The sequence below is a fragment of the Streptomyces sp. NPDC086023 genome (assembly GCF_044540325.1).
In the GTDB taxonomy this organism is placed as follows: domain Bacteria; phylum Actinomycetota; class Actinomycetes; order Streptomycetales; family Streptomycetaceae; genus Streptomyces.
This window is the reverse complement of record NZ_JBITRX010000007.1, coordinates 1-227,932: the sequence shown is the minus strand read 5'-3', so window position 1 is coordinate 227,932 and position 227,932 is coordinate 1. Positions and strand designations below refer to the sequence as shown.

Sequence of the window (227,932 nt, the reverse complement as noted above, 5' to 3'; positions counted from 1 at the left end):
GGGTGCGGCGCTGCTGCCGATCGTGCCGACGCCGTTCCCCGTGCGGGACCGTGCCGAGGTGCCGGTGTTCATCAGCGGCGGCGCCTGGCAGCGGTACCTGCCCGAGGGCCGGACCCTGGTGCCCGTCCCGGTGCCGGACCCGGCCGCGGCCGACGCCCTGCACTGGCAGGTGGAGGCCGGCCTCGGCTTCCGGATGCCCGGCGGGTACTTCAACGGACCCTGGGGTCCGGAACGGATGGGCATCTACGGCGCCACCCCGCGCTGGACCTCCAACCTGCTCTCCGACATCCGGTACGGCAAGGAGCCGCCGGAGATCGACCAGGGCTGGAAGGACCAGGCCCGCCGGGACCTGCGCTGGTGGAAGGCCGGCCTGCTGGTGCTGCCCGTCGGGCAGGAGCGGGCGGGCGTGCTGCGGGAGACGGTCGCGAAGATGCTGGGCCGGCAGCCCGAGCGGGTGCAGGACGTCTGGATCTGGCGCGGTCCGTTCAGGTGACCGCACCGGTCTGCGCAGGGCCCTTCGCGCAGGGTGCCGGGCGGACTACGCTGTGGCGACCGGAGGACAACGATGGGAGCCCGTGTGGCCTGTGACCTGTGGCTGGTCCCCCTTGTCGACGTGCTGTGCCACAGCCCCGACAACCCCTTCGCGGAGGAGATCTCCGCGTACGACCGGGCGCTCGGCGAGGCCGGGCTGCCGTCCGTACCCGTCTTCGCCTACATGCCGGGCCTCTCCGGCGACGTCGCCCCGGTCGCGGGCTTCGACTACGACGCCCTGCACTTCCTTCGCCGGGCCTACCTGCTGCACATCTGCGGGCTGCCGGTGACGCCGGTGGACGAGCTGGGCGGCGACTACGAGCAGCTGCTGGAGATGTTCGAGTCCACGGCGCAGCAGTCCCACCTGGTCTGGCACTACGACCACGCGGGCGCGTACGTGCCGGTGGACTTCCCGGTGCCGCTGGCCAACGAGGAGCTGCTGGGCGGGGGCGGGCCGCTGGGCTCCGCGCAGGGGCTGCTGCGGGAGCTGCAGTTCGTGGCGCCGGTCATCGGCATCGATCCGGCCAACCCGCCGGCCCCTCCGGCCCCGCCCGGCCGCCCGACGTCCCTGGAAGAGCCCGCGGGCCCGATCCCGTACGACGAGAGCCCCTTCGCCCGCGAACGGCACGTGTGGCTGGGCCTGCACGCCGCCGCCACCCGAAGCCTGGGCCAAGGCTCCATGATCATCTTCAGCTGACGACCCCTGGCACGGGCCCGCCGCGCAGTGCCGGTCGCGGCCCGCGCGCCACGGCCCGGCCACGGTGCCGGGCGCGGCGCCGTGCGGGGTGCGGCCCGTTACCGCTGCGCGGAGCCTGTTCCCCACCCCGCCCTCCCCCAGACTTCGTCCGGGGGGGACCCCCATCCCGAAACCGGGGGCGGAGCCCCCGAAGGGGTCCGGGGCGGAGCCCCGGGGAACGGAGGAAGGGCGGGTTGGGGGCACCTCCCAGCGGTAGCTGGGGGAGGGACAGCCCCGCAGGGCAACGACCCGCACCCGGCTACGACCCGCACCCGGCACGGGACCGGCACCCGGCAATGACCCGCACCCGGCACCCGGCACGGGACCCGCACCCGGCACGGGACCGGCACGGCGCGGGCCCCGCACGGGGCCGGTACCGGGCCGGGCCGGTAGCGTCAGCGGGGCTGCTCCGGCGGGCGTTGACGCGGCATGTTCGGCCGCGTACCCGGCGGCAACGGAAACCGCGCCGGCACCGCACCCGCCTCCGACCGCGCCGCCCCCGACCCCAGCGACTGCGTCACCAGCGGTGCCGGACCGGCCCGGAACTCCACCATCCAGTCGGCGGTCTCCGACCGCACCAGCTCCGTCACGTCCTCGGAGAACCGCCGCAGCACCGTCAGGCACCGCTCCGCCGCCTCGCTCGCCGTCCCCTCGGTCGGCCCCAGGACCTCCCGCACGTTCTCCGAGGCCCAGTCGAACTGCAGGGTCGCCAGCCGCCGCTGCACCGCCTGCGCCGTGGCGACGTCCCGCATCCACCCCGAGGTCAGCCCGAAGAACCTGTCGCAGGCCAGCGCGGCCGCGGCCACCAGGAGGGAGAGGTAGCCCCAGGTCGAGGCTCCGGGCAGGGAGCCGGTCAGCTCCAGCAGCGGAAGCGCGGCGCCGGTGACCGCGCCCACGGCGGCCACGCCCCGCAGGGCCCGCGCCCCGCGGCGCTTCCAGGCGCGGTCCGAGAGGTACCACTCGGCCGTCCGCAGCGCGTCGGCCTCGACCCACCGGTAGAGCTCGTCCAGGCGCTCCGCGGGCTCTCCCCAGTCCCCGAGGGGGAACGGGCGGCCGGTCAGGTCGTGCGCCGTCGGGCCACCTTCCTCCCGCGGATCCCGGGGCGGCCCCTCGGGCTGCATTTCCGGCTGGCTCACCCGGCACTCCCTCTGCCTGCGCTGACGTGATGGTGGTGCGCGTGTGCGCAATGATGCGCTAGCCCTTCCTACCGCCGAACGGCGGGGTATGGACATCGAATCCCGGGATTTCCGCCCGCAAGGAGGTCTTGATCAGGTACGGGGGCGGCGGAACTCTCACCCGAAAGAGTTGGTCCTCTCGGCGTAGGGCGCGCCGCGCGGGGAGCACGTAGGCTCGGTTTGACCGCAAGAGACAGGAGTGTGTGACCGTGATTCCCGGTGGTGGGCAGCCCAACATGCAGCAGCTGCTTCAGCAGGCCCAGAAGATGCAGCGGGACCTCGCCGCGGCCCAGGAGGCCCTCGCGGCCACCGAGGTCGAGGGTCAGGCCGGCGGCGGGCTGGTCAGGGCCACCGTGACCGGCTCCGGCGAGCTGCGCGCCCTGGTGATCGACCCGAAGGCGGTCGACCCGGAGGACACCGAGACCCTCGCCGACCTGGTGGTCGCGGCGGTCCAGGCGGCCAACGAGAACGCCCAGGCGCTCCAGCAGGAGAAGCTCGGCCCGCTGGCCCAGGGCCTCGGCGGTGGTTCGGGCATCCCGGGTCTGCCCTTCTGACCCGGCCCGGCACTACCGTACGAACCCCGGCGACCGTCCGAACCCGAGAGACAGCAGAGAGAGAAGGCAGAGTCCGTTGTACGAAGGCGTGGTCCAGGACCTGATCGACGAACTGGGCAGGCTGCCCGGCGTCGGGCCCAAGAGCGCCCAGCGGATCGCCTTCCACGTCCTCCAGGCGGAGCCGGCGGACGTGCGGCGGCTCGCCCACGCGCTGCTGGAGGTCAAGGAGAAGGTCCGTTTCTGCGCGGTGTGCGGGAACGTCGCGCAGGAGGAGTTGTGCGGCATCTGCCGCGACCCGCGCCGCGACCCCGCGGTGATCTGCGTGGTCGAGGAGCCCAAGGACGTGGTCGCGATCGAGCGGACCCGCGAGTTCCGGGGCAAGTACCACGTGCTCGGCGGCGCGATCAGCCCGATCGAGGGCGTCGGCCCGGACGACCTGCGCATCCGGGAGCTGCTCGCGCGGCTCGCGGACGGCGCGGTCACCGAGCTGATCCTGGCCACGGACCCCAATCTGGAGGGAGAGGCCACCGCCACCTACCTCGCCCGGATGATCAAGCCCATGGGCCTGAAGGTCACCCGCCTGGCCAGCGGGCTCCCCGTCGGGGGAGATCTGGAGTACGCGGACGAGGTCACGCTCGGGCGGGCCTTTGAAGGAAGGCGACTACTCGATGTCTGACGCAACGCTGCACGCCGTGGGCCAGGATCCGGCCGACTTCGCCGTCCAGATCGCCGACTCGGTCGAGTCCTTCATCGTCGCGGTCACCGAGGTGGCCAAGGGCGAGGACCCGGACCGCGCGGTGCCCTTCCTGCTGCTGGAGGTCTCCCAGCTGCTGCTGGCCGGCGGGCGGCTGGGCGCCCACGAGGACGTCCTGCCGGACGAGCGGTACGAGCCTGACCTCGGGCCCGAGCAGGACGTGGACGAGCTGCGCGAGCGGTTCGCGGTGATGCTGGACCCGGTGGACGTGTACTCCGAGGTCTTCGACCCGTACGAGCCGCGCAAGGCGCCGGTCGCGCACCGCATCTCGGACGACGTGGCGGACATCGTCAGCGACCTCCGCCACGGGCTGGCCCACTACCGCGCGGGCCGGGTGACCGAGGCGCTGTGGTGGTGGCAGTTCTCGTACTTCACCAACTGGGGCCCGACCGCGTCGGCGGCCCTGCGGGCCCTGCAGTCCGTGGTCGCCCACGTCCGCCTCGACCAGCCGCTCCAGGAGCTGGACGGGCTGGACACGGACGAGGACCTCGCCGAGGAGGACCTGGCCGAGCAGGCCGGCCGGGTGATGGCCGAGGAGCTCGGCGGATCGCTCGGGCTGCCCGGCCGCTGATTCCCGGCGGAGTTCCCCGCGGAGTTCCCCGCGGAGTTCCCGGCACCGGCTTGGCGAACATCACATCTCATGATGTGACACGCGCCGATCGGAATCCGGTCGCTCGATAGACTGGCCCGGACCGTCAGTGGCGGTCGGACCGCAGTAATGGACTGAGCGAGGAGCGCACGTGGGCCTTGTCGTGCAGAAGTACGGAGGCTCCTCCGTAGCCGATGCCGAGGGCATCAAGCGCGTCGCCAAGCGGATCGTCGATGCCAAGAAGAACGGCCACCAAGTGGTCGTCGTGGTGTCTGCGATGGGCGACACGACGGACGAGCTGATCGAACTCGCCGAGCAGGTATCTCCGATGCCTACCGGGCGTGAATTCGACATGCTGCTGACCGCCGGAGAGCGGATCTCCATGGCCCTGCTGGCCATGGCGATCAAAAACCTGGGCCACGAGGCCCAGTCGTTCACCGGCAGCCAGGCAGGCGTCATCACCGACTCGGTCCACAACAAAGCGCGCATCATCGATGTCACGCCGGGCCGGATCCGCACCGCGCTGGACGAGGGCAACATCGCCATCGTCGCCGGTTTCCAGGGCGTCTCGGCGGACAGCAAGGACATCACCACCCTCGGCCGCGGCGGCTCGGACACGACCGCCGTCGCGCTCGCCGCGGCGCTCGACGCCGAGGTCTGCGAGATCTACACCGACGTCGACGGCGTCTTCACCGCGGACCCCCGCGTCGTGAAGAAGGCCCGGAAGATCGACTGGATCTCCTCCGAGGACATGCTGGAGCTCGCCGCCTCCGGTTCCAAGGTGCTGCTGCACCGCTGCGTGGAGTACGCGCGCCGTTACAACATCCCGATCCACGTCCGCTCGTCCTTCTCCGGACTGCGCGGCACCTGGGTCAGCAACGAGCCTCAAGGGGACGAGCAGGTGGAGCACGCCATCATCTCCGGAGTCGCCCACGACGTCTCCGAAGCCAAGGTCACGGTCGTCGGCGTCCCGGACAAGCCGGGCGAGGCCGCGGCCATCTTCCAGGCCATCGCCGACGCCGAGATCAACATCGACATGATCGTGCAGAACGTGTCGGCGGCGTCCACCGGCCTGACGGACATCTCCTTCACCCTTCCCAAGAGCGAGGGCTCCAAGGCCATCGACGCCCTGGAGAAGGCGAAGTCCGCGATCGGCTTCGAGTCCCTGCGCTACGACGACCAGATCGGCAAGATCTCCCTGGTCGGCGCCGGCATGAAGACCAACCCGGGCGTCACCGCCGCCTTCTTCAAGGCGCTGTCCGACGCCGGCGTGAACATCGAGCTGATCTCGACCTCCGAGATCCGCATCTCCGTCGTCACCCGCCAGGACGACGTCAACGAGGCCGTCCGCGCGGTGCACACCGCCTTCGGCCTCGACTCCGACAGCGACGAGGCCGTCGTCTACGGAGGCACCGGACGATGACCGGCGCCCGGTCGGCCCCGACGCTCGCCGTCGTCGGGGCGACCGGAGCGGTCGGTTCGGTCCTGCTCCAGATCCTGTCCCAGCGCGCGGACGTCTGGGGCGGCATCCACCTGATCGCCTCCTCCCGCTCGGCGGGCAGGCCCCTGGCCGTGCGCGGCGAGGAGAGCGAGGTGCTCGCGCTGACCGAGGACGCCTTCGACGGCGTCGGTCCGCGCGACGTGGTGGTCTTCCTGACCCCGGACGAGGTCTCCGCCCGCTGGGCGCCCGTCGTCACCGCGCGCGGTGCGGTGGTGGTCGACGGTTCCGGGGCCTTCCGCGCGGACCCCGAGGTCCCGCTGGTGGTGCCGGAACTCAACGCCGCGGCCGCACGCCTGAGGCCCCGCGGGATCATCGCCGGGCCCGGCAGCGCCACCCTGGCGCTCACCACGGCCGTGGGCGCGCTGCACGCCGAGTTCGGCCTGACCGGGCTGACCGTCTCCTCGTACGAGGCCGTGAGCGCGTCCGGCAGGGCCGGAGTGGAGGCGCTGCGCCGCCAGTTGGCGCTGGTGGCCGGTACGGAGCTGGGGGAGCAGTCCGGCGACGTACGGCGGGCCGTGGGCGAGGGACTGGGCCCCTTCGCCGCGCCGGTGGCCCTGAACGTCGTCCCCTGGGCCGGCGAGGACGCCGGCGACGGCTGGTCCTCCGCCGAGCTGGCCCTGCGGGCCGAAACGCGCAAGGTGCTCGGGCTCGACGCGCTGCCCGTGTCGGTCACCCGGGTCCGGGTGCCGGTCGTGACCGGGCACTCGTTGTCCGTACGCGCCTCCTTCGAGGGCGAGGTCACCGCCGCCCGGGCGCACGAGATCCTCGCCACAGCTCCCGGTGTCGTGCCGGCCGACGATCCCGGAATGGCGGAATTCCCCACTCCGGTCGATGCGGCCGGAACGGACCCCACCTGGGTGGGCCGGGTGCGCAGATCCCTTGATGATCCAAGGGCGTTGGAATTCTTCGTTTCCATGGACAATTTGCGCAAGGGTGCCGCACTCAACGCCGCACAGATCGCGGAACTGGTCGCCGCCGAATTCGCGTCCGCCTGAAGGGACGGCCTGGCCGAGCCCGCATCACACATCCCTTTGTAGGATCTTCAGTGATCCCGTGATCAAGGTGATGGCCCACTGCCGCCTGGATAAATGGGGCAATTGGGAAGAGTGGTTACGCATGAGGGTTTTTGACGTGTCGCCGATCGGCATGCCTCACGCGTACAACCCTGACGGGGGGATGCGTGTCCAACTGGCGTGGCAGAGGTCCTCGACATTGCAGTCATACCGGTGCGCGGCACGCTCGTTCCGCCGATCCGGCGTCCCCGCGTACCAGCAGGCAACTCCCGGGCGAGCGGCTTCGGGGGAGGGCTGCCCGTAATGGCTCCCGTGCCGACCACGCGTACCGGTCTCGTGCCCTCACAGCGTGAGAGTGCCGACCCGGTGATCGCCGCGGGCACCACCGTCGACCACCTCACCGAGACGTACCGGGCGCACTACCGCTCGCTCCTCGGGCTCGCCGCACTGCTCCTCGACGACACCGCGTCCTGCGAGGACGTGGTGCAGGAGGCGTTCATCCGGGTCCACTCGGCGCGCAGCCGCGTCCGCGACCCCGAGAAGACCCTGGCGTACCTCCGCCAGACCGTCGTGAACCTCTCGCGCTCCGCGCTGCGCCGCCGCATCCTGGGCCTCAAGCTGCTCTCGAAGCCGATGCCGGACATGGCCAGCGCCGAGGAGGGCGCGTACGACCAGCTGGAGCGCGACGCGCTGATCAAGGCCATGAAGGGCCTTCAGCGGCGGCAGCGCGAGGTGCTGGTCCTGCGGTACTTCGCCGACATGACCGAAGCCCAGGTCGCCGAGACCCTCGGCATATCGCTGGGCTCCGTGAAGGCGTACGGTTCGCGTGGCATCGCAGCCCTGCGACTGGCGATGGGGGAGCAGCAATGAGTCCTGTGCCGGACCGGACACCGTCGTCCCCCGATCCCCAACCGACCGAAAGTGGCAGCGTGAACCCCAGCCCCACCCCCGGCCCCGAGAACGAACTCGAGCTGAGGAGCCTGCTGCGGGGAGCCGTGGAGGGCCTGGAGCCCTCCGACGGCGCGCTGGCCAGGCTCCAGGTCGCCGTCCCCCGCCGACGGCAGCGAAAGCGCCAGGCGCTGGTCGGCGTCGCCGCGGCGGCGCTGCTCGTCGGCACCGCGATCCCGGCGTTCTTCCGGGTCGCCACGTCGCCGGACTCAGCGAACCCCGCCATCGCCGGCCACGGGGAGAAGGCCCCCGACGGCAGTACGGGGGGCGGCAGTACGAACCCCGACCTGACCGGCCCCGACGTCTTCGGCCCCTCGGCTTTCGCCTCCCCCTCCGGAAAGCCGGGCAAGGGCAAGGGCGGCAAGAACGGCCGCGACGGCAAGGACCGCGGCAAGGGAGGCACCCCCAAGGGCGAGCCGGCCGGCAGCGGCATCGGCAAGGGGGGCCCCAACCCGCCGGCGGACGACTCGGGCAAGGCCCCGGTCTGCCAGGCGGACCAGCTGGGCGTGGCGGTGCAGGACACCCGTACCCCCGACGCCGACGGCAAGGTCTACGGCACCTTTCGGATCACCAACGTCTCGCAGAGCGACTGCGTCGTCGGCAGCGGCGGCTCCGTGTCCGCACTGGCGGCCGACCAGCGGCAGGTCACGGTCCTCGACCACACCTCGGGCGACCCGGCCACCGGGCTGCCGGACCCGTCGGCCGAGCAGCGGGCGCTGCGGCTGGAGCCGAACGCGGCGTACGAGGTCCAGTTCGCCTGGGTGCCGGCCCAGTCGTGCCCGGACCCGACCTCGGTGCCGGACCCCAGCCCGGACCCGACCGCGTCGGACGGTGAGACGGACCCGGACCCGCTGGACGGCGGGGAACCGCCGGTGGACGAGTCGGAGAACCCGGTGCCGTCCCAGGCCGGCGCGGTCTCGGTCACGCACGTGGCCGACCCCGGCGCGCCGGTCGCGACGACGACGATCCCGAACGCGTGCGAAGGCACCATCTACCGCACGGGCGTCCTGGCGGCCCCTCCGACCCCCTGACCCTCCCGGGGCCCGCCGGCCCCGTGCCGGGTGCGGTTCGTTGCCGGGGGCGCGGTGCCGATGTCGGGTGCGGGGCCGTGAGTGCTGCAGGCCGTTGCCGCTGCGCGGAGCCGTTTCCCCACCCCGCCCTCCCCCAGACTTCGTCCGGGGGGACCCCCATCCCGAACTGGGGGCTCTGCCCCCAGACCCTCCCCCAGCTACCGCTGGGGGTGCCCCCAGCTCCTCAAACGCCGGCGAGGCTGGATTTCGCCGCGCGAACCCAGCCACCCGCCGGCACATCCCGCCCCGCTGGCATCTCCGCGCCGGAGGGATATCCCGCGCCGCAGGCATCCGCGCCGCCAGCATCTCCGCGGCGCCGGCATCTCCGCGCGGATATCCCGCGCCGCCGGCACATCCCACGCCGCAGGTATCTCCTGCGCCGCGGGCGTCTCCCGCACTACCGGCGATTCCAGCCCCTCCGGCGTTTGAGGAGCGGGGGTACGGGGGCGGAGCCCCCGCAACGGGTCCGGGCGAAGCCCTGGGGGCACCTCCCAGCGGTAGCTGGGGGAGGAACGGAGGAAGGGCGGGGAGGGGACCAGCCCCGCAGGGCTCAGCCCCGCGCCGCTCCGCCACCCGGTACCGCCCCGGCATCGGTGTCCGGAACGGCAGCGGCCCCGGCATCGGCACCCGGAACGGCATCGGCACCGGCATCGGCACCGGCCCCGGCAGGCGGAACGGCATCGGCACCCGGCACGAGCCCGAACTCCGCATCCCGCAGGGCCTCGACCTCCCGCCGGTACAACCGCACCCACATGAAGACCACGAACGCCGCGAAGACGAACCACTCACCGGTGTACCCGAGGTTCTGGAACGCCTTGAGGTCCAGCCCGGTACCGGCGGGAGCCGAAGCCGGCACGGGCGTCAGGCCCCCGCCGCCCACCGGCAGGGTCAGCCACGCGTCGTACAGCTCGTACGGCACCAGGTTCACCAGCGACGCCGCGGCGATCACGCCCAGCTGCCCCGCCGGGAGGCCACCCACCGCGTGGACGCCCCGGCTCGTCGAGTTCTCCGAGGCCTGCAGCGCACCGGTCACCGTGACCCGCCCGGAAGGAGCCGCCGGCCCCTTCCCCGAAGCGGTCCCCGGCAGCCAGCCCCGTACCACCGGGACCGCCTTCCCGGTGTCCGTCCGCAGCAGCGTCAGCACGTAGTAGCCGGACTTCCCGTCCAGCTTCCGCTCCGGGACCAGGAACTGGTCGGCGTACGTACCGCTCACGGACGCGGTACGCCCCGAGGTCGCCTTGTCCACCGGCAGCAGGGACTCCAGCGGGGCCGCCGCGCTCTCCGCGGCGGGCCGGGGAGCCGTGGCCTCACGGTGGCTGTCGACGCGGTCCTCGAACCGGCCGAGCTGCCAGGACCCCATGAAGACGCAGAAGGGGACGGCCAGCACGACGAAGAGGTTGATCCCCCACCAGCGCGGGGTCAGCAGAAACCGGTGCACCCCACCACGGTACGGGGGGTGCACCGGCCGCGGTCCGCGGGGTCAGCCCGCGACGCCTCCCGCAGCACCCCCGGACGTACCCCCGGCGTACCCGCCCGCCGGCGCACCCAGGTGCTTCAGAGCGAAGTCGATCTCCATCCGCACCTGCCTGATCCGCTCCTCGACCACCAGCGAGCCGTGGCCCGCGTCATAGCGGTACACGTCGTGCACCGCGCCCCGCGCCGCCAGCCGGTCCACGTAGTTGTCGATCTGCCGGATCGGGCAGCGCGGGTCGTTCACGCCCGCCGCGATGTGCACGGGCGCCTTGACCGCGTCCACGTACGTCAGCGGCGACGAGGCCGCGAACCGCTCCGGCACCTCCTCCGGCGTCCCGCCGAACAGCGTCCGGTCCAGGGCCTTCAGCGCCTCCATCTCGTCGTGGTACGCCGTCACGTAGTCGGCCACCGGCACCGCCGCCAGGCCCACGGCCCACGCGTCCGGCTGCGTACCGAGCCCCAGCAGGGTCAGGTAGCCGCCCCAGGAGCCGCCCGACAGCACCAGCCGCGCGGGGTCGGCGAGCCCGGACGACACCGCCCACTCCCGCACCGCGGCGATGTCCTCCAGCTCGATCAGGCCCACCCGGTGCTTGAGCGCGTCCGTCCAGGCCCGCCCGTACCCCGTCGATCCCCGGTAGTTGACCCGGACCACCGCGAAGCCGTGGTCCAGCCAGGCAGCCGGGGCCGCCGCGAAGGCGTCGCTGTCGTGCCAGGTCGGTCCGCCGTGGATCTCGAACACGGTCGGGAAGGGCCCCTCACCGCCGGCCGGCCGCTGCGCGAGCGCGTGGATCCGCCCGCCGGGCCCCTCCACCCAGGCGTCCTCCACCGGCACCGAGCCGGGTGCCTTCATGCCCGGCGGGTCGAGCACGACCGCGCCCGTGGTGGAGCGCACGGAGGACGGCTGCGCCGCCGAGGACCACAGGTACTCCACCGTGCCGTCGGGCCGGGCCGTCGCGCCCGAGACCGTGCCGGGCGGGGTGTCCACGCGGGTCAGCGCGCCGGTGTCCGGCTCGTACCGCCACAGCTCGCTGCGTGCCTCGTGGCTGTGCGCGACCAGCAGCGCCGAGCCGTCCGGGTACCACTCCGCGCTCACGTCGCCCGGCAGGTCCAGCACCAGGTCGGTCTGCGTGCCGGTCGCCACGTCCCACACCATCGGCTCCCAGCGCCCGCGCCGCTGGTGGCCCACCAGCAGCCGGGTGTCCCCGGCGACCGGCGCGAAGCCCAGCACCTCCAGGCCCAGTTCCCGCGTGCCGCCCTCGGTGTCGTCCAGCTCCGCGACCGTGGTGCCGTCCAGCCTCAGCACCCGCAGCGCGGAGTGCATGGCGTCGCCGTGCTCCGTGTGCTCGATCGCGACCAGCGTGCCGTCGCGGGAGAGGTCGCCCACGCCCGCCGACTCGCGGTGCCGGTAGATCTCCACCGGGGCCGTGCCGGGCCGCCAGACGTGGACCGTCGAGCCGTCCTCGTCGGTGGACCGGCCGACCACCGCGCTGCCGTCGCGCCCGATGGCCAGGCCCGCGGGGTACGAGGGGGCCAGCCCGGGGGTGGCGGGCTCGTCGGGGCCGCCGCCGAAGGGCTGCCGCATCCAGACGCCGAACTCGTCGCCGTCCTTGTCGGAGAACCACCAGATCCACTCGCCGTCCGGCGAGAGCGTGCCGTCCGTGGTGCCGTTGGGCCGGTCCGTGGCCTGCCGGCGCGTGCCGGTGGCGCGGTCCCAGGCGTACAGCTCGTAGGTGCCGGTGGCGTTGGAGACGAAGAGCGAGCGGTCCGGCGCGTCCTCGGCCCACTCCGGCAGGCCGGTCCGCGGCGCGCGGAAGCGCTTCTCCCAGTCGGGCATCGTGGTGTCATCGGTCATGTGCCCATTCTGTCCGCACTCGTTCGTAGGGTGGTCGGCATGCGGATGATCGTGCGGGGCGCGCGGCTCTATGCCGGCGACGGGCGGGTGGCTCCGGGGCGGGCCGACGTACTGGTCGAGGACGGCCGGATCGTGAGGGTGGCCGGGTACGGGGAGCCGCCGCCGGGCACGGACGGGGGCGCGGCCCCGGGCCCCGGTACGGACGCCTTCGCGGAGGCCCGGACCGACGCCCGCACCCGCGTGATCGACGCGTACGGCGCCCTCCTCGCCCCGCCCTTCGCCGAGCCGCACATCCATCTCGACACCGCCCTGACCGCGGGCGAGCCGCGCTGGAACGCCTCGGGCACCCTCTGGGAGGGCATCGCCTGCTGGAGCGAGCGCAAGGAGACCCTCACCCGCGAGGACGTGGTCGACCGGGCCACCGAGGTGCTGCGCTGGCAGGCGGCGCAGGGCGTGCTGCACGTCCGTACGCACTGCGACGTCACCGACGGCAGGCTCCTCGCCCTCGACGCCCTCGCCGAGGTCCGCGACCGCGTCCGGGACGTGATCGGCCTCCAGATCGTCGCCTTCCCCCAGGAGGGCATCCGCTCGTTCCCCGACGGCGAGCGGCTGATGACCGAGGCGGTGCGCCGGGGCGCGGACGTCGTGGGTGCCATCCCGCACTTCGAGGACACCCGCGAGGACGGGGTCGAGTCGCTCCGCTTCGCCTTCGCCCTGGCCGAGCGCGAGGGCCTGCGGGTGGACGCGCACTGCGACGAGATCGACGACGAGCAGTCGCGCTTCGTGGAGGTGCTGGCGACGCTGGCGCTGCGGTCGGGCCTCCGCGACCGGGCGACCGCCTCGCACACCACCGCGATGGGCTCGTACAACGGCGCGTACAGCTACAAGCTCCGGCGGATCCTGGCGCGTTCGGGGATCAGCCTGGTCTGCAACCCGTTCGCGAACCTGGGCCTCCAGGGCCGCTTCGACGCCTACCCCAAGCGCCGGGGCCTCACCCAGGTCAAGGAGATGCTGGCGGCCGGGGTGAACGTGGCCTTCGGCCACGACGACGTGATGGACCCCTGGAACCCGCTGGGCACCGGCAGCCCCCTCCAGACGGCTCTGACCGGCGTGTACGCCGCCCAGCTCACCGGCACCGACGAGATCGCCACGGCCTTCGCGATGGTCACCGACCGGGCCGCGCGGGTGCTGGGCCTGGGGGAGGAGTACGGCATCGCGGAGGGCCGCCCGGCGAACTTCGTGCTGCTGCCCGCCGGTTCGCCGTTCGACGCCGTACGCCGCCAGGTGCGGCCGCGGTACGTGGTCGCGCGGGGCCGGGTGGTCGCGGAGACCCCGTACCAGGCCACCCGGCTGGACTGGCCGGGCGAGGAGGGCGAGATGATCGACTTCGTGCGGCGGCGCGACGCCGCCGCCTGGCAACGGCTATAGGGGGAAGAACGATGGAACCGACGGGTGCGAGGATCCCGGGCGCCTGGATCCCGGGCGTGGAGGTCCCGAGCGGCGCGGCCGCGGAGGCGGCCAGGACGCTGGGCGCGGAGTACGCGGACGAGGCGCTGTTCAACCACTCGGTGCGCTCGTACGCCTTCGGCGCCGAGTACGCGCGGCAGCACGGCATCGAGTTCGACCGGGAGCTGCTGTACGTCGCGGCGCTCCTGCACGACCTGGGGCTGACCGTGCCCTTCGACAGCCACACGCTGCCCTTCGAGGAGGCCGGCGGCCACGTGGCGCGGGTGCTGACCGCGGGCCTCGGCTGGCCGCCGGCGCGGCGCGAGCGGGCGGCCGAGCTGATCGTGCTGCACATGCGGGACGACGTGACGGCCGACGAGGACCCGGAGAGCCACCTGCTCCAGGTGGGCACCAGCGCGGACGTGTCGGGGCTGCGGGTCGGCGGGTTCGACGCGGAGTTCACGGCGGCGCTGCTGAGCGTGTACCCGCGGGCCGGCTTCGGCCCCGCCTTCCTGGGCCTGGTCACCGAGCAGGGCGTCCGCAAGCCCGGCTGCGCCGCCGCGCACCTGGTGGCGGGCGGCGTCGCGGCCCGCATCGCGGCGAACCCGCTCGACGCGGCGCGCGACTAGCACCGTAGGCCGAACGGCCCACCGGGCTGGCCGACCCGCCCGGTGGCCCCGCAGGGTGGGGGTGTGTACGAAGACCTGCGCGCCGTGTACGTGAACTGCACCCTCAAGCGGTCCCCCGAGGTCAGCAACACCGAGGGGCTGATCGCCAAGAGCCGGGCCGTGATGGAGGCCAACGGCGTCACCACGGAGCTGATCCGCGCGGTCGACCACGACATCGCGACCGGCGTGTGGCCCGACATGACGGACCACGGCTGGGAGAGCGACGAGTGGCCGGTGCTCTATTCGCGGATCATGGCCGCGGACATCCTCGTGCTGTGCGGCCCTATCTGGCTGGGTGACAACAGCTCGGTCATGAAGCAGGTGATCGAGCGCCTCTACGCCTGCTCCTCGATCCTGAACGAGCAGGGCCAGTACGCGTACTACGGGCGCGTCGGCGGCTGCCTGATCACCGGCAACGAGGACGGGGTCAAGCACTGCGCGATGAACGTCCTCTACAGCCTCCAGCACCTGGGCTACGTGATCCCCCCGCAGGCGGACGCGGGCTGGATCGGCGAGGCGGGGCCCGGGCCGTCGTACCTGGACGAGGGCTCGGGCGGGCCGGAGAACGACTTCACCAACCGGAACACGACCTTCATGGCGTGGAACCTGATGCACCTCGCCGGCATGATCCGCCGCGCCGGCGGCATTCCGGCCCACGGCAACCAGCGCTCGGAGTGGGACGCCGGCTGCCGCTTCGACTTCCCGAACCCCGAACACCGCTGAGGCCCTGCGCGCCGGGGCCCTGAGGCCCGCCGGCTACTGGCGGGCGCGTCGCGCGGGCCGCGGACTGTCCACAGGTGTGGACAGTTCCCCCTCGGCCAGCAGGCGCAGCCCCTTGAGGAGCGCCGCCCGGTCGGCCTCGGGGAGGGTGGCGACCGCGTCGCGGTGCACCCCGTCGACGATCCGCTGGCTCTGCGCCGCCACCTCGGCACCCTTCTCGGTGACCGCGATGATCCGGGCCCGGCGGTCGGTGCCGGACGGCCGCCGCTCGGCCAGCCCGGCCTTCTCCAGGGCGTCCACGGTGACGACCATCGTCGTCTTGTCCATGTCGCCGATCTCGGCGAGCTGGATCTGGGTGCGCTCCTCCTCCAGCGCGTGCACGAGCACGCAGTGCATGCGCGCGGTCAGTCCGATCTCGCCGAGGGCCGCGGCCATGCGGGTGCGCAGGACGTGGCTGGTGTGGTCGAGCAGGAAGGAGAGGTCCGGCTCGGTCCGCCGGGGGGCCATGGCAGTCATGGGTCCAGCCTAACGAACGATCCCGTCAAAAATTGTCTCTCAATAAATCGTCTGCAACAGATCTATCTGTTACGGTCTCATTCATCAGTCATGTGAGTCCCCGACGGGAGAGACCATGTCCGCGCCTTCCACCACCCCCGCGCCTGCCGCCCTTGCCGCGCCACCCGCTGCCCCCACGGGCCTCCGGTCCCGCTGGACCGCACTCGGCGTGCTCTCCACCGGCATGCTGATGACGATCCTCGACGGCAGCATCGTCACCGTCGCCATGCCGGCCATGCAGAAGGACCTGGGCTTCTCCGCGGCCGGTCTGAGCTGGGTCGTCAACGCCTACCTGATCGCCTTCGGCAGCCTGCTGCTCCTGTCCGGGCGGCTCGGGGACCTGATCGGCCGCAAGCGGATGTTCCTCGCCGGCACCGCCGTCTTCACCGGCGCCTCGGTGCTGGCCGGCCTCGCCGCCTCCCCGGCCGTGCTGATCGCTGCCCGCTTCCTCCAGGGCGTCGGGTCCGCCGTGGCCGGCGCGGTGAGCCTCGGGATCCTGGTCACCCTGTTCCCCGAGGGCCGGGAACGGGCCCGGGCGATCGCCGTCTTCTCCTTCACCGGTGCGGCCGGAGCCTCCCTCGGGCAGGTGCTGGGCGGGGTGCTGACCGATGCGCTCGACTGGCACTGGATCTTCTTCATCAACCTGCCGATCGGCCTGGCCGCCCTGCTGCTCGCGCTCCCCGCCCTGCCGGCCGACCGCGGGATCGGGCTGCGCGCCGGGGCCGACGTCTGGGGCGCACTGCTGATCACCGGCGGCCTGATGCTGGGCATCTCCACCGTGGTCGGGGTGGAGCGGTACGGGTGGACCGCCGCCCGCACCCTCGGCCCCGGCGCCCTCGCCCTGGTGCTGCTGGCCGCCTTCGCGGTCCGCCAGGCGAAGGCCCGTACGCCCCTGCTGCCGCTGCGGATCTTCCGGTCGCGGGCCGTGGTCGGGGCCAACCTGGTGCAGATGCTGATGGTGGCCGCGCTGTTCGCGTTCCAGGTGCTGGTGGCCCTCTACCTCCAGCAGGTGCGGGGTTACGGTGCGGCCGCCACCGGTCTCGCGATGCTGCCGGCAGCGGTCACCATCGGTGCCGTCTCGCTGGGCGCCTCGGCCCGGCTGGCCGCCCGCTTCGGGGAGCGCAACGTCCTGCTGGCCGGTCTCGTCCTGCTGGTCGGGGCGCTGGGCCTGCTGACCCGCCTGCCGGTGCGGGCCGACTACGCGACCGACCTGCTGCCCGTGATGCTGCTGGCCGCCGGCTTCGGTCTGGCCCTGCCCGCCCTCACCGCCCTCGCGATGTCCGGCGCCGACGAGCGGGACGCGGGGCTCGCGTCCGGCCTGTTCAACACCACCGGCCAGATCGGGATGGCGCTCGGCGTCGCGGTCCTGTCCACGCTGGCCGCCGGCCGTACCCGCGACCTCACCGACGCCGGCCGGCCGGCCGCCGAAGCGCTGACCTCGGGCTTCCACCTGGCCTTCGCCGCAGGCACGCTCCTCCTCGCCCTGGCCGCGGCCGCCACCCCGGCCCTCCTCCCCCGCCGCACCCCCGCCTCCTGACCGACAACGCCTTCTTGACGCACGGCTCTTCCCACTTGAGCATGCTCACGCCAACAATCAAGGAGGACCCGTGCGCTCATCCCGTACCCTGACCGCCCTCTCGGCCCTGGCCGCCTCCGCGATCATCGCGACGGCGACGGGCTCGGGCACGGCCCACGCCGACGGAGACGCGTGGCGTACCAACCCCGAGCTCTGCCGGTCGGGGTGCAGCACCGACGCGAACTACATCCGCTTCTGGCAGACGGTCCTCTGGGCCGACAACGTGAACGGTCAGATCACCTCGACCGGCTTCATCGACGGCCAGTTCGGCCCCAACACGGAGACCCGGACGAAGGACTGGCAGGGCATCCACCTCGACTGGGACGGCGACGCCCTCCAGAAGGACGGCCGCGCGGGCCCGCGGACCTGGTGGTCGGCCCAGTACACGTACAACAAGAACGTCTGCACCTGGGACTCGGCCGGCAACAAGACCTGCACCTTCTACGGCACGGCCCGCCAGTTCAAATGGGGCGTCCCGAACGCAGCCTCGAACGACTGGTGGTTCATCAACCCCCGCACCGGCACCAAGGTCACCCTCCAGGCCTGACCTCGACACAAACGGAAGAGCCACCTAGGAGATCTCCTAGGTGGCTCTGACCTGGTAATGCTGAGTCGGGGTGGCGGGATTTGAACCCACGACCTCTTCGTCCCGAATGAGGTTCGGTCCGGATCTTCACCAGCCGGTTTGCCGTTTCGCCTGGTCACAGCGTTGGTGCGCGGTGGGCTCGGGAGGTGTCGCGGGGGTTTGGGGAGCAAGTCGGCTCCCAGGCGGCTCCCAGGAAGGGGGTCACGCCTGCGTCAGGATGAGACAGGCGGCTTGGACCTGGCCGCGTCCGAGCCGCAGAGCGCCTTCGGGGTCGTCACAGACAGCGGTCCGCGGGGTGGTCGCCTGCGAGATCGTCGGCCAAGGCGATGGTTGCGGTGATGCGCTTGCCGACAGGTTCGCGACGTGCGGCGAAGCCTTCACTGACCGCCAGGACGATCTCCAGACCGTGCTGGCCGACCCTGTCGGGGTCAGCGACCTGGGTGACCGGCAGCGTCGGATTGCTGTCCCACACCGTGATGTCGACGGCTCCGCCGGTGACCTCCAGGGTCAGCATGTACGGGCCGGGGGCGTACTTGCAGGCATTGGTCACCAGCTCGCTGACGACGAGCTGCACCACGCTCACAACCTGGCCGGACAGGGGGAGGCCATGGCTGACCTGCAGGTTGGCCAGGAAGCTGCGGGCCAAGTCACGGGCCGCGGCGATCTCCCCGCTGCTCTCGAACACAGCGGTGGCCGATAGCTGACGCTCTACGAGCTGCTGGGTGCAGTCGTGGCCGGGCAGATTCATACAAGTCCGCCTCACGTCCGAAGCGCTATTGGTCGCCCGCCTACTACCCGCGAAACATCTGCGCACTCCCCTCACTGGCGAAGATCGTTCCCGGTAATCACCGCCCCGGAATCAAAGGCACCATGATCGGCGTAGCGATGGATCACGGTCGTTGCCGGTCCTTGCCATGCCCAGGACCGCCCGGCCTTGTCCGACCCGTTGCAGGGGCGAGCCCTGCCGACGGCTCGGGCAAGACCCCCAGGCGCCGGGCCAGAGTGGCCTCGATACGGAACCTCAGCGCATAGCGCAACCGCCCCGCCCCGTACGGCCACTGGTACAGCACCCTCGGCTCGTCCTCCACACCCGCACAACGAGCGAGGCGCTGCGCACGGTGTCGGCCGAAAGAGGGCGGGCCGTCCGGGATCGCTCGCCTCTCCGTTTTGGACCTGTGCAAGCAGGCCGCCGTACCACCGGCGGGGGCGTTCGCATCAGCCCGAGCCGGTGGGCCCTAATCCTCCGCGTCGGGCTCGGGTCGCCGCTCGTCGAGTAACTCAAGGACCTCGACCTTGTCCGCCGGAACGATATGAGCTGCGGGGATGTACTGGTTCGTCGTCCACCATGAGGCTGTGTCGATCTCCTGGCCCGCCCGCCCCCACTGCACCATCTCCACGACCTCTCCGGCCCGGAAAATCCTGAGCTCTCGCTCCAGCGAGTGGGCGTGATGTTCGGCGCGGACACACACCCGGGCCCGCACGAACCAGTCCTGCGCGGCGACATCCCCAGTTTTCTTGCGAACGGTCACTCCCGACACCTACCCGAGTCGGCCGGATCCATCATCTCACCGTCTCGTGCGCCGGCTGTCGGACTTGTCCGGGCTCGTCGAGTCACTCAGGAGCGCGAACCGTCGGTCGCACAGCTGTCTCGGGAACGACCCCGATCAGCGCCACGCGTATGGCTCAGGCAGATGGTGGTGTGGGGCCCGGGGGCCGACATGGGCCCCACACCTTCCCGTGTCTATGCCGTGGAGCACAGGAGCGGGAGCGCCAGGCGGCAGTGGATCAAGGTTCTGCGAGGTGTGGGCCGGGAAGGCCGGGCGGGACGGCGGTGGAGTGCTTCCTGGGGTACCCAGTGCACAAGGAGGACCGCCGCGAGCATCGGGCCGCAGGTCAGGAGCATGAACGTCATGACGTGACCGCTGCCGTCTGTGAGCCGGCCTGGGCCGACCGCTGTCCTGCTGCGGCAGACGCGTTCAGGAGGCGCTGAACGGCCCGGGAGCGGTTCGCGAGTCTGAGGCGGCGTCCGTGCCGGGGCCACCAGCGGAGGACGGCCAGGAGGCCGGAGTCGCAGAAGGCGACCCGCGAGGTGTCCAGGACGAGACCGGTGTAGCCGTGGTCGGCGGCCGAGGCCAACAGCGCCCGCAGCGGCGCGGCGCTGTAGTGATCGATCTCCCCGGCGAGGTGGAAGACCAGGGTGCTGCCGAGGGTGGTGCAGGATTCGATGACTATGACGCCGGGCGCGGTGTCCGCGCCCGAGTCGTGCACGACGGGAGGGGCGGGGGCGGCGAGAGTCGCGGGCAGTATCGGGGCGGTGGTTGAGGTACTCACATCCCCATCAACGCCTCCCGCCCAGGTCCGGGAAACGAGCCACACGGCCCTTTCACCCCATGTGACCAGCGCCGATCCCCGGCAAGAGGGAAAGATTCCACCCGGACGAGGCATACGGACGTCCGTGGCGCGCCCGCTGGTGCGGCCCGCCGGCACGGGAACCTTCCGCCGTTCCTCACCGGCGCGTTCGGTCTCGAGAACTGGCACACGGAGCCACCGTCCGGAGGCGGACGGCCTCACCGGACTCTGGGCCCCCGGCATCGGCGCACAGGCGGCGCTGAACCGGTGTGGAGCAACCGAAGGCCCCCGGGGCGACGTGACATCGGATCGGGGGCCTTCGTTCGGCTGTCCCGAGGGGGAGCACCTGAAAGCACTCTGCCACGGCGGTGCCCACGGCGGCCGCGGCAGGCGGGGTGCCGTACGTGAGAAATCACCCGGTCGGCCGCGCTCTCTTCGCGTCCGACCGGTGCAGTCCGCAGCTCCCGGCTCCGCGCTCTGGGGTCGGGGCCGTGCCGGCTTTTCCCGAGGCATACGAAGGTCCGGATCACTGCGAGCGGTCAGGGCCTTCGTGTTGCCGGGGGCCTGCCTCGGGGAACGGATCAGTGCGCGGTAGGCGTGGCCTGGATCAGCGGCTCCGGGTTTCCGTACAGGGCCGCGTGGAGGGCGGCGGCGAGTTCACGGGCCCGGTCTTCGTCGTTCACACCATGAAGGACGTAGTAGACCGGGCCCGCGTAGGCGTCCGAGCGGACCTCGCCGGCGGCGACCAGGCGCATCACGGCGTCTCGGGCGGCGTCGTTCACGGCGTCGTCGACAGTGTGTCCCGGGCCGGCGGTGAGTGTGTCCGCCTTCACTGTCCACCGCGGGCCCTGGCTCTCGATCGCGATGAATACGGCCTGCTGAGACTGGGCCTGTTGGTAGACGGCGTTGAAGCTGCCGACGCCGGTGGCGTCGGGGACAAGGTGGGCGGGGCAGGGGATGGGCAGCGGCTCCATACAGGCATGGTGCCAGGCGGATCGGTCTGGCACGCGTAGATGCGGTTTGGCGCGAGGGGCTGGGCACGGCCGGGCGATGGCGTGTCGGTCGTCGGCTGTCGCACCGCCCCTGCCGGCGGGGGTGCCAGACCTCGCGGCCCTCATGCTGCCGACGGTGAACTCGCAGCTCAGCAGGCGGCGCATCTCTCTCCGGCCGATACTTGATCGCGTGGACGGATCACCGGCAGGCAGGTCGAAGCGGTTCGGCAGCTGTGAATCGGTCGTGGTTCGGTCGTTCGCCGAGGGTGACTCCGTTGCGCACCTGACGCGTCTGCTTCACCGCGCCTACTCCGCCCATGCTGTCGAAGGCCGAGTTTTCTTTGCCTCGTATCAGTCGGTGGAGGACACGGCCTACAGGTTGGGCATGGGCGAGTGCTGGCTGGCTCTGCGAGCGGGTGAGTTGGTGGGCACCGTGACGGTGACGGCTCCGTATGAGGCCCCGGAGGGGTATCCGGCTCCAGCGGGATCGGGGTCGTTCTGGCAGCTGGCGGTGGACCCTTCGCATCGGGGGACGGGACTGGGGCAGCGGCTGCTGTCCTTGGCGGAGAAACGTATCGCCGAGCTCGGATCCGCGCAGGTGGTGATCGACACGTCGGCCCAAGCGGCTGACCTGGTCGCCTGGTATCGCAGGCGCGGCTACGTGCCGGTCGGGTCTTGGTCGTGGGGCGTGACGAACTACGACAGCGTCGTGCTCCTGAAGGAGCTGACGCCGGGCGGACACGACCGGAAATAGGGGTTGCCGGTGCCGCGTGCTGCGGCACCGGCAAGCGGTTGGCTACTGGTCGAGAGCGCCGGCGGCGTCCCGGGCGGCGACGGTGAGCGCCTCGTCGAGAGCCTCGGTACGACGCCCGCCGGCGCTGGCGACCGGGCCCTTGCCGCCGGCTCCACCGCCGACCGTACGCGCGGCCGGGAGGAGGATTCGGCTGGCCTCGGTGCCGGTGTCGTGGAGACTGCGGGTGATCGCGGCGGCCAAGAGCGCCTTGCCGTCGTGCTCGGTGCCGAGGACGACGACGGCCTGGTCGCCGTCGAGGAAGCTGGCGGTGTGCTGGGCCAGCGTGCGGAGCTCGTCCGGGCCGAGCCCGGTCACCTTCTCGGTGACGACCCGGCCGCCGGTGACGGCTCGGGCGGAGGCGGCGAGCTGCTGGGCGCGGTCTCGTAGCTCGGCCTCGCGGAGGCGGCCGAGTTCCCGCTCGGCGGAGGCGAGGGAGTCGAGGCGCTTGCGGAGGACGTCGGGGGCGCCCTGGGGGCGGGTGCCGAGGAGGTCGGAGAGTTCTTCGAGGAGGCGGCGCTCGGTGTCGTAGTAGTTCAGGGCGTCGCGTCCGGTGAGGGCTTCGATGCGGCGGAGGTTGGAGCCGATGGAGGCTTCGCCGACGATGCGGACGGGCCCGGCGTTGGAGCCGTGGCCGATGTGGGTTCCGCCGCAGAGCTCGCGGGAGAAGTCGCCGATGTCGACGATGCGGACGTGGTCGCCGTACTTCTCGCCGAACAGGGCGGTCGCGCCGGCGGCCTCGGCCTCGGCGCGCGAGGCGTGCCAGACGCGTACCTCGGGGTCGGCGAGGAGGTGGTCGTTGACGAGGGTCTCGATGGCGGCGAGCTGGGGGCGGTCGACGGCGGAGAAGTGGGCGAAGTCGAAGCGGAGGCGGCCAGCGTCGACGAGGGAGCCGTGCTGGCGGGCGTGATCGCCGAGCGTGCGGCGGAGCATGGCGTGCAGGACGTGGGTGGCGGAGTGGGAGCGGGCGACGGCCTCGCGGCGGGCGCCGTCCACGAGGGCCTCGGCCTGCTCTCCGGCGCGGATCTCGCCTTCGACCACGCGCACGGTGTGGACGTGGAAGCCCTCCAAGCCGGGCTTGGTGTCCAGGACCTCAAGGAGTGCGCCGTTGGCGGTGCGGATAGTGCCGGTGTCGCCGACTTGGCCGCCGGACTCAGCGTAGAACGGGCTGCGGTCCAGGACCAGTTCGAGGGTGCTGCCCGTGTCGGCGCCGGGCACGACGGTGCCGTCGGAGATGAGGCCGAGGACGGTAGCTTCGGCGTCGAGGCGGTCGTAGCCGACGAAGTTGGTACGGCCGTGGCGGGCGGACAGCTCGCGGTAGGCGTCCTGGCGGCGCAGCGCCTCGGCTGTCTTGGCCTTGCCGCCAGCCTTGGCGCGTTGCTGCTGCTCGGCGAGCAGGTCGGCGAAGCGGTCCTCATCGACGGTCAGGCCGGCGTCGCGGGCGGCCTCGACAGTCAGCTCGACAGGGAAGCCGAAGGTGTCGTGCAGTTCGAAGGCGGTCTCTCCGGCCAGGGTCGTGGACCGGCTTTCGCGGCTGCGGGTGATGGCGGCGTTCAGCAGGCGGGTGCCCTGGGCGAGGGTGCGGGTGAACGACTCCTCTTCGGCGGTGACGACCTGCTCGATGAGGGCGGCCTGGGCGGTCAGCTCGGGCCAGACGTTGCCGAGGTTGGCGATGACGCTGCTGGTGGCCGGGGCGAGGGCGGGCTGGTCGATGCCGAGCAGGCGGGCGTGGCGGATCGCGCGGCGCATCAGGCGGCGCAGGACGTAGCCGCGGCCGTCCTTGGCGGGCAGGACTCCGTCGGCGATCAGGTAGGCGATGGAGCGGGCGTGCTCGGTGACGACCTGGAAGGAGATCTTCTCCTCGCGGCTGCCGGGGTAGTCGCGGCCGGCGAGTTCCTGGACGGTCGTGAGGGTGGGCCGCAGGAGGTCGGTGCCGCAGACGTTCTCGACGTCCTGGAGGATCGAAGCGAGGCGGTCGAGGCCGAGGCCGGTGTCGATGCTCTGCTGGGCGAGATCGCCAAGGATCGGGAAGCCGCCCTTCTTGTCACCCTCACCGCGCTGGTACTGCATGAAGACGAGGTTCCAGATCTCCACGTACCGCTCGCCGTCGACGGCCGGACCGCCCTCGCGGCCGAAGGCTGGCCCCCGGTCGTAGTTGACCTCCGAACAGGGACCGCAGGGACCGGGGACGCCCATAGACCAGAAGTTGTCCTCCATGCCCAGGCGCTGGATGCGCTCGGCAGGGACGCCGATCCTGCGCCACAACTGCTCGGCCTCGTCGTCGTCCCGGTAGATGGTGATCCAGAGGCGGTCCTTCTCCAGATTGAAGTCCTGGGTGAGGAGTTCCCAGGCGAAGGCGATGGCGTCGGCCTTGAAGTAGTCGCCGAAGGAGAAGTTGCCCATCATCTCGAAGAACGTGGCGTGCCGGTTCGTCCGGCCGACGTTGTCGATGTCGGAGGTGCGGGCGCACTTTTGGATAGTGGTGGCGCGGGGGAACTCCGGGGTTACCTCGCCCAAGAAGTACGGCTTGAACTGGTTCATGCCGGCGTTGGCGAGCAACAGCGTCGGATCGGAGGGGATCAGCGGACTGGACGGGACCTGGCGGTGGCCGCGGGAGGTGAAGAAGTCCAGGAAGGTGGAGCGGATCTGCGTCGAGCGCATGGTGGTGTGGCCCTCACGGAAGAGTCGTGGAGAGATGGGGGTCGATCACACGCCGAGCCGGGCCGAGAACAGGGACTGAGAGGTTCTCAGTTCTCCAGCTCGACGCAGATAGCTCGCGCCCCCACGGTGTAGACCATGACTCCAGATCCGTCGCTTGAGGTGGCGCAGCCGACACCGGACGCAACGGTCCGCTGCGACTGCGCCACCCAGGGTAGCGGGTCCGGAGTCAAGATCGCTTGGATTTATGCGCCCCGCAGTCCGGCGCCCGTCAGGGACAGGAGCGTCCCGGCGAGGTCGTCGGCGTGGGGGAGTACGACGGCGGCGCCGGCGTGGGTAAGCGTCGACGGGTCGGAGAAGCCCCAGCCGCAACCGATCGGCGTCACGCCAGCCGCCTGGGCCGCGTGCATGTCGGCCTCCATGTCGCCGACGAACACGGCGTCGCCGGGTGACACACCGAGCTTTTCGAGGGCGAGCAGGAGGCCGTCTGGCGCGGGCTTCGGCACCGCATCCTCGTAACAGACGACGATGTCGATCAGGTCGAGGATGCCGGGTGGCAGAAGCCAGTTGACTCGCTGGCGGTTTCGCAGGGTCACGATGCCGGTGCCGACGTCGGCGGCGTGGAGCGCGGCCAGCGCGTCGGCCACGAACGGGAACACCTCGGCGGTGAGGGTGGCGGTGGCCGTTGCCGCGTCCCAGCTGTCCTGGTTGATCGCTCCGGCGTATCCGAGTTCGGCGAGTACGTGCTCGCGCGGGATGGTCGCGGCCCCGGTCGGCAGGTCGGCGACGGTGACACGGCGGCCGAGGGCGGAGGTCGCGAAACCCGCGAGGGTGGCGAGTTGGGCATGGCGGCTGTCCACGAGGACGCCGTCGAGGTCGAACAGTACGGCCCGCTTCACTTGGAATCACCCCGCGAAGGCGCGGGCAGATCGGCCTCGGTGAGCAGGGAGTGGAGGGTGACGTTGTGCTCGGCCAGCAGCGTTCGACCGCCGAGCGGGCGCTCAAGGACGCACAGCGCGTCGCTGACCGGTGCGCCGGCGATCCGCAAAATACGGGCCATGGCGAGCAGTTGTCCGCCGGAGCGGACCACGTCGTCGACGAGGACGGTCCGGCGGCCGGAGAAGGGCGCGCCTTCGATCTGCCGGCGGGAGCCGTACCCCTTCGGGCGGCGGCGCAGGAAGACAGCAGGCAGGCCGGTGGCGGCGGACAGGGCAACGACCAGAGGGACGCCGCCGAGTTCGATTCCGGCGAGGAGTTGGGCGTCGCTGGGGACGAGAGGGGCCATGGCGGCGGCGGTGTCCCGCAGGAGCTCGGGGTCGGCAGCCAGACGGTACTCGTCGAAGTAGCTGTCGAGCCTCGCGCCGTCGGCGAGGTGGAAGGAGGACTTGACGAGGGCGGTTTCGGCGAGCCGGACGGTGAGGTCGGACAGCCGGGTGCTGGTGGTCATGCTCCCCCGATCGGTGCCGTGTCGAACGTGTCGAGAGCGTTGAGGCGGTCGCGGAAGGCGTCGGCGGACTCGGCGGTGCGGAGGAAGCCGAGGGGCCGGGTCGGGGTCTCGTACAACCACTTCTCCTCGCGCAGGAAGACGAGCAGGCGCAACGCGGAGGACCCGGCGAGGAAGATCGGTACGGGCCGGATGGTGGTCGCGTAGTACATGGCGGCGGTCAGCTCGTGGAGGGTGCCGATGCCTCCGCCCATGGCGACGACGAGATCGGCGTGGTCCAGGTAGTGGTTGAGCCGGGTGCCGAGGTCGGGCAGGTGGACGGACGTGGTGGCGTGCGGGTTGAAGGCGCCCCACTCCTCGTGCTTGCTGATCAGGGTCACCGCGGTGACCAGGGCTCCTTCGGACGAGGCCCCGCGCGCCGCGGCCTCCATCAGGCCGTTGTAGCCGCCGTGCAGGAGGGAGTAGCCGGCCTGAGCCAGGGCCCGGCCGATCTCCTCGGCCAGCTTCTCCTCCGCGCCGGAGGCGGGACGGACCCCACCGAAGAAGACGGCGGTCAGACCCTCCCGGGCCCGGTCGGAGGCCGGACCCGCGAGGTGGAGCGCGTTCACATCAGCTCCAGGTAGGTGCGATATGCGGCGATCGGGCTCTCCAGCCCGCTCAGGGCCTCGGGGCAGGCCCGCTCGACCAGGGCGAGCGTCCGTTCGACGGCCGCGTCCACATCGGCGGCGAGGGGGATGGCCGGTCCGCTGATCGCCGCCTCCAGGTCGCCGAGGCAGGCCCGGCCGATCGGAGTGACGGCGATCTCCTCGCGCAGCTGGTACCAGCCCCAGAACCGCGAGGCGGGCGCCAGAGCCGTCTTGATCAGGTCCTTCGTCGCGGTGTGGAGACGGTGCCACTCGGAGTACGCGACGAACCGCTGGCCCCGCTTGATGCGCTTGTGCAGCAGCACGGCCAGCACCAGGTGCTCGATCAGCAGCTCGGTGCACGTACGGGGCCGGGCGAGGAATTCGGCCGCGAACCGCTCGGCAGCTGCCGTTCCCTCGGCCGGGGCGATGGCTGGCTCGCGGTCGAGGAGTAACGCGGTGGCGACCGTCGCCCGCAGACGCGGGACGCGGGATGCGGGCGCGAGGTAGAGGTCGATCTGGTGCAGGTGCCCCTCGTCCGGGACGAGGAAGACCATGCCGACGCCGCCGAGGTCGGCGACGATCGTGTCGCGCCAGCCGGGCAGCAGCGCGCCGGCTTCGACGGACATCAGGTCGTCCAGGGCCTCGACGAACGCGGGCAGCTCGGCGTCCTGGACGCCGACGACGAAGTCGACGTCCGAGAGGCGGTCGGCCGTGCCGTGGGCCAGCGACCCACGCACCATCAGGTGCGTGACGACCGGCGAGGTGGCCAGGATGTCGGCGAGTCGGGACAGGAGCGGGAGCTGGGGCGGGCGGTTCGCGAAGGTGAGTTCCGCCAGGTGCAAGGTGGGCACGTGCGTCCTCCGATCGGATGTCGGCGTGTGGGCCGTGACGACGGTCAGGCCGTGAGCGCAAGGAGTCGGCGCTTGGCCGACGTCCAGCGGGCGGCGGCCTCCTGATCGCCGAGCGAGGTGTGCAGCTCGGCGATCAGGTCGTAGACGGCGCCCTCGGGCAGGGCATAGGTGTAGAAGAGCCGCAGGAGCATCCGCTCGGCCGCGTCGGTGTAGCCGAGGCCGGCCATGCCGCGGGCGGCCTGGAGCCGCTCGGCGAGCACCGACGCGTCGGCCGGGGGCAGCGGCTCGGCGGTGCCGAGGTGAAGCGTGGGCCGTCGGGCGAGGCGCCGGTAAGCGTCGTCGGCGTACACGTCGGCGATCAGGTGGATCCGGTCCGGTCCGAGCAGGTTGCACACCCCGTGGGCGTACGTCGGCGTCAGCCGCCAGATCCTCCCGCCGGTCATGTGCACCTTGGCGCCGCCGGTGACGAGGAACGCCGACGTGTTGGTGTGCAGGGGGATGTGCAGCCGATGCCGCTCGACCTGGTCGAGCTCGTCGTAGTCGCGGTGCTCCCACAGGAAGGCATTGGCCTCCAGCCGGGCAAGCCGCACCCACATGTAGTTCAGGCCGAGTTCGGTCAGCAGGGCGGCGGTGGCCGGCATCTGTGACAGCAGATCGGTCGGCCGGGCGGCGCAGTCGCCGATCGTCACGTCGGCGGGGTCGCCGGACGCGTTCATGAGCGAGGTCGTCCACCAGCCCCCGGACTGGTAGGCGCCGTACTCCGCCTTCCAGGGAGCCCGGGCCGTCAGGGCCTCGTGGCGCATCCGCTCCAGCTGAGCGGAGTCGACGGCGTCGAGCTGGGCGATCTGCCCGGCAAGGGCGGTCAAGGTATCCATCGGTTCCCTCCCGTCGTCGGCCCGCCCATGAACGGGCCGGTGGGCACGTGGTGCTGGATGGGGTGATCGACCGGAGCCGCTGAGGCAGCTCCTGATCTCACGCTCCGCCGCCGGAGGTGCACGTACGGCGAAGTGGCGTTCAGCATCGGGGTGGGCGGTGAGGCATGGATACGACGTCGCCGCCGTCATGGAACCGTCCTCGCCGGATGGCCGGCGAGCCGGTCGATGTCGGTCGTGCGTCATGACTGCCGTCATGGCTGCCGTCATCTCCGCAGGGGAGCGGCCGAACGGGTTTCCCGCCGATCCGACGCGGCTATCGTCGGGTGGAGACGAACGGGGACGGAGAGGATCCGCTGTGGCTGAAACTCCCACGCTCTTACGGGTCTTGACGCTCCGGCGGCACTGGCAGGTCTACGAGACCTTCCGCCTCCGGTTCGAAGCGACGGCGAGCTCGATCGCCGAGCACGAGAACGATCCGCGGCTCCGGGGCCTGTCGGTCTCGAAGCGGCAGTTCGAGCGCTGGTACGGCGGCGCGGTGAAGACCCGCCCCTACCCCGACCAGTGCCGGGTACTGGAAGCGATGTTCGACGTCGGTGTCGATCGCCTTCTCGCTCCCGCACCGCCGTCCGCTTCACCGACCGCGCCCGCGGCCGATCCCCCGCTCGTCGTCCCGCCGCCACGGCCGGCCCTTGCCCTTCTCCCCACCGAGCAGGCAGCGGCACTGCCTGTCGGCGGCCCGTTCAGCAACGAGCCCCGCATCGACGCGGGCACAACGGAATTGGAAAGGCAGGTCGCGATGGCGGCTCGTCGTGCGCTTCGCTTCACCGCAATGGCGGAGGGCAGCAGCATCGGCCCGGAGACCCTGGGCCAGATCCATGACGAAGTGCGGCGGCTCACCGTCGCGTACCCGAGGCTGGCGTTGCCGACCCTGCTCGGCGACCTGGTCGAGGTGCAGGACCTCACCTTCCGGCTTCTGGAGCACGGCCGGGTCAAACCCCTGCAGGCCCGCGAGCTGTATCTGCTCGCCGGGATCACCTCCGGCATGCTCGCCAAGGCCAGCCACGACCTGGGCAACCCGAGCGCCGCGATGATGCAGGCCCGCACCGCCTTCGTGTGCGCCGACAACGCCGACCACCACGCCATGCGCGCCTGGGTCCGCTCCCTGCAGTCGCTCATCTCCTACTGGGCCGGCCGACCCGGCGAGGCCGCCGACTACGCCACCCTCGGCCAGAACGCCGCTGGCGACGTCCGTGGCACGACCGGCGTCTGGCTCGCCTGTCTCTCCGCCCGAGCCCACGCCCTGATCGGCGACGCCGAGGCTACCCGCACCGCCATCCAGCAGGCCGAGGAAGCCCGGGCGGCCGTCGAGCCCGACGACCTCGACGCCTTCGGCGGCATCATGACCTTCCCCGTACCCCGGCAGCTGTACTACGTCGCCGAGGCCACCGTGCACCTCGGCGACGACCCCGCGCTCGGCGAGAGCCGGTCGGAGGCCGCCGTCAGCGCGTACCGCGACGCCGTCGAGGACGAGTGGGCCTTCGGCGACGAGGCCGGCGCGCAGACCGACCTCGCCCTCGCCCGCATCGCCCGCGGCGAGATCGAGGGCGCCATCGAGGCCGTACGCCCCGTCCTCGACCTCCCCATCGAGCAGCGGAACTTCGGTATCACCAGCAGTGCCCAGCGCGTCCACGCCGCGCTGCACGCCGACGGGCGCCGAAGCGGCGGCGTGGCGGCCGATCTGCGCGAGGAGATCGAAGCCTTCACCGCCACCCCGACCTCCGTCCTCGTCCGATGACCCCGCAGGTAGGCTCCGCGCCCATGACCCCAGTCCACCTGGCCGGCCACCGCCTGGCACTGCGCGAAGTCGAACCCGAGGACGCCAGCGCCCTTCTGGCCATCTACGGCGACCCCGAGGCCACCCGGCACCTCAGCTTCGAACCCCGCACCCCCGAGCAGGTCCAGGCGATCGTCGACCGGTCCATCGCCTCCGCCACGGACACCCCGAGAACCGAGTACTGCCTCGCCATCACCCGGCGCGGCGAGCACCAGCTGATCGGCTACGCCCGCCTGGCCACCGAACCCCAGCAGGCGGCCACCATCGGCTTCGCCCTGCACCCGGCCGAGTGGGGCAAGGGCCTGGGCACCGAGACCGTCCACCTGCTGTGCGCGCTCGGCTTCCAGACGCTCGGCCTCCACCGCATCTGGGCGGCCCGCTCACCTCTCAACGAGGCGTCCGCGCGGACCCTGCTGCGGGCAGGTATGACCGAGGACGGCCGGATCCGCGACCACGTCTTCGTCCACGGAGCGTGGCGGGACTCGATCACCTACTCGATCCTGGAGCACGAGTGGACCCCGATCGACGACGTCGCCACCGCGAATCGGCTGCCCGCCGTCTCGTCTGACGCGGACCGCGGACCGGAGAGGTGAGCCGGTGATTACCGAGGCCGGCTTACGGCACCATCTGGTGATCCCCGGCATCGCCGAATTCGCGCGTGGCGGCCTGCCTGACCCACCGGCCACCGACGACGGCAACCACTGGGTCGACGGCGACTGCTGGCTCTACTGCGGACAGCAGCAGACCAGGGTCCTGTGGATCGGACCGGCTACCGTCGCCGGAGCCCAGGCACCCATGTACGCCTGCGGCGCCTGCATCAAAGAACTCCAGGCACGCATCTGGCACTCCCTCCGGACGCATGACTCGTCCGCTCGCCCCGAGCCGTCTCCAGGGCACGGTCCCGAGCACCGCTCTGGGGCGAGGGGACGGGGCCGCCACCGCCGTAGTCGCTGACTTGTGGACCGCCTGAGAACCGCCCCATTCGGAGGAGGCAAACCCCTTGGGGCCGGCGCATTCGACGCCGGCCCCAAGGAGTGTGTGTCGTATCAAGCCAGGGCGATCAGGGCCTGGGCGAGGAAGCGGGCTTCGGGCGCCAGGCCGTCGAGAACGTCCTGGGCGTAGACGGTGTCGGGTCGGGCGGCGAGGTCCTGGACGGCAGTCCAGTGTTCGGCGATGAGATGGAGAGCTTGCCTGGATCGCTGGATGGTGTCCCGTCGGCGAACGGTGAACTCCTCGGCACGCTGGCGTGCCTCGGGCCAGGTGATGTCTCCCCGTTCGACGAGCTCGGCCAGGGGCGGGGCGGTGTCGCCATCGGCCTGGCGGACGGTATCGGTGTCGATCACGTACTGCCGGAGTCGTTCTGTCTCCAGCCGCTCGTTCAGCGCGGCTGTGGCGTCGACGAGGGTGATCTGGCCTTCGGCGACCTGTTCGGCGAGGTCGGGGGCGTGCTCGCGGAGGCGGTCGTACTGCTCCTGGAGGGCGGCGGCCCGGGCCTTGTCCTCGGAGACGGTGTTGTAGGCGTTGTCGAGACTGAGCGCGCCGATTCGAACCTGTTCGGCGAGGTCGGGGGAGTGCTTGAGGACGACGTTGGCGGCGGACAGGCGGCTGCGGCTGAGTCCGCGGAGCTTGGCCAGGTCCCGCAGGGAGTGTCCCGAAACGGAACAAGCCATGGCGGTGATCATTGCCTGCTGGCCCTTGCTGATGTGCCGGCGGAACACGTTGTTGGACAAGATCAGTGCCGTGGGGTTGCTGCCGGTGTAGGTGGTGAAGCGGGGTTCGACGCCGGCGATCTCGCAGGCGGCGAGACGGTTGCGGCCGTCGAGGAGGACGCCGTCGGCGTCGAGGACGATGTTCTTGTGCTGGCCCTCGGCCTTGATGGACTCGGCGAGGTCGAGCAGCTCGTCCTGGCTGAGCATCGGGAACATGCGGGCGATGGGGTGGATCTTCAGGGTGTGCTCCTTGTCGGATGGCGGGACGGGGTTCAGCGCGTACGGCGCTGCTGGTCGACGTGGACGGGACGGTAGGGAGCCGACTGGGGAGCCTGGGCACGGCTGGTGGTGCGTTGCGACAGGTCGGCGAGGCGGTGAAGCCGCCAGGTGAGGACTTCACTGACGCTGGTGGCGGTGTCGAGTTCTCGTTGGGTAACGGCTTCGGTGAGGAGGGCGGCGGGGTTGTGGCCCGCGGTGCCGGCTTGGGCGAGGGTTGCTGCGAGGGTGGGCCAGCTGGGCTCGGCGAGGATCTGTTCGGCCTGTTCCGGGAGAGCTCGGCGTACGGTCGCTGCCTGCTGGCGACGAAGCCACTCGGGCAGCTGGGTTCCTCGCTGGTGGATCACAGCCAGCGGCTCGGCTGCCGCGGCCTGATATGCGGTCCGGAGGTGCTCGGCTGCCTGTCGTGCGGCCTCCGCCTGTTGGCTGTGGCCGCGGGTGCGGTGCCAGTGCTGCGCGGCCACGGCCGCCAGCAGAACGGCATCGATGAGGACCGTGAGGAGGATTCCGTCCTTCGGGGCGGGTTCACGCAGGATCGCCTTGACCGCCCGGCGGGTGGCCTGCGCCTGCTGGTGCTGGGCACTGATGCGGGAACGACTGGCCCGCTCGAAGGCGGTGGCTGCCTGCAGGAGTCCGGGCCGCAGGCCCGGAGGGGCGGCGAGGGGCAGGACGTCGAGGGTTTCGGCGAGGACGGCGATGTGCGCCTGTCCGGCCTCATCCTCGCTGTGGTCGAGGAGTTCGGGTACCCGGTCGGTGGCCTGGGCGAGGCGACGCCAAGCATGGGACTCCGACGGTGCCGCTGGACTGGTGTCGGTGGCGGCGAGGCGTTCGTTGATCTTGGGATAGGAGAGGTCGGGGGCGAGGGTCGAGCCGGAGAACCAGATGGCCTGCCCGTCCTTGTTGGTGTCGTCGGCGAGGGCGACCTTGTAGCCGCGGATGTCGCCAGAGGGGAATCGCTGGATCTCCACGAGAACGCCGGAGCCGTCGAGGAGGCGGAAGAACTCCTCCGGTGTCGTGGCTGCAGCGAGAACGGTGCGGACGGTGGTGCGCAGACGTTCGCGGGCGGTTGTGGGTCGGCCGGCGCGCTGGGCCTTCTCCTGTTCGGCGCGGGTCGGGCGCTTGGCGGCGGTGCGGTCGCCGCGCGGGACCTGGCGGAGCCCGTACTCCTTCTCGATGGCGACGAGTTCCTTGTCGGCGCGCAGGAAGTCGTTCCAGTTCCGTGGCGGGCGGAGGTCGCCCCGGACCTTGGTGGCGACGATGTGGATGTGGTCGTCGGCGTGGCGGACGGCGACCCAGCGGCAGGCGTCGGGGTCGTCGGCCGGGGCGATGCCGGTGGCGTTCAGCACGCGCCGGGCGATGGTGGCCCACTCGTCGTCGGTCAGGTGGCGGTCTTCGGGTGCGGCGCGGATCGAGCAGTGCCAGACGTGGTTCTTCGGGGCCTTGTGGCCGGCCTGCTTGACCCGCAGATCGAGGACGTCGGCGAGCTGGGCGAGGGTGGCGTCGGGGTCGCGGCCGGGGTCGGGCACGAAGTCGTCCCACGCGGCGACGAGGTGCGGGTCGGTGTGCTCGTTGGCGCGGCCGGGCCCGTAGAGGTAGTTCAGGACGCCCCGGGTCTTGTGGCCGGGCTTGACGATGTTCGCGATCAATCAGGCCGCCCAACGGCTGGTGGCGGCCACGTTGGCGGCGGTGTCGACGACCTTGACCGTGTCCTGCACCAAAGCCACGAGCCGTCCGGCTTCGGCAATCACTGCTGTGTCCACCGGGTGTGTCGTGCCGCCTTCGTTGAGGCGCTTGGCGATCTGGTTCACGTTCCTGCCGATGCGGGAGACCTGTTCGCGCAGGGCGGCGTACTCGTCGATCAGGTCGTCGACGGGGGTGCGCTGCTCGGGCAGGGCGAGGTCGCCGTTCAAGTGGGCCATGACGATGGCGCCGACGAAGTGCGCGCCGGCCAGACCGAGTCGGCGGGCTTCGGCAAGGATCTCGGTCTTCTCGTCGGTGCTGTAGCGGACGTCGACACGCTCTTTTCGCTGCACGTCCTGGCGGGCGCGACGGCGGGCGACACGGCGCAGCGCGGCCTCGTCGGCGGCACGCACGCCCCCTGTCCCCGGTGCGCCCTCGCGCCGGGGACCCGCCTCCGCCACCCCCGGGGCGGAGGCTTCTGCGTGGGACCGGCCCTTGGACGGTCCAACGCCATACCTTGCTCCGCCCGGGGCTGGGGTCGTGGGCATCTGCTGCTGGGAAGTGGGGAGCTCGCGGCTCGGGTTGTGCATGGATCGGTTCTCCGCGGAGTGCTGGGTGCTTGGGCGTGAGCGGCCCCCGTGTCCCCGTGCTTGTCTGCACGGGGACACGGGATGCGCCGGAGGGCGGGTCAGGGCGCTGTGAGGGTCAGCCGGTGCTGACGGGAGAGGCGGCTTCGTTCAGTCCGTCGAGTGGTCCGGCCTTGGAGCCGTCGTCCGTGGCGGGCTGGGCCTGGCCGGTGCGCTCGGCTTGAAGCTGGTCGCGCAAGGCGCGGGCCCGGGGCAGCCCGATCCGTAGTTCGCGGCGCAGACGTTCGGCGGTCAGGTGGTCGTCGCTCCAGTCGGCGGTCAGGAGTCGGGCCCTGTCGAGAACTTCGGCGGGTGTGCGGGTGCGGTTGGCGGTCGACTTGGCGGCGTCGGGGACCCGACCGGTCGCCCGACGCGGGCCGGCTCCGGTCGACTCCGCCACCGTGGTCGGCCGAGGCGGTCGGGTGACGGGGGCCGCTTCGGCTCCCTCGGTCGGCCCCGTGGCAGGTGCCTCGGTGACCTTCGTGGGGGCCGACTTGGGCAGTTGGTCGGAGGCCGATTCGGGCCGGTCAGGCGTCGACCGTGGGGCCTGGTCGCCGGCCGACTGGGCATAGGCCGTTTCCGGGGAGTCGGCCGACTCGGGGTTGTGGTGCAGCACCTTGGCCACGAGGTCCGACCCGAAGTAGATCGACCCGACCGGGAGTGAGGTTGCCAGCAGTACGAGGGCCCAGTTCGCGTAGTCCAGGTCAGTCAGTCGGCCCCACTGGATCGAGTCGGTGTGCAGGGCCGGTACGAGGCCGTGCACGTAGTTCAGCAGGAGGCTCGCGATCGTGTAGGCCGCCAGGATCTTCAGGGCGAACGTCCGGTCGTCACCGGTCAGCACGAGCGTGGCGATCAGCGCGAGGGCCATCAGCCCGTCCACCACGATCGGGTAGAGCAGGGCGGCGGTGGAGTCGGCGCCGATGGCGCGGGCCACGTCGGACAGCGCGTTCCACGAGACCCGGAAGGCCATGAGGACGACAGCCACCAGGCCGAGGACGAGGATGAAGTGTCCCGCGCGGTTCACGCGACGCCCCCGTGCGGGTGCGGGTGCGGGTGCTTGGCGAGCGTCGTCTGGATCGTCCTTCTGTTGGAGGGCCTGGTCCTCGGCGGCCGAGGTGAGCCGCGCGATGCGGGCGCGGATGCTGCGTATGGCTGCCGGGGCGCTTGAGGCAGGGAAGTGCAAGGGAGCGGTCTCCAGGGTGGGGAAAGCGGAGCGTGTGCAGAGCCGCATGTGGCCGCCGGGGCGTGGGTGGCCATGCGTGCTGGGACTCGTCCCACTCGTCCCGCCGCTGGTCAGGGCAGGTACGGGTGGGGTGGTGATGTCGAGTCGACTCGTTGCGGGTCGCTGACTCGTCCCCGCGCTGACCTGCGCGGGGACGGGTGGGACGAGTCGGGGAGGGTCAGGCGCCGGGCTCGACGGGGAGGGTGGCGGCTGCCTCGGGCGGGCAGTAGCGGGTCCAGGCGTCGGTGAACTGGGCGCGGGTAAAGCCCTTGGCCTGGTGGCCGCCGGGGAAGCGCCGGTTGGCCGACTTGATGCCGTAGTCCTGGAGCAGGATCTGCAGGCCGCGCGGGGTGAGCCCGTTGGGGCTGTGCTCGGCCCACGGTGCCTCGGGGTCGGCGTTGAGGATCTCCAGGAGGCGGCCGGTGCGGATCGCCGGCTGGTCGCCCTCGGAGGCGAAGGCGCGGCGGATGTCGGCGAGGATGCGGATCTTCAGCCCGCCATCCTCGTCACGCCCGGCCTCGTAGTCCGTCATGGCGGTGCACGCGGTGCGGGCCAGGGCGGGCCAGTGGCCGCCCGCGAGGTCGGCGACGCTGACCAGTGGCGCCCAGGTGTCGGCGGCGCGGTCCTCGACCGGCATCTTCGGCTCCAGGGCGAGTGCCTTCTCGCGTACGGAGGTCAGCCAGGCAGCGAGCCGTGTGCGGAGCTCGCGGACCGTCAGGTCGTCGCGGCCGTAGCGCCAGAAGCTGACCTTCTCGGTCTCGGCTCGCCGCCGCATGCGGATGACGACCGACCGGTCCATGATCGTGTCGGGCAGGTCGCCGATGCCGGCGAGGGCGGCCATGGCGAAGGTGTCGAACTTGACCACCTCGTGGTTGGGACCGGTGACGCGCAGGGTGGGCCGGTTGCGCTGGTGGCCGGCGTTGAGCAGGCCGCGCATCTCCTCGTTCTTCTCCGCGACCTTCGCGCTGCCGAAGATCGTGTCGACCTCGTCCACGAGCAGCGTGGGCGGGTCGCCCGCGCCGATCGACCGGAAGATCGCCGCAGCGGACGCGTTGACCGTGATCAGCGGTTCGTGGACGGCCTCGATCAGGACTTCGAGGAGCCGGGACTTCCCGCAGCGCTTGGCCGGGCCGACCACCGCGAGGCGGGGCGCATGCTGCCAGACCGTCTGTAGGTGGGTCGCCGCCGCCCACAGTGTGGTGGCGGTCAGGGCTTCGTCGCTCGGCATCACGACGTAGCGGCGGATGGCGTCCCGGAGCAGGTCCAGGACCTCTATGCCCTCGGGGTCCGCGGCGGGCGGCTGGCCGGGGATGGCGGTCGGCGGCCACTCGACGGGAAGGGATGGCGTGTTCGGGCTGGCTTCGTCCATACTGGACATCGAGCTCCTCAATCTGCGGCCGTATGGGACGGCAATCCCGGCACTGCAGCTAGTCGTTCAGGGATGGGCGGCGTGAGGTTTGCGCTTTGAGCCCCTCGGTGTCGCAAGCACTGGGGGGCTTTTTGCATGTCTGGCCAGGTGCTGGCGTCTCCTGCGGGCAGCAGCGGCCCAGTACAACAACCATGCCACATGCAGAGCGGCTATGCAACAGGCAGAACGTGGTGTACTGTTTAGGCTGCTGCGAATTGCAGGGACATGCTGCGAGAGGAAGGAGGGGTCAATGCCCGACGACGACGGCGAGGACGCATCCGAGGGCGTCCTGCTCAAGGGTGAGGACAACGCCGCCAAGCGGATCAAGGCCGAGCGCGAGCAGCGGGGCTGGAGCACCACCACGCTCTCCGAGCGCCTCAACGAGGCCGGCTACGAGATGAACCCGTCGGCGGTATGGCGGATCGAGAACGGCAAGCGCCGCATCAACCTCGACGAGGCCATCGGCTTCGCCGAGGTCTTCGGAGTGTCGCTGTCCAACCTCGTCGGCCCGCCGGCCCTGGCCGCCGCCGGCCGCGCCATGGAGCTGATCGACACCGTCGTGGCCGCCAACGCGGCCGCCCAGAGAGCCCAGCACGCGTACCGCCGGGTCAACGCCGAACTCATCGCCTACCTCGACGAGCACCCGGACATCCGTGAAGAGGCCAACGCGGTGGTCAGCAACGCCATCGCCGAGAGCACCATGAAGATCAACCTGGAGGAGTTCGGCCTGCCGCCCCAGCCGTAGCCCGCTCCTCCGGCCGCTCTGGACCGCAAACCCCAGGGCCCGGCCAGTCACACGCCCATCCCATCCCTGAACGACACCGGCCCGGCCGGGGTTGCCGCCCCATCAGCCGAGGCCAGGAGAGGACTTTGCTTGCGCCAGACGGCGATACCCCATGCCCATGCCGCCCCGCCGCGCCTCTACCACCCCGAGGACGTCGCCGCTGTGCTCGGCTGCTCGGCATGGTGGGTCAAGGATCGCGCCCGCCGACGACTGATCCCCTTCACTCGGGTCGGCCGCGCCTACCGCTTCACCGGCGAACACCTCGCGGAGATCATCCGCATGCACGAGGCCCGTCCGTCCGTCCCCAGCCGCCCTGCTGTGACGGCCGCTGTCCCGAAAATGAACGCGCCCAGTCCCGCTTCTCCGCCCGCCGTACCTCTGCCCACGAGCCGTCTCCGCGCCCGGCCGCCACGCCGGGCCCGCCAGGACCGGTTCGGGACCGCCGCTTAAGAGGCGACGCAAGAGGAGGGAAGAACACATGGGATTCGCGGAGAAGCGCGCAAACTACTGGCGCGGCCGGTACAAGATCGCGCCGGGCAAGCACCTCACGGTCGTCGACGACAGCGGGAAGGCCATCAGGTTCGCCACCAAGGGCGAGGCCCAGCGCGCCGCGAGCGAGGCCGAGAACAAGTACCGGCGCGGCGACTGGCGCGATCCGGCCCTCGGGCAGGAGACGTTCGGCGAGTACGCGAGCCGCTGGTACGAGGCCCAGGACCTGGCCGCGTCGACGATGCAGAACTACCGGCGTCACATCGAGGAGCACCTTCTCCCCGAGTTCGAAGACAAGGCGCTCGTCGGCATCCTCCGCACGGACGTCGAGCTGTGGGAGAAGAAGGAGCGGGCCGCGTACGCGGCTTCCAGCGTCAAGACCTGGCGCTCGACGCTCCACTTGATCCTCGAGGACGCGATCGACGAGGGCCTGATTACGTCCAATCCGGCCGCCAGGCGACGCGGGCGTGGCAAGCGTGCCGGCCGCTCGCGCGACCGCGGCCCGGAGAAGGTCATCACCGATGCGCTCGGCATCCTGCTGACCGCTGAGCGCGCTTCGCTGCTCTCCGGCCGCGACGACGAGTTCGTCGCCGTGGTGCAGAAGGGCTACACCGGGATGCGATGGGCTGAAATGGTTGGGCTGGAGACGGAGTTCGTCCGGGCTGGATCCTTCCGCGTCGAGTGGCAGCTGTACGAGCTGGACACCGGCGAGCTGGTGCGCGTCCCGCCCAAGGACGACAGCTACCGGACGCTCGACTCGATGGACTGGCTCTCGGCCCTGGTCGCCAACCACATCGCCCGTACAAAGCCGACGCCGTGCCCCTGCCACGGCAAGATCTACGTCTACCGAGGGCTCGGCGCAGCCCGCACCGGCGGCCATCAGGGCGCCAAGCTGGTCGACGTCGCCCGCCGCGCCGGCGTCTCCACGGGCACGGTGTCGAACGTCCTGAACCACCCTGCGCGCGTCGCCGAGGCCACGAGGGCGAAGGTGGAACAGGCCATCGCGGACCTCGGATTCGTACGAGGCGGCACCGTGTCGGAGCACGCGGCCCACTGGCGGCGCAACGGCTTCGCCACCTGGCTGTTCACCCCAGCGGTCTCCGGCTGGTACCCGAGGAAGGCGCCCCAGGAGGCACGTCCCGTGCCGCTGCTCGGTGAGCCCTGGCCCGGCGTCCCGGCCCGAGGCCGCAACGCCACCGACCGGGCCGACGCCTGCTGGACCCCGATCGCCAAGGGCCTCACGCCCCACGGCCTTCGCCACACCCACCGGACGATGATGGAGGACCTCGGCACCGAGAAGGTCCTCATGGACGAGCGCATGGGCCACATCGACGGCTCCGTCTCGGCCCGCTACGCCCACGTCACCCCGGGCATGCGCCGCCGCCTCATGGCTGGCCTGACCGAGCAGTGGGAGGCGGCGCTCGATGCTCGTCTGGCGATGTGTTCGACGTCGCCTGTGCGCGTGCTCAACGACCTCCTGCGCGCACGCGCGGCTGTTCTCCGGTAGCTGGATGATGCCCCGCAACGGTGTTGCGGGGCATCGCCGTAGTCGCAGAGTGGCCTCGCCGCGACGGCGGTCCCCCGTACGACTCCGTCAGAAGTTGGCAGGTACCTCGCCAAGGATCTCGGCCAGAGTGAGCGACCCGTCGGCCCACTTCGCCAGGTCGTCTCGTGCCACGGTCCGGATCTCGTGTCTGTCCGCGAAGGCCAGGGCAGACTTCGTGAAACCGCCATTCGTCACTACGAGCGCCACTCTCGCCCCGTGCTCGGGAGCGGCTGTGCCGTTCACTTCGTACATGGTCGCAGCGCCAACGTTCCGCCCGGTCCGGGTGTGCTTGCATTGGACTGCGATGTAGACCCCATCACGATCGGTGGCGAGGATGTCGGCGGCCATGTCGTTGGCCCGGCCTCCACGTCGGGTGATCGAGCATTCCGATCGTTCCAGAAGTCCGGCCACGAACTGCTCGAACTGGTTCGGCGTGAGGCGGTCGATCCTCGCTGGGCTGATGCGCAGCGAGTCGTGCGTAGGAAAGAGGAATCCGTCGTCGGGTAGCAGGTCCACCCGATTCGCGCGTGCTTGATCCTTCAGACGGGCCAGCTCGTCGGGGCCGGGGACGAGGAAGAAGTGCGCGCGGTGAAGGTACACCGGCGCGGAACTGCCCGTGCGAAGACGGTAGTACGACGGCTGATTCGTCTTACGGATCCGCCTGCACTCGTGGACGATCATGGGGAGTCCCCCCGGCCCCATGATGTGGTCGCCCGGTTTGAGCGCGGCGAGCGTGACGGGGCTGGGGTTGACTCCCGCAACGCACGTCGTGCTTTCGGTCGGAGTGTGCCAGGCCAGTGGCCAGCCGTTTTCCACACCGACCGTGAAGAACCTCTGGCGACCCGGTACGAGTGGCTCATCGCACAATACGCATGTGGTGCAGAACGGCCCGCGGTCTTCTGGAGTCGGCTGGCTCTTGCGATCGGGTCGCGGACCCCTCGACAGGAATGTGGCAGGGACGCCGGGCACGATTCCTCCCCCAGGTTGGTGACTGCCTCAGCATGCACCACCGGTCTGACAGCCCCAGGCGACGTCCGGGGCTGCAGTTTCCAGAGCTACCGGGCGATGCTCCAGCAGCCGAGGGGTGGGAGCCAGCTTCCGAAGTCGGCTCCCAAACGGCTCCCAAGACGCCCAGAAAACCACTCAGGGGCCTGATCCGATTTCTCGGATCAGGCCCCTGACCTGGTCTTACGGCTGTCGGGGTGGCGGGATTTGAACCCACGACCTCTTCGTCCCGAACGAAGCGCGCTGCCAAGCTGCGCTACACCCCGATCGCCGCCGGGCGGTTCTGCTTGCCGTGGCGACATCGATTACTTTAGCGGACCCGCGCCCGGAGACGAAATCCGGTTTTCGGCGGGCCTCGCGGACACGGGGCGGAGGTCCGGACGGAGGCGGTCCGCGAGGACCAGGAGCAGGGCCAGCGCGTAGAAGGCGAGGCCCAGGACGACGGCGGTCACGGCGACCTGCGCGTAGCCGTACCGGGCCGCGTCGATGAACGGGTACGTGTAGCGGGTCGGGGTGCCGGGGGCCAGCAGGGCGCCCCTGACCAGGGCGAAGCCCACGTACGCCAGGGGGTACGCCAGCCAGAGGGCGGCCAGCCGCGGGGTGAACCGGCGCGGCGCGGTGAGCAGCGCGAACTCCAGGACCGCCCCGACGGGGGTCACGGTGTGCAGCAGCAGGTCGGCGACCGCCCGCGCCCCGGTGAGCTTCGCGATGTCGTCCGTCACGTTGAACGGGCTCGCCGGGTTCGCCAGCACCAGGTGGTAGACGAGCCCGGTGATCAGGATGAACAGCAGCACCCCGCCCGTCACCAGCGGCGGCAGCGGTTCGCGGCGCCGCCAGGTGCGGGCCGCGGAGATCCCGTAGACCACCGCGACCGCGACGTTCGTCCAGATCGTGAAGAAGCTCAGCACCACCGGGACGCGGCCGCAGAGGCACTCGATGGTCACGCCGGCCAGCGCGGCCAGGGCGATCAGGGCGCGGAACGCCGTCGGATATGCGGGTGCGATCATCCGGTCAACGTACTGCCGCGTGTCACTCCGCGGGCGTCAGCGTGAGCAGTGTCGCCTCGGGCGGGCACGCGAAGCGGACCGGCGTGAAGCGGTTGGTGCCGCAGCCCGCCGAGACGTGCAGGTACGCGCGGTTGCCGGCCAGCTCGTGGGTGGACAGCCCCTTCACCCGGTCGGTGTCGAGGTCGCAGTTGGTCACCAGCGCCCCGTAGAAGGGGATGCACAGCTGCCCGCCGTGCGTGTGCCCCGCCAGGATCAGGGGGTAGCCGTCGGCGGTGAAGGCGTCGAGGGCCCGCAGGTACGGGGCGTGGACCACGGCCACCGAGAAGTCCGCGTCGGCGGCGGGGCCGCCCGCGACGTACTCGTACCGGTCGCGCTTGATGTGCGGGTCGTCCAGTCCGGTGAAGGCCAGCTCCAGGTCCGGCAGCTTCAGACGCCCGCGCGTGTTGGTGAGGTTGACCCAGCCGGCCGCGTCGAAGGCGTCCCGCATCTGCTCCCACGGGTTGTGCACGGCGCCGACCACCGGCTTGTTGCCGTTCAGCCCGTGCCGGCCCTGCACCTTCTCGATGAGGTAGCGGCCGGGGTTGCGCAGCCGGGGCCCGTAGTAGTCGTTCGACCCGAAGACGTACACGCCGGGGAACTCCATCAGCGGGCCCAGCGCGTCCAGCACCTCGGGGATGCCCCCGGTGTCGGAGAGGTTGTCGCCGGTGTTCACGACGAAGTCGGGCCGCAGTCCGGCCAGGGACTGGAGCCAGGCCCGCTTCTTGTGCTGGCCGGTGACCATGTGGATGTCGGAGACCTGGAGCACCCGCAGGGGGCGCATGCCGCGTGGCAGCACGGGCACGGTGACCCGCCTCAGCCGGAAGGACCTCGCCTCGAAGCCGGCGGCGTAGGCCACACCGGCCGCGCCGACGGCGGCGATTCCCGCGGTGACCTTCAGGGGTACTCCGTAACGCGCGTGCATGGTGCTTATCGTCGCAGACGCCGGACGCGCCCCGTGCCCGGCGAAACCGGGGGGCGCCGCCGGGCACTCACCTGGCAGACTCGACCCATGACCACGCTCAAGTCCAAGCTGCAGGAAGACCTCACGACCGCCATCAAGGCGCGTGACGAGCTCCGCTCGGCCACGCTCCGGCTGACCCTCGCCGCGATCACGAAGGAGGAGGTCGCCGGCAAGGTCGCCCGCGAGCTCTCCGACGACGAAGTCCTCAAGGTGATCACCAAGGAGGCGAAGAAGCGCCGCGAGGCCGCGGACGCCTTCGCCCAGGGCGGTCGCACCGAGCAGGCGGCGCGTGAGACGGCCGAGGGCGAGGTCCTGGCCGGGTACCTGCCGAAGCAGCTGAGCGACGACGAGCTCACCGCGATCGTGACCCAGGCCGTCGAGGAGGCCCGCGCCGCCGGCGCCGAGGGGCCGCGCGCCATGGGTGCCGTCATGAAGATCGTGAACCCGAAGGTGGCGGGCCTCGCCGAGGGCGGCCGCGTCGCCGCCGTCGTGAAGCGGCTGCTGGCCGGCTGACCGGCGTACGCACGCCAGGCGGCCGGCGCACGGAGCCGGCCGACCGGACGGTGCAGGGAAAGAGGGCGGGCGCCCGGCTCCAGGCCGGGCGCCCGCCCTCTTCCGTCGTCCGCGTCCGCGGCTACGGCTCGCGCGTGATCACGGCCGGGTCGAGCCCGAAGCCGGGGATCGGCAGCGTGCCGCCGTCGACCGGGCCGGTGGCCGGGTCGTCGTCGTCACCGCCGGCGTCACGGCCGGAGTCGCCGTCCCGGTCACGCCCGGGCTTGCCGTCGTCCTTCTTGCCGGGCTTGCGCTTGCCCGGCTTGCCCTTGCCGCCGGCGCTCGGGTCGACCGGCTCGGGGATGTGGACCGTCTGGAACTGCATCACCTCTCGGCCCGCGAGCGCGCCCTCGACCGCGTCGCGCCAGATGGGGCCGGGGACGCCGCCACCGAAGACCTTCTCGTAGTACTGGCCGCCGATGTAGATGTTCTCCATCGGTACCTTCTTGGCGCCGCCGGAGCCGACCCAGACCGCGCCCGACAGGTTCGGCGTGTAGCCCACGAACCAGGCGTTCTTGCGCTCGTCGGTGGTACCGGTCTTGCCCGCGCTGTCGCGGTCGCCGAGGCCGGCCTGCTTGCCCGTACCGGAGTCGACCACGCCGCGCAGCAGGGTGTTGATGGTGTCGGCGGTCCGTTCCGACATGACCCGCTCACAGCTGGACTTCGGCACCCGCAGGGCCTTGCCGTGGGGGTCGGTGATCGACTCTATGGCGACGGGGGTGCAGTAGACGCCCCGGTTGGCGAACGCCGCGTAGGCGTTGGCCATCGTCAGCGGGGACATCTCGCCGGTGCCCAGCGCGATCGAGGGCACCTCCTTCAGCTTCGACCCGTCGCCCTGGATGACGCCGAGCTTCTGCGCCATCTCCGTCACCGGGCAGACGCCGATGTCGCTGATCATCTGCACGAAGTAGGTGTTGACCGACTTGGCCATCGCCTCGCGCAGCGCGTACGGGCCGACCTCGGACTCCGTCTCGTTCTCCACGCGGTCGCCGGTGTTGACCCAGGTGCCGCCGTTGCAGGTGCGGACCGGGCTCGGGTAGTCCATGTCGTACGGCGACGGGTACGACTTCGTCGGGGGCACGCCCTGCTCGATGGCCGCCGCGGCCACGATGGGCTTGAAGGTCGAACCGGTCTGGAAGCCGTAGTTCGAGCCGCCCATCTTCTTGTTGACCGAGAAGTTGATCTGGGTCTCGTTCGTGCCGAAGCCGTACGGCTTGGACTGCCCCATCGCCAGCACGCGCCCGGTGCCCGGCTGGACCAGCGTGACCGCCGTCGCGACCTTGTCGTCCTGGTTGACGTGGTCCTTGATGGAGTCGTTGACCGACTCCTGGGACTGCGGGTCCAGGGTGGTGCGGACGGTCAGGCCGCCGCGGTTCCAGACCTTGGCCCGCTCCTCCTTGGTCTTGCCGAAGACCGGGTCGGAGAGGAACACGGCGCGGACGTAGTCGCAGAAGAAGCCGGCGCCGCTGACGGCGGTGATGCAGCCGTTCTTGGGCCGGGTGACCTTCAGCTTGATCGGGGTGGCTTTGGCGCGGTCCGCCTCGGCCTGCGAGATGTCCTTTATGTCGGCCATGCGCTGGAGGACGGTGTTCCGGCGCTTGGTGGCCTCCTCCGCGTCGTTCACCGGGTCGTACCGGCTCGGCGACTGGACCAGCCCCGCCAGGAGCGCGGACTCCTCCAGGGTGAGGTCGGCGGCGGGCTTGCTGAAGTAGCGCTGCGCGGCGGACTCGATGCCGTACGCCTGCTGGCCGAAGAAGGTGATGTTGAGGTAGTTCTCGAGGATCTTCTTCTTGCCGAGCTCTTCCTCGACCTGGATCGCGTACTTCAGCTCGCGCACCTTGCGGCCGAGGCTCTTCTGCTGGGCCTCCGCCACCTTGGCCGGGTCGTCGCCGGCCTCCTCGACGAACACGTTCTTCACGTACTGCTGCGTGAGCGTGGACGCGCCCTGCGCGGCGCCGCCCTCCTGCGCGTTCCGGTTGACCGCGCGCAGGATGCCCTTGAGGTCGATCGCACCGTGCTCGTAGAAGCGCGAGTCCTCGATCGCGACGATCGCCTTCTGCATGTACGGGGAGATGGCCGTGAGCGGCACGACCTTCCGGTCGCGCGAGTAGACGGTGGCGATGAGCCCACCCTCTGCGTCCAGGATCCTCGTGCGCTGACTCAGCGGCGGGGTCTTCAGGTTGGCGGGGATCTCGTCGAACCCCTCCACCGTGCCCTTGGCCGCGAGACCGAGCGCGCCCGCGCCCGGGATGGCGATTCCGGCGAGCACGACACCGGCCAGGACCGAGACACCGACGAACTTGGCGGCCTGCTGGGTCCCGGTGAGACCTCCGCCCGAGCGCTTCTTTGGCATGGAGGCAGCCTAATCCGTCACCAGTGGCATTCCACGGGACCAAGGGCCCCTGGCGATGTTCGAGTACCAGACCGTGACATCCGGGCACGCCCGACGGTGTGACGGGCAACACGGACGGCAGCGTGAAGGGCCGTGCGCGGGCACGTGAACGGCAACGCGAAGGACAACGCGAAGGACAACGCGAAGGGCCTACTGTGCCATTCGCCGGACACGCGCGCATGCCTTGGCCTAAGCTGCTCCCAACTGTCACAGCAGTGCGGTGGGACATCAACCCCTGGACGCGACATTCACCCTTCCCGAAGAGGGTGGACGCATGTCCGAATTTCCCGCACCCGGTGCCCGTCTGCCGGTCCGGCTCCACGGGTTCGTCCGGAATTGCCGGATAGGTCCGGCATGTCGCCGGGTCACTCCGTCGGGTGATCTGACGCTCACGCATAGTCCGTTCGGGCCATTCAAGATTGGGCCCGTCGGGGGTGTTGCGCTGTGTCCGCCTTCCGTAACGTCCTCAACTGGCAGCGGTGAATATGCCGCTGCCGCCGTGGGGGAGCCTCGATTCGGGAGAGGACGGCGCCGCAATGGGCTGGGTTACCGACTGGAGTGCGCAGGCAGCCTGCCGCACTACCGATCCGGATGAACTGTTCGTTCAGGGTGCAGCGCAGAACAGGGCCAAGGCGGTGTGCACCGGTTGCCCGGTGCGGACCGAGTGCCTCGCGGACGCGCTCGACAATCGTGTCGAGTTCGGTGTCTGGGGCGGCATGACCGAGCGGGAGCGGCGGGCGTTGCTGCGCCGGCGCCCCACCGTCACCTCGTGGCGGCGACTGCTCGAGACCGCGCGCACGGAGTACGAGCGCAGTACCGGCATCCTCACCATGGATGTCGACGAGGAGGCGGACGTCGCCTACGAGACGTACGCGGCTGCCGGGTAGACACCCGGCGCGGTCCTCCTCACACCGGCTCACCAGGGGCGCACCACCGGGTGTCCCCGCCCGCGTCAGTCCGGCTGACCGGTCGTGAGCCGTTCACCGATGGCCCGCAGCCCGGCGAGGTCGTGCACATCGCCGGGCAGGGCGGCCACTTCGGCCACCGGCACCTCGGGGTGCAGCGACGTGAAGCGGTCGCGTGTGTGCCGCTCGCGCGCGATCACCTGCATGCGCTCGGCGTGCAGGCGCAGCAGTCCCGCGGTGATGAGTTCCACATCCGGTACGTCCGGATCCGGAACGGCACCGTCCGTACTGCGGCCGCCGTCCGGGCTGGGGGAGTCGCCGTCGGGGGAGTCGGCGCGGTCGGCAGGATCGGCAGGGCCACGAGCACCAGCTTTCCCGGACTCCTGATCGACAATGCCGCTCTCTTCAAGATTCTCCGCGGCGGCCAGGGCCCGCTCGGCCGACAGCTGCCCGGCACCGCTCCCGTGCACGCGGTTCAGCACGAGCCCGGCCAGCGGCATCTGCTCCGCGGCCAGCCGCTCCACGAAGTACGCGGCCTCCCGCAGCGCGTCCGGCTCGGGCGCCGCCACCACGAGGAACGCCGTCCCCGGAGCCTGCAGCAGCCGGTACGTGGCGTCGGCCCGGGTGCGGAAGCCGCCGAACATCGTGTCCATGGCGGCCACGAAGGTCTGTACGTCCTTCAGCAGCTGACCGCCCATCAGCTTGCTCAGCGTGCCGGTCATCATCGACATGCCGACGTTGAGGAACTTCATCCCCGCCCGGCCGCCGACCTTCGCCGGCGCCATCAGCACCCGGATGAACTTCCCGTCCAGGAAGGACCCCAGCCGCTTCGGGGCGTCCAGGAAGTCCAGCGCGGACCGGCTGGGCGGGGTGTCGACCACGATCAGGTCCCAGTCGTCCCGCGCGCGCAGCTGGCCCAGCTTCTCCATGGCCATGTACTCCTGCGTGCCCGCGAAGCCGGCCGACAGGGACTGGTAGAAGGGGTTGTCCAGGATCGCGCGGGCCCGCTCGCCGTCCGCGTGCGCCTCGACGATCTCGTCGAAGGTCCGCTTCATGTCGAGCATCATGGCGTGCAGCTCGCCGCCCCCGGCGCCCGCCGGGCCGTCGTCCCCGGCCGCGCCGTCGTCCGTTCTGATGCCCGCCACCGGCCGGGGCGTGTTGTCCAGCAGGTCGATGCCCATGGACTGGGCCAGCCGCCGCGCCGGGTCGATGGTCAGCACGACCACCCGGCGGCCCCGCTCGGCCGCCCGTACCCCCAGCGCCGCGGCCGTCGTCGTCTTGCCCACGCCGCCCGCGCCGCAGCACACGATGATGCGCGTGCCCCGGTCGTCCAGCAGCGCGTCCACGTCCAGCGGCGGGGGAGTCCTCAGGGCACTGCTCACTCGGCCTCCACCTGCTTCCGCAGCTCCGCCGCCAGGTCGTAGAGACCGGCGAGGTCCATCCCGCCGCCCAGCAGCGGCAGTTCGTACGAGGGCAGGTCGAGGCCCCGCAGGACGGAGCGCTGCTCGCGCTCCAGCTCCACGCGCTCGGCGTGCTCCGCGGCCTGCTCCAGCAGCGGCCCGACCAGCCGCTCGGCCGGCCCCCCGCGCCGTGCGCCGCCCAGGCCCGCCCGGGACAGTGCCTGCGCGACACCGGTCCGCAGCTCGCCCGACGCGGCCCGCAGGGCGGCCTCGTCGAGGTGGTGCGGGCGCACCATGTTCACGATCACCCGGCCCACCGGGAGCCCGGCGGCCCGCAGTTCCTCGATGCCGTCGGCCGTCTCCTGCACCGGCATCTCCTCCAGCAGGGTCACCAGGTGCACCGCCGTGTGCGGGGACTTGAGGACCTTCATCACCGACTGGGCCTGGTTGTGGATCGGCCCGAACCTCGCCAGCCCCGCCACCTCGTCGTTGACGTTCAGGAAGCGGGTCACGCGGCCGGTCGGCGGGGCGTCCATCACCACGTGGTCGTAGACGAAGCGGCCCTTCTTGTCCTTGCGCTTGACCGCCTCGCAGGCCTTGCCCGTCAGCAGCACGTCCCGCAGGCCCGGCGCGATGGTGGTCGCGAAGTCGATGGCGCCCAGCTTCTTCAGCGCCCGCCCGGCGGAACCCAGCTTGTAGAACATCTGGAGGTAGTCGAGCAGCGCGCGCTCGGCGTCGATCGCCAGCGCGAAGACCTCCCCGCCGCCCGGGGCGACGGCGATCTTCCGCTCCTCGTAGGGCAGCGCCTCCGTCCCGAAGACCTGCGCGATCCCCTGCCTGCCCTCGACCTCCACCAGAAGCGTCTGCCTGCCCTCGGTCGCGAGGGCGAGCGCGAGTGCGGCGGCGACCGTGGTCTTACCGGTTCCGCCCTTGCCGCTGACCACCTGGAGCCTGCTCACCCGTCGACCTTAACCAGTCCCCTCTCGCGCCGCGCACGAGCCCTCACGGCAGGCACTACGCTCCCCTGCATGAAGAAGTTCGAATACGCGACGGTCCCGCTGCTCGTCCACGCCACCAAGCAGATCCTCGACACCTGGGGCGAGGACGGCTGGGAGCTCGTCCAGGTCGTGCCCGGGCCGAACAACCCCGAGCAGCTGGTGGCCTACCTGAAGCGGGAGAAGCAGGCATGAGCACCGTCGAGGCGAAGCTTGCCGAACTCGGGCTGACCCTGCCGGAGGTCGTCCCTCCGCTCGCCGCGTACCAGCCCGCCGTCCGCTCCGGCGCGTACGTCTACACCGCGGGCCAGCTCCCGATGGTGGACGGCAAGCTCCCGCTGACCGGCAAGGTCGGCGGCGAGGTCACCGCCGACGAGGCCAAGGAGCTCGCGAAGACCTGCGCCCTGAACGGGCTGGCCGCCGTGAAGTCCGTCATCGGCGACCTGGACAGGATCAAGCGCGTCGTGAAGGTCGTCGGCTTCGTCGCCTCGACCCCCGACTTCACCGGCCAGCCGGGCGTCATCAACGGCGCCAGCGAGCTGCTGGGCGAGGTCCTCGGCGAGAAGGGCGTGCACGCCCGCAGCGCCGTCGGCGTGGCGGTCCTGCCGCTCGACGCCCCGGTCGAGGTCGAGTTCCAGATCGAGATCGAGGACTGAGACCCCACGGGCACGGGTGACCCGGGACGCCGCTCCCGGGCACCCCTCGAACATCGACGCGGATCGCCGTAGCATCCGGCCATGCCGAATGGTCAGACGCAGGACGGAACAGCCGGGAGCACCGCCGGAGGCCAGTGGTACCCCCCGGAGTGGCCGGACCGCATCCGCGCCCTCGCGGCGGGCACCCTCACGGTCGTGGAGCCCAAGCGGGCCGCCACGGTGATGCTGCTGCGGGACGCCGAGGGCGGGCCCGCCGTCCACATGCTGCGCCGGCGCGCCTCCATGGCCTTCGCCGGCGGCGCGTACGCCTACCCGGGCGGCGGCGTCGACCCGCGGGACGACGACCACCTCGTCGGCTGGGCCGGGCCCTCGCTGGAGCACTGGGCCGAGCGGCTCGGCACCGACCGGGCCACCGCCCAGGCCATCGTGTGCGCCGCGGTCCGCGAGACGTACGAGGAGGCGGGCGTCCTCCTGGCCGGTCCGGCCCCGGACACCCTGGTCGGCGACACCACCGGCGACGACTGGGAGGCCGACCGGCAGGCGCTGGTCGCCCGGGACCTGTCCTTCGCGGAGTTCCTCGACCGGCGCGGCCTGCTGCTCCGCTCCGACCTGCTCGGCGCCTGGGCGCGCTGGATCACCCCCGAGTTCGAGCAGCGCCGGTACGACACCTGGTTCTTCGTGGCCGCCCTGCCCGAGGGCCAGCGCACCCGCAACGCCTCGACCGAGGCCGACCGCACCGTGTGGACCCGCCCCGCGGACGCCGCCGCCGGCTACGACCGCGGCGAGCTGCTGATGATGCCGCCCACCATTTCCACCCTGCGCTCCCTCACCCCGTACGGCACCGCCGCCGAGGCCCTGGCGGCCGCCGGGAAGCAGGACCTGACACCGGTGCTCGCGCAGGCCAGGCTGGAGGAGGGGGAGATTGTCCTCAGCTGGCCGGGGCACGAGGAGTTCACGAAGCGCGTGAAGACGGGAGGGAACCGATGACGGACGCAGCCGCCCTGCCGGGCCAGCCCCGCGGCGCGGCCCTCTCCGGTCCGGCGACGGTCCGCGCGGTGAACGTCCTGGCCCCGAACGCCTCCGCGATGACGCTGGACGGCACCAACACCTGGATCGTCTCCGAGCCCGGCTCGGACCTCGCGGTCGTGATCGACCCCGGCCCGCTGGACGACGCCCACCTGCGCCGGGTGATCAGCACGGCCGAGCAGGCGGGCAAGCGCGTGGCGCTGACGCTGCTCACCCACGGCCACCCGGACCACGCCGAGGGCGCCGGGCGCTTCGCGGAGCTGACCGGCACCAGGGTGCGGGCGCTCGACCCGGCACTGCGGCTCGGCGACGAGGGCCTCGAAGCCGGCGACGTGATCACCACCGGCGGCCTGGAGATGCGGGTCGTGCCGACGCCCGGGCACACGGCCGACTCGCTCTGCTTCCACCTGCCGGCCGACCGGGCGGTGCTCACGGGGGACACGGTCCTCGGGCGCGGCACGACGGTCGTGGCGCACCCCGACGGACGGCTCGGCGACTACCTGGACTCCCTGCGGCGGCTGCGGTCGCTCACCGTGGACGACGGCGTGCACACGGTGCTGCCGGGGCACGGCCCGGTGCTGGACGACGCGCAGGGCGTGGTCGAGTTCTACCTCGCGCACCGCGCGCACCGCCTGGCGCAGGTGGAGACCGCGGTGGAGGACGGCTACACCACCGCCTCCGAGGTCGTGGCGCACGTCTACGCGGACGTGGACCGCTCGCTGTGGCCGGCGGCCGAGTGGTCGGTGCGTGCGCAACTGGAGTACCTGCGCGAGCACGGTCTGATCCCTGGCCCGCCGGGCTACTGACGGGTCGTTAGGCTGGGCGTCATGCTCACGACCGTCTCGCTCACCGTCGCCGCCCTCGTCTTCGCGGGCGGCGTGATCACGGCCTCCGTCAACGCCCGGATCCAGGAGGTCGCCCGCCGGGCCGACCGCCTCGACCGCAAGCTCGACCTGATCATGGCCCACCTCGGCATATCCGAGCCCGAGCCGGCGGGCCTGAACCGGGTCCGGTTCCTGCTGCGCGACGGCAGGAAGATCGAGGCCATCAAGGTCTACCGCGAGCTGACGGGCGAGGGCCTGAAGGAGTCCAAGGACGCCGTGGAGAAGCTGAGCCACTGAGCTGCCGAGCTGGGCTACTGGGCCGTGGCCACCGCGCCCCGGTGCTCCTTCGCGCCGATCACGGCTGCGTACTCGGCCGCCAGCCAGGGCCCCAGGTCCTCGGTGAAGGCACGGAGCACGGCCGGGTCGGCCACCGGCTCCAGCGCCAGGGCGGCCGCCTCGCGCATCTGCCGGGCGCGCTGGGGGTAGTACCGGCCGAAGATCTCGGCGGACCGGTCGAGGTCGCTGGTCCAGCCGCCCCAGCGTGGCATGACCAGGGTGAAGCCGGTACGGACGAGCTTGCGCGCGTACGCGCGGACCAGCCCCCGGCACTCCGCCGCCCCCTCCGCGCGCCCCGCCCGCGCGCGCCAGACCGGCAGCCGCTCGGCCAGGTCGCCGTTGGTCTCCCGGTGCTCCGCGTCCAGCTCCCGCCCGATGCGGGCCGCGTCCTCCCGGTCCGCCGCCGTGGGCCCCTCGTGCAGTGCGAGCAGCAGGTCGAGGTCGGAGCGGCCGGGGCGCGCGGTGCCGCGCGGGACGGACCCGTAGAGGTACGCGCTGTGCAGCCGCCGCCCGTACGCGCGGGCCGCGGCCGTCCGCGCGGCCGCCACGACCGCCCGGAAGTCCGGTCCCACGTTCCCCAGGGCCCCCTCTCGCTCGATGAAGCCCCGCTCGTCCAGCCCCTTGCGCTCCATGCCCCCCACTGTGCGGCACCGCGCCCCGGATACGCCGAAGGCCCCGCCCAGGGGGGCGGGGCCTTCGTACGGGCCGGGGCCGGGCCGGTGCTCGACCGGCCGCGGGGTCAGCGCGAACGCTTGGCGAGGCGCTCGACGTCCAGCAGGATCACGGCGCGGGCCTCCAGGCGGAGCCAGCCGCGGCCTGCGAAGTCGGCCAGGGCCTTGTTCACGGTCTCGCGGGAGGCGCCGACGAGCTGCGCCAGCTCCTCCTGGGTCAGGTCGTGCACGACGTGGATGCCCTCTTCGGACTGGACGCCGAAGCGGCGCGACAGGTCCAGGAGGGCACGGGCGACACGGCCCGGCACGTCGGAGAAGACCAGGTCGGACATCTGGTCGTTGGTCTTGCGCAGGCGGCGGGCGACGGCGCGCAGCAGCGCGGTGGCCACCTCGGGCCGGGCGTTCAGCCAGGGCTGGAGGTCGCCGTGGCCCAGGCCGAGCAGCTTGACCTCGGTCAGCGCGGTCGCGGTGGCGGTGCGCGGGCCCGGGTCGAAGAGAGACAGCTCGCCGATCAGCTCGCCGGGGCCGAGGACCGCCAGCATGTTCTCGCGGCCGTCGGGCGAGGTGCGGTGCAGCTTCACCTTGCCCTCGGTGACGACGTACAGCCGGTCGCCGGGGTCGCCCTCGTGGAACAGGGCGTCGCCGCGTGCGAGGGTCACCTCGGCCATGGAGGCGCGGAGCTCCGCGGCCTGCTCGTCATCGAGCGCCGCGAACAGCGGGGCGCGCCGCAGAACGTCGTCCACGAGTCTCTCTCCTATGTCGACCTGCTCAGGGGACCGTGGTCCCCATTTTGCCGGACGCTGCAAACAGTGCGATCAATCACAAGGATGCCGGACGAACGGGTGTGCTGTGTGGCAGGGGGCCGATCCATGGGCTGATCGGGCCACGCCCGGGTGGCCGTCCCGCCCGGCCGTCGGGGCCGGCCGGGGGTCAAGAGGCCGCTGGGCGTGGGCCGGACGGCCCGTGGGGGTCATGATGCCAGGCGATTCAGCTGTGGGCGAACAGGGTCGGCGGATCGTTTGCGGCGGGGGTTCCGAGGGGGTCGGAATGCGGCCTGAGGGGGCCCGTCGCGACCGGTCACGATCACCCGGGCGGATCAGCCGCGGGGTGTCGGCGGCCGGGCGTAGCCTTCGTCACATGGCTGAGAGCAAGGGTGTGAAGCAGAGCGTGGCCAAGGCCGTGGAGAAGCCCGCGAGGAAGCCCGTCGAGAAGCCGGCGAAGAAGGCCGTCGCGGCACGGGCCAGGCCCGAGTCCCGGCTGGCGATGGTGCGCCGCGCCCGCCGGATCAACCGCGAGCTGGCCGAGGTCTATCCGTACGCCCACCCGGAGCTGGACTTCCGGAACCCCTTCGAGCTCCTGGTCGCCACCGTGCTGTCCGCCCAGACCACGGACCTGCGGGTGAACCAGACCACCCCGGCCCTCTTCGCGAAGTACCCGACGCCCGAGGACATGGCGGCGGCCGTGCCCGAGGAGCTGGAGGAGGTCATCAGGCCCACGGGCTTCTTCCGGGCCAAGGCGAAGTCCCTGATCGGCCTGTCCACGGCCCTGCGGGACCGTTTCGACGGCGAGGTGCCGGGCCGACTTGACGACCTGGTCACGCTGCCCGGCGTGGGCCGCAAGACGGCGAACGTGGTGCTCGGGAACGCCTTCGGGTTCGCCACTTAGGTACCACGGTGGCAATCCACACGCTCACCCCCTCCTAGAGGCGGATCCGTAGGGGTCCACTACGACCCCTAGGAGCCAACGCGTGGTCACCACGTCCCCCGCTGAGATCCCCCTCAGCCTGCTGTCAGCCCGGTCCCTTGAGGCTGTCGCCGTCAGCTACGTACGGCAGTCCTCGGCCAAGGCAAACAAGACCGAGGCATCCCCTATCACTCAGCGCGCAGCCAACGAGGCCCGAGCCGGTGAGCTCAGCGCGCGCTTCGTCCGGCACTACGAGGACATCGGCGTATCCGGCTGGGACACGGACGCCTACCGTGAAGGCTTTGAGGAAATGCTCAAGGCTGCCCGTGCTGGCGCCTTCAACATGCTCATCGTCTACGACATGAGCCGCTTTTCTCGCCGCGAAGTGCGTGAGGCAATCCAACTGGTCCTGGAACTCCAGGGCTACGGAATCACCATCGTCAGCGTTGAGGACGGCGTGTTTCCTCCCAACGGCGATACATGGCAGCTCATGCAACTGATCATGCGCGCCGACGCCGTGAACAAGGAATCAGACCTCAAGTCGAAAAAGGTCCGCGACGTAAAGGCAACGCAGCGCGCGAAAGGTTCATGGCTCGGGGGTCAGACCCCGTACGGTCTCGACGCCGAGCAGTACATCGACGGTAAGTTGCCGCTCATGCGTCTCGTGCACAACAAGACAGAGGCGGCAAACCTGCGGCGTATCGTGGCGCTGATCCTCAAGCACAAGGATCAGCCGATCAGCAAGAAGAGGGGCGAACGTAACCCCGGTACTCTGTCCGCGATCTGTGACGACATGACGAGAAGGCAAATTCCCACGCGCGGGCAGAGCAAAGGAAAGGAGCGGGCTTCATCTGCGTGGGGTGTCAAGACCCTGAAATGGATGCTCCTCAATCCCGCCATTGCGGGTATGCGCGCTGACCCAATTTACAAGGTCAAGGAGAACGGAACAAAGACCAGCACACTCGTCGGCTATCGGATTAACCGGGATGACGACGGGCGCCCGGCGATGGTCTGTGACCCAATCATTCCGGCATCTCAGTGGTATGAGTTGCAGGCATGGCTTACGGGCCGTGGTCAGGGTGAAGGTGTGGCCCGTGGAACGTCGCTTCTCAGCGGTCTTCGAAACGCTAACCGTAAGGCCGTTCTCACGTGTGAATGCGGACGTCCGGGGAAGGCGCAGAACAGCGGAGCGAAGCCGGTTTACCTCTGCACCCGGTCAACAAACGTCCCGACAAAGCCGGGGGAGCACGAAGCCAAGAACAGCGTCATGCAAAGCCACCTAGATGATTACGTGGCCCGGTGCATCATCGCTGTCATTCAGGATGCGACACGCAGCGACGCTAGCCCGGAAACGATGGACATCGTGATTGAGGCAGCGCGGGTCTTCTCCCACTCTCTAGAACTCCCTGAGACAGCCGCAGAAAGGACTGAAGTAGTCACAGAACGGGCGGACGCGCAGAACGCACTCAGGGACCTGTATGACGACCTTGACGCGGGTCTCTACTCCGGGGAGATCGGGCGTGAACGCTTCATCGAGAAGAAGAAGCGCATTGAGGCCCGTATCAGTGCGGCGGAAACACGCCTAGAAACGCTGTCCGACCCGGAAACCGTGGAACTGCCGTTTGACGAATGGCTGATGCCAGGGGAAGACGGTGACCCTATCGGAAAGGGCTCATGGTGGGACACGGCGGACCTTGCCGACAAGCGAAAGTTCGTTGAGCTGTTCGTGCGGAAGATCGTGGTCAAACCCACGAAGAATGCCCACAGTGGCCGAGTGCGCGGCGGCTACGACGTGACAACGCGGATAGAGCTGGAATTCGTCCAGCCGAAGCACGAAAGCGAACCGGGACCCGCGTAACCCTTGAGGACAGCCCCGTTGGCCCTAGTGGTCGGCGGGGCTTTCTCGTGCCCTGAGCGGTCCCCTGAGGGCTTCCCGCATCCGCGCTGGCACCCGGGACCGGCGGACCGCTCAGAGGTGCTCAGGCGGGCGTGTGGGGCTCCGAGAGTCGATCGGCACAGCAGGGGGAGCAAAACTACACTCCTAAACCTGACACACCATCAACTAAACACTTCTGACCTGCATAAACAACTCTCTAGTGTAGAAGTGTAGAAACAGACCCCAAACTCATAATCGATAAGAGTTTCCTAGTCGATTACGAAACTGACCCTCAGATCTACACTTCTACATACGCCCAAGGTTTGGCCCCTCTTCTGCTGCCCCGCAAAAGTATTTTCTGTGAGCTGCATCACGCGCCGGCTGCTCTCGGCGATTTTGGGACTCCGAGGGCACACCAAGGGCAATCGACTCACTAGATATATTCGAGACCACCTTTAGCGTCTCTCGCGGGTCTGCCACTGACAACCGCCCGCCCCACATACGCCCGTGCGGGGGTTAATCCGTACGCAGGCCCCAACCTGATGGGTTGAGCGCCCTTACCGAACGTGGCAGATCGGTAAGTGTGGCTCCCTGTCGGGTTGGGGCCTTTTCTCATATCTGCCACGAGAAAGACTTACCATGTCTGCCGAATCTGATTACCACGCCATGCACCGTCGACTAGACGCAATGAGGCTGCCCGCTAAGTATCACCCGTGCGCCTGGTGCCTCCTGACTGCTGACCAATGGGCGTATCTGTGGAATGACCCGAACGAACGCCACGGGACTGGGCGGGTGCATCGAGTCTGGTCTGAGGACAGCCGCAATTACGTTGCGATGTGCCGAAGTTGTCATCGGAAGTTTGATCAGGCACACCGGCGTGTCGGACGTGAGGGTCTGGCGGACGCCGTTGCCCCGCTCAAGGAGGCCGCATGCGCCGCTGTGAGCCCCGAACGCCGAGCCGTTGAGGCCAGGGGTCGGGAAGCCAGCGCGAAGGCTGCACACGCCTTTCTAGACGCGCAGGAAATGAAGCCGCGACGAAGCCGGTTGGGTCGTCCTCCTGCCAGTGCTGTGCGCGCTACCCATGCGCTTATGTGCCGTGCCTACGCAAGGGAGCAGGCGTGAGTTTCGCCGAAATCCTCCTAGCCGCATTTCTCGCCTTCGCCATCTACGCACTGATGCGTGGCGTCGGTGTTACCTGACTCCGCTGATTAGACGTCAGCGGTACCGGGGGCTTGGCATGGCCCCCGGCCTTTCGGGAAAGGGGGCCCCGGTCATTCTTCAACAGAGTGGCCGGGGCGTTTTCCATCACCACACTTCCCCGCCGTTCCCGGGCTGTCCGATGCCCCGGACCGGTTGAGCGGCGGGGAGCAATGTTAGGGCATCCAACATGAATTTTCTTGAAGGTCTTTCAGACCGACTTTTCGCATCAACCCAAATGGTCGCGCAGCTCCATGGCCAAGGGGCCCGCACAAAGATTCCGTCCGGCATCCTCGCTGAGATCCTTTGGCTGGACGCTGCCGAGCTAGCGCAGCTTTACGGCGACACGATGACAGCCAGTGAGGCTGTCACGTATGTACGGCAATCCCACCCGAATCACATCCTGCTGACCATCCTGAACGGGGGTAACGACCGTGGCTGAACCTGTGGCAGAGCAGAATTCCGCACTACCCGAGTCGCCCCCGGATGGGCAGGGCGAAGCCACTGAGCCCACCAATGGGAATAGGGAAGCGGCGAAGTACCGCACGAAGCTGCGTGAGGCCGAGGCGAAGCTAGAAGCCACTGAGAAGCGCGTGAATTCCCTCCTGCGTGCTCAGGTTGAATCGCTGGCCGCTAAGGAACTGAGCGTTGCCTCAGACCTTTTCGATATTGGCGGGACCAGCATTGACGACCTGACCGACCCGGAAGGAAACGTCATGCCGGGCGCGGTAGACGCTGCCGTTAAAGCGCTACTAGCGAAACGCCCTGGCCTGCGAAATGGGCCTGCCCCGTGGGGTGACGTTGGCGGAAATCGTCGGGGCGTGTCTCTTCCTGATTCTCCGCCAACGATGCTAGAAGCGCTCAAGTTCACGCGCCGCTAGACACAAGAGGAATGGATGAGCGCTAGCGCTGGTGCTCATCCTCCTACAACTGAATACCACCTACCGACTTTTGTAGGTGCCTTTTGAGAATCCGCTAGTGCCCCAGGTGGGCGGCGGATTTCTCACGTTTGGGCCTGGTGCCCGCTCCATTCGCTGTCAGGTACAGCGGGCAACTAATCGCGCGGCACTCGCGCTTCCGCTCAAACGCAAAGGTCTTTACGCATGTCTATGCTCACCACCAGTTCCGGCGCTTCGACTGTTCTACCAGTTGAATACGGCGAGATTGTCACTAAGCCCGTCGAGGCACTATCCGTCGCCTACCTCACCGGCACTAAGGTTCTGACCAGTTCCAACAGCTACGAAATTCCGATCCTTGCGTCGGATGTGACTGCTGGCGCTGTTGCTGAGGGCGCGGAAATCACGCCGTCTGATGCCGCCTTCAACCCGCTTCGGGTTACTCCGGCCAAGTTCGCCGGTCTGACCATCATCAGCCGTGAGCTTGCCGACGATGCCAACCCGTCTGCGGCTGACCAGGTTGGTCGTTCCATTGCCCGGCAGATTGCGAACAGCGTCGACAACTCGCTATTCAATGCGCTCTCGGCACCAAACCCGGCGGGCTTTGCTTCACTGGCAGGTATCTCGACGGTTGGGGCTCCGGTTACTTACGCCAACCTTGACCCCTTCGAAGAGGCCATTTCTAAGTCCGAGGCTGCCGGTGGTCGGATTACTCACTGGGTTAGCGGCGCTGCCACTGCCCTTGAGATTGCGAAGCTCAAGGATGCCAGCGGTTCTAACCGTGGCCTTCTCAACCCGGATCTAGCTGTTGAGGGTCGGCGTACGATTCTTGGCCGTCCGGTGGTCGTTTCCCCGTACGTTCCGGCGGATGTGGTCTACGGAATCAGTAAGGATGACTTCCTTGTTGTGACCCGCGAGGACACGCGTCTTGACGTCGACCACTCGGCCTACTTCTCGTCTGACCGTGTGGGCGTTCGCGGCACCATGCGTGTGGCATTCGCTATGCCGGTTCCTGCGGCTCACGTGCGTATCACCAACGCTGCCTCCTAAGCGCTAACGCGCACCTGATCTAGCCCCGGTCCCTACCAGTGCGGGGCCGGGGCTTTTCTCTTTTCCGAAAGGAAGACCGCGTGACGGAACAGTGGGAAGCCACGCAGCGGCTATTCAGCGTGCTAGGAGCAGACACATTGTGCGCCGAGTGTCAGTCTCCGGCCTACGTTGCGAAGGGCCCGGAATTTGAGCGGCTGGCCTGCGGGCCGTGTGCTGGTATGGCCACCTACAGGCAGCGATTGGATGACGGCCGCATGGTGGGCCGCTGGTTCTCTCCTCGCTGGGCAAACAACCTTCCCTTCTGAGAATCAGCCCAGAATGCCGGCGTGAGGCCCCTCCCCCTCTCACCAGCGACTATGCCCCTGCCCTACGCCTGCCGCCCCCTTCGCTGCCGCTACGCTCCCCGGTCACGGGTAGGCACTCAGACCCTTGGAACAGCCATGCCCCGAAAGCCCAAGACGCCATGCAGTCAGCCAGGTTGTAGCCAACTCACGGATGGCGGTCCGTGCGCTGAACACAAGAGGCAGAGAGAACAGCAGCGAGGATCAGCGAATAAGCGTGGTTACGACGTTGGATGGCAGCGGAAGCGAAAGGCTTACCTGTACGCGAATCCATGGTGTGTGTTGTGCAGTCGGCATGCGAACGTCGCGGATCATTGGCCATTGAGTCGTAAGCAATTGCTGGCAAGAGGCGAGCCAATGCCTGATGCACCAAAGCACTTGAGGCCGTTGTGCGCTGCCTGCCACAACAAGGAAACGGCCAAGCATCAGCCGGGCGGATGGGCTGCCGAGAACGTGCAGCCGAACCCTGATGACGTTCCGCCGTTCTGACTCACTGCTGCACCCCTACCCCCTGGGGGGTGGCCCGAGCCCCCTTTCGCGCGAGACCGACAGGGAGGGGAATCCCTAGCCCCGGCGCTGTGCACGTTTTTGGAATCTCATTCCAGCCCGTGAGCTCTATCCACACTTTGAGGAGTCGCCATCATGGCTGACCGATACCGCCCAAAGCCCGCACTCCAGCGAATGCGGGAAGGCAACCCCGGCAGGAAGACCATCAGGGAAGGAGTGGTGATCCCGCGCGCTGTCCTTATGGAGCCCGATTGGTCGGCCGTCTTCCAGCGGTCGAAGCATGCCAGCGTGGAAGTCGAGAATGCCCGTTGCCGCGAAATGGCTTCCGAGGAATGGCGGCGCATTGTTCCGATACTCGAAGTTTCAGCGGGCATTGGCGAAGTGGACCATTCCACCGTCAAGGATCTCTGTGTGTGTGTCGCGCGAATCGACCAGTGTGAGCGTGAGCTTTCTGAGCGCGGACTCATGGTTACCGCTGAGCGAGGAACTGTGAAGAACGGCGCAGCCACGATTGCTGGTCAGTATCGGTCGCAGCTTGCCCGCTATATCCGTGAACTAGGGCTGAGTCCGTCTGCCCGTACTGCGATCACTGCTCCTCAGCCTGCCGACAGCGATGACGACGTTTGGGATTGACCCCGGCCCGGTTTCTGGCGGTGCGTCAGGGTGTTGTCTGCGCGGTTTTCTCATTGCCATAGCGGCTGGTGCCTTTGATCAAAAGGTGGACTTTTCGCCGGCTGGGGGACCCGGGGTGCCGCTTGCCCAGTCGCCCCAAGGGTTCTCCCCGCCTTTGATTCAACGACCTGCCCCCGTGGCCGCTCCCGTGTTGGGGCTGGCTGCGGGGGCTTTCGCGTTTCAGGAGCCCTCTACCTCGGCCATGAGTAGCCGGAGGGTCAGGGAGTGCTTTTCCGGGGGCAGTGCATCGAGTGCAGCCCGCGCATAGGCCACCCCTCCCGATACGTCGCCAGAGCGGGCAAGCATGAGTCCTCGGTGCATTTCAAGATGGGTGGCGAACCGAGGCAGCGACGCGGGCAGCTCTCGCCGTGCGGCATCCTGTGCGGCTACCGCTGTGGTCTCGTCCCCGAGGCGAGCAGCGAGAAGCGAGATGAAGACGTTGAGCCTCCACCAGGGCACGGCGTAATCGCTGGTCTGCTCGTGCGATCCGGCTTTGTCGAATACGCGCCGCCCCTCTTCCATGAGCTTCCGGGCCGTGGCGATGTCGCCCCGGATCGCTGCTGCGTGCGCCTTCCCGTAGATCGCGTTCAGGAGTCCCAGCGACGGCCGGTCACTGATCGCCATTGCTTGATCGGCCAGAACGTCAGCGACGCCGAGTGATGCCCCCTCGTACCCGAGGGCAATGGCCGCTCGACCCCGGACCCACACTCGCGCATCGTCGTCGCCGGACTGGTCTGCTGCCTCTGCTGCCATGCGGTACCACTGCACAGCCTTGGAGCCGTCCGAGCCGGGAAATGTCTTGGCGTAGAGGGTCATGAGCCGGGCGGCCACCGACCACAATCGGGGTTCGTCCAACTGCTGTTGAACTACAACGAGTTCGCCGGATACGCGCCGTTGAATGTCGGCAGCGCCAAGGCTCATGTACTCCGTGCCGTACGTGGCTAGCTTGGCCTCCCACGACTCCGCAGAAGGCCCCCCTTGGAGCCGGGCGGCGAATCCCACGCTCAGCAGGTCTGAGGCCACCAGGGGCGCTATCGCGGCTCCGGCCGCATCGGTCAGGAATGTACGGCGCTTCACTTCACCCTCTAGAGCGGCTAGGGGCACGTCCAGGACGGCCGACAGGCACCGGAGGTAGTAGGCCCCCGGAGTCACCTTGGAACGCTCCCAGCGGCTCACGTACTCCCGGTCAAGGTTCGTCCCGAAGGCGTCATTGATCGCTGACGCTAGCCGCCCCTGACTCCAGCCGCGAGCCTTGCGTAGATCCTGGATCAGCACCCCGATAGCCATGGCCCCATCTTGCCCCTATCGCTGCCACTAGACAGGGCAAGGCCAGTTATTCGAAAGGCACTTGCCCCTAGAAATGCCCCTACTTGAGGCCGGTGTTCGGCGGGAACATCGGTGGACCGAGACGCGAGGGGACGGCGGGACATGGCAGGAACGACCGAGACCGACGCAAGGCTTTGGGAGTACGAGACTTTTGCCCCGGCGGGGGAGACGTGCCCGTCCTGCCTCAAGCCGGTAAGGACTTTGGACCGTTGCCGCCGTGGTTCCATCCCCCGCGCATCCGGACCTGATGTGGTCGTTTACCGGCACATCGACTGTGAGGACCCCAGGGGCGAGAAGCGCCGGAAGGCTCGGCGGTGACCCGCGCCGTTCTTCGGTTCGCCACCCACCGGATCAGCCGGGATCAGGGCGAGAAGGTCGCAGCGTCGGCAGTGTGCCGCACAGAGGGCTGTAGCTGGCTCACAGGGCCCGTGGAGGACCCATCCGCTGTAGAGGTCGCCTGCATGGAGCACACGGGCCGTACGGGGCATCAGGGCTTCGCCCGGCGGTTCGAAGACGTGGCCCTTGTTGAGCGGATTGAGGGGTCCTGACCCAGGATTCCCACTCTTCCCGTGATCGCGGCGGCGCGGGGCGGTAGGGGTGGGAGGACAACCCGGGCAGTTGGGTCACGCCGATGGCCCGGCTGACCGGACAGCAACACTCCCGATCGGATAAGCCCAGGGCAGGGACAGGCCGTGTCCCGTCTGAGCTGACGTGCTCAGGCTCTCGCCCCGGTCCGCCCTCGTAGGCGGGGTGCCACTTCTCTTGGGAAGCGGTGAGGGTGTCGCTGCTAGCCCCGTCTGACTCCTTACCCCGGGGAGTTCAGGCGGGGCTGTCTGTGGTCCCCGTAGGCTGGCCAGCATGGCTGAAGAGACCCGGCTAGCACTCGTCCGGCGGGCACGGAAGATCAACCGTGCGCTTGCCGATGTGTACCCGTATGCGCACTGCGAGCTAGACCACGTGAACGCGTGGCAACTGTTGGTAGCGACGGTGCTCAGCGCCCAGACGACGGACCTGCGTGTGAACCAGGTGACCCCGGCGCTGTTCGCGAAGTACCCCCGGCCCGCTGATCTCGCCGGGGCCGACCCGGTAGACGTAGAGGAGCTGATCCGGCCCACGGGGTTCTTCCGCGCCAAGACTCGAAGCATCACGGGGCTTGCCGCTGCGATCGTCGCTGACTTTGACGGCATGGTTCCCAAGACCACGGCTGACCTGGTGAAACTTCCCGGTGTCGGTCGGAAGACCTCGTTCGTCGTGACCGGCAATGCGTGCGCCTGCGATGACAGCCGGGCGGGTGATCCTGACCATGGTGCTAATGTGCACACCCCCTTCGGGGTACCGGGCATCACCGTGGACACGCATTTCGGGCGGCTGGTGCGGCGCTGGAAGTGGACCGAGCAGGAGGACCCCGAGAAGGTCGAGGCGGAGATCTGCGCGATCTTCCCCAAGAGCGAGTGGACGATGCTCTCCCACCGCGTGGTCTTCCACGGCCGCCGGATCTGCCACTCCCGCAGGCCCGCCTGCGGCGCCTGCCCCATCGCCCCGCTCTGCCCGGCGTACGGCGAGGGCGAGACGGACCCGGAGAAGGCGAAGAAGCTGCTCAAGTACGAGATGGGCGGCCAGCCCGGTCAGCGTCTGAGCCCGCCGGCGGACTACCCGGGCAAGCCCGCGGCCCCGCTGGGTGCCGCCGGGTGACGCCGGGAGCCGCCCCGGGAGGCGGTGCGTACGGGGGTACGGGCGGCAGCCCCGCCCGGTACGGCGAGGAACGAATCCGGTCCCGGGCTGCGTTGTGCCAGCGAGCGGGGAACCAGCGAACGGGGTGCCGATGACAGGGGCGACGAGGGCGGGCCAGGCCGGGGACGGCGTGGCGGTGACCACCCAGGGGCTGCCGGCCTGGCTGGACCCCGTGGTCGAGGCGGTCCGCACGGTCCGGCCGACGCAGCTCAGCCGGTTCCTGCCGCCCGCCGGCGGGCGGGGCCGCCAGTCGGCCGTGCTCATCCTCTTCGGGGAGGGGGCCGCGGGCCCCGAGCTGCTGCTGATCGAGCGCGCCGGCACCCTCCGCTCCCACGCGGGCCAGCCCTCCTTCCCCGGCGGCGCGCTGGACCCCGAGGACGGCGACCCGCACGACTCCGGCCCGCTGCGCGCCGCGCTGCGGGAGGCCGAGGAGGAGACCGGGCTCGATCCAACCGGCGTGCAGCTCTTCGGAGTGCTGCCGAAGCTCTACATCCCGGTGAGCGAGTTCGTCGTCACGCCGGTGCTGGGGTGGTGGCGCGAGCCCAGCCCGGTGGCCGCGGTCGACCCGGCCGAGACGGCCCGCGTCTTCACGGTTCCCGTGGCGGATCTCACGGACCCGGCCAATCGCGCCGTGACGGTGCACCCGAGCGGCCACCAGGGGCCCGCATTCCTGGTCGAATCGGCTCTGGTCTGGGGTTTTACCGCCGGAGTGATCGACAGGATCCTGCACTTCTCGGGCTGGGAACGCCCCTGGGACCGCAGCCGGCAGGTCCCGCTCGACTGGCGCGCATGAGACGGTGGCCCACGTGAACGTGCTCGACCAGCTGAACGGGCTGGACTTCCTCCTGCTGGTCGCCGCGGTGTGGTTCGCGATCATCGGATACCGCCAGGGCTTCGTCGTCGGCATCCTCTCGGTGATCGGCTTCCTCGGCGGCGGCCTGATCGCCGTGTCCGTGCTGCCGTGGATCTGGAACCAGGTCACGGACAGCGCCGAGGTGAACACGACGGCCGCGATCATCGCCGTCGTGGTGGTGATCATCTGCGCCTCGGTGGGCCAGGCCTTCACCACGCACCTCGGGAACCGGCTGCGCAGGCACATCACCTGGTCGCCCGCGCGCGCCCTCGACGCCACGGGCGGGGCCCTGGTGAACGTGGTGGCCATGCTGCTGGTGGCCTGGCTTATCGGTTCTGCACTGGCCGGCAACCCCACCAACACGCTGGGCAAGCAGGCCAACAAGTCCCAGGTCCTGTACGGGGTCTCACAGCTGATGCCCCAGCAGGCCGGCACGCTGTTCTCCGACTTCAGCTCGATCCTGGCGCAGAACGGCTTCCCGCAGGTGTTCAGCCCGTTCTCCAACGAGCCCATCACCGAGGTCAAGGCGCCCGACCCGGCGCTCGCCGACAGCCCGGTCGCGCAGCGCGCCAAGCGGTCCATCGTGAAGGTCGTCGGCACCGCACCGAGCTGCAGCAAGGTCCTCGAAGGCACCGGCTTCGTCTTCGCCGACCGCAAGGTGATGACCAACGCCCACGTGGTCGGCGGCGTCGCGGCGCCCACCGTCCAGATAGGCGGCGAGGGCCGGCTCTACGACGCGAAGGTCGTCCTCTACGACTGGCAGCGGGACATCGCGGTGCTGGACGTGCCGAAGCTCCGGGCCCCGGCCCTGGAGTTCACCGGCTCCGACGCGCACAGCGGCAGCGGCGCCATCGTCGCCGGCTTCCCCGAGAACGGCTCGTACGACGTACGGGCGGCCCGCGTACGCGGCCGGATCAACGCCAACGGGCCCGACATCTACCACCGCGGCACCGTCCGCCGCGACGTGTACTCCCTGTACGCGACGGTCCGCCAGGGCAACTCCGGAGGACCCCTGCTCACGCCCGAAGGCAAGGTGTACGGCGTGGTCTTCGCCAAGTCGCTCGACGACCCGAACACCGGCTACGCGCTGACCGCCGACGAGATCCGGGACGACATCGAAGAGGGCATGACGGCCCGCCAGCGGGTCGACAGCCAGGGCTGCGCGCTCTGACCCTGCGGGCCCGGGTGACCGGGAGGGAACACCTGTCCCTCGAACGGCCAAATGCCCGGTGCATAGGCCAATTGGCCCTCCCCCGGGCGGTTACCGACCTTGGGTCACGGGCAGACGTCGAGGTATGGGCTGGACGCACGACTTCGGTGACTCCGCACGCAACCGCCGCTCAGCAGCGCCGCTGGGCTCCCGCGAGAGGGCAGGCGGGCCCGCACAGGGCCCCGACCCCCGTCTCGGCATCCCGCGTATCCTCCGCCGCCGCGCCCGCTGGGTCTCGGCACGCCTGAGGCACCAGCGCACCAGCTAGGCCGGGTCCCCGGAGCACGCCGGGCCCGCGGACGGGGCCGGGCCCGTCGACCCGGGCGGGTCAGCGGTCCGGTTCCGGGTCCTTGAGCCAGTTGATCAGCTCCGTGGAGAACGCCACCGGGTCCTCCTCGTGGGGGAAGTGCCCGAGGCCGTCGAAGAGGCGCCACCGGTAGGGCGCCTCGACGTACTCGCCGGACCCCGCGGCGCTGCGCGTACGCATCACCGGATCCAGCGATCCGTGCAGGTGCAGCGTGGGCACCCGGACCGGGCGCTTCATCCGGCGGTTGAACTGCACGCCGTCGGGACGGGCCAGGGAGCGGACCATCCAGCGGTACGGCTCGATCGAGCAGTGCGCCGTCGACGGGATGCACATGGCCCGCCGGTACACCTCGACGTCCTCGTCCTCGGGCAGCCGCGGACCGGACCAGTCGCGGATCAGCTGTCCCACCAGGGCGCCGTCGTCCGCGACCAGGCGCCGCTCGGGCAGCCAGGGCCGCTGGAAACCCCACACGTAGGAGTTGGCGCGGCTCTGCGCGAAGTCGGAGAGCATCGCCGAGCGCCAGCGGCGAGGGTGCGGCATGGACGACACCACCAGGCGGCGCACCAGCTTGGGCCGCATCACGGCGGCGGTCCACGCCAGGTAGCCGCCCAGGTCGTGGCCGACCAGGGCGGCGTCCGGCTCGCCGAGGGACCGTACGACGCCGGTGATGTCGAGGGCCAGGTTGGCGGGGTCGTAGCCGCGGGGGGTGCGGTCGCTGCCGCCCACCCCGCGCAGGTCCATCGCGACGGCCCGGTAGCCCGCGTCGGCCAGTGCCACGAGCTGGTGGCGCCAGGTCCACCAGAACTGGGGGAAGCCGTGCAGCAGCAGCACCAGCGGCCCGTCACCCAGCTCGGCGACGTGGAAGCGCGCCCCGTTGGCGGCCACGTCCCGGTGCGTCACCTGCGCGCCCGGGATGTCGATCCGGGCCGCCGTGGCGGCGGTGGGGGGATTGCTCGCGTCGGAGGAGGGGGCCGTCATGAGGACGAGCGTGCCACACCCACGGCGCGGTCACCGACCGGCCGCGGGTGCGGCTTGACGGTCCCGACGAGCGCCGCGGTCTCCTTCACCGAGGCGATGGTCCGCTCCGGCGGTGACACCTTCTTGAACTTCGACACGGCCAGCAGCGCCGCCACCCCGGCGACCAGCAGGAACGCCACGCCCACGATCAGGAAGGACCAGGCCAGGCCCAGCCCCAGGTTGTGGATGCCGTAGGCGGCGGCGAAGCTCAGCACCGGGATCGAGAAGAGCGCGAGCACACCGGCCACGCCGATGGCGGTGCCGCCGATGCCCACGCGCTTGGCGTCCTCGCGCAGTTCGGCCTTGGCCAGGGCGATCTCGTCGTGCACCAGGGCGGACATCTCGGCGGTGGCCGAGGCGACCAGCTGGCCGAGACTGCGCTCGGCCGCTCCAGGCGCCCCGTGGTCCACTGCGCTCATCGGTCTCTCCCTCGATCGGTCCGGTGGGGGCGGCTCCCAGCGGTGGCTGGGGCACTGTGCTCAGATCATGCCGGACTGTCGCCTTCGCCGCTGGACCCGGCAGGGACTTCGGCCACGTGCGGCGCCGCCGCGAGCTCGGCCCGGCGCCGGTGTTCGGCCGCCTTGCGCTCGTAGATCGCCGCCATCCGGAGGTGGTAGTCGGGGTTGTGCTCCTCGTAGATGTCCGGGATGCCGTCCTCGTCGGCGTCGAGCTCCTCGGCCTCGGTCAGCGCCCGGTACCTGCGGTCGCGCATCTTCAGCAGGACGCATGCGAGGACCGCCGCGATCAGGGAGCCCATCAGGACGGCGGCCTTGATCTCGTCGGTCAGGACCGGGTCCCCGGCGAAGGCGAGCTCGCCGATCAGCAGCGAGACGGTGAAGCCGATGCCGGCCAGCGAGGCCACGGCGAACACGTCCGGCCAGGCCAGGTCCGGGTTCAGCTCGGCCTTGGTGAAGCGGGCGGCCAGCCAGGTGCCGCCGAAGATTCCCAGGGCCTTGCCCACCACCAGGCCGAGGACCACGCCGAGGGTCTCGGGCCGGGTGAAGACCTGCGCGATCGCCTCGTCGGAGAGGGAGACACCCGCCGAGAACAGCGCGAAGAGGGGGACGGCGAGACCGGCGGAGAGCGGCCGGACCAGGTGCTCGATGTGCTCGCCGGGTGACTGCTCCTCGCCCTCCCTGCGGGTGCAGCGGAGCATCAGGCCCATGGCGACGCCGGCGATCGTGGCGTGCACGCCGCTGTTGTACATGAGGCCCCAGATGGCCAGGGCCAGCGGCACGTACACGTACCAGCCGCGTACGCCCGCGCGCAGCAGGAACCAGAACAGGACCAGGCCCACGACCGCGCCGGCGAGCGGCAGGAAGCTGATCTCGCTGGTGAAGAACACCGCGATGATCAGGATCGCGAACAGGTCGTCCACCACGGCGAGGGTGAGCAGGAAGGCGCGCAGCGCCGACGGCAGCGAGGTGCCGATGACCGCCAGGACCGCGAGCGCGAAGGCGATGTCGGTGGCGGTGGGCACGGCCCAGCCGTCCATCGAGCCGCTGCCGAGGATGTTGACCAGGGCGTACACCAGTGCGGGCACGGCCATGCCGCAGATGGCGGCGATGACGGGCAGGGCGGCGGCCTTGGGGTCGCGCAGGTCTCCGGCGACCAGCTCCCGCTTGAGCTCGATGCCGGCCACGAAGAAGAAGATCGCCAGCAGGCCGTCGGCCGCCCAGTGCTGGACGGACAGGTCCAGGCCCAGTGCGGCCGGGCCGAAGTGGAAGTCCCGGACGGTGGCGTAGCTGTCGGATACGGCCGGGATGTTCGCCCACAACAGGGCGGCGATGGCTGCCACCAGGAGCAGGACGCCGCCCACGGTCTCGGCGCGCAGCGCGTCGGCCACGAACCTGCGCTCGGGCAACGAGAGGCGGCCGAGCAGCTTGCGGTTCTGGTTGTCGGTGGGTGCGGGCGCGGCCACGGTGGGGCACCTCCGGGGTGGTCGACGGCATGGCTGACGCTGTTGCCGACCAGACTTCCCGGCACACCCAGAGACTTCGAACGTCAAACTTTGACGCTTTCCTTACCTTACCGGGTGCGGCCGTGGAGTCATATCGGGTGATCTTCACCCTAAATGCCGGGAGGGCATCCGGCGCGTCACGCGCCGGATGCCCTCCCGTGTCCGATCGCCCCGCGGGGGGCCCGGACTCAGTCCTCGCTGCCCGCGCTGGGGAGCTTGGTCTGGATCAGGTCCATCACCGAGGAGTCGGTGAGCGTGGTGACGTCGCCCAGCTCGCGGTTCTCCGCGACGTCGCGGAGCAGACGGCGCATGATCTTGCCGGAGCGCGTCTTGGGCAGCTCGGCCACCGGCAGGATCCGCTTGGGCTTGGCGATCGGGCCCAGGGTGGCGCCGACGTGGTTGCGCAGCTCGGCGACCAGGCCCTCGTCCTCGCTGGCGGAGCCGCGCAGGATGACGAACGCGACGATGGCCTGGCCGGTGGTCTCGTCGGCGGCGCCGACCACGGCCGCCTCCGCCACGGAGGGGTGCGAGACCAGCGCGGACTCGACCTCGGTGGTGGAGATGTTGTGGCCGGACACGAGCATGACGTCGTCGACGCGGCCCAGCAGCCAGATGTCGCCGTCGTCGTCCTTCTTGGCGCCGTCACCGGCGAAGTACTTGCCCTCGAAGCGGGACCAGTAGGTGTCGAGGAACCGCTGGTCGTCGCCCCAGATGGTGCGCAGCATCGACGGCCACGGCTCGGTGAGCACCAGGTAGCCGCCACCGCCGTCAGGAACCTCGCGGGCCTCGTCGTCGACGACGGTCGCGGAGATGCCGGGCAGCGGGCGCTGGGCCGAGCCGGGCTTGGTCTCGGTCACGCCGGGCAGCGGGGAGATCATCATGGCGCCGGTCTCGGTCTGCCACCAGGTGTCCACGATCGGGCAGCGGCCGCCGCCGATGTGCTCGCGGTACCAGACCCAGGCCTCGGGGTTGATGGGCTCGCCGACCGAGCCGAGCACGCGCAGCGAGGACAGGTCGAACTTGGCGGGGATGTCGTCCCCCCACTTCATGAACGTCCGGATCGCGGTGGGCGCGGTGTAGAGGATGGTGACGCCGTACTTCTGGACGATCTCCCAGAAGCGGCCCTGGTGCGGGGTGTCCGGCGTGCCCTCGTACATCACCTGGGTGGCGCCGTTCGCCAGCGGTCCGTAGACGATGTACGAGTGCCCGGTGACCCAGCCGATGTCGGCGGTGCACCAGTAGACGTCGCTCTCCGGCTTGAGGTCGAAGACGGCGTGGTGGGTGTAGGCGGCCTGGGTGAGGTAGCCGCCCGAGGTGTGCAGGATGCCCTTGGGCTTACCGGTCGTGCCCGAGGTGTAGAGGATGAAGAGCGGGTGCTCGGCGTCGAAGGCCTCGGGGGTGTGCTCGGTGGACTGGCGGCCGACCAGGTCGTCCCACCAGATGTCGCGGCCCTCGGTGAAGGCGGTCTCCTGGCCGGTGCGGCGGACCACCAGGACGTGCTCGACCTGCGGGCACTTGGCCACGGCCTCGTCGATGGCCGGCTTGAGCGCGCTGGGCTTGCCGCGGCGGTAGCCGCCGTCGGCGGTGATGACGAGCTTGGCGTCGGCGTCCTGGATGCGGGAGGCGACGGCGTCGGCGGAGAAGCCGCCGAAGACCACGGAGTGCGCGGCGCCGACGCGGGCGCACGCGAGCATCGCGACGACCGCCTCGGGGATCATCGGGAGGTAGACGGCGACGCGGTCGCCGGCCCGGACGCCCAGCTCGGTGAGGGCGTTCGCGGCCCTGGAGACCTCGTCCTTCAGCTCGGCGTAGGTGATCGCGCGGCCGTCACCCGGCTCGCCCTCGAAATGGATGGCGATCCGGTCGCCGTTGCCGGCCTCGACGTGCCGGTCGACGCAGTTGTACGCGACGTTGAGCTTGCCGTCCGCGAACCACTTCGCGAAGGGCGGGTTGGTCCAGTCGAGCGTCTCCGTCGGCTCGGTCGCCCAGGTCAGCCGCTGGGCCTGCGTGGCCCAGAAGCCCAGCCTGTCGGCCTCGGCCTGTTCGTACGCCGCCGCCGTGACGTTGGCGGTGGCGGCCAGATCGGCGGGGGGTGCGAACCGCCGCTCCTCCTTGAGCAGGTTGGCCAGGCTTTCGTTGCTCACCGACATCTCCCTTTCCCAGGGTGTCCGTTGTGTCCCGGGTCATAGCTCACCAGTCGAAGGGCCGGGTGACAAGGGGCAACGGGAAATTGGTTTAGACCTATAACCCGGTTGCGCGGCACCTCAGCACGACGGCCCCTCCCCGCTGCAGGGTGCGGGAAGGGGCCATACGGTCTCACGGACCGGGTGTCGGGGCGGTTCAGGCGTTCGCCTCCTCCAGCGCCGACCTCCGCTCGATTGACTCGTTTTCGACGGTCGGGGTGTCCTCGGTGGCCGGTTCCGGCCGCGCGGCGGCCCCGGGCTTCCGAACCGTCTCCGGCGTCTGGGCGAGTGCCATCCCCTCGAACGCTGCGTGCTGGTCCACTCCGGTGAAGACGTGGCTGTCGAAGAACTCGTCGCCCTCGGTCAGCAGGTACGCCTGCGCCTCGCCCACGTGGAAGTACATCCCGTGCAGCTCCAGCGTCCCCTCGGCGAGCCGGCGGGCCACCGATTCGTGCGCCCGCAGGTGCTCCAGCTGCATGACCACGTTGGTCAGGCACAGCTGCTCCACCGGGTCGGCGGGCAGCCGTCCGGAGATCCGCGCCCACGGGTGGTGCCGGCTCCCCATCCGCTCCAGGCTGGGCAGACCGTGGCGCAGCCAGCGCCGCAGGGGGGTGGCCGGAGCCCCGGGCGGGGTGGTCAGCAGCGCCTGCATCGCTCCGCAGCCCGAGTGGCCGCAGACCGTGATGCTGGACACCTGGAGGACGTCCACCGCGTATTCGATCGCCGCGGCGACCGAGTCGTCCGACGACGCGGCCCCCGGCAGCGGCACCAGGTTGCCGACGTTCCGCACCGTGAAGAGGTCGCCCGGACCGCTGGCCGTGATCATGCTGGTGACCAGCCGGGAGTCCGCGCAGGTGAGGAAGAGCTGGGAGGGCGTCTGGCCCTCGCGCGCCAGCCGGGCCAGTTCGCCGCGGACCAGTGGCGCGGTGTCCCGCTGGAAGGCGCTGAGGCCGCTGGCCAGCTTGGCTGCCCCGGGCCGGGGCTGGGCCTGCGGTGCCGTGCGGTGCTCGCAGTGGTTGCGCCAGGGGGTCCAGGGGTGGCAGCAGTGGTGGCCGCCCCGGCCCGCGCGTCCCGGTCCGGAGACCCGGGCGCCCGCGCGGCCGGTGACCTCCACCGTGCCGCCGTGGGCCAGCTGGATCTCCTGCCAGTCCTGGAGGGCCTCGTACGCGGCGTGGTCCATGAAGGAGCCGTCCAGTTCGACGACCACTCGTGCCTCCGGGGGGATCCGGTTCAGTTCCCGGCTCAGCCGGGGGACGGCAAGGAAGGTCAACTGGCCCCGGGCCCGCACGTGGTGGACGCCGTCCCGGACCTCGACGACGATCCGGGTGCGCGCCAGCCGCTGCAGGGCCACGGCGACCGCGACGCCGATGCCGAGTGCGACGCCCGCGAGTACGCCCAGCACGACGACCGCCGCCATGGTCACCGCGTACACGAGCACCTCGCGGTGGCGCGTGACGGTGCGCATGTGGGTGATGCTGACCATCTGCACGCCGACGGCCAGTACCAGCGCGGCGAGCGCGGCCAGCGGAATGAGGTCCAGCACCGGCACCAGCAGTCCGGCCGCGAGCAGCACCCACACGCCGTGCAGCACCGTGGAACGGCGGCTGCGCGCTCCGGACTTGACGTTCGCGACGCTCCGGACGGCGCCGCCCGCCACGGGCAGGCCGCCGAGTGCTCCGGAGACCACGTTCGCCAGGCCCTGCCCGCGCAGCTCGCGGTTGAGGGAGGCGCGCGGCGGGCGGTCGGCCGTGCGGCGCTCGACGGCGATCACCTTGTCGGTGGCCACGGCGGACAGCAGGGACTCGACGCTGCCGACCAGGGCGACGGCCACGACGGCGGTGGCGATCCCGAGGACCGGCCCCTCGGGCAGTCCGGCCAGGGCGTGGCTGCTCCAGGACGGCAGGTCCACCCGCGGCAGCCCGGGCCCCGCCAGTGCGGCGGCCGTGGTCGCCAGGGCCACGGCGACCAGCGCGGCCGGGGCCTTCCGCAGCGCGCGGCCGGCCCGCCCGGGCAGCCGCGGCCAGGCGAACAGGACCGTGAGGGTGAGGGCGCTGACCGCCAGCGCCCCCGGGTGCAGGTCCGCCAACTGGGCAGGCAGTTCGAGGAGGTTGGCTGCGGCTGAACTCTGGGGAGTGCCGCCGAGCACGATGTGCAGCTGTGCCACGACGATGGTCACGCCGATGCCGGCCAGCATGCCGTGCACGATGGCGGGGCTGACCATCAGGGCCGACCGGGCGGTGCGCAGCACGGCGAGGGCGACCTGAACGACGCCGGCCAGCACGGTGATGGCGCAGGTCGTGCGCCAGCCGTAGCGCTGGATGAGATCGGCGGTGACGACCGTCAGGCCCACCGACGCGCCGCTCACCTGGAGCGGTGCGCCGCCGAACCGGCCGGCCACGATGCCGCCGGCGGCGGCGGCGACCAGGCCGGCCTGGAGCGGCGCTCCGGTGGCGAGGGCGATGCCGAGAGAGAGTGGCAGGGCGATCAGGAAGACAGCGATCGACGCGGAGAAATCAGACACGGTTCCCGTCTCCTCCGGGGAAGGGGGTGTGGCGGCGGGAGCTCAGGCAGGGGTGGCCTGCGGAGGCGGTTTCTCAACACTCGGTAAACGGATCGTAATGCAGAGTAAAGTCCCGCGGTGGAGATAAGGGGCGAATGGGCTATAGCTTCGCTCTCATGGGTGAATAGGCGTTTTTTCCGGCTTGTCATACCTTTCCTCGGGTTCTTGCCGTGGGACGTTGCGGACGCCGGCCGGTTCGGCGGCATCCCACGAAGACCTGCAAGGAAAGGGGTGGGCGGATGAAGGCCGCCTCGAAGAAGATCGCCGGCGGCCTGGTCGCCACGGCGCTGGCGCTCGGCGTCGCGGGCTGCTCCGGTTCCGAGCCCCCGGCCAAGCGCCCGGCCCCCGGCCCCGGCGCCCTCAAGCCGGGTGCGAACCGCGGAGCCCCGGCCGCGCCCGCGCCGGGCAGCGTCCTCCGGCTCATCGGTGACGGCTCCACCTCGTACACCGGCGGCCAGCCGAACGTCACCGTCCCGCAGAAGCTCAAGCCCGGCGAGAAGCCGCCGCAGTTCGTGGTCTTTTCCTGGGACGGCGCCGGCGAGGACAGCCAGCGCCTCTTCTCGCACTTCCGCGAGGTGGGCAAGAAGCACAACGCCCGCATGACGTACTTCCTCAGCGGGGTCTACATGCTCCCCGAGGAGAAGCGGGAGATGTACGTCGCCCCGCGCCACGGTGCCGGACGCTCCGACATCGGCTTCGGCGACCTCCAGGGCATCAAGGACACCGCGTCACAGCTGCGCGGAGCCTGGCTCGACGGCAACGAGATCGGCACCCACTTCAACGGCCACTTCTGCGGCCCCGAGGGCGGGGTCGGCACCTGGTCCGTCGAGGAGTGGAAGAACGAGATCAACCAGGCCAAGTCTTTCGTGAAGAGCTGGAAGAGCAACGCCGGCCTCCAGAAGGAGAAGGCGCTGCCCTTCGACTACGACAAGGAGCTGATCGGCGCCCGCACCCCCTGCCTCGAAGGCCAGAAGAACTTCATGCTGGCGGCGAGGGACATGGGCTTCCGCTACGACTCCAGCGGCATCAGCAAGCAGGTCTGGCCCAAGAAGACCGACGGCCTCTGGGACCTGCCCCTCCAGCTGGTCCCGATGCCGGGCCGGGCCTTCGAGACCCTGTCCATGGACTACAACTACATGGTCAACCAGTCGGGTACGACCTCCCAGGGCGACCCGGCGCAGCACGAGTACTGGGGCGCCCAGATGCGCGACGGCCTGCTGAAGGCCTTCGACCGCGCGTACCACGGCAACCGCGCCCCGCTGATCATCGGCAACCACTTCGAGTCCTGGAACGGCGGCACCTACATGCGCGCCGTCGAGCAGGTCATCAAGGGCGTCTGCACGCAGAAGGAGGTCCGCTGCGTGCCCTTCAGGGAGCTGGCCGACTGGCTCGACGCCCAGGACCCCAAGTCCCTGGAGTGGCTGCGGACCCTGGACGTCGCCGAGGCGCCCAAGGAGGGCTGGGCGGCGTTCATGACCAGGGGCCCGGCCGCCCCGCCCGTCGCTCCCGCGGCGCCCCCGGCGGTCAGGCAGGCATCGGAGCAGTCAGAGGAGGACTGATCCGGCCGGCGGCCACCGGCTCCTCCCGGAGCACGAACCCGGGGTCGACCTGCTCCGCCAGGTCGGCCCCGGTCTTCGCGTTCCCCCAGCTCTCCGCGTTGCGCAGGTGGAAGTGGACCATCTGGCGCGTGTACCGCTCCCAGTCGCGCCGCTCGTACGCGTCGTCGGCCGCCTCCCGGAGTGCCGCGAGGGCCCGCCGGTTGGGCTCCTCCAGCAGCTCGAAGCGCGGCGGGCGGCCCTTCTCCATCGCCCGCACCCAGTCCGAGTGCCCCACCGTCACCAGCAGGTCCTCGCCCACCTCGGCGCGCAGGAAGTCCAGGTCGTCCTGCCCCTGCACCTTGTTGCCGACGACCTTCAGAGCGACGCCGAAGTCCCGCGCGTACTCCTTGTACTGGCGGTAGACGGAGACCCCCTTGCGGGTCGGCTCGGCCACCAGGAAGGTCATGTCGAAGCGCGTGAACATGCCCGAGGCGAAGGAGTCCGAGCCGGCCGTCATGTCGACGACCACGTACTCGCCCCGGCCGTCCACCAGGTGGTTCAGGCAGAGCTCCACCGCCCCCACCTTCGAGTGGTAGCAGGCCACGCCGAGGTCGGACTCGGTGAAGGGACCGGTGGCCATCAGCCGAACCGCACCCCCGTCGAGCGCCACGGCGCGGGCGCAGGCCGCGTACACCGGGTTGTCCTCGTCGACCCGCAGCAGGCGCGAGCCGCTGCCGGGCGGAGTCGTCTTGATCATCGTGTCCGCGGAGGAGATCCGCGGGTTGGAGCCGCGCAGGTACTCCTTGATGAGCGGGAGGTGTGCGCCCATCGCGGGCAGTGCCGCGGCCTCCTCCTCGGTGAGCCCGAGGGCGGCACCCAGGTGCTGGTTGATGTCGGCGTCCACCGCGACGACGGGGGCCTCGGCGGCGGCGAGGTGGCGGATGAAGAGGGAGGACAGCGTGGTCTTCCCGCTGCCGCCCTTTCCCACGAAAGCGATCTTCATGTTCACCTAGCGTAGTGGGTGCGTCGCGGTGAGTGGTCGAGGTGAGTGAAGAAGACCACTCCAACGTGGGGCGGCTGCTATGGGTGCGTAGGCTCCCTACTTATGAGTACGTCTGCCGATCCCCTCGCCGCCCTGGCCGCGCTCCCCGGCGTGCCGGAGGCCGTGGACTCCGTACGCAAGGCCGTCGACCGGGTCTACGGCCACCGTGTGATGCGCCGCCGGAGCGCGGAGATCACCTCCGAGGCCGCCCTGCGCGGCGCGCGCGGCAGCGCCGCGCTGTCCGGGGCGGACTGGGCCCTGGAAGAGGTCCGCCGGCGCACCGACTTCAGCGCCGACGACGAGGCCCGTACCGTCGGCGCCGCGCTGCGCCTGGCGGCCGAGGCCGGCCAACTCCTCAGCATCTGGCGCCAGTCGCCGCTGCGCGTGCTGGCCAGGCTGCACCTGGTGGCGGCCGGTGGGGCCCCGGCGGCTCCGGCGGGGGCCGGGGTGGACGTTCCGGGGGGTGCGGGTGACACCGTCGGGCGGCCGAGGCTGGCCGGCGAGCCGGTGGTCGAGCCGCTGGTGGAGCTGCCGCTGCCGGACGCGGACGAGGTCGCGGGGCGGCTGGACGGCCTGTCCCGGCTGATCATCGCGGGGGGCTCGGCCCCGGCGCTGGTCACCGCCGCGGTCGTGCACGGCGAGCTGGTGGCGCTGCGGCCGTTCGGTACGTACAACGGGCTGGTGGCGCGGGCCGCGGAGCGGATCGTGCTGATCAACAGCGGTCTGGACCCCAAGGCCATCTGCCCGGCCGAGGTCGGGCACGCCGAGCAGGGGAGCGAGGCCTACCTCGCGGCGCTGGACGGGTACGTCTCCGGCACCGCGGAGGGGATGGCGGCCTGGATCGCGCACTGCGGGCGGGCGGTCGAGCTGGGCGTCCGCGAGTCGACGGCGGTGTGCGAGGCGCTGCAGCGCGGCGCGGCGTAGGCGGCGGCGCGAAGACGCCCCCGGAACAGGGTTGCGGCGACACCGTACTGCTCGTGGTGTCGCCGCTGGCATGCGCGCCCAGTTACCAAGCGTCCTCGATACTTGCCCATCAGGCCGGGAACTTTGCCCTTGCCTGGTGCGGCTGGCCCTTAATCGAAGGGTCGACGTCGCGTGGGTGCTCGGCGTTCATGCAATCGGTCCGTGGGGCCATTCTGCGTTCTTAAAGATGATCCTCTCGGATGTTCTTTGGTCTCGCGGGCCGTGACTCCTTTGTACCTCCGTCGGCAAAGAAGCGGAACCCCTGGCCCCAGTTCTTTACCTTTCCGGACAGGAAAGGATCAATCGGACAGGGCGGGTCGCCGCAGGTCGGGACGGGTGCCCGCGGTTCGCCCGGGTCCGTTGGGGGATCCGGGCGGGGCTCGGGGGACGTGAACGGGTCCCGGGGCAGCGGGGTCGAGGGTGAGCGCCGGGGTCAGGTCGTGACGGACGCGAGGGCGTTCGCGCGCCGCCGGCTCGCGTACCAGACCAGGCCGGCGGTCGCCGCGGCCGCGCCCACGGCCGCGGCCGCGACCAGCGCCGGCCGGGAGGACATCGACAGCCCCGGCACGCGCTGCTTGAGGCGGACCGGCCGGTTGAAGACCAGGACCGGCCAGTCGCGCGACAGCGCCTCGCGGCGCAGCGCCCGGTCCGGGTTGACCGCGTGCGGGTGGCCGACCGACTCCAGCATCGGGACGTCCGTGATCGAGTCGCTGTACGCGTAGCAGCGCGCCAGGTCGTAGCCCTCGGACTCGGCGAGCTGGCGCACCGCCTCGGCCTTGGTGGGCCCGTAGGCGTAGTAGTCGATCTCGCCGGTGAAGCAGCCGTCGTCGCCCACGACCATGCGCGTGGCGACCACCCGGTCGGCGCCGAGCATCTCGCCGATCGGCTCGACCACCTCTGCACCGGAGGTCGAGACGATCACGACGTCGCGGCCCGCGGTGTGGTGCTCCTCGATGAGGGAGGCGGCCTCGTCGTAGATGATCGGGTCGATGAGGTCGTGCAGCGTCTCCGCGACGATCTCCCGGACCTGCTGGACGTTCCAGCCCTTGCAGAGGGCGGAGAGGTACTCGCGCATCCGCTCCATCTGGTCGTGGTCTGCGCCGCCGGCGAGGAACACGAACTGGGAGTACGCGGTCCGCAGGACGGCGCGGCGGTTGATCAGGCCGCCCTGGTAGAAGGACTTGCTGAAGGTCAGCGTGCTCGACTTCGCAATGACCGTCTTGTCCAGGTCGAAGAAGGCGGCTGTGCGGGGCAAGGAGTGGTTTTCCACGAGCGCAGCATATGCGCCCACCATTCGGCGTAAGGTGTGGCGCGTGGGTTTGCCTGAGAAGGCTCTCGGGTACACCATGGAAGTCACGGATCGTTCGCGACCGTGCTAACCCGGTCCGACTCCTCCCCCCCCGAGTCGGCCGTGGGGACGACCCCCGCTCTCCCCCCCGGCGGGGGTCGTCGCATGTCCGGACGCATTTTCGTCCGTTCCCCCGATCCGGTGTGGTCGCCTTCCGCCCGCTTCGGCGGCGCGTGGCCGCTGCTGCGCGGCCCTCCATCCCCTCTGGACTCGTCACGTTGCGTAGCGGTTCCGGTGCGCTCTGGAACGCAATCGAATGGGTGACGAAGTTATTCACAGGCGGGGAGTTGTTCACAGTTTTTGAGCAAGATCCACATCTTTTTCCGGATCGCTGCACGGTGATTCCGGCCGCGAAGTCCGCGGCTGTGGGATTTGCGGTGAGAAGGGGGCGGAGATCGTGGCTGGATCGAAGTCGCGGGAGGCACGGGAGCGGCTGGAGGGGCCGGTGCCCGGCGAGGTCCGGGCCGGCGGGCCGCTGATCGTCACGGAGGACCCGGACCTGCTCGACGACCTGCTGCGGCTGTGCGCCGCCGCGGGGGCGGAGCCGCGGGTGCAGCACTCGGTGCCGGAGCAAACGCGCGACGCGGCGGCCGGAGGCTCGCCGCCCCGCTCGGGGGCCGGGCCCGGCTGGGAGTCGGCCCCGCTGGTGCTGGTGGGCGAGGACGCGGTGGGGCGCGTGCGCGGCGCGCCGCGCAGGGGCGGGGTGCTGCTCGTGGGGCGGCGCCGGACCGAGGACCCGGAGGTCTGGCGGGCGGGCGTCGAGATCGGCGCCGAGCAGGTGCTGCGCCTGCCCGACCGGGAGGCCTGGCTGGCCGACCGGATCGCGGACGTCGCCGAGGGCACCGGGCGCCAGGCCCTGGCCGTCGGGGTGATCGGCGGCTGCGGCGGCGCCGGGGCGTCCACGCTGGCCTGTGCCCTCGCCGTCGGCGCCGCCCGGGCCGGTGAGCGGACCATGCTGGTCGATGCGGACCCGCTGGGCGGCGGGCTCGACGTGCTGCTGGCCGGTGAGCACGCCGAGGGGCTGCGCTGGCCGGACTTCGCCGCCTCGCGCGGCCGGGTCGGCGCCGGGGCTCTGGAGGAGTCGCTGCCGCGCCTGCACGGGCTGCGGCTGCTCAGCTGGGACCGCGGTGACCAGGTGGTGGTGCCGCCCGCCGCGGTGCGGTCCGTGCTGGCCGCCGCGCGGCGCCGGGGCGGGGTGGTCGTGGTGGACCTGCCGCGCCGGCTCGACGACGGGGTGGCGGAGGTGCTCGCCCAGCTGGACCTGGTGCTGCTCGTCGTGCCGGGAGAGCTGAGGGCCGTGGCGGCGGCCGGCCGGGTGGCCGGCGCCGTCGGTGCGGTGGCCCGCGACCTGCGGCTCGTGGTGCGGGGGCCGTTCGCGCCCGGGCTGGACGCGGAGGCGGTGGCCCGGCTGCTGGCGCTGCCGTCGGCCGGCGAGGTGCCGCGGGAGGCGGTGCTCGGGCCCGCTGCCGGGGAGCCGCCGGGGGTGCGGGCGCGGGGGCCGCTGGGGCGGTTCTGTGCCGGGTTCTGGGAGCGGGCACTGGCCGGGGGAGGTGCCGGATGACCGCCGGGCTGCTGGATGCGGTGCGGCAGCGGCTCGCGGAGAGCGGGGCCGAGCCGACGCCGGCCCGGGTGGCCGCCGCACTGCGGGCCCAGGGGAGGCTGCTCGGGGACGCCGAGGTGCTGGGGGCGGCGCGGGAGCTGCGCTCGGAGCTGGTGGGTGCCGGCCCGCTGGAGCCCCTGCTGGCCGATCCCGAGGTGACGGACGTGCTGGTGGCCGCGCCCGACCGCGTGTGGGTGGACCGGGGCGGCGGGCTCGAACTGGCACCGGTGGCCTTCAAGGACGCCGATGCGGTGCGCAGGCTGGCGCAGCGGCTGGCGTCCGTGGCGGGGCGCCGGCTGGACGATGCCCGGCCGTGGGTCGACGCGCGGCTGCCGGACGGGACGCGGGTGCACGCGGTGCTGCCTCCGGTGGCGGTCGGGTCCGCCTGCCTCTCGCTGCGGGTGGTGCGTCACCGGGCCTTCACCCTGGAGGAGTTGGTGGCCGCGGGGACGGTGCCGCCAGGTGGTCAGCGGATCCTGCGGGCGCTGGTCGAGGCCCGGCTGTCCTTCCTGGTCTCCGGGGGCACGGGCAGTGGGAAGACCACGCTGCTGAGCTCGCTGCTGGGTCTCGTGGGGCCCGGGGAGCGGATCGTGCTGGCCGAGGACTCGGCCGAGCTGCGGCCCGACCACCCCCATGTGGTGCGGCTGGAGACGCGTCCGGCCAACCAGGAGGGTGCGGGGCTGGTGACGCTGGCCGATCTGGTGCGGCAGGCCCTGCGGATGCGGCCCGACCGCCTGGTGGTCGGCGAGGTGCGGGGCGCGGAGGTGGCGGATCTGCTGGCCGCGCTGAACACCGGGCACGAGGGCGGGTGCGGGACGGTCCACGCCAACGCCGCCGCGCATGTGCCGGCCCGGCTGGAGGCGCTCGGTACCGCCGCTGGTCTCGACCGGGCCGCGCTGCACAGCCAGTTGGCGGCCGCCCTGTCCGTGGTGGTGCATCTGGTGCGGGACCGTGCGGGGCGGCGGAGGGTGGCCGAGCTGCACGTGCTGGAGCGGGACGGGGCCGGGCTGGTGGTGACGGTGCCCGCGTTGCGCTGGGGAGCGCGGGGGTTCGTGCGCGAGGGCGGCTGGGAGCGGCTGCGGGTGATGCTCGGGGGTGTGCGGTGAGGGTGTTCGGTGCGGTGGTGTGTGCCGGGGGCGCGGTGTGGGCCCTCGCGGTGCGGGACGAGGCGGAGTTCCGGGCGCGGGCGCTGTTCGCGGGCCCTGCGGTACGGCGGGTGGCGTCCTGGCGGTGCGGCGCCGCCCTGGCCGGCGCGTGGGTGCGGGGCCGGCGGGAGTGGGGGTGCCTGGCGGCCGGGCTGCTCGTGGCGCTGGCCGGCGGGTCGCTGCTGCCCCTGGCCGGTGGGGCGTTGGCGGTGCCCCTGGTGCGGCGGTGGCTGCGGGTGCGGGAGGCGGTGCGGCGGCGGGCGGAGCGGGAGGCCCGGGTGCTGGCCGTGTGTGCCGCCGTTGCCGGGGAGTTGCGGGCCGGCGCGCATGCCGGGCAGGCGGTGACCGCGGCGCTGCGGGGCGATGGGGATGCGCTCGTCGTCGGGGAGGCCGGGGTGCTGGCCGCGGCGGCGTTCGGCGGGGACGTGCCGGGGGCGTTGCGGGTGGCGGCGCGGGAACCGGGGGCCGAGGGGCTGGCGGGGATGGCGGCCTGCTGGCGGGTGTCCGTGGACGGGGGTGCGGGCCTCGCGGCCGGACTGGACCGGCTGGAGCGGGCGCTGCGGGCCGAGCGGGAACAGCGTGAGGGGCTGCGGGCCCAGTTGGCGGGTGCGCGGTCGACCGCGGTCGTGCTCGCGCTGCTGCCGGTGGCCGGTCTGCTGATGGGGACCGCGCTGGGCGCCGCTCCGCTGCGGGTCCTGCTGCACACGGGTCTGGGACTGGGCTGTCTGGTGACCGGGCTGGTGCTGGAGGGGCTGGGGCTCTGCTGGGCCTGGCGGATCGTGCGGGCGGGGGAGCGCTCGTGACCGGGGACTTCGTCCACAGGCTGGGGACAGTGGTGGCCTTCGCGGCCGCCGGAGCGTGGCTGGGGTGCCTGGTCCGGGCGGCGGTGCTGGAGCGGGGCGCCCGGCGGCGGCTCGTGGGGGTGCTGGGTGCCGCGGGGGCTGGTGGGGCTCCCGGGGGTGGCTTGGCGGGGCCTGTGCGGGGCGCGGGGGTGGCCGGGGGTGCGGCTGGGGTGGCCGTGCGGGGTGCCGGGGTGGCCGGGGGTGCGGGTGGGGTGACCGGCGCGGCCGTGCGGCCTCGCGGGGCCGCGGTGTGGCGCCGGCGGTGGCGCCGGGTGGGGGCCGGGCGGCGGGAGGACGGGCGGCAGCTGCCGTTCGCCGCCGATCTGCTGGCCGCCTGCCTGGCCGCCGGTGCGGGCCCGCGGGAGGCCGCCGAGGTGGTGGGCGACTCCCTGGGCGGGCCGGTGGGGGAGCGGCTGGCCCGGGCCGGCGCGGAGCTGCGGCTCGGCGGCGAACCGGGCGAGGCGTGGGGGCGGTTGGCCGCGATACCGGGGGCCCGGCCGCTGGCCGACTCCCTGGAGCGGGCCGCCAGGACGGGCGCTCCGGCGGCCGAGCCGGTCTCCCGGCTGGCCGCGGGACTGCGGGCCGAGCGGGCCCGGGCCGCGACGGCGCGTGCGCAGCGGGCCGCGGTCCTCATCACCGCTCCGGTGGGGCTGTGTTTCCTGCCCGCGTTCCTCGCGGTCGGGGTGGCGCCCGTGGTCATCGGCCTGGCGGCCGGACTGCTCGGCGGGCGCTGAGTGGAGATCAGAACGACATGGACACACGTGAGTCGAGAGGCGGGAACGACATGAGGATCTGGCGACGGGTGCGGGACGCGCTGCGCGGACACCGGCGCGATGCGGGCATGACGACGAGTGAGTACGCGATGGGCACGATCGCCGCCTGTGCCTTCGCGGCCGTGCTCTACAAGGTGGTCACGAGCGACGTGGTGTCGTCGGCGCTCGCGTCGACGATCGGGAAGGCGCTCGGTGGCTCGGTCTGACCGCGGCCCCCGTTGCCGGGCCGGGCCCGGCGGCGACCGCGGGTACGTCACCGCGGAGGCCGCCTTGGTGCTGCCGGCACTGGTGCTGTTCGCCGTGGCGCTGGTGTGGGCCCTGATGGCGGCGGCCGCGCAGATCGGGTGCGTGGACGCCGCACGGGCCGGGGCGCGGGCCGCCGCCCGCTCCGAGCCGGTGGCGGAGGCCGTGGCCGCGGCCCGCGCGGTGGCCCCCGAGGGCGCGCGGGTGCGGGTGGAGCGGGACGGGGAGCTGTGGCGGGTGCGGGTCGAGGCGCCCGCCCCGGGGCCCGGGGCGCTGGGGGTGCGGCTGGGGGCCGGTGCGGTGGCGCTGGCCGAGGACGCGCTCGGGGAGGAGGTGCTGCCGTGAGGCGGGACCGGGGCTCGGCCACCGTCTGGGCCGTCCTGGTGGCCTCCGTGCTGTGTGCCGTGTTCGGGGGCGTCCTCACGCTGGGCCAGGTGGTGGTGGCCCGGCACCGGGCCGCCGCGGCCGCGGACCTGGCGGCCCTGGCGGCCGCCACGGTGTGGGCCCGCGGGGAGCCGGAGGCGTGTGCGGTCGCGCTGCGGGTGGCCCGTGCCCAGGGTGCGGAGCTCTCCCGGTGCGCGGCCGCCGGCGAGGTGGCGGACGTGGCGGCCCGGGTGCGGGCCGGGCCGTTCGCCCCGGAGGTGGCGGCTCGGGCGGGTCCTGCCGAGGCACTGCCCGGGGCGCCGGCCGGGGTGCCCGTCAGGGTGCCGGGGCCGCCTTGAGGAGCTCGGTGAGCAGGCGGACGGCGCCGCGCTTGTGGAGCGGGTCGTTGCCGTTGCCGCACTTGGGGGACTGGATGCACGACGGGCAGCCGGCCTCGCACTCGCAGGACGCGATGGCCTCGCGGGTGGCGGTGAGCCAGGAGCGGGCCGTGTGGAAGGCCCGCTCGGCGAACCCGGCGCCGCCCGGGTGGCCGTCGTAGACGAAGACCGTCGGAAGGAGGGTGTCGGGATGCAGCGGCACGGAGACGCCGCCGATGTCCCAGCGGTCGCAGGTGGCGAAGAGCGGGAGGAGGCCGATGGAGGCGTGCTCGGCGGCGTGCAGGGCGCCGCCGAGGATCTCCGGGTTGATCCGGGCCGCGTCGAGCTGGTCCTCGGTGACCGTCCACCAGACGGCCCTGGTGCGCAGGGTGCGCGGCGGCAGGTCGAGCTTGGCCTCGCCGAGCACCTCGCCGGTGATCAGTTTGCGGCGCAGGTAGGACACCACCTGGTTGGTGACCTCGACGGACCCGTAGCAGAGCCGGGCGTCCCCCCAGGGGACCTCGGTCTCGGTCTCCAGCACGGAGATCGACGTGGTGTCGCGGGCGGTGGTGGAGAAGGGCGGGCTGGCCTCCTCCACGAGGGCCACGGAGTCCTCCAGGTCCAGCGTCTTCACCAGGTACGTACGGCCCTGGTGGAGGTGGACCGCACCCTCGTGGACGGCGGTGTGGGCGGCGGACTCGTCCACGGTGCCCAGCAGCCGACCGGTCGCGGCCTCCACGATCTGGACGGGGCGCCCGCCGCCGCCCCGGATGTCGGTGAGGTCCGAGGCCCGCTCACGCCGGGTCCAGTGCCAGGCGGTGGCGCGGCGGCGCAGCAGCTTCGCGGCCTCCAGCTGCGGCATCAGGCCGGCCGTGGCGGGGCCGAAGAGCGTCAGGTCGTCCTCCGTCAGGGGCAGCTCCGCGGCGGCGGCGCACAGGTGCGGGGCCAGCACGTAGGGGTTGTCCGGATCGAGGACGGTGGCCTCGACGGGCCGCTTGAACAGCGCGTCGGGGTGGTGGACGAGATACGTGTCCAGCGGGTCGTCGCGGGCCACCAGCACGGCCAGCGCGCCCTGGCCGGACCGGCCCGCACGGCCCGCCTGCTGCCACAGCGAGGCCCGGGTCCCGGGGTAGCCGGCGATCAGCACCGCGTCCAGGCCGGACACGTCGACGCCGAGTTCCAGGGCCGTGGTGGCGGCCAGGCCCAGCAGCTCGCCGGAGTGCAGGGCCCGCTCCAGGGCGCGGCGCTCCTCGGGCAGGTAGCCGCCCCGGTAGGCCGCGACCCGCCCGGGCAGGGAGCGGTCCACCTCGGCCAGCCGCTCCTGGGCTATCAGGGCGATCAGCTCCGCGCCGCGCCGGGAGCGGATGAAGGCCAACGTGCGGACCCCCTGCACGGCGAGGTCGGTCAGCAGGTCGGCGGTCTCCGCGGTGGCCGTACGGCGTACGGGAGCGCCCTTCTCGCCCCTCATCTCGGTCAGCGGGGGTTCCCAGAGGGCGAACACCACTTCGCCGCGGGGCGAGGCGTCGTCGGTGACCTCGGTGACCGGCAGGCCGGTGAGGCGGCTCGCCGCGACCGACGGGTCACTGGCGGTGGCCGAGGCGAGCAGGAACACGGGGTCCGCCCCGTACCGGGCACACAGGCGGCGCAGCCGTCGCAGCACCTGGGCGACGTGCGAGCCGAACACGCCGCGGTAGGTGTGGCACTCGTCGATCACGACGTAGCGCAGGGAGCGCAGGAAGGAGGACCAGCGGGGGTGGGCCGGCAGGATCCCGCGGTGCAGCATGTCGGGGTTGGTCAGCACGTAGTTGGCGTACTGGCGCACCCATTCGCGCTCCTCGACGGGCGTGTCGCCGTCGTACACGGCTGCGCGGACGGCGTTGCCGAGCGGAGCCGCCAGTTCCCGTACGGCGCGTCGCTGGTCGGCGGCGAGGGCCTTGGTGGGCGCCAGGTACAGGGCGGTCGCACCGCGGCCGTTCGGAGCGGCGGCGCCGTCCGCGAGGGCGGACAGTACGGGGGCGAGGTAGGCCAGGGACTTGCCCGAGGCGGTGCCGGTGGCGACGACCACCGACTCGCCGTCCAGGGCGCGCTCGGCGGCTTCTGCCTGGTGGGCCCACGGGTGTTCGATGCCGGCCGCCTGGATGGCCGCGACGACATCAGTTCGAATGCGGTCGGGCCAGACGGCATGACGGCCCTCGCGCGGGGGCAGATGCTCCGTATGGGTGATGCGCGCAGCACGGCCCGGCCCCCTTGAGAGCCGGTCCAGAACCGTTCCGGGGGCAGGTCGTGTGTCCGCGGCCGCCGTGTGGTGCCCGGGACGATGATTGCTGGCCATTGGAGTCGAGTGTGTCACTGGCGTGCGGGACAATAGGTCCGAAGGCGTCGTGCATGCCCGCCGGTAAGTGATTGAATGCCATCGCGGCTGCCAATCCGTCCCCTACCTTCGGGGGGGATGCCCCTGGGGGGCGCCGCTCGATAGCAAGGTGCTGGAGGATCCGTGGACCTGTCCCTGTCGACTCACACTGTCGGCGACCGCACGGTCGTCGAGGTCGGTGGCGAGATTGATGTGTATACCGCGCCCAAGCTGCGCGAGCAGTTGGTCGAGTTGGTGAACGACGGCAGCTACCACCTGGTTGTCGACATGGAGCGGGTGGACTTCCTCGACTCCACCGGCCTCGGTGTGCTCGTGGGCGGCCTGAAGCGCGTCCGCGCGCACGAGGGCTCCCTGCGCCTGGTCTGCAACCAGGAGCGCATCCTCAAGATCTTCCGCATCACCGGTCTGACCAAGGTGTTCCCGATCCACACCACGGTGGAAGACGCGGTCAACGCCACCGACTGACGCGTCGCCCGGATCAAGGAGCGGGGGCACCGGGCCGGCGGGCCCGGGCCCCTGTACAGCACGCCCTAACGTCCGAGGGGGATCGCATGGCCACCGTTGAACTCCGTTTCAGCGCCCAGCCCGAGCACGTCCGCACGGCCCGGCTGGTCGCGGCCGCCGTGGCACGTCGTGCCGGTCTGGAAGAGGCCCTGCTCGACGAGGTCAGGCTCGCCGTGGGCGAGGCCTGCTCCCGTGCTGTCGGGCTGCACCGCAGCCACGACCTCTCCGCGCCCGTCAGGGTGCTGCTGACCGAAGAGGAGAAGGTCTTCTCCATCGAGGTCGCCGACGAGGTCCCCGGCCCCTCGGGGGGCGGGGACTCCGCGTCCGCGCAGGCGGGCGGAGCCGCCGAGCCGGAGGCCGACGGCGAGGACGAGATGGGCCTCGCCGTGATCAGCGGACTGGTCGACGACGTCGAGGTCACCAGCGGCGAATCGGGCGGCGTGATCCGCATGAGCTGGCCGACCACGGCCGCTCCCGAACTCCACTGAGATCCGGTCGTACCTTACGATCTTTTCAAGGCCCTGCCGAGCAGGGCCTTTTTCATTTCCCTAGATCATTGATCAGGCGTCAATGCTTTTGCCCCATTACCTCTTTCGAGGGTAATGGCGTGACGCGATCATTTGCTGAGGAGCAAGAGCAGGCCAATTCCGTTTCCCGCGTACTGTTTTGATCAGGTGTAGCTCCCTACAATCCGTCCACATCTTTTGAGCTCTTCACGTCAAGGAGGACGAATGACGGGGCTCTTCACCCCTCTCGAGCCAGCCCCCACCGCCGCGCTCGCGGCGGCGGTACTCACGGATGACAACCGGCTCATCGTGTTCGTCGTCGCGGCCGTGGCCCTGGCCGCGCTCGTCGTCGCCCAGCTCCTGGTGCGCCAGGTGCTCGCCGCCGACGAGGGCACCGACAGCATGAAGAAGATCGCGGCAGCGGTTCAGGAAGGCGCCAACGCCTATCTGGGACGCCAGCTCCGCACCCTCGGCGTATTCGCCGTCGTGGTGTTCTTCCTGCTCTTCCTGCTCCCCGCCGACAACTGGTCGCAGCGCGCCGGGCGTTCCGCCTTCTTCCTGGTCGGCGCGATCTTCTCCGCGATCACCGGATACATCGGCATGCGCCTCGCCGTCCGCGCGAATGTCCGCGTAGCCGCGGCCGCCCGCGAGGCAACTCCCGCCGAGGGAGAACCTGAAAAGGACCTGACCTCCGTCGCGCACAAGGCGATGAAGATCGCCTTTCGCACCGGCGGCGTGGTCGGCATGTTCACCGTCGGCCTCGGACTGCTCGGCGCCTCCTGCGTCGTGCTCGTCTACGCCGCCGACGCGCCCAAGGTCCTGGAGGGCTTCGGCCTCGGCGCCGCGCTGATCGCGATGTTCATGCGGGTCGGCGGAGGCATCTTCACCAAGGCCGCCGACGTCGGCGCCGACCTGGTCGGCAAGGTCGAGCAGGGCATTCCGGAGGACGATCCGCGCAATGCCGCGACCATCGCCGACAACGTGGGCGACAACGTCGGCGACTGCGCCGGCATGGCGGCCGACCTCTTCGAGTCGTACGCCGTCACGCTCGTCGCCGCGCTGATCCTCGGCACGGCCGCCTTCGGCGACGCCGGACTCGCCTTCCCGCTCATCGTCCCCGCGATCGGCGTGATCACGGCCATGATCGGCATCTTCGCCGTGGCCCCGCGCCGCACCGACCGCAGCGGCATGACCGCCATCAACCGCGGCTTCTTCATCTCCGCCGTGATCTCCCTGGTGCTGGTCGCCGCAGCCGCCTTCGCCTACCTGCCGTCCTCCTACGCGGACCTCAAGGGCGTCACCGACAGCGCGATCGTCGCCCACGACGGCGACCCGCGGATCCTCGCGCTCGTCGCCGTGGCCATCGGCATCGTGCTCGCCGCGGTCATCCAGCAGCTCACCGGCTACTTCACCGAGACCAGCCGCCGCCCCGTCCGGGACATCGGCAAGTCCTCGCTGACCGGCCCCGCCACCGTCGTCCTGGCCGGCATCTCCGTCGGCCTGGAGTCCGCCGTCTACACCGCGCTCCTCATCGGCCTCGGCGTGTACGGCGCGTTCCTGCTCGGCGGCACCTCGGTCATGCTGGCGCTGTTCGCCGTCGCCCTCGCCGGCACCGGCCTGCTCACCACCGTCGGCGTCATCGTCGCCATGGACACCTTCGGCCCGGTCTCCGACAACGCCCAGGGCATCGCCGAGATGTCCGGCGACGTCGAGGGCGCCGGCGCCCAGGTGCTCACCGACCTCGACGCGGTCGGCAACACCACCAAGGCCATCACCAAGGGCATCGCCATCGCCACCGCGGTCCTCGCCGCGGCCGCCCTCTTCGGCTCGTACCGCGACGCGATCGCCACGGCCGTCAAGGACGTCGGTGCGAAGGCCGGCGAGCTGGGCCTGAGCATGGACATCACCCAGCCCAACAACCTGGTGGGCCTGATCCTCGGCGCCTCCGTGGTCTTCCTCTTCTCGGGGCTGGCCATCAACGCCGTCTCCCGCTCCGCGGGCGCCGTCGTCTACGAGGTGCGCCGCCAGTTCCGCGAGCACCCCGGGATCATGGACTACACCGAGAAGCCCGAGTACGGCCGCGTCGTCGACATCTGCACGAAGGACGCCCTCCGCGAGCTGGCCACCCCCGGCCTGCTCGCCGTGATGGCGCCCATCGCCGTCGGCTTCACGTTCGGCGTCGGCGCCCTCGGCTCGTACCTGGCCGGCGCCATCGGCTGCGGCACGCTGATGGCCGTCTTCCTCGCCAACTCCGGCGGCGCGTGGGACAACGCCAAGAAGCTGGTCGAGGACGGCCACCACGGCGGCAAGGGCAGCGAGGCCCACGCCGCCACCGTCATCGGCGACACCGTCGGCGACCCCTTCAAGGACACCGCGGGACCCGCGATCAACCCGCTGCTCAAGGTCATGAACCTGGTGGCCCTCCTGATCGCCCCCGCCGTCGTGCAGTTCAGCTACGGCGAGGACGCCAGCCCCGCCGTGCGGACGGTCGTCGCGGTGATCTCGCTGATCGTCATCGTCGGCGCGGTGTACATCTCCAAGCGCCGCGGCATCGCCGTCGGCGACGACAGCGGTGGCACCGCAGAACGCGTCGCGCAGCAGCCCGACGCGGCGGTCGCCTCCTCCTGACCGGGGACCCCGGCCCAACTGCGGGCGGACGGCGCGTGGTGACGCGCCGTCCGCCCGCTTCGTGTGAGCCGGTACGGTGCGGGGTGTATGTTCCGGGGCCGAGAGCCTTGGAAGGGACCAATCCGGTGAACAAGAAGCTTGCGGCCGCCCTGTCCGGCGGTGCGGTGCTGGTACTCGCACTGTCCGGCTGCGGTGACGACAGCGAGAAGAAGGTCAACGACTGGGCGAAGAAGGTCTGCGACCAGGTCGAGCCCCAGGTCCAGAAGATCCAGGCCGCGAACGCCGCGATCCAGAAGGAGACCACGGACCAGAGCAAGGCCGACGTCGTGCAGAAGACCGACTCGGCCGCGTTCCAGTCCCTCTCCGACGCGTACAAGCAGATGGGCACCGCCGTCGCGGGCGCCGGTGTCCCGCCGGCCGAGGACGGCAAGAAGACGCAGGCCGACGCCGTCGCCGAGCTCAACGCGATCTCCAAGTCCTACGCCGACCTCAAGGTGAAGGTCGACGCGCTCGACCCGAAGGACCAGGCGAAGTTCGCCGACGGCCTCAAGAACATCGCCGACGAGCTCTCCAAGCTCAGCAACAGCGGCAACGAGGCCCTGACCAAGCTCCAGTCGGGCGAGCTGGGCAAGGCCATGAAGAACCAGGAGAGCTGCCAGCGCGCCGCGACCCCGGCGCCGGCCCAGGGCTGAGGCCGGGGGCGGCGACCCGTCGCCGGCACGTCGCACGGATCGACGGCGCGAGCGGACACAATGGGCGGGTGAGTACCCCCAGCCTGCCCTCCCCCGACCACGCCGCCGCCCTCCGCGAGGCCCTGATCTCCGCCGGGTTCACCGCGGACGGGCTGCTCGACCTGCTCGGCGCACCCGCCTACGCCGCGCTGGCCCGCAGCGAGACGGTGCCCGCCGCCCGCGCGACCCGCGGGGACGGCCCGCTCGCCACCCTCGCGCGCCTGTTCCTGCTCCAGGACTCCGTCCCGGCGGACGCCGCGGCGGCCGCGCTGCCGCTGGCGGAGGCGCTGGCCGACTGCTGGGTCGAGCGGGACGGCGACGAGGTCCGCGCGCGGGTCGACGTACGCCCGTACGGCGGCCCGGACGGCGAGGACTGGTTCATCGTCTCGGACCTCGGCTGCGCCGTCGGCGGCGCCGGGGGCATCGGAAGCAAGGCGGAGGGCGTGGTCCTCGGAGTCGGGGGCGCCTCCACGACGCTGGCCGGGATCACCGTCCGGACCCCCGTCGGGACGGCCCTCGACCTCGGCACCGGCTCCGGCATCCAGGCCCTGCACGCCTCGCAGCACGCCACCCGCGTCACCGCCACCGACGTCAACCCGCGGGCGCTGGAATTCACCCGGCTGACCCTTGCGCTCTCCGGAGCGCCCGAGGCCGAGCTGCTGGAGGGCTCCCTCTTCGAGCCCGTCGGCGGGGCGACGTACGACCTGATCGTGTCCAACCCGCCCTTCGTGATCTCCCCAGGGGCCCGGCTGACCTACCGGGACGGCGGCATGGGCGGCGACGACCTGTGCCGCACCCTCGTCCGGCAGGCGGGCGAGCACCTGAACGAGGGCGGGTACGCGCAGTTCCTGGCCAACTGGCAGCACGTCGAGGGCGAGGACTGGGCCGACCGGCTGCGCTCCTGGGTGCCGGCCGGCTGCGACGCCTGGATCGTGCAGCGCGAGGTGCAGGACGTCACCCAGTACGCCGAGCTGTGGCTGCGCGACGCGGGGGACCACCGCACCGACCCGGCGGAGTACGCCCGGCGGTACGAGGAGTGGCTGGAGGAGTTCGAGGCCCGCAAGACCAAGGCCGTCGGATTCGGCTGGATCACGCTGCGCAAGACGGCGGCCGAGCGCCCCTCCATCGTCGTCGAGGAGTGGCCGCACCCCGTCGAGCAGCCCTTGGGGGACACGGTCCGCGCCCACTTCGAGCGCCAGGACTACCTGCGCGCCCACGACGACGCGGCACTGCTCGAAGGCCATTTCCGGATGGCCGGAGAAGTGGTGCAGGAGCAGGTCGGCGCGCCGGGCGCCGAGGACCCCGAGCACGTGGTGCTGCGCCAGCACCGCGGCATGCGCCGCGCCACCCGCGTGGACACCGTCGGGGCGGGCTTCGCCGGGGTCTGCGACGGCTCGCTCAGCGCCGGGCGGATCCTCGACGCCATCGCCCAGCTGATGCAGGAGGACCCGGTCGTCCTGCGCGACCGGACCCCCGAGGCGATCCGGATGCTCGTGGAACAGGGATTTCTGGAGCCCGCCTCCGGCACCGGGACGAACTGAGTTCACCCGGGGTTCGCCCGCCGTACCCCGGGCCCTGCCAGGCTCCCGTCCACGAGGGACGCCCGGGGGGCCCGAGGGGACGGGAGCACAGCATGGAGAGCGGTCCAGCGATCTTCGCCGGCGTGGTGTTCACGCTGTTCGGGGCCGGGTTGCTGCTCTGGACGGGGGCGTGCGCCGTACGGCGCGAGCCGGTCGCGGAAGGTGTGCGCCCCGGTCTGGCGGTGCCCCTCGCGGCGCTGGCCGGCGCGGCCTCCCTGGCCCTCGGGGTGTGGTGCTTCGCCAGGCTCTGAGGGCGGGTCCGGCAGTGGACCGCGGTGACGGCACGGAGGTATCCGGGCGGCAGGAATGGCACTAGTCGGGTTACCGTTCGAGTGGCCGTTGCGGGCTTGTGCCGTTTGACACGGGGGCGGGTTGTACCGTCACACTCCGCAGCGTCGCCGTACTGCGACCGAGTGCCGACCGGAGAGAAGAGCCAAGTTGTCCCCGACTAGCGAGACCGCAAAGGGCGGCCGCCGACTCGTCATCGTCGAGTCTCCTGCGAAGGCGAAGACGATCAAGGGCTACCTCGGCCCTGGGTACGTCGTCGAGGCGAGCGTCGGGCACATTCGCGACCTCCCGAACGGCGCCGCCGAGGTGCCGGAGAAGTACACGGGTGAGGTCCGCCGCCTCGGTGTGGACGTCGAGCACGACTTCCAGCCGATCTACGTCGTCAACGCGGACAAGAAGGCGCAGGTCAGGAAGCTCAAGGAGCTGCTGGCCGAGTCCGACGAGCTCTTCCTCGCCACCGATGAGGACCGCGAGGGCGAGGCCATCGCGTGGCACCTCCAGGAAGTGCTCAAGCCCAAGGTCCCCGTCCACCGGATGGTCTTCCACGAGATCACCAAGGACGCGATCCGCGACGCCGTCGCCAACCCGCGCGAGCTGAACAAGCGCATGGTCGACGCCCAGGAGACCCGCCGCATCCTCGACCGCCTCTACGGCTACGAGGTCTCGCCGGTCCTGTGGAAGAAGGTCATGCCGCGGCTGTCGGCCGGCCGCGTCCAGTCCGTCGCCACCCGCCTCGTCGTCGAGCGCGAGCGTGAGCGCATCGCCTTCCGTTCCGCCGAGTACTGGGACCTCACCGGCACCTTCTCCACGGGCCGCGTCGGCGACCCCAGCGACCCGTCCTCCCTGGTCGCGCGCCTGAACACGGTCGACGGCCGGCGCGTGGCGCAGGGCCGCGACTTCGGCTCCAACGGGCAGCTCAAGAGCGACGTCCTGCACCTGGACGAGGCGAACGCCCGGGCCCTGGCGGCCGCGCTCGCCGAGACCTCGTTCGCCGTACGCTCCGTCGAGTCGAAGCCGTACCGCCGGTCCCCGTACGCCCCCTTCCGTACGACGACCCTCCAGCAGGAGGCGTCGCGCAAGCTGGGCTTCGGCGCGAAGGCGACCATGCAGGTGGCCCAGAAGCTGTACGAGAACGGCTTCATCACCTACATGCGTACGGACTCCACGGTCCTCTCCGAGACGGCCGTCGCCGCCGCCCGCGCGCAGGTCACGCAGCTCTACGGCGCCGACTACCTGCCGGAGAAGCCGCGCGTCTACGCCGGCAAGGTCAAGAACGCCCAGGAGGCCCACGAGGCCATCCGGCCGTCGGGTGATCGTTTCCGCACCCCGGCGGAGACCGGCCTGACCGGCGACCAGTTCCGCCTCTACGAGCTGATCTGGAAGCGGACCGTCGCCTCCCAGATGAAGGACGCGGTCGGCAACAGCGTCACCGTCCGGATCGGCGGCCGTGCCGCGGACGGGCGCGACGCCGAGTTCACCGCCTCCGGCAAGACGATCACCTTCCACGGCTTCATGAAGGCGTACGTCGAGGGCGCGGACGACCCGAACGCCGAGCTGGACGACCGCGAGCGGCGCCTGCCGCAGGTCGCCGAGGGCGACGCGCTGACCGCCGAGCAGATCACCGCCGACGGCCACGCGACCAAGCCCCCGGCCCGCTACACCGAGGCCTCGCTGGTCAAGGAGCTCGAAGAGCGCGAGATCGGCCGCCCGTCGACGTACGCGTCGATCATCGGCACGATCCTGGACCGCGGCTACGTGTTCAAGAAGGGCACGGCGCTGGTGCCGTCCTTCCTGTCCTTCGCCGTGGTCAACCTGCTGGAGAAGCACTTCGGCCGACTGGTCGACTACGACTTCACCGCCAAGATGGAGGACGACCTCGACCGCATCGCGCGGGGCGAGGCGCAGTCCGTGCCGTGGCTGAAGCGTTTCTACTTCGGCGAGGGCTCGGGCGAGGGCACGGGCGCGGGCAGCGCCGCCGAGGCCGGCAACGGCGACGGCGACCACCTCGGGGGCCTGAAGGAGCTGGTGACGGACCTGGGCGCGATCGACGCCCGGGAGATCTCCTCCTTCCCGGTCGGCGAGGGCATCGTGCTGCGGGTGGGCCGCTACGGCCCGTACATCGAGCGCGGCGAGAAGGACGCGGAGGGCCACCAGCGGGCCGACGTGCCGGACGACCTGGCGCCGGACGAGCTGACGGTCGAGTACGCCGAGCACCTCTTCTCCAAGCCGAGCGGCGAGTTCCCGCTGGGCAAGGACCCGGCCAGCGGGCACGAGATCGTCGCGAAGGACGGCCGGTACGGCCCGTACGTGACGGAGATCCTGCCCGAGGGCACGCCGAAGACGGGCAAGAACGCGGTCAAGCCGCGGACCGCCTCGCTCTTCAAGTCCATGTCCCTCGACACGGTCACGCTCGACGACGCGCTGAAGCTGATGTCGCTGCCGCGCGTGGTCGGCACGGACGCGGAGGGCGTGGAGATCACGGCGCAGAACGGCCGCTACGGCCCGTACCTGAAGAAGGGCACGGACTCGCGGTCACTGGAGACCGAGGACCAGCTCTTCACGATCACGCTGGACGAGGCGCTGGCGATCTACGCGCAGCCGAAGCAGCGGGGCCGGGCCGCGGCCAAGCCGCCGCTGAAGGAGCTGGGCGTCGACCCGGTCAGCGAGAAGCCGGTCGTGGTGAAGGACGGCCGCTTCGGCCCGTACGTGACGGACGGCGAGACGAACGCCACGCTGCGGCGGGACGACGACGTCGAGACGATCACGCCGGAGCGGGGCTACGAGCTGCTGGCGGAGAAGCGGGCGAAGGGGCCGGCCAAGAAGGCGGCGAAGAAGGCCCCTGCGAAGAAGGCGGCGGCCAAGAAGGCGCCGGCGAAGAAGACCACGGCGGCCGCCGCGAAGAAGACGGCCGCGAAGAAGACGACGACGGCGTCGGCGGCGAAGAAGACCACCGCCGCGGCCAAGACCGCCGCGGCGAAGAAGGCGGCCGCGGCCCCTTCGGAGGACTGACCCGCACGGGCCGGACCGCACCGCGTCACCAGGGCCCCGGCAGCCGCAACCCTGCGGCTGCCGGGGCCCTGGCGCGTCCGTCCCACGGGTCTGGTGCGGGCGGGGCCCTCGCCGGGGGAGCGGCGGGCGGGGGCGCGGGGCCGGGTGGCAGGGGCCCGGAAGTGCGCGCGGGAAACGTACAGCCGAGCGCAGCGGATAGGCTGGGCGGATGACGCGAGCCGAGCAGCCAACGGTCGTGAACCCCACCTACGACGAAGCCCTAGCCGCAGACTCACGTGAGCGAGCCGTGCGCGCGCTGCTGCGTACACCGGCGCTGCGGCGGCTGTGGAGCGCCCAGCTCGTCAGCGGGACCGGCGACGCCCTCGCGGTGCTCGTGCTGGTGCTGCTCGCCTTCCAGGCCGCCGTCTCCGAGGACTCCTTCGGCGGCGGCTACCGCGGTGCGGCCCTCGCCGTCGCCGCCGTCTTCGGGGTACGGATCTTCGCCACGCTGCTCTGCGGCGCCGTGCTGCTCGGCCCGCTGGCCAGGCTCACCGCCTCCGGCGGCCGCCTCGACCGCCGCTGGACGATGCTCGGTGCCGACGGGTTCCGGATCGCGCTGTTCGTCGTCGCGCCGCTGTGGCTGGCCTGGGTGCCGGCCCAGGCGCTGACGTTCCTGCTGGTCACGACGTTCGTCTCGGGTGTCGCGGAGCGGCTGTGGACGCTCGCCAAGGAGAGCGCCGCCCCCGCCCTGCTGCCCGCCCCGCCGCCGGAGGGCGCGACGGTGCGCCCGCTGCCGGACCACCTCGACGCGCTGCGCCGGCTGTCCCTCCGCACGGGCTTCGTCGCGCTGCCCATCGCCGCCGCCGCGCTGGTCGTGGCCGGGCTGGTCGGGCGGGCGCTGGGCATCGGAATCGAGTGGTTCGCCGAGAACCCGGCCGCCCTCGGGTCGTACGTGGCCGCCGGGCTCTTCGCCGCCTCCGTCTCGCTGCTGCTCCCGCTGGTCCTGCCGGACACCAAGACCCCGCGCCCCCGCTCCCCGCTGGAGGGCCTGCGCCGCCCGGCCGCCGGGAACCGTCCCGAGAAGGGCCGCACCGGCGCCGTTCCGCTGCTCGTGCTGGCCTGCGCGGCCGTCGCGGGGGCCGTGTCCTGCGCGGTCGCCCTGGCCGCGCTGCACGCCGACGACCTCGGCGGCGGTCCGGTGGCATACGCGCTGCTCGTGCTGGCCCTGACCGGCGGTACCGTCGCCGGCATCCGGGCCAGCCAGGCCAACAAGGTGCTGCCGGGGCTGTCGCGCCGCCGCCTGCTGGCCCTCGCGATAGCGCTGACCGGGCTCGCCATGCTGGTGATGGGGCTGGTCCCGGACACGGCGACGGTGCTGTTCCTGGCGCTGGTCGCCGGTACCGGCGCGGGCGTCGCCGCCAACACCGGGCACATCCTGCTCGACCAGGAGACCGAGGAGTTCCGCCGCGCCCGCATCACCGCCCACCTGCACGCGGTGGTGCGCGTGGCCGTGGCCCTCGGCGCGGTCGGCGCGCCCCTCTTCGCCGCCGCCATCGGCCCCCACCGGCTGGCCAGCGGCGCCTTCGTCTTCGCGCACGGCGGCGCGGCGTTCGGGCTGATGCTGGCCGGTGCGCTGCTGCTGCCGGTCGCGGTGATCGTGCTGGCACGGGCGGACGACCGGTCCGGCGTACCGCTGCGGCGTGACATCAAGGAGGCGCTGGTCGGCGGCGAGCCGTCCCAGGCGCCGGCCACGACTGGCTTCTTCATCGCCCTGGAGGGCGGCGACGGCGCCGGCAAGTCCACGCAGGTCAACGCCCTCGCGGAGTGGATCCGCGGCAAGGGCCACGAGGTGGTCGTCACGCGCGAGCCCGGCGCGACCCCCATCGGCAAGCGGCTGCGGTCGATCCTGCTGGACGTGTCGTCCGCCGGTCTGTCGAACCGCGCCGAGGCCCTGCTGTACGCCGCCGACCGGGCGGAGCACGTGGACACCGTGGTGCGGCCCGCCCTGGAGCGCGGTGCCGTCGTCATCACCGACCGGTACATCGACTCCTCGGTGGCCTACCAGGGCGCCGGGCGCGACCTGTCGCCGACGGAGATCGCCCGTATCTCGCGCTGGGCGACGACCGGGCTCGTACCGAACCTGACCGTCCTGCTGGACGTGTCGCCGGAGACCGCGCGCGAGCGGTTCACCGAGGCGCCGGACCGGCTGGAGTCGGAGCCCGCGGAGTTCCACCAGCGGGTGCGCTCGGGCTTCCTGACGCTGGCCGCCGCCGATCCGGGTCGCTACCTGGTGGTGGACGCCGGCCAGGACCCGGAGTCGGTGACCACGGTCGTACGGCACCGGCTGGACCGGATGCTGCCGCTGTCCGAGGCGGAGGTACAGGCCCGGGAGGAGGCCCGCCGGGCTGCCGAGGAGGCCGCCCGCAAGGCGGCCGAGGAGGAAGCGGCGCGGAAGGCCGCCGAGGCGGAGGCGGCGCGCAGGGCCGCGGAAGAGGAGGCCGCGCGCAAGGCGGCGGAGGAAGAGGCCGCCCGGAAGGCCGCGGAGGAAGAAGCCGCGCGCCGGGCCGCCGAGGCGGAGGCCGCACGGCATGCGGAGGAGGCCCGGCTGCGCGCCGAGGCCGAAGCCGAGGCCGAGGCGGCGCGCAGGGCCGCGGTGGAGGAGCGGGCCCGCCGCGAGGCGGAGGAGAAGGCGCGCGCGGCCGAGGCCGAGCGCCTGCGGCTGGCTGCCGAGGAGGAGGCCCGGCTGCGGGCCGAGGCCGAGGAACGGCGCCGCGAAAGGCAGCGGCGGGCCGAGGAAGCCCTGGTGAAGGCCGAGGAGGCGCGCCGGCTGGCGGAGGCGGCGGCCGCCGCGGCGGCGGCGAAGGCGGCTGCGGACGCCGCCGCGGCTTCGGCGGCGTCCGTCGCCGCCGGCCGCGACGCCGGGCGGGCGGTTCCGAAGGTGGCGATGACCAAGGCGGAGGCCCCGTCCCGGGTGGCTCCGGACGAGGCCGTGACCGTCGAGACGCCGGTCGTCGGCCCGGAGGAGGTCACCCAGACCGTCCCGGTGCCGAAGGTGCCGGGCGCGGAGGACGAGACGTCGCTGCTGCCCCCGGTCCGGGAGGACCGCCGGGTGGACGAGACGGCGGTGCTGCCGCCCGTGCGCGACGCCCGGGCGGAGGACGAGACCGCGCTCCTGCCGCCGGTACGCGAGGCCCGTGCCGAGGACGAGACGTCGGTGCTGCCTCCCGTCCGGGAGGACCGCGGTGTGGACGAGACGGCCGTGCTGCCGCCCGTACGGGCCACGGACCCGGTGGACCGGGTGCCGCCCGGCATCTTCCGCGACGAGGTCCCGCAGGGCGGTGCGCCGACCGGCGAGAACGACCGGACGCGCGAGCTGCCGCAGGTCGACGCCACCGGCCGGCCGCGCCGTCCGCGCCCGGACTGGGCGGAGGAGACCCCGCTGGACGACCTGCCGACCCTGGCCGACGAACTCCTGGGCTCCCACCCGGACGACGACGAGGACGACACCCCGCGCCGGGGTCGCCGCCGCTGAACCGGCGCCACGGCTTCACGCGGCCGGGCCCGCCGGCCGCGGGGGCTGCCGCAGTGGTGGTCAGCTCACGGGCCGCTGACGCGAGCGGGTCCTGCCGGGTGGTGTTCGTGGGGCAGGTGGCCCGTGGCCGTTCGTTGCCTACGGGCTGTCGCCCCGGGGCCCGGCCGTGCCGGGTCCGTCCGAGCGGTGATCGTTCGCCCGGTGGGCTGCCGTCCGGGTGGCCGGAAGACGCGCGGCCGCCGGACCGACGGGCGTGACCCCGCCCACCCCCGGTCCAGCGGACCGGCACCGGCCGGGCAGGCCGTGTGGCCGGCCCGGGACGGGACCCTGGCGGCAGCCGGGGAGGAACGGTGGAAGGGCGGGGTCGGGGAAGATCACGGCTTCCGCGGACCGGGTACGCACCCGTCCCGCCGGGCAACGGCAGCGCCCCGGCCCGGCGCGGCGGGCCGGACTCCCCCTGCGGCGGGGAACGGCGGGCGGGGACTGTCGGTGGCAGGGGACACAATGGGGGCGGCATGAAAGGACGGGCGCATGGGCGTATGGGATGACCTCGTGGGTCAGGAGCGCGTCACGGCGCAGCTGGAGGCGGCCGCGCGGGACGCCGACGCCCTGGTGACCGCCGCCGGGAGCGGTGCCCCCGCACCCACCGCCTCCAAGATGACGCACGCCTGGCTCTTCACCGGCCCGCCCGGATCCGGCCGGGCCGCCACCGCCCGTGCCTTCGCCGCCGCCCTCCAGTGCACCAGCCCGGACCGCGCGCTGGGCGCCGCACCCGGCTGCGGGTTCTGCGACGGCTGCCACACCACCATGGTCGGCACGCACGCGGACGTCTCCACGGTCGTCGCGGTCGGCAGCCAGATCCTGGTCGACGACATGCGGGACACGGTCCGCAAGTCCTACACCTCCCCGGCTACCGGCCGCTGGCAGGTGATCCTCGTCGAGGACGCCGAGCGGCTGAACGAGAAGTCGGCCAACGCCGTCCTCAAGGCCGTGGAGGAGCCCGCGCCCCGCACGGTCTGGCTGCTGTGCTCGCCCTCCGTGGAGGACGTGCTGCCCACCATCCGCTCCCGCTGCCGCCACCTCAACCTCAGCACGCCCCGCGTCGACGCGGTCGCCGACATGCTCGTGCGGCGGGACGGCGTCGAGCCGCCGGTCGCCCTGGCCGCCGCCCGGGCCACCCAGGGCCACGTCGACCGCGCCCGCCGGCTCGCCACCGACGAGGCGGCCCGCGAGCGCCGGGCCACGGTCCTGAAGCTGCCGCTCCGGGTGGACGACGTGGGCGCCTGCCTCAAGGCCGCCCAGCAGCTGGTGGACGCCGCCGCCGAGGACGCCAAGCAGGTGGCCGAGGAGGTCGACACCAAGGAGACCGAGGAGCTGCGCGCCGCGATGGGCGCCGCCGCCGGGACGGGCGGGCGGATGCCGCGCGGCACGGCCGGCGTCATGAAGGAGCTGGAGGAGAAGCAGAAGCGCCGCCGGACCCGCACCCAGCGCGACAGCCTCGACCTCGCCCTCACCGACCTGACCGGCTTCTACCGCGACGTCCTGGCCCTCCAGCTCGGCTCCGCCCTGCCGCTGGCCAACGAGGACGTACGGCAGGACCTGGAGCGCATCGCCCGGGCCTCGGGCCCCGAGCGGACGCTGCGCCGCATCGACGCGATCATCGCGTGCCGCGACGCCCTCGACCGGAACGTGGCGCCCCTGCTGGCGGTCGAGGCGATGACGATGGCCCTGCGCGCGGGCTGACCCCTGGCCCGGCGCCGACCGGCCCCCGCCGCCCCCGGCCCGGGGCCGACCGGCCCCCGCCGCCCCCGGCCCCGGGCCGCGGTGGCAGCCGCACCGGCCGGAGCCCGGCTGCCGAGTGGCCCGCATGACCGTGCTCGTCCGCGCCCGCTATCCCGGCCGGCCGGCCGGCCGCCGACGGCCCCGGTCCAGCCCGGGACCGGCCCCCGCCCCGGGGCGGCGCCTGGGACCGGGCCCTGTCCGTCCGCGCCCGCGGGCCCGGCCGGCCGCCGACGGTCCCGTCCCCCCGGGACCGCCCCCCGCGGGAGCGCCCCGGCACCGTCCCGCGTCCGGATTCACTCGTACGGGCCGGGAATCGGCCCCCGCAGGCCGTGCGGGCTACGCTCCGGGGATGGACACCAGGCGCGTGCTGCGTACCACCGGGACCGTGATCGCGGCGGCCGGACTGTTCCTGTCCGGCTGCACCACGGGCGGCTCCGCGCCGGGCGCCGCCGCCTCCGGGCCCGGCCGGGCGGCCACCACGGGCGCCGACCCCGCCGCCACCCCGGCCGCGCTCGCCCCGTACTACCGGCAGAAGCTGACGTGGCGGGCCTGCGGCGTCCCCGGCTTCGAGTGCGCCACCATGAAGGCCCCGCTGGACTACGCCCGCCCCGCCTCCCAGGGCGGCAAGGACATCGAGCTCGCGGTGGCCCGCAAGAAGGCGACCGGCCCCGGCAAGCGCCTCGGCTCCCTGCTGGTCAACCCCGGCGGCCCCGGCGGCTCCGCGATCGGCTACCTCCAGGCGTACGCGGGCATCGGCTACCCCGCCCCGGTCCGCGCCCGGTACGACATGGTCGCCGTCGACCCGCGCGGCGTGGCCCGCAGCGCGCCGGTCGAGTGCCTGACCGGCCCGGCCATGGACGCGTACACGCAGGTGGACCAGAGCCCGGACAGCCCGGCCGAGCAGGCGGCGCTGGTCGAGGCCTTCAAGAAGTTCGCGCAGGGCTGCGCGCAGCGCTCCGGCACCGTGTTGCCCCACGTGTCGACGGTAGAGGCCGCCCGCGACATGGACGTGCTGCGCGCCGTGCTCGGCGACGAGAAGCTGAACTACGTCGGCGCCTCCTACGGCACCTTCCTCGGCGCGACGTACGCCGACCTCTTCCCCTCCCGCGCCGGCCGCCTCGTCCTCGACGGCGCGATGGACCCGTCCCGGCCCGCGGTGGACCTCAACCGCGATCAGACGGAGGGCTTCGAGACGGCCTTCCGGTCCTTCGCGAAGGACTGCGCGGCCCAGCCGGACTGCCCTCTCGGGCAGGGAAACCCGGACGAGATGGGCCGTCGGCTCAAGGACTTCTTCCGCAAGCTCGACGCCCAGCCGGTCGGCACCGGCGAGCCCCGCACCCTCGGCGAGTCGCTCGCCACGACGGGCGTGATCGCCGCCATGTACGACGAGAGCGCCTGGCCGCAGCTGCGCCAGGCCATCACCGACGCCATGAACGGCGACGGCGCCGGACTGCTGGCGCTGGCCGACAGCTACTACGAGCGGGAGGCGGACGGCACCTACCAGAACCTGATGTTCGCGAACGCCGCCGTGAACTGCCTCGACCTCCCGCCCGCCTTCCGCGGCCCGCAGGACGTGCAGGCGGCCCTGCCCTCCTTCGAGAAGGCCTCGCCGGTCTTCGGCCCCGGCCTCGCCTGGGCCTCCCTGAACTGCGCGTACTGGCCCGTCAAGGCCACCGGCACCCCGCACCGCCTGGAGGCGAAGGGCGCCGCCCCGATCGTGGTCGTCGGCACGACGCGCGACCCGGCCACCCCCTACAAGTGGGCGCAGGCCCTGGCCGGCCAGCTCGACTCGGGCGTGCTGCTCACCTACGACGGGGACGGCCACACGGCGTACGGGCGCGGCAGCGACTGCATCGACAGCACGATCAACCGCTACCTCCTGGAAGGTGCCCCGCCCAAGGACGGCAAGCGCTGCTGACCGCCCGGACAGCCCTCCAGGCCACCTGGTGCGAGGCACCCCGGATAACCCTGTAGACTTGGCGCCGCTGCTGATGCGAATCTCCCTCCGGGGAAGTTTTCTTCGCAGCTTGCCGCCTTAGCTCAGTTGGCCAGAGCAACGCACTCGTAATGCGTAGGTCTCGGGTTCGAATCCCGAAGGCGGCTCAGAGAAAGGCCAGGTCAGACATCGTCTGACCTGGCCTTTTCTGTTGCCCGGCGCATGGTCGGCTCTGCGGCTGGGGTGCCGCAGGTTTGCGTGCGTGAGCGATGCGTGAGCGGGTCTCCGCCGAGGCTCGCCTCTGGGGCGCCGGGCGCTCGCCGCCGCCCGGCCGCTCGGCGTGGTGATCTCAGTTCGGTGCGGGGCCGCCGTTCACTCACAGTGTTGCTCTGGAAGGCGGTCACGTCGGCTGACCTTGCCCTCATATAAGAATGTTCCGGCTCTCATGCCCCATGAGGACGCAAGCATCAATAACTCCCTTGTTGTGCGAGCCGGTTGCGGTGACAGTGGGGTCATCCACCACGCCACTCTCGTCATCGGAGCATTGATGCGCCTCATCTGCTTCACGCCCCCAAGGGTGTGGCCGGGACATCAGTCGCCGGCACGGCCCCGTCTCCCAGCAGCTGTGCTCCACGGAGCGCAACGATGAGCGTCGGGGGAGTGGGCATTCCGCGGCTGCAGGACCTCACCTACATCGAGGTCGCCCTCGGCAATGTCGCACGGGGGGCGACATTCGAGCAGGTCCGTCGTGCCCTTGTCGATCGTGCCGCCGCGGCGGCACGGGACGGGGACACCGACGGCTCGTACTCCGCCAGGAAATGGGAGCTGACAAGGGCGGACACGAAGAAGCATGTCCACAACACCGTCGACGTCCTCAAGGAACTCATGCGGCTCGGCTGGGTCGAGAAGCACATCCTTCCCTCTGGGCCCAGCTCTGCCTACGCCCACGCCGATTCGGTGTTCACCCTCACCTCGGCGGGTGAGAGGTGGGCGGCGCTGGTCGCCAGCGACCGGCGTGCGGCGTACAACGCACTCACTGGTGTGCTGCTCTCCACGCATCCGCAGTTCGAGGGCTTCCTGCGTCTGCTGGGGGCCCGGCCGGACAGTAAGGCTGAGCATCTGACAATTCCGCTCCTCAGGTTCAGTACCTCCGGGTACCGGTCCAACGCGGCGTATCTCGACGCCTTCGTCGACTTCGCCACGGAGGCGGTGGCTCAGGGCGCGCTCGGTTGGGTTGCCTCGCCCGAGGCCATCAGCGAGGGTGTCCGCGGCTACGTCCGCCGGATCGAGGAACGGGCGCGTGCCAGGCAGAAGGAGCTCAGCCGGAAGCAGTTCGCCACCACTTGTGAGGAGGCCATGTCCCGGCTGGTGTTCAGTGCGGCTGGCTGTCCCCTGGACTACATCAGCCTTGAGCTGCTGCGCAGGTGGACGCGGTTCCTGGGGCTGGCCAACTTCAGCTACTACGCGCCGGGGCCGTCGGCGATGCGGCTCTGGTCCACTGCTCTGGTCACGGGGAGTGACGCTTCCGTCGAGATCAGGCGACGAGTCGGCAAAGAGGTACGCCGGGCCGCCCTGGACACCCTTTGGGCAGTCTGGCGCGAGCAGCGTTCCGACGCGGCCGGCGGCATGTACCTGCCGGTTTGGCAGCTCCGTGCGGCCGTCTGCTGGAAGCAGCGGATCAGCGACGACGAGTTCGACCGGGCGCTGCGCGAAGCCCTTGCTGGCGAGCACCCCGGACTCGGCCTGCGCATTCACCTCGATCAGGCATCGATGCGGGGCGCCCCCGCCTCGACCAAGCCCCTGATCATTCCCAGCGCGAGCGGGCTCCGGCGCGTGTTCAACGTCATCAGCGTTGCTCCGGAAGCCTCCGCCCGCCTCACCCCTTCGACCACCACCGAGGAGACCTGACCCAATGACCGCCTCCACCCGCAGTGCGGGCCCCGTCTGGCTGAAGAGGCAATGGGGGCTGCGCAACAACCCCTTCCCGACCACCGGCATCGCCCGCCTGGGCGGCGCCGACCTCCGCGAGAATGGACTGCTCTACGAGCCCGACGTAAACGCGGACAAACTCGAAGAGGCAGTCGAGAAGTTCGTGCTCGGGGCGGCCTTCTCCGGACTCCGGTTCGGCTACCTGTGGTCGACAGGAACCGGGCCGGGGGACTCAGACGCCCGCGGCTTCGGAAAGTCCGTGCTCATGCAGCACCTGACGGGCAGCCTCAACGAGGACTTCGGCCACGCCGCGTATCTGAGCTGCGGGCTCGACGAGGAGGACGCCGCCGAGGAGCCGATCTGCGGGCTGCTGACGAGTTTCGACACCGCCCAGATCCGGTCCCTGAGCGCCGCTCTCTTCACCGCCGTGGAGTACGCGACGGACTTTCGCGTGGACGACGCAGGCCCCACGCTCGTGCAGCGCCTGCGCGAGGCGCTCGTTGCCCGGACCGCGACCGACGATCCGCAGAGCCTGGCCAAGATCGTGGTCGAGCAGCATCGAGACCTGCGGGGCCGCACCCTGGGACCGCCGGACGACAAGCTCATCCTGGCCCTGTGCGACGCCGATCCGACGGTAGCCCAGGATTACCTGGACAAGGTCAAGCCCGCTTCGCGGACCCGGAACGGCGCCGTGTACCTCGCCACGTTCCTCCTCTTCGCGGCGGCCGCGGGCATGAAGCACGTCCTGCTGTGCTGTGACCAGCTGGAGGATCTTGCGAGCACCACCACGGCGAAGGCCAAGCGCGATCTCGAAACCGAACGCTTCCGCGACATCATCCTCGAAACGCTGCCGATGGCCGACATGCTCAGCATCGTCGTCACCATGCACCCCCGGGCGGCGCTCACCATCGGTACGGCCTGGGAACTGGCGGACCTGCCGACGTTCGAGGTCTCGGAGGCGAACAAGCACCGGATCGTCGTTCTGCCGGCGCTGCGCGACCTCGACTCGGCCGTCAAGCTCCTCTCCAAGTACCTCGCCGCCGCTCGCAAGAGCGACGACCGGCCGCGCGGCGACGTGTACCCGTTCACTATGGATGCGGTGGCGGCGCTGTTCAGCCGGTCTAACCGCAAGCCGCGTGACGTGCTGCGCAAGGCGCATGGTCTCATCGAGGCCGCGTCGGGGGACAACCTGGTAACCATCGGCGAGCAGGACGTTATGCGTTACCTGGACGCGGTGGGGCCGGACACCGACGAGGACATCGGCCCCGTCGTGACGGGACCGGTGTCCATGACCCTCGACTGGAGCGAGGGATGAGCCGGTTATGGCCGTGCCGTGGAGAGCCGACGTGACGACGGACGCCTGCCGGGTATGCGGAGACCGCCTGTCGCCCTGGGAGAAGAAGCGCTGCGGATGCGGCGGACCGCGCTGGGCCAGCCGTTTGGAGATCATGTACGCGATCGCCTGCTCGGTCCGTTCACCTCTCCACGTCCGCGACTTCGTCCGCCTTGCCCAGCTTGATTACGGATGTGAGATCGCAGTCCCGAGTGCCACCGCAGTGCTCGCACCCGACCAGCGCTTCTGCTGGGCCGGGCAGGGAACATACGGTCTGTACCGGCACGGCCCCTTGCCTGGTCCACGGAGTCTGGAGGGGGTGAGCCGGCTGGTTCTACTGGCGGCGGAAGAGCCCATGACAGTCGATGCGCTGGACTACTGCCTGAAGCAACTCGGATACCGGTACAACGTGGCCTCGCTGAAGAACGCAATCCGAATTTCCCGGTGGATCAAATGGCAGCAGGATGGCCGGTGGACGCATGATCGAGGAGACGCCGCCGAGGCTGAGCTGCGGAGGAATGTACCTGTGGCTCCTGCTGTCCCGAGCGAGGCATGGTCGGGCGTGCGCGATGTTCTGGCCGGGGATGTAAGGCACCTCATCACTCAGCGAGGGGAGAAACTGCGCAACCTTGGTGCTCCATACCGGTTCGGTCTCGACTGGGACGACGAAGCGTCAGGAGCGATGATGCTGACGTAGGCAAGGGTTTCGGGCCATCCCGAAAGCGGCTCGGGGAAGGCCAGGTCAAAGGCCATCTGGACCTGGCCTTTCTGTTGCTTGGGCGTGGCTGGGCGCACGGCTGCGCCGCCGCAGGCTTGTTTGCGTGAGCGGAGCGGCCGTCAGTCCTTCTTCGCGGCCTTCTTGGCCTTGGCCTTCTTCTTTTGCTTGGCCTTCGCCTTCTCGGCCTTCTTCGCCACCTTGGCAGCCTTGCGGGCCTGCTCGGCCTTGCGCTGGAGGGGAACCAGCTTGGCGGTGGCCTCGGCGGCGCTCTTGCCGACGTGGGGGAGCACGCTCTGGTAGATGTCGCGCGTGATCCGAGTGTCGCTGTGCCCGAGCGTGTCCGACACGATCTTGATGTCGATGTCGGCCGCCAGCATGAGCGTGGCCGCGCCGTGCCGGAGGTCGTGCAGCCGGATCGGCGGCAGCCCGGAGGCCGCGACGAGCCGCTCGAAGAGATCGGTCACCTTGCCCGGATGCAGCCAGGAGCCGTCCTCCTGGGTGAAGACGAGCCCGGTGTTCACCCAGGCCGACCCCCACTCCAAGCGGTCGGCTTCCTGCTGCTTGCGGTGCCGCTCCAGGACGCCGACAGTGTCGTCATCGAGCGCAACCACGCGGAAGCCGCTGTCCGTCTTCGGCTCGGACGCCTCGACCTCCCACCCGTCCTGGACGAGCTGCCCGGTCACGGTGAGGGAGTGCCGGTCGAGGTTGGTCTCCGACCAGGGCTGCCCGCACGCCTCTCCACGCCGCAGCCCGCGGAACGCGATCAGGTGCCACATCGCGTACAGACGGTCGCCAGCGACGAAGTCGAGGAAGGCACCGGTCTGTTCCGGTGTCCAGACCATCACCGGGGAGGGCTTCTCGCCGGTCTGTTCCCACTTGGCGACCCGCTCGTCCGTCCACACCAGTGCCTTCGGCTTGCGCACGGGATCGATTTCGACGTGGGCCGCCGGGTTGAACGTGATGATCTGCTGCCCGATCGCGTCGTTCAGGGACGCGCGGAGCGTGGCCTTCACATGCTGGCGCGTGGCAGGGCCGGTCACCCGTCGGAAGGCCGGCATCGCGTCAATCGCCTCCTTCAGCGCTTTCCGGCGAGCACGGTTCTCGGCCCCCTTCCACGGGATCGTCGCCAACTCCTCTACGGCCGCGCGCCGCTGAGCGTTCTGCTCCAGGACCTCCGCGTTGCCGTCGGCGATGGCCGTGAACATCTCGCTCAGGTGGCTGACACGCAGCCGGTCGAGACGCCGGTGCCCGATGTGCGGCTTGAGGTGCACGCGGATGTCGGTCTCGTACCGGCTGATGCCCGACTTCCGGATCCGCTTGCCCGCCAGCCACCGGTCCAGCCACTCGGCCACGGTCAGACTTCCGACGAGGTCCTGGCCGGCCTTGAGGCGTCGGCGGGTCTCCTCCACGTCGGGCAGGGGCAGCTTCTCGCCGCTGACCTCCGCCAGCATCTCGGCGACGAGCTGGATTCCTTCGGGGTCGTCGGCCTTGGCGAGCCCGAGGAGAGCGCGTACGTGGTCGAGGTCGGCCTGTGCCGCCTTGACGTTGGTGTACCCGCCACGGGCGAACGAACGCCGGCTGCCGTCCTCGCGGAAAGGCAGCTCCTGGCGTATGGAGTAGGTGCAGTGGTTCCTGCTGTTGCGCTTGGGGCAGGAAGTGCCGAGTTCCTTACCGGTCTTGGGGTCGCGGCAGGAGCAGCGACGGTAGGTGGAGCCCTTCAAACGGTCTTCCTTTCGTAGCCTTCGTCAGGGTCGACGTCGGTGAGCGTGGTCGGAAGGTCGGGCAAGATCCCGCCCTTCGTATAGATCTTCCTGCGCACATTGCGGAGCTGGTACTTGGCGCGTGCCGCCTGTTCAGCGAAGTCGGCCTGGGCGCGCAGGGCTTGAGCGCGTTCGGTGTCATCGGCAGCCTTCGCGGCGACCTCTCGCTGACGGGCCTCACCCTTGAGCGCGTTCAAGGCTTCGGCCAGGGCCGCGCGATGGGCGAGGTGGTCATGAAGCATCGAGTGGTTGCTCGGGCCAGCGGTGAATGTCTGGTCCAGGTCGGCGAACCAGCACATGGCTTCTCCGGGATCCACCAGGGAGGTGAGCGGGAGTTTCTGGACCACTTCCACGTACCCGACGGGGTAGATCAGGTGGATCGGATGCGTGTTCAGGGCCTTGGCCAGCACCATCACCTCGACCAACGGCAGCACCACCCGCCGCCCGGACTCCATGTTGGCGATGACGTTACGGGGGATCGGATACCCGATCTCCTCGCACCGGTCGGCCAGCTTCTGCGCGGTCCACTTCATCTCCTTCCTCCGCCGCCGGACTTCACGGGCCACGTCGGCCATGACCCGGTCGGCCCATTCGGGAACGTCGTCCTCATCTCCATCATCGAAACGAGTTTGTGTCATGGAGACACATTAGCTTTTTCACACTAGGTATTCGAGGCCAGGAGACGGACGCGAGGACGTGTTCGCCATGGGCTGTGAAGAGAGGAGCGCCGCGTGCGCGATATCGGGAACGTAGGCCAGGCGAAGGGGATGAGCCGGGAGGAGGTGCTGGCCCTGCCGGCGGCCATTGATCTGGACACCAGCAACCGGGCGCTGGGTCTGGGGCGAAGCAAGGGCTATGAGCTGGCCAAGCGGGGCGAGTACCCGTGCAAGGTCCTGCGGCTGGGCAAGGCGTACCGCGTGGTGACCGCGGACCTGGTGAACCTGCTGGGACTGGCCGCTTGAGGGCGAGAAAAGGTGGCAGACCATTCTGCGCGGAGCTGACACAGAAACGCTGGACTGTGCCAGGGGCCGAACGTACTGTTCGTCGTCGCCCGGCTCCTCCAAGGGCTCACGGAAAACGAGTGAGCCCCCGACGCGCCAACGTCGGAGGCCCCGGCAACATCCCCACCCGCGATCACACGGTCAACCCGAGTGGCCAGCACGCACGCGGCCACACGAGAAGGAGCTGCCCCTTGGAACCTACGACAGCCACGCCCCCTGGCGCACCCGCCAAGACGATTTGGCCTCCGGTCGCGATCCCCGGCCAGCCCGGTGCCCAACTGCACGACGCACAGGACGAGAACCTCGACTCGGCCGTCGAAGGCCCTGCTGAGGTGGCCGTGCCCCCGGCCGTGCCGTCGATCCCCGCGCCGGAAGGGGAGGCGATCCTGGACGAGCTGCGCGCCACGATCCGCCGGTACGTAGTGATGCCCAGTGAGGAGGCCCTGGCCGCCGCCACGCTGTGGGCGGCGGCCACCCACCTCCAGACGGTGTGGCAGCACGCCCCGCGCCTGGCGGTGGTCGGACCGGCGAGGCGGTGCGGGAAGTCGCGGCTGCTGGAGGTGCTGATCGAGGCGGTCCACGACCCGCTGATCACGGTCAACGCCTCCGCGGCAGCGATCTTCCGCTCGATCAGCGAGGGCAACCCGCCCACGCTGCTGGTGGACGAGGTCGACACGATCTTCGGGTCGGCGAAGGTCGCGGAGAAGAACGAGGAGATGCGCGGCCTGCTCAACGCGGGACATCAGCGCAACCGCCCCACCCTGCGCGTCTCGGGCCCGAACCACGACGTCCAGAAGTTCTCCACCTTCGCCATGGCCGCCCTGGCCGGCATCGGTGACCTGCCCGACACGATCATGGACCGGTCCGTGGTCATCCGCATGCGCCGCCGCGCCAGCGGCGAGAAGGTCGCCTCCTGGCGCTACGGCCGCGACGACCTGAAGGTCAGGGCACTGCGCGAGCGGCTGGCGGCCTGGCTGGCCAGCGTCCGCGACGAGGCCATCGCGCTGGAGCCCAAGCTCCCGGTCGACGACCGCGCCGCCGACACCTGGGAGCCGCTGATCAGCGTCGCCGACCTCGCGGGCGGACGCTGGCCGATGATCGCCCGTACGGCGTGCAAGGCCATGACGGACTACGAGTCCGGCCGGGACCAGGACGGCGGACTGAAGATCCGCATCCTGACCGACATCCGGAAAGCCTTCGCCAGCGTGGGCAATCCGCCCGCGCTGCGGACCACCCACTTGCTGGACCTCCTCAACGCCGACCCAGAGGCACCGTGGTCCGAGCACAGCCCCAAGGGGCTCACCGCGCGCGGCCTGCAGATCCTGCTCGACGACTACGGCATCGGCTCGGGCAACCGCCGCTTCCCCGACGGCAACCAGGCCAAGGGTTTCACCCCTGCGCAGTTCACCGACGCCTGGACCCGGTACTGCCCGCCGGAGAATCCCGTCGCAGAGGCCCTGCCCACCACCGGCGCCTGACCCTCCACGTCTCGTCCCACTCGTCCCCGCGCAGGTCAGCTCGGGGACGGGTGGGGGAGGCGCAACGAGTCGACTCGACATCACCGGCCTGCTGACCTGGTGAAACCTGCCGTCCAAGGCGTGCAACCGCCCGCAAAGCGGCCCCCAAGACGCGCGAGTCGGCACCCGTACCAACTCGTACTCCACTCGTCTCACCGACCGCCCGGCACGCGGTATCGGACGGGCGCAACGAGTCGACCCGACATCAGCCGAGCACTCGTACCTGCCCTGACCAGCGACAGGACGAGTGGGACGAGTCCCCACCCTCCACAGCCACCCAGTCCGGTGGCCACACCTCAGCCCTTGGAGTGCACCCGCTTGACCACACCCGCCCCCACGCACAAAACCGTCCGGGCCGAGCGGTACGTCCTGGCCGCCGCCGGATTCGTGATCGTCGCTCTGACCGCCGCAGGCTTCTGGCTCTCGTACGCCCACCTGGCCGAGGTCGCCGGACGCCACGGCCTGGGCAACGCCCCAGAACGCCAGTGGGCATGGCCCGCCACCCTCGACGCGTTCATCGTCTCCGGCGAGCTCCTGATGCTCCGCGCCAGCCTGCGCCGGGTGACCGACTGGTGGGCGATCGCCCTGACTGCCACCGGCTCCCTCGGTTCCATCGCCCTGAACGTGGCCGGCGTCTACGGCACACGCGGCACCACCCAGGTCCCGCTCCTGGACTACGTGATCGCCGCCATCCCCCCAGCCGCCGCCCTCATGGCCTTCGGTGCCCTGATGCGGCAGATCCACCAGCACGTCGCCGAACCCGCAGCCCCACGTCCCCCGGACGACCGTCATTCCCCTGAGACGATCGCTGCCCAGCTGCCGTACGACGCTGGGCAAGCCTTCGGACGTCAGCCTGCACCCACGGGCGAGGAGCCGGAGGATTCCGGTGACAACGGCGTTGAGCCCGCCGCTGAGTCGCACCCGGAAGACGGTCCCCGCAAGGTCGCCCTGCCCGCCGTCCCCTCCCGGAAGGTCGGCCGACCGACAACCGGTGACGTGGAGGACTTCCTACCGATTGTCGAGAAGCTGGACGGGAAGCCGACGCTGAAGCAGATGCGGGAGGCCATCGAGGGCGCAGGCCACTCGATCAGCAACGAGCGCCTGGGGAAGGTGAAGAAGGCGCTCGTGGACCTCCGCAGGCAGCAGGCTCTCACCGGAGCCGCGCCCGGACACTGACCGATATTCACCGCAGGTCAACGCCGGTAAGGCCGGACGGGGACCGTGGCTGCCTGACGGCCACGGTCCCCGGCGATCACCGAAGAGCCTCCGTCCCCACACCACCGTCCCGGTCCCCAGACCGCGATTCGTACTCCACGGTCCCCTGCACCGGGCCAGCCACCCGTCGTATTCCGGGGACCGCCGGACTTCCGGTCATCTCCTCGCTGACCGCGCGCCGCAACTTGTGCCAACGCCGCTGGCGCCCGCCTGCCGGCCTCGCCTGTCCCCGCACATGCCAGCCACCCCCACACCGGAGAACCGCCCTGTGACGCTTGACCCGAACGACCCCGACTCCACGCCCTCGCCGGTCTGGAAACAGCCGTGGCAGAACGACCGTTGGCGGCGCGCGTTCGGGATGACGGCCCCTGGCGGAGCCAGTAGTACCCCGAGTCCGACTCAAAGCCGGCCTTCGGGGATCTCCGCCCCGGGGGTGGCGGAGACGGCCCAGCGCCAGGGGGCGCCGGACCGGAGGTTCGGGACCGAGGGCGGCCCCGACCAGGACAAGCTCCACGCCATCCAGCGCGAGATCCTCCGTGCCGAACGCAGCCCCCAGCCCGCCGCCGGCGAGCCGACGGTGCAGAGCGTCCAGCCCACGATCCGCCGCTTCACCGGCAACAAGCGCACCGACCGCGTCGGCCCGCTGCGCTTCACCCGCACTGAGCGCGCCCGCCTGATCAAGGCCGCCGCCGAGCACAACTACAAGGGCGAATCCGGCCTCGCCGCCGACATCGTCCTGGCCTTCATCGACGGCCGGTTCACCGCCAACCTCCCCCTGTCCGAGGACCGCCGCCGCACCCACGTCTTCCGCGCCCAGGTCCTCCGCCAGTGCAACCGCATCGGCGTCAACATCAACCAGATCGCCCGCGCCCTGAACAGCGATCTCACCCCGCCCGGCATACGCCAGCGCCTCGACGAACTCCACGACCTGCTCACGGTGATCGCCGAGGCCCTGCGCGAGCCCGCCGACCCGAGGGAGGTCTGACCACCGTGATCGCCGCCATCAAGCCCTCCGGCGCCAACACCCGTGGTCTGCTCGCCTACCTCTACGGCCCCGGCCGCCACGACGAGCACACCGACCCGCACATCGTGGCCGGCTTCGCCATGCTCGCCATGCCCGACCCCGGCCGCGACGAGAACGCCACCCTCACCCAGCTCGCCCGCTACCTCGACGAACCCGTACGCCTCCGCAACAGCGAGTTCGGCAAGAAGATCACCGACCACGTCTGGCACTGCCCCGTCCGCGCCGCCCCCGAAGACCGCTACCTCTCCGACGCCGAGTGGGGCGAGATCGCCCAGCGCATCGTCGCCGCGGCCGGCATCGCCCCCGAAGGCGACGACCTGGCCTGCCGCTGGATCGCCGTACGCCACGCCGACGACCACATCCACATCCTCGCCACCACCGTCCGCGAGGACGGCCGCCGCCCCAAGCTCCACGACAGCGGCATCCGCGTCGGCGACGCCTGCCGCCAGATCGAGAAGGACTACGGCCTGCGCCGCCTGAGGAAGGGCGACCGAACCGGCACCCGCGCGCCCACCCAGGCCGAGATGCACAAGGCCCAGCGCCTCGGCTGGGAGCACACCAGCCGCGAATGGCTCCAGGACCGCATCCGAGCCGCCATCCCCCACGCCCGCACCGCCGAGGAACTCCTCGCCTACCTCGAGGCCGACGGCATCGCCATCAAGGCCCGACGCGGCCCCTCCGGAGATCTCCTCGGCTACGCCGCAGGCCGCCCCGGCGACCTCAACAAGGACGGCGAACAGATCTTCCACCCCGGCGGGAAGATCGCCCCTGACCTGACCCTCCCGAAGCTCCAGGCCCGCCTCGAAGCCGGCAAGCCCGAGGAACACCCCACCGCCCGCCGCAACCGTCCGACCACCGCCTGGCACCAGGCCACCGAAGCCCTCGACAGCTTCCGTACTGACCTCGCCGACGACACCCACGCCCAAGCGCACATCACCGCTCTCGGCGAACTCCTCGAAGCCACCGCCCAGAAGGCTCCCACCCACCTCCGCACCGAACTCCAGGCCGCATCCAAGGTGTTCGCACGCGCCCAGCGTTCCCAGATCCGGGCGAAGGACCGCGCTGCCCACGCCATCCGCCACGCGGCCCGCGACATCGTCCACACCGCCACCGGCCCCGACGGCAGCGCCCTCGCCGCACTCCTCGCCGCCCTTCTGTGGGCCGGGATCATCGCCAACCGCTGGCACGAGGCCAAGGGCCACGCCCACCAAGCCGACGCCGCCCGCCAAGCCCTCCACCACCTACAGGCAGCCGCCGACCAGGCCCTCACCCCCCGCTCGTCATACTCGAACAGCGTCAACCGAAGCGGGAAGCCCGCCGCACCCTCGCCCACGACGTACGCGCCGCCGTCCCAGGCCACGCCGACCGGATCCTCACCGACCCCAGCTGGCCCGCCCTCGCCGCCCTCCTGGCCGACGCGGAGGCCCGAGGCCACCAACCCCACCAGCTGCTCAAGGAGGCCGCAGCCCAGCGCGAACTGGCCACGGCCCGCCAGCCCGCCCGTGTTCTGATCACCCGCCTCCAGCACACCAGCCGCAACCCAAGCCCCAACCTCCGCGCCGAAGCAGCCCGCCGCCGCACTGCTGCCAACGGCGCGACAGTCCCTCGCCAGCAGGTCCCGAGCACGTCGACAGCCACGGCACCTGCGCCGTCTGCGAGTCAGTCCGGTAGGCCTCGTCGTTAGCCAGAGTGGAGACAAGACAGCGGGGGAGTGAGTTGATCTCACTCCCCCGCTCCTTCACTCAGGTCAGCCCTGGGCAGTGCGAGCCTTCATCCAACGCTCGGCAACCGATGCGTTCATCGTGTAGAAGAACTCCGACTTCAGCCCCGGCTCGCTCGTGAGCGCCTCCACCCACGTCATCGGCCAGTTGCGGCGCTTGTAGTGCTTGCGTATGGCACGAGTGAACGCCGAGAGGTTGCCTTGCAGGCTCTTCTTCTCCATGCCCAGATGGTTGGCGATCGAGGTGTAGCTCACGCGCGTGTCGGGCTGCTCGGCCAGGAAGTCGAGCACGCGGACGACCGTCTGCACCGAGCCCAGCGGTTCGATGGCCAGTCTGCGGAAGTCCTCTACGGTCCACTCGACGACCGGGAGCGTGTCGCCGTCCGGCGAGTCCGCCGCCGAATCAACCGACGGAACCGCGGAGACAGGTGGAGTAACGGCCGTGGCTCCGGTCAGCTCGGCAAGGTAGGCGTAAACCTGCGTGACGTACTGGCTCGGTACGGGCACCGAGACGAATTGCTGCTGGGCTTCCTGCCTCATGGTTCCTCCCCGGGTCTGTCCGTCAGTCCTGGCGTCTCACGGCAGGACTGACTCTGGCATACCAACAGGCGTGATGTCTATCGATTAATGTCAGTTACTCCCATGTAGTCTCGGATAATGCCTGGCTCTCCTAACGCTTCTGACCCGCTCTTGTCGCTGCCCCGCCAGCGGGTCGGCTGCGGGGCAGCGACACTTCGACCACCGTCAGGGGGTCAGGCGGTTCGGTCCGCGGAAGAGGAAGGCAGCCTCGCGGATGGAGTCCAGGCCGAGCATGACCATGAGGATCCGGCCGAGGCCGGCGCCGAGGCCGCCGTGGGGCGGGCAGCCGAAGCGGAAGATGTTCAGGTAGTCCTGCATCGGCTCGGTGCTCATGCCCTTCTCCTCTGCCTGCTTCAGCAGGACGTCGGAGCGGTGCTCGCGCTGGGCCCCGGTGGTGACCTCCAGGCCCTTCCACAGCAGGTCGAAGCTGAGCGTCAGGTCGGGTCGGTCCGCAGGGCGCATGTGGTAGAAGGGCCGGATGCTTGCCGGGTAGTGGGTGATGAACGCGAACTCGTGCCCGGTCTGCTCCTTCATGTGCGCGGCGATCCGACGTTCACCGTCCGGGTCCAGGTCCTCCTTCAGCCCCTCCGGGTCCCAACCGCTGGCCCGCAGGACCTCCTGTGCGTCGGCCATCGTGATCCGCGGGAAGGGAGGCTGCGGTACCGCCACCTCGACCCCGAAGACCTCTCGGATCCGCTCCCCGTGGACCTCGGCGACCTTGGCGATGGCGTGGGCGAGCATCTGCTCCTCGAAGGCCATCACGTCCTTGACGTCGTCGATCCACGACAGCTCCACGTCGACGCCGGTGAACTCGGTCGCGTGCCGGGAGGTGAACGACGGCTCGGCCCGGAAGACGGGGCCGATCTCGAAGACGCGGTCGATGCCGGCGGCCACCGCCGTCTGCTTGTAGAACTGCGGTGACTGCGCCAGGTAGGCCGACCGGTCGAAATAACCGAGCTTGAATACCTCCGCCCCGGACTCCGAGGCGGTTCCCATGAGCTTCGGGGTGTGCATCTCCGTGCAGCCGTGCTCCATGGCGTACTCGCGCAGCCCCTGCTCCAGGGTCGTCTGCACGGTGAACACCAGCTGCGCGGTCTCCCGCTTGCGGACGTCGAGGAACCGCCAGTCCAGCCGGTGCTCGGGCCCGGTGTGCTCGTCGATCGGCAGCGGCGTCTCCGCAAGGTTCAGCACCTCGACCGACTCGGGGACGACCTCCAAGCCGCCCAGCTTGACCTGGGCCGCGTCCACGACGCGCCCGGTGATCCGGACGGCGGACTCCGGGGTAAGGGACTCGAGGACGGCCTCCAGCGGGCCGCCGTCGCGCTTGTGGGTCACCTGGACCAGGCCGGAGTGGTCGCGCAGGATCACGAACTGCATCTTGCGCTGCAGCCGGAGTGCGTTCACCCAGCCGGAGACAGAGACGGTCTGGTCGATGTGGCCGCGTAGGTCAGAGGTCAGAATGCGGCTCGTAGTGTGGATCATCGCAGCCCTCCAGGGGCGTCGTCATGATCCCTTGGGAGTGCGGGCGAGAAGGGAACTCGCGGTACCACCGCACTTTCGCCGCCACCCGAGGGCAGCGGCCTCATTCAGCCCTGTGACGGGGGCGAACCGGCGGGGCATTGGGCCAAGCGGCCGTTCCTCCCCGCGCTCAGGAGGGTCTTCACCTTCGGGCGCGAGTCCGCCTTCCCAGCTGCCGGCGGCTCTCTCTGCTCGCGTGACCCTCGGCAACTCGGCCGGATCGCGGGCGTCGATGAGGCGGGAGGCCGCGGTGGCCAGTCGGCGCTGCTGGTCCTGCTGCTGGGCGGGGCTGCCCCAGCGGTTGAGGTCGTGGCGGAAGATCTCCTCCTGGCGGGACCAGTCGGCCAGCCAGGTCAGCCAGCTCACCGCGGTGCGTTTGGCGAAGCCGAAGGTCACGTGGGTGCTGTGCCCGTCACCGTGGCCGACGCGGGTGGCCGCGTGCCAGTAGCCGCGCGGGATGTGCATGACGTCGCCGGCCTTCATGGTGCCGGTCCAGACGATGTCCTCGCTGGGCGTGTTGTTCCGCTCGGCATCCCGGTACATCGGCACGGGCCGGGAGGCGCCGCGTACCTCCCACTGCTTCTCGCCAGCGAGCTGCACGATGACGACGTCGTGGTCGTCCCAGTGCAGGTCGAAGCCGGAGGCGTCGTTGGTGGTCAGGTAGACGTTGGCCTGGACGTGCTCGCGCGACCACCACTGCAACGCCCGGCACGCCACCTCCATGGTGGCGTCGAAGACGTTCGACTGGTCGAGGACCAGCGTCGCTCCGTCCCGCAGGTGGTTGCCGACGCGGCGCATGTCCGCCATGGGTATGGCCTGCCCGCGGGGTGTGACCTGGCGGTTCAGATAGGCGTCGGGGTGCATCTCCTCGCCGCCCTTGAAGAACCGGAACTGCGGGTTGGACACGCTCCGGCGCATGACCATGTCGAGCAGTCGCTGCGGCGTGAGGAGCCTGGTGACGACCTCGGGGTCGCTGATGCTGCCTCGGGCGAACGCCGTACCGAGCGGGGCCGGGTCATCCCACCCCAGTGCCTCTTCGATTGCGTGGACCAGACGGTGTTCCATGAGCCGTTCCCTTTCCTTGCCTCGGATGGGACGTGAAAGGCGGAGGGGCCGCGGTGCGCGGCCCCTCCGCCATGGAGCCGGCGGCGCTTACGCCGCGTGGTTCAGCCCGTCACCGGTGGGCCAGGGGCCGTCGCCCGAGCCGCCCTGTCCCGGGTCGGAGGCGTTGCTGTCGTGCCGGTCGTGGACGCTCGCGAGAGCTTCCACGGCCACCAGGAGGCCCTCCTCGACGGAGGGCTTGGTGTCCTTCACTTGGTGCTCCTTCCTCTACCGATCTCCCGCCGGGTCCGGCGGGAAGCTTTGGTGTGCGGAGGTGCTCGATACTGCGAGGGGCCGCCCCCATGGCCGTGGGGTTTCACCACGGGGGCGGGGCTCAGGGGCCTGCGCTCAAGGGCGGCGCAGGCGCTGTTCCGGCGCGCGGTGCCGTCCACCGCTGGGCTCGGAGGGTGCCTCCATGCCGGGACGTGGATCAGGCTGCGCCGGGCGGGTCGGCTCGTCGCCGAGGAGGATCGCCTGCCAGACCCGCTCCTGGAGCTCCTGGATGCAAGGCCCACAGGCATACATGGGGGCCTGGGCGCCGGCGACGCTGACCGGCCCGATCCACAGGACGCGGGTCCACTGCTGGCCGCAGTAGAGCCAGCAGCGGCCGTCCTCCCACCGGTTGCCGTCGTCGGTGGCGGCCGGGGCGGGCAACCCGCCGCGGGCGAAGTCGGCGATGCCGGGGATCACTCGAGGCGGCATGGCGAGTTCCAGAAGCACTGCGCGGCCTTCAAGGTTCAGTCGGCCTGAACGGCCACGGGGGTGGGGTCGGCCTTCTCGGCGTCCGAGAAGAGGAGGGTGGGCTCGGCGAGGATGTCGCGGCCGGCCTCGCTCTTGTAGATCTCGTCCACACTGCCGAACCTGGCTTCGGCGTAGTCGAGTTCCAGGAGGGCAGCGGCCTGCCGGACGGACGCCTCGTCGGGGCCCTCGATCTCGACGAAGGTGGGGAGGTCGGGCCAGGTGTCGAAGTCGAAGGCGACTTCTCCCAGGCGCCACTCCTCGCGGTAGTTCTCCTGGTAACGGACCTCGCTCAGGCCGAGCCGGCGGAGGATGTCGGCCATGGCGTGCAGGTCGGCGATCTCCGTCTCGATCTCGGTGGTGCCGTCGATCGTGGTGGAGTCAGTGACCTGCTTGAGCGTGAGCGTGGACCGGGTGCCCTCGTCCCGCAGGCGAAGCCAGGCACCGCCGTCCAGGTTGTCGTTCTCGAAGATCTTGCGGGTGAGGAGGGTCCGGGGAAACGCCTGGACAGCGCCCAGCCTGGTCAGCCTGTCCTGGAGGTCGGCGACGTCGACGGCCAGGAACTTCGCCTCGTACTCGTGCTTCATCAATCCTTCTTCCCGTAGCGGTGCAGGGTGGGCGTACGGGCCGTCAGGAGCAGGCCCATGCGGTGGGTGTGGTCCTGGAGCTGCCCGACGTGTGCCCGCTCGGTGAACTCGGTCGTCCGCAGCGTGAGCAGGACGTCCCAGTCGCCGATGAAGTGGCGGCGGAGCTTCTCGGGGGACGTGTAGTGCTCGACCAGGAAGTGGCGCTGCTCGACGGGCATCATGAACTCCGCGCCGAACAGGCCCCCGGGACGCACGAGGCGCTGCATGCGGTCGACGAACTCGGCGAGCGGGCGGTGGTGGTTGGCACTGTAGTGCCACGAGCAGCTCGTCCAGACGGCGTCGCAGGGCGAGTCCAGCGGGTCGCCGGTGAGGAAGTCCTCCTCCACCACCTGCACGCGGTCGTACAGCTCCTCCAGCTTGAGCCGGTCGATCAGCCCCAGCGCGTGGGCGTGCTCGTCACCCGGAAGGTGGACCTCGCCACCGTGCAGGGCGAGCGGGTCACGCTCTATGGCGACGACGCGGTAGCCGGCGGCGGCCAGCGGCAGGATGAACTTGCCATCACTGGCTCCGACGACGGCGACCGTGGCGTCAGGGGCAGTGTGCTCCCTCAGCGCGGCGAGGAACTGGGGGAAGAAGGTGAGGGTGTGCTCCCACAGGCTCTGAGTCTGCACGGGCGTGCGCTCCTTGGGTGTCGGTGGCGAGGATCGCCTGGATGACCTCGTCGGGGCCGCGGCCCGTGGTGTCCACGCGGTGCATCGGGAACGGGGCGTAGGCATCGGTGACGCGGCCCGAGGCTCTCTCGACCAGGGCGTCCCACCGAGAGTCCGGCTTGTCCCGGCCGGTGAGCCGGGCCTGGCGCTCGTCCTCTTCGCACTCCAGGTAGTACGTGACCGGCTGTGGCAGGTCGGGCGGCAGCGTGATGCCGAGGCGGGCGCCGAGCGCCTGGTGGTTGGCCAGGCAGCGGGCGAAGTAGCTCTCCACGACGACCGGGGTGCCGGCGGAGAGGTACCGCCGGATCTCGTCGGCCGCGGTGAACAGGGCGGAGAGGTAGAAGCACATCCGGGCCTCCACGTTCTCCCGCCGGTCCACCTCTCTCCGCAGCGGCTGGTAGAAGGCCGGCACGGTCGGGACCAGGACGGCTTCCCGGGCTGCGGCCAGCATGGGGGCGATGGTCGACTTGCCGGTGCCGCGCAGCCCTTCGATGCTCTCGAACCGCGGGTGGTCAGACACGGGCGTACACCACATCGGGCACCGCGAGGGTGAGCTCGTCGGTGGCGGTCGGGCGGTGGACGATGTGGTCGGCGAGCTTGTCGTACCAGAAGGCGTGGGAGTCCTTGCCGACGGCCTTGCAGGACATGGTCAACGCGCCGCGCGGATCGGCTTCGATCCGATCGATCTCCACCGGCCCGCCCACGGGGGCACAGATCTCGGGGGCGCCGTCTTCGGACAGGTCCTCGTCGACGATCACCTCGATGTCCAGCCGGGTCTCCTGGAGCTGCTCGCGCAGCCGGGCGTACGCGGCGGAGTCGGTGATCAGCAGTTCCGGGTGGTTGGCGGCGTGGCCGACGGGTCGCAGACAGTGGAGCTTGAGCTGGCGCGCGCCGAGATCCTGGAGGGTGCGGGCCAGGGGCAGCACCTCGTCGATGTTTCTGGAGGTGACCGTCATGGTCGCCCCGGTGCGGACGCCGAGCTCCCGGGCGAGGTCGAGAGCGCTCAGCGCACTCTCGTAGCTGCCGGCCTTGCGGATGTGGTCGTTGGTCGAGCCGATGCCCTCCAGCGAGACCCGCAGCAGGTCCACGTACGGCGCGATTTCGGTGAGCCGGCGCTCGATCCGGTAGCCGTTCGTGCAGATCTCGACCTGGAGGCCCAGCTCCTGCTTGGCGTGCCGGACGACACGGGCGAGCTCCTTGTAGACGAACGGCTCCCCACCGAGCAGGGTGACGGCCTCGGTGCCGTACTCCTCACGCATGAGGGTGAGGAGGTTCGCGGCCTGCTCGGCGGTGAACGCGTCGGCGTGCTGGAGCCGCGTGCCGTGGAAGCAGTGCAGGCACTCGAAGTTGCAGCGGTACAGCAGCTGCAGGTACAGCATGCGGATCCTACGGATCCCGGTGACTTCCCCGATCACGTGTGGGCCCCCTTCGGCCAGTCGCCTCGTTCGAGCCCTGATCGTGGCTGAGGGGGCCGGGACCGCATCACCGCGTATACGGACGCTCCCGAGGACGTCCCGGGACGTTTTCAGCGCCCTGCGAAGCCCTCCAAGAGCGCGATGACCTGATCCGTGGCCGACAGGTCCGGCAGTACTACTGGCGCGCCGGCGGCTGCCAGCTCGTCGGCGCTGTGGATGCCGGAGGCGACGGCGACGATCTCCGAGCCGGTGGCGAGGGCAGCCTCAACGTCCCGGGGAGTGTCCCCGACCAGTACGACGGGGACGTCCTTATCTACGCCCTGTAGGCGCTGGACCCGCTCCCGCGCGACGGCGACGAGGTCGGGCCGCTGCTCGGCATCGGCCCCGTACGCCCCAACATGCAGATCCAGCAGTGAATCGAGATCGAAGGCGGACAGCTTCACTCGGGCATTGGCCGCGATGTTCCCGGTCAGCACCGACGACACCCAGCCGGGGTGCGCCGATGCCACCAGAAGTACGTCGCGCACCCCCGGCAGCGCCGCCCCCCGACGGCGCAAATCCTCCCGACGCTTCTGGCCTGCCTCGGCGAGAGTCGCCTCGACCAGGGACCACTCAGGCTCTTCCAGACCGTGCTGCTGGAACATCCCGCGCATGATCAGGCGATCCGTCCTGCCCTCCGTCCGTGCCGGCCCCACAGGGGCGTGACCAACGAGGGCTGAGAAGGCGGCGGCGTAGATCTCCTTGCTGACGCCGGCGTTCTCGATGAGCGTGTGGTCGATGTCCCATAGGACGATGAGCTGCATGGCGTCAGCGTAAGGACACTCGACTTTCCCCACGCCGCGGGAACGTCCCGAAACGTCCTTGCCCGATCACTCCCGGCTCCGCTTGCATGACACCTGTGAACGAGCGACTGCACTCCGTACTCGCCCAGCGCGGCGTCACCCCCGAGTCGCTCGCCGAGCTTTGCGAGGTGGACCCCAAGACCGTCGGTCGCTGGCTCGGCGGTCGCGTGCCGCACCCACGGCACCGGTTCCGGGCCGCCCAACACCTGCGGGTGGAGGAGTCCTTCCTCTGGCCCGTCCCGCAGCCACGGTCGACCAAGCCCACCGCCGCGTTAGGCAGCGAGCTGATCGGCACCTACGAGAACCGCGCCAGCGTCCCCCGAGACATGTGGCTCACCCTCCTCCAGGAGGCACGGGAGCAGATCGGAGTGCTGGTCTTCTCCGGCACGTTCTTCGCCCAGTCCAACCCCCAGGTCGCCGAGATGCTCGCAGAGCGGGCCGCCGACGGCGTCCGCGTACGCCTGTGCTTCGGCGACCCGGGCGGCCAGGCAGTCGCCATCCGAGGACGCGAGGAAGGCATCGGCGACACCCTCGCCGCCAAGATCCGCGCATCCCTCACCTACTACCGCCCGCTACTGCCGGAGGCCGGCTGCGAAGTGCGGCTCCACGACACCACGCTCTACACGTCCTTGTTCCGCTACGACGACCACCTGCTGGTCAACCCGCACGTGTGGGGCCGGCCCGCCAGCGCCAACCCCCTCCTGCACCTCAAGGGGGCTGACGGTGCAGGGTGGTTCGACAACTACGCTCAAAGCTTCGAAGCCGTCTGGGCCACCGCACGGCCCTGGACTCCCGACCAGGAGGGGACCGCCGCACATGGGCAGGACTGAGTACTACAACGACCCCGCCGCACCGAAGGCGAACACCCTCATCCCCGCAAGCAACCTTCTCGTCGTCGACGACAGCGGCGCCATCCTGCTCCAGCGCCGCCGCGACACCGGCCAGTGGGCCCTGCCCGGCGGAGCCCAGGACATCGGCGAAACTGCGGCCCAGTGCGCGATCCGCGAATGCCTGGAGGAGACCGGCATCGTCGCCGAGATCACCGGCTTCCTCGGCGTCTACACCAACCCGAAGCACATCGTCGCCTACACCGACGGCGAGATCCGCCAGCAGTACGAGAACACCTACATCGGCCGCCCCATCGGCGGCGCGCCGACGATCAACGACGAGGCCGACGGCGTCCGCTTCATCCAGCCCTCCGACCTCGACAAGTACGACATCCACGCCAGCATGCGCCAGCAGATCGGCGACTACCTCGGCGGCACGTACCCCTATCTCGGCTGAGCCACCAGCGCCGCCTCCACCCGCCCCACGGCGGCGAAGATCTCCGGCGTCGCCCGACGGATGAACCGCCCGACCACGCTGTCGTCACCGTAGCGGCCAAGGATCTCCGCGACTCGCTCCTCGGCGGTGGTCCGGCCGCCGTCGGGAGTGGTTGTCATGTCGCAGTACACGAGGGCCTCCACCAACAGTGGCTCCTCCAGCAAGGGGAACTCGCCTGCGAGCTCCTCCCGCAGCCCCCGCTCCTCGGCCTCCAGGAGTGCGAACGAGTGGTTGGCCACCAGCCGCACCAACCGCTCGTCGGCCCCGTGCTCGTCGCGAAGGAACCGGGCCCCGTCCAGCGGATGGAACCCAGTTGTGGCTAGGCGCGGCGCGTACCCGACATCGTGAAGCGTGGCGGCGGCGATGATGAGGCTGGCGTCCTGGCCGAGGACCTGACTTACTAGGACTGCGCGCTTGGCCACTCCCTGCGTATGCGCCCACCTCCGCGGGAGCGTGCTGCTGAGCTCTACCTCCGCGACCAGCGTCGCCCACTCCTCGATCAGATCGCCCATGCGGGCTCTCTGCCCGGACTGCACCGCGAGCAAGCCTGGCCAGATACGCGCATTCGTCTCGGCTCCGGATGCCACCGATCCTGCCGGTGTCGTTACGTGACTGACGGACAGGGTGCCGCCGTAGGGATCTGGGGGGGGTAGGCCCGCCAGTCGACTGGGAACCTCACCGCCGTGTGAGAGCGGGATCCCTCGCCGGATTGATGTGCGAGTGAGGTCGTTCAGCGAAGTACCGAATGGCAGACTTAGGCCGACAATAAGCATCACCAGCCGCCAAGCTGACGGAGCGGCTTTGATCCGAGAGGCACCCAGTGGTCCGAGACGATGCGGCGAGCTTCTTGGAAGACTGCGACGCCCGGGCACTTCCATGGCCCCGACCGCAAGGCACTCCTGTATCGCTGAACACCGAGCGCGTAATGTTCGGAAACGGCGATTCCGCTCTTGAAGTCGCAGTCGCCTGGTCGGAGACGGGTCAGCCAAAGATCGAAGACGTTCGACGGCTGTGGAAGCTGCGCCACGCTAACCGGCCCGCGCCGGTGCTGCTGGTTGTACTGTACGCCGACGCCGATGCCACCAAGGCCATTACGTGTGGAACCCACGGCGACCCGTCGGCAGTGGCCAGCCTAGAGATCGGTCAACTGGAACGTGTCTGTGCAGTCGCGCTTCAAGAGCCGGACCGGCACGCTGCCCACCGCGCCTTGGAGCGCCTCCTCGTGGGTGTCAGGGATCAACTCAGCTCCGGGCTGAATAACCAAGGGCTCTTCGCCACCCACGAGCTGCGCGCGGGTGTACCGCGCCGCAGTGACTGGCAGGATGCCTGCCGGCATGCTGCGTCTCTGTTGGGGATCAGCGGTGTCTCACTGATCCATGGTCTCGGCTACACCACCGCCCCGCGCGGCTCGGCGGCGCTCCTGCTCACGCATGAAGGCGCCCACCGGGCTATCGGCGTACTGCTCGACGCGGGAGAGGTCTTCGACCGGCCGTCCGCCCGCTTCGGGGCGGTATCGCCGGTAGCTCACGCCATCGCGCTTGCGGTCCGTGAAAACGTGCCGTGGGTCATCGTCACGCGTGGCAGCCAGATTCGCCTTCACCCGGTTCGGCCAACCGTCGGGACCGGCCGAAAGAGCCAGGGCGAGACCTACGTCGAACTTGATCTTGGGCTGCTGGCTGGAGATAGGGCTGGCTACCTCCCGCTGTTGTTCTCCCCAGCGGCTCTCGCTCCCGGGGGAAGCGTCGAGCAGATCCTGGCAGCCTCAACGGATTTCGCGGCAGACCTCGGAAGCAGGCTCCGTGAAAGGATCTACCGGGAGGTCGTGCCGGACCTGTCGGTCGCGGTTGCCCGCCAGATGCGCGTCGCTACTGACAGCGATCTACTCGAGGCGTACCACCGGACCCTTTTGATCCTCTTCCGGCTGCTGTTCCTGGCCTACGCCGAAGACCGCAAGCTGCTGCCTTACGGCCGCAATCCGCGCTACGACAGGCACGCCGTCAAGTCCCTGGCCAAGGACCTCGCTGCCGATCCGGATCAGTCCTTCGACTCGCAGGCCACCGCGCTCTGGGACGACATGCTTACCGTGTGGACAGCAGTCGATAGCGGTAACCGAGGCTGGGACGTTCCCGCGTATAATGGCGGCCTGTTTACGCAGGACCCTCTGGTTAGCCCTTCGGGTGCTGCCCTGGCTAACATGCATCTCACCGACGCCGAGTTCGGACCCGCGCTGCGCGCGCTCTTGGTTGATGTCGGTCCCGATGGTGAACGTGGGCCGGTGGACTTCCGATCCCTTTCGGTCCGTGAGTTCGGCACCATCTACGAGGGGCTGCTGGAGTCATCTCTTTCGATAGCTCCCGTTCCCCTGACCGTGAACAAGGACGGCGCGTTTGTCCCCTCCGAGGCCGGGGCGACCGTGGACGTCCCCGCCGGGCAGGTGTACTTCCACAACAACGCTGGTAACCGGAAGGCGACGGGTTCGTACTTCACCAAGTCCTTCGCGGTGGAGCACCTGCTGGACACAGCCCTTGAGCCAGCACTACGAACACACTTGGACCGTGTTCTGCACTTCCTGCAGGCAGGTGATGACGCTGCTGCAGCGGACGCCTTCTTCGACTTCCGCATCGCAGACTTGGCCATGGGATCTGGGCACTTCCTCGTTGCGGCCATCGATCGCATCGAAAGCAGGTTCACGGCCTTCCTTGCCGAGCATCCAATCGCTGCTGTGGCCGACGAACTTACTCGACTCGCCCAAGCAGCCCAAGAGGCTTTGGGGGACCACGGGGCTGCAGTCGAGATCGAGACATCCGCGCTGCTCCGTCGGCAGATCGCTCGCCGATGCGTCTACGGGCTCGACCTTAACCTCATTGCGGTCGAGCTGGCGCGCCTGGCCATCTGGATCCATACGTTCGTCCCCGGACTGCCGATGTCCTCGCTGGAACACGGCCTAGTTGTCGGCAATAGCCTCACCGGCATTGGCACGCTCGACGAAGCACTGGAGGTACTTGAGCCCAAGGCCGGCATCGGACAGATGTCCCTGTTTGCCGACAAGATCGAGGATGCCTTGCGGAAGGCGGGCGACCTGTTGCTCCGCGTGGCGTGTACCGACGAGGCGAAGAAGGCAGAGGTCCAGGATGCGGCCCGCGCCTATCAGCGTGCCCTTGTTGATGCCCAGGACGCCAAGCACATCTTCGACGCCGCAGTGGCTGTCCGGCTCGGCCTCCTTCCGCTTCCCGCCGACGCCGACGAGGCCATTAGTGCCGTGGCAGACGATGGCGAGCAGGCCGAGCTCATTCGGCAGGAACTCGACCGTTTCGGTGTGACTCACCTGCCGTACCGGTTCCCCGAGGTTTTCGTGCGCACCCGCCCTGGGTTCGATGTGATCCTTGGGAACCCGCCGTGGGAGAAGGTGCGTTGGGAGGCCGCTCCGTTCTGGGCTGGCGTTTACCCCGGGCTGATGGCCCTGCCGGACAAGAAGCGCGATGCGAAAGTGGAGGAACTGCGCTCCACGCACCCCGTGGAGGCCGCTGAGGAAAAGAGAGAGGAAGCGCATCGCGCTGTCCTGCAGGGCCTCTTCAAGAAGGCATACACGCTGCGCGGTGGCACCCATTTGGAACTTGCCCAGTTGATGCTTGAGCGGGCAATAAGGCTACGCCGCGACTCGGGACATCTCGGACTGGTGCTGCCTCGCCAGAGCATGGTCCTGGCCGGATGGAAGAACCTCCGCGAGGAGTTGGCCACGCATCACGACCTGCGGATCGTGCAGGGCCGCAACCGCGCCGAATGGATCTTCGAGGATGTGCATGCCTCGTACGCCGTGGTCTTTCTCAGTGTTGCTGCTACCCCGGCACCCACCACCTGCGTATGGGTCGCGAACAGCCCTGCAGACGTCGCAGCAGCTGGTGACGCCACCGCGATCGTGCTAACGCAGGATGACCTTGCTTCCTTCTCCGAGACTCATGTCATCCCCTGGTTCGCAGACCGGGCTGATCGGGTTGTCTTCGACGTGATGCGAGCAGGGCCACGCCTTGCCTCGGGCAAGGGGTGGATTAAGGCTACTCACGACGCGCGCTGGGACTTCCGTGGAAGTGGCCCTGATCGGGGTTTGGCAGCTCGAGCTGATGCTGCGGACGCATGGAAGATCCTAATGTCCGCACACGTTGATCAGTTCAGCTTCGACCTTGACAAGCCTTTCAAGCAGTTTGTCACGGACCACGACGGGCTCATCGCAAAGCGGAGAGGAGTCGCCAAGAAAGATGGGAACGTAATCCTTACGGACTGCCACCCGTTGATCATCGTGCGCCATCCAAGCCGTAGCGATGACTCGCGGACACTGATTGCTGCTGCCCTTCCTGAGACCGGCCTCCTCCACAACAAGGGTTATATCCATGCGGTGATGCATGGTCCTGGAACTGGCCAGAATGAGCGTCTGGCCTTGCTCGGGCTGCTTAACACCATCACCGTGGACTGGTGGGCGCGTCGGTTCGTTGACCGCCACGTCACAGCCCCGGTAATCAACCAGATCCCTCTGCCCAACTGGACACCGGCGCAGGTCGACGAGGCTGCACAGATCACAGGCAGTCTCCTTGCCCGCCACGGCTACACCCGCCTGGCCGGCGGGATCGTCGTGTCCGATGCCAGCCTGGGCGACGACACTGCGCTGCTGGCCGCTCTGGAGCGTCTTGCCCTAGGTGGCTACGGGCTTGACCAAGGCGCCCTGGAACTGATCGCAGCAGACTTCAACGCGACCGGGCTCCCGATTGCCCTGCGCGAAGCACTCGGCGTCGCTCACATCCCGGCCAAGAGCAACAAGTAGGTCTGCACGCACGCTCACGAACCCGTCCTTCGTACCTACGACCCTGGGCCGCCGCGTGGGAGCGGCGGCCGGGAAGCGGAGCACCAAGAATGAGCGAACAGCCCGGGGGGGACTTCCGCCCAACCTTCTCCACCAATCAGCCTGACGGGTCGACGGTGGAAGACGCGCTCAATAAGCTGTTGCAGGGGATGAGGACTAGCCTCGCTGAAACGCCCCAGATCTCCATCGCCTCGGCCTATTTCAACCCAGGGGGATTCGTTCTCCTGGCTGACCAGCTTGAACACTTCCCATCGGTTCGGCTTTTGCTTGGAGCGGACCCCGATCCACAACAGCGCGGCGTGCGCCCTCTATCGGCGGGACTCGGCCGTCGCGCTGAGAAGGAGCGGCTCCGGAGAGCGCTGGAAGGTCACCAGCGTCAGCTTGAGCAGGATCGGGACCTGCTGGGCTTCACAGCTGAAGCGGATCAGGCTGCCCACCGCCTTGTGGCATGGCTGCACTCGGGCAAGGTGGAAGTGCGCCGCTTCGAGAGCGGGTTCCTGCATGGTAAGGCGTTCATAGTTGACGGCCCCATGCCAGGTGTGATGTCCGGTTCTAGCAACTTCACCTTCGCTGGCCTATCTCGTAATAAAGAGCTCAACCTCGGCCAGTATCAGCCTGAGCCTGTGCACGCCGTCCAAACGTGGTTCCAGGACCTGTGGGACGCTGCTGTGCCGTTCGACCTCGCCGGGGTGTACGAGCCGCGGTGGCACCCCAACCAGCCCTGGACAGTCTTCCTGCGCATGCTGCACGAACTCTATGGGCTCGAAGTCGAGCAAGAGAGCGCAGCTCGCCTTCGGACAAAGCTTGGCCTGACGGGGTTCCAAGCTGATGGCGTCTGGCGGGCACAACGGATCCTGGACCAGCTAAATGGCGTGGTCATCGCCGATGAGGTTGGTCTAGGCAAGACATTCATTGCCGGAGAGATCATTCATGACACGGTGATTACTAACCGGCAGAAGGCTCTCATCGTCGCCCCCGCCACCCTGCGTGACTCAACGTGGTCCCCATTCCTGCGTCAGATGAACCTGCCTGCGCAAGTGGTCTCCTTCGAGGAACTAGTCCGAGGCATCGACGATGCCGGGCAATTGGGGGCCGCACTGCAAGATCTGGACGAGTACGCCCTCGTGGTTGTGGATGAGGCCCACGCGCTGCGTAACGCTGCGACGCGTCGCGCCGATGCTCTACGCACTCTTGCCGAAGGCAGCAGCCCTAAGAAGCTGGTCATGCTCACTGCCACCCCGGTCAACAATAGCCTCTACGACCTGTACAACCTCATCTCATACTTCGTCACGAACGACGCGGCCTTCGCGAGCTCCGGAGTCCCTTCCCTGCGCGCCTATTTCGACCGCGCCATGGCCATGAACCCCGATGACCTGTCACCTGAACATCTTTTCGATGTCCTCGACAAGGTCGCAGTCCGGCGGACCCGCCGCTTTGTCCGTAATAACTATCAGGGCGACCGCGTGACCATTGGCGGTGTCGAACGGGAGATCGCCTTTCCCACACCCCGGGTGCATCGGGTCGAATACAGGCTCGACAAGGTGCTGCCAGGGATGTTCGACCGCCTCGCCACTGCTCTTGGTTCCGACGACGGGCACGACGATGACACCGCCGTCCCCCTGTATGCCCCAGGAACGGTTCTCAGCCTCGCCCGTTACGTCCCGTCTCGTTTCCGTCGTGCCGGCCGTGAAGAACAGTTCGAGCAGCAGAACGCCGGGCTGCTTCGCTCCGCGCTGCTCAAGCGGTTCGAGTCCTCTGCCTATGCCTTCCAGCGCACGCTCGACAAGATGATCGCCAGTCACGAAGCTTTCCTGGGGGCCCTCGAGCAGGGACTGGTCCTCACGGGCGACGCACTGCGTGAGTGGTCATCCTCAGACAGCGACGATCTCGAAGCGTTCATCGATGCGGTAGGTGATGGCCAGGCGGATGGCGTTCAGGCCGCCAGTAACTATGACGTCCCGGCGCTCACGGAGGCCGTCCAGGCTGACCTTAGTCTCCTCACCCAGTTTCGAGACGAAGTCCAAGCTCAGCAAAGCGGACCAGACCCCAAGATCGATGCGCTGGTTGAAGAACTCGTCCAGATCGCTGCCCAGGCGCAGGCCGAAGGTATCACCGATCAAGACACCCGTGACAAGCGCAAGGTACTAGTCTTCTCCTACTACGCCGACACCGTCAGCCACATCCACAGCCGCCTCGCGTTGGCTTTGGAGTCCGACCCGCGCCTCGCCGCCTATCAGGGCCGTCTCGTAACAGCAGCTGGTCCGGATCGCGACCAACGTTCTCACGTTATTTCCGGGTTTGCTCCCCGTACTGCTGGCGACCCAGGCGACGAAGACAGGTATGACCTCGTTATCGCGACCGATGTCCTCGCCGAAGGCGTCAACCTGCAACAGGCCCGCCACATCATTAATTACGATCTGCCCTGGAACCCAATGCGTCTGGTTCAACGTCATGGGCGTATTGACCGCATCGGGTCCGACCATCGGGAAGTGTTCCTTCGCTGCTTCTTCCCGGATCAGCAACTCGAACGTCTTCTTGGTTTGGAAGAGCGCCTGCAACGCAAGCTCAAGCATGCTGCTGCAGCCACGGGCGTCGGTGAGGTCCTTCCGGGTTTCGCCGGCCGTGACGTCAACATTACTGAGACCCGCGCTGAGATTGACCGGCTCCGTCGTGAAGATGCTGCCCTCTTCGAAGAGGGCGGTGCTTCGGCGTTGTCCGGAGAGGAGTACCGGCGGCGACTTCAGAAGAACCTTGCAAATCCGGTACTGCGCGACGCTGTCCTTGCCCTGCCGTGGGGAAGCGGGTCGGGATTTGCCCGCAGCGCTGATAGCCAACCGGGAATCATTTTCTGCGCTCGCATCGGGGATCACCCCAAGCCGTGGTTCCGGTATGTCCCGCTGACCGATCATTACGCCATCACCCGCGACGAAGCCGGGCAGCCGATAATTGTCGACGACACTCTTGCTTGCCTGTCTGCTGCAGATCCCGTCGACCCCGACACTCAGCCCGTGCTCCACGATGCCATTCACCAGGCAGCCTACGAAGCCTGGTCCTGCGCGAGGAGTCACATTGTCACTTCGTGGATGCACAACGCGGATCCGGCCAACCTCACTCCAGAGATTCCGAAGGTTATGCGCGAGGCCGCAGCCTTCATTCGCCGACACGGCGCGCACCTGGGCGACCACCAAGACGAGCTTGTGGAACGCATCGAGGCGCCCTACAGTCCTCGCATCTTGAGGAGTTTCCGCGCTGCCCTCACCGAACCAGGTCCCCCCAAGGACGTCGTCAACCGTCTCGGCGAGCTTGCCGACCGCCTTGGGTTGGCACCTCAGTCTGCCCCTGAGCCACTCCCCCCTATCACCGGCGATGATGTCTACCTCGTCTGTTGGTTGGCTGTCCTACCAGCAGATAGGGGATCGGAAGAGCCGGAGCTGGCGTGACCAAGGTGTCGGCCGTGCGTTCTACGACCCCGTAGGCGATGCGCCGACCGCTCCTGGTCGGAGCGCATCGGGGTGTGGAGACGGCTCTGCGTCGGTCGTGCCGAAGCTGAGCTGGGGCGAGTTTGCGTGAGCGCTGCGTGAGCGGACTGGGTGGCACTAGGGTGGACCGAGCATCATGGTGATCACGGGCAGATGTCTCTGACCTGGGGAAACGGGATTCTGTAGCACTGTCCGGCACCAGGCGGGATGATCTTACGGGCCCTCGTAATGCGTAGGTCTCGGGTTCGAATCCCGAAGGCGGCTCCAGGGAAGCCCCAGTCCGGATCCGTCCGGGCTGGGGCTTCTTGGTCTGTCCGGGAGGATGGGGGGATGAGCGACGTGACTGCGGGTGCGGGGCGGGCGGGGGTTTCGGTGCGGGTGGCCGGGGAGGCGGATCTGGATGCCGTCACCGGGCTGTTCCTGGGGTACCTGGAGTTCTACGAGGTGCCGGTCGAGGATCCGGAGCGGCCGCGCGCGTACCTCGCCGAGCGGATGGCCAAGGGTGAGTCGACCGTGCTGGTCGCGGAGCGGGACGGGGTCGGGATCGTGGGCTTCGCCCAGGTGTACCCGACCTTCGCCTCGCTGGAGATGCGGCCGGTCTGGGTGCTGTACGACCTGTTCGTGGCCCCTTCCGGGCGCCGGAGCGGGGCCGGGCGGGCGCTGCTGAGGGACGTGCTGGAGCGGGCGCGGGTGGCCGGGGTGGCCGGCGTACAGCTGGAGACTGCGTACGACAACGACACCGCCCAGGCGCTGTACGAGGCGGAGGGCTTCGTCCGCGAGAAGTTCCACGTGTACTTCCACGGCCTGCGGTGAGTCAGGGCCGGGGAGCGGCCGGAAGTTCTGCGGAACACGGTGAAACATCCGGTGGGGTTCGGCGCGTCCTAGTGGGTGTGGGCGCGCTGCGGGGGCGCGCCCCGTGAGAAGGGGGAGGGATGGGAGGGTCCCGTACGGACGGGTTCCGCGAGTTCGCCGCCGCGCGCACCGGGCACCTGTACCGCTCTGCGTGCCTGCTGACCAGTGGTGACACCCATCTCGCAGAGGATCTCGTGCAGGAGACCCTGGGGCGGATGTACGTGCTCTGGGGGCGGCGCCTCTCGCGGATCGACAATCCGGCTGCGTACGCCCAGACCGTGCTGGTGCGTGAGTTCCTGACGCACCGTCGCCGGAGCTCCTCGTCCGAGCGCCCGCACGGGGAACTCCCCGACACGGACGCCGCGCCCACGGGCGCGGACCCGGCGCTGCGGATCACGCTGCTCGGGGCGCTCGGGGAACTCTCGCCCAAGGACCGGGCGGTGATCGTGCTGCGGTACTGGGAGGACCGCAGCATCGAGGAGACCGCCGACGCGATGAACGTCAGCTCCGCTGCCGTGCGGACCCGCTGCACCCGCGCGCTCTCCCGGCTGCGCGACCAACTCGGCGGGACACTGGTCGAGTTCGCCATGCGCTGACCGGCGACGGCCGCCGGCGCCACCCGTCGGCGGCACGCGCCCGTACCGCTTCCATTTCCGCTTACGCCCTACGAAGGTGTGGTTCCGCATGCCCTTTGAAGACGATCTCGGACAGGCTCTCCGGCAGACCGGGGACGGTTTCAGCACCGACCAGCGCGCGCTGCTCGACGGCGGCGAGCGCCGCGGACGCCGCCGGCTGGCGCGCCGCCGGGCCGCGGCCGTCACCGGCGGTGCGCTGACCCTCGCGCTGGTGGCCACCGTCGGCGCGTACGCCGGCGGACTGCTCGGCGGCTCCGGCAGCGGCGCGGCCGTGGCCGCCGGGGGCTCGGGCAACGGCAAGGACCCGGGCGTCCCGGAGCGCGGCGGCAGCGGGGCGGTGACCCCGGAGATGCTGATCGCGACGCTGAAGGGGCTGCTGCCCGCCGGCACCCTGACCGACACGCGGGCGCGGGGCACCAAGGACCAGGCCCCGTACGTCTCCGGTGTCTTCGACGACGGGAAGGGCCGGTCGCAGGTCTCCGTCGTGCTCACCCGCATCGACCCCAGCGGGCAGATGTTCCGGCAGATGACGGAGTGCCCGAGCACCACGCAGGTCCCGCACGACGGGTGCACGGAGGAGACCCTGCCGGGCGGCGCCCGCCTGATGCTCTTCCGCGGGTACGTGTACCCCGACCGCCGCAGCGACACCAAGGACTGGCGCGCCACGCTGGCCACCAAGGACGGCTACCTGATCGACGCCAACGAGCACAACGCGCCCGCCGAGAAGGACTCGGGCATCACCCGTGCCGACCCGCCCCTCACCATGGCGCAGATGAAGGTCCTGGTGACCTCCGACCGGTGGCACGCCGCGCTGGAGGACCTCCCCGCGGCCCTGATCGAGCCGCCGGTGCAGACGCCGGCCGGCGGCAACGTCCAGGGCCGGCTGAAGTCCCTGCTGCCCCAGGGCCTGAAGGTCGTGGAGAAGGGCGACGACGGCCCCGACTACACCTTCCTCGTGCTCGACGACGGCAAGGGCAGGTCGCTGGTCCAGATCAACGTCCAGCCGAACATGGGCGATGTGGCCAAGGACCTCTTCGGCAGCGGGGAGGTGACCACTCTGCCCGACGGCACCAAGGTGAAGGCGGAGAAGAAGGTGGGCGAGAAGGGCGGCCAGGGCGTCGTCTGGTGGTCCGTCGACACGCTGCGCCCGAACGGGCTGCGCGTGGTGGTCTCGGCCTTCAACTCCGCCACGCAGCACACCGAGGCGACACGGGACACGCCCGCGCTGACGATGGAGCAGCTGAAGGCGATCGCCACCAGCGACAAGTGGAAGTAGGACCCCGGGGCTCCTGGTCCCGCGCGCGCCCGGGTGCCCGGTCCGCGGGGACGCGGCGGCCCGGTGCGAAGAGGCTGCGGCGGGCCGGTGCGCGGGGGACGCGGCGGCCCGCTGCGGGAGACGCGGCGCCCGGTCTCACTTCGCGTCGGCGTAGCACTCCACGACCGCCGTCGTGAACGGGAAGCGCACGGGGGTCTCCCCGAAGGCGATCCGCCCGGCCAGGTCACCGGCCGCGCGGATCGCCTCCGCCACGTCCGCGGCCTCCTCCGCGGGGCAGTGCACGATCACCTCGTCGTGCTGGAAGAAGACCAGCTCGGCGCGCATCCCGGCGGTCGCCCGGCGCAGGGCCGCCAGCATCAGCAGCGCCCAGTCCGCGGCGCTGCCCTGGACCACGAAGTTACGGGTGAAACGGCCGCGGGCCCGGGCGTTGGTGGAGGCGTACCCGGGGGTCCAGTCCGGGGCGCCGTCCTCCGAACCGGGGCGGCCGTAGGGGCCGGACCCGGGGCCGGAGCCTGGGCCTGATCCGAAGGCGCCGGGGTCGGCGCGGTCGGCCGGGTCGTCCTGGGGGAGGCCCGCCTCGTCGGGGCCGTCCGTCCCCGCGCCCGCCGCCGGCGGGCAGGTGCGGCCCAGGTGGGTGCGTACCAGGCGGCCCTCCTCGCCCGCCTTCGCCGCCTCGTCGACGTACGCGACCGCACGCGGGAAGCGGCGGCGCAGGGCCGCGAGGTTCTTCAGGCCGTCGCCCGAGGTCTGGCCGTACACCGCGCCCAGCACCGCGATCTTGGCCATCTCGCGGTCGCCGGAGAAGGCCCGGTCGGAGACGGCCTTGTACAGGTCGCCGGGCTGGCCGGCGACGTCCATCAGCCCCGGGTCGCGCGAGATCGCGGCCAGCACCCGGGGCTCCATCTGGTCGGCGTCGGCGACGACCAGGCGCCAGCCGGGGTCGGCGACCACGGCCCGCCGGATGATCTTGGGGATCTGGAGCGCGCCCCCGCCGTTGGTGACCCAGCGGCCGGTGACCGTGCCGTTCGCGATGTACTCCGGCCGGAAGCGGCCGTCGTGCACCCAGTCCTGGAGCCAGGACCAGCCGTGCGCCGTGTAGACGCGGTAGAGCTTCTTGTACGCGATCAGGGGCTCGACCGCGGGGTGGTCGATCTCCTGGAGCTCCCAGCGGCGGGTCGACCTGATCCGGATGCCGGCTTCCGCGAAGGCCTTGATGACGTCCGCGGGCAGCTCGGGGCGCACGCGCCGCCCGAAGGCCTCCGAGACCTCGTCGGCCAGCTCGGCCAGCCGGCGCGGTTCGCCGCGGCCCGCGTAGCGCTCGCCGAGCAGCTCGGTCAGCACGGCCCGGTGGACGTCGGCCCGCCAGGGCAGTCCCGTCGCGTTCATCTCCTCGGCCACCAGGGCGCCGGCCGACTGGGCGGCGGTGAGCAGGTGGAGGCGGTCGGGGTGGGCGGTGGCGTCGTGCCGGCGGAGCTGGTCGGCGTAGACCGCGAGCAGGGCCTCGAAGGGCACGGGTGTGGTGGCCGCCGGGCTGAAGAGGCTGGACTGCGTGCCGCGCTCGGGCGTGCGCTGCGGGGGGTCGGGGGGTACGGGGGAGTGGGTCAGCCGGGCCCAGGCCGCCGCGGCCGAGCGGGGTTCGCCGGAGCGGCCCTCGTGGCCGAGGAGGAGCAGCTCGGCGTCCTCGATGTCGTAGCAGCGGTCGACGCGTGCGCCGGCCGCGAGGATGCGGGGGTACAGCTCGTGCGTGGCACGCCAGACCCACCGGGTGCCGGGCGGCGCGAGGTCCAGGGCGGCGGTGAGGCCCGGCACGGTGCGCACGGGCGCGGCGGGGCGGCCGTCCGGGGTGAGGGGCGCTACGCGTACGGGTCCGTCGGCGCCCGTACCGCCGCCGGGCTCGCCGCGGTCACCGTCTCCACCCCCGCCCTCGGCGAGGGCCCACCGCTCGCGGTCGCTCATGAGTGCGAGTGTGGCAGGGGGGACTGACAGGGTGCCACGGCCGGGCCGGGCGGTGGGTGGTTTTTTGTCCACAGGGTGTGGACGGGCGGCGTGGTGGTGGGGGCTCGGTTGCGGCGGTGGGCCGGGGCCGGGTTCCCTTCGGCGGTGGGCGGGCGTCCCGTCTCGGCGGTGGGCGGGCGGGCGCGCGGTCCGTTCCGGCGGGGGGCCGGGTGTTCTGTTCCGGCGATGGCCGGGTGTTCGCTCCCGCGCCGGCAATGCGACGCTGAGGTACGTGAACGAGACCGTCGACCGCGCCTTCGCCGCCGCCCTCTCCTCCCTCGACGACGCCGGCCTGGACACCGGTGCCTCGCTGTTGGCCGCCGACGCCGGGGCCTGGCCGGAGACCGGGCGGGAGCTGCTGCGGCGCGGTTCCGGGTACGTACGCCAGGCCTGGGAGCGCGGCTGGCAGCCCGCCGACGTCCTCCGGCTCGTCCGGCGTGACCTGGACGAACGCCACGCCCGCCTCGCCCTCGACCTGATCGCCGCCGAGGGCCGCCGGTACGGCCCGGGGCAGCTGACCGAGCGGTGGACCGCCCAGCTCGACGAACTCGGCGGCGCCGAGGTCTGGTGGGGCGGCGACGAGCGGTACGCGCCCGAGGCCGCCCGGCGCGAGTCGGCGGACCGGTTCGCGCTGGCCACGGCCGTCCTGGAGACGCTGCGGCTGCTCGTCCGGCTGCCGTCGGTGGAGCCGGTCGGGCCGCTGCCGGGCGACCCGCTGGCGGCGCTGCCGGTGGCGCACGGCGACCCCAAGACCCTCGGCCGCATCCGGGCGCTGCTCGCGAAGGCCGAGGCCACCCCCTACCCGGAAGAGGCCGAGGCGCTCAGCGCGAAGGCCCAGGAGCTGATGGCCCGCCACACCCTCGACGAGGCGGCGGTGGCCAGGCCCGGGCAGGTGCCGGGGGCCTGCCGGATCGGGGTCGAGCCCCCGTACGAGGAGGCGAAGGCGGTGCTGCTGGACGCGGTGGCCACCGCGAACCGCTGCCGGGCGGTGTGGAACTCCGCCTACGGCTTCTCGACCGTGGTCGGCTTCGAGGGCGACCTGGAGGCCGTCGAACTCCTCCACACCTCCCTGCTGGTGCAGGGCACCCACGCGATGACGCGGGCGGAGGCGGGGCAGCGGGCCGGCGGCCGCAAGCGCACCAAGACCTTCCGGCAGTCCTTTTTCCTCGCCTACGCCTCCCGGGTCGGCCACCGGCTGGCGGAGACGGCCGAGCACGTGGTGGAGGACGCGGGGGCCGCGGACGGCGCGCTGCTGCCGGTGCTCGCGGCGCGGGACGTGGCGGTCACCTCGCGGGCGGAGGAGATGTTCCCGCGTACGACCACGACCCGCCTGCGCGGGGCCACCGACGAGGCCGGCTGGCTGGACGGCACGGCGGCCGCCGACCGCGCGGACATGGGCACGGGACGCAAGGGGCTGAACCGCGGCTGACCCGTTCAGTCCCAGGAGTTGAAGAGCAGCTCGCCCAGCACGCCCGGCCGCCAGTGGCGGACCTGGGCGAGTTCGGCGTCCGCCAGCGCGCCCAGGTCGACGCGGCTCAGCGGCGTGGCCAGCTCGTCCACCGTCAGTGACCGCAGGCCGAGCGGCTCGAAGTCGGCGGCCCAGGGCGGGGGTTCGACGTAGCCCGTGACGGGCGGGCCCGGGACGGGCGGGGAGGCGGTGAAGGCCAGCAGCGGCAGGTGCTCGTGGCGGAGCACGACGTGGGTCTCCGCGTGACGGGTGAGGGCGACCGCCTCGAAGACGGCCACGGGGTCCGTGTCCACTGAGGTGACGCGGGCGCCGGTCCGGCGGGCGATGCCGTGGCAGGTACGGAGGAACGCCGCCCGGTCGGTCGTGGCGAGCGGCTCGTCGCCGTGGCCCCGGAAGCCGGTGGCGCCGCGCGGGACGCGCATCACCGGGCCGTCTCCTCGCCGCCGGCGGGGTGCGGGGAGTTGCGGGGCGGGGCGTCGGGGAGGTCGGAGCGCAGGGCCCGGGTCTCCGCCTTGAGGATGCGGAGGGACTTGCCGAGGCCGCGGGCCATGTCGGGGAGCCTCTTCGAGCCGAAGACGAGGAGGCAGACGAGGAGCAGCAGCGCCAGGTGCCAGGGTTCGAGGGCGTTCCTGATCATGTGGGGCTCCTCCTGAGGCCGGGTGCGCCCGGTGTGCGGGCCGGATGCGGTGTGTGGGGCCGGTGCGTGGTGTGAGGCGGGTGCGCGGGCGGTGCGGTGTGGTGTGAGGGGTGGGTGTGGCGCGCGGGAGTGGCGCCCGGCCATGCAACCACCGCCGGGCGGGACCGTACAAACCTGAAGGAGTCCTGAAGAGGCGTCACAGGATGTCCCAGACCATTTCAAATCATGGTGAACCGGTACGCTCGGCACCATGAGCTGGCTGCGGGCGCTGAAGGAGACCGCCCGATCGGGGATGACCGTAGAGCGCGCCCGCCTGGAGCCGCTCGTCGCCGTCCGCGCCGCCGCCGGCCTCGCCCTCGTCATCGGTCTCGGCCTCGCGTTCCTCGGCCCGGGCGCGGCCGCCAGCTCGGCGTTCGGCGCCTTCCAGGCCGCCGTCGCGACCTTCCAGCGCAGCTGGCGCCCGCGTCCCGTGCTCGCGCTCGCGTCCGGAGTGACGCTGGCCGTGAGCACCTTCATCGGCTACCTCGTCGGCGCCTCCCACACGGTCGCCTTCCCCGCCCTGCTCGCCCTCTGGACGTTCGTTTCCGGCCTGATGTGGGCCGCCGGCCCGACCGCCGGGATCATCGCCTCGGGCAACGTGACGGTCACGCTGCCGACCTCCGTGGCCCAGGCCGCCGGCCACGCCGGGATGATCGCCCTGGGCGGGGTGGTGCAGGCGCTGCTGATCGTGCTGTTCCCGGTACGGCGGTGGGGCGCCCAGCGCGACGCGCTCGCCGACGCCCTGGCCGCCGAGGCCGACTACGCCCGGCGGCTGCGCGAAGACCCCCGCGCGGTCTTCGACCCGGCCCCGCTGATGGCCGCCCGCGACGCGGCCACCGTGACGCCGTGTCAGGCCCGGCGGCGCCCCGCGGAGCTGCACGGTGCCCGGGGCCTCGCCGAACGCATCCGGCCCGTGCTCGCACTGCTGGCCGACCCGTCGGTGGGCGCCCCCGCGGAGGGGCCCGCCCGCGACCGGGTGTGCGAACTTCTGGGCGCGGCGGCCACGGTGCTGGACGCGGCGGCGCGGGGCATCCGGCACGGGGAGCCGGTGGCGCTGCCCGGGCCCGCGCTGGCGGTGCTCAAGTCGCCCGACACCGGGGAGCTGCTGGCCGGGCCGGCCCGGCGGGCCGCTGCGCGGCTGGCGGCGCTGCTGGACGACGTCGTCGAGACCGCCGAGCCCGGTACCGGGCGGACCGCGCGCGTCGAGGAGGCGATGCTCCGGCCGACGCTGCCGCGCCTGGTGCCGCTCGTGGCGCGGGCGGTCCGCGTCGAACTGCGGCCCGGCTCACCGGTCCTGCGGCACGCGACGCGGGTGGCGGTCGTCGCCTCCGCGGGTTACCTGATCGGGCAGTGGCTGCCGTTCGGGCACGGCTACTGGGCGCCGATGGCCTCCGTGATGGTGATGCGGCCGGACTTCACGCAGACGTACTCCCGGGCGGTCGCGCGGTTCGGGGGCACGCTGGTCGGCGTCGGGCTCGCCACGGTGGTCGTGCAGGTCGCGGAGCCGGGGATGTACGTGTCCGGCGTGCTGGCGGTGATGTGTGCGGGGCTGATGTACGCCCTGATGCGCACGGGGTACGTGGTGAGCCAGGCCTGCGTCGCCGGGTACGTGGTCTTCCTGCTGGGCATGGGCGGTACGCGGTGGGACCAGACGGTGCCGGACCGGGTCGCGCTGACGCTGGTGGGCGGGCTGCTGGCGATGCTGGGGTACGCGCTGTACCCGGCCTGGGAGACGCCCCGGCTGCGCACCCGGCTGGCCGACTGGCTGGTGGCGGACGGGCGGTACGCGGCGGCCGTGCTGCGGCAGTACGCGGTGCCGGTCGCGGACGCGGGGGCGGTCCGGGCGGCGCTGCTGGACGCGCGGGCGGCGCGGGTCGCCTGGCAGGAGGCGGTGGCGCGGGCCGCCGGTGAACCCGTCCGGCACCGGGGGCTCTCCCGTACCGCGGCCGAGGACGCCGCCGCCGCGCTGGCCGCGTTCGCGCGGCACGCGATGCTCCTGGAAGCCCACAGACCGCTCCACCCCCCGCGGCCGCCGGCCGGGCCCGACGACACCGGCGCCGTGCGTGCGCCCGTCCCGGGCCCGCCCCCGGCCGCCGAACCCGTGCCGGTGCACGACGCGGTTCCGGGCGCCGGACCGGTGCCGGACGGCGTACGGGTACGGGGCTGCGCGCCCGCATCCGGGGTCGACGGCGGCCCTCCGGCTGCCGCCGCCGAAGTCGCGGCGCTGGCCGCGGCCGTGGAGGCGGTCACCGCGCGGGCGGGCCGGGCGGTGCGGGAGGGGCGGGTGCCGGAGTTCCCCGAGGTGCGGACTGTGGCGGTGGCGCTGCCCGAGGGCGCGCTGCGGACTGCGTCCGTGCAGCTGGCGGACGAGCTGGACGCGGTGGCGGAGGCCCTGCGCCCCTGACGCCCGACGAAAGATCCCCCGCCCCCCCCTTGTCCCGTTCACCGGGCTGCGCCCGGACCCGCCGGGCGGTCGCCTTCGGGCTGCGCGGTCCGTCGCCGGAATCCGGTCCGTCCACCTGGTTCCGATTCCGCAGGGAACTCCCGACACCCGGAGGAATGAATTCATGCCCCGGTGCGACACGTCACGCAAACCGCTGAAGGCCCGCCCCGACCCGCTGGATGCGGCGGAGATCACGTACCTCCACTACAAGGACACGGATCTCCTCAGGAAATTCATCTCTGACCGCGGCAAGATCCGTAGTCGCCGGGTCACGCGGATCACGGTTCAGCAGCACCGCCAACTCGCCAGTGCCTTCAAGAACGCCCGGGAAATGGCACTTTTGCCCTACCGTTCGAGGAGTGGCCGACCTCCGCGTGACCAGGGGAACACCCCGCGTGCACGTGCATCTGCCCATGCAGCGGCATGTGAACACAGCTATGATCCGGTGCAGTTGACATCTGCACTATCGGGGGCTTCCTGTGGACCACGCGTACAACGGCATGGCCGCCACAGCACTCGACGGGGTGGTCTGGCAGAAGAGCAGGCACAGCAACTCGCAGGGTTCCTGCGTGGAGTTCGCGAAACTGCCCGGGGGGAACGTCGCCGTCCGCAATTCACGGCACCCGGACGGTCCGGCGCTGGTCTATACGCCGGCCGAGATAGAGGCACTGCTCCTCGGGGTGAAGGACGGCGAGTTCGACCATCTGATCGCGCCCTGACTCCTCGCACGAAGAACGCCCGGCCTCCACACCAGGCCGGGCGTTTCCCGTGCTGACCGCCGTTCCGCGTTCCGTGCGTGCCGTGCTCTGCCGTGCTCGCCCTACTCGTGGAGTCGGAACAGCGCCCAGACCACCTTGCCGGTCAGGCGCCCCGCGAGCGGGTGCCAGCCCCAGCTGTCGCTGTACGAGTCCACCAGGAACAGTCCGCGCCCCGACTCCAGGTCGCAGTTCTCCTCGGTCCGCTCGGGCGAGAAGCCCGAGAAGCCCTCGTCCCCCGTCCCCGTCGGCGAGTCCTCGCTGGGGTCGCGCACCGCGCAGACCAGCCGGGTGCTCCACCGCATCAGGTGCAGCCGTACGTGGGACTCGTTCTCCGTGCTCCCGCCGGGGCTCCCGGGCAGCGCGTGCCGCAGGGCGTTGGTGACGAGTTCGGAGACCACCAGCGCGACGTCGTCGAACCGGTCGTCGAGGCCCCACTGGCCCAGGGTCGAGCGGGTGAACGAGCGGGCGCCCCGCACCGCTTCGAACCTGGCGGGCAGGGCGCAGGACGCGGACCCGGAGACGGCCGTGGGGTCGACCGGGGGCAGCCCCTGCCGTAAAGGCTCGAGCATGGTCGATCCATTCGTCCCCATGCGAGGCACTCCCGGGAGTCGCGGACGGAGCGGTACTGCGGGGTGGCGCCTTGCGCCCGCGCGGATTGCACGCAGGTGCGCGGCACCATGGTTCCGAATGCGTAGGGCAGATGCAAGGGCAGATGCACGTGCACGCGCCCGGGCTGTCCGTTCCCGTGATGGTTCAAGCTCATTTCTTCCTACGTCTACTTACGGACTTCTTTTCCGGGAGCGCGGATTCCGTTACAGAACGAGTACGGGCCGATGCGTTTTGGTGGCAGACTGCGGGGCTCGGGGTACGGGGGTCCCGCCGACTGGCACGAGCGATGGGGAGGGTAGGAGAAGTGACCACAGGAGAGGCATGGGGGTCCCCGACAGGGGGCGGTTCCGTGGTGCGTCGCATCCTCCTGGGATCACAGCTGCGGCGACTGCGTGAATCCCGTGGGATCACCCGTGAGGCGGCCGGTTACTCGATCCGTGCGTCCGAATCGAAGATCAGCCGCTTGGAGTTGGGAAGGGTGAGCTTCAAGGCAAGAGACGTAGAGGACCTGCTGACGCTCTACGGGGTCACCGACGGCGCGGAGCGCGAGTCGCTCCTCGGTCTCGTGCGCGAGGCCAACGCGGCGGGCTGGTGGCACAGTTACGGCGACGTGCTGCCCGGATGGTTCCAGACGTACATCGGTCTGGAGGGCGCGGCCTCGCTCATCCGCATCTACGAGGTGCAGTTCGTGCACGGTCTGCTCCAGACCGAGGCCTACGCGCACGCGGTCGTCAGCCGCGGCATGCCCGGGGCCTCCGCCGCCGAGATCGACCGGCGGGTGGCGCTGCGCCTGGAACGCCAGAAGGTACTGGTCTCCGAGAACGCCCCCTTCTTCCACGCCGTGCTCGACGAGGCGGCCCTGCGCCGTCCGTACGGCGACCGGGCGGTCATGCGGGGCCAGCTGGAGCACCTCATCGATATCTCCCAGCGGCCCAACGTACGGCTCCAGGTCATGCCGTTCAGCTTCGGCGGCCACGCCGGCGAGAGCGGGGCCTTCACGCTCCTGCGCTTCCCGGAGTCCGACCTCCAGGACATCGTCTACCTCGAACAGCTCACCAGCGCGCTCTATCTCGACAAGGATGACGAGGTCGCCCAGTACGACCGGGCGATGGAGCGCCTCCAGCAGGACTGCCCGGACCCGGACGCCACCCGGGACCTTCTCCGCGGTCTGCTCCAACTGTCTTGACACACAAGTAGGATGACGGCCATTCAGGCTCCAGTGCAGCGCAACGGTGCGCGCTCGCAGTAAGGGATGACATGTCCATATTCACCGAGCTGGCTCACCAGTACATCGACGGCGAATGGCTGGCCGGAACCGGCTCGTGGGACATCATCGACGTCAACCCCTACAACGGCGAGAAGCTCGCCGCCATCACCGTCGCCACGGTCGAGCAGGTCGACCAGGCCTACCGCGCCGCCGAGCGCGCCCAGCGGGTCTGGGCCGAGACCAGCCCGTACGCCAGACGCGCCGTGCTGGAGAAGGTGCTGAAGCTCACCGAGGAGCGCGAGGCCGAGATCGTCGAGGCGATGATCGACGAGCTCGGCGGCACCCGGCCGAAGGCGGAGTACGAGGTCCACCTCGCCAAGGAGTTCCTCCGCGAGGCCGTCCAGCTCGCCGTCCGGCCCGAGGGACGGATCCTCCCTTCGCCGGTGGACGGCAAGGAGAACCGCGTCGAGCGGCTGCCCGTCGGCGTGATCGCCGTCATCAGCCCCTTCAACTTCCCCTTCCTGGTCACCCTGAAGTCCGTCGCCCCGGCCCTCGCGCTCGGCAACGCCGTCGTGATCAAGCCGAACCAGAACGCGCCGGTGGTCGGCGGCGGCGTGATCGCCAAGCTGTTCGAGGACGCCGGTCTGCCGGCCGGCCTGCTGAACGTCCTGGTCACCGACATCGCCGAGATAGGCGACGCCCTCCTCACCCACCCCGTGCCCCGGGTGATCTCCTTCGCCGGCTCGGACCGGGTCGGCCGCCACGTCGGCGCCGTCGCGGCCCGCCACTTCAAGCGCACCGTCCTCGAACTCAGCGGCAACAGCGCCCTGGTCGTCCTCGACGACGCCGACCTCGACTACGCGGTGGACGCGGCCGTCTTCAGCCGCTTCGTCTACCAGGGCCAGGTCTGCATGGCCGCCAACCGCATCCTGGTCGACCGCTCCGTCGAGGCCGACTTCACCGAGCGCTTCGTCAAGCGGGTGCGCTCGCTCAACACCGGCGACCCGCACGAGCCCGACGTACAGATCGGCCCGCTGATCAACCCCTTCCAGGCCGAGGCCCTCACCGCGCTCGTGGACCGGGCCCTGGAGGCCGGCGCCACCGCACTCGTACGCGGCGCTACGCGCGGCAACCTGGTCGAACCCACCGTCCTGACCGGCATCCCCGAGGACTCGCCGCTGCTGGGCCAGGAGATCTTCGGGCCGGTGGCCCTGCTGGTCCCCTTCGACGGCGAGGACGAGGCCGTACGCCTGGCCAACGCCACCCCGTACGGGCTCAGCGGCGCCGTGCACACCCGGGACGTGGAGCGGGGCGTCCGCTTCGCCAAGCGCATCGAGACCGGCATGATCCACGTGAACGACTCGACCATCGGCGACGAGCCGCTGGCCGCCTTCGGGGGCGAGAAGGCCTCCGGCATGGGCCGGCTCAACGGAGAGGCCACGATCGAGGCGTTCACCACCCAGAAGTGGATCTCGATCCAGCACGGGCGCTCGCGCTTCCCGTTCTGAAAACTCGCCGGGGAACGCGCGCCATTGAGGACAGATCCTGACCGCAAGCCCCCGTAGCGTCTTTCCTGTCGGCCGGAGCGGCCGGCAGCGACACCAGGCCCTACGGAAGGACCGGTCATGGTCACCCACGTTCCCGCGGAAGCCCAGGGCGACGAGCGCGGCGCGCTGCTCTCCTTCGCCGAGGCCCAGCGCGGCGCCCTGCGCCGCTCGGTGCTCGGCCTGACCGCCGAGCAGGCCGCGAGCCGCCCGAGCGCCAGCGAGCTGTCCCTCTCGGGCCTCCTCAAGCACGTGGCCGAGACCGAGCTGAACTGGCTCCGGCTCGCCCAGCAGCGCCCCAACGAGCGGCAGCGGACCCAGGAGACCTGGGGCGACAGCTTCCGGCTGGTCGACGACGAGAGCGTGGCGGGGGTGCTGGCCTTCTGGGACGGCGTGGTCGCGGAGCTGGAGGAGTTCATCCACTCCGTGCCCAGCCTCGACGACACCTTCCCGCTGCCGCCGGCCCCCTGGTTCCCCAAGGAGGGCAAGGTCTCGATGCGCTGGCTGCTGCTCCACCTGGTCGAGGAGCACGCCCGGCACGCCGGCCACGCCGACATCATCCGCGAGTCGCTGGACGGGAAGACCGCGTTCGAACTGGTCGCCATGGCCGCAGAGACGGCCTAGCCGTGGCCTAGCCTGCCTCAGCCGGGCCGCGCCCGGTGGCGTACGGGCGGCCCGGATCCTCCGTGAGCACGCCCACGAACGGCTCGCCCTCGCCGGCGAACACGTACGCCCCGTCCTCGATCCGCCCGACCAGCCCCCGGGTCCACGCGACCTCCGCGTCGGCCGTGTGCAGCCACATGTTCATGATCTCGCCGATGTGACCGAGCCGCTCCGGGCCCTCCTCGGGCAGGTAGCGGCCGGTCACGGCGGCGCGCCAGGCGGCGAGCCGCTCCAGCCGCTCCCGCAGCAGGACGAGGACCTCCGCGCGCGGCAGGTCCACCATGAAGCCGATCGCCGCCGAGAGGGAGTCGCGGTTCTGCCCGTGGCCGGCGAGGGCCTCCCGCAGCAGCCGTACGTACTCCTCGCGGCCGGCGTCCGTCAGCTCGTACTCGGTGCGGGGCGGGCCGCCGGCCGCACTCGGCGCGACCTCGTGCGCCAGCAGCACGCCCTGCTTCGCCATCTGCTTGAGCGCGTGGTAGATCGAGCCGGGTTTGGCGTTCGACCACTCGTGGGCGCCCCAGTACTCCAGGTCGTTGCGCACCTGGTAGCCGTGCGCCCGCCCGTGCTGGCGGACCGCTCCGAGTACGAGAAGACGGATCGCGGACATGCGGACAGGCTAGGCCGTGTCTTCCGGATCGGGCCGGGCCCGGGCAGAGCGGATCAGACCGGGTGCTTGCCCTCCGGGCCGGGCCCGACCTCGGCCGGGCGGGCCCCGTACGCGGTCCCGTCGGGCTTCAGACGCATCTGCTGCCGGCCGGTCACCAGGAGCCAGGCCGGCAGCGAGGCCAGGCACAGCAGGGGCAGCAGGTCCACGGTCGGGACCAGCACGGCGGCCGTGAACAGGCTGAGCCAGGCCTCGCGGGTGGTGGCCAGCAGGACGCCGAGGACCGCGCAGCTCACCCCCAGGGCCGGCTGCACCTCGGGGACCAGCTGGCTGATCCCCAGCCCCAGCGAGACGCCCGCGAACACCGCGGGGAAGATCCGCCCGCCCCGGAACCCGGCGGCGGAGGCGGTCGTCAGCGCGGCCACCTTCACCAGGGCCATCCCCACCAGCGCTCCCGTGGAGTGGTGCGACTCGGTCAGCTGGCCGATCTGGTCCAGCCCCTTGAAGAGGGTGAGGTGCCCGCCCAGCGCCCCGAGCAGGCCCAGCACGATGCCGCCGGCGGTCAGCATGAGCACCGGGTGCCGCAGGGTGTGGAAGACGCGGTGCGCGTACGGGAAGGCATACACCCCCAGCAGCCCGAGCACGGCGCCCACCGGGGCCACGACCAGCGCCGCGGCCACGTCGCCCCAGTGCGGTCCCGAGAAGGGCGGCAGGTCGATCTGGAACACGGGCTGGGTGATCAGCGTGGTCGTGAGGCCGCCGGCACTCGCCGCGACCAGCGGCGCGAAGAGCCGGTCCCACACCGCCCAGCCCCGGGTCGCCGCGTCGGCGTCCCCCTCTTCGGCAGGGGCGGACGGGCGGCCCGCGCTCGCGGCCAGCGACTCCGACAGCACCAGCGCCGCCGCCACCGGCGTGCCGAACAGCGCCCCGATCGTCCCCGCGGCGGCCAGCGAGGCCCACAGCTTCGCAGAGCCGCCCGGCAGCAGCCGCATCCCCGCCCAGTAGGCCAGCGCGATGTTCGCGGCCGTGATCGGATTCTCGGGGCCGAGGCTGACGCCGCCGGCCAGCGACAGCATGCTCGCCAGCAGCAGCCCGGGCACCACGCCCGGCGCCAGCGGCGGGTCGACCAGTCCGGTGGTGGCCGGGTCCGGGCCCGCGTGCCCGTGCACGCGCCACACGACCAGGCCCACCGCGATGCCCGTGGCGGTCAGCACGACGAGCATCCAGAAGACGGAGTACCGCCCGACCCCGAGGGCGTCGGGCAGGGTTTCCCAGAGCACCGACTGGAGGGCGTCGGCGGCCTCGCTCACGCCGATCAGGAGCAGGCTGCAGCCGACGCCCACCACGAGCGCGGGCAGGGCGAGCTTGGCCAGCATCGGTGCGGGTCGCGTCGAGGTGGGGGCCACCGGATCACCGTATAGGCGGAAACAGAATCAAGCAGGTCGAAAGGCTGGCAAAACGGAACGGGCTTGCACCTCACGCGACGTGAGGACCCAGGCTGGAGCGCGTACCGAACGACAGGAGCGGAAAGATGAGCTACTCCGTGGGCCAGGTCGCCGGTTTCGCCGGGGTGACGGTGCGCACGCTGCACCACTACGACGAGATCGGCCTGCTCTCCCCGGGCGGCCGCAGCCACGCCGGGCACCGGCGCTACGAGGACGCCGACCTCGACAGGCTCCAGCGGATCCTGTTCTACCGGGAGCTCGGCTTTCCGCTCGACGAGGTCGCGGTCCTCCTCGACGACCCGGACACCGACCCGCAGGAGCACCTGCGCAGGCAGCACGCCCTGCTGACGGACCGGATCGACCGGCTGAAGGAGATGGCCGCGGCCGTGGAACTCGCGATGGAGGCGGACAAGATGGGCATCAACCTCACCCCGGAGGAGAAGTTCGAGGCCTTCGGGGACTTCGACCCCGACCAGTACGCGGCCGAGGCCGAGCAGCGCTGGGGGAACTCCGAGGCGTACCGGCAGTCTCAGCAGCGGGCCGCGCAGTACACCAAGGAGGACTGGCAGCGCTTCATGGCGGAGCACGAGGGCATCGCCCGTCGGATCGCCGCACTGATGGAGGAGGGCGTCCCGGCCGGCTCGGAGGCGGCGACGGACCTCGCCGAGGAGCACCGCGGCTGGATCGGGCACAGCTACGACTGCTCGTACGAGATGCACCGCTGTCTGGGTGAGATGTACGTGGCGGACCCGCGCTTCACGGCCACGTACGACCGCATCCGCCCGGGCCTCGCGGTCTACCTCCGCGAGGCGATCGACGCGAACGCCGCCCGGCGCGAAAAGTAATCGAATGGCAAAGGCCCCTGCCCGGAACCTGGAACCGGGCGGGGGTCGGGTGCGTTGATAATTGAGGCACCCCCACTGCAAGGCAGCGCCGCCGCCCCCGAACCCAGGAGTCCGGAACACGTGTACACGACGACGCTCGCGCTCGGCCCGGAGTGGCTGTCGCCGGACTATCTGATCTCCCACTTCGGGCTGATCGGCATCCTGGTGATCGTCTTCGCCGAGTCGGGTCTCTTCGCCTTCCTCCCCGGCGACTCCCTGCTGTTCACGGCCGGCCTGCTGGTCGCGAACGGCGAGTACATCAAGCAGCCGCTGTGGCTGGTGTGCACGCTGATCGTGGCCGCGGCCGTCATCGGCGACCAGGTCGGCTACCTGATCGGCAAGTACTTCGGCCCCAAGCTCTTCAGCCGCCCGAACTCCAGGGTCTTCAAGAAGGAGAATCTGGACAAGGCGCACGAATTCGTCGAGAAGTACGGGCCCAAGGCCATCGTCCTCGCCCGCTTCGTCCCGATCGTCCGCACCTTCGCGCCGATCGTCGCGGGCGCCGGCCGGATGAAGTACCGCGTGTTCTTCACGTACAACCTCGTCGGCGCCATCGGCTGGGGCGCGGGCGTCACGATCGCCGGCTACTGGCTCGGCCAGTTCGGCTTCATCAAGAACAACATCGAGCCGATCCTCATCCTGATCGTCCTCATCTCCGTCATCCCGGTCGTCTTCGAGGTCCTGAAGGCCCGCAAGGAGGCCAGGAACAACCCCGAGGCGGGCGCCGAGAACCCCGGGCAGGCGCAGCAGCGCCGCCGCCACGCCAAGCGCTAGCGGGCACGGGAGCGGTACGCGGAAGGGCCGGGACGCCCCGGGCGTCCCGGCCCTTCCGCGTACCGCGGCCCGCGTCGGCCGTCGGCCGCTAGAAGCCGCGGGTGCGCTTGGCCGACTGGCGCTTTTCCGCGGAGGTGCGGCCCGGGAGGCGGAGGAAGAGGCGGGAGACCTCGGAGCCCAGGTTCACGCCGATCGCGATGGCCAGGGCCAGGGCGGCCGCGTTCGTGAGGGAGGCGAAGCCCTTGTCGAGCCGGCCCTCCGCGATCGACAGGAGGCCGTAGTACGTCGCCGAACCCGGCAGCAGCGGGCCGATCGCGGCCGTCACGTACGGCAGGGCCGTGGCGTGCCGGTAGCGCGAGAAGAGCTGCCCGAAGAGGCCCACCAGGCCGGCGGCGACGGCCGTGGACGGCACCGGCGGGATCCCGCCCGCGTAGTGCAGCGCACCGAAGGTCACCCAGGCGACGCCGCCGTTGAGGGTCACCACCCAGACCGTCGACCAGGGCTGCTGGAGCAGGATCGCGAAGGTGAAGACCAGCACCATCGAGGCCGCGATCTGGACCGGCGGGCGCTCGGTGATCCGCAGGACCTCCTCGGGGTTCGGCGAGGTGTGCAGCTGCAGGCCCAGGTAGAGGACGACCAGCACACCGATGATGATCCCGATGAAGAGGTACATCACCTCCAGCAGCCGGGCCGACGCGGTGATGTAGTAGCCGGTCAGGCCGTCCTGGACGGCAGCGACGAGGGCCCGTCCGGGCAGCAGCGCGAAGAGCCCGCCGGTGATCACGGCGGAGGCCTTCACGTCCCATTCGAGGAGGCTGATGGCCACCCCGATCGCCGCGGGGGGCATCGCCGCGACCACGAACTGGTAGAACTCCGGCAGCCCGCGCCCGGCGCAGATCCAGGCCAGCCGGTCGCCGAGCACGGCGCCGAGTGCGGCCGCGAAGAAGACCAGCACGCCACCGCCGACGAGCGTGGAGGCCGCGCCCGCCAGCAGGCCGGCGGCGGCGGTGAGCACCCAGCCGGAGTACGGGTGCCGGTTGCGGCGGATCTCCGCCAGCCGGCGGTAGGCCTCCTCCAGGGAGACGTCGATCTCGGGCGTGCTGATGTCGTGCACCAGCCGGAAGACGGCGGCCAGCCGGGTGTAGTCCGTGCCGCGGCGCCGGACCGTGCGGTTGGCCGACACCGGGTCGTCCACCAGGGAGGGCTGGTGGGTGATCGACAGCATCGTGAAGGTGACCGTGGGCTCGCAGCGGTCCAGGCCGTAGCTGCGGGCCACCGCGAACATGGCGGCCTCGACGTCCTCGGCGCCCTCGCCGCCGGCCAGCATCAGCTCGCCGATGCGGAGGGCCAGGTCGAGCACGCGGGGCACGGCGGGACCGGCCTCGCCGTGGCGCTGGGCGGGCTCCGTCACCGGCCGGTCGCCCACCGGCATCCGGAGCATCGTGCGCATCCGGTCCTGCCAGGGGGACTCCGTCATCCGGGCGAGCGGGAAGTCCTGGCCGCCGGTGTACGCGGGCGGGGACTGCTGGGCACTGTACGTACGGGGCGGGGCGAACGCGGAGCCTTCGGGCTCGGCCGCGAGGGTCTCCAGCCCGTCCGGAACGGTGAACTCCGAGGTCGGCTGCTCGTCCTCCGGCACCGGGGCGGACTCGACGCCCTCCGGTGCTGCGAAGGCGCTCCGCGCCTCGTCCGACCGCGGTTTGCGGTCCTCTGCCCCCTCGGCCTCCGCCACGCGCACTCCTGTCCCTGGCCGCCCGGACATCAGTATGCGGAACCGTTTCGTCCATGGCGAAAGCGGGATCCGTCCAGGTGGGACGGTGCCCGTGGGCATGCGAAACGGGTGGCACTCCGTTCGTCCTGAGTGCCACCCGTCAGAGGCTGGTCGCCTGCCCTACCGGCCGTCCGCCCGCCGAAGACCGCGCGGGCGAATGAGCCGAAGGGCGCGCCGGGGCCGGTGCGCGGTGCGTCGAGACCGCGAGCGCTTCCCTGCCGGAGCCGGGTGGGTCACCGGCCCCGGCATTGAGGCGCCCGGAGGCGAAATCGCCTCAAAGAGTTCAGTGCCCGCCCTGCTCCTGAAGGCGCTTGAAGGAGCGCTCGATCTCGGCCTCGGCCTCGGTGCGGCCGACCCAGTTGGCGCCCTCGACGGACTTGCCGGGCTCCAGGTCCTTGTAGACCTCGAAGAAGTGCTGGATCTCCAGGCGGTCGAACTCGGAGATGTGGTGGATGTCGCGCAGGTGCTCGACACGCGGGTCCGAGGCCGGCACGCACAGCAGCTTGTCGTCGCCGCCCGCCTCGTCCGTCATGCGGAACATGCCGATGGCGCGGCACTTGATCAGGCAGCCCGGGAAGGTCGGCTCGTCCAGGATGACCAGGGCGTCCAGCGGGTCGCCGTCCTCGCCGAGGGTGTTCTCGACGAAGCCGTAGTCGGTCGGGTAGCTGGTCGAGGTGAAGAGGCGACGGTCCAGACGGATCCGGCCGGTCTCGTGGTCCACCTCGTACTTGTTCCGCGAACCCTTCGGGATCTCGATGGTGACGTCGAACTCCACGTCCTGCTCCTCCATGATCACGTTGCTTCGAGTGACAGCGCGTCCACCCGGGGGCCGGGGTGCCATGCTCGCGGCAAGACGCAGTGGTTAAGTGTCCCTCACGCAGTCGTGTGATCGCGAAAGGGGCTGGTCCGAGGTGCCGCTGACAAGGACGTGGCAGCTCGCCGCGGGGTCGGCCGTGGCGGGCCTCGCCCTGGCGGTCGGCGCCGTTGCCGCGGCCGGGCCCTGGGACTCGGGCCAGCGTAAGGCCGAGCGGGACTGGGCCGCGGCCCGGGGCGGCACGGGTGGCGCAGATCACGGCCTCCAGGCCGGTCCCGGCCAGGCCCCGGGGGGCCTCCCGCAGCCCGTGGCGGCGCCCAGCGCGCCCGGGGTGCTGCAGGGGCTCGGCACCGCCGCGGCCACCCCGGCCAAGGCGACCGCGCTGGCGAAGGCGCTGGCCCCGCTGCTCGGCGACGCCGGCCTGGGGACCACCCGCACCGCCTGCGTCGTGGACGTGGCCACCGGCCGGCTGCTGTACGGCTCCGACGAGGCACGCCCCATGACCCCGGCCTCCACCACCAAGATCGCGACCGCCCTGGCGGTCCTCGCGGCCCGCGGCTCCGAATACCGCATCGAGACCCGGGTGCTCGCCGACCCCGACGCCCGTCGCGTCGTCCTGGTCGGCGGCGGCGACCCGACCCTCACCGCCCGCACCCCCCGGGGCGCGGGCGGCCCCGCCGCCGGCACCCCCGGCCCCCCGCCGCCCCCCACCGGCACACCGGCCACCCCCGCCACGGACCCCGCCACGGCCGCCCCCGCCTCCCCGCGCCCCCTGCTCCCCGCCCCCGGCCCCGCCGCGCCCCCGGCCGCCCTGCGCGCCTCCGGCGGCCCCGGCGCCACCGGCGGCAGCCTCGTCGAGCTCGCCGACCAGACCGCCCGGCAGCTCAGGGCCCGCGGCGTGACCTCCGTACGGGTGCACTACGACGCGGGCCTCTACTCGGGACCCGCCACCCACCCCATCGGCGCCGGCAACGAGAACATCGCCCCCGTCAGCGCCCTGATGGCCGACGAGGGCCGCCTGGACGGCTCCGCGGCCGGCCCCGCCCCCCGCGCCCAGGACCCGGCGGCAGCGGCAGCCCGCACCTTCGCCGGACTGCTCGGCGACCGCGGCGTACGCGTGACCGGCGACCCGGCACCCGGCCGCCCCGCCCCCCGGGCCGCCCCGGTCGCCGCCACCGCGTCCGCGCCCCTCTCCGTACTGGTCGAACGCATGCTGACCGAGAGCGACAACGACCTGGCCGAGGCCCTGGCCCGCCAGACGGCCCTCGCCGCCGGACAACCCGCCAGCTTCGAAGGCGCCGAACGCGCCGTCACCACCCGGCTCCGCGGCCTCGGCATCGACCTGCGCGGCGCCCGCTTCGCCGACGGCAGCGGCCTCAGCCGGCAGGACCGGGTCAGCGCGGCCCAGCTCACGGCCCTCCTCGCGCGGGCGGCCGACCCGGCCCGCGCCGAACTGCGGCCCGTGCTCACCGGACTGCCGGTGGCCGGCTTCACCGGCACCCTCCGCGCCCGCAACGCCGACGGCTCCCCCGCCGCCGGGCTGCTGCGCGCCAAGACCGGCACGCTCAAGGGCGTCAACTCCCTGGCCGGCACCGTGGTCGACCCGTCCGGACGACTGCTGGCCTTCGCGTTCCTCGCCGACGGCACCCCCGGCCCCGGCGCCGCCCAGCCCGCCCTGGACCGCCTCGCCGCGGCCGTCGCCACCACGACCCAGTGAGGCCGCACCCCTCTACGGATGGCCGTTCGTCCACGTACGGTTGACGTATGACGAGCATCGGTGGTGCGGAGATGGTCGACTGGAACCTCGCGGTCTCGACCGCGACCCGCCTGGTCCGGCCCGGCCCTGAGGTCACCCGGGACGAGGCACGGGCCGTGGTGGCCGAGCTCCGGCGGCACGCCGAGGCGGCCGAGGCGCACGTGCGCGGCTTCGTGCGGATGATGCCCGAGGACACACCGGTGGCGGACACCCCCGTGCTCGTCGTCGACCGCGCCGGCTGGGCCAAGGCCAACGTCGCCGGCTTCCGCGAACTGCTCAAACCGCTGCTCGACAGGATGCAGGAACGCCGCGGCAGCACCGGCGGCGTGCTCGGCGCCGTCGGCGGCAAGGTCACCGGCGTCGAGCTCGGGATGCTGCTCAGCTTCCTCGCCTCCCGCGTCCTCGGCCAGTACGAGACCTTCGCGCCGGTCAGCCGCGACCTGCCCGGCTCCACCACCACCGGCGGCGGGCGGCTGCTGCTGGTCGCGCCCAACATCGTCCACGTCGAGCGGGAGCTGGACGTCGCCCCGCACGACTTCCGCCTCTGGGTCTGCCTGCACGAGGAGACCCACCGCACCCAGTTCACCGCCGTGCCCTGGCTGCGGGACCACCTCGAAGGCGAGATCCAGGCCTTCCTCGGCGCCACCGAGATGGACCCCTCGACCGTCCTGGAGCGGCTGCGGGAGGCCGCCCAGGCCTTCGCCGGCGCCCGTCCCGAGGACGAGGCGGCGGACGGCGGCCGCTCGCTGGTCGAGGTCGTGCAGACCCCCGAACAGCGCGAGATCCTCGGCCGCCTCACCGCCGTGATGTCCCTGCTCGAAGGCCACGCCGACTTCGTCATGGACGGGGTCGGGCCCGCGGTCGTGCCCTCCGTCGCGGAGATCCGCGAGAAGTTCCAGAAGCGCCGCGCCAGCGGCGCCGGCCGGCTCGACGCAGCGCTGCGCAGGCTCCTCGGGCTCGACGCCAAGCTCCGCCAGTACCGCGACGGCGAGCGCTTCGTCAGCGCCGTCGTGAACCAGGTCGGCATGGACGGCTTCAACCGCGTCTGGACCTCCCCGAACACCCTCCCCACCAAGGCGGAGATCGCCAGCCCCGCCGACTGGGTCCAGCGGGTGCACCGCAAGGCGAGTGAACCGGAGTGACGCAAAGCGACCACTGATGTCTCCCAGAGCGGCTCAGCATCACCCATCCGAGGGACCGTGAGCCGTGGATAGGCGTGCGATGCTCAGGGAACGGCTCGGCTCTGTCACCATCGACGCACTCTGAGTGACGTCCCGGTCTCCGGGTCCAGGCTCCGGACCCCTGCTCCGGGCCCACTCCCGAGCGCACCACCCGAGCACCACCCCGAGGCATCCCAACTCCACCGAAGGGCACCGGACATGGGTCCCCATCCTGCGGTCGCGGCGATACGCCTGGCGGTCCGCCGCGTACTCCACGACGTACTCACCGACCACGAGCAGCGCCACCCCGGCACCACGGGCGCCACCCGCCCCCTGGTGCTCGTCGCCTGCTCCGGCGGCGCCGACTCCATGGCACTCGCCTCCGCACTCGCCTTCGAGGCCCCCAAGCTCTCCGTCCGCGCCGGCGGCATCACCGTCGACCACGGGCTCCAGCCCGGCTCGGACCTGCGCGCGGCCGAGGTCGTCACCCGACTGACCGCGCTCCGCCTCGACCCGGTCGAATCCGTCGCCGTGCGCGTCGGCCGCGACGGCGGACCCGAGGCCGCCGCCCGCGACGCCCGGTACGCCGCCCTGGACGAGGCCGCCGAGCGGCTCGGCGCCGCCGCGATCCTGCTCGGCCACACCCGCGACGACCAGGCGGAGACCGTACTGCTCGGCCTCGCCCGCGGCTCCGGCATCCGCTCCCTGTCCGGCATGGCCGAGAAGTCCGCCGGCACCGGATCGGGCGCCACCGGCCGCTACCGCCGCCCCTTCCTCAACATCGACCGGCAGACCGCCCGCAAGGCCTGCATGGTCCAGTCCCTGCCCGTCTGGGACGACCCCCACAACGCGGACCCCGCCTACACCCGCTCCCGGCTGCGCCACGAGGGGCTGCCCGCCCTCGAGAAGGCCCTCGGCAAGGGAGTCGTGGAGGCGCTCGCACGCACCGCCCAGCTCTCCCGGGACGACGCCGACGCGCTCGACGCCTGGGCCGCCCAGGCCGACACGTCCGTACGCGACGACGCGGGCCAGCTGGAGTGCGCCAAGCTGTACGCCCTGCCCCCGGCCGTACGCCGCCGGGTGCTGCGCCGGGCGGTCGTCGCGGCCGGATCCCCCGCCGGATCGCTCTTCGCCCGTCACATCGAGGAAGTCGACCGGCTGATCACCGGATGGCGCGGTCAGGGAGCCATCAACCTGCCCGGCCGCGTCGAGGCCCAGCGGCAGGGTGGCAGACTTGTCATCCGGCAGGGCTGAAGCACGGCTGAGTCCTCCGGGGCCTCCCCGGAACCCCGGCCGACAACGAAAGTGATACGGGTGGACGAGAAGGACATGGGCAACGACCTGGCGTCGGTGCTCATCACCAAGGAAGAGATCGACGCGAAGCTGGCCGAGCTGGCCGCGAAGATCGACGCGGAGTACGCGGGCAAGGACCTGCTCATCGTCGGTGTCCTCAAGGGCGCCGTGATGGTGATGGCGGACCTGGCACGCGCCTTGTCCACCCCGCTCACCATGGACTGGATGGCCGTCTCCTCGTACGGCGCGGGCACGCAGTCCTCGGGCGTGGTCCGGATCCTCAAGGACCTGGACACCGACATCAAGGGCAAGCACGTCCTGATCGTCGAGGACATCATCGACTCGGGCCTGACGCTGTCCTGGCTGCTGTCGAACCTCGGCTCGCGCGAGCCGGCCTCCCTGGAGGTCGTCACGCTGCTCCGCAAGCCCGACGCGGCCAAGGTCGCGATCGACGTGAAGTGGGTCGGCTTCGACATCCCGAACGAGTTCGTCGTGGGCTACGGCCTCGACTACGCGGAGAAGTACCGCAACCTCCCGTTCGTGGGCACGCTCGCCCCGCACGTCTACGGCGGCTGACGGCCACGCTGCACGGCACCCCGGCGGCTCCGCGCCGCCGGGGAACCCCTCCCGCGTTCCCGCCGTTGGAGCATGCGAAGGCGGATTTGTCAGCCGTCCCATCAGGCCACGGGTGACAATGCTGGGGTACCTTCCGAAGAACAGTCTTTACTCACAGCAGCATTTACCTACGGGCAGGAGGGACGGGGCGATCACCGCCCCGTATGGATGGACGTGAAGCGAATCTTCCGTGGGCCGGTCATGTGGATCGTGCTGGCCGTCCTCGCCGTGGTCGTGTTGATGAATGTCGTCGGCTCGGGTGGCGGCTACAAGTCGGTGGACACCAGCAAGGTTCTGAGCGCGATCAGCCTGAACCAGGTCAAGCAGGCGAGCCTGACCACCGGCGACTCTCAGATGATCAAGATCGAGCTGAAGGACGGCCAGAAGCTCGACGACGAGAGCGGCAGCAAGTTCCAGGCCAACTACATCGGGGACCAGGGCGTCCAGATCGCCCAGGACCTCCAGACCAAGTCCGACGGGGGCCAGATCCCCGACGGCTACTCCGTCACGCCGGACAAGACCAACCCGTTCCTGGGCGTGCTGCTCTCCCTGCTGCCGTTCGTCCTCATCGTCGTGGTCTTCCTGTTCCTGATGAACCAGATGCAGGGCGGCGGATCCCGGGTGATGAACTTCGGGAAGTCCAAGGCCAAGCTGATCACCAAGGACACCCCGAAGACGACCTTCGCCGACGTGGCGGGGTCCGACGAGGCGGTCGAGGAACTCCACGAGATCAAGGAGTTCCTGCAGGAGCCGGCCAAGTTCCAGGCCGTCGGCGCCAAGATCCCCAAGGGTGTGCTGCTCTACGGCCCGCCCGGCACCGGCAAGACCCTGCTGGCGCGCGCCGTCGCGGGTGAGGCGGGCGTCCCGTTCTACTCGATCTCGGGTTCCGACTTCGTCGAGATGTTCGTCGGCGTCGGTGCCTCCCGGGTCCGCGACCTCTTCGAGCAGGCCAAGGCGAACGCCCCGGCGATCGTCTTCGTCGACGAGATCGACGCCGTCGGCCGCCACCGCGGTGCCGGTCTCGGCGGCGGCCACGACGAGCGCGAGCAGACCCTCAACCAGCTCCTCGTCGAGATGGACGGCTTCGACGTGAAGGGCGGCGTCATCCTGATCGCCGCCACGAACCGGCCCGACATCCTCGACCCGGCGCTGCTCCGCCCGGGCCGCTTCGACCGGCAGATCGCGGTCGACCGCCCGGACATGCAGGGCCGTCTGGAGATCCTCAAGGTCCACCAGAAGGGCAAGCCGGTCGCCCCGGACGTCGACCTCTCGGCCGTCGCCCGGCGCACCCCCGGCTTCACCGGTGCCGACCTGTCCAACGTCCTGAACGAGGCCGCGCTGCTCACGGCCCGCTCGGACAAGAAGCTGATCGACAACCACATGCTGGACGAGGCGATCGACCGCGTCGTGGCGGGCCCGCAGAAGCGGACCCGGATCATGTCGGACAAGGAAAAGAAGATCACCGCGTACCACGAGGGCGGACACGCCCTGGTCGCGGCGGCCTCCCCGAACTCCGACCCGGTCCACAAGATCACCATCCTGTCCCGCGGCCGGGCCCTGGGCTACACCATGGTCCTGCCCGACGAGGACAAGTACTCCACGACGCGCAACGAGATGCTCGACCAGCTGGCGTACATGCTGGGCGGCCGCGCGGCCGAGGAACTGGTCTTCCACGACCCGACCACGGGCGCCGCGAACGACATCGAGAAGGCCACTGCCACGGCCCGAGCGATGGTCACGCAGTACGGCATGACGGAGCGCCTCGGCGCGATCAAGTTCGGCGGTGACAACACCGAGCCGTTCCTGGGCCGCGAGATGGCGCACCAGCGCGACTACTCGGAAGAGGTCGCTGCGCTGGTCGACGAAGAGGTCAAGAAGCTCATCGAGACCGCGCACAACGAGGCCTGGGAGATCCTCGTCGAGAACCGCGACGTCCTCGACAACCTGGTCCTCGCACTGCTGGAGAAGGAGACGCTGGGCAAGGAGGAGATCGCCGAGATCTTCTCGACCATCGTCAAGCGCCCGGCCCGCCCCGCGTGGACCGGCTCCGCCCGCCGCACCCCGTCGACCCGCCCGCCGGTGCTCTCTCCCAAGGAGCTCCAGCTGACGAACTCGGCGAACGGCACCTCTACCGGCACCGTCTCCACGGAGAAGGGCATCGAGGTGGCTCCGGAGGACCGCCCCGAGGTCTGACCTCCGCCCCCGGAATGGATGCCGCGCCCCACCAGGTTCTAGCCTGGTGGGGCGCGGCATTTTCGTATGCCCGTGTGACGAAGACAGGAACGAGGCACAGATGACCGACCCAGTGACCCTGGACGGCGAGGGCACGATCGGCGAGTTCGACGAGAAGCGCGCCGAGGCCGCCGTCCGCGAGCTGCTCATCGCGGTCGGCGAGGACCCGGACCGCGAAGGCCTCCTGGAGACCCCGGCCCGCGTGGCGCGCGCGTACCGGGAGATCCTGGCCGGCCTGTGGCAGCGACCGGAGGACGTCCTGACGACGACGTTCGACCTCGGGCACGACGAGATGGTCCTGGTGAAGGACATCGAAATCGTAAGTTTGTGCGAACATCATCTGCTCCCGTTCCATGGCGTAGCCCATGTGGGCTACATCCCGGCCGAGAGCGGCAAGATCACGGGGCTGTCGAAGCTGGCGCGCCTCGTCGAGGTCTACGCCCGCCGCCCGCAGGTGCAGGAGCGCCTGACCACGCAGGTCGCGGACTCCCTGATGGAGATCCTTGAGGCGCGCGGCGCGATCGTCGTCATCGAGGCCGAGCACATGTGCATGTCGGTCCGCGGTATCCGCAAGCCGGGTGCCAAGACCACCACCTCGGCCGTCCGCGGCCAGCTCCGCGACCCCGCCACCCGCAATGAGGCGATGAGCCTCATAATGGCGCGCTAGCCGGATTGTCAGTCCTGCCCGATACCGTCCCTGACCAGATCGCTCTGGTCAGGGGGTGCCGGTCATGGGGGGCTTGCCGAGCAAGCAGATCGTGAACGCCGTCGGAGGTTGCGCGACGGCACGGGACGTCGGTGTCGGGGACCGGCTCTGGACGTTGGACGGTGACCGGACAGTGCAGACGGCCGTCACCGCCGTCGCGGCCGTCAAGGCCCGTGAGCTGCGGGACGTGGTGACCGACCGCCTGACGTTCACCGTCGCGGCGGACCAGTTGCTCGGGACGCCTGACGGCTGGGTCCACGCGGCGGACGCCCTGGGCACGGTGCTCGCCTGGACGCCGGCTCGGAAGCTCTGTCGGCAGCGCCTGGACGTGCGCCCGGGCTACCCGCTCGGCTACTTCGTGGGTGCGACCTGTGCCGACGGCACGGTCGGGAAGAACTACGTCTCCCTCGTGGTGAACGAGGAGGGGTTCGCCGCCCGCTACGCGGCGAGCCTGACGGCGGCTACCGGTCTGGCCGCCCGACTGGAGCCCGTCACGCGGCCCTCCGGCTATCTCCGGCGTGACTTACCGGGCTTCCGGGTACGTGTGGTGTCTTCCTACCTCGCCGACCTCATGCGCCAGTACGTCGGCGGTGACGCGCACCATCTGCGGCAGAGGTTTCCGAGGGTCGTTCTCCGTGATCTGGAAACCTTCGAGGGGTTCCTGGCCGGCTATGCCGACGGCGACGGCTTCCGCCACAAGCGGTGGCACGGCCGCACGGTCGTGAGCGCGAACGTGCCGTTCCTGGCGGAAATCGCCTCGGTCATCGGGGCCAGGTTCACCCCGTGCGCGAGTGGCGCCGCCTCGCAGCTCGTGATCACCGACCGCTGGCAGCGACGGGGCACGTTCGAGGCCGAGCAGCACCCGGTCGGGCTCGTCGAGGCGGGGTGGGTCGCGGTCGTCGACGTACGACCCCGGAAGGCGGAGGGCACGAAGCCCTTCACGCTCTACAGCTACCGCCTCGCGCCCCACCCCGGGTTCCTCGTGAACGGGCACCTCGTCCGGACGGACCGGTGAGGGGGTCAGGCGCGGGCGGGGGCCTTGTCGTCGTCGTTGTCGTCCGGGAGGCGGCAGACGCGCTCCAGGAAGAGGGCGGCGGCGATGACGGCGGCGCCGGCGAGGACCGCGAAGCCCGCGTAGATGGCCTGGTCGCGGCGGGCGGGGACCTCCAGGGCCTCGGTGGCGAGGAAGATGCCCACGCCGCCGTAGAGGCCGCTGACGACCGCCGAGACCAGCGCGCTGGCCTGGCCGAAGACCACCGCGCGGGCCGCCATCAGCGGCTCGACGCCCTTGGCGCCGGGCCGCCGCTCGCGCTGGGCCTTCAGCCGGGCGCGCAGCGAGAGGGCGGTCGCCAGCAGGACCACGGCGATCACGGCGAGCACGATGGGTGCCGCGAGGGGCACGCCGGGCAGGCTGCCGTACGCGTTCCAGAGCTTCGCTGCGGACCAGGCCAGGACCGCGGCGATCACGAAGATCCCGGCCAGGACCTTCAGCCTCAGTTGCTTCACGTTGCCCGTTCCCCGCTTTCCGCTCCTCCGGCAGTCCACAGGCTAACGACTATTCGGGCAGGCGCAGTTCCAGGTCGCCGCGCGGCGCGACGCCGGCGGTGCCGAGGGCCGTGAGCAGGGCGGCCACCGGGCCGTGGCCGGGGATCTGGGCGGCCGGGTCCATGTCGTGCCAGGGGGCCAGTACGAAGGCGCGCTGGTGGGCCCGCGGGTGCGGGAGGGTGAGGACCGGGTCCTCGGAGAGCACGTCGGCGTAGCTGATGATGTCGACGTCGATGGTGCGGGGGCCCCAGCGCTCCTCGCGGACGCGGTCGAAGGCCTCCTCGATGGCCTGGCCGCGCTCCAGCAGGGAGCTGGGCGGCAGCGTGGTCTTGAGGATCACGACGGCGTTGAGGTACGAGGGCTGGGAGCCGGGGTCGACGCCCCAGGGCTCGGTCTCGTAGACGGGGGAGACGGCCTTGACCCGGACGCCGGGGGTGTCGCCGAGGGCGTCGATGGCGCCCTGGAGGGTGTCCAGGCGGTTGCCGAGGTTCGAGCCGAGGGCGACGACGGCGAGTTTGGGGTTGGACAGTGTCACGTCCGCCGCGTCGACGGTCTCCACCACGGAGGCGGGCACGGGCTGGACGGTGGGATCGCTCTGGGCGTGGTTCATCCGCGGCTCCGGGTGATGGTGATGGTCACGTCGTCGAAGGGGACCGTGATCGGCGCGTCCGGCTTGTGGACGACGACCTCGACCTCGGCGACGGCCTCGTGCTTCAGGCACTGCTGGGCGATCCGCTCGGCGAGGGTCTCGATCAGGTCGACGGGCTCGCCCTGGACCACGTCGACGACCTCTTCGGCCACCACGCCGTAGTGGACGGTCTTCGCCAGGTCGTCGTCGGCCGCCGCGGGGCGGGTGTCGATGTGCAGCACCAAGTCGACGATGAAGGTCTGGCCCTCCTCGCGCTCCCGGGGGAAGACGCCATGGTGCCCGCGGGCCTTCAGGCCGCGCAGCGCGACACGATCCACGCGAATCACTCCTGCTTTTCGTAGGTTCTTCCGGTCCCGGGACTGCCCGGGACCTTGGGCCTACGCCGAGTGCGGTCGGCGTCGTCCTCCTTCGAATCTACCTGCGAAGGACGGCACCGCTTGCCCATGGGGGTCAGGAGGGGCCGTTTTCCTCGTCTTCTTCGGACTCGGTGAGGACGGGAGAGGCGTGGTGGGACCACACGCGCCACCCCTCGGGTGTGCGTCGGAACACATTCGTCGCGACGACCAGCTGGCCGACGAGCGGGCCGAGCTCGCCGCCGTCCTCGGCGGGGCCGCCGCTGAGGATGTTCTCGGTGCAGGTGACCACGGCGGTGTCGCCGATCACGGTGACCTTGGTGTCGGTCAGGAAGAACTGGATGTACTCCGTGTTCGCCATGATCAGCGCGTAGGAGCGGAGCACCTCGCCGCGGCCGCTGAGGGCGGGCCAGCCGGGGTGGACGCAGGAGATCTCGTCGTCCAGCCAGAGGGCGGACAGCCCGTCGAAGTCGCCGCGTTCCATCGCCTCGTAGAAGGCCGTGTTGGCCTGTTCGACGGCGTCGATGTCGGACTGGGGACGGGTCACCGGGCGGCGCCCTCGACGGCGCGGGCGACGCGTACGGCGTCGGCGGTGGCCCGTACTTCGTGGACGCGGACGGCCCAGGCGCCTTCGTGGGCGGCGATGGCGGAGACGGCGGCGGTGGCGGCGTCCCGCTCGCGGGCGGGCGGCGGGGCGGCGCCGTCCGCGCCGGCCAGCACCCGGCCGAGGAAGCGCTTGCGGGAGGCGGCGACCAGGACGGGCCGGCCGAGGGCCCGCAGCTCGCGGAGGTGGGCGACCAGCGCGAGGTCGTGTTCCGCCTGCTTGGCGAAGCCGAGGCCGGGGTCGACGACCAGGCGTTCGGGGGCGATGCCGCCGTCGATCACGGCGTCCATGCGGGCCCGCAGCTCGGTGGTGACCTCGGCGACCACGTCGTCGTAGACGGCGCGGCTGTTCATGTCCTTGCTGAAGCCGCGCCAGTGCATGACCACGAAGGGGACGCCGGTGTCGGCGACGGCGGGGATCATGCGCGGGTCGGCGAGGCCGCCGCTGACGTCGTTGACCAGGACGGCGCCTGCGGCGACGGCCTGCTCGGCGACGGCCGCGCGCATGGTGTCGACGGACACGGTGACGCCTTCGGAGGCCAGTCCGCGTACGACGGGCACGACGCGGCGCAGCTCCTCGTCGGCGTCGACGCGGGTGGCGCCGGGCCGGGTGGACTCGCCGCCGACGTCGACGAGGTCGGCGCCCTGGGCGACGAGGTCGAGGCCGCGCTTGACGGCGGCGGTGGTGTCGAACCAGTGGCCGCCGTCGGAGAAGGAGTCGGGGGTGACGTTGACGACCCCCATGACCGCGCAGCGGTCCCACTCGGGCAGGCCGGTGACCCGGCCCCTGGCGTCCGCTCCCGGCAACGTGTTCATGGCATCAAGGGTAGGGCCGTCGGGGTGGCCCCACGCAGCCCGGACCTCGCGGCCGCGCAGCCCGCCTGCCCGCCCGCGCAGTCCGGCTCGTCCGCCCGCGCAGTCCGCTCGCGCGCTCACGCGGTCCCCCCGCCCGCTCACGCAAGCCCGCCCTCGCCGCTCACGCAGCCTGGACCTCGCACTCCTCGGCCCGGGTACGGGCCGTCCTGGCCGGTACGGGGGTTGCGGCGGCCGGTGCCGGGGCGGCGGTCAGGTGCTGGCACGGCCTCGGCTGCCGCGCGGGGCGGCGGCGCGGGAAGAGCCGGGGCAGAGCGAGGGTGACGAAGCCCTCGGCCTGCATGGCGGCGAAGCCGATGCGGGGCAGATCGCGGGTGGTGCGGAAGACGACGAAGCGGGGCTCCCAGCGGGGGCGGAACTTCGCGTTGAACTTGTACAGCGACTCGATCTGGAACCAGCGGGAGAGGAACACCAGCAGCCCGCGCCACATGCGCAGCACCGGTCCGGCGCCGATCTTCTCGCCGCGGGCGAGCGCGGAGCGGAACATCGCGAAGTTCAGCGAGACCCGCTCGATGCCGAGCTGGGGGGCCGCGGCGAGGGCGGCGACGATCAGCAGTTCGTTCATGCCGGGGTCGGCGGAGCGGTCGCGGCGCATCAGCTCCAGCGACATGCCGTCCTGGCCCCAGGGGACGAAGTGCTGGATGGCCTTGAGGTCGCCGTAGGGGCTGGTGTCGCCCTCCTCGGTGCGGTGGGCGGTGACGATGACGCAGTCGCCGTCGCCGGGGTCGCCGACCCGGCCCAGCGCCATGGAGAAGCCGCGCTCGGTGTCGGTGCCGCGCCAGGCCTCGGCGGCGCCGCGGACGGCGGCCAGCTCGTCCTCGGTCAGTTCGGCGACCCGGCGCACTTTGGTCGTGTAGCCGTTGCGCTCGATGCGCTTGACCATCTGGCGGACGTTGCGCATGGCGCGGCCGCCGAGGGAGAAGTCCTTGACGTCGACGATGGCCTCGTCGCCGAGTTCCAGGGCGTCCAGGCCGGTTTCGCGGGTCCAGACCTCGCCGCCGGTCTCGCTGCAGCCCATGACGGCGGGGGTCCAGGAGTGGGCTCGGGCCTCCTCCATGAACCGCTCGATGGCGCCGGGCCAGGCCTCGACGTCGCCGATGGGGTCGCCGGAGGCGAGCATCACGCCGGAGACGACGCGGTAGGTGACGGCGGCCTTGCCGCTGGGGGAGAAGACGACGGCCTTGTCGCGGCGGAGGGCGAAGTGGCCGAGGGAGTCGCGGCCGCCGTGCCGGGTGAGCAGCTCGCGGAGGCGGGACTCGTCCTCCTCGGTGAGGCGGGCGGCCGGGTGCTCGGGGCGGAAGGCGAGGTAGATGGTGGTGAGGGCGGTCAGCATGCCGAGGGCGCCGAGGGAGTAGCCGACGGTCCAGCTCACCCGTCCGGCGTAGTCGACGGGGCCTTCGATGCCGAAGAGGCCGTAGACGACGTGGGTGAGCTGCTCGGCGATGCCGGGGTCGCCGATGACGCGGCGCGGGTGCGAGTTGACGATGACCAGGCCGAGGCCGATGGACCCGGCGCTCATCAGCACGAAGTTGGCCAGGGCCTTCCAGCGGCTGCGCGGGTCCGGCAGGGCGTCGAACTCGCTCCGGTGCCGCAGCAGCAGGGCGAGGAGCGCGGCGGCGATCAGGACGCCGATGACGGAGTGCCGGTAGGTGAACTGCGCCACGGCGCCGGCCGGCAGCAGCACGACCGCGGCGCGCCAGGCGCGGCGCTTGCGCCGCTTGAGCCCGTGCGCGAGGAGGAGCAACAGCACGCCGGCGCTGATCGCGAGGGCCGCGGCGAACGGGCCCAGGGCGCCGGGGAGCACCTCGGCGACGGCGTGGACCCGGCTGTGGCGGAACCGCGGGAAGACGCCCGCGGCGATGTCGAGCAGGCCCACGAGGGTGCAGGCCGTGCCGACGAGACGGGGTACGGACTCGGGACGTGGGCCGCGGAGGAAGCGGCGCACCTGGCTCGGAACCTGTCCCGACTTATCGCCATCTATCCTGCTAGACATCGCTTCCTGCAGCTCCGCGAGAGATCCTGAGACCGAAGGCCACAGCGGCTTCCGGACATGTGCGACCACTAGGACGGCACAGAGCGGGAGCGGGTTCACTGACGCAAGAAGAAAAAACTCGTCCCGCCTTCAGAAAGTCGCTGACTGCATCATGGGTCTCACCAGCAATACGGTTCTGGCGCTGGCCGTCGCCGCGGGGGTGCTGCTCTTCGCGGCCACCGTCTGGTTCTGGCCGCGGTTGTCGGGCCGCACGTGGCGTGCGGTGCTCGGCCGGGTGGCGCTGCTGCTCGCGACGCAGCTGGCGCTCTTCTCCGCCGTGGGACTCGCCGCGAACAAGTCCTTCCTCTTCTACGGCTCGTGGGCCGATCTGCTCGGCCAGGAGACGGAGCCGGGCGTGGTCGTCGACCACTCGGCCGGCAGCAGGGACATCAGGGTGGTCGGCACGCAGAAGCTGGACGTGCCGGGCGGTGCCCGTCCGGCGGTCGGCGGTCAGATACAGAAGGTGGTCGTCGCCGGGGAGAAGTCGAAGATCACCAGCCCGGCGTACGTCTACCTGCCCCCGGAGTACTTCCAGCCGCAGTACGCCGGGAGGAACTTCCCCGCGTCGATCGTGCTGACCGGCTACCCGGGCACCGCGGAGAACCTGATCAAAGGGCTGAACTACCCGATGACGGCCTACAAGCAGGCCAAGGCGGGGAAGATGCGGCCGATGATCCTGGTGATGCTGCGGCCGACCGTGGCGCCCCCGCGGGACACCGAGTGCGTGGACATACCCGGTGGCCCGCAGACCGAGACCTTCTTCGCCAAGGACCTGCCCAAGGCCGTCACGGAGACGTACCGGGTGGGCAAGGAGGCCCGGAACATGGGCTTCATCGGCAATTCGACCGGCGGCTACTGTGCCCTGAAGATGGGCATCCACCACGCGGAGACCTTCGGTGCCGCCGCGGGCCTGTCCGCGTACTACAAGGCCGCCGAGGACCCGACCACCGGTGACCTCTTCCACGGCGACAAGGCCCTGCGGGCCCGCGCGAACCTGCTGACCAGCCTGAAGGCGAAGCAGCCCGCGAAGACCTCGTTCCTGGTGACCAGTTCGGAGACGGGCGAGGGGAACCTGGGCGACACGAAGAAGTTCATCGCGGACGTGAAGTCCCCCGACCGGGTCTCGTCGATCATCCTCGACAGTGGCGGCCACAACTTCAACACCTGGCGCCGCGAGATACCGCCGATGCTGGTGTGGATGAGCGGCCGCATCCAGGCCTGAGGCCCTGAGGCCTGAGGCCCTGAGGTCCGGGCTGTGGGATCCTCTTCAGGCGTCCGCCGAGGCCCGCCGCAGCGCGCGGTGCACCGACAGCGGGGTGAGTACGCCGACCAGCGCGCCCGAGCCGGGGTCCGTGACCCCCACCCGCCCGGAGTCCTCCTGGAGCAGGAGCGCGAGCGCCTCCCGCAGCGAGGCGCCCAGGGGGATCCGTACGCCGGGAGCGCCGTCCTCCGGATCCGCGGGCTCCAGGTCGGTGCGCCCGACGGGGGTGACCGCGAGCCGTTTCAGGCCGCGGTCGGCGCCGACGAAGGAGGCCACGTACGGGGTGGCGGGGGAGCCCAGCACCTCGGCGGGGGCGGCGAACTGCTCGATGGTGCCGTGTCCGTAGACGGCGATCCGGTCGCCGAGCCGGACGGCCTCCTCCAGGTCGTGGGTGACGAGCAGGATCGTCTTGCGGACCGTGCGCTGGAGGGCGAGGAACTCGTTCTGGAGGCGTTCGCGGACGACCGGGTCCACCGCCCCGAAGGGTTCGTCCATGAGCAGCACCGGCGGGTCGGCGGCCAGGGCGCGGGCCACGCCGACGCGCTGGCGCTGGCCGCCGGAGAGCTGCTCGGGGTAGCGGGGGCCGTACACCGCCGGGTCGAGGCCGACGAGTTCGAGGAGTTCGGCGGCGCGGGCCCGGGCCCGGTCCTTCTTCACGCCCAGGAGGTGTGGGACGGTGGCGGTGTTCTCCAGCACGGTCTTGTGCGGGAAGAGGCCGACCTGCTGGATGACGTAGCCGATGCGGCGGCGGAGTTCCACCGGGTCGGCGCCGGCGATGTCGTGGCCGTCGAGGAGGATCCGGCCGGAGCTGGGCTCGATGAGCCGGTTGACCATCTTCATGGTGGTGGTCTTGCCGCAGCCCGAGGGGCCGACGAGGGTGACGAGTTCGCCCTCCGCCACCTCGAAGGAGAGGTCGTCGACGGCGGTGGTGCCGTCCTCGTACCGCTTGCCCACCTGCTCGAATCGGATCACGCATGCCATCCTCGCGCATCCCGGACGGCCCTGTGTGAAGGGAGTGTTGCCCGCGTGCGAAGGATCCCGGGTGTTGTCGGTGACCGGGGTTATGGTCGGGAGCGAGACGGGGGGTGAAGGGATGGCAGCGCCGAACTGCCTGGTCGCGAACGACTGGATCTGCTGGGAGTACGTCCGTTCGCGCAGCCAGGAGTTGACCGACGCCACGCTGCAGCACGTGTGGATCACGCTCGCCTCGGTGCTGATCGGGGTGGCCGTGTCCGTGCCGCTCGCGCTCCTCGCGCGGCGCGGGCGGCGGTGGGCGGCGCCCGTGCTGACCGTGACCACCCTGCTCTACACGGTGCCCTCGCTGGCGATGTTCTCGCTGCTGCTGCCGCTCTTCGGACTGTCGGCGGCGCTCGTGGTGACCGGGCTGGTGCTGTACTCCCTGACGATCCTGGTGCGGAACGTGCTGGCCGGTCTTGAGGCCGTGCCGGAGGAGGTCCGGGAGGCGGCCCGCGGGATGGGGTACGGGCCGGGGCGGCTGCTGTGGCAGGTGGAACTGCCTCTGGCCCTGCCCGCGTTGCTGGCCGGGGTGCGCATCGCGACCGTCTCGACGGTGGCGCTGACCACGGTGGGCTCGATCGTCGGCCAGGGCGGGCTGGGCAATCTCATCGCGCCGGCCGTGCAGAGTTCGTTCAAGGCGCAGGTGCTGACCGCCTCCGTGCTGTGCGTGCTGCTGGCGCTGGCCGCCGATCTGCTGCTGCTCGGCGTGCAGCGGCTGGTGACGCCCTGGACCCGTGCGGCGAAGGGGGCCTGAGCGATGTCCGTACCCGCCGAGACCTGGCGGTGGCTGAGCGACTCCGGGCACTGGTCGGGGGACTCGGGCGTGTGGCACCGGCTCGCGGAGCACGCGTACGTCAGCGGGGTCGCGCTCGCGGTGGCCTGCGCGGTGGCGCTGCCCCTGGGGCTGTGGCTGGGCCATGTGGGCCGGGGCGGGGCGCTGGCCGCGCAGGTGTCCAACGTGGGGCGTGCGGTGCCGGTGTTCGCGGTGCTGGCGCTGTTCATGGTCTCCCCGCTGCGGAACGCCGGGTACCTCCCGACGATCACGGCGCTGGTGCTGTTCGCGGTGCCGCCGCTGCTGACCAACGCGTACGTGGGCGTGCGGGAGGTGGACCGGAGTGTGGTGGAGGCCGCCCGGGGCATGGGCATGTCCGGCGGGCAGGTGTTCCGGCGGGTCGAACTGCCGCTGGCCAGGCCGCTGGTGGTGACGGGGCTGCGGTCCGCTGCGGTGCAGGTCGTGGCCACGGCGACCATCGCGGCCATGGTCGGCCAGGGCGGTCTCGGGCGGATCATCACCGCCGGCTTCACCACGTACGACACCCCGCAGGTCGTGGCGGGGGCGCTGCTGGTGGCCCTGCTGGCCCTGGTCGTCGAGGGGGTGCTGGTGCTGGGCGACCGGCTGCTGTGGCCGGTCCGCCGCCGCTGACCCGTGCCCGTGGCCCGTATCCCGCGTTTCCGAGCCCCCGACCGTCCGCCGTCCGCCGTTCGTCACCCTGCTGTGATCGGAGTTCTCATGTCCAAGACCACGCGCCTGCTCGGCGCCGCACTCGGGGTGCTGGCCCTGACCGGTTCGCTCGCCGCGTGCGGCGGCGAGAGCCTGGAGAAGAGCAGGGAGGGCGGCTCCTCGGCCCCTGCCGGCTCGGGCGGGAAGAAGGGCTCGCTGGTCATCGGCGCTGCCGGGTTCACCGAGTCCAACGTGCTGGCGGAGCTCTACGCCCGGGTGCTGGAGGACGCCGGGTACGGCACCTCGATCAAGACGGTGAGCAACCGCGAGCTGTACGAGCCGGCCCTGGAGAAGGGCGACATCGACGTCGTGCCGGAATACGCGGCCACGCTCGCCGAGTTCCTGAATGCCAAGGTGAACGGCCCGAAGGCACCCGAGGAGAAGCCGGTCGCGTCGAGTGACGTGGCGGCCACGGTGGCCGCTCTGGAGAAGCTCGCGGGCCCGCTGGGGCTGAAGGCCCTTCCGGCTGGCGGCGCGGTCGACCAGAACGCCTTCGCCGTGAGCAGGGAATTCGCCCGGAAGAACAACGTGAAGACCCTTTCGGACCTCGGCAGGTCGAAGCTGAAGGTGAAGATCGCGGCCGGTGACGAATGCGCGGTTCGGCCCTTCTGCGCGGTGGGTCTGAAGGCCACATACGGAATCGATGTTTCCGGTATCGATCCCAAGGGAGTCGGCACGCCGCAGGCCAAGCAGGCCGTCAAGGACGGCGTTGACCAGCTGGTTCTCACCACGACCACCGACGCGACGCTGGACGCTTTCGGGCTGGTCCTGCTGGAGGACGACAAGAAGCTGCAGAACGCCGACAACGTCCTTCCGGTGGTGAATGCGAAGGATGCCGGAAGTCCCGAGATCGCCGCCGCGCTCGGTAACTTGACCAAGGTCCTGACCACGGCGGATCTGGTCGAACTCAACCGCAAGGTCGACGCGGAGCGGGCCAAACCGGCCGATGTCGCCGAGGCGTACTTGACGGAGAAGGGGCTGATTGCGAAGTAGCCCTTCCGCGTAGGGGTAACCGCCTGGGAACAGATTGCCGGGCGGTTACCCCACGGCATGCCCACGCACTGTAAATTTCAGGCCATGCCACGTGGACGCCACCGCCATTCGCCGCCCCTGCACAGGCTGCTGACCCCCACGACAGTCGCCGGTGTGTCGCTCACGAGCGCCGCCGTCGCCTGGCTGCTGGCGGAACCGGTGGCCCTCCGCCTCCTGGTCGCCCTCACCGCGGCCGCCGGCGTGACCGGCGCCGTCGTGATGCGCAACTGGGACCGGGCCGCGGGCCGTCGCGTCGCCGAGCTGACCCGCGAGCGGGTGCGCGAGGAGTGGCGCAGCGAGGACCGCATCGCGGAGCTGGAGTCCGAGCTGGAGGAGTCCCGCGCGGTACGGGCCCGGCTGGACGCCAAGCTGCGGGCCAAGCGGGTCGAACTGGCGGGCCTGCGAGGGGAGCACGCGGCCCTGCTGCGCCGCTACGCCACCGCGGAGACCGAGCGCGCCAGCGCCCTGGAGGGGCGCCGCCTGCTCGCCATCGAGGTCTCGGCGCCCGCCGGCGCCAAGGAGCTGCCGGCCCCCTCCGAGGAGCGTACGGCGGCCGGTGCCCCGACCGCGGTGGGCTACGCCCGCGCGCACGCGGCGATGGCCGCGCTGGCCCGCAAGGCCGCGGCGAGGAAGCAGACCAGGGCGGTGGGCCCCGGCAGGACCCCGGCGGCCCTGCCCGCCCCGCGCCCCGGCGGCGACGGCAACGGCGGCGGCGATGGTGACGGGGGCGGCAAGGGCACGGGCAACCGGTCCGGCGCCGGGGCCTCCGCGGGAGACGGCGCCGGTGCCGGCTCCGACGCCCCGGCCGCACCCGAAGGCGAGCACGCCCGGCCCGGCGCCCCCGCGCTGCCCGAGCGTCGCCGGCAGGCCGTGGTCGCCCCGTACGCGGGGTCCCGTACGGCCTCCCGCGTGGAGGGCGGCTTCGACTTCTTCGGCACCAAGACCGCGGCCCAGGCCAAGGCCGCCATCGAGGCCGTGCAGAACGAGGACCTCGCCGACGTGGTCGGCGCCGAGGCCCTCGCGGTCCACAAGGCGGAGTCGGCCGACCCGGAGTTCAAGCCGCGCGAGGCCGGCCACCGCGCCGTCGGCCAGGTCATCGACCTGACCGCACACGACGAGACCGAGGCCATCGACGTCGGCGCCCTGCGCACGGCGATCTCGTAGGCCCCGAGGGGCCACGGGCGAGGAGGGCGCGGCCGGGGCCGACCGCCACCCCGTCTTCCTCGATGCCCTCGCCACCACCCCGCCCGAAGTGCAGGGCCAGGCGCTGGAGTTCGGCCTCGCCGCCCTGCTGGACGGCCTGGACGGCCTGGACGGCCTGGACGTCCTGATCGTCCGCCGCTCCGGAGCGCAGGAACCGCCGGCTCAGCCCGCTCAGTCTGCCGGTCCGCTCAGCCCGCTCGGCCCGCGTAGGTCCCGATCAGCCGGGCCAGGTGCTCGCCCGCCGTGTGCAGCGGCGCCTCGTCCCGGGTGACCTGGGCGGTCACCTCGGCACCTTCGAGGGTGTTGATGACGGTCACGGCCAGCTGCCGGGCGTCGGCCTCGGCGATCCCGCCCGCGACCAGCCGCTCCGCCACGATGGCCTGCCAGTCGCGGAAGGCGCGGGCGCAGGCCTCCTGGATGTCGGGGAGCCGGTCGAGGGTCTCCAGCGCGGTGGCCGTCACGGGGCAGCCGTCCGCCCACTGGGAGCCGTGCAGGGCCTTCGCGAGCAGCGCGGCGACGGCCCGTACCGCCTCGGCCGGGTCCGTCTCCGACTCCAGGCCCTCGCGGAGCAGTGCCGCGAACTCCTCGTTGCCGAACTGGACGGCGGCCACGGCCAGTTCCTGCTTGCCGCCGGGGAAGAAGTGGTAGAGCGAGCCGAGGGTGGCCTCCGCCTCGCGCACGATCTGCTTGATCGGCGCGTTCTCGTACCCCTGGTGCTGCATCAGCCGTGACGCGGTCCTGACCAGGCGGTCCCTTGTCCCCAGTGTCATGGGCGCAGCGTACCCCACGCCCTAAATAGAGCGTTCGCTCTAGAGCCTGTGCTACGGTCGGCCCCACGTTCTGGATAGAGCGTTCGTTCTAGTGGTGCTTCACGAGTGTCTCAAGGGGAGAGTCATGGGCAAGCGAGCTGTGAGCGTGATCGGTCTGGGCCCGATGGGGCAGGCCATGGCCGAGGCCTACCTGGCCGCCGGCTACGAGGTGACCGTCTGGAACCGCACCGCCGCCAGGGCCGAGCCCCTGGCCGCGCGCGGCGCCATCGTGGCCGGCACGGTGGCGGAGGCGCTGTCCGCCGGGGGACCGGTGTTGCTGAGCCTGATCGACACCGACGCGATGTACCCGACGCTCGGCGACGCCGACCTCTCGGGGCGGGTGCTGGTCAACCTGTCGTCCGACAGCCCGGAGAAGGTGCGGGCGGCCGCGCGGTGGGCGGCCGGGCGGGGCGCCTCGTACCTGGTCGGCGCCATGAACATCCCGCCCTCGGGCATGGGCAAGCCCGAGTCCTCCGCCTTCTACAGCGGTCCGCGCGAGCTGTACGAGGCCCTGCGCGCCGATCTGGAGGTGCTGACCACCCCCGACTTCCGGGGTGAGGAGCCGGGGCTGGCGGCGCTCTACTACCAGCTCAACATGGTGGTGTTCTGGAGCTCCATGACCGGCTGGCTCCAGGCGGTGGCGCTGGCGGAGGCCAACGGCCTGACGGCCGCCGACTTCCTGCCGTACGCCACGTACACCGCCGACAGCATGCGCGGGTTCATGGACTTCTACGCGCCCCGCGTCGACGCGGGCGACCACGGCGGTGAGGTCGACCGGCTCACGATGTGCCTGGCCAGCGTGGAGCACATCCTGCACACGCTGGAGGACTCGGGGAACGACACCTCGGTCCTGGCGGCGCACGCCGAACTCTTCCGGCGCGGGGTCGCCGCCGGGCACGGCGCCGACAGCAGCACCAGCCTGGTGCGGCTGCTGCGGGCGCCCGCGGCAGCCTGACCGCCCGCGGCAGCCTGACCGCCCGCGGGGCCGGATGCCGCCGGCGGCACGGTCCCGGCGCCACCGGCCGGGCGCCGGGGTCCGGCCGGTGGCGCCTACTTGTCGATGTCGCCCACGACGAAGAAGAGCGAACCGAGGATCGCGACCATGTCCGCGACCAGGGTGCCGGGCAGCAGCTCCACCAGCGCCTGGATGTTGTTGTAGGAGGCGGAGCGCAGCTTCAGGCGGTACGGCGTCTTCTCGCCCTTCGAGACGAGGTAGTAGCCGTTGAGGCCCAGCGGGTTCTCGGTCCACGCGTACGTGTGGCCCTCGGGGGCCTTGAGGACCTTCGGCAGCCGCTGGTTGACCGGGCCCGGCGGCAGCTGCTCCATCCGGTCGAGGCAGGCCACGGCGAGGTCGAGCGCGTTGTGCGTCTGGTCGAGGAGCACCTCGAAGCGGGCCAGGCAGTCGCCCTCGGTCCTGGTGACCACCTTGAGCGTGTCCTGGAGCTCGCCGTAGGCCAGGTACGGCTCGTCGCGGCGCAGGTCGAAGTCGACGCCAGAGGCACGGGCGATCGGTCCGCTCACGCCGTACGCGTGGACCGTCTCGGCCCGCAGGACGCCGACCCCGCGGGTCCGGCCGCGGAAGATCTCGTTGCCGCGGACCAGGTCGTCGTACACGTCCATCCGGCTCTGGACGTCGGCGATGGCGGCGCGGGCGCGGCCCAGCCAGCCGAGCGGCAGGTCCTCCTTGAGGCCGCCGACCCGGTTGAACATGTAGTGCATGCGGCCGCCGGAGATCTCCTCCATGACCGCCTGGAGCTCCTCGCGCTCGCGGAACGCGTGGAAGATCGGGGTGATGCCGCCCAGCTCCAGCGGGTACGAGCCGAGGAACATCAGGTGGTTGAGCACCCGGTTCAGCTCGGCGAGCAGCGTGCGCATCCAGACGGCCCGCTCGGGGACCTCCATGCCGAGCATCCGCTCGACGGCCATGACCACGCCGAGCTCGTTGGAGAAGGCCGACAGCCAGTCGTGGCGGTTGGCCAGCATGACGATCTGGCGGTAGTCGCGCGCCTCGAAGAGCTTCTCGGCGCCGCGGTGCATGTAGCCGACCACGGGTTCCGCGCTGCTGATCCGCTCGCCGTCCAGGACGAGCCGGAGGCGCAGCACGCCGTGCGTGGAAGGGTGCTGAGGCCCGATGTTGAGCACCATGTCGGTGCTCTCCGCCGCGCCGCCGATGCCGACCGTGGTCTCCGTCATGGGGACAGTGTCTCAGTACCCGCGGTACGGGTTGCCGCAGCCCTACGCTGGGTGGATGGACACGGGGACGACGGGGGCGGGGCCTGCGGGCCGTCCGGGGGACGCGGGGCCGGAATGGGTGGGGCTGCCCGGGGGGCTGCTCACGCTGCGGAGGCTGCTGCTCGTGGTGTGGCTGGGCGTGCTGACGGTGGCCGTCGGGGTGCTGGCGGGGGTGCTGGCCGGGGCCGGGTGGGCGCTGTTCGCGCTGCTGCCGCTGGGGCTGCTGGTGTGGGGCTGGGTGGTGCTGGGGCGGAACTGGAAGTCCTGGCGGTACGCGGAGCGGGCCGACGACCTGCTGATCAGCCGGGGCGTGCTGTGGCGGGAGGAGACGGTGGTCCCGTACGGGCGGATGCAGCTGGTGGAGGTCACCTCGGGCCCGCTGGAGCGGCGCTTCGGGCTGGCCTCGGTCCAGCTGCACACGGCCGCCGCGGCCACCGACGCGCGGATCCCGGGCCTGGACCCGGCGGAGGCCGAGCGGCTGCGGGACCGGCTCACGGAGCTGGGCGAGGCCAGGTCGGCGGGGCTGTGACGGGGCCCGAGGAGGAGACGCGGACGGGCGCGGGGCCCGGGGCAGAGGCCCGGACGGGCGCGAGGTCCGGGGCAGAGGCCCGGATAGGTACGGGGCCCGGGGCAGAGGCCCGGACGGGTACGGCGGACGAGCGGACGGCCGGGGTCGAGGAGCGCCGGCTGCACCCTGTCACCCCCTTCCGGCGGGCCTGGGCGCCGGTGGCGCTGGTGGCGGGCGTCGCCATGCAGAACCCGGAGCGGATCCAGGAGTGGGGCGTCGGCCTCTCGTCCGGAAAGGGGGCGCTGATCGTGGCCGCCGCCGTGCCGGCAGCGGCCCTGTACGGGTTCCTGAGCTGGTGGTTCACGCACTTCGCGGTGACCGACACGGAGCTGCGGATCAGGACCGGGCTGCTGTTCCGCCGCACCGCGCACATCCGGCTCGACCGGCTCCAGGCGGTGGACGTCACCCAGCCGCTGCTCGGCCGGATCGCGGGCGTGGCGAAGCTGAAGCTCGACGTGGTCGGCACGGAGGACAAGGACGAGCTGGCCTTCCTGGGCGAGCGCGAGGCCCGCAGCCTGCGCGCCGAACTGCTGGCCCGGGCCGCCGGTTTCGCACCCGCGGAGGCGGCGCAGGTCGGCGAGGCGCCCGTACGCGAGCTGCTGCGCGTGCAGCCGCGGCAGCTCGCGCTCTCGCTGGTACTGAGCCTGTCGGTCGTGGCGTCGGTGGTGGCCGGCCTGGTCGCGCCCTTCGTGGTGTTGCGGTTCACCGGCAGCGTCTGGACCGCACTGGTGGTGCTGCTGCCGATCCTGGGCGGTGCGTGGGCGGCCAGTGCCGGGCGCTTCCTGGCCGAGTACGACTGGACGGTGGCCGAGTCGCCGGACGGGCTGCGCCTGGACCACGGGCTGCTGGACCGGGCGCACGAGACGGTGCCCCCGGGGCGGGTGCAGATGGTGCGGCTGGTCGAGCCGCTGCTGTGGCGGCGGCGCGGGTGGGTGCGGGTCGAGCTGGCGGTGGCGGGGTCGAAGAACGGCCTGCTGGTGCCGGTCGCCCCGCGGGAGGCCGCCGAGGCCGTGGTGGCGCGGGTGCTGCCCGGCGTGGACCTGGGTGCGCTGGCCTTCACCGCCCCGCCCGGGCGCCGGGCGCGCTGGGTGGTGCCGGTGTGGTGGAAGGGGTACGGGCTGGCGGTCTCGCCCGAGGTGTTCGCGGTGCGGCACGGGCGGCTGTGCCGTCGTACGGAGCTGGTGCCGCACGCGAAGGTGCAGAGCGTACGGCTGACCCAGGGCCCCTGGGAGCGGGCCCGGGACGTGGCGGACGTCCACGTGGACCACGGCGCGAACGGCACGGTCACGGCCCGGCTCCGGGGGTCCGCCGAGGCCGCCGGGGTGCTGGCCGCGCAGGCCGCCCGCTCCCGTACCGGCCGCCTGACGGCGGGTCCGGAGCGCTGGATGACCTGAAGGGGCCGGGAGGGTGCGGCTGGTCCGGTCGGCGGCGGGCCGGACGAGGGGTGCTGTGCGGCAGTCGTGGTAACCCTGTGTTGATCAGATGAGCAGAACGGTCACTCCGGGTAGCGCCAGTCCTGCGGATCCTCGACCCGATCCGCGACCGGCAACCAAGGGACCGTACCCATGAACCTGCGCTCTTCCCGCCTGACCACCGCCCTCCGCGTAGCCGCCCCGGCCGCCGCCGCTCTCACCCTGACCCTCGCCGTGGCGGGCCCGGCCAGCGCGAGCCCGTCGCTGGTCAGCCGCAGCGGCAGCGAGATCCTGTACTCGGCCCTGCCGGGCGAGGCCAACGACGTCACCTTCAGCGTCCTGGCTGGCCAACTGGTCGTCACGGACGCCGCGAGCCCCCTCACGCCGGGGCCCGGGTGCGTACGGATCAACGCCAACAGCGCCCGCTGCGGCGGCTCCGCGACCGTGACCCGGATCCGTGCCACCCTCGGCGACGAGGACGACCGCGCCGACAACCAGACCGCCATCGCCAGTGATCTCGACGGCGGGTCGGGCCAGGACGTCCTGCTCGGCGGCACCGGCACCGACCGGCTCACCGACCCCGACGGCTCGACCGCGGGCGGCACGCCCACCACCTTCAGCGGGAGGGCGGGCAACGACACGATCGTCTCCCGCAACCTCGGCTACGACAGGGTCGACTGCGGCGCGGGCTTCTTCGACGTCGTCATCGCCGACAACGCCGGCCTCGACACCATCGTGCCGCCGGTCCCGATGCAGCCGGGGAGCGGCTGCGAGTTCGTCCAGCGCTTCTAGTGCTGTGACCGCAAAGGTTCACCGTGTCGCGACGCCCGGCACGGCACCTCGCTGCGTTGTCGGACCACGCAGGTACGTCCAGTACGAGCCGTGGCCCTCCGCCTTGCGATGCACCGCACCGGACGCCGCGACCCGGCAAACCTTTCCGGCCACAGCACTAGACGCGGCCGCGCCCTCCGGACGGCTGGGTCCGGAGGGCGCCCGCCCTGCTCCGCGGCCCCTACTTGGCGGGCCCGCTGCCCGCCCGTACCAGCCCCGTCTCGTACGCGAGCACCACGACCTGCACCCGGTCGCGCAGGCCCAGCTTCGTCAGGATGCGCCCCACGTGCGTCTTGACCGTGGCCTCCGACAGCACCAGCCGCGCCGCGATCTCGCCGTTCGACAGCCCCTGCGCCACCAGCAGCATGACCTCGCGCTCGCGCTCGGTCAGCCGCTCCAGCTCCTTGTGCTGCGGCTCGGCGGTGGTCGTCGGCAGCATCGGCGCGAACCGGTCCAGCAGCCGGCGGGTCGTGGACGGCGCCACGACCGCGTCGCCGCTGTGCACGGAGCGGATCGCAGCCAGGAGTTCGCCCGGCGGGACGTCCTTCAGCATGAAGCCGCTGGCCCCCGCCTTCAGCCCGGAGAACGCGTACTCGTCCAGGTCGAAGGTGGTCAGGATGATGACCTTCGGGTGGGTCTCCGGCTCGCAGATCCGCCGGGTGGCCTCGACGCCGTCGAGCCGCGGCATACGGACGTCCATCAGCACCACGTCGACCTTCGTCGACCGCAGCACCTCCAGCGCCTCCAGGCCGTCGCCCGCCTCGGCCACGACCTCCATGTCCGGCTGGGCGGCGAGCACCATCCGGAAGCCCGTACGCAGCAGGACCTGGTCGTCGACCAGCATCACGCGGATGGACATCTCCTAGTTTCCTTTCCCCTTCAGCGGCAGCAGCGCGCTGATCCGGAAGCCTCCGCCCGGCCGCGGACCCGCGTCGAGCGTCCCGCCCACCATGCCGACACGCTCCCGCATGCCGATCAGGCCGTGCCCGGCGCCGTCGGCGCCGCCGTCCTCGTACAGCTCGTGCGCCGCGCCCCGCCCGTCGTCCTCCACCAGCAGGCCGAGGCCGTCGTCGAAGTAGACCAGCCGGACACTCGCCTCCGCCTCCGGCCCGCCGTGCTTGCGCGTGTTGGTGAGCGCCTCCTGCACGATCCGGTACGCCGTCAGCTCCACGCCGCTCGGCAGCGGCCGCGGGGTGCCCTCCACCTGGAAGTCCACCGTCAGCCCGGCCTGCCGGACCTGCTCGATCAGCACCTCGATCTGCTCGACGTCCGGCTGCGGCACGTAGTCCTCGGACTCCTGCGGCTCGCCGGTGCGCAGCACGCCCAGCAGCCGGCGCATCTCGGCCAGCGCCTGGCGGCCGGTGCCCGAGATGGTCTGGAGGGCCTCCTTGGCCTGCTCGGGCGCCACGTCCATGACATACGCCGCCCCGTCGGCCTGCACCACCATCACCGAGACGTTGTGCGCCACGACGTCGTGCAGCTCCCGCGCGATCCGGGCCCGCTCGGCGGCCACCGCCACCTTCGCCTGGGCCTCGCGCTCCTTCTCCAGCCGCCGGTTCCGCTCCTCCAGCTGCGCGAAGTACGCGCGCCGGGTGCGCACCGAGTCGCCGAGTACCCAGGCCAGCGCGAACGGCACCATCATCATGACCGTCAGGAAGATGTCGTTCGCCGGATCGGACCTGTTGAAGCCCCAGCGGACGGCCGCGAGCGGCGAGGCGAGCACCCCGAAGCCGAGGGCCGTGCGCGACAGCCAGCGCGGCAGGTCGGCGGCCGCGGCGACGGTGTAGAGGATGACCAGCATGGCGAGGTTCGCCAGCAGCGGCTCGACGCCCACGGCCAGCTGGAAGGCGCCCGCGCCGATGGTCAGCCACAGCATCGCCGCGGTGTGCTTGCGGCGCAGCGCCACGACGGTGCTCAGGGCGGCCACCGGGACCATCGCCAGCAGGCGGTGGGCCGTGCTCCCGCTCAGCGAGGCGACCTCCAGCGTGGAGATCCCGAAGAGCACCACAGCCCAGAAGCTGTCGACGCCCGTCGGGTGTCTGCGGAGGAAGTCGTAGAAGCGCTGCACGTAACCCAGAGTAGGGAAGGGGGATGGGTGCCGGAGTCAACCGGAGGAGCGATCCACCCCGCGGACGCGTACTCCCGAAGGTGGAGAGCACACCTAGCCTTTGTGGGGTGATCACCGAACGAGGAGGAGGACCCGTGCGGAGCTGGCGGCGGGCGATGGACGAGGCGCTGTACGGCCCCGGCGGCTTCTACGTGCGCCCCGGCGGCCCGGGCCCCGCGGGCCACTTCCGCACCTCGGTGCACGCCTCCCCCCTGTACGCGCGGGCCGTCGCCGCCCTGCTCCGCCGGGTGGACGCGGCCCTCGGTCACCCGGAGAGGCTGGACTTCGTCGACATGGCCGCCGGGCGGGGCGAGCTGCCGGCCGGGGTGCTGGCCGCGCTGGAGCCGCAGCTGGCGGCGCGCGTGCGCCCGTACGCCGTAGAGCGCGCTCCGCGGCCTGCGGGGCTGGACCCGCGCGTGACCTGGCTGGCCGAGCCGCCGGCCGGCACCACCGGACTCCTCTTCGCCAACGAGTGGCTCGACAACGTCCCGCTCGACGTGGTGGAGGGCGGCCGGTACGTGCTGGTCGCCCCGGACGGCACCGAGGCCCCGGGCGACCCGGTGGCGGGCGCGGACCTGGAGTGGCTGGAGCGGTGGTGGCCGGAGGGGGAGCGCGCCGAGGTGGGCCGGTCCCGGGACGAGGCCTGGGCGGCGGCGGCCGGCACGCTGGAGCGGGGCCTGGCGGTGGCCGTGGACTACGCCCACACGCGGGAGGCCCGCCCGCCGTACGGCACGCTCACCGGCTTCCGGGAGGGCCGCGAGGTGCGCCCGGTGCCGGACGGCGGCTGCGACATCACCGCCCACGTGGCGCTGGACGCCTGCGCCGGGCCCGGGGCGCTGCTGCTGACCCAGCGTGAGGCGCTGGCGGAGCTGGGGGTGTCGGGGGCGCGGCCGCCGCTGTCGCTGGCCGGCACCGATCCGGCGGGGTACGTACGGGCGCTCGCGGCGGCAGGCGAGGCGGCGGAGCTGACGGCGCGCGGGGGCCTGGGGGACTTCGGGTGGCTGCTGGAGGCCCGGGGCATCGGACACGTGCTGGGCGGGGGCGGGGACGTACCGGGCGAATGACGGAGGGGCCGGCGCCACCGCGTGGCACCGGCCCCTCCACAGGTCCTACTCGGTCACGCCGTGGTCGTGCCCGTCGTGCAGGCCGCCGCCGCTGCCCGCGTCGCCGTCCGTCGGGACGGAGACGACCGGCTTGCTGAGCGGGGCCAGGTCGTAGGCGTAGTGGCCGACCGCGTCGGCGATGACGTCGATGTTGATGTCGAACGCCTTGAGGTCGATGTTGTTGATGTCGTCGCCGGCGGCGTGGTAGTTCACGTCGTAGGCGACGCCCGCCTGGCCGCCGAACTTCGCGGCCTGGGCCTCGGTCTTGATGCCCTCGGCGCCGGTGAAGGTGCCGCCGGAGGGGATGCCGACCTCGATGAACGGCCCGTAGTCGGAGCGGCCGGTGAAGTCGGTGCCCTCGTGCGGGATGCTCTTGGAGTCGAGGAAGTCGGTGATCCCCTTCTCCAGCTGGGCCGAGCCCTCGGGGCCGGGGCCCGCGCCGGTGGCGTCCGAGTCGTCACCGTCGTACACGAAGTACGCGGCGTTCGGCGAGGCGATCATGTCGAAGTTCAGGTAGAGCTTGATCTGCTTCTTCTGCTCCTCGGAGAGCGAGGCCACGTACGCCTCGGAGCCCAGGAGGCCGAACTCCTCCGCGGACCACCAGGCGAACTTGACCTTGTTCTTCACCTTCTCCTTCGACTTGGCGAGGTTCAGGGCCACCTGGAGGATGCCCGCCGAGCCGGAGCCGTTGTCGTTGATGCCCGGTCCGGCCGCGACGGAGTCGAGGTGGGCGCCGAGGAAGACGGTGTTGTCGGCGTCGCCGCCCGGGGTCTCCGCGACGACGTTGAACGTCTTGCGGTTCTCGCGCAGCTCGCGGACGTCGAGGGTGACGGTCACCGGGCCCGCGGCGGCCTCGGCGGCCAGCGCCTCGCCGTCCGCCTGGGTGATGCCGCCGGTGGGGATCTTGCCGAGGGTCGGGTCGCCGATGGTGCCGTTGAGGCCGCCCGCGGTGTTGTTGTAGATGACCGCGCCGACCGCGCCCGCGGCGGCGGCGTTGGCCTGCTTGGCGGCGAAGGTGCAGCCGCCGCGCTTGATGAGGGCGATCTTGCCGGTGAAGGAGCCGGCGGCGAAGTCCCCGGGCTCGCAGCCGTGCGTGTTGTCGGCGTCCACGGGCGCCACGGCGAGGCCGGCGGTGACGCCGCCCTCGGGGCCGCTCGCGGTGTACGTCATCAGCTTGATGGCCACGTCGCGCTCGGCGGGGGAGACCACCTTCAGGGTCTCGGCCAGCGTCTCCGTGTAGACGAAGTCGAACTCGTGCCGGGAGAGTTTGTAACCGGCGGCCTTCAGCACGGCCTCGATGTATTTGGCGGACTGCTCGTGGCCCTTCGAACCGGCCACGCGGGTGCCGTTGTTGTAGTCGGCGAGCGACTGGAAGACCTTCAGGTGCTTGAAGGCGTCCTTCGCCGTGGCGTCCTTGACCAGCTTCCTGGCCAGCGCGTCCCCCTTGTTGGCCCAGCTCGGGCTGTCCGCACCCGGCGTGGCGCCGGCGGGACCCGCGAGGAGCAGCGGGGAGACGAGTGCCGCGGCTGCCAGGGCGGCGGTTGCTGCGGCTATACGGCGTGAGGGCATGGAGGTCCTTTCACGACAGGCAGGAGGAAGCGCGCACTGTGTGGGGGGAGTGGTGGACGCACGTTAGACATCAACCCGCCACTCTGGCCAGAGTTTTCACTGATTCCGGTTTATGAATTCCAGATAGCGGTACGTCGACACTGTTACGGGAGTGACAAGAGCGCACCCGGTAATGGACAGTTCGGGCGCAAACGTCAGCCGATCCGGTGTACGAACTCCCCCACGGCGGCCCGCACCTCGGCCGGTGACCACGCCAGGGCCTCCTCCGCGACGGTCACCTCCGTGAGCGAAACCCCCGGCACCGGACCACCCGGGAAGAACCGGGCGAACAGGGTCGTCCGCGTCTCCTCCGCCTGCCGCACCGCGGCCTCGGACAGCCGCTCCGCTTCGTACGGCAGCCAGACGTGGAACTGGTGCGTGGCCGGCACCTCCGGCACCAGCCGGAACCACGGCACCCCCGCCTCGGCGAAGCCCTCCCGCAGGGCCTCGGCCACCACCTTGGCGTGCGCCACGTAGGACGGCAGCTTCGGCAGCTCCCGCTCCAGGCCCACCAGCGCCGCCAGCGCCTGCGGGAACTGCCGGAAGAGCTGGCCGCCGTACCGGTGGCGCCACACCCGGGCCTCCTCCACCAGCTCGGCCGGGCCCGCCAGCGCGGCGCCCGAGTGACCGCCCACCGACTTGTAGAAGGAGACGTACACGCTGTCCGCCAGGTCGGCGATCTCCGCGAGGGGCCGCCCGAAGTGCGTGGTGCACTCCCACAGCCGCGCCCCGTCGAAGTGCACCACCGCCTCCCGCTCGCGGGCCGCCCCGACCAGCTCCGTCAGCTCCTCCCACGAGGGCAGCAGGAAGCCCGGGTCGCGCAGCGGCAGCTCCACCATCAGCGTCCCGAACGGCTCCGCCATGCCCCGCACGTCCTCCGCGGTCGGCTGGCGCGCCTCGGTCGTCGGGTGCGCCACCCGCAGCCCCGACACCACCGACAGCGCCTCGCCCTCCCACACCTCGGGGTGCGCCATCGGGTGCAGGGCCACCACCGGGTTGCCCGTACGGCCCGCCCAGCAGCGCAGCGCCACCTGCTGCGCCATCGTCCCCGAGGGGAAGAAGGCCGCCGCCTCCTTGCCCAGTAGCCCCGCCACCCGCCGCTCCAGCTCGGCGACCACCCCGTCGCCGTAGGTGTCGACGGTCAGGTCCAGGTCGTAGACCTCTCCCGCGTGCGCGGCCAGCACCGCCAGCTCCTCGCCGACGGTGGGGCGCACGGCACCCCGCGTCAGCACCCGTTCGGAGGCCCGCCAGGCGGCGATCCGCCGCCGCCACCACTCCTCGTCCCCGGGGACCCCGGGGGAGTCCTCGGCCGGCACGGGTCCGGAAGCGTCGTCCACACGATCGGTCATAGGGGCGATGATCCCCCCGCCGTTCGGCCCCGGCCACGGAAAATCCGGCGTCCGGCCCAGCGGATAGCATGGCGACGTATCGTCCGGTACCCCCCGCGGACTGGAACGGAAGGCCCGCCCCGCGTGAACGCAACACAGCAGCCCCGCCCCGCCCGGCTCACCGTCGGAGTCGTCGGCGCGGGCCGCGTCGGCCCCGCACTCGCCGCCGCGCTCCAGCTCGCCGGCCACCGTCCGGTCGCCGTCTCCGGCGTCTCCGACGCGTCCCGGCGCCGCGCCGCGACCCTGCTGCCCGACGTGCCCCTCGTGCCGCCGGCCCAGGTGCTGGCCCTCGCCGACCTGGTGCTGCTCACCGTCCCCGACGACGCCCTGCCCGGGCTGGTCGAGGGGCTGGCCGCGACCGGCGCCGTACGCCCGGGACAGCTCCTCGTGCACACCTCCGGCCGGTACGGGACGGCCGTGCTGGACCCCGCGCGGCGCGCCGGCGCCCTGCCGCTCGCCCTGCACCCCGCCATGACGTTCACCGGCACGGCCGTGGACGTCCAGCGGCTGGCCGGCTGCTCCTTCGGCGTCACCGCCCCCGAGGAGCTGCGGCTCGCGGCCGAGGCGCTGGTCATCGAGATGGGCGGCGAGCCCGAGTGGATCGCCGAGGAGGCCCGTCCGCTCTACCACGCGGCCCTCGCGCTCGGCGCGAACCACCTCGTCACCCTGGTGGCCCAGGCCATGGAACTGCTCCGCAAGGCCGGTGTCGAGCACCCCGACCGGATGCTCGGCCCGCTCCTCGGTGCCGCCCTCGACAACGCCCTCCGCTCCGGCGACGCCGCCCTGACCGGCCCGGTGGCCCGCGGCGACGCCGGTACGGTCGCCGCGCACGTCGCCGAGCTGCGCAAGCACGCCCCGGGCACGGTCGCCGGGTACCTCGCGATGGCCCGTACGACCGCCGACCGCGCCCTCGCCCACGGGCTGCTCAAGCCCGAGCTGGCCGAGGACCTGCTCGGCGTGCTCGCGGAGACCGGCGACGGCGCGGCCGCACCCGGCGGACAGGGACCCGACGGCCAGGGCCCGGAAGACCCCCACGGATCCCAGGGAGGGGACCGATGAACCGCCAGCTCCCGCCGGTGCTCCGCACGGCCGACGAGCTCCACGGCCTCCCCCTCAAGGGCCGCCGCACGGTCGTCATGACCATGGGTGCCCTGCACGAGGGGCACGCCACGCTCGTCCGCACCGCGCGCGAACTCGCCGGGGACGAGGGCCAGGTCGTGGTGACCGTCTTCGTCAACCCGCTCCAGTTCGGCGCCAACGAGGACCTCGACCGCTACCCCCGTACCCTCGACGCCGACGTCGAGGTCGCCGCGGCGGCCGGCGCCGACGCGGTCTTCGCCCCCGGCGTCGACGAGGTCTACCCCGGCGGCGAGCCCCAGGTGCGCATCACCGCGGGGCCCATGGGCGAGCGCCTCGAAGGCGCCACCCGCCCCGGCCACTTCGACGGCATGCTCACGGTCGTCGCCAAGCTCCTCCACCTCACCCGGCCCGACACCGCGCTCTTCGGGCAGAAGGACGCCCAGCAGCTCGCGCTGATCCGCCGGATGGTCCGCGACCTGAACTTCCCCGTGGAGGTCGTCGGCGTGCCGACGGTCCGCGAGGCCGACGGCCTGGCCCTGTCCAGCCGCAACCGCTACCTCTCCGGCACCGAGCGCGAGACCGCGCTCGCGCTCTCCCGCGCCCTGTTCGCGGGCCGCGACCGGCTGGCCGCCCAGGCCGCGCTGGCCGCCCGCGCGTCCTCCGCGCCCGCGACGGACGAGCGCGCCGCCGCCCTCGCCAAGATGGGCGAGGCCCGCGCCTCGGCCGACGCGCACGCAGTGTCCGTGGCCGCGGCCGGGCTGCCCTCGGCGGTGCGGTCCGCCGCGCTCGCCGTGCTGAACGAGGCGGCCACGGCCGAGCCGCCCCTCGTCCTCGACTACCTCGCCCTGGTCGACCCCGCGGACTTCACCGAGGTCGGCGACGACCACCGCGGACCGGCCGTGCTGGCCGTCGCCGCCAAGGTCGGCACGACCCGGCTGATCGACAACATCCCCGTGGAGTTCGGAGCACACACGTGACCACCACCGGCATACGACTGCACGCCCCCGCCCCCGGCTGGGCGATCGAGGCCGACGTCGTGGTCGTCGGCTCCGGCGTGGCGGGCCTGACGGCCGCGCTGCGCTGCGCGGCCGCCGGCCGCCGTACCGTCGTGGTCACCAAGGCCCGGCTGGACGACGGCTCGACGCGCTGGGCGCAGGGCGGGATCGCCGCCGCGCTCGGCGAGGGCGACACCCCCGAGCAGCACCTGGACGACACGCTGGTCGCCGGTGCCGGGCTGTGCGACGAGGAGGCCGTACGCGTCCTGGTCACCGAAGGCCCCGACGCCGTACGGCGGTTGATCGCCACCGGCGCCGTCTTCGACACCTCGGAGGAGACCGGGGAGATCGAGCTGACCCGCGAGGGCGGCCACCACCGCCGGCGTATCGCGCACGCGGGCGGCGACGCGACCGGCGCCGAGATCTCCCGGGCGCTCGTGGAGGCCGTACACGCCTCCGGCATCGAGACCGTCGAGAACGCCCTCGTCCTCGACCTGCTCCAGGACGCGGCCGGCCGTACCGCCGGCGTCACCCTGCACGTGATGGGCGAGGGGCAGCACGACGGTGTCGGCGCCGTCCACGCCCCCGCCGTGATCCTCGCGACCGGCGGCATGGGCCAGGTCTTCTCGGCCACCACCAACCCCTCGGTGTCCACCGGTGACGGCGTCGCGCTCGCGCTGCGCGCCGGCGCCGAGGTCTCCGACCTGGAGTTCGTCCAGTTCCACCCGACCGTGCTGTTCCTGGGCCCCGACGCCGAGGGCCAGCAGCCGCTGGTCTCCGAGGCGGTCCGCGGCGAGGGCGCCCACCTGGTCGACGCCGACGGCGTCCGCTTCATGGTGGGGCAGCACGAGCTGGCCGAGCTGGCCCCGCGCGACATCGTCGCCAAGGGCATCATGCGGCGCATGCAGGAGCAGGGCGCCCAGCACATGTACCTGGACGCCCGGCACTTCGGCGCCGAGATGTGGGAGCAGCGCTTCCCCACCATCCTGGCCGCCTGCCGCTCCCACGGCATCGACCCGGTCACCCGGCCGATCCCGGTGGCCCCCGCGGCGCACTACGCCTCCGGCGGCGTACGGACGGACCTGCGCGGCCGCACCACGGTCCCGGGCCTCTACGCGTGCGGCGAGGTGGCCTGCACCGGCGTGCACGGCGCGAACCGGCTGGCCTCCAACTCCCTGCTGGAGGGCCTGGTGTTCGCCGAGCGGATCGCCGAGGACATCGCCTCCTCCGCCCCCACCTCGGCCGGCCCCGGCATACCGGTGCCCTCCACCGGCCCCCTGCTGCCCGGCGACGCCCGCTTCGAGGTGCAGCGGATCATGACGGAGGGCGCGGGCGTGCTGCGCTCCGCGGAGAGCCTCCGGGACGCCGCGGACGCGCTGGAGTCCCTGTACTGCCGGGCGCTCAACGAGCTGGAGACGCACGGCAAGACGGCCGAGCCCGGCACCGACACCTGGGAGGCGACCAACCTGATGTGCGTCGCCCGGGTGCTGGTCGCGGCCGCGCAGCGGCGCGAGGAGACCCGCGGCTGCCACTGGCGCGAGGACCACCCCGACCGCGACGACGCCGCCTGGCGGCGGCACCTCGTGGTACGCCTTTCCGCGGAGACGCGCCGCGCGCTCGTCGTGACGACCACCGAGACGGCGGACCTCCCGCCGGTCGAGCCTTCCGAAGCCCTCTGAAGCCCCCCTGAGCCTGGAGCAGTGACCGTGAGCACCCCCGAACTCCCCCTCGTGCAGAACGAAGACGGCTGCGGCGACGACTGCGCCTGCGGTCCCGCCGAGAGCGGCCTCGACCCGGCGCTGGCGGAGCTGCTGGCCCAGGCCGGCCTGGACCCCGTCGAGGTCGAGGACATCGCCCACATGGCCCTCGCCGAGGACCTCGACGGCGGCGAGGACGTGACCACCGTCGCGACCGTCCCCGCGGACGCCGTCGCCACCGCCGACTTCGTCGCCCGCGAGGCCGGCACGGTCGCCGGCCTGCGGATCGCCGAGGCCGTCTTCTCGATGGTCTGCGAGGAGACCTTCGAGGTCGAGCGGCACGCCGAGGACGGCGACCGGGTCGAGGCCGGCCAGGTCCTGCTGTCCGTGACCGCCCGTACCCGCGACCTGCTCACGGGCGAGCGCAGCGCGCTGAACCTCCTCTGCCGCCTCTCCGGCATCGCCACCGCCACCCGCGCCTGGGCCGACACCCTGGAGGGCACCAAGGCCCGCGTCCGCGACACCCGCAAGACCACGCCCGGCCTGCGCGCGCTGGAGAAGTACGCGGTGCGCTGCGGCGGCGGCGTGAACCACCGCATGTCCCTCTCGGACGCGGCCCTGGTCAAGGACAACCACGTGGTCGCCGCCGGCGGCGTCGCGCAGGCCTTCAAGGCCGTCCGCGAGGCCTACCCCGAGCTGCAGATCGAGGTCGAGGTCGACACGCTGCACCAGGCCCGCGAGGTCATGGACGCCGGCGCGGACCTGATCCTGCTCGACAACTTCACCCCGATGGAGACCGAGGAGGCCGTGATCCTCAACCGCGAGCACAACCACGGCCGCGCGGTCCTGGAGTCCTCCGGCCGCCTCACGCTGGCCAACGCCCGCGCGTACGCCGAGACCGGCGTGGACTACCTGGCGGTGGGCGGCCTGACCCACTCCTCCCCGATCCTCGACATCGGCCTCGACCTGCGAGAGGCCCGCTGATGCTGCTCACGATCGACGTCGGCAACAGCCAGACGGTCATGGGCCTCTTCGACGGCGAGGAGATCGTCGAGCACTGGCGGGTGTCGACCGACCCGCGGCGCACCGCCGACGAGCTGGCGGTGCTCATGCAGGGACTGATGGGCATGCACCCGATGCTCGGCAGCGAGCTGGGCGACGGCATCCACGGCATCGCGATCTGCTCGACGGTGCCGTCCGTGCTGCACGAGCTCCGCGAGGTCACCCGCCGGTACTACGGCGACGTGCCGGCGGTCCTGGTCGAGCCGGGCGTCAAGACCGGCGTCCCGATCCTGACCGACCAGCCGAAGGAGGTCGGCGCCGACCGCATCGTGAACGCGCTGGCCGCCGTCGAGCTGTACGGCGGCCCGGCGATCGTCGTGGACTTCGGCACCGCCACGTCCTTCGACGCGGTCTCCGCCAAGGGCGAGTTCATCGGCGGGGTGATCGCCCCCGGCATCGAGATCTCGGTCGAGGCCCTCGGCGTGCGCGGCGCGCAGCTCCGCAAGATCGAGCTGGCCCGGCCGCGCAAGGTGATCGGCAAGAACACCGTCGAGTGCATGCAGTCCGGCATCGTCTACGGCTTCGCCGGCCAGGTCGACGGCGTCGTCACCCGCATGACCCGCGAGCTGGTCGGCCCCGACGGCGACCCCTCCGACGTCCGCGTCATCGCCACCGGCGGCCTGGCCCCGATGGTCCTGGGCGAGGCCACCGTGATCGACGACCACGAGCCCTGGCTCACCCTGATCGGCCTCCGCCTGGTCTACGAGCGCAACGTCGCGAACTTCTCGTAGGGGGCGGCGGCCGCGGGACGCGGCGGGCGCGGGCGGGCCCCTGCCGCGCCGCGCCCGGGGAGGCCCGGGTGAGGGGATTTTGTCCGATTAGCGCGTATCGTCGGCCCATGCCCACGCCCTACGGTTCCCGCGGCGGCATGGCCTTCAGCGCTGCTGAGCTGGCTGTGCTTCGGCGCTCCCTCGCCCACGCTCTCGATTCCGGTGCCGACCGGGCCCTGACCGGCTCCGAGGTGCAGGACTGCCTGCGGCTCGCGCGCTCGGTCGACGAGGCCCTCGCGGAGGCGGAGCGGCTCAGAGCCTTCCTCCTCGCGGACCTCGGGCGGTACAGAGGGGCCCTGCCCGGCAGCCTCTCCGGGTACCTCGAACTCCTCCAGGACGCGCTCGCCGCCGGCTACCGGCCCGTGCCGGACGACCTCGCGGCGCTGCGGGCGCTGCGCTGCAACCGGGTGGCCGCCGCACTGCTGGAGCGCTGCCAGGTGCTCGCCGAGCGCTCCGTACGGGCCAGGCTCGGCCTCGCCCCGGCCGCCGCGCCGCCGGCCCCCCGGGTACGCCTGATGGCCCTGCCGGGCGGCGGCGAGGAGAAGCCCCGCCCCGCGCCCGCGCCGAAGCCGCCGCGGCCGGACCGGCCCATCCCGACTCCGGGCGAGGTGTTCCCGCCGCGCCGCAAGCCCGCGCCCCCCGCCGAGGGCCGGGCGGCGGGGTAGCTAGGCTGAGGGCATGGACTACGTTTCCGCGCTCGTGCCCCCGTTCGTGATGGCCGCGTTCTTCATCGGCCTCATCGTGACGATCGTGAAGAGCCAGGGTGGCGCCAACAAGGCCAAGGAGGACGCGGCGGTCGACGCCGTGATCGCCCGCGCCGAGGCCACCCGGCAGACCGGCAAGTAGGACCGCGGCCGGGCCCGCCGGCCGCCGGCGGACCCCCGGCCCACCAGGGCGTACGACTCCTTTCGAGGCGTACGCCCATTTCGTTGCGCGAATGGCCGGGCGATTTCCGGCATCTCACACTATTGTGCTGGTGTGCCTCGCCCCTTGGGAGAACTCGAAGACGCCGTCATGACCCGGGTGTGGCAGTGGAACCGCCCGGTCACCGTCCGGGAAGTGCTGGAGGATCTCCAGAAGGAACGGTCCATCGCCTACACCACGGTGATGACCGTTATGGACAATCTCCACCAGAAGGGCTGGGTGCGCCGGGAAGCCGAAGGGCGCGCCTATCGATATACCGCGGTCTCCACGCGCGCCGCCTACTCGGCCGCACTCATGAACGAGGCGTGGCAGACGAGCGACAACCCGGCGGCCGCCCTCGTCGCCTTCTTCGGCATGATGTCGCCGGAGCAGCGCGAGGCCCTGCGCGACGCCATGCGCATCGTCGAGCCCGGCGCCGAGCCCGGGGCCGAGCCCGGCGCCGAGCATGACACGCAGGAGGCCGGAGGTCCCCCGGAAGGGGAAGGCGGCGCACGTCCCCCGCAGCCGGGGCGATAGCGTCCCTCCATGGACGCTCAGCAAGGCGATTCGCTTCCGCAGGACTTTCCCGGTGCGAATGCAAAAGCCGTAACGATCCGCCGGGCCCGTACCAGTGATGTCGCCGACGTGCGGCGACTCCTCGACCAGTACGTGCACCAGCGCATCCTCCTCGACAAAGCGCCCGTGACGCTTTACGAGGACATCCAGGAGTTCTGGGTCGCGGAACGCGAGCAGGACGGCCTCGTGGTGGGTTGCGGCGCTCTCCACGTGATGTGGGAAGACCTCGCGGAAGTCCGCACACTCGCCGTCGACCGCGAACTGAAGGGCGGCGGAGTCGGCCATCAGCTGCTCGACAAGTTGCTCCAGACCGCGCGGTGGCTCGGCGTCCGCCGGGTATTCTGCCTCACCTTCGAAGTCGACTTCTTCGCGAAGCACGGCTTCGTCGAGATCGGCGAGACACCGGTCACCCACGATGTCTACAGTGAGCTCCTCCGTTCCTATGACGAGGGTGTGGCAGAGTTCCTCGGTCTCGAACGAGTGAAGCCGAACACCTTGGGCAACAGCCGGATGCTTCTGCACCTCTGAACGATCAAGGGCTCGATCAGGCCGCCTATTACCGCCGAGGGCCCGCCTGTGGCCTATGTCCGAATCGCGCACGTTTCCCGTCGTGTTGACCTCCTGAACCTCTGCCTGGGGTTTGTGTTTTCCACGCAAAAGCGGTTTCCTTTCCGCGTACTGCATTTTCGATGAAAGGAAATCCGGTGGCACAGAAGGTTCAGGTCCTTCTTGTCGACGACCTCGACGGTGGCGAGGCGGACGAGACCGTGACGTTCGCTCTGGATGGCAAGTCCTACGAGATCGACCTCACCACCGCCAACGCGGACAAGCTCCGGAGCCTGCTCGAGCCCTACACCAAGAGCGGACGCCGCACCGGCGGCCGTGCCGCGACCGGCCGCGCCAAGGGCCGCGCCGTCACCGCCTCCGGCAGCTCCGACACCGCCGAGATCCGCGCGTGGGCCAAGGCCAACGGCTACAACGTGAACGACCGCGGACGCGTCCCGGCCGAGATCCGCGAGGCCTACGAGAACAAGGCCAAGGCCTGACCCGAACGGGTCCGGTCCCGCGTACGCGCCAGCCGTGCCCGGTGGCATTCCGTCGCCGCCGCGCCGACCAGCCGTACGAGGTCGGGAGCCCCCTGAGGAGCTCCCCGGCCGGTCCCCCGCCCCAGGGCTGACAGGACCGGCAGCGCCGCCTCACACCCCGGCTCCGGGGGCCGCAGCCACACGGCGGCCCCCGCAGAGTCACCCCCGGCCGGACCGGGGGGCCGGGGGGCGGTGATCCGGCCGCCCGCACCCAGGGCGGTCAGGTCCAGGGCGACCCCGCCCCACTCCAGCCAGTCGAGCAGGCCGTCCAGCTCGTCGGCGCTCCCCGCGGCCACCAGCAGCCGCATCCTGCGCCCCAAGAGGGCCACCGGCCCCGTCGGGACCCCGCGCCCCAGCAGCGCGTACCCCGCGTCCGCGGGCAGCTCCAGTACGTCGAACCGCACCCCGGTGAGCAGCTGGGCGGGATTCCCGCCGGCCACCGGCCACCCGAGCACCCGCTCGTACCAGTGGACGACCGGATCGGCCGCGGACTCCGGCGCGAGCGGCGCCCTGGGCGAGGGGACGGTGAGGGCCATGTACCGAGCAACTGCCGAAACGGCTCCGGGTTACGCACCGCGCACGAACCGGCGCACACCGTAAACGCCGCCGGGTGGGAAACCATCGGGAGGGTGCGCAAGTGTGTTCGCCCGTAGCGGAGGGAACCGGTGTGGAGGGCATGGAGTGTCAGCCCCTGCGGGTAAGACATTCCTAGTGGATCGGGGCGACACGCTGATTTACCCGGCCCCCGTTCGCCATCGGCGTACTCAAGAGACGGGTATCTGCCTGGCCTGCGGGAACATCGTCTCCCACCATCGAGTTGGAGCAGTTGTCGGCTGAGTGAGGCTGGTTTTCCCCACCGAGTGGGGTGAGCCGTGGACGGATGTCGGCAGTTGGAATGAGCTGTCCCGCCCCGCGGGACTAGCATGCGGAAGGACAGGGCGGGGACCGACCCCGAACTGCCCGACCGCTCTGAGGAGCGAATAACGATGTTCGAGAGGTTCACCGACCGCGCGCGGCGGGTTGTCGTCCTGGCTCAGGAAGAAGCCCGGATGCTCAACCACAACTACATCGGCACCGAGCACATCCTCCTGGGTCTGATCCACGAGGGTGAGGGTGTCGCCGCTAAGGCCCTGGAGAGCCTCGGGATTTCGCTCGAGGCTGTTCGCCAGCAGGTCGAGGAGATCATCGGACAGGGCCAGCAGGCGCCGTCCGGTCACATCCCCTTCACCCCGCGGGCGAAGAAGGTCCTGGAGCTGTCGCTCCGCGAGGCCCTCCAGCTCGGCCACAACTACATCGGCACCGAGCACATCCTGCTCGGCCTGATCCGCGAGGGCGAGGGCGTCGCCGCCCAGGTCCTCGTGAAGCTGGGCGCCGACCTGAACCGGGTCCGGCAGCAGGTCATCCAGCTGCTCTCCGGCTACCAGGGCAAGGAGACCGCCACCGCCGGCGGCCCGGCCGAGGGCACGCCCTCGACCTCGCTCGTCCTGGACCAGTTCGGCCGCAACCTCACCCAGGCGGCCCGCGAGTCCAAGCTCGACCCGGTCATCGGGCGCGAGAAGGAGATCGAGCGGGTCATGCAGGTGCTGTCCCGCCGGACCAAGAACAACCCGGTGCTCATCGGCGAGCCCGGCGTCGGCAAGACCGCCGTCGTCGAGGGCCTGGCGCAGGCCATCGTCAAGGGCGAGGTGCCCGAGACCCTCAAGGACAAGCACCTCTACACCCTCGACCTGGGCGCGCTGGTCGCCGGCTCCCGCTACCGCGGTGACTTCGAGGAGCGCCTGAAGAAGGTCCTCAAGGAGATCCGCACCCGCGGCGACATCATCCTGTTCATCGACGAGCTCCACACCCTCGTGGGTGCGGGTGCCGCCGAGGGCGCGATCGACGCCGCCAGCATCCTCAAGCCGATGCTGGCCCGCGGTGAGCTGCAGACCATCGGTGCGACCACGCTCGACGAGTACCGCAAGCACCTGGAGAAGGACGCCGCGCTGGAGCGCCGCTTCCAGCCCATCCAGGTCGCGGAGCCGTCGCTGCCGCACACCATCGAGATCCTCAAGGGCCTGCGGGACCGCTACGAGGCCCACCACCGCGTCTCCATCACGGACGAGGCCCTCGTCCAGGCGGCGACGCTGGCCGACCGGTACATCTCGGACCGCTTCCTCCCGGACAAGGCGATCGACCTGATCGACGAGGCGGGCTCCCGGATGCGCATCCGCCGGATGACCGCGCCGCCGGACCTCCGCGAGTTCGACGAGAAGATCGCCGGCGTCCGCCGGGACAAGGAGTCCGCGATCGACTCGCAGGACTTCGAGAAGGCCGCTTCGCTCCGCGACAAGGAGAAGCAGCTCCTCGCGGCGAAGGCCAAGCGGGAGAAGGAGTGGAAGGCCGGCGACATGGACGTCGTCGCCGAGGTCGACGGCGAGCTGATCGCCGAGGTCCTCGCGACCGCCACCGGCATTCCGGTCTTCAAGCTGACCGAGGAGGAGTCCTCGCGTCTGCTCCGCATGGAGGACGAGCTCCACAAGCGCGTCATCGGCCAGAAGGACGCCATCAAGGCGCTCTCCCAGGCGATCCGCCGCACCCGCGCCGGCCTCAAGGACCCCAAGCGCCCGGGTGGCTCGTTCATCTTCGCCGGCCCGTCCGGTGTCGGTAAGACCGAGCTCTCCAAGACGCTCGCCGAATTCCTCTTCGGCGACGAGGACGCGCTGATCTCCCTCGACATGTCGGAGTTCAGCGAGAAGCACACGGTTTCCCGTCTCTTCGGTTCGCCCCCCGGTTACGTGGGCTACGAAGAGGGCGGCCAGCTCACCGAGAAGGTGCGCCGGAAGCCGTTCTCCGTCGTCCTCTTCGACGAGGTCGAGAAGGCGCACCCGGATATCTTCAATTCCCTGCTCCAGATCCTGGAAGACGGTCGCCTGACCGACTCCCAGGGCCGAGTGGTGGACTTCAAGAACACCGTCATCATCATGACGACGAACCTGGGTACGCGGGACATCTCGAAGGGCTTCAACCTGGGCTTCGCGGCCGCGGGTGACGTCAAGACGGGTTACGAGCGCATGAAGGCCAAGGTCAACGAGGAGCTGAAGCAGCACTTCCGCCCCGAGTTCCTGAACCGTGTCGACGACACGGTGGTCTTCCACCAGCTCAGCCAGGAAGACATCATCCAGATCGTCGACCTGATGATCGCGAAGGTGGACGAGCGCCTCAAGGACCGCGACATGGGCATCGAGCTCAGCGGCGAGGCCAAGATCCTCCTGGCCAAGCGCGGCTACGACCCGATCCTGGGTGCCCGCCCGCTGCGCCGGACGATCCAGCGCGAGATCGAGGACATCCTGTCGGAGAAGATCCTCTTCGGCGAGCTGCGTCCCGGCCACATCGTGGTCGTCGGCACGGAGGGCGAGGGCGAGGAAGCCAAGTTCACCTTCCGCGGCGAGGAGAAGTCGTCCCTGCCGGACGTGCCCCCGATCGAGGCCACGGGCTCGGGCGGCGGCCCGGACCTGAGCAAGGGCGCGTAACGCACGCGGGTGAGACAACGGGGCGGCCCCGGAACCAGTCGGTTCCGGGGCCGCCCCGTTTTCGCGTCAGGCGTTCGTGCCGGTGACCCTGATACCGCTCGGCAGGAGCTTGGCGTACGGGAAATCGCCCGGGGGCGTCGGCAGGCTGAGCGTGCGGAGGTTCGGGAAGAGCGCCGGGATCCGCTTGACCATGGCCCTGCTGAGGTCGGCGCGGCCGTTGAACGAGAGTGTGTGGACGGGGGGAATGGACAGCCGCGGTGCCCTGAGCAGGGCGGAGGGCGAGAGCCTGAGAACGGAAACGGCCGGAAGGGCCTCGATCTCCCGCCAGTCCTCCACGGAGGCCGGAGCCGCAGCCTCGTAGAGGCTCAGCAACTCGATCCCCTGGTACAGGGACAGCCCGCGCAGTCCCCGGGCCAGTCCCGTGCGGAGGTAGAGCCACAGTTCCTGGAGGGCGGCCTCCGGGTGCACCAGGTCCACGAGGTCCCAGCCGGCGGGGCTCCCGGAGAAGGACAGCCTCTTCAGCCGGGCCAGACTGCTCAGTACCGTCCGCCACGCCTCGCTGGGCGTGTTGATGTAGATGCTCTCGACGGAGGCGCTCTTCAGTGCGTCGAGCCGGGCCAGCCCGGGGCAGCTGAGGCAGGTGAAGTGCTGGAGTTCCGGTTGCCGCGCCAGGAAGTCGAGGTCGGTCAGGCTTGCGTTGCGCAGGGTGAGCGACCGCAGGCGGACCCGCTCCCCGTACCGGGCGAGCGCGGTGGAGGACACCTGCCCGGTCACGGTGAGGTGGCTCTGCGGAGCGTGGCGGCCGAGCGCGTCGAGCTGCTCGTCCGAGGCGACCTGGTAGGCCACCCCGCCGGACGGCAGCCGGACGATCACCCGCTGGGCGTACTCTTCGGCGTCGAACCAGGGCCAGGCCTGGACGAGGTGGCTGAGGACCTGGGCCGAGCGGTGACCGCAGAACCGCTCCAGGTAGTCGATGGCCTCCGCCCGCCCCGTGGCAGCCGCGGCGTCCACGAGGAGGTGGGCGGTCTCGGGGTCCGTCTGGTCGGGGTCGGGCAGCAGCTCCAGCAGGATCGGCCCCACCGAGCCCAGTTCCTTCGCCATCGCCGCGGTCCTGGGCGGCAGGAGCGTGGCCGCCCGCTCCTGCACCGCGTCCCTGATGCGGGGATCGAGCTCCGCCGCCTGGGGGAGGCTGGCCAGGGCGAGCAGGGTGGCCCGGGGGGTGCCGTGCTTCAGCAGGGCCTGGAAGATCTCGGTGCGCTCGCGTGGGCGGCCTTGGGCCACCGCCATGCGGATCACGTCGTTCCACTGGTCGTCGTCCGCGTGGCGCGCCAGCTCGCCGAAGCTGCCTTCGTCCAGGGCGGCCCGGGCGCCCAGGAAGTCCTGGAAGGTGCGGTGGATGAAGTCCACCCGGCCCGGGGCGGGGGTCCGCAGGAGGCCGCTGCGGAGCAGGAAGTGCTGGAAGACCTTCCGGCCGTCGCCCAGGGCCGCGACTTCCGGCAGGGAGGGCAGGGCGTCCTCGATCAGCTTCTCGGCCTGGGCCCGGTCCATCTCCGCGGCGCCGTTGCGGATCAGCCAGTACGCCAGCCGCTGGAGCAGCTGGAGCTGGGCCTCCTCCCTGATCTCGGGCACCTTCAGCTGCCGCTCCCGGTCCCGGCGGCTCAGCAGCATGGACAGGGCGGCCGCGTAGAGGTCCTTGCGCCCGAAGGGCAGGAAGCCCCGCCGGTCGCGGTGCAGGGCGCAAATCAGCCCGCACATGAGCGGGTTGGTGGCCAGCCGGCCGAGGTCGCCGTTGGCCCGTACGGAGGCCAGCAGCTGGGTCTCGTACCCGGCGAGCTCGCTGTCGTCCTCCGGCTCCCCGGTCCTGGCGGCCGCGTGCCAGCGCTGGATGAAGGCGGCCACGTCGGGCGGGCTCATCGGGGCCAGGGTCAGCTCGCTGAAGAACTGGTCGTGGAGCCACTCGTCCCGCACGGCGGACGGCCGGGAGGTGACCAGCCAGCGGTTGCCCGGGTACTGGCCGACGAGGTCGGCGAGCCACTCGCGGGCCCGGACGCGGTCGGCCTCGGGGATCTCGTCGATCCCGTCCACCAGGATCAGCCCGCGCCGGTGCGACAGGACCCGGTCCTCCCAGCCCGCGGGCTGTTCCCCGGCCATCGGTGCGCCGACCGATGCCAGGAACCTGCGTGGCGAGGGCAGGCTGCTGTGGCGGGCCAGGGTGCGCAGGGGGAGTACGAAGGGGATGCGGTCCCGCACGTACGTCATGCGCTCGTCGGGCACCGGCCGGGCGGCGGAGACGGCGAGCCACTGGATGAGCGTGGTCTTGCCGGAGCCGGCCTCGCCGCGCAGCAGCACCCGCTCGCGGTCGGCGAGGGCCTGGTCGGCGGGGAGGGGGCCGGCGAGTGGAACGCGCAGCTCGTATTCACCGGTATGAAGGTTCAACCGCCACTGGTCCGCGGAGTCCACCTCCGCCACGGCGGCCGTCGCCTCCAGGCTCATGTACGCCGCGTCCAGCGGCCACTTCCCCGGGGTGCGGGTGAGGTCGATGCCGAAGATCGTCAGGGTGCTGTGCTTGCGGACGACGTACTCCAGGTACCGCCGCTCGAAGGCCTCGTCGCCCGCGTCCTGGCGGGGGATGCGGGTCACCAGCTCGTCGACCTTCGCGATCAGCTCGTTCTGGCGGCGGCTCTGCTGCACCAGGGTGGCGGCGACGAAGTGGGAGCGCTGGGTGAAGAAGTGCAGGACGTGCAGACAGGTGAGGTCCAGCAGCCGGGTGTAGAAGTATTCGGCCTGTTCGGAGAGGCCGAGGTACGGGGCCTGGGCGCGCAGCCGGCGGGCCAGCTCCTGGTGGCCGAGCTCGACGGCCTGGGCGTCCGTGAGGTCCAGGCCGGGGAGGCCGCAGAGGGTGCCGGCGAGGGCCGCGGCCACGCCCGCCTCGTCGCCCGGCGGGAGGGGGCGTTCGCCGGGGGCCCGTAAGCCCGCCTCGACCAGCTTTTCGGCGATCTTGTCGAAGTCCTGGGGGGCGAGGGCGCGTTTCTCCTTGAAAGAGAAGTACGCCGAGACGCGGACCGGACGGTCCGCGAGTGCGGCTCCCGGTCCTTCGGAGTAGCGGAAGAACCTGCCGACGATGGGGCCGATGACACCGGACGCGATGCGCATGCCTGCCTGGGCGAGAGGGTCCACGACGCGAGAGCGTAGTGGCGCGTTGCAGGTCTTTGGTCCCGAAACGGACATCCGATGGTCCCTGAACGGTGACAAGCCGCACAGGGGATCAAAGGCGTACTAGGTGATCTAGTAGATCAAATCGTTCATCCAGGAAAGGTTTAAGCCCAGGACAGGGGTCGTCAACGTGGCCGAATTCCCGCGGGCCGAGTACGAGGTTCGGTAGTAAATGGGGGGTTTGAGGGAACTGTCGGGGTCTTGTTACCAAGGATGAGCCAGCCCGGCCGATGCGCCGGGTTGCTTCGTGCCCGAGCAGTTCCCAGACCCCGGAGGTCCGCCCGTATGTCGAAGAGCGCCGCCACCCACCGCGTCCGTCAGTCCGCCTTCCGCACCCGCAGCACGGTCGTCGCCGCGGGCCTGGGAGCGCTGATGGTGTTCGGGGCCGGGCACGCCGCCTTCGCCGCCGGTACCACGGACGTCTCCACCGCCCTCTCCGCTCCGGCCCAGCTGGTCTCCGAGCAGGCCGCCGCCGCGAAGAAGGCCGCCGGCTGGACCAACCCCGTCGAGAACTACGTCGTGTCCGCCACCTACGGCAAGGGCGGCTCGATGTGGGCCCGCAAGCACTCCGGCCAGGACTTCGCCGTCCCGACCGGCACCCCGGTCAAGGCCGTGCACAAGGGCGTCGTCGTCAAGGCCGGCCCCAACGGCGCCGGTGACGGCCCCGCCTACGGCAACGCGATCGTGATCAAGCACGCGAACAACACGTACTCCCAGTACGCGCACCTCTCGAAGGTCCAGGTCCGCGTCGGCCAGACCGTCTCCACCGACCAGCGGATCGGCCTCTCCGGCAACACGGGCAACTCCAGCGGCCCGCACCTGCACTTCGAGATCCGCACCACCCCGAACTACGGCTCCGCGATCAACCCGGTCACCTTCCTCGCCAAGGCGGGCGTGAAGATCTGACCGTGCTGCTCCCTCAGGCCTGGTGGTGGGCCTGGGTGATCAGATCGACGGCGACTTCGAGGGCGGCCCTGCGGGTCTCCTCGGGGTCGCCCTTTTCGATGTGCTGCATGAACATCATTCCGGCGTGCAGCGTGAACAGCGCGCTGACGCAGCGCACCTGGTCCACGGTCGGGGCGTCGGGCTGGCGCAGCAGCTCGACCATCTCGAACATCCGCCGCTTCACGGTCTCGCCGATGCTCAGCTCCCGCAGCGAGGCCTGGTTCTCCTGCATGAAGCGGTACAGCTGGGACCCGGTGCTGAGCGCGTCGCTGTAGCGGCGCAGCAGCTCCCGCTTGGTCTCCAGGGTGCGCGGCTGCTCGCCGGCCCAGGCGATCAGCTCGTCGATGGGCCTGGTCAGGTCCTCGAAGATGCTGATCAGGATCTCTTCCTTGGTCTTGAAGTGGTAGTAGAGCGCCGCCTTCGTGACCTCCAGCCGCTCCGCGATCTCCCGGAGCGACGTCTTCTCGTACCCCTGCTCGGCGAAGAGCTCCAGCGCGACGTCCTGGATGCGCTGGCGCGTGTTGCCGCGGCGCTGCTGCGGAGTGCTGGACATGTCTCTCCCGATACTTACTTGACGCCCGGCTAGTTAGGGGTCTACGTTTCCCCAGTGTAGTGAACTTGCCGGTCGGCAAGTAAGTACCAGGGGAGTGGCCATGAGCGATGTTCCAGTGAAAACCGAGTCGGGGGCGGCGGCAACGGCCGTGGAAGACGCTCCCAAGCCGCGCAGCGTGCGCGTGGTCCTGATGGCCCTGATGATCGCGATGCTGCTCGCGATGCTCGACAACATGATCATCGGTACCGCGATGCCCACCATCGTCGGCGAGCTCGGCGGCCTGGAGCACCTCTCCTGGGTCGTCACCGCGTACACCCTGGCCACCGCCGCCTCCACCCCCATCTGGGGCAAGCTCGGCGACATGTACGGCCGCAAGGGCTCCTTCCTCGCCTCGATCGTGATCTTCCTGGTCGGCTCGGTGCTCAGCGGCATGGCCCAGGACATGGGCCAGCTCATCGGATTCCGCGCCATCCAGGGTCTGGGAGCCGGCGGTCTGATGGTCGGCGTCATGGCGATCATCGGCGACCTCATCCCCCCGCGTGAGCGCGGCAAGTACCAGGGCATGATGGCCGGCGTCATGGCGCTCGCGATGATCGGCGGCCCGCTGGTCGGCGGCACCATCACCGACCACATGGGCTGGCGCTGGTCCTTCTACATCAACCTGCCGCTGGGCGCCGTGGCGCTGGCGATGGTGACGGCGGTGCTGCACCTGCCGAAGAAGACCGTCAAGAGCAAGATCGACTACCTGGGCGCGGCGCTGCTGACCGTCGCCATCACCTCGACCGTGCTCGTCACCACCTGGGGCGGCACCGAGTACGCCTGGGGCTCCGCCGAGATCCTCGGCCTGATCGCGGCCGGCGTCCTGTCCACCGCTGCCTTCCTGTACTCCCAGACACGTGCGGCCGAGCCGATCATGCCGCTGCACATCTTCCGGAGCCGCAACTTCACGCTGATGTCCGTGATCGGCTTCCTGACGGGCTTCGCGATGTTCGGCGGCGTGCTCTACCTGCCGCTGTTCCAGCAGTCCGTGCAGGGGGCCTCGGCCACCAACTCGGGCCTGCTGCTCCTGCCGATGCTGCTGTCGATGATGGTGGTCTCGCTGATCGCGGGCCGCGTCACCACGAACAGCGGCAAGTACAAGGTCTTCCCGATCGCCGGCGGCGCGCTGATGGTCGTGGGCCTGTTCCTGCTCGCGCAGATGGACACCGGCACCTCCCGCCTCGTCTCGGGCGTCTACATGGCGGTCCTCGGCGCCGGCCTCGGCTTCCTGATGCAGATCACCATGCTCGTCGCCCAGAACAGCGTCGAGATGAAGGACATGGGCGTGGCCTCGTCGTCCGCCACCCTGTTCCGCACGCTGGGCGGTTCCTTCGGCGTCGCCCTGATGGGCTCGCTGTTCACCACCCGCGTCCAGGACACGATGACCGAGCGCCTCGGTGCCGCCGGTGCCGGTGCGACGGGCGGTTCCGCGCAGCTCGACGCGGCCAGTCTGGCCAAGCTGCCGGAGGCGGTCCGCGAGGCCTACCAGCACGCGGTCGCCGCGGGTACGCACTCCGCGTTCCTGCTCGGTGCGGCCATCGCGGTGATCGGCTTCGTCACCGCCTGGTTCGTCAAGGAGGTCCCGCTCCGCGGGGCCGGCCCGGAGAAGGCCACCCCCGCCGAGGCAGCCGACCTGGCGAAGCAGCCGGTCGCGCACTGAGCGGACCGACCGGCTCCCCGGTTCACCTCCCCTGGTGAGACGGCCCCCGGTGCCCTACTCGGGCACCGGGGGCCGTTCACGTCGTACGCCGGGCAGGCGGCCGGTCGTACCCGGCCACCCCCGTGCGTACCTGGTCGCCCCCGTACGTACCGGGCCCACCCCGGTACGTGCGAGGGGGACCGCCCCGCTGCCGCTACTCCGGCAGCCGGACGACCGGGAAGCTGCCCGTCGTGGTCGGCGCGTGCTCCGGGAGCCACAGCACCGCCACCGCGCCGGCGCTCGCGCCCTCCCGCTCGATCCCGCCCGGCGCCGCCACGTTCCGGAAGGTCAGCCGGGCGCCCAGCACCCGCGCCTGCCCCGCGGCGATGGTCAGCCCCAGCCCGTGCCCCACGCCCGCACGGTCGGAGGAGCCGGTGCGGAACCGGCTCGGGCCCTCCTTGAGCAGCGCCTCCGGGAAGCCCGGCCCGTGGTCCCGGACCCGGATCACCCGGCCCTCCACGTCGACCTCCACCGGAGGCTTGCCGTACCGCGTCGCGTTGGCCAGCAGGTTGCCCAGGATCCGCTCCAGGCGCCGCGGATCGGTGGCCACGATCTCGTCGGCCACGACCCGCACCGTCGCGTCCGGCATGAGCCCCGAGACCCGGCGCCGCACGAACTCGCCCAGCGCCACGTCCTGGAGCTCCGCCCGCTCCGAGGCGCTGTCCAGCCGGGCCACCTCCAGCACGTCCTCGACCAGCACCCGCATGGCCTGGGCCCGGTCGCGGACCAGCTCGGTCGGACGGCCGGGCGGCAGCAGTTCGGCCGCCGTCAGCAGCCCCGTGACCGGGGTGCGCAGCTCGTGCGCGATGTCGGCGGTGACCCGGCGCTCGGCCTCCAGCCGCTGCTGGAGGGCGTCGGCCATGGCGTCCACCGCCCGCGCGAGGTCGTCGGTCTCGTCCCGTACGACACCTCCCACCGCGTCGCGCACCCGGACGCCGGGCTGCCCCTGGGCGACCTTGCCCGCGGCGGCCGCGGCCTTGCGCAGCCGGCGCGAGATCTGGCCGCCGATGAGCACGCCCAGCGCCGACCCGGCCACCACGACGGCGACCGAACCGACCACCAGCGCCTCGTCGAGGGCCCGCAGCAGGTTGGCGTTCTCCTGGAAGGAGTTGTGCAGCGACAGCACCTGCCCGTTGCCGAGCGGAACGGCGGCCCACACCTCCGGAGCGGCCCCGGCGCCGTGCTCCTGCACGTACGAACCGCGCCGCCCCGAGCGCACCTTGTCGCGCAGCTCCCGGGGCAGGTCCGGGTCGTCGATCTTGGCCCCGAGCGGGGGCTTCTTCACGACCTCCGCGTTCTTCGCGATGAACTGCACCCGCTCCATCTGGACCTCGCGGGCGCTCTGCAGCATCGAGACGCGGGCGGCGTTGTGCACCACCAGGCTGAGCGCTATCGCGATCAGGGCGCCCACGGCGGCGATGGCGATACTGATCTTCCAGCGGATCCCCGTGCGCAGCGTGAACTGCTTCATCGGGACTCCTTCGTGGATAGTGCGGCCTTCGGGCCGGGGAGGGAACGAAGCACCCGCGGAGCGGGGCTGGGAATGGCGGTTGGTCCGCTGGGCGGAGCGGCGTTGTAGGTGGCGGCCGGTAGGTTGCGCGTGTGCATCTGCGGTATTCGTTCCGGATTGAGCCGACGCCCGGTCAGCGTGCTGCGTTGGCGCGTACGTTCGACTGCGCCCGTGTGGTCTTCAACGATGCGCTCGCGGCCAGGAAGGCCGCGTACAAGGCGGACCGGTCGAGGATCCCGACGGGGGTTCTGGCGAAGCGGGTGATCACCGCACCTGGCGGTGCGAGTGCTGCGGTACCGAGCATGATCGTGACCTCAATGCGTCGCGAGTGATCCTCGCCGCCGGACGGGCGGAGAGGCTAAACGCCCCTGGAGGGCCGGTAGGACCCGGAGTGGAGATCCCACGCCAGGCAAGGCCCGTCGAACGGGGAACCCACCCGAAGGCCCAGCCGGTCACCACCGGCAGCCAGGCGGAAAACCCCGTCCTTCAGGGCGGGGAGGCGTCAAGCCTTCAGCTTGTATCCGAATCCCCGGACCGTCTCGATCCGGTCCTGGCCGATCTTCGTGCGCAGCCGCTGGACGTGGACGTCCACCACGCGGGTGTCGCCGCCCCAGTCGTAGTCCCAGACCCGCTCCAGCAGGCGGTCGCGGGAGAGCACGGTGCCGGGCGCGGTGGAGAACTCCAGCAGGAGCCGCATCTCGGTGGGGGTCAGGGCGACGGGCGCGCCGCCCCGGCGGACCTCCATGCCCTCGGTGTCGACCTCCAGGTCGCCGAAGGACAGGACACCGCGCTCTCCGGCCGGCTCCTCCTCGGCCGCGCCGCCGACGCCGCCGGCGTGCCCGAAGCGGCGCAGCACCGCGCGGATGCGCGCGACGAGCACCGCGCCGTCGAAGGGCTTGGTGACGTAGTCGTCCGCGCCCGCTTCGAGGCCCAGCACCACGTCGATGGAGTCGGCGCGCGCCGACAGCATGATCACGGGCACGGTGGACTCGTCGCGGATCCGGCGGCACAGGCTGACGCCGTCCATGCCGGGGACCATCACGTCGAGGAGCGCGATGTCGGGGCGGTTCTCCCGGAACGACTCCAGGCCCGCCAGGCCGTCGGGCTGCGCGGTCACGACGAAGCCGTCGCGCTCCAGAGCGAGGGTCGTGGCCTCGCGGATGACGTCGTCGTCCTCCACGAAAAGCACATGGGTCTCGGCCATCCGCTGCACTCAGCCCTTCGACGTGACGGCCGGGGCGGGCTGTCCGCCGCCGTCGGCCGTGTTGCTGAAATCCGTGTGCACCCGGTCGTGCACGGTGAACTTGTCGCCCATCCAGCGGTACGTGAGCACGTCCTGCCCGGACGGATAGGCGATGGAGTCGCCCCTGCCGTAGACCTCGCGGGTCAGCACCAGGTCTCCCCGGTCGATCTCGGCGTACACGGGGGGCACTTCGTCCGCGAAGACGTTCTGGTACTTGTCGCCCTCAAGGCGGTACACGAAGGAGCCCACCCCCACCGCGTCGGCGCAGGACAGCACGTTGACGATCACGTCGTCCGCGGCGTTCCCGGTGACCTTGCCGTAGGTGACGTCCACCGGGAACTGCTTGCCCACGCAGGGCTTCAGATCCTGCTTGAGCTGCGCGCTCACCTTCGGGTCCGCCTTCAGCAGCGCGACCGCGTCCACCTTCTTCACGGGCGGGGAACCCCCGGAGGAGCGCGGCGTCGGAGCGGCCTTCGCCACCGACTCCGTACTGGCCGGACCCTCGTCCTTCAGGCCGGTGCCCCCCGAGGTGCAGCCGACCACGAACAGCACTGAGCCGGCGAGGACGATCGTCCCCGCCGACATCAGTGCAAACGAGCCCCGTTGTTCGAGGCTTCTGCCACCTAGGCCGCGCAACGCTCCCGCCCCTCGCTCCGCACGTAGTGGTCACCGCGTTCCAGGGCGCGCATGTCGAGGTTGCGGCTCTCCAGCTCCTGGCGGAGCCGCGCCAGTGCCCGGTGCAGTGTGCTCTTCACGGTCCCCGCAGACATTCCGAGCGCCGCGGCCGTCTCCTCGGTGCTCATCTGCTCCCAGTGTCGCAGCACCACGACACTGCGCTGCTTGGGCGCGAGCACCCTGAGGACGTCCATCAGCAGGGCGCGGTCGGCGCGCTGCTCGGCGCCGTCCTCCACGCTCGCGTCGGGCAGCTGCTCGGTCGGGACCTCTTCGAGCTTGCGCGCCCGCCACCACTCGGTCCGGGTGTTGATCATGACGCGGCGCAGGTACGCGTCCGCCAGGGACTTGTCCGCGATCCCGTCCCAGCGCCCGTACGTGCGGACCAGTGCCGTCTGGAGCAGGTCCTGTGCGTCGGTCGGGTCCGGAACCAGGCGGCGCGCGCTCCGCAGCAGCGCGTCCTGGCGGGTACGTACGTACTCTTCGAACTCGAGTACCTCGCCGTGCGCCATCTCAGACCGCCTCCGTTCCGTTCCGTCCGTCTCCCCGTGCTGACGGATTCGAAGTTACGGACGGGTTGTCACGAGGCTGTGCGGTCCAGACCTCGGTGGGCGCACGGAAAGCCATAGGTTGTGTAACAGCCCTCTGAGCTGGGCTTTCCCCGGCTGGGCGGAGGATTTCCTTCCGGTTCGGCTTCCCGCAGGTCAGGTCAGCGGCAGGCGGTACGCGCCGCCGTCCAGCGGCTCGACGAGCCCGTCGGCGACCAGGCCGTCGAGTGCGCGGGCCCGTTGCACGGGTTCGTCCCAGACCGCGTCGAGCGCGTCCTGCGGCACCGGCCCGACGGCCTCGCGCAGCACCGCGAGGAGCTTGCCGCGCACCTGCCGGTCGGTCCCGGCGTACGTCTGGCCGCGCCGCGGCGGTCCCTGGTGCTCCGGCTTGCCGGCGAGCCGCCAGGTGCAGCTCGCCGCGATCGGACAGCGCGGGCAGGCCGGGCTCTTCGCGGTGCACACCAGCGCGCCCAGCTCCATGGAGGCCGCCGCCCAGGCCGCGGCCGTGGGCTCGTCCCCGGGCAGCAGGGCCCGCGCGAGCCGGCGTTCGGCGGCCGTCGTGGCGTTGGGCGGGTACTCGGTACCGGTCACGGCCCTGGCGAAGACCCGGCGGACGTTCGTGTCGAGCACCGGGTGGCGCTGTCCGTACGCGAAGGAGGCCACGGCCGCCGCGGTGTACTCGCCGATGCCGGGCAGCGCGAGGAGCTGCGCGTGGTCGCGCGGTACGTCGCCCCCGTGCCGCTCCGTTATGGCGACGGCCGCGCCGTGCAGGCGCAGCGCCCGGCGCGGGTAGCCGAGCCGTCCCCAGGCGCGGACGGCCTCGCCGGGTGCCTCGGCGGCCAGGTCGGCCGGGCGGGGCCAGCGGGCCAGCCACTGCTCGTACACGGGGAGGACCCGGACCACCGGGGTCTGCTGGAGCATGAACTCGCTGACCATCACGCCCCAGGGCCCGGCCTCGGGGTGCCGCCAGGGCAGGTCGCGGGCGTTGTCCTCGAACCAGTCGATGACGGGGACGTGCAGGGTGTCCGGCGGGAAGGGCAGGTCCGCGGGGGCGGCGGACCCGCCGGCCGTCGGGGGCACGGGAACGGAACCGGGGGAGGAGGCGGTGATGGCAGTCATGGCATTCCGCATCCTGGCACGTTTCAGGGGCGTCCCGCCGGGCCCGCGCCAGTGATCCAGACAGCCGCCGGGCGCCCGGAGGACCGTACGGAGGCCACCACCCGGGTCGTCGGGACGGCCGCCACGGCCATCAGCAGGGCCGCCGCCGAGCCGCCGAAGAGCAGGCCCATCGCCACGTCGTGCGGGTAGTGGACGCCGACGAACACCCGGGAGAAGGCCATCAGGAGCGCCATCGGAACGGTCAGCAGGGCCAGCCGCGGCACGACCACCGCCAGGGCGATCGCGGCGGCGCCGGCTATCGCGGAGTGGTTGCTGGGGAAGGACCAGTCGCCGTACGGCGGGCAGCTGACGAGGGGGCTCCCCGCCCCCGCCACCGCTCGGCAGGGACGTTCCTCCTGGACCGCCGACTTGAGCAGTTCCGAGACCACGTACGCGGTGGCCGTCGCCAGCGGTGCGAGCACGGCGAGCGCCTGTGCGCGGTGGTCGAGCGGCCGGGCGCGCCACCACAGGGCGATGAAGAGCAGCCCGAAGAGGACGATGCCGGCCTCGGTCCACAGCTCGGCGACCGACTGCACCCAGCCGGGGGTTGAACGCGCGAAGTCCGTGACGTCGCGGTAGAGGTCGGAGGTGTCCATGGTCACCGACAGTACGTAAAGCCGACGTACGCCCGCATCCGACTGTTGACCGGTTTCTTACGTTCCGCTTTCCGACCGCAGGATGATGATCGCCAAAACACCGTGTGCGTGCGGCGGGTGGGACGCCGATCGGGGGCGGATCTCTCGTAAAGTTCGCTCCGTGGGATCTCTGCGCAATCCGGTCGGGCCGCTCCCCTCCTCCATCTACTGGCGACGGAGGGCCGTTCTGGCGTCCGTCGTCGCGCTCCTCGCCATCATCGCCACATGGGCCGTCACCTCCGGTTCCCACAAGGCGACTACGGACGCGAAGGGCCCCAACGGCACCCGTACCAACGACCCGATCACCCCCGGACCCAACCCGTCCGGCTCGGCGATCAGTCAGTACCCGGGCGGCCGCGGCGAGTCGGGCGGCGGCTCCGGCGACACCGGGGGCGACCAGACCGGAACGGACCCCGGCACGGGCACCGGCACCGGCACCGACGAGGGCGCCGGCAAGAACGGCGACCCGGGCGGCGGCGGCTCCGGCGGCGGCGCCGTCCAGGTTCCGGCCGCCTCTCCGCTCCCCAACTGCGCGCCCGGCGCGGTCCGGTGGAGCGTGCGCAGCGTGAAGAACGCGTACGAGCCCGCCGAGCGCCCGCGGTTCGAGCTGGTCGCCGACAACACCTCGGGCACGACCTGCAAGGTCGACCTCGGCCCGAAGCACGCGGTCCTCACCATCACGAAGGCCGGTGACGACAAGCCCCTCTGGTCCTCCGCGGACTGCCCGAGCGGCGCCGGGAACGCGTACTTCCGGGTGCCCGCGAAGACCGGCATCACGCACGCCGTGGAATGGGACCGCAAGGGCAGCGACGCCACCGCCTGCGCGTCACCGCCGCAGGGCGCGGCCGAGGCCGGCACCTACCTGGTCGAGGTCAAGGCCCCGGGCCTGCCGGTCATCCAGACCTCGTTCGTCCTGGAGAAGGACTGAGCGGGACCTGAGCGGGACCTGAGCGGACCCCGGTCCGCCGGGGGAGCGAACGCGGCGCGGCCGGCCCCGTCCGGGGCCGGCCGCGCGGTCGTCTTCGGGGCGCCGGCTAGTGCTGTGGCCGGAAAGGTTTGCCGGATCGCGGCGTCCGGTGCGGTGCATCGCAAGGCGGAGGGCCACGGCTCGTACTGGACGTACCTGCGTGGTCCGACAACGCAGCGAGGTGCCGTGCCGGGCGTCGCGACACGGTGAACCTTTGCGGTCACAGCACTAGACGTAGCGCTCCAGGATCGAGGACTCCGCCAGGCGCGACAGGCCCTCGCGGACGCTGCGCGCCCGGGCCTCGCCGACGCCGTCGACGGTCTGGAGGTCGTCCACGGACGCCGCCAGCAGCTTCTGCAGCCCGCCGAAGTGCTCGACCAGCCGCTCGATGATCGCGCCCGGCAGCCGCGGCACCTTGGCCAGCAGCCGGTAGCCGCGCGGCGAGACGGCGGAGTCCAGCGTCTCGGGGGAGCCGCTGTACCCGAGGGCCTTGGCCACGATGGGCAGCTCCAGCAGCTCCGCGTGGGTGAGCGAGTCCAGTTCGGCCAGCGCCTCGTCCACCGTGCGGGAACGCTTCGCCGTCGGCTCGGGGACGTAGTCGCGGATCACCAGCTCGCGCTCGGGCTCGACGCCGACCGTCAGCTCGTCCAGCTGGAGCGAGAGGAGGCGGCCGTCGGTGCCCAGCTCCACCACGTACTCGGCGATCTCGGTCGCGATCCGGCGGACCATTTCCAGCCGCTGGGCGACCGCGGTGACGTCGCGGACCGTGACCAGGTCCTCGATCTCCAGTGCGGACAGCGTGCCCGCGACCTCGTCGAGGCGGAGCTTGTACCGCTCCAGGGTGGCCAGCGCCTGGTTCGCCCGGGACAGGATCGCGCCCGACTCCTCCAGGACCCGGCGCTCCCCGTCGACGTACAGGGCGATCAGCCGCATCGACTGCGAGACCGAGACCACCGGGAAGCCGCACTGCTTGGAGACGCGGTCGGCGGTGCGGTGCCGGGTGCCGGTCTCCTCCGTCGGGATCGACGCGTCCGGCACCAGCTGCACGCCGGCGCGGAGGATCTTGGTGATGTCCTTGTCGAGGATCAGTGCGCCGTCGAGCTTGCACAGCTCGCGCAGCCGGGTCGCCGTGAACTCCACGTCCAGCACAAAACCGCCGGTGCACATGGCCTCGACGGCCTTGTCCATACCGAGGACGATCAGGCCGCCGGTGTTGCCGCGGACGATCCGCTCCAGGCCGTCACGCAGCTGCTGACCAGGCGCGACGGCGCTCAGCGAGGCACGCATGAGCGCTTCGTGCTTGGAGCTCGCGCCGGACTTCCCGGGTGCCGCTGCCCCGTCCTTGGCTGCCACTGCACTCCTCCGGTCGCGGGTTCCGCCGCCCGGCCATGGCCGGGCGGACCAGCCCAAAGTCTACCGGCGCGTCCCGCGCCCCTCCCGAGCCTTGCCCGGAGGGGGCGCGATTCAAGCCCGCGGCTACTCGGCGGGCGCCCGCCGGGAGGCCGCCCGCGAGCGGGGCAGGACCCGCAGCGCGTCCCCCATGTCCGCCACCTCCGTCACCCGCATGCCGGGCGGGACCTTGCCCGGATCGCCCGGCACCAGCGCGTGGGTGAAGCCCAGCCGGTGCGCCTCCGCCAGCCGCCGCTGTACGCCGGTCACCCGCCGCACCTCGCCGGCCAGGCCCACCTCGCCGATGGCCACCAGGTTCTTCGGCAGCGGGGTGTCGCTCGCCGCCGAGGCCAGGGCCAGCGCGATGGCCAGGTCGGCGGCCGGCTCCGACAGCTTCACGCCGCCCACCGTGGCCGAGTAGATGTCCCGCTTGCCCAGCGCACTGATCCGCCCGCGCTGCTCCAGCACCGCCAGCATCATCGAGACCCGGGACGTCTCCAGGCCCGAGGTGGTGCGCCGGGGCGAGGGGATCTGCGAGTCGACGGTCAGCGCCTGCACCTCGGCCACCAGCGGCCGGCGGCCCTCCAGCGTCACCGTCAGGCAGGTGCCGGGGACCGGCTCGTCGCGCCGGGTCAGGAACAGCCCGCTCGGGTCGGCGAGACCCGTGATCCCCTCGTCGTGCAGCTCGAAGCAGCCGACCTCGTCCGTCGCGCCGTACCGGTTCTTCACACCCCGCACGAGCCGGAGGCGGGCGTGCCGGTCGCCCTCGAAGTGCAGCACCACGTCCACCAGGTGCTCCAGCAGGCGGGGACCCGCGATCGCGCCGTCCTTCGTCACGTGGCCCACCAGCAGCGTGGACATGCCCCGCTCCTTGGAGGCCCTGATCAGCGCCCCGGCCACCTCCCGGACCTGGGCCATGCCGCCCGGCGCGCCGTCGATCTCGGGAGAGGCCACCGTCTGCACGGAGTCCAGGACCAGCAGCGACGGCTTCACCGCGTCCAGGTGTCCCAGCACCGCCGACAGGTCCGTCTCCGCCGCCAGATAGAGGTGGTCGCTCAGGGCCTTGATCCGGTCGGCCCGCAGCCGCACCTGGCTCGCCGACTCCTCGCCCGTGACGTAGAGCGTCCGGTGCGAGTCGCTCGCCGCCTTGGCCGCCACGTCCAGCAGCAGCGTGGACTTGCCCACGCCGGGCTCGCCCGCGAGCAGCACCACGGCGCCGGGCACCAGGCCCCCGCCGAGCACGCGGTCCAGCTCGTCCACGCCCGTCGTACGGGCCGTGGCCTGCCGGCCGTCGACCTGGCCGATCGGCACGGCGGCCGTCGACACCCGGCCCGCCGCCGTCGTACGGACGGCGGGCGCGCCCGTCTCCTCGACCGTGCCCCATGCCTGGCACTCCGGGCAGCGGCCGAGCCACTTGGCGGTGGTCCAGCCGCACTCGGTGCAGCGGTAGGACGGCCGGTCCTTGGCGGATGAACGGGATGTACGGGCAGCCATGCCGCAACGGTATCGGCACCCTCCGACAACCCCCGGCCACAGCCCCCGAACGGGGCCAGGGGCCCTCACGTCACGGGGGCTGTCCCCTTATGAGGGATCTGTTCACCCGTAAGGATTAAAACTGCTGAAGGCTTCCAGAGCGCCCACGGCGCGGCTTCTACGGTCGCCGGGTGACAAGCAGCAGTCAGGCACAGCCCATCCAGAGCACCGGCGCACACCGGGCGCACGGGCGCGCGCCCCGCACGCCGGAGCAGCGGCCCCCCGCCGGCCACGAGGCGCACCTCGACGGCCTGTTCACCTACTGCCTCTCGGTGCTCTGCGACCACGACGCGGCCACCAGCGTGCTGGGCGACGTCCTCGCGGTGGCGGCCCGGCAGGCGAACCGCTGTCCCGAAGGCGAGGCCGCGCGCCGAGCCTGGCTCTACGCACTGGCCCGCTGGGCCTGCCTGCGCAGGCTCTCGGTACAGCGGCGGGCCCGGCCCGGGGCGCACAGCGCCCGGCGTGCGCCGGAGCACACACAGGCGCACAGCAGGGCCGGAGGCTCCGCCCATGCGCCCGGCTCCGCACCCCCGTCCGCCGCCGGCCCCACGCCCCCGCCCGCCCCCGACCCGGCGGCCGACGAGCGCCACGCCGAGCTGGCCCGGCTGGCCTGGCCGGAGGCGGCGGGGACCACGCCCGAGCAGCGCGAGGCGCTCGAACTGTCCGTACGCCACGGCCTGGCCGTCTCCGAGGTCGCCGCCGTGACCGGCATGGCCCCGGCCGCCGCCCGCGAACTCCTCGCCGGAGCCGCCTGCGAGGTCGAGCGCACCCGCGCCGCGCTCGCCGTGGTCGACACCGGCAGCTGTCCCAGCGTCGCCCGGCTCACCGGCGACAGCCAGGTGCTGCTCTCCACCGCCCTGCGCAGCGAGCTGGTCCGGCACGTCGACGACTGCCCCACCTGCCGCCGCGTCGCCGAGCGGGTCGGCGCGGGCGGGCCCTGGCCGGGCTCGGCCCTCACCCCGGCGGCGCTCCCGCTGGTGCCCGCGCCCCGGGAGGCCGTACTGCTGGCCTCGCGCACCGTGCCGCGGGGCCGCGCGGCCGTCCCGCGGTTCGACCGCGCGGGATATCCGGTGGACCCCAAGGACCGGGCCGCCCGGCGGGACCGGCTGCGCGCCCGCGCCGTCACCACCACCGTGGTGGCCACCGTCGTCGCCGCGCCGGTGCTGGCCCTCTGGGCCGCGTACCGGGGAGCCCCGCTGACCGGCGAGGGCACCGCCGGGGTCACCGCCATCTCCGCGGCCGAGGCCGAGGGGCACACCCGCACCGCGGGCGGCGCCTACTCCACGTACGAGAACGCGGGGAACGCCGGGAACGGGCCCGCGCCCGGCTTCACCTCCGGGGCGCGCACCCCGGACGTGTCGGTCGAGGTGATCACCCCGGGCGACACCGCCCCGCCGACCGCCCCCGGCACCCGCGGGCCCGGGCGGCTCTCGGTCGACGCGATCTCCTCGGGCGGCACCACGCTGGTGATCCTGAGTGCCTCGGGCGGGGCACCCGTCCACTGGCGCCTCTGGTGGGACTCGCCGTGGCTCGGCGTCAGCCAGAGCCAGGGCGTCCTGGAGCCGGGCGAAACGTTCACCGTACGGATCACCGTGGACCACGCGCTGGAGCCGGCCGGGGAGTGGATCTCCCGCCTCGGCGTCGACCCCTCGGGCGCGGTCCTGACGATCGAGGGCCGGGGCGCGGCCAAGCCGCACACCCCGACGCCGACCCCCACGCCCACGACGGCGACCCCCACGCCGAGCCCGACGCCGACCCCCTCGGACACCCCGACGCCGACCCCGACCCCGACGCCCTCGGCATCAGAAGGAACGGTTTCCCCGTCGGACCCGGGCCCGACGGGCGAGCCGAGCGGGAGCTAGGCGGGGCCGGTCGGGGTCGTCCCGGCCGGTGCGTCGTCCCGGCCGGTGTGCCGGGTGTGCCGGTATGCCGTACGTACGGCCGGTGTGTCGTGCGGCCGGCCCCGTCAGCCGACCGGGTCCGGGTCCGCGGGGTGCGGCGCCATCGGCAGGAGGCTCGCCAGCCGCTGCTCGCACAGCCCGGCCAGCACCTCGTACCCCTCCTTGCCCATCAGCTCCGTCAGCTCCGCCCGGTACGAGACGTACACCGGCTCGCCCGCGCCGTGCGCCGAGGTCGCCGAGGTGCACCACCAGTGCAGGTCGTGGCCGCCCGGCCCCCAGCCGCGGCGGTCGTACTCGCCGATCGACACCTGGAGCACGCGGGTGTCGTCGGGCCGGTCGATCCAGTCGTACGTCCGCCGGATCGGCAGCTGCCAGCACACGTCCGGCTTGGTCTCCAGCGGCTCCCGGCCCTCCCTGAGCGCCAGGATGTGCAGCGAGCAGCCCGCGCCGCCCGGGAAGCCGGGACGGTTCTGGAAGATGCAGGAGCCCTCCCAGCGGCGGGTCTGCCTGTCGCCGTCCTCGTCGAGCTGGGTCCAGCCCGTACGGGTGCCCTCCTCGTGGAACTGCCACAGTTCGGGAGTGAGCCTCGCCACGTGCCCGGCCACCCGCTGCTCGTCCTCCTCGTCCGAGAAGTGCGCGCCCAGCGTGCAGCAGCCGTCGTCCGCGCGGCCGGCCTGGATGCCCTGGCAGCCGCTGCCGAAGATGCAGGTCCAGCGGGAGGTCAGCCAGGTCAGGTCGCAGCGGAAGACCTGCTCGTCGTCGGCCGGGTCCGGGAACTCCACCCAGGCCCGCGGGAAGTCCAGACCGACCTCGTCCCGCTTCTTCTGCAGGGACTTGGGGGCCTTTGTCTGCTTCTTGGCCTTCTTCGTATTTGGCACAACCCCAGCGTAAGCGGGGTGGCGGGCCATATGGCCGAATCGCAGTAGCGTTCCTTCCATGAGACTCGGTGTCCTTGATGTGGGTTCGAACACGATCCATCTGCTGGTGGTGGACGCGCACCCCGGCGCGCGCCCGCTGCCCGCCCACTCGCACAAGGTGGAACTCCGCCTGGCGGAGCTGCTCGACCCCGCGGGAGCCATCGGCCCGGAGGGCATCGACAAGCTGGCCGGCGTGATCGCCGGAGCCGTCCAGGCCGCCGAGGACAAGGGCTGCGAGGACGTGCTGCCCTTCGCGACCTCCGCCGTGCGCGAGGCCACCAACGCCGACGAGGTGCTGGCCCGGGTCCGCGAGGAGACCGGCATCGACCTCCAGGTGCTCAGCGGGGCCGACGAGGCCCGCCTCACCTTCCTGGCCGTGCGCCGCTGGTTCGGCTGGTCCGCCGGGAAGCTGCTGGTCCTCGACATCGGCGGCGGCTCGCTGGAGATCGCGTACGGCATCGACGAGGAGCCCGACTGCGCCGTCTCCCTCCCGCTGGGCGCCGGGCGCCTCACCGCCGGCTGGCTGCCGGGCGACCCGCCTGACCCGGCCGACGTACGGGCGCTGCGCCGGCACGTACGGGCGCAGATCGCCCGCAGCGTCGGCGAGTTCAGCCGCTTCGGCGCCCCGGACCACGTGGTCGCCACCTCGAAGACCTTCAAGCAGCTGGCCCGCATCGCCGGTGCCGCCCGCTCGGCCGAGGGCCTCTACGTGCAGCGCGAGCTCAGCCGGAAGTCCCTGGAGGAGTGGGTGCCGCGACTGGCCGCCATGAGCGCCGCCGAGCGCGCCGGGCTCCCGGGCGTCTCCGAGGGCCGCGCGGGGCAGCTGCTGGCCGGGGCGCTGGTCGCCGAGGGCGCCATGGACCTCTTCGGCGTGGACGAGCTGGAGATCTGTCCCTGGGCCCTGCGGGAGGGCGTGATCCTGCGCCGCCTGGACCACATGCCGGAGGGGCCGGGGACCCTGCCGGCGTGACGGCGTGCGTGACGGCGTGAGTGGCGGCGTGCGGGGCGGCCTGCGTGAGGCGTACGGGGCGGCCTGCGTGAGGCGTACGGGCCACCGACCGGCCGGAAGCGGGCGGTGGCCCGGACGGTGCGCCGCGGGGCCCCGTACCCTGTCCCCGTGGCAGAACCAGTCGTGCGCATCCCGGACGCGAAGGTCGCGCTGTCCACGGCCTCGGTCTACCCGGAGTCGACGGCGACCGCCTTCGAGGTCGCCGCACGCCTGGGGTACGACGGCGTCGAGGTCATGGTGTGGACCGACCCCGTCAGCCAGGACATCGAGGCCCTGCGTCGGCTGAGCGACTACCACCGGATCCCGGTGCTCGCGATCCACGCGCCCTGCCTCCTCATCACCCAGCGCGTCTGGTCCACCGATCCCTGGACCAAGCTCCAGCGCGCCCGGTCCGCCGCGGAGAAGCTCGGCGCGTCGACGGTCGTCGTCCACCCGCCCTTCCGCTGGCAGCGCCAGTACGCCCGCGACTTCGTCCAGGGCATCTGGCGGATGGCGGACGAGACCGACGTCCGCTTCGCCGTCGAGAACATGTACCCCTGGCGCTACCGCGACCGCGAGATGCTCGCGTACGCCCCCGAGTGGGACGTCACCAAGGACGACTACCGCCACTACACGGTCGACCTGTCCCACACCGCGACCGCCCGCTCCGACGCCACCGCCATGGTCGACCGGATGGGCGACCGCCTCGCGCACGTCCACCTCGCCGACGGCAACGGCTCGGCCAAGGACGAGCACCTGGTCCCCGGCCGCGGCACCCAGCCCTGCGCCGAGCTGCTGGAACGTCTCGCCCTGGGCGGCTTCGACGGCCACGTCGTGATCGAGGTCAACACCCGCCGCGCCATGTCGGCGGCCGAACGCGAGGCCGACCTCGCCGAGGCCCTCGCCTTCACGCGGCTGCACCTGGCGTCCGCCTTGCGGGTGCCGCGGACATGAACAGCGGTTCTGGCAAGGCTGCGGGTGCGGGCGGGTCTGCGGGTGCGGATAGGCCCCGCCGTCGCGGTCGGCCTTCACGCGCCGAGGCCGACAGCGGGCCCGGCACCCAGGAGCGGATCCGGCTCGCCGCACGCGAGGAGTTCGCCGAGCGCGGGTACGACAAGACCTCCGTACGCGGCGTCGCCAAGGCCGCGGGCGTCGACCCGGCCCTGGTCCACCACTACTTCGGCTCCAAGGACGAGCTGTTCGCCGCGGCCGTCGAGACGAGCATCGAGCCCGCCCTGCTCGTCCCCGCCATCCTCGGGCAGGGCCCCGACGGCGTCGGCGAGCGGCTGGCCCGCTACTTCCTGGGCGTCTGGGAGAACCCCGTCACGCGCGCCCCGATGCTGGCCGTGATCCGCTCCGCCCTCACCCACGAGGCGGCCGCCAAGGTGCTGCGCAACCTCGTGCTGCGCAAGCTGCTGGAGCGGGTGGCCGCCGACCTGAAGGTCCCGGAGCCGACGTTCCGGGCGGAGCTGGCCGCCTCCCACATGATCGGCATCGCGATGCTGCGGTACGTGGTCCAGGTCGAGCCGCTGGCCTCGGCTGATCCGGAGGAGATCGTCGCCATGGTGGCTCCTACGCTTCAGCGGTATTTGACGGAAGCCTGACCGGAGCCGGCCGGAGCTGACGGAAGCCTGGCCGGAGCCCGACGCGCGTCGGGGGCCGCGGCGACCGAGGAGTGATCCCGGATGTCGCGAGGCGGCAGCCGAACGAAGGGTGATCCCGCACACTGAGTGGCGGGGCGACCGAAGGGTGATCTCCGCATCCCGGCATCCGGACGGCCGGTCCGGATCCTGGAGTCGGGGCGTAGGCTCGTAACAGTCGTATCCGCAGTCCCGACTGCGCCGCTACTGGGGAGTGAACCCGATGCCCGAGCTGAGGTCCCGCACCGTCACCCACGGCCGCAACATGGCGGGCGCGCGCGCCCTGATGCGCGCGTCGGGCGTAGCGAGCGAAGACATCGGCAAGCCGATCATCGCCGTGGCCAACTCCTTCACCGAGTTCGTGCCCGGGCACACCCACCTCGCGCCCGTCGGTCGGATCGTTTCCGACGCCATTCGGGCCGCCGGGGCCGTTCCGCGTGAGTTCAACACCATCGCCGTCGACGACGGCATCGCCATGGGCCACGCCGGCATGCTCTACTCGCTGCCGTCCCGCGACCTGATCGCGGACAGCGTCGAGTACATGGTCGAGGCGCACTGCGCCGACGCCCTGATCTGCATCTCCAACTGCGACAAGATCACCCCCGGCATGCTGATGGCCGCCATGCGCCTCAACATCCCGGTGGTCTTCGTCTCCGGCGGCCCGATGGAGGCCGGCCAGGCCACCCTCGTCGACGGCACCGTCCGCAAGCTGGACCTGATCGACGCCATGGTCGACGCCTCGAACGAGAACGTCTCCGACGAGGACATCCTCCGCATCGAGGAGAACGCCTGTCCGACCTGCGGCTCCTGTTCCGGCATGTTCACCGCCAACTCGATGAACTGCCTCGCCGAGGCCATCGGCCTGGCGCTGCCCGGCAACGGCTCCGTCCTCGCCACCCACACCGCCCGCCGGGCGCTGTACGAGGAGGCCGGCCGCACGATCGTCGAGATCACCAAGCGCCACTACGAGCAGGACGACTACTCGGTCCTGCCCCGCAACATCGCCACCCGCGAGGCCTTCGAGAACGCCATGGCGCTCGACATCGCGATGGGCGGCTCGACCAACACGATCCTCCACCTGCTGGCCGCCGCCCAGGAGGCGGGCCTGGACTACGACCTCAAGGACATCGACGCCGTCTCGCGCCGCGTCCCCTGCCTGGCCAAGGTCGCCCCGAACGTCGCGCCCGGCGGCACGTACTACATGGAGGACGTGCACCGCGCCGGCGGCATCCCCGCGATCCTCGGCGAGCTGCACCGCGGCGGCCTGCTCAACAAGGACGTCAACACGGTCCACTCCGAGGGCCTGGAGGACTGGCTGGCGAAGTGGGACGCCCGCTCCGGCACCGCGACCGACGAGGCGATGGAGCTGTGGCACGCGGCCCCCGGCTGCAAGCGCTCCGCCACGGCCTTCTCGCAGTCCGAGCGCTGGGAGTCCCTCGACCTCGACGCCGAGGGCGGCTGCATCCGCTCCGTCGAGCACGCGTACTCCAAGGACGGCGGCCTCGCGGTCCTCAAGGGCAACATCGCCGAGGACGGCTGCGTCGTGAAGACCGCCGGCGTCGACGAGTCCATCTGGACCTTCGAGGGCCCGGCCGTGGTCTGCGAGTCCCAGGACGAGGCCGTGGAGAAGATCCTGACCAAGCAGGTCAAGGCCGGCGACGTGGTCGTCATCCGCTACGAGGGCCCCCGCGGCGGCCCCGGCATGCAGGAGATGCTCTACCCGACCTCCTTCCTCAAGGGCCGCGGCCTCGGCAAGGTCTGCGCCCTGGTGACGGACGGCCGGTTCTCCGGCGGCACCTCGGGCCTGTCCATCGGCCACGCCTCCCCGGAGGCCGCCTCGGGCGGCACGATCGCCCTGGTCGAGGACGGTGACCGGATCCGCATCGACATCCCCAGCCGCTCGATCGAGCTGCTGGTCGACGAGGCCACGCTGGCCGCCCGCCGCGAGGCGCTGGGCGGCGTGTACGCCCCCAAGAACCGCGACCGCACGGTCTCGGCGGCGCTGCGCGCGTACGCCGCCATGGCCACCAGCGCCGACAAGGGCGCCGTCCGGGACGTGTCGAAGCTGGGCTGAACCGGCGGCATGACGTGAGCGGGCGGGACCGGACAGCCGGTCCCGCCCGCTCCGTCTGCGGGGGCGCTCCTACCAGCCCGCGGGATCAGCCGCCGGCACCGCGAAGACCGAGCCGTCCGGGGCCGTGCCCACGACCTGGTCGCCGGTGACGGCCGGGGCGGCCAGCGTCGGCTTCAGCGGGTTCGCGCCCTTCCCCAGCCGGGGTCCGGTCTGGCCCACCAGCGTGCCGCGCCGCGCGTCCAGCGCGATCAGCCGGCCGTCCGCCGCCGAGAGGTAGACGCGGTCCCCGGCCGCGGTCGCCCGCGAGACCCGGCTGGCCAGCGACTCGTACCGCCACAGCTCGCCCCGCCGGCCGGCCTCCACGCGTACGGCGGTCAGCGCGCCGGACAGGCCCACGACGTACACGGTGCCGTCCGGGCCCACCGACGCCTGGCCCTGGTCGACCCGTGCCGCCAGCGCCACGCGCCGCACCTCGTGGGTGCGCGCGTCGATCCGTACGACCGCCTCGGTGACGTCGGCCAGGTCGTTGGCCAGCAGGAACAGTGCCCCGGCCGCGCTGCCGGCGACCCGCAGCTGGCCCTGCGCGCGCTGCTGCCACAGCACCGCGCCGGTCGCCGGATCCACCGCCCGGACCTGGGTCGACGTACCGTCGCCCGACGGCGTGACCACGAAGGCGGGGCCGGTGCCCTCGCCCGCGGCCCAGGCGGAACCCACCCCGCCCAGCCGCTTCGACCAGCGTCGCTGCCCGGTCGCCGGGTCCAGCGCGGTCACCCGGCCCTCGGGGGAGGCCAGCAGCACGGTGCCGGGCGAGCTCCCGGTGTGCACCACCGTCCGGCCGTCCAGTGGCACGGACCAGCGCTCGGTGCCCGTGGCCGGGTCCAGCGCCTGGAGCCGGCCACCGCCAGGAGCGACGGTGTGCACCAGACCGCCCGCGAGGACCGGCGCCCGGTCGAGTTCGGCCCGCAGGAACCCGCCGGCCGCCGGCACCGACCAGCGCGTCCGGCCGTCCGCGGGATCCAGCCGGCTGGCGGCCGTGCCGGGCCCCTTGCAGAGCAGGGCGCCGAGCGGGGCGGCGTACGCGCAGACCGGTGTGCCGGTGTCGGTGGAGGAGCCGCCGGCCGGCGGCACGGTCCAGGCCCGGACCGCGGCCGCGGCGGCGGTCCGCTCGGGCGAGCCGGCGCCGGGGGCGGGCCCGGACAGCGCGTCCATGCCGGCGTACCCGCCCAGGCCGACCGCGGCCGCGGTGACCACCGCCCCCGCGGCGAGGGCGGTACGGCGCCGCCGGCCGCGCCGCGGCCCGGGCGCCTGCTCCCGCCGGTGCGTGGGGTCGTCACCGGAACCGGAACCGGAACCGGAGTCCGGCGCCTGACCGGCCTGCGAACCGGAACCCACCACGGCCCGCGCCCGGCTCTCCGCACCACCCGGCCGCCGCGGCCCCGGTATGAACGCCCGGGTCACCTCGGAGGTCGGGTATGCGGCCGACCGCAGCTGCGCGATCAGCGCGTCCAGCGCGGGCCGGTCCGCCGGGTCCTTCTCCAGGCAGGCGGAGATCAGCGGAACCAGCTCCTCCGGCACCCCCGCGAGGTCCGGCTCGTGGTGCACCACCTGGTACGCCACGAGGTACGGGCTGTCGGAGTCGAACGGCCCCCGCCCGGTCGCCGCGTGCACCAGCACCGCCCCCATGGCGAACACGTCCGCCGCCGGTCCCACCTCGCGCGGCCGCTGGAACTGCTCCGGCGCCATGAAGGGCGGGGTGCCGATCAGCTTCCCGGTCTCGGTGCGCAGGTCGCTCGCGTAGTCGTAGGGGCGCGAGATCCCGAAGTCGATCACCTTCGGGCCGTCGGGCGCCATCAGCACGTTGCTGGGCTTGAGGTCCCGGTGCACCAGGCCCGCCCGGTGGATGTCGCGCAGCGCCTCGGCGAGGCCGGCGCCCAGCCGGCACAGCTCGGCGGCCGTCAGCGGGCTCTGCTTCACCCGCTCCGCGAGGGTGGGGCCGTCCACGAACAGCGTGGCCATCCAGGGCCGTTCGGCCTGCGGGTCGGCGTCCACCACGGCGGCGGTGAAGGCGCCGCTGACCCGTCGGGCCGCGGTGACCTCCTGGCGGAAACGCGCCCTGAACTCCGGGTCCGCCGCGAACTCCGCGTGCACGACCTTCACCGCGAGGCGCAGCCCGGAGGCGGAGGAAGCCAGGTGCACGACGCCCATGCCGCCCGAGCCCAGGACCGACTCCAGCCGGTACTGACCGGCGAACTCGGGTTCCGGATGAGCTGGTTGCGGTTGTTGAGCCGAGCGCGGCATGCCCACCCCCCGTGTGCTCGTACGCCGACGCGCCGTGGAGCCTAGTCGAGCCTTGCTAACCTGCGCGAGTCACGCACCGTGAAGCAATGGGGGAGACACGAATGTCCGGTGAGGCTATTGCGGCGCGCTATCCGGTGGCGCCCGGCTACCGCGTCAACGTCCGGAGCGGCCCCGGCACGAACTACAGCATCGTCCGCGTCCTCGCGTACGGCGCCTCCGTGTCGATCTACTGCCAGTGCACCGGCACCACCGTGTCCGGGCCGTACGGCACCACCAACATCTGGGACAACATCGCCAACGGCGAGTTCGTCTCCGACGCGTACGTGAACACCGGAAGCGACGGCTTCGTCGCGCCGCGCTGCGGCTGACTCGTGACCTTCGGCTCAGGCTGGGCCGACGGGGGCCGGGGGATAATCGCAGGCGTGAGCGACGAACGAGACGACACCTCCCAGAAGCCGACCCCCGCCGGCCCGCAGCCGGAGCAGATCCGCTTCTTCGGCACCACCTGGGTGAACCACGACGGCGGCTACGCGCTGCGCCGCGTCGGCGTCGCGGCCGGCTCGCTGACGGCGGCCTTCGCGGGCGCGTTCCTGCTGCGCTTCGCCTACGAGGGCCTGGAGCTGGGCAACGTCGGCTCCTTCGTCTCCTGGACCGTCGTGGTGATGTTCGCGGTGTGCAGCGCGATCGCGTTCGGCAAGACCTGGGAGTCCTTCACCCGCCGCGCCGTCCCGGGCTCGCAGGACGGCTCCCTCAAGGGCCTGATGGCGATCGGGTTCATCGGCTCGCTGATCGCGTACTTCCTCCGCTCGCTGGCGGAAGCCCCCGGCGAGAAGCTGGCCCGCGCCGAGTACGACCGTGCCCAGACCGAATACACCCGCCGCCGGGCCACCCGCACGGGCAACCCGGCCGCCCGCAAGCCCAAGCGCAGGAAGTAACGCCCCTGCCGCGGGCCGGGCCCGCGGCCTGCGCGGCCGGTCCCTGCCGGACCAGGGGACCTCCGCCGTCCGCCGCCGGGCCCGGCAGCGCCCCTCCCCACGCCCCGGCGGCGCACCACTGCAGGCCGCCCCGCAGGGACCGGCCGGGCCTCCGCTCCACCCGGCGGACCTCCTGCCGGAGCGGTGCACGGCACGGAAGGGCCGCTGCTCCGTGGCGGCCCCGGCCCGGGCGGGAAATGACTCGCGGCGCGACGGGCACCCGTGGCAGCTTGGCGATCATGAGCCCGCACACCGACGACCGCGCCGACCAGCCCGACGACCGCGCCGACCAGCTCGTCGACCATGCCGTCGGCCAGGCCCGCCGCCTCGTCGCCGAGCGGTTCCCCGACGCCCTGGGCGCGGTCCTCGCCGGGTCCACGGCGGCCGGCCGCGCCACCGCCACCAGCGATCTCGACCTCGCCGTCCTCGTCGAGGACGGCGGCGAGACCCGCCGGGAGACCCTGCGCTTCGAGGGACGGCTCGTCGAGCTGTTCGTCCACACCTGCGGCGGCCTCGTGGAGCTCTTCGCCGCCGACCTCGCCTCCCGGCGCGCCGTCATGCAGCGCATGTACGCCGAGGGTCTGATCCTCTCCGACCGCACGGGTGCGGCAGCCCGGGCCAAGGCCTTCGCGCAGGCCGAACTCCACGAGGGCCCGGCCGCCCTCGACGCCGCGACCGTCGAGACCCGGCGGTACGTGCTCACCGATGCCCTGGACGACCTCGCCGACGCCACCGACCCGGTGGAGCGCCTGGCCGTGGCCGGCACCGTCCTCGGTACCGCGGCCGACCTCCTCTCCGACCACCACCGCGCCTGGACGGGCGGTGGCAAGTGGCTGCCCCGACGGCTGCTGGAGGCGGACCCGGAGCGGGGCGCAGCCCTCCTGGACGGTCACCGCCTGCTCTGCGAGCACGGCGACCCGGAGGCACTCCTCGAAGCCGCGTACCAGATCCTCGCCCTGACCGGCGGCCCCCTCCGCGAGGGTTACGCCCGCACCTGGCACGGCGTCGTCGAGTCCCTGACCCCCACCACCGCCCCGCGCCGCTGATCGAACCCCGGGCGGGGCGGGGGGCGGGCATCAGGCCGGTGCGGCCATGAATCCGCCGCGCGCAGCTCCCGAGCCCAGCAGACGGGCCCGGTCGAGCACCTCGGGGAGCTCGTCGAATGACAGGACGACCGCCCCGCCGGCCCGCTCGACGTCCGCGCACCAGTCACCCATCCCGCCCGGGGCGGCGCCTCCTCCGGCCGCGTCGACCACCGGCGCCACGAAGGCGGGCACGATCACCCCGGCCTCGCCGGGCCCGTCCACGACACACATCGTGACCTTGGCGACGACACCCCACCCCGCACAACGCGGCACCGCCCCGCCGGAGGCGGTCAGCAGCGGCAGCGCATCGTGCACGGGCGCGCCGGACAGCAGGAGCAGGGGGGTGTCACCCCTGACGAACAGGGTGTTCTCGGGTTCCAGAAGCATCGGCCCACCCTGCCACCACCGGCTGTCCCTCACGCAGCCGACCCCGACGACGCGGCCCCCCACGCGCCCCGCCGCCGCCCGTACCCGGGATCCCGGCAACCGCCCCGCCCCGCCCCACTCCTTGACGCCGCCCACCCTCGGGAGGATTATTCATCGCATGATGAATAATCCTCCCGAGGGCGACCCGGGCCCCGCCATCCAGGCCCGGCAGCTCCGCTGCACGCGCGGCACCCGCGAGGTCCTCCACGGCATCGACTTCGACGTGCCCCGCGCCCGGATCACCGGACTCCTCGGCCCCTCCGGCTGCGGCAAGACCACCCTCATGCGGGCGATCGTCGGCACCCAGGACAAGGTCACCGGCTCCCTCAAGGTCCTCGGCGAGGACGCCGGCGCCCCCGCGCTCCGCTCCCGCATCGGCTACGTCACCCAGGCGCCCTCCGTCTACGACGACCTCACCGTCCGCCAGAACCTCGACTACTTCGCCGCCGTCCTCGACCCCGGCCGGGCAGCCGCCGCCCGCCGCGCCGCCACCGTCGACCGCGCCCTCCACGACGTCGACCTCGCCGGCCACGCCCAGGCCCTCGCCGGCAACCTCTCCGGCGGTCAGCGCAGCCGCGTCTCCCTCGCCGTAGCCCTCCTCGGCACCCCGGAACTCCTGGTCCTCGACGAGCCCACCGTCGGACTGGATCCCGTACTCCGCCGCGACCTGTGGAACCTCTTCCACCGCATCGCCGCCGAACGCGGCGCCACCCTCCTCGTCTCCTCCCACGTCATGGACGAGGCCGAGCGCTGCCACAGCCTGCTCCTCATGCGCGAGGGCCGGATCCTCGCCCAGGACACCCCGGACGCCCTCCGCGCCCGCACCCAGACCGACACCGTCGAAGAAGGCTTCCTCACCCTCGTCGACGCCGCCGCGGCCGCCGCAGGAGAAGCCCGATGAACCTCGCCCGTACGACCGCCACCGCCGCCCGCGTCCTGCGCCAGCTGCGCCACGACCCGCGCTCCATCGCGCTGATGCTGCTCGTGCCCGTCCTGATGCTGGTCCTGCTGCGCTACGTCTTCGACGGCAACACCGGCACCTTCAACGGCATCGGCGCCTCGCTCCTCGGCATCTTCCCGCTGATCACGATGTTCCTCGTGACCTCGATCGCCACCCTCCGCGAGCGCACCTCGGGCACGCTCGAACGCCTCCTCGCCATGCCCCTGGCCAAGGGCGACCTCATCGCCGGCTACGCCCTCGCCTTCGGCGCCGTCGCGATCGCCCAGTCCCTCCTCGCCACCGGCACCGCCCTGTGGGCCCTCGGCCTCGACGTCGTCGGCTCCCCCTGGCTGCTGCTCCTCGTCGCCCTGCTCGACGCACTCCTCGGCACCGCCCTCGGACTGTTCGTCTCCGCCTTCGCCTCCTCCGAGTTCCAGGCGGTCCAGTTCATGCCGGCGGTGATCTTCCCCCAGCTGCTGCTCTGCGGACTCTTCGCCGCCCGCGACACCATGCACCCCGTACTGGAGGCCATCTCCGACGTCCTGCCGATGTCGTACGCCGTCGACGGCATGAACCAGGTGCTCCACCACACCGACGTCACCACCGACTTCGTACGGGACGCCCTCGTCGTCGCCGGCTGCGCACTCCTGGTCCTCGCCCTCGGTGCCGCGACCCTGCGCCGACGTACGCCCTGACGCCCCCGGCACCGACCCGCGCGCCCTGCCCACCCACCGGACACCACCCCGCACCCCCGCGTCCGGGTGCAAGGATGAGCAACATCCACAGCGCACAGACGGCGCACGTGCAGTACCTGTTCGGCGAGGTGAGCCCGCATGACCCAGACAGTCGCAGTCCTCGGCACCGGCAAGATCGGCGAGGCCCTGCTCAGCGGCATGATCCGGGGCGGCTGGCCCGCCTCGCACCTCTTGGTCACGGCACGCCGGGCGGAGCGCGCGGAAGAGCTGCGCACCCGCTACGGAGTGGAGGCGGTCTCCAACGCCGAGGCCGCCAAGCGGGCCGACACCCTCATCCTGACCGTCAAGCCGCAGGACATGGGCACGCTCCTGACCGAGCTGGCCCCGCACATCCCCGCAGACCGCCTGGTCATCAGCGGCGCCGCCGGCATCCCGACCTCCTTCTTCGAGGAGCGCCTGGCCCCGGGCACCCCGGTCGTCCGTGTCATGACCAACACGCCCGCCCTGGTCGACGAGGCCATGTCCGTCATCTCCGCGGGCAGCCACGCCACCGCCGAGCACCTCGCCCACGCGGAGGAGATCTTCGGCGGGGTCGGCAAGACCCTCCGCGTCCCCGAGTCCCAGCAGGACGCCGCCACCGCCCTCTCCGGATCCGGACCGGCGTACTTCTACTTCCTCGTCGAGGCGATGACCGACGCCGGCATCCTCCTCGGCCTCCCGCGCGCGCAGGCGCACGACCTGATCGTGCAGGCCGCGATCGGGGCGGCGGTGATGCTGCGCGACAGCGGCGAGCACCCGGTCAAGCTGCGCGAGGCGGTGACCTCCCCGGCCGGTACGACGATCAACGCGATCCGTGAGCTGGAGAACCACGGCGTGCGCGCGGCCCTGATCGCCGCCCTCGAAGCGGCCCGGGACCGCAGCCGCGAGCTGGCCTCCGGCAACGGCTGACGGGCCGACGGCACCACGCTGTACGCGGATCGGGTGAAGGGCTGTCGGAGGTTGACACGGCCCTGCCCGGTCCGTACTGTTCTCCGAGTTGTCCGACGTGAGCGCCGACTCCGGTCGGTCCCCGGACAGCCATTCCGCAAGCACCCATTCGAACGAACGACGCACTTTGTCGTCTCGTTTTCATGCGTATTTGCGAATGAGGAATCCGTGTCCGAAGGGCGCGGCCGTCGATTAGGTCGGGGGCCGGGAATCCGCTAATGTCTCACTCGCCTCAAGGGCCCAACGGCCTGCAGGGCGAAACCCGCTGACTGGGAGTCAGGCGCCGAAAGGGTCTGATAGAGTCGGAAACGCCGAAAGGGAAAGCGACGGAAGCGCCGCCGGAACCGGAAAGCGCCGAGGAAATCGGGTCGGAAAGATCTGATAGAGTCGGAAACGAAGGAAGCGCCCGGAGGGCCCGGAAACGGGAACAA

General features: G+C 71.4%; 200 protein-coding genes, 2 tRNA genes and 7 pseudogenes (1 of these 209 cut by a window edge). 124 read left to right on the top strand and 85 right to left on the bottom strand.

Translation table 11 applies throughout. From position 1 onward, the window contains the following. Both ACIF6F_RS16655 and ACIF6F_RS16650 read left to right on the top strand, forming a co-directional pair. Positions 1-493, top strand: partial view of a dolichyl-phosphate beta-glucosyltransferase gene (locus ACIF6F_RS16655; protein WP_399947270.1) — the 3' portion only. Its footprint begins 1,916 nt before the window's first position; 493 of the gene's 2,409 nt are visible here — the last part of the coding sequence; its start codon lies off the left edge, out of view; it ends in the stop codon at positions 491-493. An 84-nt stretch (positions 494-577) separates the two neighbouring features. Beyond that, positions 578-1,228: a hypothetical protein gene (locus ACIF6F_RS16650; protein WP_399947268.1), complete on the top strand. Its 651-nt coding sequence runs from the start codon at positions 578-580 to the stop codon at positions 1,226-1,228. A 434-nt stretch (positions 1,229-1,662) separates the two neighbouring features. Here the strand turns inward: ACIF6F_RS16650 and ACIF6F_RS16645 are convergent, their stop codons facing one another. Continuing rightward, the gene (locus ACIF6F_RS16645; protein WP_399947042.1) at positions 1,663-2,403 is read right to left on the bottom strand and encodes an SLATT domain-containing protein; all 741 of its coding nucleotides are present in this window, start codon (positions 2,401-2,403) and stop codon (positions 1,663-1,665) included. 248 nt (positions 2,404-2,651) lie between these two features. On the opposite strand from ACIF6F_RS16645, the gene ACIF6F_RS16640 reads away from it, so the two are divergent. The 7 genes from ACIF6F_RS16640 to ACIF6F_RS16610 all read left to right on the top strand — a co-directional run bounded on the left by ACIF6F_RS16640 (position 2,652) and on the right by ACIF6F_RS16610 (position 8,832). Beyond that, positions 2,652-2,996 (top strand): YbaB/EbfC family nucleoid-associated protein, encoded by a 345-nt coding sequence (locus ACIF6F_RS16640; protein WP_399947267.1) that lies wholly within the window; start codon positions 2,652-2,654, stop codon positions 2,994-2,996. A 76-nt stretch (positions 2,997-3,072) separates the two neighbouring features. Further along, positions 3,073-3,672 carry a recombination mediator RecR gene (gene recR / locus ACIF6F_RS16635; protein ID WP_399947039.1) on the top strand — a complete coding sequence of 200 codons (600 nt, stop codon included), beginning with the start codon at positions 3,073-3,075 and terminating at the stop codon, positions 3,670-3,672. Next, positions 3,665-4,321 (top strand): DUF5063 domain-containing protein, encoded by a 657-nt coding sequence (locus ACIF6F_RS16630; protein WP_399947036.1) that lies wholly within the window; start codon positions 3,665-3,667, stop codon positions 4,319-4,321. The genes recR and ACIF6F_RS16630 overlap by 8 nt, the downstream gene beginning before the upstream one ends. A 169-nt stretch (positions 4,322-4,490) precedes the next feature. Continuing rightward, a complete protein-coding gene (locus ACIF6F_RS16625; protein WP_399947033.1) occupies positions 4,491-5,762 on the top strand; it encodes an aspartate kinase in 1,272 nt (423 codons plus the stop codon). Then, the gene (locus ACIF6F_RS16620) at positions 5,759-6,835 is read left to right on the top strand and encodes an aspartate-semialdehyde dehydrogenase (RefSeq protein ID WP_399947031.1); all 1,077 of its coding nucleotides are present in this window, start codon (positions 5,759-5,761) and stop codon (positions 6,833-6,835) included. Before ACIF6F_RS16625 ends, ACIF6F_RS16620 begins: the two co-directional genes overlap by 4 nt. Positions 6,836-7,033: 198 nt before the next feature. Continuing rightward, positions 7,034-7,723 carry a SigE family RNA polymerase sigma factor gene (locus ACIF6F_RS16615; protein ID WP_399947028.1) on the top strand — a complete coding sequence of 230 codons (690 nt, stop codon included), beginning with the start codon at positions 7,034-7,036 and terminating at the stop codon, positions 7,721-7,723. 59 nt (positions 7,724-7,782) lie between these two features. Then, entirely contained in the window at positions 7,783-8,832 is a 1,050-nt protein-coding gene (locus tag ACIF6F_RS16610) for a hypothetical protein (protein ID WP_399947025.1), read from the top strand. Positions 8,833-9,421: 589 nt separating this feature from the next. Here the strand turns inward: ACIF6F_RS16610 and ACIF6F_RS16605 are convergent. Both ACIF6F_RS16605 and ACIF6F_RS16600 read right to left on the bottom strand, forming a co-directional pair. Continuing rightward, positions 9,422-10,309 carry an SURF1 family protein gene (locus ACIF6F_RS16605; RefSeq protein ID WP_399947022.1) on the bottom strand — a complete coding sequence of 296 codons (888 nt, stop codon included), beginning with the start codon at positions 10,307-10,309 and terminating at the stop codon, positions 9,422-9,424. Between the two features lie 42 nt (positions 10,310-10,351). Beyond that, on the bottom strand, positions 10,352-12,196 hold the full coding sequence (locus ACIF6F_RS16600) for a S9 family peptidase (RefSeq protein WP_399947019.1): 1,845 nt from the start codon (positions 12,194-12,196) through the stop codon (positions 10,352-10,354). 39 nt (positions 12,197-12,235) lie between these two features. On the opposite strand from ACIF6F_RS16600, the gene codA reads away from it, so the two are divergent. From codA to ACIF6F_RS16585, 3 genes are all read left to right on the top strand, one after another. Next, positions 12,236-13,624 (top strand): cytosine deaminase, encoded by a 1,389-nt coding sequence (codA, locus tag ACIF6F_RS16595; RefSeq protein WP_399947016.1) that lies wholly within the window; start codon positions 12,236-12,238, stop codon positions 13,622-13,624. Positions 13,625-13,635: 11 nt separating this feature from the next. Beyond that, positions 13,636-14,271 (top strand): HD domain-containing protein, encoded by a 636-nt coding sequence (locus tag ACIF6F_RS16590; protein ID WP_399947013.1) that lies wholly within the window; start codon positions 13,636-13,638, stop codon positions 14,269-14,271. Between the two features lie 63 nt (positions 14,272-14,334). Then, complete coding sequence (locus tag ACIF6F_RS16585) at positions 14,335-15,033, top strand: flavodoxin family protein (RefSeq protein WP_399947010.1); 699 nt, start codon at positions 14,335-14,337, stop codon at positions 15,031-15,033. Between the two features lie 33 nt (positions 15,034-15,066). On the opposite strand, the gene ACIF6F_RS16580 is transcribed toward ACIF6F_RS16585, so the two are convergent. Beyond that, the gene (locus ACIF6F_RS16580; protein WP_399947007.1) at positions 15,067-15,546 is read right to left on the bottom strand and encodes a MarR family winged helix-turn-helix transcriptional regulator; all 480 of its coding nucleotides are present in this window, start codon (positions 15,544-15,546) and stop codon (positions 15,067-15,069) included. A 115-nt stretch (positions 15,547-15,661) separates the two neighbouring features. On the opposite strand from ACIF6F_RS16580, the gene ACIF6F_RS16575 reads away from it, so the two are divergent. Then, a complete protein-coding gene (locus tag ACIF6F_RS16575) occupies positions 15,662-17,122 on the top strand; it encodes an MFS transporter (protein ID WP_399947004.1) in 1,461 nt (486 codons plus the stop codon). Positions 17,123-17,192: 70 nt separating this feature from the next. Continuing rightward, positions 17,193-17,708 carry a peptidoglycan-binding protein gene (locus ACIF6F_RS16570; RefSeq protein WP_399947001.1) on the top strand — a complete coding sequence of 172 codons (516 nt, stop codon included), beginning with the start codon at positions 17,193-17,195 and terminating at the stop codon, positions 17,706-17,708. Between the two features lie 313 nt (positions 17,709-18,021). Here the strand turns inward: ACIF6F_RS16570 and ACIF6F_RS16565 are convergent, their stop codons facing one another. From ACIF6F_RS16565 to ACIF6F_RS16550, 4 genes are all read right to left on the bottom strand, one after another. Continuing rightward, the gene (locus ACIF6F_RS16565) at positions 18,022-18,495 is read right to left on the bottom strand and encodes an ATP-binding protein (protein ID WP_399946998.1); all 474 of its coding nucleotides are present in this window, start codon (positions 18,493-18,495) and stop codon (positions 18,022-18,024) included. Between the two features lie 487 nt (positions 18,496-18,982). Beyond that, positions 18,983-19,276: a hypothetical protein gene (locus tag ACIF6F_RS16560; protein WP_399946996.1), complete on the bottom strand. Its 294-nt coding sequence runs from the start codon at positions 19,274-19,276 to the stop codon at positions 18,983-18,985. A gap of 379 nt (positions 19,277-19,655) precedes the next feature. Continuing rightward, positions 19,656-20,078, bottom strand: a complete 423-nt coding sequence (locus ACIF6F_RS16555) for an STAS domain-containing protein (RefSeq protein ID WP_399946993.1) — start codon at positions 20,076-20,078, stop codon at positions 19,656-19,658. Positions 20,079-20,677: 599 nt separating this feature from the next. Beyond that, the gene (locus ACIF6F_RS16550; RefSeq protein ID WP_399946992.1) at positions 20,678-21,070 is read right to left on the bottom strand and encodes a hypothetical protein; all 393 of its coding nucleotides are present in this window, start codon (positions 21,068-21,070) and stop codon (positions 20,678-20,680) included. 154 nt (positions 21,071-21,224) lie between these two features. On the opposite strand from ACIF6F_RS16550, the gene ACIF6F_RS16545 reads away from it, so the two are divergent. Continuing rightward, positions 21,225-21,842, top strand: a complete 618-nt coding sequence (locus ACIF6F_RS16545) for a GNAT family N-acetyltransferase (RefSeq protein WP_399946989.1) — start codon at positions 21,225-21,227, stop codon at positions 21,840-21,842. A gap of 42 nt (positions 21,843-21,884) precedes the next feature. On the opposite strand, the gene alaS is transcribed toward ACIF6F_RS16545, so the two are convergent. The 6 genes from alaS to ACIF6F_RS16515 form a co-directional block, all read right to left on the bottom strand. Continuing rightward, positions 21,885-24,539, bottom strand: a complete 2,655-nt coding sequence (gene alaS, locus ACIF6F_RS16540) for an alanine--tRNA ligase (RefSeq protein WP_399946987.1) — start codon at positions 24,537-24,539, stop codon at positions 21,885-21,887. A 242-nt stretch (positions 24,540-24,781) separates the two neighbouring features. Then, positions 24,782-25,435, bottom strand: a complete 654-nt coding sequence (locus tag ACIF6F_RS16535; RefSeq protein ID WP_399946984.1) for an HAD family hydrolase — start codon at positions 25,433-25,435, stop codon at positions 24,782-24,784. After that, positions 25,432-25,983 carry an orotate phosphoribosyltransferase gene (locus ACIF6F_RS16530; RefSeq protein ID WP_399946981.1) on the bottom strand — a complete coding sequence of 184 codons (552 nt, stop codon included), beginning with the start codon at positions 25,981-25,983 and terminating at the stop codon, positions 25,432-25,434. The genes ACIF6F_RS16535 and ACIF6F_RS16530 overlap by 4 nt, the downstream gene beginning before the upstream one ends. Then, positions 25,980-26,588, bottom strand: coding sequence for an LOG family protein (locus ACIF6F_RS16525; protein ID WP_399946978.1), 609 nt, complete (start codon positions 26,586-26,588; stop codon positions 25,980-25,982). Before ACIF6F_RS16525 ends, ACIF6F_RS16530 begins: the two co-directional genes overlap by 4 nt. Further along, entirely contained in the window at positions 26,585-27,457 is an 873-nt protein-coding gene (locus ACIF6F_RS16520) for a hypothetical protein (protein WP_399946975.1), read from the bottom strand. The genes ACIF6F_RS16525 and ACIF6F_RS16520 overlap by 4 nt, the downstream gene beginning before the upstream one ends. A 44-nt stretch (positions 27,458-27,501) precedes the next feature. Further along, positions 27,502-28,332: an aspartyl/asparaginyl beta-hydroxylase domain-containing protein gene (locus ACIF6F_RS16515; RefSeq protein ID WP_399946974.1), complete on the bottom strand. Its 831-nt coding sequence runs from the start codon at positions 28,330-28,332 to the stop codon at positions 27,502-27,504. Positions 28,333-28,687: 355 nt separating this feature from the next. Between ACIF6F_RS16515 and ACIF6F_RS16510 the strand changes: the two genes are divergently transcribed. Further along, on the top strand, positions 28,688-30,127 hold the full coding sequence (locus ACIF6F_RS16510) for a hypothetical protein (RefSeq protein WP_399946971.1): 1,440 nt from the start codon (positions 28,688-28,690) through the stop codon (positions 30,125-30,127). A 23-nt stretch (positions 30,128-30,150) separates the two neighbouring features. After that, entirely contained in the window at positions 30,151-30,759 is a 609-nt protein-coding gene (locus tag ACIF6F_RS16505) for a GNAT family N-acetyltransferase (protein WP_399946968.1), read from the top strand. Between the two features lie 453 nt (positions 30,760-31,212). Here the strand turns inward: ACIF6F_RS16505 and ACIF6F_RS16500 are convergent, their stop codons facing one another. From ACIF6F_RS16500 to ACIF6F_RS16480, 5 genes are all read right to left on the bottom strand, one after another. Continuing rightward, positions 31,213-32,091, bottom strand: a complete 879-nt coding sequence (locus ACIF6F_RS16500; RefSeq protein ID WP_399946966.1) for a ParB N-terminal domain-containing protein — start codon at positions 32,089-32,091, stop codon at positions 31,213-31,215. A gap of 56 nt (positions 32,092-32,147) precedes the next feature. Next, positions 32,148-33,797, bottom strand: a complete 1,650-nt coding sequence (locus tag ACIF6F_RS16495) for a relaxase/mobilization nuclease domain-containing protein (protein ID WP_399946962.1) — start codon at positions 33,795-33,797, stop codon at positions 32,148-32,150. Then, a complete protein-coding gene (mobC, locus tag ACIF6F_RS16490) occupies positions 33,798-34,244 on the bottom strand; it encodes a plasmid mobilization relaxosome protein MobC (RefSeq protein ID WP_399946960.1) in 447 nt (148 codons plus the stop codon). A 292-nt stretch (positions 34,245-34,536) separates the two neighbouring features. Then, positions 34,537-35,481, bottom strand: a complete 945-nt coding sequence (locus tag ACIF6F_RS16485; RefSeq protein ID WP_399946957.1) for a DUF2637 domain-containing protein — start codon at positions 35,479-35,481, stop codon at positions 34,537-34,539. 376 nt (positions 35,482-35,857) lie between these two features. After that, a complete protein-coding gene (locus ACIF6F_RS16480) occupies positions 35,858-37,048 on the bottom strand; it encodes a DUF3631 domain-containing protein (protein ID WP_399947265.1) in 1,191 nt (396 codons plus the stop codon). Between the two features lie 289 nt (positions 37,049-37,337). Here ACIF6F_RS16480 and ACIF6F_RS16475 point away from each other — a divergent pair, with 289 nt between their 5' ends. The 3 genes from ACIF6F_RS16475 to ACIF6F_RS16465 all read left to right on the top strand — a co-directional run bounded on the left by ACIF6F_RS16475 (position 37,338) and on the right by ACIF6F_RS16465 (position 39,867). Further along, a complete protein-coding gene (locus tag ACIF6F_RS16475; protein WP_399946955.1) occupies positions 37,338-37,832 on the top strand; it encodes a helix-turn-helix domain-containing protein in 495 nt (164 codons plus the stop codon). A 129-nt stretch (positions 37,833-37,961) separates the two neighbouring features. Continuing rightward, entirely contained in the window at positions 37,962-38,321 is a 360-nt protein-coding gene (locus ACIF6F_RS16470; RefSeq protein WP_399946953.1) for a helix-turn-helix domain-containing protein, read from the top strand. 28 nt (positions 38,322-38,349) lie between these two features. Then, on the top strand, positions 38,350-39,867 hold the full coding sequence (locus ACIF6F_RS16465; RefSeq protein WP_399946950.1) for a LacI family DNA-binding transcriptional regulator: 1,518 nt from the start codon (positions 38,350-38,352) through the stop codon (positions 39,865-39,867). Positions 39,868-39,954: 87 nt separating this feature from the next. On the opposite strand, the gene ACIF6F_RS16460 is transcribed toward ACIF6F_RS16465, so the two are convergent. The 4 genes from ACIF6F_RS16460 to ACIF6F_RS16445 form a co-directional block, all read right to left on the bottom strand. Then, complete coding sequence (locus ACIF6F_RS16460; RefSeq protein ID WP_399946948.1) at positions 39,955-40,587, bottom strand: restriction endonuclease; 633 nt, start codon at positions 40,585-40,587, stop codon at positions 39,955-39,957. A 516-nt stretch (positions 40,588-41,103) separates the two neighbouring features. Further along, a tRNA-Pro gene (locus ACIF6F_RS16455) sits at positions 41,104-41,177 on the bottom strand. Between the two features lie 39 nt (positions 41,178-41,216). Next, positions 41,217-41,918, bottom strand: coding sequence for a Pr6Pr family membrane protein (locus ACIF6F_RS16450; protein ID WP_399946945.1), 702 nt, complete (start codon positions 41,916-41,918; stop codon positions 41,217-41,219). A gap of 22 nt (positions 41,919-41,940) precedes the next feature. Next, the gene (locus ACIF6F_RS16445; protein ID WP_399946943.1) at positions 41,941-42,879 is read right to left on the bottom strand and encodes a metallophosphoesterase; all 939 of its coding nucleotides are present in this window, start codon (positions 42,877-42,879) and stop codon (positions 41,941-41,943) included. Positions 42,880-42,966: 87 nt separating this feature from the next. Between ACIF6F_RS16445 and ACIF6F_RS16440 the strand changes: the two genes are divergently transcribed. Next, the gene (locus ACIF6F_RS16440; RefSeq protein WP_399946940.1) at positions 42,967-43,431 is read left to right on the top strand and encodes a GatB/YqeY domain-containing protein; all 465 of its coding nucleotides are present in this window, start codon (positions 42,967-42,969) and stop codon (positions 43,429-43,431) included. Positions 43,432-43,552: 121 nt separating this feature from the next. On the opposite strand, the gene ACIF6F_RS16435 is transcribed toward ACIF6F_RS16440, so the two are convergent. Beyond that, entirely contained in the window at positions 43,553-45,823 is a 2,271-nt protein-coding gene (locus ACIF6F_RS16435; protein WP_399946938.1) for a transglycosylase domain-containing protein, read from the bottom strand. 575 nt (positions 45,824-46,398) lie between these two features. On the opposite strand from ACIF6F_RS16435, the gene ACIF6F_RS16430 reads away from it, so the two are divergent. Continuing rightward, entirely contained in the window at positions 46,399-46,749 is a 351-nt protein-coding gene (locus ACIF6F_RS16430; protein ID WP_399947263.1) for a WhiB family transcriptional regulator, read from the top strand. 65 nt (positions 46,750-46,814) lie between these two features. Here ACIF6F_RS16430 and ACIF6F_RS16425 read toward each other — a convergent pair whose 3' ends face one another. Together ACIF6F_RS16425 and ACIF6F_RS16420 are read right to left on the bottom strand one after the other, a co-directional pair. Then, the gene (locus ACIF6F_RS16425) at positions 46,815-48,149 is read right to left on the bottom strand and encodes an ArsA family ATPase (protein ID WP_399946935.1); all 1,335 of its coding nucleotides are present in this window, start codon (positions 48,147-48,149) and stop codon (positions 46,815-46,817) included. After that, the gene (locus tag ACIF6F_RS16420) at positions 48,146-49,126 is read right to left on the bottom strand and encodes an ArsA family ATPase (protein ID WP_399946932.1); all 981 of its coding nucleotides are present in this window, start codon (positions 49,124-49,126) and stop codon (positions 48,146-48,148) included. The genes ACIF6F_RS16425 and ACIF6F_RS16420 overlap by 4 nt, the downstream gene beginning before the upstream one ends. A 69-nt stretch (positions 49,127-49,195) precedes the next feature. Here ACIF6F_RS16420 and ACIF6F_RS16415 point away from each other — a divergent pair, with 69 nt between their 5' ends. From ACIF6F_RS16415 to ACIF6F_RS16395, 5 genes are all read left to right on the top strand, one after another. After that, positions 49,196-49,357: a DUF4177 domain-containing protein gene (locus tag ACIF6F_RS16415; protein ID WP_107048484.1), complete on the top strand. Its 162-nt coding sequence runs from the start codon at positions 49,196-49,198 to the stop codon at positions 49,355-49,357. Then, positions 49,354-49,818, top strand: a complete 465-nt coding sequence (locus tag ACIF6F_RS16410; RefSeq protein WP_399946929.1) for a RidA family protein — start codon at positions 49,354-49,356, stop codon at positions 49,816-49,818. The genes ACIF6F_RS16415 and ACIF6F_RS16410 overlap by 4 nt, the downstream gene beginning before the upstream one ends. Positions 49,819-49,899: 81 nt before the next feature. Continuing rightward, positions 49,900-50,805, top strand: coding sequence for an NUDIX hydrolase (locus tag ACIF6F_RS16405; RefSeq protein ID WP_399946926.1), 906 nt, complete (start codon positions 49,900-49,902; stop codon positions 50,803-50,805). Next, positions 50,802-51,650 carry an MBL fold metallo-hydrolase gene (locus ACIF6F_RS16400; RefSeq protein WP_399946923.1) on the top strand — a complete coding sequence of 283 codons (849 nt, stop codon included), beginning with the start codon at positions 50,802-50,804 and terminating at the stop codon, positions 51,648-51,650. The genes ACIF6F_RS16405 and ACIF6F_RS16400 overlap by 4 nt, the downstream gene beginning before the upstream one ends. A 21-nt stretch (positions 51,651-51,671) precedes the next feature. Then, positions 51,672-51,965 (top strand): ribosomal protein L7/L12, encoded by a 294-nt coding sequence (locus ACIF6F_RS16395; protein ID WP_399946920.1) that lies wholly within the window; start codon positions 51,672-51,674, stop codon positions 51,963-51,965. 14 nt (positions 51,966-51,979) lie between these two features. Here ACIF6F_RS16395 and ACIF6F_RS16390 read toward each other — a convergent pair whose 3' ends face one another. Next, on the bottom strand, positions 51,980-52,636 hold the full coding sequence (locus ACIF6F_RS16390; RefSeq protein WP_399946917.1) for a nucleotidyltransferase domain-containing protein: 657 nt from the start codon (positions 52,634-52,636) through the stop codon (positions 51,980-51,982). 107 nt (positions 52,637-52,743) lie between these two features. Further along, entirely contained in the window at positions 52,744-53,418 is a 675-nt protein-coding gene (locus ACIF6F_RS16385; protein WP_007264960.1) for a Crp/Fnr family transcriptional regulator, read from the bottom strand. Positions 53,419-53,812: 394 nt separating this feature from the next. Here ACIF6F_RS16385 and nth (ACIF6F_RS16380) point away from each other — a divergent pair. The 6 genes and pseudogenes from nth (ACIF6F_RS16380) to ACIF6F_RS16355 form a co-directional block, all read left to right on the top strand. Further along, a pseudogene (gene nth / locus ACIF6F_RS16380) lies at positions 53,813-54,328 on the top strand (endonuclease III domain-containing protein); the annotation flags it as partial. Between the two features lie 94 nt (positions 54,329-54,422). Beyond that, positions 54,423-56,216, top strand: a complete 1,794-nt coding sequence (locus ACIF6F_RS16375; RefSeq protein ID WP_399946913.1) for a recombinase family protein — start codon at positions 54,423-54,425, stop codon at positions 56,214-56,216. 1,405 nt (positions 56,217-57,621) lie between these two features. Continuing rightward, positions 57,622-57,873, top strand: a complete 252-nt coding sequence (locus ACIF6F_RS16370) for a hypothetical protein (RefSeq protein ID WP_399946911.1) — start codon at positions 57,622-57,624, stop codon at positions 57,871-57,873. After that, positions 57,866-58,312: a hypothetical protein gene (locus ACIF6F_RS16365; RefSeq protein WP_399946909.1), complete on the top strand. Its 447-nt coding sequence runs from the start codon at positions 57,866-57,868 to the stop codon at positions 58,310-58,312. Before ACIF6F_RS16370 ends, ACIF6F_RS16365 begins: the two co-directional genes overlap by 8 nt. A 216-nt stretch (positions 58,313-58,528) precedes the next feature. Beyond that, a pseudogene (locus ACIF6F_RS16360) lies at positions 58,529-59,377 on the top strand (phage major capsid protein); the annotation flags it as partial. 983 nt (positions 59,378-60,360) lie between these two features. Beyond that, positions 60,361-60,858 (top strand): phage terminase small subunit P27 family, encoded by a 498-nt coding sequence (locus ACIF6F_RS16355; RefSeq protein ID WP_399946906.1) that lies wholly within the window; start codon positions 60,361-60,363, stop codon positions 60,856-60,858. A gap of 219 nt (positions 60,859-61,077) precedes the next feature. Here the strand turns inward: ACIF6F_RS16355 and ACIF6F_RS16350 are convergent, their stop codons facing one another. Further along, positions 61,078-62,184 (bottom strand): helix-turn-helix domain-containing protein, encoded by a 1,107-nt coding sequence (locus tag ACIF6F_RS16350; protein ID WP_399946904.1) that lies wholly within the window; start codon positions 62,182-62,184, stop codon positions 61,078-61,080. Positions 62,185-63,081: 897 nt separating this feature from the next. Between ACIF6F_RS16350 and nth (ACIF6F_RS16345) the strand changes: the two genes are divergently transcribed. The 4 genes from nth (ACIF6F_RS16345) (at position 63,082) to ACIF6F_RS16330 (ending at position 66,285) form a co-directional block, all read left to right on the top strand. Then, positions 63,082-63,915 (top strand): endonuclease III domain-containing protein, encoded by an 834-nt coding sequence (gene nth, locus ACIF6F_RS16345; protein WP_399946902.1) that lies wholly within the window; start codon positions 63,082-63,084, stop codon positions 63,913-63,915. Between the two features lie 130 nt (positions 63,916-64,045). After that, entirely contained in the window at positions 64,046-64,747 is a 702-nt protein-coding gene (locus ACIF6F_RS16340; protein WP_399946900.1) for an NUDIX hydrolase, read from the top strand. Between the two features lie 31 nt (positions 64,748-64,778). Continuing rightward, complete coding sequence (locus ACIF6F_RS16335) at positions 64,779-65,978, top strand: MarP family serine protease (protein ID WP_399947261.1); 1,200 nt, start codon at positions 64,779-64,781, stop codon at positions 65,976-65,978. A 124-nt stretch (positions 65,979-66,102) separates the two neighbouring features. After that, on the top strand, positions 66,103-66,285 hold the full coding sequence (locus tag ACIF6F_RS16330) for a hypothetical protein (protein WP_399946897.1): 183 nt from the start codon (positions 66,103-66,105) through the stop codon (positions 66,283-66,285). A 60-nt stretch (positions 66,286-66,345) separates the two neighbouring features. Here ACIF6F_RS16330 and ACIF6F_RS16325 read toward each other — a convergent pair whose 3' ends face one another. From ACIF6F_RS16325 to ACIF6F_RS16305, 5 genes are all read right to left on the bottom strand, one after another. Then, positions 66,346-67,302: an alpha/beta fold hydrolase gene (locus tag ACIF6F_RS16325; protein ID WP_399946894.1), complete on the bottom strand. Its 957-nt coding sequence runs from the start codon at positions 67,300-67,302 to the stop codon at positions 66,346-66,348. Beyond that, positions 67,299-67,760 carry a phage holin family protein gene (locus ACIF6F_RS16320; RefSeq protein WP_399946892.1) on the bottom strand — a complete coding sequence of 154 codons (462 nt, stop codon included), beginning with the start codon at positions 67,758-67,760 and terminating at the stop codon, positions 67,299-67,301. The genes ACIF6F_RS16325 and ACIF6F_RS16320 overlap by 4 nt, the downstream gene beginning before the upstream one ends. Before the next feature lie 65 nt (positions 67,761-67,825). Continuing rightward, positions 67,826-69,262, bottom strand: a complete 1,437-nt coding sequence (gene nhaA, locus ACIF6F_RS16315) for a Na+/H+ antiporter NhaA (protein WP_399946889.1) — start codon at positions 69,260-69,262, stop codon at positions 67,826-67,828. 227 nt (positions 69,263-69,489) lie between these two features. Beyond that, positions 69,490-71,445 (bottom strand): acetate--CoA ligase, encoded by a 1,956-nt coding sequence (gene acs, locus ACIF6F_RS16310; RefSeq protein WP_399946886.1) that lies wholly within the window; start codon positions 71,443-71,445, stop codon positions 69,490-69,492. Positions 71,446-71,641: 196 nt separating this feature from the next. After that, positions 71,642-74,005 (bottom strand): SulP family inorganic anion transporter, encoded by a 2,364-nt coding sequence (locus tag ACIF6F_RS16305; RefSeq protein ID WP_399946884.1) that lies wholly within the window; start codon positions 74,003-74,005, stop codon positions 71,642-71,644. Positions 74,006-74,283: 278 nt separating this feature from the next. On the opposite strand from ACIF6F_RS16305, the gene ACIF6F_RS16300 reads away from it, so the two are divergent. After that, entirely contained in the window at positions 74,284-75,603 is a 1,320-nt protein-coding gene (locus ACIF6F_RS16300; protein ID WP_399946882.1) for a hypothetical protein, read from the top strand. On the opposite strand, the gene ACIF6F_RS16295 is transcribed toward ACIF6F_RS16300, so the two are convergent. Further along, complete coding sequence (locus tag ACIF6F_RS16295) at positions 75,569-76,585, bottom strand: ATP-binding protein (RefSeq protein WP_399946880.1); 1,017 nt, start codon at positions 76,583-76,585, stop codon at positions 75,569-75,571. The two genes, ACIF6F_RS16300 and ACIF6F_RS16295, sit on opposite strands and share 35 nt — an antisense overlap. A 102-nt stretch (positions 76,586-76,687) precedes the next feature. On the opposite strand from ACIF6F_RS16295, the gene ACIF6F_RS16290 reads away from it, so the two are divergent. Further along, entirely contained in the window at positions 76,688-77,548 is an 861-nt protein-coding gene (locus ACIF6F_RS16290) for an oxidoreductase (RefSeq protein ID WP_399946877.1), read from the top strand. A 472-nt stretch (positions 77,549-78,020) separates the two neighbouring features. Here the strand turns inward: ACIF6F_RS16290 and ACIF6F_RS16285 are convergent, their stop codons facing one another. Continuing rightward, complete coding sequence (locus ACIF6F_RS16285; protein WP_399946875.1) at positions 78,021-78,881, bottom strand: HAD family hydrolase; 861 nt, start codon at positions 78,879-78,881, stop codon at positions 78,021-78,023. 487 nt (positions 78,882-79,368) lie between these two features. Between ACIF6F_RS16285 and ssd the strand changes: the two genes are divergently transcribed. Genes ssd through ACIF6F_RS16250 form a run of 7 tightly spaced genes read left to right on the top strand, consistent with a single transcriptional unit; the run spans position 79,369 to position 84,260 of the window. Then, positions 79,369-80,496 (top strand): septum site-determining protein Ssd, encoded by a 1,128-nt coding sequence (gene ssd / locus ACIF6F_RS16280; RefSeq protein ID WP_399947259.1) that lies wholly within the window; start codon positions 79,369-79,371, stop codon positions 80,494-80,496. Further along, the gene (locus ACIF6F_RS16275) at positions 80,493-81,641 is read left to right on the top strand and encodes a TadA family conjugal transfer-associated ATPase (protein ID WP_399946873.1); all 1,149 of its coding nucleotides are present in this window, start codon (positions 80,493-80,495) and stop codon (positions 81,639-81,641) included. Before ssd ends, ACIF6F_RS16275 begins: the two co-directional genes overlap by 4 nt. Positions 81,642-81,643: 2 nt before the next feature. Further along, the gene (locus ACIF6F_RS16270) at positions 81,644-82,483 is read left to right on the top strand and encodes a type II secretion system F family protein (RefSeq protein ID WP_399947258.1); all 840 of its coding nucleotides are present in this window, start codon (positions 81,644-81,646) and stop codon (positions 82,481-82,483) included. Further along, the gene (locus ACIF6F_RS16265; protein ID WP_399946872.1) at positions 82,480-83,256 is read left to right on the top strand and encodes a type II secretion system F family protein; all 777 of its coding nucleotides are present in this window, start codon (positions 82,480-82,482) and stop codon (positions 83,254-83,256) included. The genes ACIF6F_RS16270 and ACIF6F_RS16265 overlap by 4 nt, the downstream gene beginning before the upstream one ends. 50 nt (positions 83,257-83,306) lie before the next feature. Further along, positions 83,307-83,501 (top strand): DUF4244 domain-containing protein, encoded by a 195-nt coding sequence (locus tag ACIF6F_RS16260; RefSeq protein WP_399946869.1) that lies wholly within the window; start codon positions 83,307-83,309, stop codon positions 83,499-83,501. After that, a complete protein-coding gene (locus ACIF6F_RS16255; RefSeq protein ID WP_399946866.1) occupies positions 83,488-83,883 on the top strand; it encodes a TadE family type IV pilus minor pilin in 396 nt (131 codons plus the stop codon). The genes ACIF6F_RS16260 and ACIF6F_RS16255 overlap by 14 nt, the downstream gene beginning before the upstream one ends. Continuing rightward, complete coding sequence (locus ACIF6F_RS16250; RefSeq protein WP_399946864.1) at positions 83,880-84,260, top strand: Rv3654c family TadE-like protein; 381 nt, start codon at positions 83,880-83,882, stop codon at positions 84,258-84,260. The genes ACIF6F_RS16255 and ACIF6F_RS16250 overlap by 4 nt, the downstream gene beginning before the upstream one ends. Here the strand turns inward: ACIF6F_RS16250 and ACIF6F_RS16245 are convergent. After that, positions 84,238-86,692 (bottom strand): annotated as a pseudogene (locus tag ACIF6F_RS16245) (DEAD/DEAH box helicase). The gene ACIF6F_RS16250 and the pseudogene ACIF6F_RS16245 sit on opposite strands and share 23 nt — an antisense overlap. An 80-nt stretch (positions 86,693-86,772) precedes the next feature. On the opposite strand from ACIF6F_RS16245, the gene bldG reads away from it, so the two are divergent. The 14 genes from bldG to ACIF6F_RS16175 all read left to right on the top strand — a co-directional run bounded on the left by bldG (position 86,773) and on the right by ACIF6F_RS16175 (position 107,083). Next, the gene (gene bldG, locus ACIF6F_RS16240) at positions 86,773-87,114 is read left to right on the top strand and encodes an anti-sigma factor antagonist BldG (protein WP_399946861.1); all 342 of its coding nucleotides are present in this window, start codon (positions 86,773-86,775) and stop codon (positions 87,112-87,114) included. Positions 87,115-87,200: 86 nt separating this feature from the next. Further along, positions 87,201-87,641 carry an ATP-binding protein gene (locus ACIF6F_RS16235; protein ID WP_399946858.1) on the top strand — a complete coding sequence of 147 codons (441 nt, stop codon included), beginning with the start codon at positions 87,201-87,203 and terminating at the stop codon, positions 87,639-87,641. A gap of 243 nt (positions 87,642-87,884) precedes the next feature. Then, a complete protein-coding gene (locus ACIF6F_RS16230) occupies positions 87,885-90,287 on the top strand; it encodes a sodium-translocating pyrophosphatase (RefSeq protein WP_399946855.1) in 2,403 nt (800 codons plus the stop codon). Between the two features lie 125 nt (positions 90,288-90,412). Continuing rightward, entirely contained in the window at positions 90,413-90,979 is a 567-nt protein-coding gene (locus ACIF6F_RS16225; RefSeq protein WP_399946853.1) for a small secreted protein, read from the top strand. A 68-nt stretch (positions 90,980-91,047) separates the two neighbouring features. After that, positions 91,048-92,559 carry a methyltransferase gene (locus ACIF6F_RS16220; RefSeq protein WP_399946850.1) on the top strand — a complete coding sequence of 504 codons (1,512 nt, stop codon included), beginning with the start codon at positions 91,048-91,050 and terminating at the stop codon, positions 92,557-92,559. A 92-nt stretch (positions 92,560-92,651) separates the two neighbouring features. Next, a complete protein-coding gene (locus ACIF6F_RS16215) occupies positions 92,652-92,849 on the top strand; it encodes a hypothetical protein (protein WP_399946848.1) in 198 nt (65 codons plus the stop codon). Positions 92,850-93,036: 187 nt separating this feature from the next. Next, positions 93,037-95,895: a type I DNA topoisomerase gene (topA, locus tag ACIF6F_RS16210; protein ID WP_399946845.1), complete on the top strand. Its 2,859-nt coding sequence runs from the start codon at positions 93,037-93,039 to the stop codon at positions 95,893-95,895. A 208-nt stretch (positions 95,896-96,103) separates the two neighbouring features. Then, complete coding sequence (gene tmk / locus ACIF6F_RS16205) at positions 96,104-99,406, top strand: dTMP kinase (RefSeq protein ID WP_399946842.1); 3,303 nt, start codon at positions 96,104-96,106, stop codon at positions 99,404-99,406. Positions 99,407-99,937: 531 nt separating this feature from the next. Next, positions 99,938-101,149: a DNA polymerase III subunit delta' gene (locus ACIF6F_RS16200; protein ID WP_399946839.1), complete on the top strand. Its 1,212-nt coding sequence runs from the start codon at positions 99,938-99,940 to the stop codon at positions 101,147-101,149. A gap of 388 nt (positions 101,150-101,537) precedes the next feature. Further along, positions 101,538-103,106 (top strand): alpha/beta hydrolase, encoded by a 1,569-nt coding sequence (locus tag ACIF6F_RS16195; RefSeq protein ID WP_399946836.1) that lies wholly within the window; start codon positions 101,538-101,540, stop codon positions 103,104-103,106. Positions 103,107-103,217: 111 nt separating this feature from the next. Continuing rightward, positions 103,218-103,291, top strand: a tRNA-Thr gene (locus ACIF6F_RS16190). A 478-nt stretch (positions 103,292-103,769) separates the two neighbouring features. After that, complete coding sequence (locus ACIF6F_RS16185; RefSeq protein WP_399946833.1) at positions 103,770-105,032, top strand: hypothetical protein; 1,263 nt, start codon at positions 103,770-103,772, stop codon at positions 105,030-105,032. 4 nt (positions 105,033-105,036) lie between these two features. Then, positions 105,037-106,368: a hypothetical protein gene (locus ACIF6F_RS16180; RefSeq protein WP_399946831.1), complete on the top strand. Its 1,332-nt coding sequence runs from the start codon at positions 105,037-105,039 to the stop codon at positions 106,366-106,368. A 31-nt stretch (positions 106,369-106,399) separates the two neighbouring features. Continuing rightward, on the top strand, positions 106,400-107,083 hold the full coding sequence (locus ACIF6F_RS16175) for a hypothetical protein (protein WP_399946828.1): 684 nt from the start codon (positions 106,400-106,402) through the stop codon (positions 107,081-107,083). A gap of 140 nt (positions 107,084-107,223) precedes the next feature. Here ACIF6F_RS16175 and ACIF6F_RS16170 read toward each other — a convergent pair whose 3' ends face one another. Both ACIF6F_RS16170 and ACIF6F_RS16165 read right to left on the bottom strand, forming a co-directional pair. Continuing rightward, positions 107,224-108,825 carry a tyrosine-type recombinase/integrase gene (locus tag ACIF6F_RS16170; RefSeq protein ID WP_399946825.1) on the bottom strand — a complete coding sequence of 534 codons (1,602 nt, stop codon included), beginning with the start codon at positions 108,823-108,825 and terminating at the stop codon, positions 107,224-107,226. Next, entirely contained in the window at positions 108,822-109,502 is a 681-nt protein-coding gene (locus ACIF6F_RS16165) for a helix-turn-helix domain-containing protein (RefSeq protein WP_399946822.1), read from the bottom strand. The genes ACIF6F_RS16170 and ACIF6F_RS16165 overlap by 4 nt, the downstream gene beginning before the upstream one ends. 129 nt (positions 109,503-109,631) lie before the next feature. Here ACIF6F_RS16165 and ACIF6F_RS16160 point away from each other — a divergent pair, with 129 nt between their 5' ends. The 5 genes and pseudogenes from ACIF6F_RS16160 (at position 109,632) to ACIF6F_RS16140 (ending at position 115,305) form a co-directional block, all read left to right on the top strand. After that, positions 109,632-109,826 carry a hypothetical protein gene (locus ACIF6F_RS16160; RefSeq protein ID WP_399947256.1) on the top strand — a complete coding sequence of 65 codons (195 nt, stop codon included), beginning with the start codon at positions 109,632-109,634 and terminating at the stop codon, positions 109,824-109,826. Positions 109,827-110,056: 230 nt separating this feature from the next. After that, the gene (locus ACIF6F_RS16155; RefSeq protein WP_399946820.1) at positions 110,057-111,343 is read left to right on the top strand and encodes a DUF3631 domain-containing protein; all 1,287 of its coding nucleotides are present in this window, start codon (positions 110,057-110,059) and stop codon (positions 111,341-111,343) included. 357 nt (positions 111,344-111,700) lie between these two features. After that, entirely contained in the window at positions 111,701-112,558 is an 858-nt protein-coding gene (locus ACIF6F_RS16150; RefSeq protein WP_399946818.1) for a DUF2637 domain-containing protein, read from the top strand. Positions 112,559-113,030: 472 nt separating this feature from the next. Next, positions 113,031-113,582: a plasmid mobilization relaxosome protein MobC gene (mobC, locus tag ACIF6F_RS16145; RefSeq protein WP_399946816.1), complete on the top strand. Its 552-nt coding sequence runs from the start codon at positions 113,031-113,033 to the stop codon at positions 113,580-113,582. 5 nt (positions 113,583-113,587) lie between these two features. Next, positions 113,588-115,305 (top strand): annotated as a pseudogene (locus tag ACIF6F_RS16140) (relaxase/mobilization nuclease domain-containing protein). A 63-nt stretch (positions 115,306-115,368) separates the two neighbouring features. Here ACIF6F_RS16140 and ACIF6F_RS16135 read toward each other — a convergent pair. The 10 genes and pseudogenes from ACIF6F_RS16135 to ACIF6F_RS16090 form a co-directional block, all read right to left on the bottom strand. Beyond that, positions 115,369-115,881, bottom strand: a complete 513-nt coding sequence (locus ACIF6F_RS16135; protein WP_399946813.1) for a hypothetical protein — start codon at positions 115,879-115,881, stop codon at positions 115,369-115,371. 204 nt (positions 115,882-116,085) lie between these two features. Further along, on the bottom strand, positions 116,086-117,402 hold the full coding sequence (gene aspS / locus ACIF6F_RS16130) for an aspartate--tRNA(Asn) ligase (protein ID WP_399946810.1): 1,317 nt from the start codon (positions 117,400-117,402) through the stop codon (positions 116,086-116,088). A 246-nt stretch (positions 117,403-117,648) separates the two neighbouring features. Next, positions 117,649-118,503: pseudogene (locus tag ACIF6F_RS16125) on the bottom strand (JmjC domain-containing protein); the annotation flags it as partial. A gap of 87 nt (positions 118,504-118,590) precedes the next feature. Further along, entirely contained in the window at positions 118,591-118,752 is a 162-nt protein-coding gene (locus tag ACIF6F_RS16120) for a hypothetical protein (protein ID WP_007264923.1), read from the bottom strand. Between the two features lie 135 nt (positions 118,753-118,887). After that, a complete protein-coding gene (locus ACIF6F_RS16115; protein ID WP_399946808.1) occupies positions 118,888-119,241 on the bottom strand; it encodes a hypothetical protein in 354 nt (117 codons plus the stop codon). A 35-nt stretch (positions 119,242-119,276) separates the two neighbouring features. Then, positions 119,277-119,864 (bottom strand): class IV adenylate cyclase, encoded by a 588-nt coding sequence (locus ACIF6F_RS16110; protein ID WP_399946805.1) that lies wholly within the window; start codon positions 119,862-119,864, stop codon positions 119,277-119,279. Continuing rightward, complete coding sequence (locus ACIF6F_RS16105) at positions 119,864-120,535, bottom strand: class I SAM-dependent methyltransferase (protein ID WP_399946803.1); 672 nt, start codon at positions 120,533-120,535, stop codon at positions 119,864-119,866. Before ACIF6F_RS16105 ends, ACIF6F_RS16110 begins: the two co-directional genes overlap by 1 nt. Then, positions 120,453-121,094 (bottom strand): hypothetical protein, encoded by a 642-nt coding sequence (locus ACIF6F_RS16100; protein ID WP_399946800.1) that lies wholly within the window; start codon positions 121,092-121,094, stop codon positions 120,453-120,455. Before ACIF6F_RS16100 ends, ACIF6F_RS16105 begins: the two co-directional genes overlap by 83 nt. Then, the gene (locus tag ACIF6F_RS16095) at positions 121,087-121,989 is read right to left on the bottom strand and encodes a radical SAM protein (RefSeq protein WP_399946798.1); all 903 of its coding nucleotides are present in this window, start codon (positions 121,987-121,989) and stop codon (positions 121,087-121,089) included. The genes ACIF6F_RS16100 and ACIF6F_RS16095 overlap by 8 nt, the downstream gene beginning before the upstream one ends. A 110-nt stretch (positions 121,990-122,099) precedes the next feature. Next, on the bottom strand, positions 122,100-122,792 hold the full coding sequence (locus tag ACIF6F_RS16090) for an HAD family hydrolase (RefSeq protein WP_399946795.1): 693 nt from the start codon (positions 122,790-122,792) through the stop codon (positions 122,100-122,102). A 95-nt stretch (positions 122,793-122,887) separates the two neighbouring features. Between ACIF6F_RS16090 and ACIF6F_RS16085 the strand changes: the two genes are divergently transcribed. Beyond that, entirely contained in the window at positions 122,888-123,661 is a 774-nt protein-coding gene (locus tag ACIF6F_RS16085; RefSeq protein WP_399946793.1) for an XRE family transcriptional regulator, read from the top strand. After that, positions 123,648-124,115 carry an NUDIX hydrolase gene (locus ACIF6F_RS16080; protein ID WP_399946790.1) on the top strand — a complete coding sequence of 156 codons (468 nt, stop codon included), beginning with the start codon at positions 123,648-123,650 and terminating at the stop codon, positions 124,113-124,115. The genes ACIF6F_RS16085 and ACIF6F_RS16080 overlap by 14 nt, the downstream gene beginning before the upstream one ends. On the opposite strand, the gene ACIF6F_RS16075 is transcribed toward ACIF6F_RS16080, so the two are convergent. After that, positions 124,103-124,666 carry an HD domain-containing protein gene (locus tag ACIF6F_RS16075; protein ID WP_399946787.1) on the bottom strand — a complete coding sequence of 188 codons (564 nt, stop codon included), beginning with the start codon at positions 124,664-124,666 and terminating at the stop codon, positions 124,103-124,105. The genes ACIF6F_RS16080 and ACIF6F_RS16075 overlap by 13 nt on opposite strands. Before the next feature lie 413 nt (positions 124,667-125,079). On the opposite strand from ACIF6F_RS16075, the gene ACIF6F_RS16070 reads away from it, so the two are divergent. The 5 genes from ACIF6F_RS16070 to ACIF6F_RS16050 all read left to right on the top strand — a co-directional run bounded on the left by ACIF6F_RS16070 (position 125,080) and on the right by ACIF6F_RS16050 (position 135,248). Beyond that, positions 125,080-128,967, top strand: a complete 3,888-nt coding sequence (locus ACIF6F_RS16070) for an Eco57I restriction-modification methylase domain-containing protein (RefSeq protein WP_399946785.1) — start codon at positions 125,080-125,082, stop codon at positions 128,965-128,967. 89 nt (positions 128,968-129,056) lie between these two features. After that, positions 129,057-132,446 carry a helicase-related protein gene (locus tag ACIF6F_RS16065; protein WP_399946783.1) on the top strand — a complete coding sequence of 1,130 codons (3,390 nt, stop codon included), beginning with the start codon at positions 129,057-129,059 and terminating at the stop codon, positions 132,444-132,446. Positions 132,447-132,815: 369 nt separating this feature from the next. Further along, positions 132,816-133,298 (top strand): GNAT family N-acetyltransferase, encoded by a 483-nt coding sequence (locus ACIF6F_RS16060; RefSeq protein WP_399946781.1) that lies wholly within the window; start codon positions 132,816-132,818, stop codon positions 133,296-133,298. Between the two features lie 119 nt (positions 133,299-133,417). Beyond that, entirely contained in the window at positions 133,418-133,933 is a 516-nt protein-coding gene (locus tag ACIF6F_RS16055; protein WP_399946778.1) for a SigE family RNA polymerase sigma factor, read from the top strand. Positions 133,934-134,021: 88 nt separating this feature from the next. Beyond that, on the top strand, positions 134,022-135,248 hold the full coding sequence (locus ACIF6F_RS16050) for a hypothetical protein (protein ID WP_399946775.1): 1,227 nt from the start codon (positions 134,022-134,024) through the stop codon (positions 135,246-135,248). Between the two features lie 135 nt (positions 135,249-135,383). On the opposite strand, the gene ACIF6F_RS16045 is transcribed toward ACIF6F_RS16050, so the two are convergent. Beyond that, positions 135,384-137,204 carry a bifunctional 3'-5' exonuclease/DNA polymerase gene (locus ACIF6F_RS16045; RefSeq protein ID WP_399946772.1) on the bottom strand — a complete coding sequence of 607 codons (1,821 nt, stop codon included), beginning with the start codon at positions 137,202-137,204 and terminating at the stop codon, positions 135,384-135,386. A gap of 271 nt (positions 137,205-137,475) precedes the next feature. On the opposite strand from ACIF6F_RS16045, the gene ACIF6F_RS16040 reads away from it, so the two are divergent. Then, a complete protein-coding gene (locus tag ACIF6F_RS16040; RefSeq protein ID WP_399946770.1) occupies positions 137,476-138,672 on the top strand; it encodes a DUF2786 domain-containing protein in 1,197 nt (398 codons plus the stop codon). A gap of 5 nt (positions 138,673-138,677) precedes the next feature. Here ACIF6F_RS16040 and ACIF6F_RS16035 read toward each other — a convergent pair whose 3' ends face one another. Further along, positions 138,678-139,133: a hypothetical protein gene (locus tag ACIF6F_RS16035; protein ID WP_399946768.1), complete on the bottom strand. Its 456-nt coding sequence runs from the start codon at positions 139,131-139,133 to the stop codon at positions 138,678-138,680. Further along, a complete protein-coding gene (gene tatA, locus ACIF6F_RS16030) occupies positions 139,133-139,348 on the bottom strand; it encodes a Sec-independent protein translocase subunit TatA (protein ID WP_399946765.1) in 216 nt (71 codons plus the stop codon). The genes ACIF6F_RS16035 and tatA overlap by 1 nt, the downstream gene beginning before the upstream one ends. Positions 139,349-139,598: 250 nt before the next feature. On the opposite strand from tatA, the gene ACIF6F_RS16025 reads away from it, so the two are divergent. The 3 genes and pseudogenes from ACIF6F_RS16025 (at position 139,599) to ACIF6F_RS16015 (ending at position 142,549) form a co-directional block, all read left to right on the top strand. Next, on the top strand, positions 139,599-141,791 hold the full coding sequence (locus ACIF6F_RS16025) for an FUSC family protein (RefSeq protein ID WP_399946763.1): 2,193 nt from the start codon (positions 139,599-139,601) through the stop codon (positions 141,789-141,791). 163 nt (positions 141,792-141,954) lie between these two features. Continuing rightward, positions 141,955-142,188: pseudogene (rpsR, locus tag ACIF6F_RS16020) on the top strand (30S ribosomal protein S18); the annotation flags it as partial. 121 nt (positions 142,189-142,309) lie between these two features. Then, positions 142,310-142,549 carry a DUF397 domain-containing protein gene (locus ACIF6F_RS16015; RefSeq protein ID WP_399946760.1) on the top strand — a complete coding sequence of 80 codons (240 nt, stop codon included), beginning with the start codon at positions 142,310-142,312 and terminating at the stop codon, positions 142,547-142,549. Positions 142,550-142,650: 101 nt separating this feature from the next. On the opposite strand, the gene ACIF6F_RS16010 is transcribed toward ACIF6F_RS16015, so the two are convergent. Continuing rightward, positions 142,651-143,178 (bottom strand): ATP-binding protein, encoded by a 528-nt coding sequence (locus tag ACIF6F_RS16010; protein ID WP_399946758.1) that lies wholly within the window; start codon positions 143,176-143,178, stop codon positions 142,651-142,653. A gap of 305 nt (positions 143,179-143,483) precedes the next feature. Here ACIF6F_RS16010 and ACIF6F_RS16005 point away from each other — a divergent pair, with 305 nt between their 5' ends. The 3 genes from ACIF6F_RS16005 (at position 143,484) to ACIF6F_RS15995 (ending at position 146,572) form a co-directional block, all read left to right on the top strand. Then, a complete protein-coding gene (locus ACIF6F_RS16005; protein WP_399946756.1) occupies positions 143,484-144,383 on the top strand; it encodes a helix-turn-helix domain-containing protein in 900 nt (299 codons plus the stop codon). A gap of 71 nt (positions 144,384-144,454) precedes the next feature. Continuing rightward, positions 144,455-145,912, top strand: a complete 1,458-nt coding sequence (locus tag ACIF6F_RS16000) for an aldehyde dehydrogenase family protein (protein ID WP_399946753.1) — start codon at positions 144,455-144,457, stop codon at positions 145,910-145,912. Positions 145,913-146,029: 117 nt separating this feature from the next. Next, the gene (locus ACIF6F_RS15995; RefSeq protein ID WP_399946750.1) at positions 146,030-146,572 is read left to right on the top strand and encodes a DinB family protein; all 543 of its coding nucleotides are present in this window, start codon (positions 146,030-146,032) and stop codon (positions 146,570-146,572) included. A 7-nt stretch (positions 146,573-146,579) separates the two neighbouring features. Here ACIF6F_RS15995 and ACIF6F_RS15990 read toward each other — a convergent pair whose 3' ends face one another. After that, positions 146,580-147,218, bottom strand: coding sequence for a PadR family transcriptional regulator (locus ACIF6F_RS15990; protein ID WP_399946747.1), 639 nt, complete (start codon positions 147,216-147,218; stop codon positions 146,580-146,582). A gap of 53 nt (positions 147,219-147,271) precedes the next feature. Next, on the bottom strand, positions 147,272-148,591 hold the full coding sequence (locus ACIF6F_RS15985; RefSeq protein ID WP_399947254.1) for an ion channel protein: 1,320 nt from the start codon (positions 148,589-148,591) through the stop codon (positions 147,272-147,274). Positions 148,592-148,746: 155 nt separating this feature from the next. Here ACIF6F_RS15985 and ACIF6F_RS15980 point away from each other — a divergent pair, with 155 nt between their 5' ends. Next, entirely contained in the window at positions 148,747-149,505 is a 759-nt protein-coding gene (locus ACIF6F_RS15980) for a MerR family transcriptional regulator (protein ID WP_399946745.1), read from the top strand. 120 nt (positions 149,506-149,625) lie between these two features. Then, a pseudogene (locus tag ACIF6F_RS15975) lies at positions 149,626-150,294 on the top strand (DedA family protein); the annotation flags it as partial. Between the two features lie 112 nt (positions 150,295-150,406). Here ACIF6F_RS15975 and ACIF6F_RS15970 read toward each other — a convergent pair. Together ACIF6F_RS15970 and ACIF6F_RS15965 are read right to left on the bottom strand one after the other, a co-directional pair. Next, on the bottom strand, positions 150,407-152,080 hold the full coding sequence (locus tag ACIF6F_RS15970) for a threonine/serine exporter ThrE family protein (RefSeq protein WP_399946742.1): 1,674 nt from the start codon (positions 152,078-152,080) through the stop codon (positions 150,407-150,409). A gap of 292 nt (positions 152,081-152,372) precedes the next feature. Then, entirely contained in the window at positions 152,373-152,864 is a 492-nt protein-coding gene (locus tag ACIF6F_RS15965) for an inorganic diphosphatase (protein ID WP_125541818.1), read from the bottom strand. A 136-nt stretch (positions 152,865-153,000) separates the two neighbouring features. Between ACIF6F_RS15965 and dacB the strand changes: the two genes are divergently transcribed. The 7 genes from dacB to ACIF6F_RS15930 all read left to right on the top strand — a co-directional run bounded on the left by dacB (position 153,001) and on the right by ACIF6F_RS15930 (position 161,680). Next, positions 153,001-154,620, top strand: a complete 1,620-nt coding sequence (gene dacB / locus ACIF6F_RS15960) for a D-alanyl-D-alanine carboxypeptidase/D-alanyl-D-alanine-endopeptidase (protein ID WP_399946739.1) — start codon at positions 153,001-153,003, stop codon at positions 154,618-154,620. Positions 154,621-154,667: 47 nt separating this feature from the next. Then, positions 154,668-155,801 carry a zinc-dependent metalloprotease gene (locus ACIF6F_RS15955; protein WP_399946737.1) on the top strand — a complete coding sequence of 378 codons (1,134 nt, stop codon included), beginning with the start codon at positions 154,668-154,670 and terminating at the stop codon, positions 155,799-155,801. A gap of 237 nt (positions 155,802-156,038) precedes the next feature. Then, on the top strand, positions 156,039-157,073 hold the full coding sequence (gene tilS, locus ACIF6F_RS15950; RefSeq protein ID WP_399946734.1) for a tRNA lysidine(34) synthetase TilS: 1,035 nt from the start codon (positions 156,039-156,041) through the stop codon (positions 157,071-157,073). A gap of 75 nt (positions 157,074-157,148) precedes the next feature. Continuing rightward, a complete protein-coding gene (gene hpt, locus ACIF6F_RS15945) occupies positions 157,149-157,688 on the top strand; it encodes a hypoxanthine phosphoribosyltransferase (protein ID WP_399947252.1) in 540 nt (179 codons plus the stop codon). Positions 157,689-157,895: 207 nt separating this feature from the next. Further along, positions 157,896-159,920, top strand: a complete 2,025-nt coding sequence (gene ftsH, locus ACIF6F_RS15940; RefSeq protein ID WP_399946732.1) for an ATP-dependent zinc metalloprotease FtsH — start codon at positions 157,896-157,898, stop codon at positions 159,918-159,920. A 100-nt stretch (positions 159,921-160,020) separates the two neighbouring features. After that, positions 160,021-160,626: a GTP cyclohydrolase I FolE gene (gene folE, locus ACIF6F_RS15935; RefSeq protein WP_399946729.1), complete on the top strand. Its 606-nt coding sequence runs from the start codon at positions 160,021-160,023 to the stop codon at positions 160,624-160,626. 64 nt (positions 160,627-160,690) lie between these two features. Next, positions 160,691-161,680 (top strand): hypothetical protein, encoded by a 990-nt coding sequence (locus ACIF6F_RS15930; protein ID WP_399946727.1) that lies wholly within the window; start codon positions 160,691-160,693, stop codon positions 161,678-161,680. A gap of 5 nt (positions 161,681-161,685) precedes the next feature. Here the strand turns inward: ACIF6F_RS15930 and ACIF6F_RS15925 are convergent, their stop codons facing one another. The 6 genes from ACIF6F_RS15925 to ACIF6F_RS15900 form a co-directional block, all read right to left on the bottom strand. Beyond that, positions 161,686-162,171, bottom strand: coding sequence for a DUF3180 domain-containing protein (locus ACIF6F_RS15925; protein ID WP_399946725.1), 486 nt, complete (start codon positions 162,169-162,171; stop codon positions 161,686-161,688). Between the two features lie 49 nt (positions 162,172-162,220). Then, positions 162,221-162,820 (bottom strand): 2-amino-4-hydroxy-6-hydroxymethyldihydropteridine diphosphokinase, encoded by a 600-nt coding sequence (folK, locus tag ACIF6F_RS15920; protein WP_399946723.1) that lies wholly within the window; start codon positions 162,818-162,820, stop codon positions 162,221-162,223. Beyond that, positions 162,817-163,176: a dihydroneopterin aldolase gene (gene folB / locus ACIF6F_RS15915; protein ID WP_399946721.1), complete on the bottom strand. Its 360-nt coding sequence runs from the start codon at positions 163,174-163,176 to the stop codon at positions 162,817-162,819. The genes folK and folB overlap by 4 nt, the downstream gene beginning before the upstream one ends. A gap of 133 nt (positions 163,177-163,309) precedes the next feature. Beyond that, on the bottom strand, positions 163,310-163,759 hold the full coding sequence (locus ACIF6F_RS15910) for a nuclear transport factor 2 family protein (protein ID WP_399946719.1): 450 nt from the start codon (positions 163,757-163,759) through the stop codon (positions 163,310-163,312). After that, positions 163,756-164,631 (bottom strand): dihydropteroate synthase, encoded by an 876-nt coding sequence (folP, locus tag ACIF6F_RS15905; RefSeq protein WP_399946717.1) that lies wholly within the window; start codon positions 164,629-164,631, stop codon positions 163,756-163,758. The genes ACIF6F_RS15910 and folP overlap by 4 nt, the downstream gene beginning before the upstream one ends. A gap of 160 nt (positions 164,632-164,791) precedes the next feature. Next, positions 164,792-166,681: a phosphatidylglycerol lysyltransferase domain-containing protein gene (locus tag ACIF6F_RS15900; protein ID WP_399946714.1), complete on the bottom strand. Its 1,890-nt coding sequence runs from the start codon at positions 166,679-166,681 to the stop codon at positions 164,792-164,794. A 151-nt stretch (positions 166,682-166,832) separates the two neighbouring features. Here ACIF6F_RS15900 and ACIF6F_RS15895 point away from each other — a divergent pair, with 151 nt between their 5' ends. After that, positions 166,833-167,942 carry an alpha/beta hydrolase gene (locus tag ACIF6F_RS15895; protein ID WP_399946711.1) on the top strand — a complete coding sequence of 370 codons (1,110 nt, stop codon included), beginning with the start codon at positions 166,833-166,835 and terminating at the stop codon, positions 167,940-167,942. Between the two features lie 45 nt (positions 167,943-167,987). Here ACIF6F_RS15895 and ACIF6F_RS15890 read toward each other — a convergent pair whose 3' ends face one another. Then, positions 167,988-168,953: an ABC transporter ATP-binding protein gene (locus ACIF6F_RS15890; protein WP_399946708.1), complete on the bottom strand. Its 966-nt coding sequence runs from the start codon at positions 168,951-168,953 to the stop codon at positions 167,988-167,990. A 121-nt stretch (positions 168,954-169,074) separates the two neighbouring features. Here ACIF6F_RS15890 and ACIF6F_RS15885 point away from each other — a divergent pair, with 121 nt between their 5' ends. From ACIF6F_RS15885 to ACIF6F_RS15870, 4 genes are all read left to right on the top strand, one after another. Then, positions 169,075-169,752 (top strand): ABC transporter permease, encoded by a 678-nt coding sequence (locus ACIF6F_RS15885; protein ID WP_399946705.1) that lies wholly within the window; start codon positions 169,075-169,077, stop codon positions 169,750-169,752. Positions 169,753-169,755: 3 nt separating this feature from the next. Next, positions 169,756-170,421 (top strand): ABC transporter permease, encoded by a 666-nt coding sequence (locus tag ACIF6F_RS15880; protein ID WP_399946702.1) that lies wholly within the window; start codon positions 169,756-169,758, stop codon positions 170,419-170,421. Between the two features lie 87 nt (positions 170,422-170,508). Then, on the top strand, positions 170,509-171,492 hold the full coding sequence (locus tag ACIF6F_RS15875) for an ABC transporter substrate-binding protein (RefSeq protein ID WP_399946699.1): 984 nt from the start codon (positions 170,509-170,511) through the stop codon (positions 171,490-171,492). A 153-nt stretch (positions 171,493-171,645) separates the two neighbouring features. After that, positions 171,646-172,695, top strand: coding sequence for a hypothetical protein (locus tag ACIF6F_RS15870; RefSeq protein WP_399946696.1), 1,050 nt, complete (start codon positions 171,646-171,648; stop codon positions 172,693-172,695). Positions 172,696-172,922: 227 nt separating this feature from the next. On the opposite strand, the gene ACIF6F_RS15865 is transcribed toward ACIF6F_RS15870, so the two are convergent. Further along, positions 172,923-173,504 (bottom strand): TetR/AcrR family transcriptional regulator, encoded by a 582-nt coding sequence (locus tag ACIF6F_RS15865; protein ID WP_399946693.1) that lies wholly within the window; start codon positions 173,502-173,504, stop codon positions 172,923-172,925. A gap of 124 nt (positions 173,505-173,628) precedes the next feature. Here ACIF6F_RS15865 and ACIF6F_RS15860 point away from each other — a divergent pair, with 124 nt between their 5' ends. Next, positions 173,629-174,498 carry an NAD(P)-dependent oxidoreductase gene (locus ACIF6F_RS15860; RefSeq protein ID WP_399946690.1) on the top strand — a complete coding sequence of 290 codons (870 nt, stop codon included), beginning with the start codon at positions 173,629-173,631 and terminating at the stop codon, positions 174,496-174,498. Between the two features lie 95 nt (positions 174,499-174,593). Here the strand turns inward: ACIF6F_RS15860 and ACIF6F_RS15855 are convergent, their stop codons facing one another. After that, on the bottom strand, positions 174,594-175,736 hold the full coding sequence (locus ACIF6F_RS15855) for an NADH-quinone oxidoreductase subunit D (RefSeq protein ID WP_399946688.1): 1,143 nt from the start codon (positions 175,734-175,736) through the stop codon (positions 174,594-174,596). Between the two features lie 55 nt (positions 175,737-175,791). Between ACIF6F_RS15855 and ACIF6F_RS15850 the strand changes: the two genes are divergently transcribed. From ACIF6F_RS15850 to ACIF6F_RS15840, 3 genes are all read left to right on the top strand, one after another. Continuing rightward, positions 175,792-176,304 carry a PH domain-containing protein gene (locus ACIF6F_RS15850; RefSeq protein WP_399946685.1) on the top strand — a complete coding sequence of 171 codons (513 nt, stop codon included), beginning with the start codon at positions 175,792-175,794 and terminating at the stop codon, positions 176,302-176,304. Continuing rightward, on the top strand, positions 176,301-177,737 hold the full coding sequence (locus ACIF6F_RS15845) for a PH domain-containing protein (RefSeq protein WP_399946682.1): 1,437 nt from the start codon (positions 176,301-176,303) through the stop codon (positions 177,735-177,737). Before ACIF6F_RS15850 ends, ACIF6F_RS15845 begins: the two co-directional genes overlap by 4 nt. 171 nt (positions 177,738-177,908) lie before the next feature. Next, positions 177,909-178,547 (top strand): hypothetical protein, encoded by a 639-nt coding sequence (locus ACIF6F_RS15840; RefSeq protein WP_399946679.1) that lies wholly within the window; start codon positions 177,909-177,911, stop codon positions 178,545-178,547. Positions 178,548-178,767: 220 nt separating this feature from the next. On the opposite strand, the gene ACIF6F_RS15835 is transcribed toward ACIF6F_RS15840, so the two are convergent. Beyond that, a complete protein-coding gene (locus ACIF6F_RS15835) occupies positions 178,768-179,445 on the bottom strand; it encodes a response regulator (protein WP_399946677.1) in 678 nt (225 codons plus the stop codon). A gap of 3 nt (positions 179,446-179,448) precedes the next feature. Next, positions 179,449-180,654 carry a sensor histidine kinase gene (locus ACIF6F_RS15830; protein ID WP_399946674.1) on the bottom strand — a complete coding sequence of 402 codons (1,206 nt, stop codon included), beginning with the start codon at positions 180,652-180,654 and terminating at the stop codon, positions 179,449-179,451. A gap of 155 nt (positions 180,655-180,809) precedes the next feature. Here ACIF6F_RS15830 and ACIF6F_RS15825 point away from each other — a divergent pair, with 155 nt between their 5' ends. Further along, positions 180,810-181,757: an SAM-dependent methyltransferase gene (locus ACIF6F_RS15825; protein WP_399947250.1), complete on the top strand. Its 948-nt coding sequence runs from the start codon at positions 180,810-180,812 to the stop codon at positions 181,755-181,757. Positions 181,758-181,802: 45 nt separating this feature from the next. On the opposite strand, the gene ACIF6F_RS15820 is transcribed toward ACIF6F_RS15825, so the two are convergent. Then, entirely contained in the window at positions 181,803-183,365 is a 1,563-nt protein-coding gene (locus tag ACIF6F_RS15820; RefSeq protein ID WP_399946672.1) for a M28 family peptidase, read from the bottom strand. 194 nt (positions 183,366-183,559) lie between these two features. Then, a complete protein-coding gene (locus tag ACIF6F_RS15815) occupies positions 183,560-184,753 on the bottom strand; it encodes a threonine aldolase family protein (protein ID WP_399946669.1) in 1,194 nt (397 codons plus the stop codon). A gap of 123 nt (positions 184,754-184,876) precedes the next feature. Between ACIF6F_RS15815 and ACIF6F_RS15810 the strand changes: the two genes are divergently transcribed. The 10 genes from ACIF6F_RS15810 to ACIF6F_RS15765 all read left to right on the top strand — a co-directional run bounded on the left by ACIF6F_RS15810 (position 184,877) and on the right by ACIF6F_RS15765 (position 192,921). Next, entirely contained in the window at positions 184,877-185,851 is a 975-nt protein-coding gene (locus tag ACIF6F_RS15810; RefSeq protein ID WP_399946667.1) for a Rossmann-like and DUF2520 domain-containing protein, read from the top strand. After that, positions 185,848-186,849 (top strand): pantoate--beta-alanine ligase, encoded by a 1,002-nt coding sequence (gene panC / locus ACIF6F_RS15805; RefSeq protein ID WP_399946665.1) that lies wholly within the window; start codon positions 185,848-185,850, stop codon positions 186,847-186,849. The genes ACIF6F_RS15810 and panC overlap by 4 nt, the downstream gene beginning before the upstream one ends. Continuing rightward, positions 186,846-188,546 carry an L-aspartate oxidase gene (locus ACIF6F_RS15800; RefSeq protein ID WP_399946662.1) on the top strand — a complete coding sequence of 567 codons (1,701 nt, stop codon included), beginning with the start codon at positions 186,846-186,848 and terminating at the stop codon, positions 188,544-188,546. Before panC ends, ACIF6F_RS15800 begins: the two co-directional genes overlap by 4 nt. Positions 188,547-188,573: 27 nt before the next feature. Continuing rightward, the gene (gene nadC, locus ACIF6F_RS15795; RefSeq protein WP_399947248.1) at positions 188,574-189,548 is read left to right on the top strand and encodes a carboxylating nicotinate-nucleotide diphosphorylase; all 975 of its coding nucleotides are present in this window, start codon (positions 188,574-188,576) and stop codon (positions 189,546-189,548) included. Beyond that, positions 189,548-190,357, top strand: coding sequence for a type III pantothenate kinase (locus ACIF6F_RS15790; protein ID WP_399946659.1), 810 nt, complete (start codon positions 189,548-189,550; stop codon positions 190,355-190,357). The genes nadC and ACIF6F_RS15790 overlap by 1 nt, the downstream gene beginning before the upstream one ends. A 107-nt stretch (positions 190,358-190,464) precedes the next feature. Beyond that, positions 190,465-191,061 (top strand): hypothetical protein, encoded by a 597-nt coding sequence (locus ACIF6F_RS15785; protein ID WP_399946657.1) that lies wholly within the window; start codon positions 190,465-190,467, stop codon positions 191,059-191,061. A 13-nt stretch (positions 191,062-191,074) separates the two neighbouring features. Next, positions 191,075-191,242: a hypothetical protein gene (locus ACIF6F_RS15780; protein WP_399946654.1), complete on the top strand. Its 168-nt coding sequence runs from the start codon at positions 191,075-191,077 to the stop codon at positions 191,240-191,242. A gap of 132 nt (positions 191,243-191,374) precedes the next feature. Beyond that, positions 191,375-191,836 carry a BlaI/MecI/CopY family transcriptional regulator gene (locus tag ACIF6F_RS15775; protein WP_399946651.1) on the top strand — a complete coding sequence of 154 codons (462 nt, stop codon included), beginning with the start codon at positions 191,375-191,377 and terminating at the stop codon, positions 191,834-191,836. 9 nt (positions 191,837-191,845) lie between these two features. Beyond that, positions 191,846-192,403: an amino-acid N-acetyltransferase gene (locus ACIF6F_RS15770; protein ID WP_399946648.1), complete on the top strand. Its 558-nt coding sequence runs from the start codon at positions 191,846-191,848 to the stop codon at positions 192,401-192,403. A gap of 176 nt (positions 192,404-192,579) precedes the next feature. Beyond that, the gene (locus ACIF6F_RS15765) at positions 192,580-192,921 is read left to right on the top strand and encodes an Lsr2 family protein (RefSeq protein ID WP_399946645.1); all 342 of its coding nucleotides are present in this window, start codon (positions 192,580-192,582) and stop codon (positions 192,919-192,921) included. Here ACIF6F_RS15765 and ACIF6F_RS15760 read toward each other — a convergent pair. Continuing rightward, positions 192,897-193,496, bottom strand: a complete 600-nt coding sequence (locus ACIF6F_RS15760) for an SCO3374 family protein (protein ID WP_399946642.1) — start codon at positions 193,494-193,496, stop codon at positions 192,897-192,899. The two genes, ACIF6F_RS15765 and ACIF6F_RS15760, sit on opposite strands and share 25 nt — an antisense overlap. A gap of 450 nt (positions 193,497-193,946) precedes the next feature. On the opposite strand from ACIF6F_RS15760, the gene ACIF6F_RS15755 reads away from it, so the two are divergent. Next, positions 193,947-196,472 carry an ATP-dependent Clp protease ATP-binding subunit gene (locus ACIF6F_RS15755; RefSeq protein ID WP_399947246.1) on the top strand — a complete coding sequence of 842 codons (2,526 nt, stop codon included), beginning with the start codon at positions 193,947-193,949 and terminating at the stop codon, positions 196,470-196,472. A 66-nt stretch (positions 196,473-196,538) separates the two neighbouring features. On the opposite strand, the gene ACIF6F_RS15750 is transcribed toward ACIF6F_RS15755, so the two are convergent. Next, on the bottom strand, positions 196,539-199,649 hold the full coding sequence (locus tag ACIF6F_RS15750; protein WP_399946639.1) for an NACHT domain-containing protein: 3,111 nt from the start codon (positions 199,647-199,649) through the stop codon (positions 196,539-196,541). Positions 199,650-199,970: 321 nt separating this feature from the next. Between ACIF6F_RS15750 and ACIF6F_RS15745 the strand changes: the two genes are divergently transcribed. Next, positions 199,971-200,591: a M23 family metallopeptidase gene (locus tag ACIF6F_RS15745; RefSeq protein WP_399946636.1), complete on the top strand. Its 621-nt coding sequence runs from the start codon at positions 199,971-199,973 to the stop codon at positions 200,589-200,591. A 13-nt stretch (positions 200,592-200,604) separates the two neighbouring features. Here the strand turns inward: ACIF6F_RS15745 and ACIF6F_RS15740 are convergent, their stop codons facing one another. Further along, positions 200,605-201,183: a TetR/AcrR family transcriptional regulator gene (locus ACIF6F_RS15740; RefSeq protein ID WP_399946634.1), complete on the bottom strand. Its 579-nt coding sequence runs from the start codon at positions 201,181-201,183 to the stop codon at positions 200,605-200,607. 100 nt (positions 201,184-201,283) lie between these two features. Here ACIF6F_RS15740 and ACIF6F_RS15735 point away from each other — a divergent pair, with 100 nt between their 5' ends. Next, positions 201,284-202,882, top strand: coding sequence for an MDR family MFS transporter (locus tag ACIF6F_RS15735; RefSeq protein WP_399946631.1), 1,599 nt, complete (start codon positions 201,284-201,286; stop codon positions 202,880-202,882). A gap of 193 nt (positions 202,883-203,075) precedes the next feature. Here ACIF6F_RS15735 and cseC read toward each other — a convergent pair whose 3' ends face one another. Then, positions 203,076-204,392, bottom strand: coding sequence for a two-component system sensor histidine kinase CseC (gene cseC / locus ACIF6F_RS15730; protein ID WP_399946628.1), 1,317 nt, complete (start codon positions 204,390-204,392; stop codon positions 203,076-203,078). A gap of 131 nt (positions 204,393-204,523) precedes the next feature. Here cseC and ACIF6F_RS15725 point away from each other — a divergent pair, with 131 nt between their 5' ends. After that, positions 204,524-204,763, top strand: coding sequence for a helix-turn-helix domain-containing protein (locus ACIF6F_RS15725; protein ID WP_399946626.1), 240 nt, complete (start codon positions 204,524-204,526; stop codon positions 204,761-204,763). 170 nt (positions 204,764-204,933) lie between these two features. On the opposite strand, the gene cseB is transcribed toward ACIF6F_RS15725, so the two are convergent. The 5 genes from cseB to ACIF6F_RS15700 form a co-directional block, all read right to left on the bottom strand. Further along, positions 204,934-205,635, bottom strand: a complete 702-nt coding sequence (gene cseB, locus ACIF6F_RS15720; RefSeq protein WP_399946624.1) for a two-component system response regulator CseB — start codon at positions 205,633-205,635, stop codon at positions 204,934-204,936. 9 nt (positions 205,636-205,644) lie between these two features. Further along, positions 205,645-206,259: a hypothetical protein gene (locus tag ACIF6F_RS15715; RefSeq protein ID WP_399946621.1), complete on the bottom strand. Its 615-nt coding sequence runs from the start codon at positions 206,257-206,259 to the stop codon at positions 205,645-205,647. Positions 206,260-206,297: 38 nt separating this feature from the next. After that, positions 206,298-206,858, bottom strand: coding sequence for a SigE family RNA polymerase sigma factor (locus tag ACIF6F_RS15710; protein ID WP_399946618.1), 561 nt, complete (start codon positions 206,856-206,858; stop codon positions 206,298-206,300). Positions 206,859-207,050: 192 nt separating this feature from the next. Further along, positions 207,051-208,013 (bottom strand): A/G-specific adenine glycosylase, encoded by a 963-nt coding sequence (locus ACIF6F_RS15705; protein ID WP_399946616.1) that lies wholly within the window; start codon positions 208,011-208,013, stop codon positions 207,051-207,053. A gap of 23 nt (positions 208,014-208,036) precedes the next feature. Continuing rightward, positions 208,037-208,648 (bottom strand): phosphatase PAP2 family protein, encoded by a 612-nt coding sequence (locus ACIF6F_RS15700; RefSeq protein ID WP_399946613.1) that lies wholly within the window; start codon positions 208,646-208,648, stop codon positions 208,037-208,039. Between the two features lie 160 nt (positions 208,649-208,808). Between ACIF6F_RS15700 and ACIF6F_RS15695 the strand changes: the two genes are divergently transcribed. Continuing rightward, positions 208,809-209,615 (top strand): hypothetical protein, encoded by an 807-nt coding sequence (locus ACIF6F_RS15695; RefSeq protein WP_399946611.1) that lies wholly within the window; start codon positions 208,809-208,811, stop codon positions 209,613-209,615. A gap of 267 nt (positions 209,616-209,882) precedes the next feature. On the opposite strand, the gene disA is transcribed toward ACIF6F_RS15695, so the two are convergent. Then, entirely contained in the window at positions 209,883-211,007 is a 1,125-nt protein-coding gene (gene disA / locus ACIF6F_RS15690; RefSeq protein ID WP_399946608.1) for a DNA integrity scanning diadenylate cyclase DisA, read from the bottom strand. A gap of 123 nt (positions 211,008-211,130) precedes the next feature. Further along, on the bottom strand, positions 211,131-212,537 hold the full coding sequence (radA, locus tag ACIF6F_RS15685) for a DNA repair protein RadA (protein ID WP_399946605.1): 1,407 nt from the start codon (positions 212,535-212,537) through the stop codon (positions 211,131-211,133). Positions 212,538-212,707: 170 nt separating this feature from the next. Between radA and ACIF6F_RS15680 the strand changes: the two genes are divergently transcribed. Further along, positions 212,708-214,438: a hypothetical protein gene (locus ACIF6F_RS15680; RefSeq protein ID WP_399946602.1), complete on the top strand. Its 1,731-nt coding sequence runs from the start codon at positions 212,708-212,710 to the stop codon at positions 214,436-214,438. Positions 214,439-214,542: 104 nt separating this feature from the next. Here the strand turns inward: ACIF6F_RS15680 and ACIF6F_RS15675 are convergent, their stop codons facing one another. Then, positions 214,543-215,355: a hypothetical protein gene (locus ACIF6F_RS15675; RefSeq protein WP_399946600.1), complete on the bottom strand. Its 813-nt coding sequence runs from the start codon at positions 215,353-215,355 to the stop codon at positions 214,543-214,545. A 58-nt stretch (positions 215,356-215,413) separates the two neighbouring features. Here ACIF6F_RS15675 and ACIF6F_RS15670 point away from each other — a divergent pair, with 58 nt between their 5' ends. The 4 genes from ACIF6F_RS15670 (at position 215,414) to ilvD (ending at position 220,096) form a co-directional block, all read left to right on the top strand. Beyond that, positions 215,414-216,364 carry a Ppx/GppA family phosphatase gene (locus ACIF6F_RS15670; RefSeq protein ID WP_399946597.1) on the top strand — a complete coding sequence of 317 codons (951 nt, stop codon included), beginning with the start codon at positions 215,414-215,416 and terminating at the stop codon, positions 216,362-216,364. A gap of 147 nt (positions 216,365-216,511) precedes the next feature. Then, positions 216,512-217,336, top strand: a complete 825-nt coding sequence (locus ACIF6F_RS15665; protein WP_399946594.1) for a sugar phosphate isomerase/epimerase family protein — start codon at positions 216,512-216,514, stop codon at positions 217,334-217,336. Then, entirely contained in the window at positions 217,333-217,986 is a 654-nt protein-coding gene (locus ACIF6F_RS15660) for a TetR family transcriptional regulator (protein WP_399946591.1), read from the top strand. Before ACIF6F_RS15665 ends, ACIF6F_RS15660 begins: the two co-directional genes overlap by 4 nt. 259 nt (positions 217,987-218,245) lie before the next feature. Next, entirely contained in the window at positions 218,246-220,096 is a 1,851-nt protein-coding gene (gene ilvD / locus ACIF6F_RS15655; protein ID WP_399946588.1) for a dihydroxy-acid dehydratase, read from the top strand. Positions 220,097-220,165: 69 nt separating this feature from the next. Here the strand turns inward: ilvD and ACIF6F_RS15650 are convergent, their stop codons facing one another. Then, positions 220,166-222,394 carry a PQQ-binding-like beta-propeller repeat protein gene (locus ACIF6F_RS15650; RefSeq protein WP_399946585.1) on the bottom strand — a complete coding sequence of 743 codons (2,229 nt, stop codon included), beginning with the start codon at positions 222,392-222,394 and terminating at the stop codon, positions 220,166-220,168. Between the two features lie 86 nt (positions 222,395-222,480). Between ACIF6F_RS15650 and ACIF6F_RS15645 the strand changes: the two genes are divergently transcribed. The 3 genes from ACIF6F_RS15645 to ACIF6F_RS15635 all read left to right on the top strand — a co-directional run bounded on the left by ACIF6F_RS15645 (position 222,481) and on the right by ACIF6F_RS15635 (position 224,414). After that, a complete protein-coding gene (locus ACIF6F_RS15645) occupies positions 222,481-222,762 on the top strand; it encodes an SH3 domain-containing protein (protein WP_399946582.1) in 282 nt (93 codons plus the stop codon). A 54-nt stretch (positions 222,763-222,816) separates the two neighbouring features. After that, positions 222,817-223,329 (top strand): hypothetical protein, encoded by a 513-nt coding sequence (locus ACIF6F_RS15640; RefSeq protein ID WP_399946579.1) that lies wholly within the window; start codon positions 222,817-222,819, stop codon positions 223,327-223,329. Between the two features lie 278 nt (positions 223,330-223,607). Beyond that, positions 223,608-224,414, top strand: coding sequence for a nucleotidyltransferase domain-containing protein (locus ACIF6F_RS15635; RefSeq protein WP_399946577.1), 807 nt, complete (start codon positions 223,608-223,610; stop codon positions 224,412-224,414). A 30-nt stretch (positions 224,415-224,444) separates the two neighbouring features. Here the strand turns inward: ACIF6F_RS15635 and ACIF6F_RS15630 are convergent, their stop codons facing one another. Beyond that, positions 224,445-224,840 carry a hypothetical protein gene (locus ACIF6F_RS15630; RefSeq protein WP_399946574.1) on the bottom strand — a complete coding sequence of 132 codons (396 nt, stop codon included), beginning with the start codon at positions 224,838-224,840 and terminating at the stop codon, positions 224,445-224,447. A 157-nt stretch (positions 224,841-224,997) separates the two neighbouring features. Between ACIF6F_RS15630 and ACIF6F_RS15625 the strand changes: the two genes are divergently transcribed. From ACIF6F_RS15625 to proC, 3 genes are all read left to right on the top strand, one after another. Beyond that, positions 224,998-225,780 carry an ABC transporter ATP-binding protein gene (locus tag ACIF6F_RS15625; RefSeq protein ID WP_399946571.1) on the top strand — a complete coding sequence of 261 codons (783 nt, stop codon included), beginning with the start codon at positions 224,998-225,000 and terminating at the stop codon, positions 225,778-225,780. Continuing rightward, complete coding sequence (locus tag ACIF6F_RS15620) at positions 225,777-226,514, top strand: ABC transporter permease (protein WP_399946568.1); 738 nt, start codon at positions 225,777-225,779, stop codon at positions 226,512-226,514. The genes ACIF6F_RS15625 and ACIF6F_RS15620 overlap by 4 nt, the downstream gene beginning before the upstream one ends. 138 nt (positions 226,515-226,652) lie before the next feature. Beyond that, a complete protein-coding gene (gene proC / locus ACIF6F_RS15615) occupies positions 226,653-227,462 on the top strand; it encodes a pyrroline-5-carboxylate reductase (RefSeq protein ID WP_399946565.1) in 810 nt (269 codons plus the stop codon). Positions 227,463-227,932 lie beyond the last annotated feature (470 nt).

What these genes read in the sequence shown, in the direction of transcription:
- ACIF6F_RS16275 (WP_399946873.1), top strand. Translation starts at nt 80,493, where the DNA reads ATGACCGCCGGGCTGCTGGATGCGGTGCGGCAGCGGCTCGCGGAGAGC.
- ACIF6F_RS16165 (WP_399946822.1), bottom strand. Translation starts at nt 109,502, where the DNA reads ATGACACAAACTCGTTTCGATGATGGAGATGAGGACGACGTTCCCGAA.
- ACIF6F_RS16480 (WP_399947265.1), bottom strand. Translation starts at nt 37,048, where the DNA reads ATGGACGAAGCCAGCCCGAACACGCCATCCCTTCCCGTCGAGTGGCCG.
- ACIF6F_RS16475 (WP_399946955.1), top strand. Translation starts at nt 37,338, where the DNA reads ATGCCCGACGACGACGGCGAGGACGCATCCGAGGGCGTCCTGCTCAAG.
- cseB (WP_399946624.1), bottom strand. Translation starts at nt 205,635, where the DNA reads ATGGCCGAGACCCATGTGCTTTTCGTGGAGGACGACGACGTCATCCGC.
- codA (WP_399947016.1), top strand. Translation starts at nt 12,236, where the DNA reads ATGCGGATGATCGTGCGGGGCGCGCGGCTCTATGCCGGCGACGGGCGG.
- ACIF6F_RS15700 (WP_399946613.1), bottom strand. Translation starts at nt 208,648, where the DNA reads ATGGACACCTCCGACCTCTACCGCGACGTCACGGACTTCGCGCGTTCA.
- ACIF6F_RS16195 (WP_399946836.1), top strand. Translation starts at nt 101,538, where the DNA reads ATGGACACCAGGCGCGTGCTGCGTACCACCGGGACCGTGATCGCGGCG.
- ACIF6F_RS16185 (WP_399946833.1), top strand. Translation starts at nt 103,770, where the DNA reads ATGAGCGTCGGGGGAGTGGGCATTCCGCGGCTGCAGGACCTCACCTAC.
- radA (WP_399946605.1), bottom strand. Translation starts at nt 212,537, where the DNA reads ATGGCTGCCCGTACATCCCGTTCATCCGCCAAGGACCGGCCGTCCTAC.
- ACIF6F_RS16500 (WP_399946966.1), bottom strand. Translation starts at nt 32,091, where the DNA reads ATGTTCCCGATGCTCAGCCAGGACGAGCTGCTCGACCTCGCCGAGTCC.
- ACIF6F_RS15710 (WP_399946618.1), bottom strand. Translation starts at nt 206,858, where the DNA reads ATGGCGCACGGCGAGGTACTCGAGTTCGAAGAGTACGTACGTACCCGC.
- ACIF6F_RS16415 (WP_107048484.1), top strand. Translation starts at nt 49,196, where the DNA reads ATGAAGAAGTTCGAATACGCGACGGTCCCGCTGCTCGTCCACGCCACC.
- ACIF6F_RS16350 (WP_399946904.1), bottom strand. Translation starts at nt 62,184, where the DNA reads ATGGCTATCGGGGTGCTGATCCAGGATCTACGCAAGGCTCGCGGCTGG.
- hpt (WP_399947252.1), top strand. Translation starts at nt 157,149, where the DNA reads ATGGGCAACGACCTGGCGTCGGTGCTCATCACCAAGGAAGAGATCGAC.
- ACIF6F_RS15785 (WP_399946657.1), top strand. Translation starts at nt 190,465, where the DNA reads ATGCCCACGCCCTACGGTTCCCGCGGCGGCATGGCCTTCAGCGCTGCT.
- ACIF6F_RS16550 (WP_399946992.1), bottom strand. Translation starts at nt 21,070, where the DNA reads ATGGAGCCGCTGCCCATCCCCTGCCCCGCCCACCTTGTCCCCGACGCC.
- ACIF6F_RS15850 (WP_399946685.1), top strand. Translation starts at nt 175,792, where the DNA reads ATGGACACGGGGACGACGGGGGCGGGGCCTGCGGGCCGTCCGGGGGAC.
- ilvD (WP_399946588.1), top strand. Translation starts at nt 218,246, where the DNA reads ATGCCCGAGCTGAGGTCCCGCACCGTCACCCACGGCCGCAACATGGCG.
- ACIF6F_RS15980 (WP_399946745.1), top strand. Translation starts at nt 148,747, where the DNA reads ATGAGCTACTCCGTGGGCCAGGTCGCCGGTTTCGCCGGGGTGACGGTG.
- ACIF6F_RS16230 (WP_399946855.1), top strand. Translation starts at nt 87,885, where the DNA reads ATGACGGGGCTCTTCACCCCTCTCGAGCCAGCCCCCACCGCCGCGCTC.
- tatA (WP_399946765.1), bottom strand. Translation starts at nt 139,348, where the DNA reads ATGATCAGGAACGCCCTCGAACCCTGGCACCTGGCGCTGCTGCTCCTC.
- ACIF6F_RS16440 (WP_399946940.1), top strand. Translation starts at nt 42,967, where the DNA reads ATGACCACGCTCAAGTCCAAGCTGCAGGAAGACCTCACGACCGCCATC.
- ACIF6F_RS16460 (WP_399946948.1), bottom strand. Translation starts at nt 40,587, where the DNA reads ATGATCGTCCACGAGTGCAGGCGGATCCGTAAGACGAATCAGCCGTCG.
- ACIF6F_RS15825 (WP_399947250.1), top strand. Translation starts at nt 180,810, where the DNA reads ATGGACGAGGCGCTGTACGGCCCCGGCGGCTTCTACGTGCGCCCCGGC.
- ACIF6F_RS15780 (WP_399946654.1), top strand. Translation starts at nt 191,075, where the DNA reads ATGGACTACGTTTCCGCGCTCGTGCCCCCGTTCGTGATGGCCGCGTTC.
- ACIF6F_RS16580 (WP_399947007.1), bottom strand. Translation starts at nt 15,546, where the DNA reads ATGACTGCCATGGCCCCCCGGCGGACCGAGCCGGACCTCTCCTTCCTG.
- ACIF6F_RS16390 (WP_399946917.1), bottom strand. Translation starts at nt 52,636, where the DNA reads ATGGAGCGCAAGGGGCTGGACGAGCGGGGCTTCATCGAGCGAGAGGGG.
- ACIF6F_RS16135 (WP_399946813.1), bottom strand. Translation starts at nt 115,881, where the DNA reads ATGAGGCAGGAAGCCCAGCAGCAATTCGTCTCGGTGCCCGTACCGAGC.
- ACIF6F_RS15885 (WP_399946705.1), top strand. Translation starts at nt 169,075, where the DNA reads ATGGCAGCGCCGAACTGCCTGGTCGCGAACGACTGGATCTGCTGGGAG.
- ACIF6F_RS16055 (WP_399946778.1), top strand. Translation starts at nt 133,418, where the DNA reads ATGGGAGGGTCCCGTACGGACGGGTTCCGCGAGTTCGCCGCCGCGCGC.
- ACIF6F_RS15740 (WP_399946634.1), bottom strand. Translation starts at nt 201,183, where the DNA reads ATGTCCAGCACTCCGCAGCAGCGCCGCGGCAACACGCGCCAGCGCATC.
- alaS (WP_399946987.1), bottom strand. Translation starts at nt 24,539, where the DNA reads ATGCGCTCGACGCAGATCCGCTCCACCTTCCTGGACTTCTTCACCTCC.
- ACIF6F_RS16355 (WP_399946906.1), top strand. Translation starts at nt 60,361, where the DNA reads ATGGCTGACCGATACCGCCCAAAGCCCGCACTCCAGCGAATGCGGGAA.
- ACIF6F_RS15635 (WP_399946577.1), top strand. Translation starts at nt 223,608, where the DNA reads ATGAGCCCGCACACCGACGACCGCGCCGACCAGCCCGACGACCGCGCC.
- tilS (WP_399946734.1), top strand. Translation starts at nt 156,039, where the DNA reads ATGGGTCCCCATCCTGCGGTCGCGGCGATACGCCTGGCGGTCCGCCGC.
- ACIF6F_RS16025 (WP_399946763.1), top strand. Translation starts at nt 139,599, where the DNA reads ATGAGCTGGCTGCGGGCGCTGAAGGAGACCGCCCGATCGGGGATGACC.
- ACIF6F_RS16035 (WP_399946768.1), bottom strand. Translation starts at nt 139,133, where the DNA reads ATGCGCGTCCCGCGCGGCGCCACCGGCTTCCGGGGCCACGGCGACGAG.
- ACIF6F_RS16515 (WP_399946974.1), bottom strand. Translation starts at nt 28,332, where the DNA reads ATGGATACCTTGACCGCCCTTGCCGGGCAGATCGCCCAGCTCGACGCC.
- ACIF6F_RS16465 (WP_399946950.1), top strand. Translation starts at nt 38,350, where the DNA reads ATGGGATTCGCGGAGAAGCGCGCAAACTACTGGCGCGGCCGGTACAAG.
- ACIF6F_RS16450 (WP_399946945.1), bottom strand. Translation starts at nt 41,918, where the DNA reads ATGATCGCACCCGCATATCCGACGGCGTTCCGCGCCCTGATCGCCCTG.
- ACIF6F_RS16620 (WP_399947031.1), top strand. Translation starts at nt 5,759, where the DNA reads ATGACCGGCGCCCGGTCGGCCCCGACGCTCGCCGTCGTCGGGGCGACC.
- ACIF6F_RS16065 (WP_399946783.1), top strand. Translation starts at nt 129,057, where the DNA reads ATGAGCGAACAGCCCGGGGGGGACTTCCGCCCAACCTTCTCCACCAAT.
- ACIF6F_RS15865 (WP_399946693.1), bottom strand. Translation starts at nt 173,504, where the DNA reads ATGACACTGGGGACAAGGGACCGCCTGGTCAGGACCGCGTCACGGCTG.
- ACIF6F_RS16435 (WP_399946938.1), bottom strand. Translation starts at nt 45,823, where the DNA reads ATGCCAAAGAAGCGCTCGGGCGGAGGTCTCACCGGGACCCAGCAGGCC.
- ACIF6F_RS16010 (WP_399946758.1), bottom strand. Translation starts at nt 143,178, where the DNA reads ATGGGGACGAATGGATCGACCATGCTCGAGCCTTTACGGCAGGGGCTG.
- ACIF6F_RS16060 (WP_399946781.1), top strand. Translation starts at nt 132,816, where the DNA reads ATGAGCGACGTGACTGCGGGTGCGGGGCGGGCGGGGGTTTCGGTGCGG.
- ACIF6F_RS15650 (WP_399946585.1), bottom strand. Translation starts at nt 222,394, where the DNA reads ATGCCGCGCTCGGCTCAACAACCGCAACCAGCTCATCCGGAACCCGAG.
- ACIF6F_RS15705 (WP_399946616.1), bottom strand. Translation starts at nt 208,013, where the DNA reads ATGACTGCCATCACCGCCTCCTCCCCCGGTTCCGTTCCCGTGCCCCCG.
- ACIF6F_RS15815 (WP_399946669.1), bottom strand. Translation starts at nt 184,753, where the DNA reads ATGACCGATCGTGTGGACGACGCTTCCGGACCCGTGCCGGCCGAGGAC.
- ACIF6F_RS16285 (WP_399946875.1), bottom strand. Translation starts at nt 78,881, where the DNA reads ATGGTGGGCGCATATGCTGCGCTCGTGGAAAACCACTCCTTGCCCCGC.
- ACIF6F_RS15630 (WP_399946574.1), bottom strand. Translation starts at nt 224,840, where the DNA reads ATGCTTCTGGAACCCGAGAACACCCTGTTCGTCAGGGGTGACACCCCC.
- ACIF6F_RS16575 (WP_399947004.1), top strand. Translation starts at nt 15,662, where the DNA reads ATGTCCGCGCCTTCCACCACCCCCGCGCCTGCCGCCCTTGCCGCGCCA.
- ACIF6F_RS15895 (WP_399946711.1), top strand. Translation starts at nt 166,833, where the DNA reads ATGGGTCTCACCAGCAATACGGTTCTGGCGCTGGCCGTCGCCGCGGGG.
- ACIF6F_RS16115 (WP_399946808.1), bottom strand. Translation starts at nt 119,241, where the DNA reads ATGCCGCCTCGAGTGATCCCCGGCATCGCCGACTTCGCCCGCGGCGGG.
- ACIF6F_RS15985 (WP_399947254.1), bottom strand. Translation starts at nt 148,591, where the DNA reads ATGCTGGCCAAGCTCGCCCTGCCCGCGCTCGTGGTGGGCGTCGGCTGC.
- ACIF6F_RS16235 (WP_399946858.1), top strand. Translation starts at nt 87,201, where the DNA reads ATGGCCACCGTTGAACTCCGTTTCAGCGCCCAGCCCGAGCACGTCCGC.
- ACIF6F_RS16070 (WP_399946785.1), top strand. Translation starts at nt 125,080, where the DNA reads ATGTTCGGAAACGGCGATTCCGCTCTTGAAGTCGCAGTCGCCTGGTCG.
- ACIF6F_RS15995 (WP_399946750.1), top strand. Translation starts at nt 146,030, where the DNA reads ATGGTCACCCACGTTCCCGCGGAAGCCCAGGGCGACGAGCGCGGCGCG.
- ACIF6F_RS15880 (WP_399946702.1), top strand. Translation starts at nt 169,756, where the DNA reads ATGTCCGTACCCGCCGAGACCTGGCGGTGGCTGAGCGACTCCGGGCAC.
- proC (WP_399946565.1), top strand. Translation starts at nt 226,653, where the DNA reads ATGACCCAGACAGTCGCAGTCCTCGGCACCGGCAAGATCGGCGAGGCC.
- ACIF6F_RS16505 (WP_399946968.1), top strand. Translation starts at nt 30,151, where the DNA reads ATGACCCCAGTCCACCTGGCCGGCCACCGCCTGGCACTGCGCGAAGTC.
- ACIF6F_RS15860 (WP_399946690.1), top strand. Translation starts at nt 173,629, where the DNA reads ATGGGCAAGCGAGCTGTGAGCGTGATCGGTCTGGGCCCGATGGGGCAG.
- ACIF6F_RS16405 (WP_399946926.1), top strand. Translation starts at nt 49,900, where the DNA reads ATGCCGAATGGTCAGACGCAGGACGGAACAGCCGGGAGCACCGCCGGA.
- ACIF6F_RS16260 (WP_399946869.1), top strand. Translation starts at nt 83,307, where the DNA reads ATGAGGATCTGGCGACGGGTGCGGGACGCGCTGCGCGGACACCGGCGC.
- folP (WP_399946717.1), bottom strand. Translation starts at nt 164,631, where the DNA reads ATGAACACGTTGCCGGGAGCGGACGCCAGGGGCCGGGTCACCGGCCTG.
- ACIF6F_RS16630 (WP_399947036.1), top strand. Translation starts at nt 3,665, where the DNA reads ATGTCTGACGCAACGCTGCACGCCGTGGGCCAGGATCCGGCCGACTTC.
- ACIF6F_RS15840 (WP_399946679.1), top strand. Translation starts at nt 177,909, where the DNA reads ATGAACCTGCGCTCTTCCCGCCTGACCACCGCCCTCCGCGTAGCCGCC.
- ACIF6F_RS16050 (WP_399946775.1), top strand. Translation starts at nt 134,022, where the DNA reads ATGCCCTTTGAAGACGATCTCGGACAGGCTCTCCGGCAGACCGGGGAC.
- ACIF6F_RS16330 (WP_399946897.1), top strand. Translation starts at nt 66,103, where the DNA reads ATGGGCTGGACGCACGACTTCGGTGACTCCGCACGCAACCGCCGCTCA.
- ACIF6F_RS16325 (WP_399946894.1), bottom strand. Translation starts at nt 67,302, where the DNA reads ATGACGGCCCCCTCCTCCGACGCGAGCAATCCCCCCACCGCCGCCACG.
- ACIF6F_RS16045 (WP_399946772.1), bottom strand. Translation starts at nt 137,204, where the DNA reads ATGAGCGACCGCGAGCGGTGGGCCCTCGCCGAGGGCGGGGGTGGAGAC.
- ACIF6F_RS15955 (WP_399946737.1), top strand. Translation starts at nt 154,668, where the DNA reads ATGACGAGCATCGGTGGTGCGGAGATGGTCGACTGGAACCTCGCGGTC.
- folK (WP_399946723.1), bottom strand. Translation starts at nt 162,820, where the DNA reads ATGAACCACGCCCAGAGCGATCCCACCGTCCAGCCCGTGCCCGCCTCC.
- ACIF6F_RS16295 (WP_399946880.1), bottom strand. Translation starts at nt 76,585, where the DNA reads ATGAAGATCGCTTTCGTGGGAAAGGGCGGCAGCGGGAAGACCACGCTG.
- ACIF6F_RS16090 (WP_399946795.1), bottom strand. Translation starts at nt 122,792, where the DNA reads ATGCAGCTCATCGTCCTATGGGACATCGACCACACGCTCATCGAGAAC.
- folE (WP_399946729.1), top strand. Translation starts at nt 160,021, where the DNA reads ATGACCGACCCAGTGACCCTGGACGGCGAGGGCACGATCGGCGAGTTC.
- ACIF6F_RS16590 (WP_399947013.1), top strand. Translation starts at nt 13,636, where the DNA reads ATGGAACCGACGGGTGCGAGGATCCCGGGCGCCTGGATCCCGGGCGTG.
- ACIF6F_RS16340 (WP_399946900.1), top strand. Translation starts at nt 64,046, where the DNA reads ATGACAGGGGCGACGAGGGCGGGCCAGGCCGGGGACGGCGTGGCGGTG.
- ACIF6F_RS16600 (WP_399947019.1), bottom strand. Translation starts at nt 12,196, where the DNA reads ATGACCGATGACACCACGATGCCCGACTGGGAGAAGCGCTTCCGCGCG.
- ACIF6F_RS16565 (WP_399946998.1), bottom strand. Translation starts at nt 18,495, where the DNA reads ATGAATCTGCCCGGCCACGACTGCACCCAGCAGCTCGTAGAGCGTCAG.
- ACIF6F_RS16290 (WP_399946877.1), top strand. Translation starts at nt 76,688, where the DNA reads ATGAGTACGTCTGCCGATCCCCTCGCCGCCCTGGCCGCGCTCCCCGGC.
- aspS (WP_399946810.1), bottom strand. Translation starts at nt 117,402, where the DNA reads ATGATCCACACTACGAGCCGCATTCTGACCTCTGACCTACGCGGCCAC.
- ACIF6F_RS16075 (WP_399946787.1), bottom strand. Translation starts at nt 124,666, where the DNA reads ATGGGCGATCTGATCGAGGAGTGGGCGACGCTGGTCGCGGAGGTAGAG.
- ACIF6F_RS15820 (WP_399946672.1), bottom strand. Translation starts at nt 183,365, where the DNA reads ATGCCCTCACGCCGTATAGCCGCAGCAACCGCCGCCCTGGCAGCCGCG.
- nth (WP_399946902.1), top strand. Translation starts at nt 63,082, where the DNA reads ATGGCTGAAGAGACCCGGCTAGCACTCGTCCGGCGGGCACGGAAGATC.
- ACIF6F_RS15855 (WP_399946688.1), bottom strand. Translation starts at nt 175,736, where the DNA reads ATGACGGAGACCACGGTCGGCATCGGCGGCGCGGCGGAGAGCACCGAC.
- ACIF6F_RS16430 (WP_399947263.1), top strand. Translation starts at nt 46,399, where the DNA reads ATGGGCTGGGTTACCGACTGGAGTGCGCAGGCAGCCTGCCGCACTACC.
- ACIF6F_RS15835 (WP_399946677.1), bottom strand. Translation starts at nt 179,445, where the DNA reads ATGTCCATCCGCGTGATGCTGGTCGACGACCAGGTCCTGCTGCGTACG.
- ACIF6F_RS16160 (WP_399947256.1), top strand. Translation starts at nt 109,632, where the DNA reads ATGAGCCGGGAGGAGGTGCTGGCCCTGCCGGCGGCCATTGATCTGGAC.
- ACIF6F_RS15770 (WP_399946648.1), top strand. Translation starts at nt 191,846, where the DNA reads ATGGACGCTCAGCAAGGCGATTCGCTTCCGCAGGACTTTCCCGGTGCG.
- ACIF6F_RS15930 (WP_399946727.1), top strand. Translation starts at nt 160,691, where the DNA reads ATGGGGGGCTTGCCGAGCAAGCAGATCGTGAACGCCGTCGGAGGTTGC.
- ACIF6F_RS16445 (WP_399946943.1), bottom strand. Translation starts at nt 42,879, where the DNA reads ATGCACGCGCGTTACGGAGTACCCCTGAAGGTCACCGCGGGAATCGCC.
- tmk (WP_399946842.1), top strand. Translation starts at nt 96,104, where the DNA reads ATGACGCGAGCCGAGCAGCCAACGGTCGTGAACCCCACCTACGACGAA.
- ACIF6F_RS15745 (WP_399946636.1), top strand. Translation starts at nt 199,971, where the DNA reads ATGTCGAAGAGCGCCGCCACCCACCGCGTCCGTCAGTCCGCCTTCCGC.
- ACIF6F_RS15875 (WP_399946699.1), top strand. Translation starts at nt 170,509, where the DNA reads ATGTCCAAGACCACGCGCCTGCTCGGCGCCGCACTCGGGGTGCTGGCC.
- ACIF6F_RS15715 (WP_399946621.1), bottom strand. Translation starts at nt 206,259, where the DNA reads ATGTCGGCGGGGACGATCGTCCTCGCCGGCTCAGTGCTGTTCGTGGTC.
- ACIF6F_RS16110 (WP_399946805.1), bottom strand. Translation starts at nt 119,864, where the DNA reads ATGAAGCACGAGTACGAGGCGAAGTTCCTGGCCGTCGACGTCGCCGAC.
- ACIF6F_RS16410 (WP_399946929.1), top strand. Translation starts at nt 49,354, where the DNA reads ATGAGCACCGTCGAGGCGAAGCTTGCCGAACTCGGGCTGACCCTGCCG.
- ACIF6F_RS15790 (WP_399946659.1), top strand. Translation starts at nt 189,548, where the DNA reads ATGCTGCTCACGATCGACGTCGGCAACAGCCAGACGGTCATGGGCCTC.
- ACIF6F_RS16300 (WP_399946882.1), top strand. Translation starts at nt 74,284, where the DNA reads ATGAAGGCCGCCTCGAAGAAGATCGCCGGCGGCCTGGTCGCCACGGCG.
- ACIF6F_RS15735 (WP_399946631.1), top strand. Translation starts at nt 201,284, where the DNA reads ATGAGCGATGTTCCAGTGAAAACCGAGTCGGGGGCGGCGGCAACGGCC.
- ACIF6F_RS15620 (WP_399946568.1), top strand. Translation starts at nt 225,777, where the DNA reads ATGAACCTCGCCCGTACGACCGCCACCGCCGCCCGCGTCCTGCGCCAG.
- ACIF6F_RS15755 (WP_399947246.1), top strand. Translation starts at nt 193,947, where the DNA reads ATGTTCGAGAGGTTCACCGACCGCGCGCGGCGGGTTGTCGTCCTGGCT.
- ACIF6F_RS16000 (WP_399946753.1), top strand. Translation starts at nt 144,455, where the DNA reads ATGTCCATATTCACCGAGCTGGCTCACCAGTACATCGACGGCGAATGG.
- ACIF6F_RS15670 (WP_399946597.1), top strand. Translation starts at nt 215,414, where the DNA reads ATGAGACTCGGTGTCCTTGATGTGGGTTCGAACACGATCCATCTGCTG.
- ACIF6F_RS16080 (WP_399946790.1), top strand. Translation starts at nt 123,648, where the DNA reads ATGGGCAGGACTGAGTACTACAACGACCCCGCCGCACCGAAGGCGAAC.
- cseC (WP_399946628.1), bottom strand. Translation starts at nt 204,392, where the DNA reads ATGAAGCAGTTCACGCTGCGCACGGGGATCCGCTGGAAGATCAGTATC.
- panC (WP_399946665.1), top strand. Translation starts at nt 185,848, where the DNA reads ATGAACCGCCAGCTCCCGCCGGTGCTCCGCACGGCCGACGAGCTCCAC.
- ACIF6F_RS16395 (WP_399946920.1), top strand. Translation starts at nt 51,672, where the DNA reads ATGCTCACGACCGTCTCGCTCACCGTCGCCGCCCTCGTCTTCGCGGGC.
- ACIF6F_RS15660 (WP_399946591.1), top strand. Translation starts at nt 217,333, where the DNA reads ATGAACAGCGGTTCTGGCAAGGCTGCGGGTGCGGGCGGGTCTGCGGGT.
- ACIF6F_RS15625 (WP_399946571.1), top strand. Translation starts at nt 224,998, where the DNA reads ATGATGAATAATCCTCCCGAGGGCGACCCGGGCCCCGCCATCCAGGCC.
- ACIF6F_RS16180 (WP_399946831.1), top strand. Translation starts at nt 105,037, where the DNA reads ATGACCGCCTCCACCCGCAGTGCGGGCCCCGTCTGGCTGAAGAGGCAA.
- ACIF6F_RS15990 (WP_399946747.1), bottom strand. Translation starts at nt 147,218, where the DNA reads ATGTCCGCGATCCGTCTTCTCGTACTCGGAGCGGTCCGCCAGCACGGG.
- ACIF6F_RS16530 (WP_399946981.1), bottom strand. Translation starts at nt 25,983, where the DNA reads ATGACCACCAGCACCCGGCTGTCCGACCTCACCGTCCGGCTCGCCGAA.
- ACIF6F_RS15760 (WP_399946642.1), bottom strand. Translation starts at nt 193,496, where the DNA reads ATGGCCCTCACCGTCCCCTCGCCCAGGGCGCCGCTCGCGCCGGAGTCC.
- ACIF6F_RS16215 (WP_399946848.1), top strand. Translation starts at nt 92,652, where the DNA reads ATGGAGAGCGGTCCAGCGATCTTCGCCGGCGTGGTGTTCACGCTGTTC.
- ACIF6F_RS15970 (WP_399946742.1), bottom strand. Translation starts at nt 152,080, where the DNA reads ATGTCCGGGCGGCCAGGGACAGGAGTGCGCGTGGCGGAGGCCGAGGGG.
- ACIF6F_RS15645 (WP_399946582.1), top strand. Translation starts at nt 222,481, where the DNA reads ATGGGGGAGACACGAATGTCCGGTGAGGCTATTGCGGCGCGCTATCCG.
- ACIF6F_RS16320 (WP_399946892.1), bottom strand. Translation starts at nt 67,760, where the DNA reads ATGAGCGCAGTGGACCACGGGGCGCCTGGAGCGGCCGAGCGCAGTCTC.
- ACIF6F_RS16370 (WP_399946911.1), top strand. Translation starts at nt 57,622, where the DNA reads ATGAATTTTCTTGAAGGTCTTTCAGACCGACTTTTCGCATCAACCCAA.
- ACIF6F_RS16005 (WP_399946756.1), top strand. Translation starts at nt 143,484, where the DNA reads ATGGGGAGGGTAGGAGAAGTGACCACAGGAGAGGCATGGGGGTCCCCG.
- ACIF6F_RS16200 (WP_399946839.1), top strand. Translation starts at nt 99,938, where the DNA reads ATGGGCGTATGGGATGACCTCGTGGGTCAGGAGCGCGTCACGGCGCAG.
- ACIF6F_RS16400 (WP_399946923.1), top strand. Translation starts at nt 50,802, where the DNA reads ATGACGGACGCAGCCGCCCTGCCGGGCCAGCCCCGCGGCGCGGCCCTC.
- ACIF6F_RS15900 (WP_399946714.1), bottom strand. Translation starts at nt 166,681, where the DNA reads ATGTCTAGCAGGATAGATGGCGATAAGTCGGGACAGGTTCCGAGCCAG.
- ftsH (WP_399946732.1), top strand. Translation starts at nt 157,896, where the DNA reads ATGGACGTGAAGCGAATCTTCCGTGGGCCGGTCATGTGGATCGTGCTG.